231 protein-coding genes and 2 tRNA genes (1 of these 233 running past the window's edge) are annotated in these 211,528 nt (G+C 61.3%); 113 read left to right on the top strand and 120 right to left on the bottom strand.

Annotated elements, in window-relative coordinates:
• Positions 1-279, top strand: a 279-nt coding sequence (locus AC1D17_RS10050; RefSeq protein WP_477565256.1) for a hypothetical protein, incomplete at its 5' end; no start/stop codon positions are given.
• Between the two features lie 191 nt (positions 280-470).
• Positions 471-755, top strand: coding sequence for a hypothetical protein (locus AC1D17_RS10045; protein ID WP_477565255.1), 285 nt, complete (start codon positions 471-473; stop codon positions 753-755).
• Between the two features lie 70 nt (positions 756-825).
• Here the strand turns inward: AC1D17_RS10045 and AC1D17_RS10040 are convergent, their stop codons facing one another.
• From AC1D17_RS10040 to AC1D17_RS09975, 14 genes are all read right to left on the bottom strand, one after another.
• Positions 826-1,407 carry a phage tail tape measure protein gene (locus tag AC1D17_RS10040; protein ID WP_477565254.1) on the bottom strand — a complete coding sequence of 194 codons (582 nt, stop codon included), beginning with the start codon at positions 1,405-1,407 and terminating at the stop codon, positions 826-828.
• Between the two features lie 52 nt (positions 1,408-1,459).
• On the bottom strand, positions 1,460-1,669 hold the full coding sequence (locus AC1D17_RS10035; RefSeq protein ID WP_477565253.1) for a rcc01693 family protein: 210 nt from the start codon (positions 1,667-1,669) through the stop codon (positions 1,460-1,462).
• A complete protein-coding gene (locus AC1D17_RS10030; protein WP_477565252.1) occupies positions 1,666-2,022 on the bottom strand; it encodes a gene transfer agent family protein in 357 nt (118 codons plus the stop codon). The genes AC1D17_RS10035 and AC1D17_RS10030 overlap by 4 nt, the downstream gene beginning before the upstream one ends.
• 2 nt (positions 2,023-2,024) lie before the next feature.
• Positions 2,025-2,432, bottom strand: a complete 408-nt coding sequence (locus AC1D17_RS10025; RefSeq protein ID WP_477565251.1) for a phage major tail protein, TP901-1 family — start codon at positions 2,430-2,432, stop codon at positions 2,025-2,027.
• A gap of 75 nt (positions 2,433-2,507) precedes the next feature.
• Complete coding sequence (locus AC1D17_RS10020; protein WP_477565250.1) at positions 2,508-2,906, bottom strand: DUF3168 domain-containing protein; 399 nt, start codon at positions 2,904-2,906, stop codon at positions 2,508-2,510.
• The gene (locus AC1D17_RS10015) at positions 2,903-3,238 is read right to left on the bottom strand and encodes a phage head closure protein (protein ID WP_477565249.1); all 336 of its coding nucleotides are present in this window, start codon (positions 3,236-3,238) and stop codon (positions 2,903-2,905) included. Before AC1D17_RS10015 ends, AC1D17_RS10020 begins: the two co-directional genes overlap by 4 nt.
• Before the next feature lie 2 nt (positions 3,239-3,240).
• Complete coding sequence (locus tag AC1D17_RS10010) at positions 3,241-3,810, bottom strand: head-tail connector protein (protein ID WP_477565248.1); 570 nt, start codon at positions 3,808-3,810, stop codon at positions 3,241-3,243.
• Positions 3,811-3,956: 146 nt separating this feature from the next.
• The gene (locus AC1D17_RS10005) at positions 3,957-5,225 is read right to left on the bottom strand and encodes a phage major capsid protein (RefSeq protein ID WP_477565247.1); all 1,269 of its coding nucleotides are present in this window, start codon (positions 5,223-5,225) and stop codon (positions 3,957-3,959) included.
• Complete coding sequence (locus tag AC1D17_RS10000) at positions 5,222-5,800, bottom strand: HK97 family phage prohead protease (RefSeq protein WP_477565246.1); 579 nt, start codon at positions 5,798-5,800, stop codon at positions 5,222-5,224. Before AC1D17_RS10000 ends, AC1D17_RS10005 begins: the two co-directional genes overlap by 4 nt.
• A gap of 131 nt (positions 5,801-5,931) precedes the next feature.
• On the bottom strand, positions 5,932-6,258 hold the full coding sequence (locus AC1D17_RS09995) for a DUF6107 family protein (RefSeq protein WP_477565245.1): 327 nt from the start codon (positions 6,256-6,258) through the stop codon (positions 5,932-5,934).
• Positions 6,259-6,482: 224 nt separating this feature from the next.
• Complete coding sequence (locus AC1D17_RS09990) at positions 6,483-6,797, bottom strand: type II toxin-antitoxin system RelE/ParE family toxin (protein ID WP_477565244.1); 315 nt, start codon at positions 6,795-6,797, stop codon at positions 6,483-6,485.
• Positions 6,794-7,054, bottom strand: a complete 261-nt coding sequence (locus AC1D17_RS09985; protein WP_477565243.1) for a CopG family ribbon-helix-helix protein — start codon at positions 7,052-7,054, stop codon at positions 6,794-6,796. The genes AC1D17_RS09990 and AC1D17_RS09985 overlap by 4 nt, the downstream gene beginning before the upstream one ends.
• An 84-nt stretch (positions 7,055-7,138) precedes the next feature.
• On the bottom strand, positions 7,139-8,284 hold the full coding sequence (locus AC1D17_RS09980; RefSeq protein WP_477565242.1) for a phage portal protein: 1,146 nt from the start codon (positions 8,282-8,284) through the stop codon (positions 7,139-7,141).
• A 139-nt stretch (positions 8,285-8,423) separates the two neighbouring features.
• A complete protein-coding gene (locus AC1D17_RS09975; RefSeq protein WP_477565241.1) occupies positions 8,424-9,038 on the bottom strand; it encodes a hypothetical protein in 615 nt (204 codons plus the stop codon).
• Positions 9,039-9,197: 159 nt separating this feature from the next.
• Here AC1D17_RS09975 and AC1D17_RS09970 point away from each other — a divergent pair, with 159 nt between their 5' ends.
• Positions 9,198-9,347 carry a hypothetical protein gene (locus AC1D17_RS09970; RefSeq protein WP_477565240.1) on the top strand — a complete coding sequence of 50 codons (150 nt, stop codon included), beginning with the start codon at positions 9,198-9,200 and terminating at the stop codon, positions 9,345-9,347.
• Between the two features lie 138 nt (positions 9,348-9,485).
• Here the strand turns inward: AC1D17_RS09970 and AC1D17_RS09965 are convergent, their stop codons facing one another.
• Both AC1D17_RS09965 and AC1D17_RS09960 read right to left on the bottom strand, forming a co-directional pair.
• A complete protein-coding gene (locus tag AC1D17_RS09965; RefSeq protein ID WP_477565268.1) occupies positions 9,486-10,700 on the bottom strand; it encodes a DNA-packaging protein in 1,215 nt (404 codons plus the stop codon).
• A 385-nt stretch (positions 10,701-11,085) separates the two neighbouring features.
• The gene (locus tag AC1D17_RS09960) at positions 11,086-11,670 is read right to left on the bottom strand and encodes a hypothetical protein (RefSeq protein WP_477565239.1); all 585 of its coding nucleotides are present in this window, start codon (positions 11,668-11,670) and stop codon (positions 11,086-11,088) included.
• Positions 11,671-11,917: 247 nt separating this feature from the next.
• Here AC1D17_RS09960 and AC1D17_RS09955 point away from each other — a divergent pair, with 247 nt between their 5' ends.
• Positions 11,918-12,256, top strand: coding sequence for an MmcQ/YjbR family DNA-binding protein (locus AC1D17_RS09955; protein ID WP_477565238.1), 339 nt, complete (start codon positions 11,918-11,920; stop codon positions 12,254-12,256).
• 3 nt (positions 12,257-12,259) lie between these two features.
• Here AC1D17_RS09955 and AC1D17_RS09950 read toward each other — a convergent pair whose 3' ends face one another.
• A complete protein-coding gene (locus tag AC1D17_RS09950; RefSeq protein WP_477565237.1) occupies positions 12,260-12,727 on the bottom strand; it encodes a YcgN family cysteine cluster protein in 468 nt (155 codons plus the stop codon).
• A 149-nt stretch (positions 12,728-12,876) separates the two neighbouring features.
• On the opposite strand from AC1D17_RS09950, the gene AC1D17_RS09945 reads away from it, so the two are divergent.
• From AC1D17_RS09945 to AC1D17_RS09935, 3 genes are all read left to right on the top strand, one after another.
• Complete coding sequence (locus tag AC1D17_RS09945; protein WP_477565236.1) at positions 12,877-15,123, top strand: transglycosylase domain-containing protein; 2,247 nt, start codon at positions 12,877-12,879, stop codon at positions 15,121-15,123.
• Positions 15,124-15,377: 254 nt separating this feature from the next.
• Positions 15,378-15,965, top strand: a complete 588-nt coding sequence (locus AC1D17_RS09940; RefSeq protein WP_477565235.1) for a DUF1214 domain-containing protein — start codon at positions 15,378-15,380, stop codon at positions 15,963-15,965.
• A complete protein-coding gene (locus AC1D17_RS09935; protein ID WP_477565234.1) occupies positions 15,958-16,503 on the top strand; it encodes a DUF1254 domain-containing protein in 546 nt (181 codons plus the stop codon). Before AC1D17_RS09940 ends, AC1D17_RS09935 begins: the two co-directional genes overlap by 8 nt.
• A 171-nt stretch (positions 16,504-16,674) precedes the next feature.
• Here AC1D17_RS09935 and AC1D17_RS09930 read toward each other — a convergent pair whose 3' ends face one another.
• Complete coding sequence (locus tag AC1D17_RS09930) at positions 16,675-16,875, bottom strand: hypothetical protein (RefSeq protein WP_477565233.1); 201 nt, start codon at positions 16,873-16,875, stop codon at positions 16,675-16,677.
• Between the two features lie 398 nt (positions 16,876-17,273).
• Entirely contained in the window at positions 17,274-17,561 is a 288-nt protein-coding gene (locus AC1D17_RS09925; RefSeq protein ID WP_477565232.1) for a hypothetical protein, read from the bottom strand.
• A 366-nt stretch (positions 17,562-17,927) separates the two neighbouring features.
• On the opposite strand from AC1D17_RS09925, the gene AC1D17_RS09920 reads away from it, so the two are divergent.
• A complete protein-coding gene (locus AC1D17_RS09920; protein WP_477565267.1) occupies positions 17,928-18,623 on the top strand; it encodes an SH3 domain-containing protein in 696 nt (231 codons plus the stop codon).
• Positions 18,624-18,828: 205 nt separating this feature from the next.
• Here AC1D17_RS09920 and AC1D17_RS09915 read toward each other — a convergent pair whose 3' ends face one another.
• Positions 18,829-18,963: a hypothetical protein gene (locus AC1D17_RS09915; protein WP_477565231.1), complete on the bottom strand. Its 135-nt coding sequence runs from the start codon at positions 18,961-18,963 to the stop codon at positions 18,829-18,831.
• A 137-nt stretch (positions 18,964-19,100) separates the two neighbouring features.
• Between AC1D17_RS09915 and AC1D17_RS09910 the strand changes: the two genes are divergently transcribed.
• The gene (locus AC1D17_RS09910) at positions 19,101-20,141 is read left to right on the top strand and encodes a DUF2336 domain-containing protein (RefSeq protein WP_477565230.1); all 1,041 of its coding nucleotides are present in this window, start codon (positions 19,101-19,103) and stop codon (positions 20,139-20,141) included.
• A gap of 12 nt (positions 20,142-20,153) precedes the next feature.
• Here AC1D17_RS09910 and AC1D17_RS09905 read toward each other — a convergent pair whose 3' ends face one another.
• From AC1D17_RS09905 to AC1D17_RS09895, 3 genes are all read right to left on the bottom strand, one after another.
• Positions 20,154-20,501 carry a DUF1491 family protein gene (locus tag AC1D17_RS09905; RefSeq protein ID WP_477565229.1) on the bottom strand — a complete coding sequence of 116 codons (348 nt, stop codon included), beginning with the start codon at positions 20,499-20,501 and terminating at the stop codon, positions 20,154-20,156.
• A 124-nt stretch (positions 20,502-20,625) separates the two neighbouring features.
• Positions 20,626-21,621, bottom strand: coding sequence for a peptidoglycan-binding domain-containing protein (locus AC1D17_RS09900; RefSeq protein ID WP_477565228.1), 996 nt, complete (start codon positions 21,619-21,621; stop codon positions 20,626-20,628).
• Complete coding sequence (locus tag AC1D17_RS09895; RefSeq protein ID WP_477565266.1) at positions 21,593-23,167, bottom strand: sensor histidine kinase; 1,575 nt, start codon at positions 23,165-23,167, stop codon at positions 21,593-21,595. The genes AC1D17_RS09900 and AC1D17_RS09895 overlap by 29 nt, the downstream gene beginning before the upstream one ends.
• Positions 23,168-23,762: 595 nt before the next feature.
• Between AC1D17_RS09895 and AC1D17_RS09890 the strand changes: the two genes are divergently transcribed.
• Both AC1D17_RS09890 and AC1D17_RS09885 read left to right on the top strand, forming a co-directional pair.
• Positions 23,763-24,212, top strand: a complete 450-nt coding sequence (locus tag AC1D17_RS09890; RefSeq protein ID WP_477565227.1) for a DUF5330 domain-containing protein — start codon at positions 23,763-23,765, stop codon at positions 24,210-24,212.
• Between the two features lie 155 nt (positions 24,213-24,367).
• A complete protein-coding gene (locus AC1D17_RS09885) occupies positions 24,368-24,790 on the top strand; it encodes a SufE family protein (protein ID WP_477565265.1) in 423 nt (140 codons plus the stop codon).
• A 201-nt stretch (positions 24,791-24,991) separates the two neighbouring features.
• Here the strand turns inward: AC1D17_RS09885 and AC1D17_RS09880 are convergent, their stop codons facing one another.
• From AC1D17_RS09880 to AC1D17_RS09835, 10 genes are all read right to left on the bottom strand, one after another.
• Positions 24,992-25,855 (bottom strand): DUF6456 domain-containing protein, encoded by an 864-nt coding sequence (locus tag AC1D17_RS09880; protein WP_477565226.1) that lies wholly within the window; start codon positions 25,853-25,855, stop codon positions 24,992-24,994.
• Positions 25,848-26,315: a helix-turn-helix domain-containing protein gene (locus AC1D17_RS09875; protein WP_477565225.1), complete on the bottom strand. Its 468-nt coding sequence runs from the start codon at positions 26,313-26,315 to the stop codon at positions 25,848-25,850. Before AC1D17_RS09875 ends, AC1D17_RS09880 begins: the two co-directional genes overlap by 8 nt.
• 234 nt (positions 26,316-26,549) lie before the next feature.
• Positions 26,550-26,981: a Ros/MucR family transcriptional regulator gene (locus tag AC1D17_RS09870; protein WP_477565224.1), complete on the bottom strand. Its 432-nt coding sequence runs from the start codon at positions 26,979-26,981 to the stop codon at positions 26,550-26,552.
• A gap of 621 nt (positions 26,982-27,602) precedes the next feature.
• Positions 27,603-27,965, bottom strand: coding sequence for a monovalent cation/H(+) antiporter subunit G (gene mnhG, locus AC1D17_RS09865; protein ID WP_477565223.1), 363 nt, complete (start codon positions 27,963-27,965; stop codon positions 27,603-27,605).
• Entirely contained in the window at positions 27,965-28,342 is a 378-nt protein-coding gene (locus tag AC1D17_RS09860) for a cation:proton antiporter (protein ID WP_477565222.1), read from the bottom strand. The genes mnhG and AC1D17_RS09860 overlap by 1 nt, the downstream gene beginning before the upstream one ends.
• The gene (locus tag AC1D17_RS09855) at positions 28,339-28,815 is read right to left on the bottom strand and encodes a Na+/H+ antiporter subunit E (RefSeq protein WP_477565221.1); all 477 of its coding nucleotides are present in this window, start codon (positions 28,813-28,815) and stop codon (positions 28,339-28,341) included. The genes AC1D17_RS09860 and AC1D17_RS09855 overlap by 4 nt, the downstream gene beginning before the upstream one ends.
• Positions 28,812-30,371, bottom strand: coding sequence for a Na+/H+ antiporter subunit D (locus AC1D17_RS09850; protein WP_477565220.1), 1,560 nt, complete (start codon positions 30,369-30,371; stop codon positions 28,812-28,814). The genes AC1D17_RS09855 and AC1D17_RS09850 overlap by 4 nt, the downstream gene beginning before the upstream one ends.
• 5 nt (positions 30,372-30,376) lie before the next feature.
• A complete protein-coding gene (locus AC1D17_RS09845) occupies positions 30,377-30,754 on the bottom strand; it encodes a Na+/H+ antiporter subunit C (RefSeq protein ID WP_477565219.1) in 378 nt (125 codons plus the stop codon).
• Positions 30,754-31,173, bottom strand: a complete 420-nt coding sequence (locus tag AC1D17_RS09840) for a Na(+)/H(+) antiporter subunit B (RefSeq protein WP_477565218.1) — start codon at positions 31,171-31,173, stop codon at positions 30,754-30,756. Before AC1D17_RS09840 ends, AC1D17_RS09845 begins: the two co-directional genes overlap by 1 nt.
• On the bottom strand, positions 31,170-33,530 hold the full coding sequence (locus tag AC1D17_RS09835) for a putative monovalent cation/H+ antiporter subunit A (protein WP_477565217.1): 2,361 nt from the start codon (positions 33,528-33,530) through the stop codon (positions 31,170-31,172). Before AC1D17_RS09835 ends, AC1D17_RS09840 begins: the two co-directional genes overlap by 4 nt.
• Positions 33,531-33,974: 444 nt before the next feature.
• Here AC1D17_RS09835 and msrB point away from each other — a divergent pair, with 444 nt between their 5' ends.
• Positions 33,975-34,382 carry a peptide-methionine (R)-S-oxide reductase MsrB gene (gene msrB / locus AC1D17_RS09830; RefSeq protein ID WP_477565216.1) on the top strand — a complete coding sequence of 136 codons (408 nt, stop codon included), beginning with the start codon at positions 33,975-33,977 and terminating at the stop codon, positions 34,380-34,382.
• 261 nt (positions 34,383-34,643) lie between these two features.
• Complete coding sequence (locus AC1D17_RS09825) at positions 34,644-35,162, top strand: hypothetical protein (protein WP_477565215.1); 519 nt, start codon at positions 34,644-34,646, stop codon at positions 35,160-35,162.
• Positions 35,163-35,301: 139 nt separating this feature from the next.
• Here AC1D17_RS09825 and trhA read toward each other — a convergent pair whose 3' ends face one another.
• The 3 genes from trhA to AC1D17_RS09810 all read right to left on the bottom strand — a co-directional run bounded on the left by trhA (position 35,302) and on the right by AC1D17_RS09810 (position 37,022).
• Positions 35,302-35,961, bottom strand: coding sequence for a PAQR family membrane homeostasis protein TrhA (trhA, locus tag AC1D17_RS09820; protein WP_477565214.1), 660 nt, complete (start codon positions 35,959-35,961; stop codon positions 35,302-35,304).
• Positions 35,962-36,259: 298 nt separating this feature from the next.
• Positions 36,260-36,682, bottom strand: a complete 423-nt coding sequence (locus tag AC1D17_RS09815) for a universal stress protein (protein ID WP_477565213.1) — start codon at positions 36,680-36,682, stop codon at positions 36,260-36,262.
• A gap of 112 nt (positions 36,683-36,794) precedes the next feature.
• Positions 36,795-37,022, bottom strand: a complete 228-nt coding sequence (locus AC1D17_RS09810; protein ID WP_477565212.1) for a hypothetical protein — start codon at positions 37,020-37,022, stop codon at positions 36,795-36,797.
• Here AC1D17_RS09810 and AC1D17_RS09805 point away from each other — a divergent pair.
• The 3 genes from AC1D17_RS09805 to AC1D17_RS09795 all read left to right on the top strand — a co-directional run bounded on the left by AC1D17_RS09805 (position 37,021) and on the right by AC1D17_RS09795 (position 40,117).
• Complete coding sequence (locus AC1D17_RS09805; RefSeq protein ID WP_477565211.1) at positions 37,021-37,884, top strand: VOC family protein; 864 nt, start codon at positions 37,021-37,023, stop codon at positions 37,882-37,884. The genes AC1D17_RS09810 and AC1D17_RS09805 overlap by 2 nt on opposite strands.
• Before the next feature lie 212 nt (positions 37,885-38,096).
• Positions 38,097-39,353: a glycosyltransferase family A protein gene (locus AC1D17_RS09800; protein WP_477565210.1), complete on the top strand. Its 1,257-nt coding sequence runs from the start codon at positions 38,097-38,099 to the stop codon at positions 39,351-39,353.
• Positions 39,354-39,421: 68 nt separating this feature from the next.
• Positions 39,422-40,117 (top strand): sugar transferase, encoded by a 696-nt coding sequence (locus AC1D17_RS09795; RefSeq protein WP_477565209.1) that lies wholly within the window; start codon positions 39,422-39,424, stop codon positions 40,115-40,117.
• A gap of 81 nt (positions 40,118-40,198) precedes the next feature.
• On the opposite strand, the gene AC1D17_RS09790 is transcribed toward AC1D17_RS09795, so the two are convergent.
• The gene (locus AC1D17_RS09790; RefSeq protein WP_477565208.1) at positions 40,199-41,023 is read right to left on the bottom strand and encodes a nickel-binding protein; all 825 of its coding nucleotides are present in this window, start codon (positions 41,021-41,023) and stop codon (positions 40,199-40,201) included.
• A 395-nt stretch (positions 41,024-41,418) separates the two neighbouring features.
• Here AC1D17_RS09790 and AC1D17_RS09785 point away from each other — a divergent pair, with 395 nt between their 5' ends.
• The 5 genes from AC1D17_RS09785 (at position 41,419) to AC1D17_RS09765 (ending at position 50,089) form a co-directional block, all read left to right on the top strand.
• Positions 41,419-43,512, top strand: coding sequence for a S9 family peptidase (locus AC1D17_RS09785; RefSeq protein ID WP_477565207.1), 2,094 nt, complete (start codon positions 41,419-41,421; stop codon positions 43,510-43,512).
• 116 nt (positions 43,513-43,628) lie between these two features.
• Complete coding sequence (locus tag AC1D17_RS09780) at positions 43,629-44,156, top strand: DUF1697 domain-containing protein (protein WP_477565206.1); 528 nt, start codon at positions 43,629-43,631, stop codon at positions 44,154-44,156.
• Positions 44,157-44,313: 157 nt separating this feature from the next.
• Positions 44,314-45,636, top strand: a complete 1,323-nt coding sequence (locus AC1D17_RS09775) for a pilus assembly protein TadG-related protein (protein ID WP_477565205.1) — start codon at positions 44,314-44,316, stop codon at positions 45,634-45,636.
• A gap of 189 nt (positions 45,637-45,825) precedes the next feature.
• On the top strand, positions 45,826-47,337 hold the full coding sequence (locus AC1D17_RS09770; RefSeq protein ID WP_477565264.1) for a protein adenylyltransferase SelO: 1,512 nt from the start codon (positions 45,826-45,828) through the stop codon (positions 47,335-47,337).
• A gap of 409 nt (positions 47,338-47,746) precedes the next feature.
• The gene (locus AC1D17_RS09765) at positions 47,747-50,089 is read left to right on the top strand and encodes a glucose/quinate/shikimate family membrane-bound PQQ-dependent dehydrogenase (RefSeq protein ID WP_477565204.1); all 2,343 of its coding nucleotides are present in this window, start codon (positions 47,747-47,749) and stop codon (positions 50,087-50,089) included.
• Positions 50,090-50,360: 271 nt separating this feature from the next.
• Here the strand turns inward: AC1D17_RS09765 and bla are convergent, their stop codons facing one another.
• A complete protein-coding gene (gene bla / locus AC1D17_RS09760; RefSeq protein WP_477565203.1) occupies positions 50,361-51,242 on the bottom strand; it encodes a class A beta-lactamase in 882 nt (293 codons plus the stop codon).
• 379 nt (positions 51,243-51,621) lie between these two features.
• On the opposite strand from bla, the gene AC1D17_RS09755 reads away from it, so the two are divergent.
• Together AC1D17_RS09755 and AC1D17_RS09750 are read left to right on the top strand one after the other, a co-directional pair.
• Entirely contained in the window at positions 51,622-52,125 is a 504-nt protein-coding gene (locus AC1D17_RS09755; RefSeq protein WP_477565202.1) for an N-acetyltransferase family protein, read from the top strand.
• A 126-nt stretch (positions 52,126-52,251) separates the two neighbouring features.
• A complete protein-coding gene (locus tag AC1D17_RS09750) occupies positions 52,252-52,656 on the top strand; it encodes a type II toxin-antitoxin system HicB family antitoxin (protein WP_477565201.1) in 405 nt (134 codons plus the stop codon).
• A gap of 54 nt (positions 52,657-52,710) precedes the next feature.
• Here the strand turns inward: AC1D17_RS09750 and AC1D17_RS09745 are convergent, their stop codons facing one another.
• The 3 genes from AC1D17_RS09745 to AC1D17_RS09735 form a co-directional block, all read right to left on the bottom strand.
• Positions 52,711-53,628, bottom strand: a complete 918-nt coding sequence (locus AC1D17_RS09745; protein ID WP_477565200.1) for a c-type cytochrome — start codon at positions 53,626-53,628, stop codon at positions 52,711-52,713.
• A 91-nt stretch (positions 53,629-53,719) separates the two neighbouring features.
• Positions 53,720-54,163 carry a c-type cytochrome gene (locus AC1D17_RS09740; RefSeq protein ID WP_477565199.1) on the bottom strand — a complete coding sequence of 148 codons (444 nt, stop codon included), beginning with the start codon at positions 54,161-54,163 and terminating at the stop codon, positions 53,720-53,722.
• Between the two features lie 171 nt (positions 54,164-54,334).
• Positions 54,335-54,973, bottom strand: a complete 639-nt coding sequence (locus AC1D17_RS09735; protein WP_477565198.1) for a LysE family translocator — start codon at positions 54,971-54,973, stop codon at positions 54,335-54,337.
• A 138-nt stretch (positions 54,974-55,111) separates the two neighbouring features.
• Between AC1D17_RS09735 and AC1D17_RS09730 the strand changes: the two genes are divergently transcribed.
• Entirely contained in the window at positions 55,112-55,828 is a 717-nt protein-coding gene (locus AC1D17_RS09730; protein ID WP_477565263.1) for a helix-turn-helix transcriptional regulator, read from the top strand.
• Positions 55,829-55,937: 109 nt separating this feature from the next.
• On the opposite strand, the gene AC1D17_RS09725 is transcribed toward AC1D17_RS09730, so the two are convergent.
• The 4 genes from AC1D17_RS09725 to AC1D17_RS09710 all read right to left on the bottom strand — a co-directional run bounded on the left by AC1D17_RS09725 (position 55,938) and on the right by AC1D17_RS09710 (position 58,083).
• The gene (locus AC1D17_RS09725; RefSeq protein WP_477565197.1) at positions 55,938-56,174 is read right to left on the bottom strand and encodes a hypothetical protein; all 237 of its coding nucleotides are present in this window, start codon (positions 56,172-56,174) and stop codon (positions 55,938-55,940) included.
• Positions 56,175-56,205: 31 nt separating this feature from the next.
• Complete coding sequence (locus AC1D17_RS09720; protein WP_477565196.1) at positions 56,206-56,436, bottom strand: hypothetical protein; 231 nt, start codon at positions 56,434-56,436, stop codon at positions 56,206-56,208.
• A 94-nt stretch (positions 56,437-56,530) separates the two neighbouring features.
• Complete coding sequence (locus AC1D17_RS09715; protein WP_477565195.1) at positions 56,531-57,382, bottom strand: metallophosphoesterase; 852 nt, start codon at positions 57,380-57,382, stop codon at positions 56,531-56,533.
• A gap of 89 nt (positions 57,383-57,471) precedes the next feature.
• Entirely contained in the window at positions 57,472-58,083 is a 612-nt protein-coding gene (locus tag AC1D17_RS09710) for a TetR/AcrR family transcriptional regulator (RefSeq protein WP_477565194.1), read from the bottom strand.
• A 105-nt stretch (positions 58,084-58,188) separates the two neighbouring features.
• On the opposite strand from AC1D17_RS09710, the gene AC1D17_RS09705 reads away from it, so the two are divergent.
• Positions 58,189-58,866, top strand: coding sequence for a glutathione S-transferase N-terminal domain-containing protein (locus tag AC1D17_RS09705; RefSeq protein ID WP_477565193.1), 678 nt, complete (start codon positions 58,189-58,191; stop codon positions 58,864-58,866).
• 66 nt (positions 58,867-58,932) lie between these two features.
• Here the strand turns inward: AC1D17_RS09705 and AC1D17_RS09700 are convergent, their stop codons facing one another.
• Positions 58,933-59,532: a superoxide dismutase gene (locus tag AC1D17_RS09700; RefSeq protein ID WP_477565192.1), complete on the bottom strand. Its 600-nt coding sequence runs from the start codon at positions 59,530-59,532 to the stop codon at positions 58,933-58,935.
• A gap of 246 nt (positions 59,533-59,778) precedes the next feature.
• Here AC1D17_RS09700 and AC1D17_RS09695 point away from each other — a divergent pair, with 246 nt between their 5' ends.
• The gene (locus AC1D17_RS09695; RefSeq protein ID WP_477565191.1) at positions 59,779-60,108 is read left to right on the top strand and encodes a hypothetical protein; all 330 of its coding nucleotides are present in this window, start codon (positions 59,779-59,781) and stop codon (positions 60,106-60,108) included.
• A gap of 83 nt (positions 60,109-60,191) precedes the next feature.
• Entirely contained in the window at positions 60,192-61,082 is an 891-nt protein-coding gene (locus AC1D17_RS09690) for a dihydrodipicolinate synthase family protein (protein ID WP_477565190.1), read from the top strand.
• A 71-nt stretch (positions 61,083-61,153) separates the two neighbouring features.
• Here AC1D17_RS09690 and AC1D17_RS09685 read toward each other — a convergent pair whose 3' ends face one another.
• Positions 61,154-61,510 (bottom strand): hypothetical protein, encoded by a 357-nt coding sequence (locus AC1D17_RS09685; protein ID WP_477565189.1) that lies wholly within the window; start codon positions 61,508-61,510, stop codon positions 61,154-61,156.
• A gap of 416 nt (positions 61,511-61,926) precedes the next feature.
• Between AC1D17_RS09685 and AC1D17_RS09680 the strand changes: the two genes are divergently transcribed.
• Complete coding sequence (locus tag AC1D17_RS09680; RefSeq protein ID WP_477565188.1) at positions 61,927-62,433, top strand: hypothetical protein; 507 nt, start codon at positions 61,927-61,929, stop codon at positions 62,431-62,433.
• 48 nt (positions 62,434-62,481) lie between these two features.
• On the opposite strand, the gene AC1D17_RS09675 is transcribed toward AC1D17_RS09680, so the two are convergent.
• Entirely contained in the window at positions 62,482-63,432 is a 951-nt protein-coding gene (locus tag AC1D17_RS09675) for an MYG1 family protein (RefSeq protein ID WP_477565187.1), read from the bottom strand.
• A 635-nt stretch (positions 63,433-64,067) separates the two neighbouring features.
• Here AC1D17_RS09675 and AC1D17_RS09670 point away from each other — a divergent pair.
• Positions 64,068-64,358, top strand: a complete 291-nt coding sequence (locus AC1D17_RS09670) for a hypothetical protein (RefSeq protein WP_477565186.1) — start codon at positions 64,068-64,070, stop codon at positions 64,356-64,358.
• Positions 64,359-64,458: 100 nt separating this feature from the next.
• A complete protein-coding gene (locus AC1D17_RS09665) occupies positions 64,459-64,746 on the top strand; it encodes a hypothetical protein (protein ID WP_477565185.1) in 288 nt (95 codons plus the stop codon).
• Between the two features lie 151 nt (positions 64,747-64,897).
• On the opposite strand, the gene AC1D17_RS09660 is transcribed toward AC1D17_RS09665, so the two are convergent.
• Complete coding sequence (locus AC1D17_RS09660) at positions 64,898-65,785, bottom strand: branched-chain amino acid aminotransferase (RefSeq protein WP_477565184.1); 888 nt, start codon at positions 65,783-65,785, stop codon at positions 64,898-64,900.
• A 153-nt stretch (positions 65,786-65,938) separates the two neighbouring features.
• Between AC1D17_RS09660 and AC1D17_RS09655 the strand changes: the two genes are divergently transcribed.
• The 6 genes from AC1D17_RS09655 (at position 65,939) to AC1D17_RS09630 (ending at position 72,002) form a co-directional block, all read left to right on the top strand.
• Positions 65,939-66,979 (top strand): zinc-dependent alcohol dehydrogenase family protein, encoded by a 1,041-nt coding sequence (locus tag AC1D17_RS09655; protein ID WP_477565183.1) that lies wholly within the window; start codon positions 65,939-65,941, stop codon positions 66,977-66,979.
• A 230-nt stretch (positions 66,980-67,209) separates the two neighbouring features.
• The gene (locus AC1D17_RS09650) at positions 67,210-67,416 is read left to right on the top strand and encodes a hypothetical protein (RefSeq protein ID WP_477565182.1); all 207 of its coding nucleotides are present in this window, start codon (positions 67,210-67,212) and stop codon (positions 67,414-67,416) included.
• Positions 67,417-67,625: 209 nt separating this feature from the next.
• Entirely contained in the window at positions 67,626-68,195 is a 570-nt protein-coding gene (locus tag AC1D17_RS09645) for a phosphatase (protein ID WP_477565181.1), read from the top strand.
• A gap of 198 nt (positions 68,196-68,393) precedes the next feature.
• The gene (locus tag AC1D17_RS09640; protein WP_477565180.1) at positions 68,394-69,044 is read left to right on the top strand and encodes a haloacid dehalogenase type II; all 651 of its coding nucleotides are present in this window, start codon (positions 68,394-68,396) and stop codon (positions 69,042-69,044) included.
• 13 nt (positions 69,045-69,057) lie between these two features.
• The gene (tam, locus tag AC1D17_RS09635) at positions 69,058-69,828 is read left to right on the top strand and encodes a trans-aconitate 2-methyltransferase (protein WP_477565179.1); all 771 of its coding nucleotides are present in this window, start codon (positions 69,058-69,060) and stop codon (positions 69,826-69,828) included.
• Positions 69,829-70,040: 212 nt separating this feature from the next.
• On the top strand, positions 70,041-72,002 hold the full coding sequence (locus tag AC1D17_RS09630; RefSeq protein ID WP_477565178.1) for an elongation factor G: 1,962 nt from the start codon (positions 70,041-70,043) through the stop codon (positions 72,000-72,002).
• Between the two features lie 15 nt (positions 72,003-72,017).
• Here the strand turns inward: AC1D17_RS09630 and AC1D17_RS09625 are convergent, their stop codons facing one another.
• The 3 genes from AC1D17_RS09625 to AC1D17_RS09615 form a co-directional block, all read right to left on the bottom strand.
• Positions 72,018-72,617 (bottom strand): YdeI/OmpD-associated family protein, encoded by a 600-nt coding sequence (locus tag AC1D17_RS09625; RefSeq protein ID WP_477565177.1) that lies wholly within the window; start codon positions 72,615-72,617, stop codon positions 72,018-72,020.
• 21 nt (positions 72,618-72,638) lie between these two features.
• Positions 72,639-73,355 (bottom strand): gamma-glutamylcyclotransferase, encoded by a 717-nt coding sequence (locus tag AC1D17_RS09620; protein WP_477565176.1) that lies wholly within the window; start codon positions 73,353-73,355, stop codon positions 72,639-72,641.
• Between the two features lie 132 nt (positions 73,356-73,487).
• Complete coding sequence (locus AC1D17_RS09615; protein WP_477565175.1) at positions 73,488-74,414, bottom strand: LysR family transcriptional regulator; 927 nt, start codon at positions 74,412-74,414, stop codon at positions 73,488-73,490.
• Positions 74,415-74,574: 160 nt separating this feature from the next.
• On the opposite strand from AC1D17_RS09615, the gene AC1D17_RS09610 reads away from it, so the two are divergent.
• From AC1D17_RS09610 to AC1D17_RS09600, 3 genes are all read left to right on the top strand, one after another.
• Positions 74,575-75,756, top strand: a complete 1,182-nt coding sequence (locus AC1D17_RS09610) for an MFS transporter (protein ID WP_477565174.1) — start codon at positions 74,575-74,577, stop codon at positions 75,754-75,756.
• A gap of 95 nt (positions 75,757-75,851) precedes the next feature.
• Positions 75,852-76,685 carry an aldo/keto reductase gene (locus tag AC1D17_RS09605; RefSeq protein WP_477565173.1) on the top strand — a complete coding sequence of 278 codons (834 nt, stop codon included), beginning with the start codon at positions 75,852-75,854 and terminating at the stop codon, positions 76,683-76,685.
• A gap of 518 nt (positions 76,686-77,203) precedes the next feature.
• Positions 77,204-78,370 carry an MFS transporter gene (locus AC1D17_RS09600; RefSeq protein WP_477565172.1) on the top strand — a complete coding sequence of 389 codons (1,167 nt, stop codon included), beginning with the start codon at positions 77,204-77,206 and terminating at the stop codon, positions 78,368-78,370.
• 149 nt (positions 78,371-78,519) lie between these two features.
• Here AC1D17_RS09600 and AC1D17_RS09595 read toward each other — a convergent pair whose 3' ends face one another.
• Positions 78,520-78,915, bottom strand: a complete 396-nt coding sequence (locus AC1D17_RS09595; protein ID WP_477565171.1) for a DUF2780 domain-containing protein — start codon at positions 78,913-78,915, stop codon at positions 78,520-78,522.
• Between the two features lie 282 nt (positions 78,916-79,197).
• On the opposite strand from AC1D17_RS09595, the gene AC1D17_RS09590 reads away from it, so the two are divergent.
• Entirely contained in the window at positions 79,198-80,751 is a 1,554-nt protein-coding gene (locus AC1D17_RS09590; protein ID WP_477565170.1) for a helicase HerA-like C-terminal domain-containing protein, read from the top strand.
• A 141-nt stretch (positions 80,752-80,892) separates the two neighbouring features.
• Here the strand turns inward: AC1D17_RS09590 and AC1D17_RS09585 are convergent, their stop codons facing one another.
• A complete protein-coding gene (locus AC1D17_RS09585) occupies positions 80,893-81,315 on the bottom strand; it encodes an organic hydroperoxide resistance protein (RefSeq protein WP_264222044.1) in 423 nt (140 codons plus the stop codon).
• A 154-nt stretch (positions 81,316-81,469) separates the two neighbouring features.
• Here AC1D17_RS09585 and AC1D17_RS09580 point away from each other — a divergent pair, with 154 nt between their 5' ends.
• Positions 81,470-81,931, top strand: coding sequence for a MarR family winged helix-turn-helix transcriptional regulator (locus AC1D17_RS09580; RefSeq protein WP_477565169.1), 462 nt, complete (start codon positions 81,470-81,472; stop codon positions 81,929-81,931).
• A gap of 266 nt (positions 81,932-82,197) precedes the next feature.
• Here AC1D17_RS09580 and AC1D17_RS09575 read toward each other — a convergent pair whose 3' ends face one another.
• Together AC1D17_RS09575 and AC1D17_RS09570 are read right to left on the bottom strand one after the other, a co-directional pair.
• Positions 82,198-82,986 carry a L,D-transpeptidase gene (locus AC1D17_RS09575; protein ID WP_477565168.1) on the bottom strand — a complete coding sequence of 263 codons (789 nt, stop codon included), beginning with the start codon at positions 82,984-82,986 and terminating at the stop codon, positions 82,198-82,200.
• Positions 82,987-83,187: 201 nt separating this feature from the next.
• Positions 83,188-85,494, bottom strand: a complete 2,307-nt coding sequence (locus AC1D17_RS09570) for a sensor domain-containing protein (protein WP_477565167.1) — start codon at positions 85,492-85,494, stop codon at positions 83,188-83,190.
• Between the two features lie 179 nt (positions 85,495-85,673).
• Here AC1D17_RS09570 and AC1D17_RS09565 point away from each other — a divergent pair, with 179 nt between their 5' ends.
• Together AC1D17_RS09565 and AC1D17_RS09560 are read left to right on the top strand one after the other, a co-directional pair.
• Positions 85,674-85,829 (top strand): hypothetical protein, encoded by a 156-nt coding sequence (locus AC1D17_RS09565; protein ID WP_477565166.1) that lies wholly within the window; start codon positions 85,674-85,676, stop codon positions 85,827-85,829.
• A gap of 105 nt (positions 85,830-85,934) precedes the next feature.
• Complete coding sequence (locus AC1D17_RS09560) at positions 85,935-86,600, top strand: glutathione S-transferase family protein (protein WP_477565165.1); 666 nt, start codon at positions 85,935-85,937, stop codon at positions 86,598-86,600.
• Positions 86,601-86,610: 10 nt separating this feature from the next.
• Here the strand turns inward: AC1D17_RS09560 and AC1D17_RS09555 are convergent, their stop codons facing one another.
• Entirely contained in the window at positions 86,611-87,513 is a 903-nt protein-coding gene (locus tag AC1D17_RS09555; RefSeq protein ID WP_477565164.1) for a LysR substrate-binding domain-containing protein, read from the bottom strand.
• 62 nt (positions 87,514-87,575) lie between these two features.
• Between AC1D17_RS09555 and AC1D17_RS09550 the strand changes: the two genes are divergently transcribed.
• A complete protein-coding gene (locus AC1D17_RS09550; protein WP_477565163.1) occupies positions 87,576-87,803 on the top strand; it encodes a hypothetical protein in 228 nt (75 codons plus the stop codon).
• A 112-nt stretch (positions 87,804-87,915) separates the two neighbouring features.
• Positions 87,916-88,287 (top strand): MmcQ/YjbR family DNA-binding protein, encoded by a 372-nt coding sequence (locus AC1D17_RS09545; protein WP_477565162.1) that lies wholly within the window; start codon positions 87,916-87,918, stop codon positions 88,285-88,287.
• On the opposite strand, the gene AC1D17_RS09540 is transcribed toward AC1D17_RS09545, so the two are convergent.
• Together AC1D17_RS09540 and AC1D17_RS09535 are read right to left on the bottom strand one after the other, a co-directional pair.
• Complete coding sequence (locus tag AC1D17_RS09540) at positions 88,284-88,904, bottom strand: glutathione S-transferase family protein (protein ID WP_477565161.1); 621 nt, start codon at positions 88,902-88,904, stop codon at positions 88,284-88,286. The genes AC1D17_RS09545 and AC1D17_RS09540 overlap by 4 nt on opposite strands.
• A gap of 95 nt (positions 88,905-88,999) precedes the next feature.
• Positions 89,000-89,371, bottom strand: coding sequence for a DUF4406 domain-containing protein (locus AC1D17_RS09535; protein WP_477565160.1), 372 nt, complete (start codon positions 89,369-89,371; stop codon positions 89,000-89,002).
• 103 nt (positions 89,372-89,474) lie between these two features.
• Here AC1D17_RS09535 and AC1D17_RS09530 point away from each other — a divergent pair, with 103 nt between their 5' ends.
• Positions 89,475-90,227 (top strand): DeoR/GlpR family DNA-binding transcription regulator, encoded by a 753-nt coding sequence (locus AC1D17_RS09530; RefSeq protein ID WP_477565159.1) that lies wholly within the window; start codon positions 89,475-89,477, stop codon positions 90,225-90,227.
• Between the two features lie 13 nt (positions 90,228-90,240).
• Here AC1D17_RS09530 and AC1D17_RS09525 read toward each other — a convergent pair whose 3' ends face one another.
• Together AC1D17_RS09525 and AC1D17_RS09520 are read right to left on the bottom strand one after the other, a co-directional pair.
• Positions 90,241-90,714, bottom strand: coding sequence for a GNAT family N-acetyltransferase (locus tag AC1D17_RS09525; RefSeq protein ID WP_477565158.1), 474 nt, complete (start codon positions 90,712-90,714; stop codon positions 90,241-90,243).
• Positions 90,715-90,755: 41 nt separating this feature from the next.
• Complete coding sequence (locus tag AC1D17_RS09520) at positions 90,756-91,763, bottom strand: asparaginase (protein WP_477565157.1); 1,008 nt, start codon at positions 91,761-91,763, stop codon at positions 90,756-90,758.
• A gap of 75 nt (positions 91,764-91,838) precedes the next feature.
• Between AC1D17_RS09520 and AC1D17_RS09515 the strand changes: the two genes are divergently transcribed.
• The 3 genes from AC1D17_RS09515 (at position 91,839) to AC1D17_RS09505 (ending at position 93,246) form a co-directional block, all read left to right on the top strand.
• Positions 91,839-92,576 carry a DUF3750 domain-containing protein gene (locus tag AC1D17_RS09515; protein WP_477565156.1) on the top strand — a complete coding sequence of 246 codons (738 nt, stop codon included), beginning with the start codon at positions 91,839-91,841 and terminating at the stop codon, positions 92,574-92,576.
• A gap of 71 nt (positions 92,577-92,647) precedes the next feature.
• On the top strand, positions 92,648-92,926 hold the full coding sequence (locus AC1D17_RS09510) for a CopG family ribbon-helix-helix protein (protein ID WP_477565155.1): 279 nt from the start codon (positions 92,648-92,650) through the stop codon (positions 92,924-92,926).
• An 8-nt stretch (positions 92,927-92,934) separates the two neighbouring features.
• The gene (locus AC1D17_RS09505) at positions 92,935-93,246 is read left to right on the top strand and encodes a type II toxin-antitoxin system RelE/ParE family toxin (protein ID WP_477565154.1); all 312 of its coding nucleotides are present in this window, start codon (positions 92,935-92,937) and stop codon (positions 93,244-93,246) included.
• 306 nt (positions 93,247-93,552) lie between these two features.
• Here the strand turns inward: AC1D17_RS09505 and AC1D17_RS09500 are convergent, their stop codons facing one another.
• The 3 genes from AC1D17_RS09500 to choX all read right to left on the bottom strand — a co-directional run bounded on the left by AC1D17_RS09500 (position 93,553) and on the right by choX (position 96,407).
• On the bottom strand, positions 93,553-94,551 hold the full coding sequence (locus AC1D17_RS09500) for an NAD(P)H-quinone oxidoreductase (protein ID WP_477565153.1): 999 nt from the start codon (positions 94,549-94,551) through the stop codon (positions 93,553-93,555).
• A gap of 78 nt (positions 94,552-94,629) precedes the next feature.
• On the bottom strand, positions 94,630-95,475 hold the full coding sequence (locus AC1D17_RS09495; RefSeq protein ID WP_477565152.1) for an alpha/beta fold hydrolase: 846 nt from the start codon (positions 95,473-95,475) through the stop codon (positions 94,630-94,632).
• Positions 95,472-96,407 carry a choline ABC transporter substrate-binding protein gene (choX, locus tag AC1D17_RS09490; protein WP_477565151.1) on the bottom strand — a complete coding sequence of 312 codons (936 nt, stop codon included), beginning with the start codon at positions 96,405-96,407 and terminating at the stop codon, positions 95,472-95,474. The genes AC1D17_RS09495 and choX overlap by 4 nt, the downstream gene beginning before the upstream one ends.
• Before the next feature lie 104 nt (positions 96,408-96,511).
• Here choX and betI (AC1D17_RS09485) point away from each other — a divergent pair, with 104 nt between their 5' ends.
• Both betI (AC1D17_RS09485) and AC1D17_RS09480 read left to right on the top strand, forming a co-directional pair.
• A complete protein-coding gene (gene betI / locus AC1D17_RS09485; RefSeq protein ID WP_477565150.1) occupies positions 96,512-97,099 on the top strand; it encodes a choline-binding transcriptional repressor BetI in 588 nt (195 codons plus the stop codon).
• Between the two features lie 262 nt (positions 97,100-97,361).
• Complete coding sequence (locus AC1D17_RS09480) at positions 97,362-97,634, top strand: DUF1344 domain-containing protein (RefSeq protein WP_477565149.1); 273 nt, start codon at positions 97,362-97,364, stop codon at positions 97,632-97,634.
• A gap of 126 nt (positions 97,635-97,760) precedes the next feature.
• Here the strand turns inward: AC1D17_RS09480 and AC1D17_RS09475 are convergent, their stop codons facing one another.
• The 3 genes from AC1D17_RS09475 to AC1D17_RS09465 form a co-directional block, all read right to left on the bottom strand.
• On the bottom strand, positions 97,761-99,566 hold the full coding sequence (locus AC1D17_RS09475) for a GGDEF domain-containing protein (RefSeq protein ID WP_477565148.1): 1,806 nt from the start codon (positions 99,564-99,566) through the stop codon (positions 97,761-97,763).
• Between the two features lie 154 nt (positions 99,567-99,720).
• The gene (locus AC1D17_RS09470; RefSeq protein ID WP_477565147.1) at positions 99,721-100,269 is read right to left on the bottom strand and encodes an HdeD family acid-resistance protein; all 549 of its coding nucleotides are present in this window, start codon (positions 100,267-100,269) and stop codon (positions 99,721-99,723) included.
• Positions 100,270-100,356: 87 nt separating this feature from the next.
• Positions 100,357-100,794 (bottom strand): EamA family transporter, encoded by a 438-nt coding sequence (locus tag AC1D17_RS09465; RefSeq protein ID WP_477565146.1) that lies wholly within the window; start codon positions 100,792-100,794, stop codon positions 100,357-100,359.
• A gap of 154 nt (positions 100,795-100,948) precedes the next feature.
• On the opposite strand from AC1D17_RS09465, the gene betI (AC1D17_RS09460) reads away from it, so the two are divergent.
• The 4 genes from betI (AC1D17_RS09460) (at position 100,949) to betA (ending at position 106,278) form a co-directional block, all read left to right on the top strand.
• Positions 100,949-101,551, top strand: coding sequence for a transcriptional regulator BetI (gene betI / locus AC1D17_RS09460; RefSeq protein ID WP_477565145.1), 603 nt, complete (start codon positions 100,949-100,951; stop codon positions 101,549-101,551).
• Positions 101,548-103,077 carry a choline-sulfatase gene (betC, locus tag AC1D17_RS09455; RefSeq protein WP_477565144.1) on the top strand — a complete coding sequence of 510 codons (1,530 nt, stop codon included), beginning with the start codon at positions 101,548-101,550 and terminating at the stop codon, positions 103,075-103,077. Before betI (AC1D17_RS09460) ends, betC begins: the two co-directional genes overlap by 4 nt.
• A 1-nt stretch (position 103,078) precedes the next feature.
• Complete coding sequence (gene betB, locus AC1D17_RS09450) at positions 103,079-104,542, top strand: betaine-aldehyde dehydrogenase (RefSeq protein WP_477565143.1); 1,464 nt, start codon at positions 103,079-103,081, stop codon at positions 104,540-104,542.
• 83 nt (positions 104,543-104,625) lie between these two features.
• Positions 104,626-106,278 carry a choline dehydrogenase gene (betA, locus tag AC1D17_RS09445; RefSeq protein WP_477565142.1) on the top strand — a complete coding sequence of 551 codons (1,653 nt, stop codon included), beginning with the start codon at positions 104,626-104,628 and terminating at the stop codon, positions 106,276-106,278.
• A gap of 3 nt (positions 106,279-106,281) precedes the next feature.
• Here the strand turns inward: betA and AC1D17_RS09440 are convergent, their stop codons facing one another.
• Positions 106,282-106,581: a type II toxin-antitoxin system RelE/ParE family toxin gene (locus AC1D17_RS09440; protein ID WP_477565141.1), complete on the bottom strand. Its 300-nt coding sequence runs from the start codon at positions 106,579-106,581 to the stop codon at positions 106,282-106,284.
• A complete protein-coding gene (locus AC1D17_RS09435) occupies positions 106,578-106,853 on the bottom strand; it encodes a YlcI/YnfO family protein (protein ID WP_477565262.1) in 276 nt (91 codons plus the stop codon). The genes AC1D17_RS09440 and AC1D17_RS09435 overlap by 4 nt, the downstream gene beginning before the upstream one ends.
• A gap of 316 nt (positions 106,854-107,169) precedes the next feature.
• Here AC1D17_RS09435 and AC1D17_RS09430 point away from each other — a divergent pair, with 316 nt between their 5' ends.
• The 3 genes from AC1D17_RS09430 to cysN are packed head-to-tail and all read left to right on the top strand — an operon-like array spanning position 107,170 to position 110,515.
• Complete coding sequence (locus tag AC1D17_RS09430; RefSeq protein ID WP_477565140.1) at positions 107,170-108,000, top strand: phosphoadenylyl-sulfate reductase; 831 nt, start codon at positions 107,170-107,172, stop codon at positions 107,998-108,000.
• 41 nt (positions 108,001-108,041) lie between these two features.
• Positions 108,042-108,995, top strand: a complete 954-nt coding sequence (gene cysD / locus AC1D17_RS09425; RefSeq protein WP_477565139.1) for a sulfate adenylyltransferase subunit CysD — start codon at positions 108,042-108,044, stop codon at positions 108,993-108,995.
• Complete coding sequence (cysN, locus tag AC1D17_RS09420; protein WP_477565138.1) at positions 108,995-110,515, top strand: sulfate adenylyltransferase subunit CysN; 1,521 nt, start codon at positions 108,995-108,997, stop codon at positions 110,513-110,515. Before cysD ends, cysN begins: the two co-directional genes overlap by 1 nt.
• A gap of 126 nt (positions 110,516-110,641) precedes the next feature.
• Here the strand turns inward: cysN and AC1D17_RS09415 are convergent, their stop codons facing one another.
• From AC1D17_RS09415 to AC1D17_RS09400, 4 genes are all read right to left on the bottom strand, one after another.
• Positions 110,642-110,971: a cupin domain-containing protein gene (locus AC1D17_RS09415; protein WP_477565137.1), complete on the bottom strand. Its 330-nt coding sequence runs from the start codon at positions 110,969-110,971 to the stop codon at positions 110,642-110,644.
• Between the two features lie 248 nt (positions 110,972-111,219).
• On the bottom strand, positions 111,220-111,501 hold the full coding sequence (locus AC1D17_RS09410) for a hypothetical protein (protein ID WP_477565136.1): 282 nt from the start codon (positions 111,499-111,501) through the stop codon (positions 111,220-111,222).
• A gap of 113 nt (positions 111,502-111,614) precedes the next feature.
• Complete coding sequence (locus tag AC1D17_RS09405) at positions 111,615-112,100, bottom strand: DUF2938 domain-containing protein (protein ID WP_477565135.1); 486 nt, start codon at positions 112,098-112,100, stop codon at positions 111,615-111,617.
• 233 nt (positions 112,101-112,333) lie between these two features.
• Positions 112,334-112,410 (bottom strand) — tRNA-Pro (locus AC1D17_RS09400).
• Between the two features lie 339 nt (positions 112,411-112,749).
• Here AC1D17_RS09400 and AC1D17_RS09395 point away from each other — a divergent pair.
• Positions 112,750-113,160 (top strand): hypothetical protein, encoded by a 411-nt coding sequence (locus AC1D17_RS09395; RefSeq protein WP_477565134.1) that lies wholly within the window; start codon positions 112,750-112,752, stop codon positions 113,158-113,160.
• 184 nt (positions 113,161-113,344) lie between these two features.
• Here the strand turns inward: AC1D17_RS09395 and AC1D17_RS09390 are convergent, their stop codons facing one another.
• Genes AC1D17_RS09390 through AC1D17_RS09370 form a run of 5 tightly spaced genes read right to left on the bottom strand, consistent with a single transcriptional unit; the run spans position 113,345 to position 120,344 of the window.
• Positions 113,345-114,040, bottom strand: a complete 696-nt coding sequence (locus tag AC1D17_RS09390; protein ID WP_477565133.1) for a hypothetical protein — start codon at positions 114,038-114,040, stop codon at positions 113,345-113,347.
• A gap of 19 nt (positions 114,041-114,059) precedes the next feature.
• Positions 114,060-115,244, bottom strand: a complete 1,185-nt coding sequence (locus AC1D17_RS09385; protein WP_477565132.1) for a gluzincin family metallopeptidase — start codon at positions 115,242-115,244, stop codon at positions 114,060-114,062.
• A 33-nt stretch (positions 115,245-115,277) separates the two neighbouring features.
• Positions 115,278-116,045: a TfuA-like protein gene (locus tag AC1D17_RS09380; protein WP_477565131.1), complete on the bottom strand. Its 768-nt coding sequence runs from the start codon at positions 116,043-116,045 to the stop codon at positions 115,278-115,280.
• A gap of 8 nt (positions 116,046-116,053) precedes the next feature.
• Positions 116,054-117,232 (bottom strand): YcaO-like family protein, encoded by a 1,179-nt coding sequence (locus AC1D17_RS09375; RefSeq protein WP_477565261.1) that lies wholly within the window; start codon positions 117,230-117,232, stop codon positions 116,054-116,056.
• Positions 117,233-117,275: 43 nt separating this feature from the next.
• Entirely contained in the window at positions 117,276-120,344 is a 3,069-nt protein-coding gene (locus tag AC1D17_RS09370; protein WP_477565130.1) for an ATP-binding protein, read from the bottom strand.
• 422 nt (positions 120,345-120,766) lie between these two features.
• Between AC1D17_RS09370 and AC1D17_RS09365 the strand changes: the two genes are divergently transcribed.
• Both AC1D17_RS09365 and AC1D17_RS09360 read left to right on the top strand, forming a co-directional pair.
• Positions 120,767-121,015, top strand: coding sequence for a type II toxin-antitoxin system Phd/YefM family antitoxin (locus tag AC1D17_RS09365; RefSeq protein ID WP_477565129.1), 249 nt, complete (start codon positions 120,767-120,769; stop codon positions 121,013-121,015).
• Positions 121,012-121,455 (top strand): PIN domain-containing protein, encoded by a 444-nt coding sequence (locus tag AC1D17_RS09360; RefSeq protein ID WP_477565128.1) that lies wholly within the window; start codon positions 121,012-121,014, stop codon positions 121,453-121,455. Before AC1D17_RS09365 ends, AC1D17_RS09360 begins: the two co-directional genes overlap by 4 nt.
• 79 nt (positions 121,456-121,534) lie before the next feature.
• On the opposite strand, the gene AC1D17_RS09355 is transcribed toward AC1D17_RS09360, so the two are convergent.
• Positions 121,535-121,608, bottom strand: a tRNA-Gln gene (locus AC1D17_RS09355).
• Between the two features lie 345 nt (positions 121,609-121,953).
• On the opposite strand from AC1D17_RS09355, the gene AC1D17_RS09350 reads away from it, so the two are divergent.
• The 4 genes from AC1D17_RS09350 (at position 121,954) to AC1D17_RS09335 (ending at position 124,743) form a co-directional block, all read left to right on the top strand.
• A complete protein-coding gene (locus AC1D17_RS09350; RefSeq protein WP_477565127.1) occupies positions 121,954-122,250 on the top strand; it encodes a cupin domain-containing protein in 297 nt (98 codons plus the stop codon).
• Positions 122,251-122,261: 11 nt separating this feature from the next.
• Positions 122,262-123,200, top strand: a complete 939-nt coding sequence (locus AC1D17_RS09345; protein WP_477565126.1) for an MBL fold metallo-hydrolase — start codon at positions 122,262-122,264, stop codon at positions 123,198-123,200.
• Positions 123,200-123,655 carry a thiol-disulfide oxidoreductase DCC family protein gene (locus AC1D17_RS09340; protein WP_477565125.1) on the top strand — a complete coding sequence of 152 codons (456 nt, stop codon included), beginning with the start codon at positions 123,200-123,202 and terminating at the stop codon, positions 123,653-123,655. Before AC1D17_RS09345 ends, AC1D17_RS09340 begins: the two co-directional genes overlap by 1 nt.
• A gap of 176 nt (positions 123,656-123,831) precedes the next feature.
• Positions 123,832-124,743 (top strand): LysR substrate-binding domain-containing protein, encoded by a 912-nt coding sequence (locus AC1D17_RS09335; RefSeq protein WP_477565124.1) that lies wholly within the window; start codon positions 123,832-123,834, stop codon positions 124,741-124,743.
• A 95-nt stretch (positions 124,744-124,838) separates the two neighbouring features.
• Here the strand turns inward: AC1D17_RS09335 and AC1D17_RS09330 are convergent, their stop codons facing one another.
• On the bottom strand, positions 124,839-125,747 hold the full coding sequence (locus tag AC1D17_RS09330) for a DUF1499 domain-containing protein (RefSeq protein WP_477565123.1): 909 nt from the start codon (positions 125,745-125,747) through the stop codon (positions 124,839-124,841).
• A gap of 305 nt (positions 125,748-126,052) precedes the next feature.
• Here AC1D17_RS09330 and AC1D17_RS09325 point away from each other — a divergent pair, with 305 nt between their 5' ends.
• From AC1D17_RS09325 to AC1D17_RS09315, 3 genes are all read left to right on the top strand, one after another.
• Positions 126,053-126,433 carry a hypothetical protein gene (locus AC1D17_RS09325; RefSeq protein WP_477565122.1) on the top strand — a complete coding sequence of 127 codons (381 nt, stop codon included), beginning with the start codon at positions 126,053-126,055 and terminating at the stop codon, positions 126,431-126,433.
• Positions 126,434-126,472: 39 nt separating this feature from the next.
• Positions 126,473-126,724 carry a hypothetical protein gene (locus AC1D17_RS09320; protein ID WP_477565121.1) on the top strand — a complete coding sequence of 84 codons (252 nt, stop codon included), beginning with the start codon at positions 126,473-126,475 and terminating at the stop codon, positions 126,722-126,724.
• Positions 126,725-126,846: 122 nt separating this feature from the next.
• Positions 126,847-127,689 carry an alpha/beta fold hydrolase gene (locus AC1D17_RS09315; RefSeq protein WP_477565120.1) on the top strand — a complete coding sequence of 281 codons (843 nt, stop codon included), beginning with the start codon at positions 126,847-126,849 and terminating at the stop codon, positions 127,687-127,689.
• Between the two features lie 140 nt (positions 127,690-127,829).
• Here AC1D17_RS09315 and AC1D17_RS09310 read toward each other — a convergent pair whose 3' ends face one another.
• Positions 127,830-128,306, bottom strand: a complete 477-nt coding sequence (locus AC1D17_RS09310) for a cupin domain-containing protein (protein ID WP_477565119.1) — start codon at positions 128,304-128,306, stop codon at positions 127,830-127,832.
• A 65-nt stretch (positions 128,307-128,371) separates the two neighbouring features.
• Here AC1D17_RS09310 and AC1D17_RS09305 point away from each other — a divergent pair, with 65 nt between their 5' ends.
• A complete protein-coding gene (locus tag AC1D17_RS09305; RefSeq protein WP_477565118.1) occupies positions 128,372-128,833 on the top strand; it encodes a MarR family winged helix-turn-helix transcriptional regulator in 462 nt (153 codons plus the stop codon).
• Between the two features lie 438 nt (positions 128,834-129,271).
• Here the strand turns inward: AC1D17_RS09305 and ppdK are convergent, their stop codons facing one another.
• The 5 genes from ppdK to AC1D17_RS09280 form a co-directional block, all read right to left on the bottom strand.
• Positions 129,272-131,938: a pyruvate, phosphate dikinase gene (gene ppdK / locus AC1D17_RS09300; RefSeq protein ID WP_477565117.1), complete on the bottom strand. Its 2,667-nt coding sequence runs from the start codon at positions 131,936-131,938 to the stop codon at positions 129,272-129,274.
• Positions 131,939-132,050: 112 nt separating this feature from the next.
• Positions 132,051-133,694 carry a diguanylate cyclase domain-containing protein gene (locus tag AC1D17_RS09295; protein ID WP_477565116.1) on the bottom strand — a complete coding sequence of 548 codons (1,644 nt, stop codon included), beginning with the start codon at positions 133,692-133,694 and terminating at the stop codon, positions 132,051-132,053.
• A 114-nt stretch (positions 133,695-133,808) separates the two neighbouring features.
• Positions 133,809-137,273 (bottom strand): chromosome segregation SMC family protein, encoded by a 3,465-nt coding sequence (locus AC1D17_RS09290; RefSeq protein WP_477565115.1) that lies wholly within the window; start codon positions 137,271-137,273, stop codon positions 133,809-133,811.
• 84 nt (positions 137,274-137,357) lie between these two features.
• Positions 137,358-138,242, bottom strand: coding sequence for a DsbA family protein (locus AC1D17_RS09285; RefSeq protein WP_477565114.1), 885 nt, complete (start codon positions 138,240-138,242; stop codon positions 137,358-137,360).
• Between the two features lie 123 nt (positions 138,243-138,365).
• The gene (locus AC1D17_RS09280; protein WP_477565260.1) at positions 138,366-138,815 is read right to left on the bottom strand and encodes a DUF721 domain-containing protein; all 450 of its coding nucleotides are present in this window, start codon (positions 138,813-138,815) and stop codon (positions 138,366-138,368) included.
• A 299-nt stretch (positions 138,816-139,114) separates the two neighbouring features.
• On the opposite strand from AC1D17_RS09280, the gene mutY reads away from it, so the two are divergent.
• The 5 genes from mutY to AC1D17_RS09255 all read left to right on the top strand — a co-directional run bounded on the left by mutY (position 139,115) and on the right by AC1D17_RS09255 (position 143,186).
• Positions 139,115-140,206, top strand: a complete 1,092-nt coding sequence (mutY, locus tag AC1D17_RS09275; RefSeq protein WP_477565113.1) for an A/G-specific adenine glycosylase — start codon at positions 139,115-139,117, stop codon at positions 140,204-140,206.
• Between the two features lie 11 nt (positions 140,207-140,217).
• Complete coding sequence (locus AC1D17_RS09270; RefSeq protein WP_477565112.1) at positions 140,218-140,835, top strand: HAD family hydrolase; 618 nt, start codon at positions 140,218-140,220, stop codon at positions 140,833-140,835.
• An 8-nt stretch (positions 140,836-140,843) separates the two neighbouring features.
• Positions 140,844-141,200: a nuclear transport factor 2 family protein gene (locus tag AC1D17_RS09265; RefSeq protein ID WP_477565111.1), complete on the top strand. Its 357-nt coding sequence runs from the start codon at positions 140,844-140,846 to the stop codon at positions 141,198-141,200.
• A gap of 121 nt (positions 141,201-141,321) precedes the next feature.
• On the top strand, positions 141,322-142,422 hold the full coding sequence (locus AC1D17_RS09260) for a calcium-binding protein (protein WP_477565110.1): 1,101 nt from the start codon (positions 141,322-141,324) through the stop codon (positions 142,420-142,422).
• 563 nt (positions 142,423-142,985) lie between these two features.
• The gene (locus AC1D17_RS09255; RefSeq protein ID WP_477565109.1) at positions 142,986-143,186 is read left to right on the top strand and encodes a hypothetical protein; all 201 of its coding nucleotides are present in this window, start codon (positions 142,986-142,988) and stop codon (positions 143,184-143,186) included.
• Between the two features lie 158 nt (positions 143,187-143,344).
• Here the strand turns inward: AC1D17_RS09255 and AC1D17_RS09250 are convergent, their stop codons facing one another.
• Complete coding sequence (locus tag AC1D17_RS09250; protein ID WP_264222091.1) at positions 143,345-144,475, bottom strand: site-specific DNA-methyltransferase; 1,131 nt, start codon at positions 144,473-144,475, stop codon at positions 143,345-143,347.
• A gap of 142 nt (positions 144,476-144,617) precedes the next feature.
• Here AC1D17_RS09250 and AC1D17_RS09245 point away from each other — a divergent pair, with 142 nt between their 5' ends.
• Together AC1D17_RS09245 and AC1D17_RS09240 are read left to right on the top strand one after the other, a co-directional pair.
• Positions 144,618-144,914 carry a nucleotidyltransferase family protein gene (locus AC1D17_RS09245; protein ID WP_477565259.1) on the top strand — a complete coding sequence of 99 codons (297 nt, stop codon included), beginning with the start codon at positions 144,618-144,620 and terminating at the stop codon, positions 144,912-144,914.
• Positions 144,915-144,946: 32 nt separating this feature from the next.
• Entirely contained in the window at positions 144,947-145,261 is a 315-nt protein-coding gene (locus AC1D17_RS09240) for a HepT-like ribonuclease domain-containing protein (protein WP_477565108.1), read from the top strand.
• A gap of 86 nt (positions 145,262-145,347) precedes the next feature.
• Here AC1D17_RS09240 and AC1D17_RS09235 read toward each other — a convergent pair whose 3' ends face one another.
• The gene (locus AC1D17_RS09235) at positions 145,348-145,713 is read right to left on the bottom strand and encodes an antibiotic biosynthesis monooxygenase family protein (protein ID WP_477565107.1); all 366 of its coding nucleotides are present in this window, start codon (positions 145,711-145,713) and stop codon (positions 145,348-145,350) included.
• A complete protein-coding gene (locus AC1D17_RS09230) occupies positions 145,710-146,054 on the bottom strand; it encodes an NIPSNAP family protein (protein WP_477565106.1) in 345 nt (114 codons plus the stop codon). Before AC1D17_RS09230 ends, AC1D17_RS09235 begins: the two co-directional genes overlap by 4 nt.
• A gap of 95 nt (positions 146,055-146,149) precedes the next feature.
• Here AC1D17_RS09230 and AC1D17_RS09225 point away from each other — a divergent pair, with 95 nt between their 5' ends.
• Complete coding sequence (locus AC1D17_RS09225; RefSeq protein WP_477565105.1) at positions 146,150-146,878, top strand: ArsR/SmtB family transcription factor; 729 nt, start codon at positions 146,150-146,152, stop codon at positions 146,876-146,878.
• Here the strand turns inward: AC1D17_RS09225 and AC1D17_RS09220 are convergent.
• Entirely contained in the window at positions 146,837-147,268 is a 432-nt protein-coding gene (locus AC1D17_RS09220) for a DUF1284 domain-containing protein (protein WP_477565104.1), read from the bottom strand. The genes AC1D17_RS09225 and AC1D17_RS09220 overlap by 42 nt on opposite strands.
• A gap of 225 nt (positions 147,269-147,493) precedes the next feature.
• On the opposite strand from AC1D17_RS09220, the gene AC1D17_RS09215 reads away from it, so the two are divergent.
• From AC1D17_RS09215 to AC1D17_RS09200, 4 genes are all read left to right on the top strand, one after another.
• A complete protein-coding gene (locus tag AC1D17_RS09215) occupies positions 147,494-148,609 on the top strand; it encodes an NAD(P)/FAD-dependent oxidoreductase (protein ID WP_477565103.1) in 1,116 nt (371 codons plus the stop codon).
• Between the two features lie 57 nt (positions 148,610-148,666).
• Positions 148,667-149,362: an HAD family hydrolase gene (locus AC1D17_RS09210; protein WP_477565102.1), complete on the top strand. Its 696-nt coding sequence runs from the start codon at positions 148,667-148,669 to the stop codon at positions 149,360-149,362.
• A gap of 106 nt (positions 149,363-149,468) precedes the next feature.
• The gene (locus AC1D17_RS09205; RefSeq protein WP_477565101.1) at positions 149,469-149,897 is read left to right on the top strand and encodes a putative toxin-antitoxin system toxin component, PIN family; all 429 of its coding nucleotides are present in this window, start codon (positions 149,469-149,471) and stop codon (positions 149,895-149,897) included.
• A 2-nt stretch (positions 149,898-149,899) separates the two neighbouring features.
• On the top strand, positions 149,900-150,145 hold the full coding sequence (locus tag AC1D17_RS09200; RefSeq protein WP_477565100.1) for a hypothetical protein: 246 nt from the start codon (positions 149,900-149,902) through the stop codon (positions 150,143-150,145).
• Positions 150,146-150,313: 168 nt separating this feature from the next.
• Here the strand turns inward: AC1D17_RS09200 and AC1D17_RS09195 are convergent, their stop codons facing one another.
• A complete protein-coding gene (locus AC1D17_RS09195) occupies positions 150,314-150,862 on the bottom strand; it encodes a hypothetical protein (protein ID WP_477565099.1) in 549 nt (182 codons plus the stop codon).
• Between the two features lie 322 nt (positions 150,863-151,184).
• Here AC1D17_RS09195 and thrC point away from each other — a divergent pair, with 322 nt between their 5' ends.
• From thrC to AC1D17_RS09175, 4 genes are all read left to right on the top strand, one after another.
• Positions 151,185-152,591 (top strand): threonine synthase, encoded by a 1,407-nt coding sequence (thrC, locus tag AC1D17_RS09190; RefSeq protein WP_477565098.1) that lies wholly within the window; start codon positions 151,185-151,187, stop codon positions 152,589-152,591.
• A 16-nt stretch (positions 152,592-152,607) separates the two neighbouring features.
• Positions 152,608-153,909, top strand: coding sequence for a M16 family metallopeptidase (locus tag AC1D17_RS09185; protein ID WP_477565097.1), 1,302 nt, complete (start codon positions 152,608-152,610; stop codon positions 153,907-153,909).
• Positions 153,910-153,996: 87 nt separating this feature from the next.
• Positions 153,997-154,608, top strand: a complete 612-nt coding sequence (locus AC1D17_RS09180) for a GNAT family N-acetyltransferase (protein ID WP_477565096.1) — start codon at positions 153,997-153,999, stop codon at positions 154,606-154,608.
• Positions 154,608-157,520: an EAL domain-containing protein gene (locus AC1D17_RS09175; RefSeq protein WP_477565095.1), complete on the top strand. Its 2,913-nt coding sequence runs from the start codon at positions 154,608-154,610 to the stop codon at positions 157,518-157,520. Before AC1D17_RS09180 ends, AC1D17_RS09175 begins: the two co-directional genes overlap by 1 nt.
• Positions 157,521-157,622: 102 nt before the next feature.
• Here AC1D17_RS09175 and AC1D17_RS09170 read toward each other — a convergent pair whose 3' ends face one another.
• The 3 genes from AC1D17_RS09170 to AC1D17_RS09160 all read right to left on the bottom strand — a co-directional run bounded on the left by AC1D17_RS09170 (position 157,623) and on the right by AC1D17_RS09160 (position 159,835).
• Positions 157,623-158,699 (bottom strand): zinc-binding metallopeptidase family protein, encoded by a 1,077-nt coding sequence (locus AC1D17_RS09170; protein WP_477565094.1) that lies wholly within the window; start codon positions 158,697-158,699, stop codon positions 157,623-157,625.
• 222 nt (positions 158,700-158,921) lie between these two features.
• Positions 158,922-159,113 (bottom strand): CsbD family protein, encoded by a 192-nt coding sequence (locus AC1D17_RS09165; RefSeq protein WP_477565093.1) that lies wholly within the window; start codon positions 159,111-159,113, stop codon positions 158,922-158,924.
• Between the two features lie 119 nt (positions 159,114-159,232).
• Complete coding sequence (locus AC1D17_RS09160) at positions 159,233-159,835, bottom strand: YqgE/AlgH family protein (RefSeq protein WP_477565092.1); 603 nt, start codon at positions 159,833-159,835, stop codon at positions 159,233-159,235.
• A 273-nt stretch (positions 159,836-160,108) separates the two neighbouring features.
• On the opposite strand from AC1D17_RS09160, the gene AC1D17_RS09155 reads away from it, so the two are divergent.
• Together AC1D17_RS09155 and AC1D17_RS09150 are read left to right on the top strand one after the other, a co-directional pair.
• Positions 160,109-160,840, top strand: a complete 732-nt coding sequence (locus AC1D17_RS09155) for a protein-disulfide reductase DsbD domain-containing protein (RefSeq protein WP_477565091.1) — start codon at positions 160,109-160,111, stop codon at positions 160,838-160,840.
• A 76-nt stretch (positions 160,841-160,916) separates the two neighbouring features.
• Positions 160,917-161,402, top strand: a complete 486-nt coding sequence (locus tag AC1D17_RS09150; protein ID WP_477565090.1) for a redoxin family protein — start codon at positions 160,917-160,919, stop codon at positions 161,400-161,402.
• An 87-nt stretch (positions 161,403-161,489) separates the two neighbouring features.
• On the opposite strand, the gene AC1D17_RS09145 is transcribed toward AC1D17_RS09150, so the two are convergent.
• Both AC1D17_RS09145 and AC1D17_RS09140 read right to left on the bottom strand, forming a co-directional pair.
• Positions 161,490-161,969, bottom strand: coding sequence for an SRPBCC family protein (locus tag AC1D17_RS09145; RefSeq protein ID WP_477565089.1), 480 nt, complete (start codon positions 161,967-161,969; stop codon positions 161,490-161,492).
• Positions 161,966-162,325 carry an ArsR/SmtB family transcription factor gene (locus tag AC1D17_RS09140; protein WP_477565088.1) on the bottom strand — a complete coding sequence of 120 codons (360 nt, stop codon included), beginning with the start codon at positions 162,323-162,325 and terminating at the stop codon, positions 161,966-161,968. The genes AC1D17_RS09145 and AC1D17_RS09140 overlap by 4 nt, the downstream gene beginning before the upstream one ends.
• Positions 162,326-162,482: 157 nt before the next feature.
• On the opposite strand from AC1D17_RS09140, the gene AC1D17_RS09135 reads away from it, so the two are divergent.
• Both AC1D17_RS09135 and AC1D17_RS09130 read left to right on the top strand, forming a co-directional pair.
• Positions 162,483-162,779 carry a hypothetical protein gene (locus tag AC1D17_RS09135; protein ID WP_477565087.1) on the top strand — a complete coding sequence of 99 codons (297 nt, stop codon included), beginning with the start codon at positions 162,483-162,485 and terminating at the stop codon, positions 162,777-162,779.
• A 35-nt stretch (positions 162,780-162,814) separates the two neighbouring features.
• Complete coding sequence (locus AC1D17_RS09130; RefSeq protein ID WP_477565086.1) at positions 162,815-163,216, top strand: VOC family protein; 402 nt, start codon at positions 162,815-162,817, stop codon at positions 163,214-163,216.
• Here AC1D17_RS09130 and rnhA read toward each other — a convergent pair.
• The 14 genes from rnhA to coxB all read right to left on the bottom strand — a co-directional run bounded on the left by rnhA (position 163,200) and on the right by coxB (position 173,505).
• On the bottom strand, positions 163,200-163,658 hold the full coding sequence (rnhA, locus tag AC1D17_RS09125) for a ribonuclease HI (RefSeq protein ID WP_477565085.1): 459 nt from the start codon (positions 163,656-163,658) through the stop codon (positions 163,200-163,202). The genes AC1D17_RS09130 and rnhA overlap by 17 nt on opposite strands.
• Positions 163,655-164,635: a homoserine kinase gene (locus tag AC1D17_RS09120; protein WP_477565084.1), complete on the bottom strand. Its 981-nt coding sequence runs from the start codon at positions 164,633-164,635 to the stop codon at positions 163,655-163,657. The genes rnhA and AC1D17_RS09120 overlap by 4 nt, the downstream gene beginning before the upstream one ends.
• Before the next feature lie 112 nt (positions 164,636-164,747).
• Positions 164,748-165,755: a 4-hydroxy-3-methylbut-2-enyl diphosphate reductase gene (ispH, locus tag AC1D17_RS09115; RefSeq protein WP_477565083.1), complete on the bottom strand. Its 1,008-nt coding sequence runs from the start codon at positions 165,753-165,755 to the stop codon at positions 164,748-164,750.
• Positions 165,756-165,758: 3 nt separating this feature from the next.
• Entirely contained in the window at positions 165,759-166,124 is a 366-nt protein-coding gene (locus AC1D17_RS09110; RefSeq protein ID WP_477565082.1) for a DUF1304 domain-containing protein, read from the bottom strand.
• A gap of 32 nt (positions 166,125-166,156) precedes the next feature.
• Positions 166,157-166,927, bottom strand: coding sequence for an SURF1 family protein (locus AC1D17_RS09105; protein WP_477565081.1), 771 nt, complete (start codon positions 166,925-166,927; stop codon positions 166,157-166,159).
• Complete coding sequence (locus AC1D17_RS09100; protein ID WP_477565080.1) at positions 166,896-167,279, bottom strand: DUF983 domain-containing protein; 384 nt, start codon at positions 167,277-167,279, stop codon at positions 166,896-166,898. Before AC1D17_RS09100 ends, AC1D17_RS09105 begins: the two co-directional genes overlap by 32 nt.
• Positions 167,280-167,418: 139 nt before the next feature.
• A complete protein-coding gene (locus AC1D17_RS09095; RefSeq protein ID WP_477565079.1) occupies positions 167,419-167,706 on the bottom strand; it encodes an addiction module antidote protein in 288 nt (95 codons plus the stop codon).
• Positions 167,703-168,008 (bottom strand): type II toxin-antitoxin system RelE/ParE family toxin, encoded by a 306-nt coding sequence (locus tag AC1D17_RS09090; RefSeq protein WP_477565078.1) that lies wholly within the window; start codon positions 168,006-168,008, stop codon positions 167,703-167,705. The genes AC1D17_RS09095 and AC1D17_RS09090 overlap by 4 nt, the downstream gene beginning before the upstream one ends.
• Before the next feature lie 107 nt (positions 168,009-168,115).
• Positions 168,116-168,994 carry a cytochrome c oxidase subunit 3 gene (locus tag AC1D17_RS09085; protein WP_477565077.1) on the bottom strand — a complete coding sequence of 293 codons (879 nt, stop codon included), beginning with the start codon at positions 168,992-168,994 and terminating at the stop codon, positions 168,116-168,118.
• 62 nt (positions 168,995-169,056) lie between these two features.
• Complete coding sequence (locus AC1D17_RS09080; RefSeq protein WP_477565076.1) at positions 169,057-169,674, bottom strand: cytochrome c oxidase assembly protein; 618 nt, start codon at positions 169,672-169,674, stop codon at positions 169,057-169,059.
• A gap of 12 nt (positions 169,675-169,686) precedes the next feature.
• Positions 169,687-169,827 carry a hypothetical protein gene (locus AC1D17_RS09075; protein WP_037106419.1) on the bottom strand — a complete coding sequence of 47 codons (141 nt, stop codon included), beginning with the start codon at positions 169,825-169,827 and terminating at the stop codon, positions 169,687-169,689.
• Entirely contained in the window at positions 169,827-170,783 is a 957-nt protein-coding gene (locus tag AC1D17_RS09070) for a heme o synthase (protein WP_477565075.1), read from the bottom strand. The genes AC1D17_RS09075 and AC1D17_RS09070 overlap by 1 nt, the downstream gene beginning before the upstream one ends.
• Before the next feature lie 107 nt (positions 170,784-170,890).
• Positions 170,891-172,585, bottom strand: a complete 1,695-nt coding sequence (gene ctaD, locus AC1D17_RS09065; protein ID WP_477565074.1) for a cytochrome c oxidase subunit I — start codon at positions 172,583-172,585, stop codon at positions 170,891-170,893.
• A 35-nt stretch (positions 172,586-172,620) separates the two neighbouring features.
• Positions 172,621-173,505 (bottom strand): cytochrome c oxidase subunit II, encoded by an 885-nt coding sequence (coxB, locus tag AC1D17_RS09060; RefSeq protein WP_477565073.1) that lies wholly within the window; start codon positions 173,503-173,505, stop codon positions 172,621-172,623.
• 469 nt (positions 173,506-173,974) lie between these two features.
• Here coxB and AC1D17_RS09055 point away from each other — a divergent pair, with 469 nt between their 5' ends.
• The 3 genes from AC1D17_RS09055 (at position 173,975) to AC1D17_RS09045 (ending at position 177,342) form a co-directional block, all read left to right on the top strand.
• Positions 173,975-174,514 carry an invasion associated locus B family protein gene (locus AC1D17_RS09055; RefSeq protein ID WP_477565072.1) on the top strand — a complete coding sequence of 180 codons (540 nt, stop codon included), beginning with the start codon at positions 173,975-173,977 and terminating at the stop codon, positions 174,512-174,514.
• Positions 174,515-174,783: 269 nt separating this feature from the next.
• Complete coding sequence (gene tldD, locus AC1D17_RS09050; protein WP_477565071.1) at positions 174,784-176,199, top strand: metalloprotease TldD; 1,416 nt, start codon at positions 174,784-174,786, stop codon at positions 176,197-176,199.
• A 111-nt stretch (positions 176,200-176,310) separates the two neighbouring features.
• Entirely contained in the window at positions 176,311-177,342 is a 1,032-nt protein-coding gene (locus AC1D17_RS09045) for a polysaccharide deacetylase family protein (protein WP_477565258.1), read from the top strand.
• A gap of 6 nt (positions 177,343-177,348) precedes the next feature.
• Here AC1D17_RS09045 and pdxH read toward each other — a convergent pair whose 3' ends face one another.
• A complete protein-coding gene (gene pdxH / locus AC1D17_RS09040; protein WP_477565070.1) occupies positions 177,349-177,969 on the bottom strand; it encodes a pyridoxamine 5'-phosphate oxidase in 621 nt (206 codons plus the stop codon).
• Positions 177,970-178,095: 126 nt separating this feature from the next.
• On the opposite strand from pdxH, the gene AC1D17_RS09035 reads away from it, so the two are divergent.
• The 4 genes from AC1D17_RS09035 to AC1D17_RS09020 all read left to right on the top strand — a co-directional run bounded on the left by AC1D17_RS09035 (position 178,096) and on the right by AC1D17_RS09020 (position 181,615).
• Complete coding sequence (locus AC1D17_RS09035) at positions 178,096-178,545, top strand: RT0821/Lpp0805 family surface protein (RefSeq protein ID WP_477565069.1); 450 nt, start codon at positions 178,096-178,098, stop codon at positions 178,543-178,545.
• Positions 178,546-178,774: 229 nt separating this feature from the next.
• Positions 178,775-179,869, top strand: a complete 1,095-nt coding sequence (locus tag AC1D17_RS09030; protein ID WP_477565068.1) for a DnaJ C-terminal domain-containing protein — start codon at positions 178,775-178,777, stop codon at positions 179,867-179,869.
• Positions 179,870-180,121: 252 nt separating this feature from the next.
• Positions 180,122-180,940: an enoyl-ACP reductase FabI gene (gene fabI / locus AC1D17_RS09025; RefSeq protein ID WP_264222129.1), complete on the top strand. Its 819-nt coding sequence runs from the start codon at positions 180,122-180,124 to the stop codon at positions 180,938-180,940.
• Positions 180,941-181,030: 90 nt separating this feature from the next.
• Positions 181,031-181,615, top strand: a complete 585-nt coding sequence (locus AC1D17_RS09020) for a histidine phosphatase family protein (protein ID WP_477565067.1) — start codon at positions 181,031-181,033, stop codon at positions 181,613-181,615.
• Between the two features lie 89 nt (positions 181,616-181,704).
• On the opposite strand, the gene AC1D17_RS09015 is transcribed toward AC1D17_RS09020, so the two are convergent.
• Positions 181,705-181,965 carry a DUF1344 domain-containing protein gene (locus tag AC1D17_RS09015; RefSeq protein ID WP_477565066.1) on the bottom strand — a complete coding sequence of 87 codons (261 nt, stop codon included), beginning with the start codon at positions 181,963-181,965 and terminating at the stop codon, positions 181,705-181,707.
• A gap of 251 nt (positions 181,966-182,216) precedes the next feature.
• Here AC1D17_RS09015 and AC1D17_RS09010 point away from each other — a divergent pair, with 251 nt between their 5' ends.
• The 3 genes from AC1D17_RS09010 to ribB all read left to right on the top strand — a co-directional run bounded on the left by AC1D17_RS09010 (position 182,217) and on the right by ribB (position 187,576).
• Positions 182,217-184,931, top strand: a complete 2,715-nt coding sequence (locus AC1D17_RS09010) for a bifunctional diguanylate cyclase/phosphodiesterase (protein WP_477565065.1) — start codon at positions 182,217-182,219, stop codon at positions 184,929-184,931.
• 427 nt (positions 184,932-185,358) lie between these two features.
• Entirely contained in the window at positions 185,359-186,456 is a 1,098-nt protein-coding gene (aroC, locus tag AC1D17_RS09005) for a chorismate synthase (RefSeq protein WP_477565064.1), read from the top strand.
• A 19-nt stretch (positions 186,457-186,475) separates the two neighbouring features.
• Positions 186,476-187,576, top strand: coding sequence for a 3,4-dihydroxy-2-butanone-4-phosphate synthase (gene ribB, locus AC1D17_RS09000; RefSeq protein ID WP_477565063.1), 1,101 nt, complete (start codon positions 186,476-186,478; stop codon positions 187,574-187,576).
• A gap of 139 nt (positions 187,577-187,715) precedes the next feature.
• Here the strand turns inward: ribB and AC1D17_RS08995 are convergent, their stop codons facing one another.
• Entirely contained in the window at positions 187,716-188,915 is a 1,200-nt protein-coding gene (locus tag AC1D17_RS08995; protein ID WP_477565062.1) for a winged helix-turn-helix domain-containing protein, read from the bottom strand.
• Positions 188,916-189,028: 113 nt separating this feature from the next.
• Between AC1D17_RS08995 and AC1D17_RS08990 the strand changes: the two genes are divergently transcribed.
• The 10 genes from AC1D17_RS08990 to dxs all read left to right on the top strand — a co-directional run bounded on the left by AC1D17_RS08990 (position 189,029) and on the right by dxs (position 197,132).
• Positions 189,029-189,709 carry an energy-coupling factor ABC transporter ATP-binding protein gene (locus AC1D17_RS08990; protein ID WP_477565061.1) on the top strand — a complete coding sequence of 227 codons (681 nt, stop codon included), beginning with the start codon at positions 189,029-189,031 and terminating at the stop codon, positions 189,707-189,709.
• Complete coding sequence (locus tag AC1D17_RS08985; protein WP_477565060.1) at positions 189,703-190,323, top strand: energy-coupling factor transporter transmembrane component T family protein; 621 nt, start codon at positions 189,703-189,705, stop codon at positions 190,321-190,323. Before AC1D17_RS08990 ends, AC1D17_RS08985 begins: the two co-directional genes overlap by 7 nt.
• A gap of 83 nt (positions 190,324-190,406) precedes the next feature.
• Entirely contained in the window at positions 190,407-190,970 is a 564-nt protein-coding gene (locus AC1D17_RS08980) for a biotin transporter BioY (RefSeq protein WP_477565059.1), read from the top strand.
• A gap of 6 nt (positions 190,971-190,976) precedes the next feature.
• Positions 190,977-191,969 carry a zinc-dependent alcohol dehydrogenase family protein gene (locus AC1D17_RS08975; RefSeq protein ID WP_477565058.1) on the top strand — a complete coding sequence of 331 codons (993 nt, stop codon included), beginning with the start codon at positions 190,977-190,979 and terminating at the stop codon, positions 191,967-191,969.
• 63 nt (positions 191,970-192,032) lie between these two features.
• Complete coding sequence (locus tag AC1D17_RS08970; RefSeq protein WP_477565057.1) at positions 192,033-192,959, top strand: histone deacetylase family protein; 927 nt, start codon at positions 192,033-192,035, stop codon at positions 192,957-192,959.
• Positions 192,956-193,228, top strand: a complete 273-nt coding sequence (locus tag AC1D17_RS08965) for an exodeoxyribonuclease VII small subunit (RefSeq protein ID WP_477565056.1) — start codon at positions 192,956-192,958, stop codon at positions 193,226-193,228. The genes AC1D17_RS08970 and AC1D17_RS08965 overlap by 4 nt, the downstream gene beginning before the upstream one ends.
• 76 nt (positions 193,229-193,304) lie before the next feature.
• Positions 193,305-193,571 carry a type II toxin-antitoxin system Phd/YefM family antitoxin gene (locus AC1D17_RS08960; RefSeq protein WP_477565055.1) on the top strand — a complete coding sequence of 89 codons (267 nt, stop codon included), beginning with the start codon at positions 193,305-193,307 and terminating at the stop codon, positions 193,569-193,571.
• Positions 193,568-194,014: a PIN domain-containing protein gene (locus AC1D17_RS08955; RefSeq protein ID WP_477565054.1), complete on the top strand. Its 447-nt coding sequence runs from the start codon at positions 193,568-193,570 to the stop codon at positions 194,012-194,014. Before AC1D17_RS08960 ends, AC1D17_RS08955 begins: the two co-directional genes overlap by 4 nt.
• A 115-nt stretch (positions 194,015-194,129) precedes the next feature.
• On the top strand, positions 194,130-195,053 hold the full coding sequence (locus AC1D17_RS08950; protein ID WP_477565053.1) for a pirin family protein: 924 nt from the start codon (positions 194,130-194,132) through the stop codon (positions 195,051-195,053).
• A gap of 165 nt (positions 195,054-195,218) precedes the next feature.
• Complete coding sequence (gene dxs, locus AC1D17_RS08945; RefSeq protein WP_477565257.1) at positions 195,219-197,132, top strand: 1-deoxy-D-xylulose-5-phosphate synthase; 1,914 nt, start codon at positions 195,219-195,221, stop codon at positions 197,130-197,132.
• A gap of 117 nt (positions 197,133-197,249) precedes the next feature.
• On the opposite strand, the gene AC1D17_RS08940 is transcribed toward dxs, so the two are convergent.
• Both AC1D17_RS08940 and AC1D17_RS08935 read right to left on the bottom strand, forming a co-directional pair.
• Positions 197,250-198,353 carry an OpgC family protein gene (locus tag AC1D17_RS08940; protein ID WP_477565052.1) on the bottom strand — a complete coding sequence of 368 codons (1,104 nt, stop codon included), beginning with the start codon at positions 198,351-198,353 and terminating at the stop codon, positions 197,250-197,252.
• Between the two features lie 230 nt (positions 198,354-198,583).
• Positions 198,584-200,407 (bottom strand): methyl-accepting chemotaxis protein, encoded by a 1,824-nt coding sequence (locus tag AC1D17_RS08935; protein ID WP_477565051.1) that lies wholly within the window; start codon positions 200,405-200,407, stop codon positions 198,584-198,586.
• Between the two features lie 339 nt (positions 200,408-200,746).
• Here AC1D17_RS08935 and AC1D17_RS08930 point away from each other — a divergent pair, with 339 nt between their 5' ends.
• Entirely contained in the window at positions 200,747-201,553 is an 807-nt protein-coding gene (locus tag AC1D17_RS08930) for a TlyA family RNA methyltransferase (RefSeq protein ID WP_477565050.1), read from the top strand.
• On the top strand, positions 201,550-202,800 hold the full coding sequence (locus AC1D17_RS08925; protein WP_477565049.1) for a class I SAM-dependent RNA methyltransferase: 1,251 nt from the start codon (positions 201,550-201,552) through the stop codon (positions 202,798-202,800). The genes AC1D17_RS08930 and AC1D17_RS08925 overlap by 4 nt, the downstream gene beginning before the upstream one ends.
• Positions 202,801-202,891: 91 nt before the next feature.
• Here AC1D17_RS08925 and mcpU read toward each other — a convergent pair whose 3' ends face one another.
• The 4 genes from mcpU to AC1D17_RS08905 form a co-directional block, all read right to left on the bottom strand.
• Positions 202,892-204,994 (bottom strand): methyl-accepting chemotaxis protein McpU, encoded by a 2,103-nt coding sequence (gene mcpU / locus AC1D17_RS08920; protein WP_477565048.1) that lies wholly within the window; start codon positions 204,992-204,994, stop codon positions 202,892-202,894.
• Between the two features lie 280 nt (positions 204,995-205,274).
• Positions 205,275-206,357: an extracellular catalytic domain type 1 short-chain-length polyhydroxyalkanoate depolymerase gene (locus AC1D17_RS08915; protein WP_477565047.1), complete on the bottom strand. Its 1,083-nt coding sequence runs from the start codon at positions 206,355-206,357 to the stop codon at positions 205,275-205,277.
• 169 nt (positions 206,358-206,526) lie between these two features.
• Positions 206,527-207,279, bottom strand: a complete 753-nt coding sequence (locus AC1D17_RS08910) for a crotonase/enoyl-CoA hydratase family protein (RefSeq protein WP_477565046.1) — start codon at positions 207,277-207,279, stop codon at positions 206,527-206,529.
• Positions 207,280-207,304: 25 nt separating this feature from the next.
• Positions 207,305-209,086: an acyl-CoA dehydrogenase gene (locus AC1D17_RS08905; protein ID WP_477565045.1), complete on the bottom strand. Its 1,782-nt coding sequence runs from the start codon at positions 209,084-209,086 to the stop codon at positions 207,305-207,307.
• Between the two features lie 203 nt (positions 209,087-209,289).
• Here AC1D17_RS08905 and AC1D17_RS08900 point away from each other — a divergent pair, with 203 nt between their 5' ends.
• Positions 209,290-210,282 (top strand): transporter, encoded by a 993-nt coding sequence (locus AC1D17_RS08900; RefSeq protein ID WP_477565044.1) that lies wholly within the window; start codon positions 209,290-209,292, stop codon positions 210,280-210,282.
• Positions 210,283-210,346: 64 nt separating this feature from the next.
• Here the strand turns inward: AC1D17_RS08900 and AC1D17_RS08895 are convergent, their stop codons facing one another.
• Entirely contained in the window at positions 210,347-210,826 is a 480-nt protein-coding gene (locus tag AC1D17_RS08895) for a BA14K family protein (protein ID WP_477565043.1), read from the bottom strand.
• 188 nt (positions 210,827-211,014) lie between these two features.
• Between AC1D17_RS08895 and AC1D17_RS08890 the strand changes: the two genes are divergently transcribed.
• Positions 211,015-211,528: the 5' portion of a glycoside hydrolase family 25 protein gene (locus tag AC1D17_RS08890; RefSeq protein ID WP_477565042.1), read on the top strand. 497 nt of this gene lie beyond the right edge of the window; only the first 514 of its 1,011 coding nucleotides appear in the window; its start codon is at positions 211,015-211,017; its stop codon lies off the right edge, out of view.

Here is a 211,528-nt window from a genome sequence, read left to right as displayed (position 1 = left end):
GATCTTTTCTGCGTGATAAGCAATTTGGGATCAAAAAATCTCGGTCGAGCCGGGGAACCTGCCAAACGGATTTGCGTTGAATCTTCCGAAACAGGAGGATTCGCCATGACGCTTCCAGTTAATCCCGGCAACGAACCGTTCATTCCCGTTCCACCGCATCGGAGAGAGCCCGAGCCGGACGATCCAACCGATCCATGGCCTGACGACGAAGAAGATACGGAGGACGAGGGCCTGGAGGATAACAGAAGGGAATGGCTTGGTTTTGGACTATGGAAGTAAGGCGCGATGCCCGAACGAATCTACAATCGCAATCACAATTACTTGGTGTGCCGGGCAGGTTAACTCTGCCAACACGTCATGCTGGACAACTTCTTTCGGCCGTATAAATTTCCCCATACAAGGAGAACTTGACGTAGATTTGCATCTTTAGAGACGCTGGTAGTCTCGTCTCATCGACCGGGAGTTTGTAGTTGGCGCGTTACGTTGGGCTGTTCTCTGGTGTGGTATGCGTTCTGGTGATGGCAGTTCTCGCGGTCACTCCGCTTGCTTGGCAGGCAATGGGACGTCCAGATGAAACCTATCCAGAAATGGCCTACATGATGTTCGGCATGCCGCTGGCGATAGTGAGCCTTGTAGCGGGGGTTAATGTTGCATATCACGGAGCATTCACTCGGCGCCTCAAGACCGTCCAATATATTCAATGGGCTGCATGCGTTCTGCTTTTGCTTGCGGCTCTGTCTCCCTGGCTGAGTTAAACGCCCCTTCGTTCGCACGCCCACATGATCTCAGGGTGATAGGCATGGCGACGAAAGAGCATCGCCCCCCTCAAAGCCCCCGCCGCCCACGCCCCACAGTGCGCGTCAGCATCGCTGCAATCTGCCCCTCGGATTTTCGAAAACCCTGCGCATCGGATGCCGTCACATTGAAGACGACATTCATCGCGCCGCCGCCACCGGAGGACGCCACGCCGAGCGAACCATCGGCGCCGCGCTTCAGCGGCAAGATCGCCTCCGATCCCGCCTCGCCCATCAGCCCCATCTGGCCATCCATCGGAAAATAGGTAGGCCTCGAAACGACACCGCCGGCGGCAAACGGCGTCACCCTGCCCGGCACGCCGCCATCGGCAAAAGCGGCCGCCCCGCCAAGACTGCCGGCAAGCCCCGATATCGCCGAACCGAGCAACCCCTCCAGCGGCTTTACCCCCGCCGAAAGCGCAATCTCCGTCAGCCGCAATCCGGCACCGCGCAGCACATCCTCAAGTCCCTTGCCGCCGCGCGTCGCCGCGGCCAAAGCCCCGGTCAGCGCCGAGCCGAACGCGCGCGAGCGCCGCTCCAGATCGTCGAGCACATCCTTCAGCGCATCCGCGTCATCGGCCGCTACCGAAAACCCGATCCCGTCGTTTTCCATTCTGGTCTCCTGGTGTGGTCTCCTGAAAATTCCGCCTCGGCATCAACGCTTCTCAATCCGGAAACGCTGCCATCAGCGTCTCCAGCCCTGAACGATCCGGAACCGCAGCCAAAGGCCGCAATCCCCCCAGTGCCGCCTGCATCTCGCGCGGCGTCATTGACCAGAAATCCGCTGCTGGAAGCCGCAGCAGGCAAAGCCCGGCATGCATCACCGCCCCCCAGGGAAATGGCGGCGGCAAATCGTTGCCCGCTGCGGCTCTCAAGGGTTTGCGCCGTCCTCCGCGCTGCCGAAGGTCGCCGCCAGCAGTTCGCTGGTCAGCCGCGCCAGGCCGGCAATGCCGCCATCGACGCTCATGACGGCGACATCCTCGTCCGACACCAGATTGCCGCCGCCGCGCAGGCCCGCGCTGAGGATTTTTATCATGTCCTTAGCCTTCAGCCGCCCGGCTGAAAATCGGGCTGCAAGCTCCATCAGATTGTCGGCCGCAAACGCCGTCTCCAGCTCGGCAAGGCTGCCGAGCGTCAGGCAGAGAATACGCCGCTCGCCGCCGATCACGGCCTCCACCTCGCCGCGATGCCGGTTCGCCCGCCCCGCTATCCCCGTGTCCCCCGCCATCGTCACAACGCCGCGAAGGTCAGGGCGCCGGCCGATTCCAGCGCCGTTTCAAACAAAATCTCGCCATTGTACTGGCCGGAATATTCCAGCGCCGTCACCTGGAACGGTCCGGTCAGCGTGCCGAAATCCGGAATGACGATCTGCCAGTTGAGGATCGTCCCGTTGAAAAAGGTCGTCCGTACCAGCGCATCCGAGCTCTGATCCTTGAAGATGCCGGCGCCGGAAACCGAGGCCCGCTGCACGCCCGCCCCGCCCAGAAGCTCCCGCCACCGCCCCGCCGATTCCGCATCCGTCGCATCGACCGTTTCGGCGTTGAAGGCCAGCCGCTTCGAACGCAGCCCCGCCACCGTCAGATAAGAGCCGCCATTGTCGATCTTCAAAAGAAGATCCTTCCCCTTTTGGGCAACCATGTTTTCATCCTTCCAGAAACGAAGAAAGCGCCCACAGGGGGCGCCGGTGAATTCCCATTCCGAATGAGCGATCCTTCACTCCGTCACCGCCCGAAACACCATTTCCGCCACATGCCCCTTGGCCTTGGCGTCACGGCCAATTTTCGTGCGCCTGTGGAAAATGCTGACCAGCGCAAACCCCTCCAGGACAAGAGGCGCGTCATCCAGCAAGGCCCTTACCCGCGCGACGATCTCTTCCGCCGCCCGGTTTCCCCCTTCGCCGCTGCGCACGTCAAGCATGACAAGATGCTCTTCCCCCGCTTCGCTCGCCGTCGATGCATCCCGGCTGTCGATCCCGGCGATGAAAACGCACGGCCTGCGTGATTGTGTCTTCAGATGATCGTGAACCCCGTCCGGCCCAACCAGCGCCGCCAATGCAGCATCACCGGCAAGTGTCAGGAAAACGGCCTTCTGCAAGGCTCCGGCAGCGCTCATCGGCCATCCTCCGTGCAACGGCAAACCAGATATCGCCGCGCCTCGTCCGGATCGAAACAGGCGCGAACCGTGAAAGTCCGGCTCCCCTTGCGAAACCGCATACCCGCCTGCACATCCTGGCGAAACCGTATCCAGATGCGATGCGTCACGGTGAACACGTTCCCGTCCGCCCTCTCATCCTCGGTGGCCGAGACCGGCTCGATCCGCGCCCACAGCGATGTGACCGGCGCAAAACCCGGCACGATGCCGCCCTGACCATCGCCCGTGTCATCGCGCATTTCCAGGTCAAGCCGCGCCGGCATCTGGCCGGGGTCGAACATGAGGGGCCGCATTGTCAAAGCCTCCGCCGGCAAAAAGGGGCGATCAACCGGTCATATCCGAGTGGGACTGCGGCCGGCTGGCTGTCCGGTGGAACCGCACCACGAAATTCATAGAGCAGTGCCGCATGCAACAGCATCGCCCGTATCAGGATATCAGGCACATCCGTGCCGCTTGCCCCGAAACCGGCCGAAAAATCGATCTCGATACCGTTGATCGCCAGTCCCGGCTCCGGTTGCGAGGGCAGGATCAGCCGTGCCGGCCGGGTCTGCCCGTCCAGTGTGAAACCGGAGGTATCCACAGAAACCGGCGCACCGGCCGCATCGTAAACCGTAACCGCTTCAATCGTTTGCACCGGCCCTTTGCCAATCGGAATCACCCGCGATACCGGCCAGCGGTCGAGATAGAGCCGGAATGTTCGCGTCAGAAGCGCCAGCCCGGTTTCCCGTTCCATATAGTCGCGCACGGTGGCAATCAGCGCCGTCAGCAGCGCGTCGTCGGCACTGGTTTCGACGCGCAGATGCACCTTCGTCTCGGCAAGCGTCAGCGGCTCGCCGAGCGGCGGCGCCAGTTCGGTGATGGTCATGGATGTCTCCGTCGCGATGTGGCGGTGGGCGATAGTATGGGTGGACGCAGCGGGAGGGGAGCTGCGTCCACCCTCGCGCACTGCGGCRGGGAAGACCGCGGCGCGAATGGCCGCTACCCTTTCAGAAAGGATAGCCTTACGCTTGTTCAGGATGCCGCGAATTTGACAAGCTTGATAGCCTCAAAATTTTGCACCCCGCCACCGACCCGTTTGGTCGTATAGAACAGCACATAGGGTTTGGCGGAATAGGGATCGCGCAGCACGCGCACACCGGTGCGATCGACGACCAGATAACCGGCGGCGAAATTGCCGAAGGCGATCGAAGTGCTGCCCGCGCCGATATCCGGCATGTCCTCGGCTTCAGTGATCGAAAAGCCCATCAGCGAGGCCTGCTGGCCGGCCACCGCCGGCGGACGCCAGAGGTAGTTGCCGTCGGCGTCCTTGAACTTGCGGATCTCGGCCTGAGTCTTGCGGTTCATCACGAAGGCGGCGTTCTGCCGGTGCCCGGCCTTCAACGCATAGATCGTGTCGATCAGCGTATCGGACGGGCCGCTGGCCTTGAAGGCACCGGCGGCACCGGTCGCGATATAGCCGATATTGCCCCAGCTCCAGCTTGCGTCGGCCACATTGGTATAGCTCAAAAAGCCTTTCGGCTTGTTGGTGCCGTCGCCGGAGACGAAGGCCGTGCCTTCCTGCTCGCCAAAAGCGATATCCACTTCGGAAGCAATCCAGTTTTCGATATCGACGGCCGCATCGTCGAGCAGTGCCGCCGTGGCCGCCGGCATGGCGTAGAGTTCCATGGTCGGAAAGGACAGTTCGGCCAGCTGCGGCGTCGCCGTCTGCGGCCGTGCCGCCGTCTCCGCCACCCAGCCCGTCGCCATGCCGGAGAGCGCAAACGGCTTCTTCAGCACCGACCCCGACACCTGCCGCACCGTCGCCATCGCCCGGATCGGCGAGACCACCGAAAGCCTGCGGCCAATCTCGGTGTCCGTCTCGTTGGGAACGAGATAACCGCCGTCGCTCGAAGAGCCGATCGAAAATGCCTTGGCCTCCAGCTCGCGCAGCGCCTGCTCGTCGCCCCGGCGGATATAGCTTTCGAACGCCGTCTTGTGCTCCATTGCCTCCAGGCTGGTTTCGCCGCTGCGGCCCAGCGCCGGCCGCGCCTTCTTCAGCGCCAACTGGTCGATGACCCGCTTCTGCTCGTCCATGGTGCGCGAGATACGGTCCATCTTGTCGCGGGTCACCACATCGGCGGTCAGCTTGCTTTCCAGTTCGCCCAGCCGCCGGTCGTTGGTTTCCTTGAATGCCTCGAAAGCCCCCATGAAATCCTCAAACGCCGCCGTCATCGTCTCCGGTGCCGTCTTGATTTCAGGGGCGACCTTGCTGTGCGGCGCCATGTTGCTCGTCTCGTTCATTGGCCTGTCCTTCTGTCAGAGAGCTTCATCATCCGGGCCGCCCGCCGCATCGTGCGCACGAGCTCCGTTTCCTTGTCGCGGAAGAACCGCGCATTCTTGACGTCCGAAACCCTGGCCGATGGCAGCATCGGGAAGGTGACGATCGAGATTTCCCAGAGATCCGCTTCGAGGATGCGGCGCACGCCGGACTTGCCGTCGGTCCGGGCCTTGACGGTCTGGAAGCCGATCGACAGCCCGTCGAGCGCACCGGCCTTCATCAGCTGGTGCACTTCTTGCGCCCGGGCCACGCCCGGTGACAGAAGCCCCTCGACATAGAGCCCGCGCGCATCCTCGCGAATGGTCTTCCACGTGCCCAACGGCTCGCCGGGATCGTGCTGGAACAGCATGCGCACGCCGGCAGCACCCCGCCGCGCCAGCGACCGCTGAAAAGCCCCCGGCGCAATCGCATCCTTGCCGAGATCGACCTCGCCGAAGATGCTGGCATAACCGGAAAACCGTCCCTCCCCGGTCACCCCGGAAAGCGTCAGATTGGCAAACTTCTGCGTTCGCCAGACAGGCAGCCTGTCGGTCGTCATGGGTCTCTCCACGTTTTGAGGGGTTAGCCAATAGGCCGTAGTGAGTAGTGAGTAGTCAGTAGAAAATCGTCAAACCGGCCGCTGACCACCTATTCGCTATTCGCTATTCGCTACTCACTACTCACTACTGCCTACTCACCACTGCCATTGCCCCGCCCATAGCGTTCCGCCATGCGCACCACAGCACCCAGCACCCACCAGGCCGAAAGACTGGCGGCCGCCGAGCCCGTCAGCATCACCTCCGCGCCTGAAAGACTGCCGGCGACACCGAGCTTGGTGACGATCCACAGCCCCGCCGGCCCGCCGAAAATCAGCCCGCAGGAAAGCCCTGTAAAAAAGCGCGAGGCAGCCTCGCGTTTGCCCTTCGGCAGCATGTAGATCAGCGACACCGCAGCCCCGGCCGCAGCGCCGATACCCTTGGCAGCCCAAAGGCCCGGGTCATTGCCAAAATCAGCCATTTGTTAAGTCCTTGATGCTATTATTGGAATTGCATCACCATCACCCTGCGGCAGCCAACTGCCGCAGGGTGATGCGCAGCGTGACTTAGCGTCAACCGGGAATTTCGCTGAATCTTTTGAATCGGTTGCGGTGTGGCGTTGAGAAACTGAACCCGCGACCTCAAGTGCCGGGGCAGCAAGCCGGCAAACAGAATCCGGTCGTCATTTCAAATATCTGAAAACAATCAGATATCTTCGAAACCATCGCCCAGGTCGGTGGCAATGTCCGGGTCGTGCTGCCGGGCGTGGCGCACGACAAGCACGCCCAGAATCCCGTCCACCACTTCGTAGTCTATGACATAGGGCGGCACCAAAAACCGGCGCACCCCTGGCGGCACGTCCAAAGCTTTCCCCGCCAGCGGAAATCTCCGCAGCATCTCCATCGCCTGCCGAAGCTGCAGGATCATTGCCGATGCCGCCCGCTTGTCGAACCGGGCAAGATAGGCGCGCTCGGCTCTCAAGTAAGCCGAGGCATCATCGGAAATGCGCAGCTTCTTCAAGCGGCATCATCCTTGTTTAAGGCATCCAGTTCGTCCAGCAAGGTATCCATATCTTGAAACTTGCCTTGGCGCATGCCTTCCCGGGCGCGTTCGATCTCAAGAATATCCTTGCCTTCCGTGGCAAGATAATACCGCATCGCCCGAACCATCACCCAGCTGCGGGTGCGCTCGCTTGCTGCGGCGATCGTCTCGATATCGGCGAGCACATCGACCGGCAGACGCAGCGCGATCGGATCGGAGAGAACTGGTTTGGCCATCATCGCCTCCATTTGTTATACGGCGTATAACAAAATATCAGCAACATCCCCATTGCTCAATACGAGGCTTTCCATCCCTGGCCCTCAATACCCGACGGCCTGCCGCTTCTCCTCGTCGGTGAGGAAATCGCAATCCTTCATCCGGGCCCAGATTTCGCTCCGTTCACCCGTCAGTCCGGTTACCTGGTCGAGGTCCGGCACCAGCTTCAAAATCTCGCCCGACCGTCCGGACAGCCACCCCGACAGCGCCGCGGCCGTGCGGAAAATCATCGGCAGAACGGTGAGCCGGTAGAGCGCCCGGTTGGCCTCCTGATAGTTGGCATAGGTGTTGTCGCCGGGGATGCCGAGCAGCATCGGCGGGACGCCGAAGGCCAGCGCAATGTCGCGCGCCGCCCCGTTCTTCGCCTCGACGAAATCCATGTCCTTCGGCGAAAGCCCCATCGCCTTCCAGTCGAGCCCGCCTTCGAGCAGCAGCGGCCGCCCGGCACGGATCGGGCCGGAATAGCCCTCGTCCAGCTCGCTCTTCAGCCGGTCGTACTGGTCGGCCGAAAGATTGCCCCCCTCCTTCGGCTGGTAGACCAGAGCGCCGGAAGGCCGGGCCGAATTGTCGAGCAGCGCCTTGTTCCAGGTCGCCGCCGCATTGGAGAGATCGAGCGCCATCTGTGCGGCCGCCAGTGGCGGAAAGCCGAGATGATCGTCGAGCGGATGAAACAGCCTGAGATGCAGGAGCCCGTCTTCATCGGCCGGAATTCGCCGCACCAGAGTGCCGACCCGATATTCATAGGCCTCCGGCCAGCCGTCGCGCCCCTCGAGAATGCGCACCCGATCTGGCCTCAGCAGGTGCAGTTCGCGCACCGCCCCGCCGATCTCGGCCGCATCGACATAGGCATTGCCGGAGAGCAGCAGATGGCCATACAGCGTCTCGAGGAAATCATGTCCGCCCATCCGCCCGTTCGGCCGCGCCAACAGCGCCAGCACCGGATGCTCGGTCTGTTCCTGCGTTCCCTCGTAAAGGAGAAGCGGCACGCTTGCTGCCGCTTCGGAAATCAGACGCACCGCCCGGTGCGCCACCGGATTGCGCATGAACCCCTCGCGGGAAAGGGCCGAATAGGAGCGCCCGGTCCAGTGGGCCCGCCCCTCCTGCGCAATCGCAATGAAGCCGGACGCGGCCTTGGTTTCGCGCACGCTCTCCACCGGGCGGCGCCATGGCAGACGGAATGGATTTTTCATGATGTCACTATCCTTGAATGCCGCCTACAGCGCCGCGCGTCGTCGATTCCGATTTAAGGAATTATGCAGTGAGCACGGGCTGAAACCGGAGTGAATGCGGGCGCCGCCTATACCAAGTCCCGATGATCGAGACTTGGTACTACGCCGCCTGCGCCAGCCGGATCGCTGAAAGATACCGCCTGCCGTAGCCTGCCACCCGTTCCGCCCTGTCGCGGCCGTTGATAATGCGCCGGGCGCCGGTCCAGTCCTCTTTTGTTGCCGAGAAATACTGCCCGAGCCGCTTGCCGGTGAAGGCGCCGGTCTCCATGCCGATGAACAGAATGTCGGTGGCAACCGTCAGCTCCATCGCCCGTCCCGGATCGGAAATCAGGTCGATCCCCGTCAGAAGCGTCATCTTTTCGTAATTGGTCCTGTGCGTCAGCTGCACCAAACCGCGCCCCAGCCAGGTCTTCCCCTCCGCGTCCCGCCGCCAGTAGGGCACCGAAACCGAGGGCAGCCGGCCGTGTTCAAAGGCGCTGTCGAGAAGGGCAATCGCCTGCGCGTCGCTTGCGGCAAAGGTTTCGCGCACCGGCTGCATCGTGCGGCCGGTCTCGTGATGCGCGGTCGCCAGCATATAGGCGAGCCAACGGTCATCGGTCTCACCGCCGCCACGACCGAGAATCGCGCTCAGCCCCGCGACCTGCGGCTTTTTCAGGACACCGTCGAACAGGGAAAGACGCACCGCATCGAAGAAGGTTTTTCGCGCAAGCATCATTCGGCTCCACTTCCGATCTAAACCTGAAAAAAGTCGTGACTCTAAATCGATTTAACCAATTTAAATCGTTTAAACTATTTAATGCCCTGATTTACTTTGGCTTTGAGATATGAAATCTGAAATCCAGCAATATGATATTGCCTTGAGGAGGAGGATCGAATGAACGCTCAGAGCAAGATACAGGCCGACACCACCCGCTCGACGGTACCGCAGCATATCCTCGACCGGTTCGAAAACGCCTGGCAGCAGATGCGGGCAAACGCCTCCTCGACGCAAAAATCCCCCGCCACCGAAGACGACAAGCGCTGATCGCCTGTCCCTCTTTCGACTGCAAGCAGTCCGCGATTTTCCCGTAGATACCCTCCCCTTGAGGGGGAGGGTCGGAGCAAAGCTCCGGGGTTGGGTGATCTGCCAGGCGCTGCAGCTCTCCCCTTGACACTCGCGCCCTCAAATCCCCCTGACCCGCGGCTCGCCGCCGCCATCCAGCATCAGTGCCGTCAGCGCCCAGACCAGCGCATCCAGCCGGTCCGGTGAACGGCCGGACGACAGGCCATCCGGCCCGAAGTCGCACATCTGGTCTTCCAGCGCCGGAAACGATCCGGCATGAATGACCCGGCCCTGTTCGTAGAGTGCGGCCACCGGCTCCGCCCGCAGCCATTTTCCGCGCAATGCCCTGACCGCCGTCACCGGCAGGTGCGCGTCGATGCCGCGCAGCACGGCCGAAACCATGTCGCCGCCCTGGTTGACCTCCGCAACGATCCGGTCGGCGTCGAAACGCCTGTAGGCGCGGACCACCGCACCTGCCCATCCGGCCGGACTTGCCCCTTCGACCGAACAGTCGGCCATGACGACGGCGCGTCCGGTCCGGTCGAGCCCCGCCACGATGATGCCGCAACAAGATTCCCGTCCCATGCCGGAGGGCGGATCGACCGCCACGACGATACGGCCAAGCGGCCCGGTCTCGCGCAGTTTCATCGCCTCGATGCGGGTGCGCGACCAGAGCGCATCCTCACGATCCTCGATCATCTCGCCGTCGAGTTCCTGCCGTCCCAGCCGCGTGCCGCCATAGCGTCCGGCCATGGCTGCGAGAAATCCCGGCGCCAGGTTTGCCGCATTGTCGCCGGTCCTGATCCGGCAGGTCACGGTGCCCGGATCGGCGATCAGCGTCTTCAGCACCGGTACCGGCCGTGGCGTCGTCGTCACCAGCGCGCGCGGATCATCGCCGAGCCGCAGTGCAAACTGCAGCATGTCCCAGGTCTCCTGCCCGTGCTTCCATTTGCCGAGCTCGTCGCACCAGGCATAGTCGAATTGCGGCCCGCGCAGGCTTTCGGGATCCTCCGAGGAAAATATCTGCGCCACCGTGCCGTTCGGCCAGACCAGCCGGCGCCGCGATGCCTCGAAATCCGGCCGGTTGTTTCGCGCAATCCGGCAAATGCCGGAAACGCCGTCGATCATTACCTCGCGCGCATCGCCGAGCGTCTCGGCCACCAGCGCGATCCGCAAGCCCGGCCGCGCCGCCTTGCCGGCCGCCAGCTCCTGCACCCATTCGGCCCCCGCCCGCGTCTTGCCCGACCCGCGCCCGCCCATCAAAAGCCAAACCCGCCAGTCGCCCTTGGGTGGTTGCTGTTCGGAGCGGCAAGTATTGGTCCAGGTGCCAAGCAGACGATGAAGTTGTAAAGCATCATTCTTCGTGAACGCTCGAGCCGTTTGCGCATTGCAAGCCGGCGGGTCTACATCGCGATGAGAAAGCTCACCGATTGAGAAGGGCTCTTCGGCGCCACCGGCCGATCCTGTGGTTTGCTCCTTCTGATCGCCCACTGAGCGGCGCGCAGGCTTGCGACTTTCGCAAACAGATGCCGCATCGTCGCCGCTTTCTTCACGCCCCTCACCGGCAGAGGCAGACGCCCGATTATCCCTCAGACTAGCCTCCACCCGTTTCAACAAGCGTTCGGTCTGACTGTGGGCATCGAGTACCCAACCCATTTCCGTATCGCGAAAGGTTTCGATCCCGCCCATCTTTTCGGTCAACGTCTTGGCGCGGCTTCGCTCACGACGGTCCACTGGATTTGGCGTCACCGATGGCGCGCTCGGCAGACGAACACTCTGCTTCAGCGCCTTTGCCTGCCGCTTCCCTCGCTCGCTCTTGTTCACGCTCACGGGCGATATCCTGCGCTCGGCTTTCAATTCGGGCTTCGAATTCCGCTTGAAGCTTTTCAAATCCCGCCTCGTCGAAGTCCTGCTCGGCCATCACCTGCCGGTCATGGGCAATCGTCCTTTGCAGGCTGTCGATCTTTTCCAGCGTCCGCACGATCACCGACATCGCCTCGATGCTCGCCTTGGCGTCGGCCTGGATCAGCTTGCGGTCGATGTCCTCGCCCGCCGCCTCGGCCTTGCCGTCGGCGATTTGCCGCAGCCGCTGGAACTGCGCCATCTGCTCGCGCAATTCCCGGGTCATGCCGTTCAGCATGTCCTGCAGGTCGTCGAGCGGCGACACGGCCTTGGCCTTGGTCTCGAGGATCACCCGGCGGGCGGCATCCTCAAGGGCTGCATCCGCCTCTTGGCTCCCGTCATAGACCGGCGCTTTCGGCCACGGGCCAAACAGCGCCGGATCGAAATCCAGATCAAACGTCATCACAATGTCCTTGAAAGCCACAGCGTGGCGGCGATGGAGCCAAGTGCCGACTGTCCACCTTCCCCTTGAAGGAGAGGGTCGGAGCGACGCTCCGGGGTGGGGTGAACCCTCGAACCCTGCCGCCTCACCCACTTTTCCGACTATGCCATAACCCTATCAAACCACCGTCACGCAGTCAAGGATTATTTTCCTATTAGGATTATTTTCGTAAATTTGCGCATTCCGGTATGCGTGTTACACTTTCCCGATGAGAACCGAGGACCTGGAAAAGTGGGCCATGAGCCTGCCAGGTGCTGTTGAAAGCGCCCATTTCGGCAAACGCGACTTTCGCGTCGGCAACCGTATTTTCATGTCCCTGCCGGAAGCCGGACGTGCCGTCGTCAAGTTCACGCCCGACCAGCAGAAGCTCTTTCTCGAGACCGAACCCGGCGTCTGCGCGGCGGTTCCCGGCGGCTGGGGCGCCAAGGGGTGGACCTCCATCTATTTCGCCGATGCCGAAGAAGACATTATCGGCCATGTGATGGAAACCGCCTGGCGCAACGTCGCACCCAAAAGTCTTTTGAAAGCGGCGCATCAACCGGAATAGGCTCTAGCGCTCGCCGCGCTCGCCCACCGTCAGCGGCCAGGTCACCAGATAGTCCTCCAGATCCTCGACATCGATATCGTCCTCGGACACGGTGCGGCCGCGCACCGAAATGCCCGCCTGATGCACGGTTTCCGGGTCGCCCGATATCAGCGGATGCCACCAGTAGAGGTCGAGCCCGTCGCGCACCAGCCGGTAGCCGCAGGTCGGCGGCAGCCAGCTCAGCGTCTCCACCTCTTCCGGCGTCAGCTGGATACAGTCCGGCACCGTCGCCTGCCGGTTGGGATAGTCCTTGCACCGGCAGCTCTCGCCATCAAGCAGCGTGCAGCCGACACTGGTCCAGGCGATCTCGCCCGTATCCCAGTCCTCCAGCTTGTTGAGACAACAGAGCCCGCAGCCGTCGCAGAGGCTTTCCCACTCGGCATTCGTCATTTCTGCCAGCGATTTCGTCTTCCAGAAGGGCTGTTCGCCCATGCGCATTTCTTTCATCCGTTGGATTTTTACCGGCAATTTTACAAAAAATTGGCGGATTTTTTAAGGCTCATTACCGATATCGACGTAGAATAGAAACCCGGCCCATGCAAAGATTGCCAGGGACTTGAAGCCATCAGGATGCGACCGCGTTGCAGGATCCAAGCCAAGACGACAGCCCGAACCAGGAAAACAGCGTTCCCGACGACGGCCGTCCAAGGAAGCGCCATATCCTGCTGCGTATCGATTCGTGGATCGATTCGACCGTCTGGAATGCCGGTTTCCGGCTCGGCGTCTGGTGGGAGGACATCACCATCTTCTCCCGCCGCTTTTCCGTGCGCGGCTGGAAAAAGGCGCTGTTCGAAGTGCTCGGCGAATGCATGACCTGGGGCACCGCCGGTTCGGTGCTGATGCTGGCGCTCGCCCTTCCCGCCTTTGAGGAAACCAAGGGAAACTGGCGGGCGCAGGGCGATTTCGCCGTCRCTTTCCTTGATCGCTACGGCAACGAGATCGGCCATCGCGGCATCATCCACGAGGATTCCGTGCCGATCGACGAACTGCCGGACACGCTGATCAAGGCGGTTCTGGCCACCGAGGACCGCCGCTTCTTCGATCACTACGGCATCGATTTCCTCGGCCTGTCCCGCGCCATGACGGAAAACGCCCGGGCCGGCGGTGTCGTGCAGGGCGGCTCGACGCTGACCCAGCAGCTGGCGAAGAACCTGTTCCTGTCGAACGAGCGCACCATCGAGCGCAAGATCAAGGAGGCCTTCCTCGCCGTCTGGCTCGAATGCAACCTGTCGAAAAAGGAAATCCTGCGCCTCTATCTCGACCGCGCCTATATGGGCGGCGGCACGTTCGGGGCGGCAGCGGCCTCGCAGTTCTATTTCGGCAAGAACATCACCGATATCAATCTGGCCGAAAGCGCCATGCTGGCCGGCCTGTTCAAGGCCCCTGCCCGCTATGCGCCGCATGTCAACCTGCCGGCCGCCCGCGCCCGCGCCAACGAGGTTTTGACCAATCTCGTCCAGGGCGGGCTGATGACCGAAGGCCAGGTGATCGCCGCGCGGCTCAACCCGGCAACGGTCATCGACCGCGCCCAGGTCAGCGCCCCCGACTTCTTCCTCGATTGGGCTTTCGACGAGACGCGCCGCATCGCCACACCCTTCGCCCAGCACTCGCTGGTGGTCCGTACCACCATCGATATGGGCCTGCAGCAGGCGGCGGAGGAATCCGTTGAATCGAGTCTGCGGCAGTACGGCGAGAGCTACAAGGTCAAGCAGGGCGCCATGGTGATGATCGAGAACGGCGGCCCCGTGCGCGCCATGGTCGGAGGCCGCGACTATGGCGAAAGCCAGTTCAATCGCGCCACCAAGGCTTTGCGCCAGCCGGGCTCTTCCTTCAAGGTCTATACCTATACCGCCGCGATGGAAAAAGGCTTCAAGCCGGAGTCCACCATCAGCGATGCGCCTGTCACCTGGCGCGGCTGGTCGCCGCAGAATTACGGCCGCAGTTATTCCGGCCGGGTCACGCTGTTGACCGCCATTGCCAAGTCGATCAACACCGTCCCAGTGCGCCTTGCCAAGGATGAACTCGGCACCGAGGTCATCGCCGCAACCGCAAAGAAGATGGGTGTCGAAACCCCTATCCGTACCGACAAGACCATGCCGCTCGGCACCTCCGAGGTGACCGTTCTCGACCAGGCGACGGCCTATGCGGTCTTTCCGGCCGGCGGCCTGCAATCGCGCCGCCACGGCATCAGCCAGATCCTCAATTATGACGGCGATATCCTCTACGACTTCAACCGCGATGAACCTGCGGCCACGCGCGTCGTCAGCGAACAGGCCAATGCCAAGATGAACTACATGCTCACCCAGATCCCGATCATCGGCACCGCCCGCAAGGCAGCGCTCGACAACGGCATCGTCGTGGGCGGCAAGACCGGCACCACCCAGGCCTATCGCGACGCCTGGTTCATCGGTTTTACCGGCGATTATACGACCGCCGTCTGGTTCGGAAACGACGACTATACCTCGACCAACAACATGACAGGCGGCTCGCTGCCGGCGATGACCTTCAAGCGGCTGATGGACTATGCCGAACAGGGCATCGAACACCGCGCCATCCCCGGTATCGAAAACCCGCTGCCGGGGCCGGATGAGAAGAAAAAGGCGGCCGAGACCGCCGCCGCCAAACCCGCAGACGAAAACGCCCTGCCGCCGCTCGTGCGTCCCCGCTCGCTTTCCTCGGAGGTCACCCGCCTGCTGAAATCGATCGGCGAAAAGTTCAACACCGCCCCGCCGTTGAAGGCCCCGGCGGAAGTCCCCGGCAAGGTCGCCGAAATCGACCCGCAACCGACCGGCAATATCGTCAAGGGAGGCCGGGATGCGAGGCGGTGATGGCTGTCTATCCATAACGATGGCGATGGCCGCTCTCCCGCCTAGCCGCCCCCCCTCTGTCCCTCCGGGACATCTCCCCCACGAGGGGGGAGATTGGCCGGGAGATTCGTGCCTCATCCGTAAGGTGGCCAATGAAGTTTATGGCGATCTCCCCCCTTGTGGGGGAGATGTCCCGGAGGGATAGAGGAGGGTACGCAACCTCTGACCTTCAGCATCATTCCCCGCACATTCCCGCAAATCACCGGTAGCCCGCTTTGTTCCGCATCCCCCTCCTCGTCGCCCTTGCCCTCGCCGTCGCCTTCGGCGTCGGTATCGTCTCGAGCGTGTCTGCCCTGAAAGCCACGGTCGGCTTCGGGGCGATTGCGCTTGGTCCGTGGGTAGCCTTTCCCGAGGCGCAAACGGAAAATACCGATCCCTATGCCAAGGCGCACCGGGCGCGCGCCGGCAAGCTGCTCTATGGCGGTGCGGAAGGCCTGCAATTTACCGCCGCCATCGACAGCGCCGGCGAAAAGCTGTCCTCCGGCTGTACCTACGATATCGCCGGCATCACGCCGCCCGCCCGCTTCTGGACGCTGTATGCGACCACTGCCAACGACCAGCCGATGAAGACCGGCCCGGAGCTGCCGGCGGCAACCAATGCCTGGACGGTGCTGCGCCGGCCCGACAGTTCCTTCGTCATCCATGTCTCGCCGGTCGCCCAGCCGGACAACTGGCTGGCAACGCGCCGCGTCGGCGCCTTCAAGCTGGTGCTGACCCTGCTCGATACCCCGACGGCCGGTTCTTCCGGTGTCATCGATCTGGCCATGCCGACGATCGTCAAGACGGGGTGCCCGGATGCGTAGCGCGCTTTTCGCAATCCTCGTCGGGCTCGTCGGGGCAGCCCTCTTGCACATCGTCATCATTCTGGCCTTGCCGCAATTTACCGGCAAGGATGCCTATAGCCGGGTGCTCGGCCTCTACGAGATGGACAGCTTCTTTCCGCTCACCGGCGAGCCCGGTCCGACGGGGCTTGCCAATGACGATCCGTTCCTGCGGGTTGCCGTCTGCGGTTTTTCGGTCGATGCCGGACCGGCCCGCTTCGTCGCCAAGGGCGCCATACCGTTCTGGTCGCTGGTCATCTACGATGCCAATTCCAACGAGATTTTCAGCATGAACGACCATACGGCGGTCAACGGCAATCTCGATCTGGTCATGGCCACGCCGATCCAGCTCGTTGATCTGAGAAAGACGCCGCCTGCAAGTCTCGCTCAGTCGATCATGGTGGAAATGCCGGATGAGGAAGGCTACGCCGTCCTGCGCGCCCTGGCGCCGACGGACAGCTATGAAGAAACCGTGCGCAACTTCCTGGCCGAATCCAGCTGCGAACCCTTCCGGCGGTAGTTTTCAGGCCGGCAGTCGTTTTCAGGGAAATATTGCAGCCGCCGTTTTACGGCGGGCAATCTTCAAATCATCGGGATCTTCAAATCATTGGGATGCAATGCACCGGACTGGCGATGCCGTTCGAAAAGAAGCCGAAGCGCTGCTGAAAAAGCGCTGTGCCAGCAAGGAACGTCAGTGCTTCTTTGCCCCGCCTGAAGCCGGTTTCGCCCCTGGGGCAGGTTTCGCCAGCGTGCCGCCGGGATGACCGTCCAGCCGCTCGTAGCGGATGCCGGTAAACAACAGGATCACCGCATTGCTGGGGGCAATCGGACCCATGGATGGTTTCGGCGGGGCCCGCACAAGGCGGTCCTCCAGTCTGATAACGTCTGCCATGCTCGTCTCCAAAAAAACGGTTGAGACGGATGAACTACCGTACTGATTTCACCCTGCCCGTTTTGCGGGCTGACGCGGTCCCTTTGCCGTCAGGCTTTGGGCATCTGCGCCTTTCTCGTTGCTCCTTCTTCCGGGAATTCCGGATTTCATGCCATTTCACATGCGAGAATGCCGATGAGGTCCATGGACATCACCTGCCGTCAGATTGAGCCATACGATAGTTAACAGCTCCTTAATGGTCAAAACCTCAATTGACGCGAAACGCATTGAGATCCGGCCCTCAAAACTGACGTCTCCGGAACCATGGCACCGGACAATGTTCCCGCCTTGCAAGACCCAATATAGCCAGGCATTCGCACCATGGATGTTCCGCGCGGAACATCCATGGGCCAAGACGTTTAGCGCCGTGCAAGCAGACCGAACACGAAAGAGACGCCGGCAATCGCCAGCAGCGTCGAAACGGGCTCTTCGCGGATGCGGTCACGCAGCCGTTCCGCCAGCACATCGACTTCCGACGCCGCGACGGCCTTGGCACTGCTGCCGATGGCCGAAACTGACTCGGTCAGGCGGGCAATTTCGGCGCGCAGCTCAGCCAGCTGGTTCTCAAGATCGGCTTTTGCCGCGCTGGCTTCGATCCCGGCTAAATCGGCGTCGTTTGGCACAGTTGCGAATTTCTTTTCGACCATGGTCAGGGCTCCTTTTGCAATCCTGCCTCAACGCTTCAGTCCGGATTTGGTTCCCCGCATTCCTGCGGCCGGATCGTGACCCCTCCCACCCATTTCATTGGTGGTTTGTCATCGTGCGCCATTGCCTTGCCCATCGCCCGTTGCCATTGCCGCACGTCTCCGGAACGAAGCAGGAGACGTGCGCGTTTATCTGCACGAAACATAAAAGTCGGGCACACCGACCACCTCAAAAAAGACACAAAAACAACGGTGTTTGCGGCGAACCGCGCGACTGCAACTGCAACGCACGCCGGATGCACTGGGATCGATGGACAGGGCCAGTTGGACAGGGATGGAACACCGATGACGAAACCGCGACAATATTCATTGAAATCGGCGCTGATCGCGATAGCCGCAACGACGGCGGCTTTTCTGCTGCCGGTTGCCGCTCAGGCGGCGGAAGGCTTTGCGACGGCGAATGTCAACATGCGCTCCGGCCCCAGCACGCGGTACCCGGCCGTCACCGTCATTCCCGCCGGCACGGCAGTTGAAATTCATGGCTGTCTTGCCGACGTGCCCTGGTGCGACGTGTCCTTCTATGACGGCCGGGGATGGGTCGCTGGCCGGTATGTCCAGGCGCTGTACCAGCAGCGGCGCGTTTACGTCGAGCCCGATTACTACGACTCGCTCGGCATTCCGCTGGTGACATTCGAGTTCGGCACCTACTGGGACCGCCACTATCGCAACCGCGACTTCTATAGAGAGCGGGATTATTACCGGCGCGACCGCGACAGGGATCGCTACAATTCGGACCGCCGCCCACGGCGCGATTACAACACCTATGAGCGCCCGCGCTACAACGATGAGGATGGCATCGTCATCGAACGTCCAGGGCGTGACCGTGACCGCGACCGTGACCGGGAACGCATCGAGCGCCGCCGCGACGACAATGCCCGCCAGTTCGAAAACGAGCTGAGCAACCGGCGTGAACGGGATCGCGAGCGCATCGAACGCCGCAATCGCAACAGCGGCGGCCCGCAGGGTGGCGGCGATTGCCGCCCCCGCGACCCGAACTGCTACTAGGCGAATCGTCACGCACTGAGCGACGGGCGGCACTGCCGCCCGTTTTCGCATAGCCAAACACGCTAAAGCCGATTTAACCGAATAAGATCATTGCTCCGCCGAGCGCCCCTGAGAAATTCGCGCGAAGTGCCCGCCGGTGCAGGGCAATAGCCCCTTTTCCCGCCGGTAAACGGAATGTTAACCACGTCTGTCTATTCTCACTTCATCATTCAGCCATGGTCGGCAGGATCCGCATCGCCTTCGTCGGAACCAGTGTTTTCAGCGCCTTGGCGTCGATGATAGTGGGAATATCAGCGGCGTTCGGCGATATCCCTTCCGCCTGTGCCTGAAATTTCGACACCCTTTCGGACGAATGGCAAAGCCCCTCTGTCCGAAATCGGGACAATGATGTTGTGCGTATGAGTGGGTGTATCCGTGGCGGACCGGTTTCGTGAGTTGGAAAGACCGCAGACAGGGCGGCTGAAGGACGTGGTCCTGATGGCGACCGTGACCGGTTTCGAGGGCCTGCGTCATCCCCGCCGGACCGAACTCAAGCAATTTGCCGAACTGTTCGACCCGCTTTTTTCCGCTTCCAGCGATGAAGCCCGCCGCCAGGCCGCCGCCGCCCTCTCCCAATGCCAGCATGTACCGGCATCGGTGGCGCTTGAAATCGGCAGTGCGCCGATTTCCATTGCCGCGATATTCCTCACCCGCTCCGCCTCGATCGACGACGCAACGCTGCTGCAGGTCATTCGCACCCAGGGGGCCGCGCACGCCACCGCGATTGCCCGCCGCGACAATCTTTCGGTTCGTGTGGTCGATGCCCTTGTCGAGCGCCGCCAGACGGCACTTGCACAGGTAAATATGGCAGCCTCCGCCCCGCCCGCCCTCCCCAGTGCGCGGGCCGCTGACGAGGCGCCGCAGCGCCAGCCAGATGCGGCAGTGCAGGATCTGGCGCCTGCGCAGGACACGCCGGCGGCGAAACTGCTGCGCGAGGAAAAATTGCGCGGCGATCTCAAGTCGCTGGCGCGCGTCATCCAGAAGACCGCACCGGCGGCGCCGGTCATCGAGCCGCTGGACCCGCTGCACGAGGCCCTGCTCGTTCGTTTTGCCCGTTCCGGCGAGGCCAATCTCTTCGCCGCCAGTCTGTCGGCTGCCCTGTCCTCCAGCCCCGAGCTCGGCGAGCGGATCTTGCTCGACATATCCGGCCAGCAGCTCGCCACCACGCTGACGGCGCTCGACATGCATGCCGATGACAGCCGTTTCATACTCTGCGCCCTCTATCCGGACCTTGCCGAACGCCTCGGCGGCACGACGCGCGGCGAGGCGCTGCTCGCCTCGCTAACCAGCGAGACCTGCCGCGTCCGCGTCCAAGCCTGGCTGCAGTCGGACCGGAAGGATACGGTCGGCCCATCCGGGCATCAGACCTACCTGTCGCCGGACCGTGGCAGCGACCCGCGTCAGACGGCAGCGCGGCAGGACCCGGCCCGCAGTGCAGCCGATGTCCAGCAGAAACGGACGTTTGGCCGCGGCCGCTGAGTTTTCACGGGTTTAGCTGGTTTTCTCGCTCACGACGTCGAACAGACCGCCGCGCGCATCCACTTCGATCTCCACCACCCAGCAATCCGGATCGAAACGGATTTCGCGGGCAATCGCCTGATCGATCGCCTCGGCCTCACCATTGTCCAGCCGGATTTCGAACAGCCGGCCGGGCGCCGGGTCATCGAAGAAACTCTGGGGGGCCGGCGCATACAGCGTTTCGGTGCCAAGGCGCGACCGTTGACGGATGAAGATCGCGCCGGCCTCGCCTGCCCCCTTGCGCAGCACGGCCGCATAGCCGCCAAGGCCAAAAACCCGGCGCACGAGGGCGGAAACGAAGATATCGGATTTCAGGCGCATGGATGGCTGATACACCGGCCCGGGCTTGAGCGCAAACTGCAGCCCGACAGCACCGCATGCAGTCGTCCGGCGCGTTCCATTCTGCGCTGGAGCGGAAGCGACCTCGGGATCGCGTCTAAAAAACTCAGAGCGCGCCGATTTCCTTCATCTTTTTCAGCACCTTGTCGCTCGGCTGGCCGGTTTCGGGCAGGCGGTAGTGCTTTTCGAAATGGCGGATCGCCGAGCGCGTCTGCTCGCCTGCCACGCCATCGACCGACACATCGCTATAGGCAAGATTGCTCAGGCCCTTCTGGATGTTCATCACCAGTTCGCTGGACGCGGGGATATCGGCTTTCGGGATATATTGCGGATCGATTTCGGCATTGCGGATCGCCGCTGCCACCGGATCAAGTTCGCCCTTGCCGCCCTTGACGTTCTCATAGGGCCGCTGCGCCGGTTTGGCTGCGGCAAGCGTCTTGGCCCGTGCCTGCGGTGCGTCGCCCTGCGGGTTTTCCTCCCCCTGCAAGACCGCCAGCAGCGTGTCGCTTGCAGATCCCGTCTCCGGACGGCCCGCCTGTTTTTCGAAGCGCAGGATCGCGGCGGACGTTTTCGGGCCGGTCTTGCCGTCGGCAGGACCATCGTAGAGGCCGCGGCGCGCCAGTTCCTTCTGGATGCCGGCCACCAGCGCGGCATCGGTCGCGCCCGGCTGCGGCTGGGCGGCCTCTGAAACGGCTTGCCGCTCCGGTTGCGGCTGTTTAATGCTGGCAGTCTGCTGCTGTTCGTCCTCGCGCTGGATGACGAAGGTCGTCACCTTGCGCGGCGAGAGACTGTCGTCCCCGGCACCGATTTTGGCGGACTGCGGATCGCTCAACGGCAGGCGCGTGCGCAGGAACGGCGACGGATGCGCGCCCGGCTGATACCACATGGCATTGGCGGCGACGAAGCTGAAGGCAATGGCAAAGGCCAGCGAACCACCGAAGGCGCGCGGATTGCGCGACGCCAGACGGCCAGCGGAAGTCAGACCGCGCATCGCCAAGCGACCGGTCAAGAGGCCACCGCTGACAAGGCCACCGGCGACAAGGCCCGGGCCGCGCTGCGCCTTCTTTTTCTTCTCAGGCCGTTTTCGTTTGCGAGCCGTCATGACCAGCACCCCCGTTCATTCCATCGGCATCCTTCCGGCTTGCTTCCGGATCAGGCTGACCGTTCGTCTTACCCCGCCTACGCTCCTTCAGGCGCGGCGGAAACTCCACCATTGTCTGTTCCACAGGTTCCTGCCCGTCGATGCCGGTAATGCCGGAGCCGTCGAGCGCGATCGTCACCGTGATCACTGTCCCTTCGCCCGGACGGCTGCGGATGTCGAACTGCCCGCCATGCAGCGCCACCAGCCCCTTGACCAGCGACAGGCCAAGCCCCGTCCCCTCGTATTTTCGGGTATAGTCGTTCTGGATCTGCACAAAGGGCTGACCGAGCGTCGGCAGTCTGTCCTCGGCGATACCGATGCCGGTATCGCTGACGATCAGATTGAGATTTTGGCCGGAAATTTCGGCGTCGATGGTAACGAGGCCGCCGCGATCGGTGAACTTGATGGCATTGCCGACCAGGTTGATCAGGATCTGCTGGATGGCGCGCTGGTCGGCATTGACCTCGCCGACATTGCGCATGATCCGGCTCGTCAGCTGCACGCCCTTTTCGCGCGCCTGCAGGCCAAGCATCGCCTCGCAGGCATTGACGGCATCGGCGACCCGGAACGGCTCCGGCATCAGCTCATAACGGCCGGCCTCGATCTTGCTCATGTCGAGCATGGTGTTGACGACAGACAGGAGATGGGCGCCCGACTGGTTGATCAGCGAGACATATTCGCGCTGCCGGTCATTTTCGAGCTTGCCGAAATATTCGCCGGCGAGAATGTCGGAAAAGCCGAGGATGGCATTGAGCGGCGTGCGCAGCTCATGGCTGACGGCCGCGAGGAACCGGGTCTTGGCATCATTGGCGGATTCGGCAAGCCCGGCCTTGTAGATGACCTCGGCGCGCAGCCGCGCCTCTTCGGAGACGTCGTGCGACTGGACGAGAATGGCAAATTCCCCCTCAGCCTCGCCAAGCGCCGTCATTTCGCAGCGCATGTGGACGAACTGCTCGCCGCCGGCAAAGACGTTCGGGCGTTCCAGCCGGATGTCGATGGCCGCCTGTCGATTGCCCTGGCGCAGCGTGTCGATGGCCTGGAGAAAGAGGATGCGATCGGAAACGTGGATCTGCTCGATAAACCCCCGGCCGTAGGGATTGCGCATCCAGGCGAGATAGGCCTCCGCATCCCGGCCATGAACGGCCGTGACCGACCCGCGGATATCATGGATCGTCACCAGACCGGCAAAGCAATCATAATGGCGGGCGCCGGTATCGGCCGGCGTCTCCCGGTCTGCGACAATGGATTGAACCAGCATCCGGTTGCGTTGATAGGCAATGCCGCCGACAGTCGCGACCAGTGCTGCGGCGCACACCAGGGCTGCGCCGACCGGCAGCGCCAGCGAAACCGGCAAAGCGGCGGAAAGGGCGAGAGGGACCGTCGGGAACGCGACGAGAGCCGAGGCAGCGACTGCCCGGACGACAGCGAACTCGCGGCTTGCCTCCGGCTCCCCCGCCACCTGACGGGGCAGCCAAAGGCGCGCCGCGTCATCGACGCGGGACGCCATCCTGCCGGCAATGTTACGCAATACTCTCAACGCCTGACCCTGTACGCTCGTTCTTTTTCCGGACCCCGTCATGGTTCCGTCCTTTATGGGCACGCTGTCATCCACGGCCGGAGATGGTCTTTTTGGATGATCGCTTTGCACATCCGAATTTCGCACTGGCGGCTTAATGAAAGGATAAATGAAACTGCGACAAATCCCGCGAAAGGCCCTCAAAGTCCCATTCCGGCACAAATCGCCGGGGCTTTGTCTTTTGTGGTTAATGGGGTGTAAGCGCCGGATTTTAGGGGCTTTTCGGCTCCGCATTAACCTGTGTGGCCATACGACCCGGCCGCGGTTCCCACGTTTCAAGCGTTGGCCGGTTCCTTGCCGCCTTGAACCTTAACGGCGACCGTTAAAATGCGCGATAAATGCCGTTCAAATGCCGATAGTTCAAATTTTACGAAAAGACGGTGCAAATGCCACCGGTTTTGGCAAACGCATGTTCCGAATCCCCGCCTAAGGTGTGATGACAAGGTGCCAGACAGGGGGCCAAGGGAGCGAACCCGGCAAAGACCGGACGCAGGTTTGAGTGCCTGACCAAAGGATGGGCAAGACAATGTGGTTTCTGATCAAGGGAACATTCTGGTTTTCGCTGGTGCTGGTGCTTTTGCCGTTTCTCGATCCGGCAAGCACCTCGACGCTGGAAAGAGGCCCGAAGGTCGATGTCGGCGACACCGTGTCGGCCGCCACCGAAGCCTTCGGCTATATCAGCGCCATCTGCGTCGAAAAGCCGGATGTCTGCGTCAAGGGCACCCAGACTTTCGTGGCGCTCGGCCACCGGGCCCGTGAAGGCGCCAAGATCGCCTATCAGTTTCTCGACCAGCAGTTTGCCGAACCGAGCGATGCCGTGACCACGGGAACGGTTGCTCCCGCCAATCAGCCCGCCGTCGACGTCCCCGGCGCAATCGCGGCTGCGGAACAGGTTGCTGCACAGGTAGAGCCTGTCTTCAACAAAATCCCCGTCCCGGAAAAGCGCATCGAGCCGAAGACATCGGTTGCGCGCTAACGCGCCCGGCTTGACGCGACGGTTTTTTAAGACCGCCTGAACCGCCGATTTTACGGCCGCCCGTGAGGAATGCCCTCACGGACTTTCTTTTTGCAGTTCTCATTTCGCCGTCCATCACCTATATGAACGGCATGGACCAGATGAACACATCGCCGATCACGCCGCTTGCCGAGATCATCGACAATTGCGCCTATCTGGACGATTGGCAGGACCGGATGAGCTATGTCATCGAGCTCGGCCGCAAGCTGCCGGAGATGCCGCAAGACAAGCGCACGGCCGACAACAAGGTGCAGGGCTGCGCCAGCCAGGTCTGGCTGGTCACCCATGCCAGTCCTGCGGCAAGCGATCCGATCCTGACCTTCGAGGGCGAATCGGATGCCCATATCGTCCGCGGCCTGGTCGCCATCGCGCTGTCGATCTTTTCCGGCCAGCACGCCTCGGATATCGTCAAGACCGACGCCATCGATCTGTTTGGCCGCATGGGGCTGATCGAATATCTGACGGCGCAGCGCGCCAACGGGTTGCGCTCCATGATCAAGCGCATCAAGGACGAGGCTGCCCGCCAACTGGCGGCCTGAAGCGCATCGCGATCTGTCAGATTCCACAATACACGACAATGGCCCCTCATCCGCCCTATCGGGCACCTTCTCCCCGTTTTGACGGGGAGAAGGGACAAGCGGCAAACTCCGTCATCCCCTCTCCCGCGTGCGGGGAGAAGGCTAGGGTGAGGGGCAACCCAGCCCAAATACGTCGTGTCGTATACCGTTGCGCGACATGCTCTAGAATACAAGATCGCCCGCATCCGGCCGGTAACCCTCCGCTCCCCAGGCATGGCTTCTCCTTGCATCCGGCTTAGGCGGCGCGTAGTGGCGGGCAAGCGCCATCAGGGCGGTTCGCAGCATCAGCTTGGCCGAGCGCGCCGGCCATTGCCGCTCCCGCTCGACGAGTTCCAGCCCCTTCTGGAAGCAGCAGACATCCAGCGCCACGCCGCACAGTTCCGGTCCGATCGCCTCCATCGCCCTGCCGACGCGAAGCCGCGCCGCAAGGGCCGTATCGCAAAGATCGGCCGTGCCGCCGGCACCTCCCCTGGTTTTCGTTGACAGCCGCGGCGCATATTCCATGGTCAGCCGTGGCTGCAATTGCGCGCGGGTAAAATCGGCATGCAGCCTTTCGCCCGCCGCGATCGCCTCAGGCGGCAGCAGGGGCTGGCCGGATTTCTCCTTTAGACGGGCGGCAGCACCGAGCGGCGATTCCAGCTGATTGACCCGGACGACTTGCCGGATGCCGTCCACGGCGATGGTCGCGGTTTGGATTTCGCGGTGCTGCTCCAGGAACGCCTCTTGCGGGTCCACAAGGGCGCGGCGCAGGAAAGCCGGGGCTTGCGCCGTTGCCCGCACGGTGTCACCCTCAACGATAACCAGTCCGAGGGAACGCGCCATGTCAACCGTCGTGCAGGCGACCGGGCGTGACGGGTTGTCTCCACCCCGGCCATCCACCTTACTGCGGCCATCCACCTTGCGGGCGAGCATCATCGCCGCCTCGCCCCGCGTCAGCCGGACTGGAGCATGGGTGGCGACATAGCGGACGAAGCGGACAATGTCCTTTTGCGTGGCGCGGGCGCTATTGGCTTGTGTCTCATGCATGGTCACGTCCTCCCGGCGCACCGAAGAAGCAGGTGACGACGCGCTCCAGCGCGGCGATGAAATCGTCGAAGGCCCGGTCGTCGCGCCGGTCTTCGACGACATTGCAGGCATGGCTGACGGTCGTGCGGTCACGCCCGAAGGAATAGCCGATATCGGTCAGCGAAATCTGCAGAACGACGTGGCAGACATACATGGAGATCTGCCGGACATGGCAGCTGGTGCGGCGGCGGTCACGCCTGAGCGGCACGCGCTCTCCCACCAGCATCACCATCTCCGCCGTCACCTGACGCACGAGGCGGCATCTATGATGGGCGGCAACGGACAAAACCGGGCCCCATGGATCGGCAAGGCTGCCAGATCCCGGCGGTATTGCCGAAGGCTTGACCGGCACCCCGCGCGGCCTCAGGGCCGGCATGGACTGTTTCTGGGACGAGGGCCGATGGGGATTGCTGAGGTGCATGGCTTACTCCTTGTAATAGGAATTAATTCATACACCCTAGTGCGGTCGCGGGGATGAATGAAAGCGCCCACCCACAACCTGTCGTTGTTTTATCAATGTTTTCCGGCACTCCGACAGAAAAATGTAGGTATATTTTCCTCGTCCTTGCATTTTGCGTATCGACCGCGGAAATGAAAAAGCCGGCCTGTGGGAGCCAGGCCGGCTTGGATGTTTTATCGCTGATATGCGTGTGGCTTACTTGGTGCGGCGCTTGCGGCGCTGACCGAGGCCCATTTCCTTGGCGAGGCGCGAGCGCGCTTCGGCATAGGCGGGAGCGACCATCGGATAATCGGCCGGCAGGTCCCACTTCTCGCGATATTCTTCCGGCGACAGCGTATGATGCGTCATCAGGTGGCGCTTCAGCGACTTGAAGGTGCCACCGCATTCCAAACAGGTGATCTGATCGTCCTGAACCGACTTGCGCACAGATACGGCAGGCTTCGGCTTCTCGACCACGACTGCGACCGGAGCCGGGCTGCTGGTATTGTTCAAGGCGGCATGCACGTCGCCGATCAACGACGACAGTTCGGTGACCGGCACAACATGATTGCTGACATAGGCAGCAACGATCTCTGCGGTGAGTTCAACCAGAAGATCGTGGCCCGAGCCAAGCGATAGATCCGTCATTCTTTCTTTCTCCTATCGGAATTCTTCAAATGTGCCGCGAGGGGTTTATCGCGGGCACAGCTAAACCGTACTGAGAAAGCGCCCAAAAAGTCGCTGTTTGCCGCCGCACCAGAGGAACGTCACCCCTGACCACAACTGAAAACAGCGACAAACCTCATAATACTCCCAATTCACAAGGATTGGAATCAGTTACCAAAGCATCGGGACATCCAGACGCCTCAAAGCAACAACCAACACTCACAACCCAAACTGGAATTTCTTACCGAAGTAATATGGAAAGTGGACACTTTGCCGTTACTCGATTAACATCGAACGAGCAAAAGTCCAATAATAATTTATGCGAAATTTAGCCTATTCATCTTGGAAAGTGAAACCAACCGCCTTGGCCGGGGAAACATTACGATACGTTGCCCTCTTGAACGCGGCGTTCGGCTGATAGTCGCCGATATTCTACTTTCGCCCTTCAACACATTTCCCTAAATCAAGCAGATCAAACTTTGACGGTACACATCCTGTTGAATGAAATAGGCTATCCCATCTGAAAAACAAAAGGCCGGCATCATCCGGCCTGAGCGGCCGCATGTTTTGCGGCAGAATACGTTCGAATAAAGGCGTCGCGCTCTAGATCACAGCTGATTTCTGCTTTGATTGTGGCAACTGGTCGGTGACCGAGAGGTTGGTCAACCTGTAGCCTGCCTGATGCGCCGCCTTGGCGAGCAGATGGGCGGAAACCGGCGCCGTTAGAACGAAGAAGGCAAAACCGGCGAGCGCCCGCAACAGGATGGCGGTCTCGCCCGCATGAATGCCGGCGGCCAGAAGAAGCAGGCCGGAGCCGACGGTGCCTGCCTTCGAGGCGGCATGCATGCGGGTATAAAGGTCGGGAAAGCGCAGCAGCCCGAGCGCTGCCAGCACGGTAAAGACAGACCCTGCGACCAAAAGCACGCTGACGGCAATCGCCGTGATCATATCGAGGTCGGCGGCCATTACCGGGCTCCCTTGCGTTTGCGGCGCCCGGACTTCTCGTGCCCGGACTTGTCCTGCTTGGGCTTTGGCCCTGCCTCGCGCCCCTTCTCCGTTTCCGTCGAAAGGCCGCGCGCCAGGATGAAACGGGCAAAGGCGACGGTTGCAAGGAAGCCGACAAGGCTCAGCGCAATGGCGATGTCGATGTAGAGATTGAAGCCGCTTTTGATGGCGATGACGGCGATGAAGCCGATGGCAATCGCCACCAGCATGTCGAGACCGAGCACCCGGTCGGGCAATGCCGGCCCGCGCAGAATCCGCACCACCGTCAAAAGCAGGCCGAGCGACAGGGCAGCAGCAGCGAAATATATCGAATAGGACAGGATTTCGGAGGCACTCACAGCGGAAAGGCCTCCCGGATCCGGCGTTCGAAGCCCATGGAAATTGCCCGTTTTTCGGCCGCCGGATCGTGGCAGTCGAGCGCGTGGACATAAAGGGTCTTGCGATCGTCGGAGACATCGACCGACAGCGTGCCCGGCGTCAGGGTAATCAGATTGGCAAGCAGCGTGATCTCGAAATCGCGGGTCAGCGACAGCGGGAAGGCAAAGATGCCCGGCCGCAGCCGCATATCCGGCCGCAGCACCATGACCGCCACCTTGATGGCCGAGAGCGCCAGTTCCTTGAAGAACAGGGCGGCAAGCAGCAAAAGCTTGACGGGACGGATGCGGCGGCGCGCCGCGGAAAACTGTTCGCGCACCAGCCATAGCGACAGCGCTCCGACGGCAAAGCCGAGCAGCAGATTATGCGCGCTGAAACTGCCCGATACGGCCGTCCAGGTCAGCGTCAGCAGCAGATTGACGAGAAGGAATGTCATGGCGCACCTCCCGCCGGGAAGACGGAGTTGAGATAGGCCGACGGCTCGGCAAGCGCCGATGCGGCCTGCTGGACAAGGTTCATGAGGGGCTCGGGAAACAACCCGATGACAATGCTGAGCGCCGTCAGGACCATGAGCGGCAACAGGGCGGTTGTATCGAGCGGCTCCGGTGTCGCCGATGGCTCAGCGTCCACCGGGCGCCAATAGGCAAGCAAGAACACCCGGCCGGTGGCGATCATGGTCAGGAAGCCGGACAAAAGCAGGATACCCGCCAGCCAGGAAACGCCGGCATCGATGGCAGCCTTGACCAGCATGACCTTCGGCCAGAAACCGGAAAACGGCGGCAGGCCGGACACGGCGAAGAACAGCGTCAGCGACAGCGCCGCAAACAGCAGGTGATGGCGATAGAGCCCGCCGACGCCGGCAAGCGAAAATCCGCCACCAAGGCGGGCGGCAACACCGGCAGCCAGATAGAGCGCCGTCATCACCAGCATGGAATGAAGCGCATAGAAAATCACCGCGCTGATCGCATCCGGGCCGCCAAGCGAAAGGCCGGCAAGCATGGCGCCGATGCCGGAGATGATGAGGTAACCAAGCAGGCGGCGCGTATCGGTCTGCGCCAGCGCGCCGAGCGTGCCGGTGAGCATCGTCAGAACCGCGGCAAACGCAAGGACCGGGCTCAAAAGCGCCCGCTCGGCCGGAAACAGCATGGCGCAGATGCGGATCAGGCCATAGATCCCGACCTTGGTGAGCAGGCCGGCAAACAGCGCCGACACGACGATGCGCGGGGTGTGATAGGAGGCGGGCAGCCAGAAGTTCAGCGGAAACGCGGCAGCCTTCATCGAGAAGGCGAGGATGTAGAGTGCCGTCAGCGTTACCAGCGGTGCCGCCGTCTGCAGCCCCGGCGCCTTGCGCGCAATGTCGGCCATGTTGAGGGTGCCGAAAATTCCGTAGAGGTAGCCGGTGGTGATCAGGAACAGCGTTGTCGCGACGAGATTGAGAAAACCGTATTTGACCGCCCCGTCGATCTGCTCGCGCTCCGAACCCAGCACCAGCAGTCCGAACGACGAGATCAGCAGAACCTCGAACCAGACATAGAGATTGAAGATGTCGCCGGTGAGAAAGGCGCCGCTGACGCCGGCCATCAGCAGCATCAGGAACGGGTAAAAGCCATAGCGCCGGCCGCTTGCATTGATGTCGCCGATCGCCGCCACGGCGCCGGCGAATGCCACCACCGCCGACGTCAACGCAAACAGGGCGCCGGTAAGATCGGCCGTGAACGCGATGCCGAAGGGCGGCAGCCAGCGCCCCATGACCATCGTCACAGGCCCGGATCCTGCCACATGCCAGAGCAGCACGGCATCGAAGAGGATGAGAACGGCAAGCGCTGCCACGGCGATCAGCGGATGCAGCCAGCCTTTGTGGCGGATCATCATCAAGAGAGCGCCGATCGCGATGCACCAGACGGCGGGCAGGATCACCAGCCAGTCGAGCGCCGCCACCGGTTGAAGAACCAGGGCTGCGGAGAGATCGGCGGGAGAAGTGGAAACAGCCATGTCTGTCAATATCCAAGCGGCGGCGGCTCTACGCCGTCCGGCTCGGCCACGCGCATAGCATCGGTGTTGTCTGTTCCAAGAACGCTATAGGCGCGCCAGGCGAGCACCAAGAGGAAGGCAAAGAACGAGAAGGAAATGACGATTGCCGTCAGGATCAGCGCCTGCGGCAGCGGATTGGCCGTCGCGCCGGCGGGAACGTCGAGCCCTGCCCCGATCACCGGCGGCACCTCGCGCATGATGCGGCCGCTGGTGAATATCAGCAGATTGACCGCATTGCCGAGAATGGCGACGCCGAGCAGCATGCGGATGATCGATTTCGACAGGAGCAGATAAACGGCGACGGCCAGGAAGATGCCGGTCAGGACGCAGAAAACAGGTTCCATCAGTCTTCCCCCCTTTCCTCGAGCGACAGGGCAATGGATGTGACCGCGCCGACAACGACCAGATAGACGCCGATATCGAACGTCATGACGCTCGACAACGGGATTTCTTCGCCCAGAACCACCGGATAGACCCACAGCCCGGTCATGAAGGGCACATGGAAGGCCATCGACAACAGGCCGGACAGCGCTGCCAGCAGCAGTCCGGCGCCGGCGATCGACAGCGGATGAAAGACGATTGCCCGCCGCACCGTCTCGACGCCGAAGGCAATGCCATAGATCGACAAAGCGGCAACCGCGATCAGCCCGCCGATGAAACCGCCGCCCGGCTCGTTATGGCCGCGCAAGAGCACGAAGATCGAAAACAGCACCATGACGCTGACGATGACCGGAGCGATGGTGCGCAAGATCAGCGATTTCAACGGCCACCCTCCTCTTGATCCGGATCATTGTCGGCGATACGGCGCATCGAGCCTGCCTTAAGGCGGATGAGCGACAATATGGCAAGCCCTGCGATCATCACCACGGCAATCTCGCCGAGCGTATCCGTGCCGCGAAAATCGACGATGATGACATTCACCACATTGCCGCCATGGGCGATGGTTTTGGAATACTGGCCGAAGAAATCAGACAGTGCCGTGTTGAACGGCGCTTGCGTCACTTTCAAGAGCAGCAGCCCCGCGCCCAACCCGCAGGCAAGCGCAATCGCCGCGTCCGGCAGCGTCTGGCGCAACGGCCTTTTATCGGACTGCGACAGCCTGAGCTGTGTCATCACCAGCGCCAGGATGACGACGGCCAGCGTTTCGATCATGAACTGGGTGAAGGCGAGATCCGGCGCGCCATAGAGCAGGAAGATGACAGCGACCGAAAATCCCTGAATGCCGAGCGACACGATCGCCGTCAGCCGGTTCTTGGCCAGGACAACGGTAAACAGGCCGATCACCGCAATGATCATGATCACCAGTTCATGCAGCGGAAGGACAGGAAACACCGGCGCCAGCGCCAGCTCGCCAAACAGGACCGGCGGCAGGAGAAGAACGATGGCCACCAACACGAAGGTTACTGTCATATAGGTGTCGAGCCTGCCGTTCTGCAGCCGCCGGGTAACGGCAAAGGCCGCGCGCAGGAGACCACGGATCGCCTGATCGAAACCGCGATCCGGCCCCCAGCCGATAGCTTCGAGCACCGCCGCAACTGCCGCCCGCAGACGGGCAAGACCGAGATAGAAGCCGGCGCCGAACACAATGGTCAGCACCGACAGGGCAAGCGGCACGCCGATATGCGGCGCAAGCGATATGTCGATGCTGCGCGGTTCACCGGCGATGGCCGATGCCATGGGTGAGGAAATCAGCGCGTGGACACGGCCCGGCAGCACGGCGGCCGCAAACCCGGAAAGCGCCAGCACGGCCGGGCCGAGCCAGAGCAGGACGGGTGCCTCATGCGCGTGCTTGGGTGTCGCCACCGGCCGTCCGATAAACGGCTTCAGCGCCACGGCAAAGGCAACGGCGAACATCAGTGCATTGCCGATCACGGTAAAAGCGGCAAAGCCGATCGAGCGCAGACTGAAGGATGAGAAAGCCGCATAGACCTCCTCCTTCGCCAGAAAGCCGAAGGACGGCGGCAGCCCGCCCATCGAGATGGCGGCGGCCAGCGCAATCGCAAACGTCAGCGGCATGGCAGAGCGCAGACCGCCAAGCCGGGTGACGTCGCGCGTTCCGGTCTCGTGATCGATAATGCCTGCCACCATGAACAGCGCGCCCTTGAACAGCGAATGCCCAACGAGATAGAGCACCGCCGCCTCGATGGCATGGGGCGCACCAAAGCCGGTCAGGAGGACCAGAAGGCCGAGCGACGACATGGTCGTATAGGCAAGCATCAGCTTCAGGTCGGTCTGGCGCACCGCCAGAAGCGCGCCGGCGATGAGCGTCGCAGCGCCGAACACCGGCAGGATGACCTGCCATTCCGGCGTGCCGCCAAGCACGGGATTGAGCCGCATCAACAGGTAGACGCCGGCTTTCACCATGGTGGCCGAATGCAGGTACGCCGAGACCGGTGTCGGCGCTTCCATGGCGTTCGGCAGCCAGAAATGGAACGGAAACTGCGCCGATTTTGTAAAGGCACCGCCGAGCACCAGGATGAGGGCTGCAAGATAGAGCGGGCTCGCCTTGACCACCGGACCCAGCGGCGAGAGAGCCGAAAACTGGGTGACGCCGGAGATGTTCCACAGGACGATCAGCCCCGCGAGCAGCAACAGCCCGCCGCCGCCGGTGACAACAAGCGCCTGGAATGCCGCGCGCCTTGCGGCTTCGCGATGATGATCAAAGCCGATCAAGAGGAACGAGGTGATCGAGGTCAGTTCCCAGAAGACGAACAGCATCAGAAAACTGTCCGAGGCCACCAGACCGAGCATCGATCCCATGAACATCAAGAGAAACGAGAAGAAGCGCCCCTGATGCGGATGGCCTTTGAGATAAGCGCCGGAATAGAGCACGATCAGCGCGCCGATGCCCGAGATCAACAGCAGGAAGGTCAGCGACAGCCCGTCAAGCAGCCAGGAGAAACTGACATTGAAGGACGGCACCCAGAGATAGCCGCCGGTCACGACGCCACCGCTGGCGATTTCGGCCGAAAACCCGAGAAAATGCAGGAAGACAAAGGCGGGAATGAGCGCCAGCACCCAGGCTGCGTTATGGCCGAGAACCCGTGTCAGAGCGGGTGCGGCGAGCGCACCCAGAAAGGGAAGGCAGAGGGCCAGAAATGTCAGGTCTGCGACATTCACGGGTCAGCGGGCCTTTCAGGGTTGCAGGTGACGAAAAGCAGGATGCCGCGACGAATGCCGCGAGGGATGCATTGGGGATAAGCCAAGCGGTTGGCAAACTCAAGGTTGCCGGCAGATATACAGTCCCCCCCGGCCCGCCTTCACGGTAAAATACCAGCCACAAGGCTGCTATACCAAGGATCAATGATGGAAACCCACAGGATCGGCTCGATCCTCGTTTTCCGGCCAGGAGAGGGGCGGCAGTCACGATGCAAAAGCATCCTGCAAGGGCCTCGACGCCGTCGGACAGCTTCGCTCTTCGGCCCGCGCCTACCGAAAGGCCAGTCTGAGCCATCCCGTGGGTGCATCCTTGGCATCATCTCGAATTTGATCGCCCGGGGTGCCGGCCACCGTTGCCGGAACCGGAGCGGCGCCTATGTTTTCGGTGAGATCAGGGAGGGATTGATGCGCGACACCAGCACCTTGAAAGTGATGAAGACCGATGCGGAATGGCGGGCACAACTGACCCCGGACCAGTATCGCATCACCCGCCAGCGCGGCACCGAGCGCGCCTTTTCAAGCCCGGATTTCGAACCGGGCAGGCATGGCACCTATTACTGCATCTGCTGCAACCGGCCGCTCTTTCGCTCAAACGCCCAATTCGCAGCCGGCACCGGCTGGCCGAGCTTTTTCGCACCGGCGAGCGACGATACGGTAACGCGTCACCCGGATGCCTCCTATGGACTGACCCGCACGGAAATCCGCTGCGCCGATTGCGGCGCGCATCTCGGCCATGTCTTTCCCGACGGCCCACCACCGGCCGGCCTGCGCTATAGCATCAACGGTGCCGCCCTGTCGTTTGAGCATGAATGAGCTGCAGGCTACAGCGCCGCGCGTCATTCATGACGCGCTAAGCTCGCTGTAGCACTTTAAATTTGCTGCGTAATTGCCCTCAATTCGATTCCGATTTAAGGAAAATTATGCGGTGGATCGCGCTTCAAATGACCGAACGGTGCCTTCGCCATGCCCGGCACGCGCCGTAAATACCAGCATGCGCCGCGAATAAATACGCGGCAGATATCGTTCCCGATGGGTGAGATTTGCCGCGCCTGTGCTGCGCATAAGGAGACAGCGTTGAGATTTGCACTGCTGCTGATTGCGGGTCTTTTCACAGCATGTCCGGCTTTGGCGGCGGATGGCTGGACCGGCTATTCCAACCCACGCTTCAACTACAGCGCCGACGTACCGCCGGGCTTCATGCTGACACAGGAAAGCGACAATGGCGATGGCGCAACCTTCCGCTCAAAAGACGGCGGCGCCAAACTTTTGCTGTTCGGCGCGTCTGTCGAGGACGGCACTTTCGCCACCGACGCCCGCCGACGCATCACCTGGGACAGGCAGGAGGGCTGGGAGATAACCTACGACAAGGTAACGCCAGGCTGGGCGAGTTATTCCGGTTCGCGGGGCGCCGACATTCTCTATGTGCGCGCCGTGGCGCTTTGTGACGGCAGTGCTGCCTACTTCCAGCTGGAATATCCGCGTGCAGCCCTCAAGTCATATAACGGAGTTGTCAGCCGCATGGTCAGGACGCTGCGCCCCGCAACGGGATGCAATCAGGCGCCGAAGACAGCACCGGGTGCGGCGCCAAATTGACATCCATTGCCGGGATCAATGTTTGCGATCAAAACCTGCCTTAACCCGCTTGCCGAAGAGGAACGGTACGGCCCATTGAATTCGCTGCACGGCTTCAGCTGGTTGAACGGCCCAAGGATTGCAAAGCCGCGATCTGTCGTCAGGTCGAAGCGCTGCTGATGCAGGTGAGAACGGCGGAATAATGCACCGCAGCGGCGGTGACGACAAAGCCGTGCCAGATGGCATTCTGGAAGCGCAGCTTTTCCCAGACGTGGAAGATCACGCCGCAGGAATAGATAATGCCGCCGATCAGGATGAGGATCAGCGTCGTTTCCGTCAGCTGCGACAAAAGCGGACCGGCAGCAAAGACGCCGCTCCAGCCCATGGCGAGGTAAAGCAGGATGGCCACCTTATCAAAGCGGCCCGGAAAGACGCACTTGATCAGCACGCCGACGATGGCGATCGACCAGATGCCGATCAGCATGCCGAACAGGTAGGGATCGTCCCAGCCGCGTTGCAGGAAGGGCGTATAGGTGGCGGCGATCAGGATGAAGATCGACGAATGGTCGAAACGGCGCAGGAACCATTTGGTCTGCGACACCGGATAGAGATTGTAGAGGAAGGAGATCGACAGCGTCGCAACCAGCCCCCCGCCATAGATCCATGCGGCGGCCAATTGTCCGGAGGTGCTCCAGACGCTGGCATAGAAGATCATCGCCGTGACGCCGACCAGCGCAAACGCAAGGCCGATGCCATGAACGACGCCATCGGCGATCAGCTCAGAACGATCGTAGTTCCACTTGATGCCCTTGATCTCCACGGTAGCCCCTCAACGCTTCGTTCCGGTATTTCATTTCGGTATCTGATTTCGGCCGGGCCTCTTGTCACGGCCCCTGCCCGCCCGCAAACCGCCATCGCAGTCTGCCGTCAACAGGCACGCCCGGCAACCGCAACAATCTGACACAGGGTTAAAGGCTGAAACAGGGCGGGAAAGATCAACAATTGCAACAATCAGACATCTCGCCTGGAGCGGCATGCGCACAGGATCTGAGCGGCAGTCCGGCAAGGCTGCCGCCACTATCTGCGAAGACGGAGCAAACCGCGTCCCTGCCCACTGCCTACCGGTCGATCAGCACCGCGCATTTGCAATGGCTGGCGACGCGGCTGGCGGTCGAGCCGATGAAATAATCGATCAGCCCCGGCCGGTGCGAGGCGATGATGACCAGGTCGCCCTGCGCCTCTTCGGCATAGGCGTTGATCACGCCGGCTGCACCGCCGATACGGATTTCGACGCGGCCCTTGATGCCATGTTTTGTCATGAGATCGATCAGCGTCTTCCTGGCGTGCCCGCGCGAGGCCTCCATCATTTCCAGCGGAAAATCGACGATCATGTAGCCCTGGGCATAGGCGTTCAGATCTTCGAGGACGTTGAGCAGGATGATCTCGCCGCCCTCGTCGAGCAGCGACTTGGCGCGCTCCAGGACCTTTTCGCCGTGCTCCAGCTGGTCCATGGCAATCGGAACGATAATTCTCGAATACATGACTGTCTCCTCGGGTTCGCCGCGCCGGCCACAGCGGATGACGGCCTGTCTTGCGGACCGTCATCCGCTGTGTTGCGCGGATAGATTCAATATAGGTGTGCGAATGGAAAAGTCACAACCCGCCATACGGTCGCAGGCGATTGTCAACAGGTTGAGAACAGTACATCGTCAATACCGCACCTTCCGTGAACGCCGCGCGCGCGTCATATAGTCCATGAAGAGTATCAGACGGGACCGGACCGATGGCCAGCTTCGACAGACGCACGTTCATGAAGTTTTCGGCCACGGCATTGGTCACCGGAGGCACCGTCACCACAGCCAAGGCAGGAAGCACGCCCATGACCGTTCACGCCGAAGACCACGCCATCCGCATGCCCGCCTATATCGATCATTCGCATCTTGTCGTGCGCGACCTGCCGATGGTCTCTTCCTGGTACCAGACGATCATGGGGCTGACGCTGCTCGAAAAGACGGCAAGCGGCGAAACGCTCGGCGTTGCCGGCCGCCCGTTGCTGACGCTGACAACGCAAGGCAATGCGGCGATTGCGCCGCAGAATGCGCCGGGCCTGTTCCACACCGCCTTCCTTGTGCCTGACCGCACCGAGCTTGGCCGCTGGCTCGCGCATATCGCCCATAACAACGTGCCTTTGCAGGGCGCCTCCGATCACCTGGTTTCGGAAGCCATCTATCTCGGCGACCCGGAAGGCAACGGCATCGAGGTCTATCGCGACCGGCCCCGCGGCGAGTGGACCTTTATAGAGGACGGCACGGTGAAGATGGCGACGCTGCCGCTCGACCTGCAGGCGCTCTATGACGAAGCCCCGAAGGACAAGTGGGACGGCATGGCCAGCGGCACGGCCATTGGCCATATCCATCTGCAGGTTTCCGACATTCCACAGGCCAACGCGTTTTTCCGCGACGTGCTGGGCCTCAACCTGATGGCCACCTATCCCGGTGCCAGCTTCTTTGCCTCGGGCAAGTATCACCATCATGTCGGCGCCAACATCTGGAACTCGCGCGGCGCGCCCAAGCGCCAGGCCAACATGACCGGCCTGTCGGACTATACGGTCCATTTCAACGATCCGGCCAAGCTGCAGAACGCCGTTGCCAAGCTTGATGAACTGGAAATCCCGGTGACCCGCAACGGCGATACCGTCTCCCTGATCGACCCCTGGGGCATTGGCCTGAAGCTGGTCGGCTGACGCCCTGCAGGGCAGGTTTCAAAAAGGGGTGCTGCGGCGGTTGAAGGAACGGCCTCGGCCGGCCGCACCGCGTCCTTCGATATTGCAGGCCGCGGCAAGGCAATCCCTATCCTCAACCGCCCTCTTGGCCTGCGCCGATTTTCCACCCCAATAAAGGTCAAGTAACCGCGGATACATTCGCGTCAACTACTATTGATCATCCACAACAACTGGTGTATCCACAGAATAACAAGCTTAAAACTGCGTTACATTTTGGTTACCAAGACAAAATTTCATCATTTTGTCACAAAAATGACGCGTTTCTTGCTCGAAATTTAGGCATTCTGCACAATACTTTTGTTTTATACCGATTAATTACCTGTAGTAATATTGAAACATACAAAACAACTAGCAGTAGCGAGTCTAATAGTACATATAATTCGGGGTTTGAAATGACGATCAATATCGCTGTCATAATACCTTTCTATCAGGCGGAAGACGGAATTTTGCGCAGGGCGCTCGCCTCGGTCGAGATGCAACAGCTGCCTGCCGGCGTTACGCTGAAGGTCGTTATCGTCGATGACGCGTCGCCGCACGCAGCCAGCAAGGAGCTTGAAGGGTTCTCGTTCAAGAGCAGCCATTCGCTGAACGTCATCACGCAGGTCAATTCCGGCCCGGCCGGAGCGCGAAACACCGGCTTGAACAGCCTTTCCGGCGAGGAGATCGATTTCGTCTCATTCCTCGACTCCGACGACATCTGGACCCCGCTGCACATCCAAAGGGCCCTGTCGGGCCTGCGCAACAGCGATTTCTTCTTTTGCAATCACATAAGAAGCAAGCATTACGGCGACTATTTCCGGTGCCTGCCCGAGACATGGCAGGCGCTCAGCCAAAACCGGGGGACGGGATATTCGCAGCCGGTCGCGGTTTTTCGCGCCGGTGAACTGACGCGGACAATGATCCGCGAATGCCCGCCTCAGACATCGACGGTCGTCTACAATTTCCGCAAAAACCCGGATCTTCGCTTCAACACTTCGCTCAGAAGCGCCGGAGAAGATCACATCTTCTGGATCGAGCTGTCGATCGACAATGCAACGGCTGTAGACGCTCGGGTGAATGTCAGCTGCGGCGAAGGCTTAAACCTTTATTGGTCGAATGTTTCCTGGGAAAGCCCGAAATCGATCAGCATCCAGGGCTGCCTTGCCATCCAGTACAACTACATGCGCAACAACAGCCGCATCTATTCCATGGACGTGGAAACCATCGCCTTCAGGCAGCGACTGTATGAGGGCGCCTATGTCTATGCGCTCCTGCGGGGGGCGGCGAAGCGGTTCCTGCCGGATCCCAAGGTCTTCACGAAACTGGTATCGCATTATCCGTCCTTTATCCTGCGCAGCCCTGCCAACCTCGCCTTCTTTGTGATGAACAGGAAGGTGATGACGGATGTTACATCGGTAAAAAACGTCCCTAGCGCAGACCTGGCCGCCTAGGGCTTTGATTTTTGTTGGCGCCGCGCCTTGCCTGCCGGGGACTTTGCCTGGACTGCAAGGCAGGTCTTGTGAAAAATCCAAAACACTTCGAGCTCAACATGATTTCATCCGCGGCAAGAAACGGCAAATATTCCCTCATACATATTGTCAATCTTCAGTATAGACCGACTGGAGGCTTCACCAAGCGCTTCATAGATATCCTTGTTTCTCTTGCGATCATCCTGATATTCTCTCCCATTATTCTCATGATCGCAGCATTGGTGAAATTATCGACGACAGGATCGGTGTTCTGCGGCCATACCGAGATCGGCTATGACGGCGTATCCCTCGCACGCTTGAAGTTCCGGACCTCTTCGCCCCGAGGAGGAGAGGACTTTGCCCAATATCTGACAACCCAGCATCTGGCAGCGGCGTCAGAAACGCTCTGGACGCGCAAGCATCAGCCGGACGCCTCGCTTCCCCCCTTGGGCGCTGTCCTTCAACATCTGGGCCTGGACGGGCTGCCGCAGCTCTTCAATGTACTGCGCGGCGACATGAGCATCGTCGGGCCCTCACCGTTGACGATGCGGGAGATCGAGCGATATGGGTCCAATACGTCATATTACATCAAGTCGCGCCCGGGCCTGATCGGCTACCGGCTGGTGAGCGGTACCGACGGCCAATATTGCCGGCGCCTGCAACTGGACAGGGATTATACGGAAAACTGGACGGTGGTGACGGATTGCAGGGAAATCTGGCGGTTTCTTACCGCCGCGGGGCAATGACGGTTCGTCTGACCCCCGGCACCGGCCCTGGCACACGCCGCTTGTGGCCTTATACCAAGTCTCGATGATAGAGACTTGGTATTACGCGCCGGCGTTGGCCCATTCGCATCGGAAAGCCAGGATGGGTTTCGAAAATCCCTTCAGCCGGCGGCGCTTTGCCTGCGTGAAGAGATCGGCTGTGCCGTACTCGCGAAAGATGTTTTCCGACACCAGGATCTGATCGCTGGCGGCGGCATCGCAGAGGCGGGCCGCCAGTTGCACGGTGGAGCCGAACAGATCGTTGCTGTCCTCGACGGGCTCGCCGCAATCCAGTCCGATGCGGATATGAATCGGTTCGGCATTGCCCTCATTGTAACGTTCGAATTCCTTCTGGATCGCCCTGGCGCAATCGACGGCTGCGGCTATCGAGGCGAAGGTCGCCATGACACCGTCACCGGTGTGCTTCACCTCCCGGCCGGAAAACTGTTCGAGGCATCTGTGCACCACGGCGTCGTGCGCCCTGACCAGTTCGGTTGCCATCCGATCGCCAAGACGCGCCGTCATCGCGGTTGAGCCGACGATATCGGTGAACAGGATAGCCCGGTGGCCGGAATCCATTTCGGCTGGGGATTGTCCCGGCGCAGGCTCCGGGTCGTATATCCGGCCAAGAAACGCCTCGACCGCCGACAGGGCAACTTCGACGACCTCGCCGGCGACAAAGCCATGCGCCTGGCGGTGCACGCATTGGGCCGTTTCAGCGTCCGGCGCGTCCACGAGGCAAAATGTGGTTCCACGCCGCTCGTCGAACCAGTAGGTCAGAAACTTGACGCCGTACTGGTCCTGAATCTCAAGATCCTTGCTATGTGCCTCGGCAACGTCTGCGGCCGTGGTTCCCGTCAGGTCATGCCGGTCCATGAAAATAGGCATCTGTGCGCTCCCGCCCCGAGCCCTGCATCTATTGCAAGGTTTCATTCTACGGTGTGGAGACAGTCTCGTCCATCTTTTAGAGCCAACTAATGCACATGGAGAGAACATGGACACCCTCGCCTTGCCTTCTTGTATCTTGCCGTCTTGCCGGTCAGTTGCTCAGGCCCGCTTGGCGGGTGGGCTGCTGCGATGGCTGTGTCTGCCTTGAACGGCTTGTCTCTTTCAGCTTGAAGCGGGCAAGCAGGGTCTGAGCTGGCGGAACTGCAGCGCTGGAATCGATCGCCGCCGCTTGAAGCCGCCGCATGGCCACAGCCGGCAAACGACTTTCAGCTTGAACCTTTCGCATCCGGCCTCTATCTCCGATGGACACCCATCGCATTTTCCCGGAGACATCCTTGTCCATTTTCAAGAATCTGCCCGCCGCTCCCGTCGCTTTGAAGAAGCCAGTGACGGACATCCGTCACGGCATTGCCCGGACGGACGACTATGCCTGGCTGCGCGCCGTCAACTGGCAGGCAATGTTCAAGGATCCTTCGATCCTCGATCCTGAAATCCGCACCCACCTGGAAGCCGAGAACGCCTATATGAAGGCGGCGATGTCTGACACCGAGGCGCTGCAGAAGACGCTGTTTGCGGAAATGAAGGGGCGCATCAAGGAAGATGACAGCTCCGTGCCGATGAAGGACGGGCCATTTGCCTATGGCACCTTTTTCGTCACCGGCGGCGAGCAGCCGCGTTATTTCCGCATTCCCCGCGATGGGGGGGCACGCACCGTCCTTCTTGACGGCGACAAGGAAGGCGACGGCAAGGCCTATTTCCGCCTCGCGGGCATCGACCACTCGACCGACCACAGCCGCGGCCTGTGGGGTTATGACGACAAGGGCTCGGAATACTACACCTTGCGCGTCCGCGATCTTGCGACGGGCGAGGATCTGGCCGACGTCATCGAGAATACCGGCGGCGGCGGCGCCTGGGCGCCGGACGGCCGGAGCTTCTTCTACACCGTGCTCGACGACAACCATCGGCCGTCGAAAATCTTCCACCACATCGTCGGCACGCCGCAGAGTGACGACCGGCTGGTCTACGAGGAAGAGGATCCGGGCTTCTTCATGGGCGTCGGCGGCTCGATGCTCGACGACTTCATCTACATCGACATTCATGACCACGAGACCAGCGAATACTGGCTGCTGCCGACCTCCGATCTGACCGGCAAGCCGCAGCTGGTCGCCGCACGCGAAACCGGGCTTGAATATTCGCTGACCGAGGGCGGTAATGTCTTCTACATCCTGACCAACGCCGACGGCGCCAAGGATTTCAAGATCATGCAGACGCCGGTTGACAAACCGTCGAGGCAAAACTGGACCGACGTCGTGCCGCACACGCCGTGCCGGCTGATCATCAGCCACATGGCCTTTGCCCGCCATCTCGTCTGGCTGGAGCGGGAAAACGGCCTGCCGCAGATCAAGATCCGCGATCGCCGTACCGGCGAGGAACATTCGATCGCCTTTGCCGAGGAAGCCTATTCGCTCGGACTGTCGGGGGCCGGCGAATACGATACCGACGTCATCCGCTTCTCCTATTCCTCGATGACGACCCCGAGCCAGCTCTTCGACTACAATATGGCGACGCGTGAGCGCACGCTCCTGAAGACGCAGGATGTGCCGTCCGGCCACAATCCCGACGACTACGTCACCCGCCGCGTCATGGCGCCTGCCTGGGACGGCGCCGAGGTTCCGGTCACCCTGCTCTACCGCAAGGACACCCCGCTCGACGGCTCGGCACCCTGCCTGCTTTACGGCTACGGCGCCTACGGCATTGCCATACCGGCCTCGTTCAACACCAATTGCCTGTCATTGGCCGACCGCGGCTTTGTCTATGCCATAGCCCATATCCGCGGCGGCAAGGACAAGGGATTCCAGTGGTACGAAGACGGCAGGATGGAGAAGAAGACCAACACCTTCAAGGACTTCATCGCGGCAGCCGACTATCTGAATCAACAGAAGTTCACGTCTTACGCAAACATCATCGCCGAGGGCGGATCGGCCGGCGGCATGCTGATGGGGGCGATCGCCAACATGGCGCCGGAAAAATTCAAGGGAGTCATCGCCGCCGTCCCCTTCGTCGATGTGTTGAACACCATGCTCGACGACACCCTGCCGCTGACGCCGCCGGAATGGCCGGAATGGGGCAACCCGATTGCATCCAAGGAAGCCTATGAGCGCATGGCCGCCTATTCGCCATACGACAACGTCTCGGCAAAGCCCTACCCGGCGATCCTGGCGCTCGGCGGTCTGACCGACCCGCGCGTCACCTATTGGGAACCGGCCAAATGGGTCGCCAAGCTGCGTGAAAAGACCACTGGCTCCGAAGCGATCCTGATGAAGACCAACATGGACGCCGGCCATGGCGGGGCATCCGGCCGCTTCCAGCGGCTGGAGGAAATCGCGTTCGAATACGCGTTTGCGATCAAGGTGGCGGGAAAGATGTAAGGCGGCTTGGCCCCTCTTCTCCCTCGCGGGGAGAAGAGGGAGTTCGCCCAAGGCGATATTCTCAAACCTGTCGTATACTGGGGCCCGCACCTGTGCATCGTGCCGGGAGAGACCGCATGTCCGTCCATATCGCCCTGCTTCGCGCCGTCAATGTCGGCGGGACCGGCAAACTCTCCATGAGCGACCTGAAAGCGCTCTGCGAGAAAGCCGGTTTCGAAGACGTGAGAACCTATATCCAGAGCGGCAATGTTTTGTTTCGTTCGCAACTCTCCGCCGAAAAAGCCGGCAAGGTTCTGGATGATGCGCTTGCCAAGGTGATGGGCAAGGCGCCGGGCGTGATGGTCCGCAGCCGCAAGCAACTGGAATCCATCGCTGAAAACAATCCCTTTGCGGATGCCAAGCCAAACTACCTGATGGTCAATTTCCTGCCGGAGAAAGCGCCTGCCGATGCGCTGGACAAACTGGTCGCGCCGGATGGCGAAGAGGCGCATGCCGCAGGCCATGAAATCTACGTGCATTATCCGAACGGCTCCGGCCGCTCAAAGCTGAAGCTGCCGGCGCTGAAACAGGCCACATCGCGCAATCTCAACACGGTGCGGAAACTGGCGGAACTTGCGGCGCAGATGGAAGGCGCAGGCGACTGAATTATCCCGGGCGTGGAGCAATGCAGTGGCATGCTTGTGGATAACGCAGTGGTCTGTTTGCAGATTGAGACAATCCTAACGAATTGTTTAATCCTTACAACATTAGAGACAAATAACATACCCCTTTAGTTGCCAGTCGTTCTTTGGGGGAATAGCTATGCGGCGGCCATTAAAGGCGTATATCCGTAATTTTCTTGGTGACGAAAAAGGGAATTTCGCCACTCTGACTGCGATCGCTTTCGTTCCTGTCATTGGAGCCGCGGCCATGGTGCTTGACCTTGGAAGCGCCTATTTGGAAGCGACGAAAATGCAGGGAGCGCTCGATAGCGCGGCTCTTTCGGCAGTCAGATCCTACGGGGAAGGTTCCAGCGAAGAGGATACGACAAAGGAGGCGAGCCAGCTTTTCTTTGGCAATTTTGCCGTTCCGGCAAATTCAGAGCCGCTTCCCGACGGTGAAAACCTGTCGGGTTTCCGCATGACGCTCGTTCACGGCGCGCTCGAAGATACGGCAACCGCGCGGTATGCCTTCAACTACAAGCCATTGTTCCTGGAGCGGCTTCCCTTCGCAATCAGCAAACACGCCGTTGCAGCCCGTGTACCTGGAATAGAGGCGTGCATTCTGGCCCTGCACCCGACGAAATACCGGGCATTCGAAGTCAGCGGCAGCGCAGATATCGATATGAGCGGCTGTACCATCACGGCGAATTCCACCGACGCGCAGGCGATCTATGTCGGCGGCTCGGGCCGGCTGAAAGCTGAGTGTCTGTTTGCTGCCGGCGGCATCTCGATTGACCCCGCTGCAGTGCATCTGGCCTGCGGGACACCGCTTGAAAAAGCCCCGCAGGTTGCAGATCCGTTCAGGAGCAAGAAGCTGCCGGTTGCCGGCACATGGATCAGCCTTGCAGGCTGCGGCCAAAATTTCGTCGGCGGCGGCGGCGGCAACGGAAATTGCAATGGAACGGGCAAGACACAGAACGGCAACAATGCCGGTTATGTCGTCACCTTGAAGCCAGGGACCTATGGCAGCCTCGAACTGAAGGGCGCAATCAAGCTGGAGCCGGGCTCATACATCATCGATGGCGGCTCTCTGAGTCTGACCAGCCAATCGGTGGTGACCGGCCAGGGCGTGACGTTTTTCCTGCTCAACCATGCCAATCTGGTGATTCATGGCGGCGCAACGTTTCACATCTCGCCATCCCTTTCGGGAAACTGGGCCGGATTTTCGATCGTGGCGGCGCATGGGGACACCGAACCAGCCGTGATCAACGGCAACAGTTCATCCTCGCTGACCGGGATTGTCTACATGCCGGATACGCAAGAAATCCAGTATTCCGGGAACGGCGCCACGGGCGGCGAATGCATTCGCCTGGTTGCGCAAGAGATCACCCTGACCGGAAACAGCTTTTTCAAGATGAATTGCGATCCGGAGCTGGCGAACACGAAAATCAACAATCCCGGTGCTATCCGCCTCGTGCAATAGCGAACGACGGTTGGAGTTCGACGGGATTGAGTGTGCACCGGCCTCTGATCCCGGTGCGGGTGTGTGGCGAAAAAGCCGGACTTGCAACGCAGGCCGCCACGCACGATATCCGCTTCACCGATGGTTTGCGGATGCGCTATTATGCGCAATCCGCAAACCGATACCGCATCCGGTGGAGATCAGGACATCATGGACCACGTCCAACCGAGACCAGAGGCGCGCATCGCCGTTGCGCCGATCCCCTTCGATAACAGCTATGCCCGGCTACCGGCGCATTTCCACGCCGCCGCCAATCCGACGCCGGTTTCCGAGCCGTGGCTGATCAAGTTCAACCGGCCGCTGGCGGCGGAACTTGGTCTTAATGCCGATGTTCTGGAGCGGGACGGGGCTGCGATCTTTTCCGGCAATGTGATCCCTGAAGGGGCCGAGCCGCTGGGCATGGCCTATGCCGGGCATCAGTTCGGCCAGTTCGTGCCCTTGCTTGGCGACGGGCGGGCAATCCTGCTTGGCGAAGTCATCGGCAAGGACGGTGTCCGCCGCGATATCCAGCTGAAGGGTGCCGGCAAGACGCCCTATTCGCGGCGCGGCGACGGGCGCGCAGCGCTTGGCCCGGTTTTGCGCGAATATATCGTCAGCGAGGCGATGTTTGCGCTCGGTATTCCGACAACGCGGGCCTTGGCAGCGGTCGTCACCGGCGAGCCGGTCTACCGCGAGCGGGTTTTGCCCGGCGGCGTCATCACGCGCGTGGCGGCAAGCCATATCCGCGTCGGTACGTTCCAGTTCCTGGCGGCGCGTGGAGATACGGACGGGGTGAAGGTGCTGGCGGATCATGTCATCGACCGGCATTATCCCGAACTCAAGGGCAGCGAACGCCCCTACCTGGCGCTGCTGGAGGCCGCGATCGAGCGGCAGGCTTTCCTGATTGCCCGCTGGCTTTGCGTCGGCTTTATCCACGGCGTGATGAACACCGACAATTGCGCGGTGTCCGGCGAAACCATCGATTTCGGCCCCTGCGCCTTTCTCGACGCCTATGATCCGGCCAAGGTGTTTTCCTCGATCGACCAGGGCGGCCGTTATGCCTATGCCAGCCAGCCGGCGATTGGCCGGTGGAACATGGCGCGGCTAGCCGAAACGCTGCTGCCGCTCCTCGATCCGGACCCCTCCGAGGCGGTCAATCTCGCCAATGATGCGATTGCCGGTTATGGGCCGCGGTTTCAGAACCACTGGCTTGCCGGTATGAAGGAAAAGATCGGTCTTTACGCGGAAGAGGACGGCGACCTCGATCTCGTGCAGGGGCTGTTGAGCGCCATGCACCGCAATGAAGCCGATTTCACCCTGACGTTCCGCAGGCTGTGCGATGCAGCCGAAAGCAGCGCCAACGACGGCCCGCTGCGCGAACTGTTCGGCAACACTGCCGATATTGATGCCTGGCTTCTCGCCTGGCGGGAACGGACCGGCCGCGAAACCTTGTCCGACATGCAGACGGCGGCTGCGATGCGCGCCGTCAATCCCGCCTTCATCCCGCGCAACCACCGCATAGAACAGGCGATCCGTGCGGCCGAAGACGGCGGCGATTTCTCGTTGTTCGAGGCCTTGAACGACGTTCTGGCAAAGCCCTATGAAGAGCAGCCGGCCTTTGCAGCCTATGCCGCGCCCCCGGCACCGGCGGAGGAAGTGTTGCGAACGTTCTGCGGGACGTGAGCAGGAGCAGCTGAGTCTTAATCAGCGCGTCATGACAGCATCGGGAATATCCCCCCTCCGCCCTTCCTGACATCTCCGCCTCAAGGGAGATGTCACGAAGGGACAGAGGGGCTATTCCCGAAAATCCTGCAGCCCGGCCCCCCCTCAACCCTTTTCAGCCATATGCAGTTTTGGCCAGCTGTACCGAAATGTGGCCATTGAAAGGCAGCGGCGGCGCGGTATGTTCGGTGAGGATACGCGCGGAGATTGAACCCTCGCCGCGCACCCGACACAGGATCACCGCGCGCAGAACCATCCGGCGCGATGGCCAGCCTTAAGACCGGAATGCCTTTCCCTGAGGGGTTGGACCCAAATGCCCCGCCGTAGCTGGACGAAGCGCGGCGCGCGCTTTCCATAACGGGAGATATTCATGCTGATTTTCTTGACGGGCATCGTCTTCGCGTTGATCGGGCTTGTGCTCGGCGGCGGCGGGCTCTGGCTCATCATGCTCGGCGGCAGCTGGTACTATGCCATTGCCGGTCTTGGCTTTCTCATCACTGCATTCCTTTTGTTTGCGCGCCGTGGTGCGGCGTTGACAATCTATGCGCTGCTCATTCTCGGCACGCTCGGCTGGGCGATCTGGGAGGTCGGCTTCGACTGGTGGCAGCTCGGCCCCCGTGGCGGCGTCATCATCCTGCTCGGCCTCTGGCTGCTTCTGCCGCCGATCCGCCGCGGTCTCGGCTTTGCCAGCCCGACGGGCGAGGTCTACAACGCCAGCGCCCTGCCGCTTGGTATCGCTGTTTTAGCCGCAATTGCCGTTGCCGGATATTCGATGACGCAGGACCCGCTCGATCTTGCCGGCGAGCTTCCGGTTGGCAAAACGACCGCCGCAGTTGATCTCGGCGGCAACGTGCCCGAAGGCGAATGGCACCAGTACGGCCGCACGCCCTATGGCCAGCGCTATTCGCCGCTGGCCCAGATCACGCCGGACAATGTCGGCAAGCTGCAGGTGGCCTGGCAATACCAGACCGGCGACGTGAAACGACCGGACGACATCGGCGAAACCACCTATCAGGTGACGCCGCTCAAGATCAAAGACACGCTCTACGTTTGTACCCCGCATAACCTCGCCATCGCGCTCGATGCGGCAACCGGCAAGGAAAAATGGAAATTCGACGCCAATTCCGGCATGAACCCGGACCGGCAGCACCAGACCTGCCGCGGTGTCACCTATTATGCCGATCCCGCCGCCGCCGCAGGCAGCCCCTGCGCCGAGCGGGTCTATCTGCCCACCACCGATGCGCGGCTGATTGCGCTCGACGCCGCCAACGGAAAGGTCTGCGAAACCTTTGCCGACAAGGGCACACTGCATCTTGAAACGGGCATGAAATACAATCCCGCCGGCTATTACTACTCGACCTCGCCGCCGGTGATCACCGCCGGCAAGATCATCGTCGGCGGTGCCGTCAACGACAATTATTCGACGCAGGAACAGTCGGGTGTCATCCGCGCCTTCGACGTCAACACCGGCGCGTTGATCTGGAATTGGGACAGTGGCAATCCGGACGTGACGGCGCCGCTGCCGCAGGGCCAGACCTACACGACCAATTCGCCCAACAGCTGGTCGGTCTTCAGCTATGACGACAAGCTAAACCTCGTCTATATCCCGCTCGGCAACCAGGTGCCCGACCAGCTCGGCATGGGCCGCAGCGAACATGTCGAGAAATACTCCTCGTCGATCGTGGCGCTCGACATCGCCAGCGGCGCGGTGCGCTGGGCGCGCCAGACCGTGCATCACGATCTCTGGGACATGGACGTTCCCGCCCAGCCGGTGCTGCTCGACATCACCGGCAAGGACGGCCAGCCGGTTCCGGCCCTCGTCGGCCCGACCAAGCAGGGCGATCTCTACGTGCTTGACCGGCGCACCGGCGAACCGATCATCCCGGTCAAGGAAATCCCCGCGCCGACCGGCGCCATCGCGGAAGATTTCACCGCGCCGACCCAGCCGATTTCCGACCTCACTTTCTCGCCGCCACCCTTGACGGACAAGAACATGTGGGGCGTGACGATGTTCGACCAGCTGGCCTGCCGGATCGACTTCAAGCGGCTGAAATACGAGGGCCGCTATACGCCGCCATCGCTTGAAGGCAGCCTGATCTATCCCGGCAATTTCGGCACGTTCAACTGGGGCTCGGTCGCCGTCGATCCGGAGCGCCAGGTGATGTTCGGCATGCCGACTTATCTGGCCTTTACCTCAAGGCTCGTTCCGCGCGACCAAATTCCGCCCAAGGGGCAGGGCGAAAAAGGGTCAGAACAGGGCCTCAACCGCAATGAGGGCGCACCCTACGGCGTCTTCATGGGTCCCTTCCTCGGGCCGCTCGGCATTCCCTGCCAGGCGCCGCCATGGGGCTATGTCGCCGGTGCGGACTTAAAGAGCGGTCAGATCGCCTACAAGCACAGGAACGGCACCGTGCGTGACATGACGCCGCTGCCCCTGCCCTTCAAGGTCGGTGTGCCCGGCATCGGCGGCCCGATGATCACCAAGGGCGGCGTCGCCTTCCTCGGCGCGGCTGTCGACAACTATATCCGCGCTTACGACCTCACCACCGGCAAGGTGCTGTGGGAAGGCCGCCTGCCCGCCGGCGGCCAGTCGACGCCGATGAGCTACGCCACCGGCGACGGCACCCAGTATGTCCTGATCGTCGCCGGCGGCCACGGCTCGGTCGGCACCAAGCCGGGCGATTATGTGATCGCGTACACGCTGGCGAAGTAGGCGGTGACAAAGCGGGAAAAGCCGGCGGGGTGGCCCGCCGGCCGCCCGCAATGCCCGTTGCGCAACACGACAGTCTCCAGCGCCGCGCGTTATTCGTGACGCTTCCATACACGACGCGACGTGCCCTGCGTGGGTTGCCCCCCACCCTCCCCGCCTGTGGGGCGGGGACCATGGAGTTTGCTGCTGGTTCCTTCTTTCCGACAAGACAGGGAGGTGCCCGCCGGGCCGGATGAGGGGCGATTGCCGTGGACTGTGTCATGACGCGCAAGCGTCAAACCATTGCCGCAATCAGCTTTCCGACTTCGGCGAACACCGGCTCCAGTTCCTTCGCCGGCTTCTTGCCCTCGGCAATATAGACGGATGCCAGGATCGTATGGCCTTCGCGCGGCCGCATGAAACCGATATCTCCGGCTTCTCCCCTGCCGCTGGTGCCGGTCTTTTCGCCGATCGTCCAACCTTCCGGAAGCCCTGCCCTCAAACGCCGGCCGCCGGTCGTGTTGGCGACAAGCCATGCGGCGAACTGATCTCGCGACGATGGCGACAGCACATCCTCAAGCAGCAGTTTGCCGAGCGTCTCAGTCATCGCAATCGGCGTCGTCGTATCGCGCGGATCGCCGATTTTCGCCTCGTTGAGTTCCGGTTCCGTCCGGTCGAGGCGGGTTGTCCCATCGCCGATCGAGCCCAGCCAGGCGGTCAGCCCCTTCGGGCCGCCGAAACTCGCCAGAAGCAGGTTGGCGGCGGCATTGTCGCTATAGGTGACGGCGGCATCGCAGAGTTCGCGCACCGTCATGTCGCCTCCGGCGTGCTTCTGGGCGATTGGCGAATGGGAAAGCAGGTCCTTCCCCGAGACAGGGATACGCCGGTCGAGCTTTTCCTCGCCCTTGTCGACCCGCGCCAGCGCAAAGGCCGCCGCCAGCGCCTTGAAGGTCGAGCACATGGCAAAGCGTTCATCCTGCCTGTGACTGAAGGACACCTTCGTCTTCGTATCGAGGACGAAAACGCCAAGGCGGCCGCCGGTGCGCTTTTCCAGCGCGGCGAGCTGTTTTTCGATATCCTTGCCGGCAGCAAAGGCCATTTTCGGTGCCAGACCGATGGCGGGCAGAAGCAGGCCTGAGCCGATGATGAAATGCCTGCGATTGAGTGTGAGCGGCATAGGATGAGTTCTCCCTCTGTGAACGGTGGGGGCGACACCAAACCATTGATAATGATAGCCAATATTAGCCATCGCTCAATCGGGTGCACTGCCGCCTAAGACAATGCGTAGACAGCGAATGTGGCCGGTCTTGGCCGGAAAGGAGGCGGTGCGGGATCTTGTTTCGGCCGCAAAAATTAACGGGCATTGCGATTTCCCGTTGACAAATTTCAAGAAAAGGAGACATTGCCCGCCATGATCAGAACCGCGAACATCGCCCGTTGGTATTTTACGCTGCTCCCATAGGTGCGGCTGTCTGATCTCGTTCAACAAGCCGCCATCAGGCGGCTTTTGTTTTTGGATGGCACCTGATGGCGCGAAAGCCATAAGGAGCCTGAAAATGCTGCAGACCGCCACCCCGACAACACTTCTCCATCCGGCCACACGCGCCCCCATGGTCACCATCCGCACCGCCAAGCAGCGCGATCTGCCTGCCCTGCGGCAACTAATTGGCGAGCTTGCCGCCCATCATGGCGACGCCGCCGCCGTCACCCCGGAAAACCTCGAGCGCGACCTGTTCGGCCGCATGCCCTGGATCACCGCGCTGGTGGCCGAGGCCGCAGGCGAGTTGATCGGCTACGCAATCCTCGTGCCGCTCTACCGCGCCCAGCAGGGTGCGCGCGGCATGGAGCTGCATCATCTCTACGTCCGCCCAGCCCAACGCGGCACCGGCATCGGCCGGCATCTGGTGGCAAAGGCCCGCGAACAGGCCCGCATGGCCGGCGCCACCTATCTGTCCGTCAGCGCCGCCACCGGCAATTTCCAGGCGCACCGCTTCTACGAATCGGAAAACTTCACGCCCGGTCCGGTAACCGGCATGCGCTATCTGCAGACGCTCGCCTGAGGGCGGGCGAATTTTAAGGCAGCAGCATTATGGCGATGGGCGCGTTCGAAGGAACGCGCCTTGGCTGTCCGGCAGGGACACTGAAAAGCATCGAAAAGCAGGCCGGATTGAAACTGAGGTAGCTCCATGCGCAACTATATCGGACTGATCCACAAGGATACCAACAGCGACTACGGCGTATCCTTCCCCGATTTTCCTGGCGTGATTTCCGCGGGAACCGATCTTGACGACGCCCGGCGCATGGCGACGGAGGCGCTGACCCTTCATCTTGAAGGCCTCGTCGAGGACGGACTTCCCATTGCGGAGCCCTCCAGCCTTGAGGCTGTCATGGCCGAGCCGGACAACAGAAACGGCGTTGCCATTCTCGTCGGCGTCAAGATGGAAACCAAGAAAGCAGTACGGGTGAACGTGACCCTGCCGGAAGATGTTCTTCGGCAGATTGACCAGTTCGCAGAAGCCAAGGGATTGACGCGATCCGGGTTCATCGCGCTCGCCGCCCTGCACGAGATCGACCGCAACGATGCAGCCTGACCTAACGAATGCCTCTTCGTTCTTTGTTCGAGCCCGCTTTGCGAGACGCCAAGCCTATTCGATCGCCGGAACCGCCTTCAGATAGGCCGCGATCGCCTCGCGGTCAGGTGCCGTAAGCTTTGCCATGTTCTTCTGGACCTCGACCATCGAGCCGCCAACAGAATCGAATTCGGGGGTGAAGCCGGTTTCGAGGTAATCGACGATGTCGCTCCCGCTCCAGGAGCCGATACTTTTCGAACCCGGCGTGATGTTGGGGATGCGGCCCCGGCCTTCCGGATTGGGGGCTCCGGCCAGCCACTCTGCCGCCTCGAAGCCGCCCAGCGCATTGCGCGGCGTGTGGCATTCGCCGCAATGGCCGGGACCTTCGACGAGGTACTGGCCGCGGGCGATCTGTGGATTTGCCGTGTCGACCGTCACACGCGGCTTATCGGTGAAGAACAAGAGCTTCCAGCCGCCGAGCGCCATGCGGATATTGAACGGAAACGGCAGGTCGTGCGGCGGTGCGACATTGGCGCTCTTCGGCAGGGTTTTGAGGAAGCCCCAGAGGTCGTTGATATCTTTCGGCGTCAGCCGGGCGTAGGAGCCGTAAGGGAAGGACGGATAGAGATGCTCGCCCTGTTTGCCGACGCCGCGCGTCATCGCATTGCCGAATTCGGCGAGCGTCCAGCTGCCGAGGCCGGCCGCCTCATCCGGCGAGATATTGGGCACATGAAACGTACCGAACGGGCTTTTCAGCGGTAGTCCCCCGGCGAGGATCAGCCTGGCGTCGCCTTCGGATTTCGGTGCCGCATGACAGCTGGTGCAGCCGCCCGCCCAGAACACCTGTTCGCCATTGGCAATGTCCGGCTCGCCCAACCCCTCGAAATGCGCTGCAGGCCACGGATCGGGCATGGTCAGGAACCAGGCGGCCCCACCGGCCACTACGCCGAGGAAGACCACAGCCGATACCAGTTTTCGAACCCGCGCGCCCATCGCCTACTCCTTCTGTCGTCCGGAAAACACATTTGGCGCGCCACGATGGGCGCGCCAAAAAATCACTGCTTGGGAGGCAAGGCCCGCCGCTTCATTTCTTGATGCGATAGGCCTCGTGACAGGCACCGCAATTCTTGCCGATGATCCCGAGCGCCGCGCCGACGGCAGCCTGATCCGCTGGGAGCTGGGCGAGCGTCGCATCCGCATCGGCGCCGAGCTTGGCGGCCTTGGCCTTGAAGTCGTCCATGTTTTCCCAGATTTTCGGGCTGGCTTCCGATTCCATTCCGGTTTCAGAACCGGCCGGGAACTGATCGGGAAAGGCTTTGACGTTTTTGCTGATCGTCTCAAGCGATGCCGTGACCACAGCGCCGTCATAGGGTTTTTCACCCTTGGCTATCGCAACAAGCGCACCCATCGATTGGCCGACCCCCTTCATCAACCCCTGGCGGACTTCCTGCGGCTCTCCGGCCGCCATGACCGCGGTCATTCCGCAGCTGGCAATGGCAATCGCAATAAACACCGTTCTCAGTTTCATGAAGTTCTCCCGGTTCGACGAAGCCGCGGCGGATTTTGACGCGGCCTCAATGCGCCGGCATGATTGCATTTTGCGATCACGAAGGAAGTAACTTTTTTTTGAGATCGAGTTTATCACGACCTGCTGCAATGGCCTGATTTAACGGGAGTATTTTTCTCAAGTTAACGACAGTCAAGCCAGAGAGACCCATCCCTGCCAGGCCGTCAGCGCCGCAACGGCGATGAGCACCACGCCGACTGTCTTGCCGATGATCGCGGTTGCACGCGGGCTGGCAGTAATGACGTCGCGGCTGCGGCCGGCGGCGAGCGCCAGGCCGCCATAGACGGCAAGCTGGGTCGCCGAGATCATGATCGCCATGATCAGCACCTGCGACCACAGAGGCCCGAACTGAGGCTTTAGAAACTGCGGGTAGACGGCGAGCATGAACAGATAGGCCTTCGGATTGAGAATGCTGGTCAAGGCGCCGCGCCTAAAACTTGTCCAGAGCGACAGCCGGGCGCCCGGTTCGACCGAGGCGATGGCAATGCTGCTGCGGGCGAGCGACAGGCCGATCCAGGCGATATAGGCAGCACCCGCAAGCAGCAGCACGTTGAACAGTTCCGGCACCAGGTGCAGCAGGAAGCCGACGCCGAGTGCTGCATAAAGCGTGTGGAAGACACCGCCCGCCATGATGCCGGCCGTTGCCGTCAATCCCGACGCCCGGCCGCCGGTCAGCGCATTGGCCATGACGAAGACCATGTCCATGCCGGGCACGATGATGATGCCGAAAAGGAGGGTGAAGAACAGCCAGAGGTTTTCCGCGTATGTCATGTCAGTTGTCCGTTTATCGAGAAGGTGATTGCCATAGGCACAACGCTTGTTTTTCAAGCGCTTGCCTATGTGCTATATCCTCACCCAACTGACAGGGTTCTGTCAGGAGCGTTTGGCTTGATGACGAAAAGGTGGCCCATGCGCAAGGCGTCCCGACTGTTCGAGATCATCCAGATCCTGCGGCTGGCGACACGGCCGGTGACGGCGGCGCAAATCGCCGAAAACCTCGAAGTGACCGTCCGCTCGATCTACCGGGATATCGCAGCGCTACAGGCGATGCGGGTGCCGATCGAGGGCGGGCGCGGCATCGGCTATATCCTGCGCCCCGGCTTCGACCTGCCGCCGCTGATGTTTTCGATCGAGGAGACGGAGGCGATCGTGCTGGCGCTTGCCCTTCTGGAGCGCACCGGCGACGAAGAATTGAAAGAGGCGGCCAAGCGCGTCAACCAGAAGATCGCCGGCGCCATGCCGCCGCCGCTGCGCCAGACACTGCGCTCCAACGCACTGCATGCCTGGGGCACGATCGCGCCGCCGCCCTCCGGGCTGGACCTTGCCATGGTGCGCCGGGCAATCCGCGACGAACAGAAACTACTGGTCGACTACCGCGACGAATTCGGCCGCGCCAGCGAGCGCACCGTCCGGCCCCTGGCACTGATCTACTATTCCGCCACGGCCGTCGTGGTCGCCTGGTGCGAACTGCGCCAGGCCATCCGCAATTTTCGCGCCGACCGGGTGGAGAATTGTGAGATGACGGAGGAGCATTTTCGCGGCGAAGGCGATGGCTTGCGCGACCTGTGGATCAGGGGATGGCGGGCGAACGCGGAGAAGGCCGCGATGAGCGAAAGCGCCGGATGATCCGGACACGCGGATGTAGCCCGGACAAAGGCATACACTATGGAACTCTTGCCGCTGCCGTCCCTGTCAGATAACGGATAGACTCCTAGTAGGAGCTCGTCCGACCGTGTCAGGTTATCGCATTATTTGTATCGCGTGGAGAACAACGCTGGTTGCGCTGCTCATTGGCGGGATCGTGCTCTTCTGGATGGCAGGAAACATGAATGACAATATCGATCGTTGCATGGACGATTATTCGCCAGCATATATTCAAGATGAGGCGGCTCGAACCGAATGGTGCGCGCGCTGAACCGCGATCGGCTTCAACCCGAGAATAGTGGCGGCGACGGCACAACCGCATCTCCATTCCCCGCCTCCCGTCAGCTGAACCGCATACGCTATTTCGTCGCGCCGTGCGAAGGTCCCTCTTCTTTGACTTCACGCGGTGTCGGGGTGGTGATCACGCCATGGTCCGGGTCGTGCACATCCTGGCCTTTCGAGCCATCAGCAGCGGTTGCCCGCTCATGCTCGCGGCTGGCGCGTAGCGTCTGGCGAAGGCTCGTTGCCTCATCGATAAGGGCGGTCAGTTCCTGTTCGGACAGGCCGGATAGATCAAAGGTCGTCGCCACGGTAGCCTCCTTGGCTGGATTGGACCCCTCCTAAACGCACGACTTGGCAAATCGGCCCATTCAGCCGCAAATTTAGCTGAGATGGGGCACGTGCCTATACCGCGATCCACATCACCCTGCTCTCTTCCCGCCCAAACCCTTCAATCTCGATCCGGTCGGCAAAAACGTCGACAATCGCAAAGGAGTTTTCATCCGGAGTATCGACCATGCCCTTGAACGTCACGAACGGGCGGCCATCGACCTCACCGAAATTGCCGTCGTGGTTGTGGCCGCAGAAATAGCCGCGGAAGCAGGCAAAACTCGTCAGCAGATCGACGATGCGCTCGCTGTCCCACATGTTATGGCTGTTGGGTGGAAAGACGGGATAGTGGCCAAGGACGAGGACGGCCTCGCCATCGGCTTCCGCCTTTTCCATAACCTGCGTCAGCCACTTAAATTGCGCCTCGCTCAACGAGCCGTTCCAGGATTGCGCATTGATGGCGCCTTCGGCCGCAAGCGCGCTCAGCCGCTCCGCTGCCAGCGCAGCGCGCGGATCATCCGGCGGGGCGGAAAAGGTGCTGACATCGCTGCCGTCAAGCATGACGAAGCGCCAGTTGCGGATGGCGAAATCATAATAGCGGCCGGGCACGCCGAGCCGCCCGGCAACCGCGCCCAGATGTTCCGGCGCAACAGCGAAATCATGATTGCCGAGCAGGAACAGGCACTTGTGGCGCAGCGCCTTGTAGATCGGCAGGATATCGTCGAAGCTTTTCCAGTCGCGGTCGATGATATCGCCGAGCGTCATGACGAAATCGAGTTCAGTTTCGTTGAACACGGCAATAGCATCGCTGAGCTTGGCGAGGCTGCGGACATAATGACGGTTCATCGCCTCATGCGGCTCGATATCGGCATATTGCGGATCGGCGATGATGCCGAAGCGAAGGATCGGTGGTTCGACGGTGTGCATATGGCTTGCCTAAAACCGGCTCGTGACAGCCGCGTGACATATTTTCGGCAAGGCTCGCGCTGAATAACAGGCAGCAGGGACAAGCGTGCTCACGATCTGCCGCAAATCCACTCCACTCCCGAACGCGCAAGCGCTTCCAGCGTTTCGGGGGCATCGCCGGCACGGGCGCGTACGGCGAGCGAATGCATGACGGCGGAAACCAGCTTGGCCGGTGTTTTCGGATCGGATCCGGCAGGCAGTTCGCCCGTCTCGATCGCCGCGGCCATCCGCTCCTCGATCGCATCATCGAATTCGCGCAGGCTGCGGCCCAGCACTTCGCGGACGCGCGGATGCTGCACCGCTTCGGCGGTCGCCGTGCCGATCAGGAAACAGCCGCGTGATGAAATATCCCCATGCAGATAGATGGCAAGCGCGCTCGCATAGACACGCGCGATATTCTCCCGGATCGGCAGCGAAGGATCAAGCGCCACGGCAAGCGCCTCAAGGCTCTCGCGGCGATAGGCTTCGAGCGTATCGAGGTAGATATCCTCCTTGTCGCCGAAGGCGGCGTAGAGGCTCGGCCGGTTAAGCTCCGTGGCAGCGCTCAGCATATCCAGCGAGGCCGAGGCAAAGCCCCGGTCCCAGAAGACCGCGCGCGCCCGCTCGACGGTCCTTGCCTCGTCGAACGCTCGGGGACGGCCGCGTTTTTTCTCGATCTTCATTTTTGTACCGTCTCGCATAAAATTCTTGACGAGAATATTTTTATGCGAAACAGTACAGAAATGCAATCATACTGGACGCGGAGGCATCCGCGCAGGAGGAAACAGATGAAACTTTATATGCACGCCGCCGCATGCTCGCTGTCGCCGCACATCGTCTGCCGCGAACTTGGGCTCGATGTCGAACTCGTCCATGTCGACCGCAAGACCCAGCGCACCAGCAGCGGCGAGGACTACCGGATGATCAACGGCAACGGCTATGTGCCGGCCCTGATGCTCGACGACGGCAAGATTCTGACCGAAGGGCCTTCCATTGTGCAGTTTCTGGCGGACAGTTCGCCGCGCGGCAGCAATCTGTTACCGCCGCCCGGAACATTCGAGCGCAGTGAGATCCAGTCGTATCTGAACTTCATCACCTCGGAACTGCACAAGCCGATGGTGCTCCTGTTCAACGCCGACTACGCCGCTGCCCATGCCGGCATCCGCGCCACCGTCGCCAAGCGGCTGGACTGGCTGAGCGGCCGCATGGCTGGACCGTTTCTCACCGGCGAACCATTCACCGTAGCCGACGCCTATCTCTTCGTCTGCCTCAACTGGTCGCCCTGGATCGATATAGACCTCAACAACTGGCCGATGCTGCGGGCCTTCGTTGATGCCGTGGCAGAAAGGCCAAGCGTGCGGGCGGCGCTGGAGGCGGAGGAACTGAGCGCCTTCGTCGAGTGCGGCACGTTCTTTGCGCCGCAAGCCTATCTCGCCGGTCGGTCGCAAGCCGGCGTGAAGCCCTGAACCGAAACGAAAACACCCGGCGCCTGATGGCGCCGGGTGCAAAATCTGCAACGGGAAAAGGGCTGCTTACGCGGCGGCTTCGTAAAGCTCGAGCACGTAGTCCCAGTTGATCAGGCTGTCGACGAAGGCTTCGAGGTACTTCGGACGGGCGTTGCGGTAGTCGATATAGTAGGAATGTTCCCAGACATCGACGCCGAGGATCGGCGATGCGCCGTGAACCAGCGGGTTTTCGCCGTTCGGGGTCTTGGAGATTTCAAGCTTGCCGCCCTTGACGGAGAGCCAGGCCCAGCCCGAGCCGAACTGTCCGGTGCCGGCCGCGATGAAATCGGCGCGGAACTTGTCGTAGCCGCCAAGATCGGACTTGATGGCCGCGTCGAGCTTGGCCGGCAGCTGCGTGCCGCCGCCGCCCTTCTTCATCCACTTCCAGAAGTGAAGGTGGTTGTAGTGCTGGCCGGCATTATTGAACAGCGGCTGGTTGGTGCCGTAGGACTTCTTGACGATTTCTTCCAGCGAAAGACCCGAGAGACCGGCTTCGTCAGCAAGCTTGTTGCCGTTGGTCACGTAAGCAAGGTGATGCTTGTCGTGGTGATACTCCAGCGTTTCGCGCGACATGTAGGGCGCCAGTGCATCGTAGTCGTAAGGCAGGTTCGGCAATTCGAAAGCCATGATGGTATCTCCTCTTGTTGGCGGGATCCATGAAAGCCGGGTTGGAATTCATGAAAGAAATCTGTGAGGCGGAACATAGGGACCACCGCCGCAACAGGCAACCGCCGCCATGCCAAATTTCGCTACAGTCATGGAAAATACTTCTCGACCGCCAATGTTTCGCAGTGCCGGAACGGGCACAGAATGGACATGATCCTTCGACAGGGTCGCACACGAACCGCCTGATCAATAACCCAAGGAAATCAGATGCCTTTTCACCACCGTTCCGCCTTGCTCGCCCTCTTCACCGCCGCGCTGGCGCCGGGCGCCGCTTTCGCTTCCTCGGACGAGGCCTGGCAAGCCATGCGGGCCGATGTTTCGGCCAAATGCATTCAGGCTGCGGCCGGATCGATCGAGGCACCGGCCGCCGTGGTCGATCCCTTCGGATCGGAAAGCTTTGGGCTGGCGCTGGTCAGCGGCAAGCCGAAGGGCGCTGACGGCAAGATCAGCCAGATTTGCGTCTACAACAAGCAGACCAAGACGGTGGAGCTGGGCGGCGAGCTGACGGAGGAGATGCTCAGCGCACCGGCAAAATGACACCGGGACAATCCCGGCATTGACCTGTGAGGGCCGTGCCGTCACAGCTTGAGGATCAACCTTCTCCAGCGCAGAGACCCGATATGCTGTTTCATGGCCTGTCCGCCTTCCCGATCACTCCTGCCAATGCGGCTGGCCGCGTCGATACCGAGGCGCTGGGCGGCCTGCTCAAGCGCATCGACAAGGCCGGCGCCGGTTCGGTCGGCCTGCTTGGCAGCACCGGCTCCTATATGTATCTCAGCCGGGCGGAAAAAAGGCGCGCCATCGAGACCGCCGCCGATTGCCTTGGTGGCCGCACGCCCGTCATCGTCGGTGTCGGGGCTCTGCGCACGGACGAATCGATTGCACTGGCACGCGATGCACGGGATGCCGGTGCGCAAGGGCTTCTCCTGGCGCCGGTCTCCTATACGCCGCTTTCAGACAACGAGGTGTTCGAGCATTTTTCCGCCGTCGCCGCAGCCACGGAATTGCCGCTCTGCGTTTACAACAATCCGGGCACAACGCATTTCTCCATCAGCAATGCGCTGCTGGCCCGTCTTTCAGCCATTCCCTCCATCGTCGCCGTCAAAAACCCGGCACTCCCGGCGGCGGATATGCTTGCCGCCCATCAGGCGACGCTTGATTCCGTTCCCGCCGGTTTCGCCGTCGGCTATAGCGGCGACTGGCTGGTGACCGAGGCTATCCTTGCGGGCGGCATTGCCTGGTACAGCGTCATCGCCGGCATTCTGCCGGAACCCTGCGTCAAGCTGATGCGGGCAGCGCAAGCCGGCGACCGCGCGGAGGTGGAGCGCATCAATGCGCTTTTCGAGCCCTTTTGGGCGCTGTTTCGCGAGCTGACCAGCTACCGCGTCGTTCATGCGGTGGCCAACCTGCTGGAACTCAGCGCCTACGACCCGCCGCTGCCAATACGCCCGCTTTCGCAGGCCGACCGGCACAGGGTGAAGGCAGCCCTGGACTGCCTATCGCTGGTCTAATGCGGCCCCCTAAGATCGTTTGCGGGGACGGTTGTACCGATAAGCGAGGCCCGCAGAGACTGTTGTTCCCGCTACTTCTTGTTTAGCGAATTGAGGAGCTCTGGTGTGACAGGAAAGCTAACCTGACCCGAAATATCGCCATAGGGTTCGCAGTCCGTAACTGCGGCAGCAATTGCCGGAGCGACAATCTTCTCCCAATCGGTGGGGGGCGCGCGGAAATTTATCGACACGAATTCAGCCGAGCCATTCTTGAAGGCTATCTGAGCAGTCATCTCAAAATTGTCCGGCCGGTTTTCTGGTAATCTTAGACACTTCAGCATCTGATTTGCGACCGTCTCCCCTTTATCTGCGGCAATGGCCGCATCAAAACTCGACAGAGGCAACGCGACCAGCAATAGCCGTACAATGTTCTTCAGCTCGGTAAGCATTTCTGGGGCCTCTTAGACACATGGAATTTCAAGCTTGGTGCGCAACGTCCCCCGGAGGTATATTTTTGGCTCAAGGCGAGCAAGTTTTGCCTTCAATTTCGGCAGGCTGAGACGCGCAAGCTGGCGCGTCGCCGCGCCTTTGAACCTGCCGTGACATGACGGCACCACGACCATACGGCATTGAATGAAATCCTTTTCGGTTGGCTCACTTGCCGGGCGAAACCTTGAGGGAGCATGGCTACCCCGCGCATTGCCCTTTTAAGGCGAACTGCCCTAGGATTTCGATTGCGCTGGCTGCATGAACATAGCAAAATCCCATAAGTCCGCAGTCGCCCGGCGCATTTTCCCGGACAACACAAGGCTGCGGACCGCCTGATTTTCTTTGCATCGATCGTCATCATCCAGGGGGAAATTTTATGGCCAACCCGTTGTCCACGCTCGGCATCGTTCATACCGTCATCAGCGTCGTGCCCATCATCGCCGGTCTCTACGGTTTTTCGAAATATGCGGCGATCGTTCCGAAATCCAATTCCGGCCGCATCTACATCATCACGCTGTTTTTATCGGCGATCACGTCGTTTGGCCTGTCGAGCACCGGCGGTTTCAATGCAGGTCATGCGATCGGCATCATGGCCATGCTCGCGGTGATCTTCTCCATCGTCATCGGCAAGCTCGGCTGGTTCGGGCGGCTCAACCGCTATCTGCAGGCCCTGGCGATGTCGTTCACCTTCTTCCTGCTGATGATCCCGGGCATCAACGAGACCCTGTCGCGGCTGCCGCCCTCAAGCCCGATCGGCAATGGCCCCGACTCGCCGCCGGTACAGACGGTCACCGCCATCTGGGCCGGGATCTTCCTGTTCGGTATCTGTCTTCAGGCCTGGACGATGCACCGCCGCTCTGGCTCCGGCGCCCTGCCGGCCTGAAGCCCGCAAGTGCGCCCCATACCAAGTCTCGATGATAGAGACTTGGTATTACTCGGCCGCCGCCGCCTGATCCAGGCCGGCGGCGATAGCTTCCTTCACCGCCAGTTCGGCCATGGCGAGCGCTGCCTCGCGCGTTCGGGCAGCGGCAACGAAGCGGCCGTTGTGGCAGAAGCTTGCGCCCTTGACCCCGCACGCCGTTTCCAGATCGCCATTGGTGAGCCCCGCCCAGGCCGCTGGCAGGTCGGCGCGCACCTCAAAGCCTTCGTCGGCGCGGCGGATGGTGGTCAGGCACCAGTCCTTGTCGCGCGGGTGGACGACGAACAGCAGGTGGTCGGCGCCCGCCTTGACGATGGCCGGACGGAACGGCATGCCCATCGGCAACTCGAGAATGCGACCCTCGCCGGCATCCTCGATGGCCTGCTGCACAAGAGCCTCGGCCCGCAATTTTGCAGCACTTTTTTCTATCCTTGCCTCGACGAAGCTACGGGCAATCGCCAGGGCATTGTGGAAAGCGCGATCGTCGGCTTCAGGATCGGTCTCGTCGAAAACAGGCTTCAGGGTTTCCAGCAGAACCGGCAGGGTCAGCCCGCCCAAGAGCCCGGCAACCGACGGGCTGAGCGCACCATTGTCGACCAGATCGACCGGCAGCACGAAACTGGCATCGAAAGACGCATGCACGGTTTCGGCATGCACTTGAGGAACACCAAAGGCGGCGAGATAGTCGCGGCCATAGTGCTTCCAGATCAATCCGAACGAACTGTAGGGCTGGCCATCGTCGCGCAGCGGCGCGCCGCGCTGGTGGTGATCGAAGATGCGCGCGTCCGGATCGTAGGCGCCGCCGACATCGTAGATGATCCGATCCGCACCCGGCGTGATCCATTCCGGCGCCCGGCTGCGCACGATGCGCGCCTGCGCAAAAAGCCGGGTGAGGATGACGCTGGACAACAGCTCATCGGCATGGAAGCCACCGGAATGGGTGACGAGGAATTCTGGGGTCATGCCGGGATACGCCTTGTTGTTCGCGAAGGGTCGCTTGGTGTTTGCACCAGATAGCCATTGCGGGAGGCCAGCTCAAGCCGTGTTTTGTGTGTTTCGTGGGGTAGCTGAGACTTTCTGGGAACGCAGACGACAGTTTTGCGCCGGAAGCAGTCGCTGCGTCTAATCCCTGTTCAGAACTCATCGATCCAAACTGACCGACGCTTTGGAGCACTTCCACAAAGCGTTTGCTATTGGCGTCTTTAGCGCGCACTGTTCTACGGTCGGCAGCCATCAACACGGGCGCGGCCGCGTAGGGTTTGCTACCCTGCCCCAATCGTCAAGGAGGACGCTCGATGTCTTCCACTCTCCGCCACAGGCATTGGTCGAACCTTGGCAGCTCCGTTCGCCGGTCCCGCTCTGTCGAATTTCTGATCAAGTCGATCCCGGCACTCTGTTTGGCATTCCTAATCTTCCTCACGTTCAGAGACTACCTTTGGTAGGCCCCGCGTTCGAAGGAAATGTTGCGCTGCCCTGACCCACCCAAAAACTGCAGGCGGGCGAAATCAAATCGCGCGTGCACAACCGCCGGTGACCCCGTGGGCCACCGGCCCGCACGCAATCGACCCCCACCGCTTTACAACGGAGACACGGCAACCATGATGACACGGACACAACACAGAACCATTCATTTCAACGCACCGGCCCTGCTGGACGGTCTCGAATATCCGCTAGAGCCCGGCGACTATGAAGTGAACGAGGACGAAGAACTGATCGAGGGCATCTCTTGGCTTGCCTATCGCCGCGTCGCCACGTTCATCACCATTCCCCCAACATCCGCCAACGGCAATGTGAGCCGCATGCTGCCGGTGGAAGCAGACGCTATAGAAGAACTGCTCCGGCGTGACGGTCTCGGTGAGCCGAGTGGCGTGGGAGGTCAATCCGCATGAGCCATCACAAATTCACGATCCTTGCAGCAGAGCACCACGACTGCGACATGATCAAGTCCCGAGACCTGGAAGAATGACGATACTGAAGGGATATCCAGCCATGGCAGTCTTCGGCAAGGTCAAGGTGGAACATCAACACGAACTTAGATTGGCTGTCGTATCCGGATGTCTTTGTTTTCCGATCGGCTACCTGATTGCGTCGATGGTGACGTCTGGCTGGGGTTTGACCCCAGGATTGGCTGAGCTGYTCACCGCAATTGTCGTGGGAACATTCGGCATCGTCACCGCCAGTATCCTGGGCGCCCGGATGGATCGCGCATCCGAGAAGCGCGCGCTTAGCCAGCAAAGCAAGCCATCCTCCACGGGACGGGAACATTCCACCTGGTAGGCAGCCGGCGGGCAACTGCATCGCACCTCCTGGCGGCACTACGCTCAAGGATGGACGTGGGTAGGCCGCTTCGGGCCAGAAASAGCCCCTTGCCCCACCGAAGAGAACAGGCCATCCGCTTTTGCCGCGGATGGCCGATCTGCGCCTATCCTTACATATCCGACGCCACCGAATGCGCCCAGTCCATGTACAGGTCCTTGGCCTTGGCGGCGATTGGGCCGGGCTGGAGGTCGCGGTCTTCGAGTTTGGTGACGGGGACAACCTTGGAGTAATTGCCGGAGGTGAAGATTTCGTCGGCGGCTTCGAAATCGGAGAGCGTCAGCGTCGTCTCGACCACATCGAAGCCGGCGTCGCGCAACAGGCCGATGACGCGCAAGCGGGTGATGCCGGCAAGGAAGGTCTTGTTGGCGGCGGGGGTGAAGACGACGCCGTCCTTGACCATGAAGACGTTGGAGGAGCCGGTCTCGGCAATGTTGCCGAGCATGTCGCGCACCAGAGCATTCGAGAAGCCGCGCTTGCGGGCCTCGATCAGGATGCGGCCATTGTTGGGATAGAGGCAGCCGGCCTTGGCGTCGGTCGGCATGCATTCGATCGTCGGACGGCGGAAGGGCGAGATGGTCAGCGACTGGCCGCCGGGGCCCTCGCCCATCGGCGCTTCGAACAGGCAGAGCGCGAACCGGGTCGAATCGGGATCGACGGCAACGACGCTGCCGGGCATGCCGTGTTCGCCCCAGTACATCGGCTTGATGTAGATGGCGGTCTGGCCGTCGAATTTCTTGATGCCCTCCCAGGCGAGATCCTCGATATCCTCTGCCGTCACCACCGGCTTCAAGCCCAGCGCCAGGGCCGAGCGGTTGACGCGCTGGCAATGCAGGTCGAGATCGGGCGCGATGCCGTCGAACCAGCGGGCGCCGTCGAACACCGTCGAGCCCAGCCACATGGCATGCGAGGTCGGTCCGATCAGCGGCGGATTGCCGGACAGCCACTCGCCATCGACATAGGTCCAGGTGGTGCTGCGCGGGGATGTATCGACGGCCATGACGGTCTCCTGTTTTTTGTGCTTCTCGTATCCGCATATCCGGAAAATCGAGAAGTGGGGTAAATAGGTACATCAAAAAAAGTCATGCCGTCCAATCTGGATTGCAGAGTTCCGCTCGCATAGTCTGCCGCCAGAAGCACAAGGGATCCTCCGATGAAAGCCATGTACTACGATGCCTTCGGCAAGACGCCCGATATCCGCCTGCTGCCGGACCCGAAGCCAAGCGCAGATGGCGTCGTCATCAAGGTCGAGGCGACCGGGCTTTGCCGCAGCGACTGGCACGGCTGGATGGGGCATGATCCCGATATCAACCTGCCGCATGTGCCGGGGCATGAACTGGCCGGCACCGTGGCCGCCAAGGGCAAGGGCGTCTTGCGCTACAAGGTCGGCGACCGGGTGACCGTTCCCTTCGTATCCGGCTGCGGCCGCTGCGGCGAATGCCATTCCGGCAACGCCCAGGTCTGCCCGAACCAGTTCCAGCCGGGCTTTACCCATTGGGGCTCGTTTGCGGAATATGTCGCCATCGACTTTGCCGACCAGAACCTAGTGCATCTGCCTGACACTCTCGACTATGCCACGGCCGCCAGCCTTGGCTGCCGCTTTGCCACGTCGTTTCGCGCCATTGTCGACCAGGGCCGGGTGCGCGGCGGCGAATGGGTGGCGGTGCATGGCTGCGGCGGTGTCGGCATCTCGGCAATCATGATCGCCACGGCGCTCGGCGCCAATGTCATCGCCATCGACATCTCAGAGACGAAACTCTCCTTCGCCCGCGAGATCGGCGCCGTCGCCACCATCGACGGCAGCGTCACCGGCGATGTCGCAGAGGCGGTGCGCGACATCACCAAAGGCGGCGCGCACGTGTCGATCGACGCGCTCGGCTCGCCTGTCACCTGCTTCAATTCGATCAAGAATCTCCGCCGCCGCGGCCGCCATGTCCAGATCGGCCTGATGCTCGGCGAGCATGCCAGCCCGCAGATCCCGATGAGCCAAGTGATCGGCCATGAGCTGGAGATCTACGGCAGCCATGGCATGCAGGCCTGGCGCTACGAGGCGATGATGGCGATGCTGGACACCGGCAAGCTCAACCCGCAAAAGCTGATCGGCCGTCATATCAGCCTGGAGGAGGCCGTCCCGGCATTGATGACGATGGACACGTCGCAAGACCTCGGCATCAGCGTCATTACCCGGTTTTAACGGGCAGGCTTACTCTCTGCGCCTGAACGGCACCGGGCACGACATCGCTTCGCGTGCCGGCGACCGGCCGTTCGTGCGCAAGAGCTGAAACCGCCCATTGCCGATATATTCCATCGAACACGACTTCCCTTAAGACCGCAGCGCCCTACTTCATCGCCTATTGGTTTCGGCCCTCCCGAAGCCTGCCTCTTCGGAATGTCCCGTTGGGGATCGCAAAGTGAGTGCACCGCTTGACCAGTAAAAATGACGCCAGGACTGCTACCAAGCCAACCGTGCGGCGAAGCCAGGATGAAACGTCCACGGCAGCGCTCGACATCATCAAAGCGGAACTGGCGGCACGGCTAAAGAAGACGGCGATGCTCAGAGCCTTGCGGCTCGCCCAGGAACCTGTCGAAGAAAAGCCGGTCAAGAAGGCTGTGGCAAAGAAGAAGAGATAAGGCGGCTGCGCGGCGTTCAATTTTTTCGCCGCAGCGGCTGAAGCTCGTGTCGTTTTGCGGTTTCACAGCGACCAAACTGGCCGTCGCAACGGGCCAATGGCCGCAGCGTGTTGCACCGTTCAATCCTTCTCTCTTAAAAACCCTCTTCCCCCGACCCCGCTCCGGCTGATATTTTCGGGCCTGACGGCAACGGAATCACGAGGCAACCCATGGCACTGGCGGCTGAAAAGCAGGAGAAGCAGGTGGATGCGCTCTACGCGCCCTTGCTCGGCACCAATCCGTCCCACCCGAACGGCTGGCCGATCCGCATGATCGTCGCGTCGCAGACGGAGGCGCGGCACAACAAGTCCGCCTGGGCGCCGACCCACCTGATCTCGATCCGGGCGCCGGGCACCAAGCTTCTGTCGATGATCGATCTGCCTGAGGAGCGGCATCTGCAGCTTCTGTTCGGCGACGTCACCGATCCCGACGAACCGGATGCGGCCCGGGCCGCCCATATCGAACAGACCTTCGCCTTTGTCGACGGCCTGCCGCAGGACGCGCATCTCTTGGTCCACTGCCTGCGCGGCATCGGCCGCTCGACGGCGCTGACGCTTGGCATCCTTGCCCGTTACATGGAGCCGGAGGAGGCCGCAGCCGCGCTGCATGGCTTAAGGCCGGAGGCCAAACCGAACCGGCATGTGACCGGGCTTTGCGATACCGTGCTTGGTCTGAAGGGGCGGCTTGCCAAGCAGGCGCTGCGGTTTCCCGCAAAGATCTGGAAACCGGCAAAGAGTTGATCCGGATTGCACCAAGAAACATTGTGCGGCGCACAAATCTTTGACATGATCCCGGTAGAGAACCGTATTCAAGCGGCGATCGCAGGACGCCCTCACCTGAAACCGGCGAGCGGCGGACCAACGCGATCAATAAGGCGCTGCCACCTCTGTTTCGTATTGTGAAAGAGAGCGGCGTCCGGGAAATGACGGGAGGGTTTGATGTCTCTTGCAGCCTATGTGTTCGATGCCTATGGCACGCTGTTCGACGTGCATGCGGCAGTGCGCAGGCATGCGGCCGCGATGGGGCCTGACGGCCCGGCCTTTTCCGATCTGTGGCGGGCCAAGCAGCTCGAATATTCCTGGATCCGGACGCTGATGGGCACCTATACCGATTTCTGGACGCTGACTGAGCAATCGCTCGACTATGCCTTTGCCCGGTTTCCCTCCGCCGACAAAAAGCTCAAGCCAGCCCTGCTCGACGCCTACTGGCATCTCGATTGCTATCCGGAAGTGCCGGGCGTCCTCAAGCATCTCAAGGACCGGGGCGCGCGCATCGCCATCCTGTCGAACGGCACGCCGCAGATGCTGCAATCGGCGGTGAAGAAGGCGGGGCTCGATCTGATCATCGACGATATATTTTCGGTCGAGGCGGTCAAAGCATTCAAGACTGCACCTTCCGTCTACGATATGGTGACAACCACCTACCGGCTCTATCCCAATGCGGTCTCCTTCCAGTCATCCAACCGCTGGGACATTGCCGGTGCCACCAAATTCGGCTTCCGCACCGTCTGGATCAACCGCGCCAACATGCCCGACGAATATGCCGATTTCGGCCCGTCGCTGATCCTGCCGTCGCTGGAAAGCCTCTAGGGAAGGACAACCGATGTCTTGGTCTGCGGAACAATATATGAAATTCGAGGACGAGCGCACCCGGCCGGCCCGCGACCTGCTCGACCAGATCCCCAACCTGCCGGACGGCGCGCTCTACGATCTCGGCTGCGGGCCCGGAAATTCGACGGAACTGATCCACGACCGCTTCCCCGCCTATATGCTGACCGGGATCGACAGCGACGAAAACATGCTGTCCGCAGCGCGCAAGCGCATGGCGCATACGCGGTTCGAACGGGGCGACCTCACGCAATGGGCGCCRCCGAAGCCTGCCGTGCTGCTGTTTGCCAATGCCGTCTTTCAATGGCTGCCGGATCACCTGGCCACACTTGAGCGGCTGATGGGTGAACTGATCCCCGGCGGCACACTTGCAGTGCAGATGCCCGACAATCTGGATGAGCCCTCGCACGCCTCGATGCGGGAACTGGCGGAAGACCCGCGCTTTTCGAAATTTTACCCGCATGGCGGCCAGCGCCGCGCAGCCCTGCCTGCACCTTCGGTCTATCTCGAGCGGCTGGCGGCAAAATCCATCAAGATCGATGTCTGGCACACGATCTACTATCATCGCCTCGCCAATGCGGAGGCGATCGTCGAATGGGTCAAGGGCACAGGCCTTCGCCCCTATCTCGACCCGCTTCCGGCCGATGCGCGAGAGGCCTATCTGGCAGCCTATCTCAGGCGCATCCGCGAGGCCTATCCGCCGCTCGCGGACGGACGGGTGCTGTTGAAATTCCCGCGCCTGTTCGTGGTGGCGGTCAAAAAGTAACCGGACCAGTCACCTAAAGCACGTCGCGATCTTTCAGCCCCGCTTCCGGCACTTCAGGTCCTTGATTTTAGGTATGTCGGTATCGCTATACCGCTGCACACCTTTGCGCGACATGCTTTAAAAACAAGAAAATCACCCTCTGGCGCACCGCGCCGGTTCAGGGCATCCTGTGACGACAGAAAATTGAGCTTATGGCAGGTGGAGGACCGCCCATGCGCTGCTTTACTGTACTTGGACCGTCGCAGACCGGAAAATCGACAATCGTGGAAAAGCTCGGCGCGCTGGAGGGGGCCTCGAGAAAATCCATCTCTCCCTATGGACTGAACCTCACTGAATTTACCTTTGGCAACGAAGCCTGGTGTGCGCTGGATACACCGGGACTGAACGAGGCCTTGGCCCATGCGCAGCATGCGCTTCTCGCCAGCGATGCCTGCATCCTGTGCGTTTCACCGGCGCCCGAGGAGGCGGTGCTCGCAGCCCCTTATCTCAAGATGATCGAAGCGTCGGGAACGCCGTGTATCCTCTTCGTCAACCGGATGGACGAGCCGAGAGGGCGGTTAAGGGACGTGATCGCGGCCCTTCAGGATTATGCCGGCCATACGCTTTTGCTGCGCCAGATCCCGATCCGCGAGGGCGACCGGRTCGTCGGCAGCTGCGACCTGATTTCCGAGCGGGCGTGGCGCTACCGCGAAGGCCAGACCTCGGCATTGATCGCCATCCCCGAAAGCGCCTCCGAGCGGGAGCACGAGGCACGCAGCGAACTCCTGGAACACCTGTCCGAATTCGACGACTGGCTCCTGGAGGAACTGATCGAAGATCGTGAACCGCCAAGCGATACGCTCTATGCGATCTCGACCCGGGTGCTTCGGGAAAACAAGGTCATCCCTGTACTGATCGGGGCGGCAAGCCATGGCAACGGCATGATGCGGCTGATGAAGGCGCTGCGCCATGAGGCGCCGCCGGTGGACGCGCTGCGCGACCGCCTTGCTGCGGATGGAAATGTCGAAAAAGCCAAACTCAAGGCCGTCAGCTTTCACGCCTATCATCGGCAGAATATCGGCAAGACGGTGCTGTTAAGGGCGCTTGAGGGCGGCCTCAAGCAAGGTGCATCCCTTGGAGGCTCCGGCCTCGGCGCTCTGCAGGATCCCGCCAACGGCAAGGCCAACGGGGCGTTTGCACCGGCCGCTGGCGATCTCATTGCCGCGGTCAAATCCGACCACCTGCCGGTCCCGGCGCTGTTGACAACGGATGCTGTCCTTTCTGCCCCGGAATGGACTGAGGCGCCGACGCCGATGCTGGAAAGAATATTGGTGCCCGGCAGCGAGCGCGACGAGAACAAGCTCTCCGAAACGCTGGCCAAACTGTCGGAGACCGATCGCAGCCTCAAAATTCTGCAGGAGGAAGGAACCGGCGCCCAGATGGTCTGCGCCCAGGGACCGGTGCACCTGCGCGATCTATTGAGGACACTCTCCGACGTCTTTCATGTGACGGCGACCGACCGCACACCGACACCGGTCTACCGCGAGACGATCTCGAAGCCCGCCGACGTTCACTATCGCCACCGCAAGCAGACCGGCGGTGCCGGCCAGTTTGCCGACGTGAAACTGACCATCCATCCGAACGGCCGCGGCCAGGGATTTTCCTTCGGCGAAACCGTCAAGGGCGGCGTCGTCCCCCGCAACTATATCCCGGCCGTGGAAGCGGGTGCACGCGAGGCGATGGAGAAAGGCCCGCTGGGCTTTGCGGTCATCGATGTCGGCGTGACATTGACCGACGGCCAGCACCATGCCGTCGACAGTTCCGAACACGCGTTCCGCTCCGCATCGAAAATGGGCGTGCGCCAGGCGCTGTCCGACGGAGCGGCCGTGCTGATGCAACCGGTTTTCCGCAGCGAGATTCACATTCCCTCGGTCTATTCGGGCAGTCTTGTCCAGATTGTCTCGTCGCTGAAAGGCCAGGTGCTCGGCTTCGACCGGGACGAAACCGCCAAGGGCTGGGATATTTTTCGCGCCCTCGTTCCCGGCGGCGCGCTTGACGAACTGGCCCGCGCGCTGCGCTCGGCCACGCAAGGGATTGGCTATTTCTCCAAGACCTTCGACCATTTCGAGGAACTCTACGGCAAGGAGGCCGATGCGATCATCAGGGCACATGGGACGCAGCGCGCCGAGCACTGAACAGTTGAGCCGAAACTAGGGCTTGCCGCGGCGCGGATGTATGGTTTCGCCACGGGCAAGCATGGCGACCAGCCTCTCGATCAGGCGTGCTCGTGTTTCCGGTTTCGCCGCCGTGTGGACGCGATAAAGAACGGCATAGCGGTTGGCGCCGTCCAGCGCGTCAAACAGGGCTTTTGCAGTTTCGTTGCCGTCGAGCGCTTGCTGCAGGTCGGCCGGTACGGTGATGTTGCTTTGGGACTCATAGGCCATCGCCCAGCGCCCGTCCGCCTCGGCCCGCTCGATTTCCGCAAGCCCGGCCGGACGCATCCGGCCCGCCTCGATCAGTGCCTCCGCCCGCTTGCAATTGATTGCGGACCACTTGCTATTGGGCCGGCGGGGCGTGAATCGGATCAGCCAGTAATTCTCGTCGAACGGTTTTAGCTGGCCGTCGATCCAGCCATGACAAAGTGCTGCATCTATCGCGTCGGGCTTGGAGACAGTGGGCACGCCCGACGCCTTCTTGGCAAATTTCAGCCACAACCCATTCGCCGGCAGCGGCTGGCTGGCGAGCCACCTCTCCCATTCAGCGCCGTCAGCAAAAGCCAACACGGGTAGCTCTACCTGATCCTTGGCCATGACCTGCTCCGCTTTGTACGTTCAACACGCCTGCAGTGGGAAGGCGTGGCGATGGATCGACCTGATCTCATCGGCCACAAGCTGCTGCAGGCGCCAGAGGTTGCGGTCGTGAATACCGAAATCCTCCAGATGCGAAACGGTGTTGTAGAGATATTCGGCGCAGGACCCCAGATGTCCGCAGGCCCGTGCCAGAATACCTGCGACCTGATCCAACGGCTGGCGGGACAGAATTCGTTCACCGGTTGCCCCAACCCAGAAACCCAGGGCCCGGCACGGGCCGCTCTCGGATTTGACCGGCAGCCACCGCACGGCATCGATATTTTCAAACGCGCTGACTTCACGCCGTAGCATGCGTTCGATCTGGTCGGCACGATTGTCGTCCGGCAGCCGGTATATGACGCCGTCGCATCGCCCGCCGCGCTCCAGCGCCATCATCAATCCGGGCTGATCATGCGACCCGCGCCAGCGGTTGATATGCAGGCAGAACGACCGATGCCAGCCGAAGGCCGTTGCCCGCTGCCTGTCGATCGCCTCGAACTCCGGCTTCCAGATCAGCGAGCCATAGGCAAACACCCAAAGCGGCTCGCCGTGGCTTTCCCGCTCAAGCGTTTCGGCAAGCTCCCTGTATTGCTCGTCGCTGATTGCCGTCCATCGTCCGTCGGGGCCGGGATCGACCACGTCCTTGTGGCAGAGCGCCACGAGATCGGGCGTCAGGGACATTTTTCGCGGTTGGCGCATATTGTCTCGTCTCGGCAGGGCAGTATCAGAAGGAGAGCATGTGGGCCCTGCTTGCCCAAATTGCCAGAGCGAACTCACCAGTCAAGCGACGCAATCACCACCCGATACTTGCATCTTTAGAAACACAGTGCATCAACCTGCCGGAAGGACAAGCCCCACGCCCTGGTCCATTTTTTCGGCAAGAAAATCGATGAAGGCGCGGATGCGCGCCGCCAGGTGCTCGTGGCCGGCAAAGACCGCATGGACCTGCTCCGGTTCGTGCGGGTTATAGTCCTTCAGCACTTCGATCAGGCTTCCACTATCGATGTCCGGCTCGACGTGAAACTCGCCGATGCGGGCTATGCCGAGCCCCGTCAGGCACAGATTGCGGGCGATCGAACCGCTTGACGCCTGCACATTGCCGGGGGCTGGGCGCGCATACAGCGCGTTGGTCGCGGGATCGCGAAACAGCCATTCGCCGGGGGTTCGGCCAAACGTGAATGTGATGCAATTGTGCGCGAGAAGGTCATCGGGGCGCTGCGGCGTGCCATGACGTGCGAGATAATCCGGTGTCGCCACCGTGATGCGGTGACTGTCGAGAAGCTTTCGCGCCTTCAGGCTTGAATCCCGCATCGGACCGACGCGGATGGCGATGTCGGTACGTTCCTCGATCAGGTCGATGACGCCATCCGTCAGCGACAGTTCAAGGCGCACTTCCGGATAGAGCGCCAGGAACTCGCCGGCAAGCGGCATGATGTAGCGCTCCCCGAAGCCGACGGTGGCATTCACCCGCAAAAGCCCGCGCGGCGTTGCCCGGCCGCCACCGGCGACGATTTGCTCCGTCTCGGCGATATCAGACAAAATGCGCTGCGCCCGGCCGAGATAGATCTCACCTTCCGGCGTCAGAAGCAGCGACCGCGTCGTGCGCACCAGAAGGCGGGTGCCCAGCCTGTCCTCTATGCGCGTCACGAGCTTGCTGACGGCCGAGGGCGACAGCTTCAACCGCCGCCCGGCCGCCGAAAAGCTCCTTGCCTCCGCCGCAGCGACGAACACTTCCATCTCGCCTGCCCGATTGTCCATGGCATCGCTTTCTGTGAATTCAATTCACAGTCATTTATCCATTCCTATGGATTATCGCGCAAGTGCCTTTGGCCCATATTCCGTTCAACGAAACCCATGACGGCCCGGATGGGCCGCCGCCCAACACGCCCGGCCTCCCACCGGCGACAAAGGTGCTCCCATGCCTCTTGCCCTCTTTGCACTGACGATCGCGGCCTATGCGATCGGAACCACGGAATTCGTCATCGTCGGCCTGTTGCCGACCGTTGCCACCGATCTCGGCATCACCCTGCCGCTGGCTGGCCTGATCGTCTCGATCTACGCGCTCGGCGTCACCTTCGGCGCCCCGATCCTCACCGCGCTCACCGGCCGGGTCGAACGCAAGCCTTTGCTTCTCGGCCTGATGGCACTGTTCATCGCCGGCAACACCATGGCGGCGCTCAGCCCGTCCTATGAGACGCTGCTTGTTGCGCGCGTCCTCTCGGCCTTCGCGCATGGCGTGTTCTTCTCCGTCGGCGCCACGATCGCCGCTGACCTCGTGCCGGAAAACCGTCGCGCTTCGGCCATCGCACTGATGTTCATGGGCCTGACGGTTGCCATCGTCACCGGCGTTCCGCTCGGCACCTTCATCGGCCAGACATTCGGCTGGCGCGCCACCTTCTGGGCTGTCGCTGGTCTGGGCATCATTGCGCTTGGCGCCATCGCCATGCTTCTGCCCTCCACCCTGTCGAAGGCAGCCCCGGCCGGCATTCTTGAACAGGTCCGCGTGCTCGGCTCTGGCCGCCTGCTTCTGGTCTTCGGCATGACGGCGCTCGGTTACGGCGGCACATTCGTCACCTTCACCTTCCTTGCACCGATGCTGCAGGACATCACCGGCTTTGCCGCCTCCTCCGTCAGCCTCGTTCTGGTGCTCTACGGCCTGGCGATCGCCGCCGGCAATATCGTCGGCGGCCGCATTGCCGACCGCAATCCGGTGAAGGCGCTGAGCTGGCTGTTTGCCGCACAGGCTGCCGTACTGGTGATCTTCACCTTCACCTCGGTTTCGGCTGTGCCTGCCCTGATCACGCTTGCGGCACTCGGCTTCCTGTCGTTCGCCAATGTGCCCGGCCTGCAGCTCTATGTCGTGCAGTTGGCAAAGCAGCACCGCCCCGGCGCCGTCGATGTCGCCTCGGCGCTGAACATCGCCGCCTTCAATCTCGGCATCGCCGCCGGTGCCTGGATCGGCGGGCTGGTGGTTGCCTCGCCGCTTGGGCTGCAGGCAACGCCATGGGTCGGTGCGATCCTGGTCACAGGTGCGCTGGTGCTCACCGTCATCAGCGGCATGCTCGACCGCAAGCCGGAACCGATCGCCCAGGCCGCTTAACGGACGCCGCTTGACGGGCGTCGCGCACGCCACATCTATAAGACATCTTTCCAGACCCGGCGTCCGCCGGGTCTCCTCCCTGAAAGGACAGTTTCATGCAGACAGTCAGCGCCCATGGCGCCAATATCCCCGTTCTCGGCTTCGGCACCTTCCGCATGCCCGGCCCGGACGTGCTGCGCATCGTGCCGCAGGCGATCAGGCTCGGCTTCCGCCATATCGATACGGCGCAGATCTATCGCAACGAGGCGCAAGTCGGCGAAGCGATCGAGGCATCCGGCGTCGCCCGTAGCGATATCTTCCTCACCACCAAGGTCTGGGTCGACAATTACAAGGACGACGCCTTCCTGGCCTCGGTCGATGAGAGCCTGAAGAAGCTGCGCACCGACTATGTCGATCTCCTGCTTCTCCATTGGCCAAGCAGCGGCGTGCCGCTCGCCGAGCAGATCGGTGCGCTCAATGCGGTGAAAAAGGCAGGCAAGGTCAAGAATATCGGCGTCAGCAACTTCAACACGGCGCTGATGGCGAAATCAGTGGAACTGAGCGAAGCTTCTCTCGCCACCAACCAGATCGAGTATCACCCCTATCTCGACCAGACGAAGGTTCTGGACGCCGCCCGCGCCGCCGGCATGTCGGTCACCGCCTATTATGCGATGGCCGATGGCAAAGCGCCGAACGAGCCGCTGCTGAAGGATATCGGCGCCAAGCACGGCAAGACGGCAGCCCAGGTGGTGCTGCGCTGGCTCATTCAGCAGAAGGACGTGATCACCCTGTCGAAGACGGCAACGGAAAGCCGCCTGAAGGAAAATTTCGACATCTTCGATTTCGATCTTTCCAGCGACGAGATGGCCGCGATCCACAGGCTCGCCCGCCCGAACGGCCGCATTGTCAGCCCCGGCGGTCTGGCGCCGGACTGGGACAGGGCGGACTGAACAGGACGGTCACGCCAAACCGCCGGAACGACCGGCGGCTTGGCGGCTGCTGGCAAACCGCAACATCTACGGATTTGCGGCTCTCATCTGGTTGTTGGTCGTTTTTGGCACCTAATTTCCTCCCTCATGCTCGCCCTTGTGGCGGGCATCCAGCCAGCTCAAGTCTTTGAGCTGAAATAGTCTTTTGACCCGATGGACGTCGGTTCGCTGGATCCCCACCACAAGGGTGAGGATGACGGAGCTTGGGATCGCCACCCTGCGAGAAGGAACATCCGCAGGATTTGCAACCTAAGCCACCGAGACGACCGGCGGCTTAGGTTGTTGACAAAGTCATTATTGGCATGTCTTGGCAAATCACTTGCCCGGAAAAACTATGTTTGGGTGAGTTCAGACATCGCAGAAGTATAAATAAGCAATCTCTAAGATTTTTCATAATAAGCCCGCCCTGGGATTTCGCCGCGGCACATGTTCGGATAAGAGAGGGCTGGCCGAATGTTTAAATGGCCGCGGGGATTTTCATGCAGCCATCACACACAACCGCCGACTTCATGCCCGATTGGGCGGCGATCGTCGCTGTCATTCTTGGCGCGTCTGCCTTTTCGGTGGCGCAGGGCATCACCTATCCGCTGATTTCTCTGACACTGGAAAGCCGCGGCGTGACGCCGGCGATGATCGGCTTCAACGCGGTCGGCTTCGCGCTCGGCCTGGCTGCCTCGACGCTACTGATCGGCCAGCTGACGGCACGGCTGCGCACCGACAAGCTGATCATCGTCAGCCTTGTCGGCTGCTCGCTCTGCCTTGCGACGTTTGCGGCGACCGCCTCGCTGCCCGTCTGGTTCCTCGCCCGTTTCCTCCTCGGTTTCTTTGCCAGCCTGATCTTCATGCTCGGCGAAGCCTGGATGAATTCCGCCTGCCCCGACCGGCTGCGCGGCCGCGTTTCGGGCCTCTACGGTGCCGGCGTCTGCGGCGGGTTTGCCGCCGGTCCGCTGGTCATTCCGCTGATGGGCACCGAGGGCGGCTTCGGTTTCGCGCTCACCGCCGTCTATGTGGCGCTCGTCGCCTTTGCCACCGCCGTTTTGACGCTCTCGACCCGCACCACGCCCGAGGCCTCCTCGACGCGGGATGTGTTCGTCTTCTTCGGCAAGGCGCCGCTGCTGGTTGCCATGGTGCTTGCATTCGGCTTTGCGGATATCGCGGCGATCTCGGTGATGCCGGTCTATTTCGTCAAGACCGGCCATTCGCAGGCGTTCGCGGCACTCAGCGTCACGGTTCTGGCCTTGCCGACCGCATTGGCGCAGCCGTTCATCGGCGTCCTGCTCGACCGGCTGCCACGCCGGCGCGTGGCCATCGCCATGGGCGGGATCGGCGCCATCGCCTTTCTGATCATTCCGTTTCTGACGTCGCCGATTGCCATTCTTGCCGATTTTGCGCTGCTGGGCGCTGCGAGCTTCTCGCTCTACACCTGCGCGCTGACCATGCTCGGGGAACAGTATCGCGGCGGAATGCTGGTGGCAGGCAGTGCTGCCTTCGCCCTTGCCTATGCCGTCGGCAGCGGGGCCGGATCGGGCGCGACGGGATCGATCATGGACCTGTTCGGCGCCCCGGCAGCGCCGATCAGCGTCGGCCTCGTGCTGGTGATTTTTACGCTGTTCATGTCTTTCGCCATGCCGTCGAAAGCGGCCTGACGGCTCACTCTTGCACCGCCCTCATCGAGCGGTTCACCGGTGAAAAATGAAGAGCCGCGCACCACCGGGTCAAGGAGGCGTTACTCCAATTCCCTCAAGTGCGCGGCCAGATCGCTTTCGGACAGATCGTCCGCTATGGCTGCGGGATATCAGACGAACTGGCTGAGGCCGGGAACCGAGGCGACGACTTCATCGACAATTTCAGCGCCGGCCTTTTCCTTGGCGTAACCGATGGTTTCCTTGGCAAGCGACGTGATTTCGCCCATGCCAAGACCTTGAGACATCAGCTGCTGGCCGAGCGCCATGACGCCGCCACCGGCACCGACTGCACTGAGCAGCCCGCCGAGCAGGCCACCGCCGCTGGAACCTTCGCCGTTGAACTTCGCGACCATCTCGTCGGCGCCGGGAATGGCTTCGATCATCTTGGCAACCGGACCGTCGGCTGCCTCGCGCTGCAGGAAGCCGAGCATCATGCCGATGGCCTTTTCCGCCGTTGCCGGATCAATGCCAACATTTTCCGCAACGCGGTTGACCAGTTCGTTCATGGGTGATTCTCCTCGTTTATTTGACGTGAACGTCAAGGTAAATTATCTCGAATGGAAACTCAAGCGCCGTTCGGATCGGGCATCCACAGCGTAAGATCCCGATGATCGTTTCATGCCTTGGTGGCAATTACAATGCGGCCATCCGGCACGTTGCCGCCGGCTTTCCTGCCAATCCTCCTGTTGCCGGTGGCCGGTACTCCTCCTATAACAAGCATCAGAAAACAATGTGATGAAGGCTGGCGAACCGGCGGCCTTCATTGGCAAAATGGAGACAAGGCCCACATGCTTGAGGACGGGAAGCTCTATATCGGCACCAGCCGCAAACCGGACGACACGATCAACAAGGGCGAATATCTGGATTTCAAATTCGGCAATCGCCACGGCCTTGTCACCGGCGCCACCGGCACCGGCAAGACGATCACCCTGCAAATTCTCGCAGAAAGCTTCTCCAATGCCGGCGTGCCCGTCTTCTGCGCCGACGTGAAGGGCGATCTTTCCGGTATCGGCGCCATCGGCGAGCCGAAGGACTGGGTGGCGAAACGGGCCGAGCAGATCGGCTTTACCGATTTCGCCTTTCAGGAATTCCCGGTGATCTTCTGGGACCTCTACGGTGAAAAGGGCCACCGCGTGCGCACCACCATGTCGGAGATGGGGCCGTTGCTGCTCTCCCGCCTGATGAGCGCCACCGATGCGCAGGAAGGCGTCATCAACATCGCCTTCAAGATCGCCGACGAGGGCGGCCTGCCTCTTCTGGATCTCAAGGATTTCCAGGCGATGCTCAATTACATGGCCGAAAACGCTACAGCGCTTTCGGGCAAATACGGCCTGATCTCAAAGGCTTCGGTCGGCTCCATCCAGCGCGAACTGTTGATCCTCGAGCAGCAGGGCGCCAAGAACTTTTTCGGAGAACCGGCGCTGAAGGTTTCCGACATCATGCGCACCACCCGCGACGGCCGCGGCGCCATCTCGGTGCTGGCCGCCGACAAGCTGATGATGAACCCGAGGCTCTACGGCACCTTCCTGCTCTGGCTGATGTCGGAACTGTTCGAGGAACTGCCCGAAGTCGGCGATCCCGACAAGCCGAAACTGGTGTTCTTCTTCGACGAGGCGCACCTGCTGTTCAACGATGCCCCGAAGGTTCTGCTGGAGCGCATCGAGCAGGTCGTCCGCCTGATCCGCTCCAAGGGCGTCGGCGTCTATTTCGTCACCCAGAACCCGCTCGATGTGCCGGAAACCGTTCTGGCCCAGCTCGGCAACCGCATCCAGCATGCGTTGCGCGCCTATACGCCGCGCGAGCAGAAGGCGGTGAAGACGGCAGCCGATACCTTCCGTCCGAATCCGGATTTCGACTGCGCCACTGTCATCACCAATCTGGGCACCGGCGAAGCGCTGGTCTCGACGCTCGAGGGCAAGGGTTCGCCCTCGATGGTCGAGCGGACGCTGATCCGCCCGCCGTCCAGCCGCCCCGGCCCGCTGACCGAGGCCGAGCGCGCCAACATCATGAGCATCAGCCCGGTTGCCGGCCAATATGACAAGGATGTCGACCGGGAATCCGCCTATGAACTGCTCGCCCAGCGCGCGGCAAAAGCAACCCAGCAGGCAGAAGAAACCCGCGAGGCCTCGGAAGCCCCGCCGCCTGCAGCCCCCGGCGGCAGCCGCTGGACCCTGCCCGGCTTCGGCGACGACGCGGCTCCGGCCGAACCCAAGCCAAAACCGCGCTCCGGCTACCAGCGTGAAACCGTGGCCGAAGCCGCCATGAAATCCGTTGCCCGCACGGTCGCCTCCTCGCTCGGCAGGGCGCTGGTGCGCGGCATTCTGGGAAGTTTGCGGCGGTAACAGCTGCAGGGATTTGAAATGGAAAACGGCGGCCCGTGATGGAGCCGCCGTTTTTGTTTGCCGTCAAATGTGCGCCGCCCGGCAGACCGGTGGCGCCACAATGATCTCGCGCCTCAGGGCACGAAATAACCCGCGGACGCCTCAGGCGAGCTTGGCCGGGATTTCCGTTGCGGTGCGCAGGGCGTGGCTGTAGGGGCAGACGATATGGGCGGCGGCGACGAGTTTTTCGCCGGTTTCGCGGTCGATGCCCGGCAGGCTGACGGAGATCGACGGGCTGATGTAGAAGCCGGTGCCGTCATCGCGCGGGCCGATGCCGACCGTCGTGGTCACCGTTGCATCTTCCGGGATTTTTACCTTTTCCTTGCCGGCGACGAATTTCAGCGCGCCGAGGAAGCAGGCGGAATAGCCGGCGGCAAACAGCTGCTCGGGATTGGTGCCGGTCGCACCATCGCCGCCGAGTTCCTTCGGAACAGTCAGCGTCACATCGAGAACACCGTTTTCACTCACGGCGTGGCCGGCGCGGCCACCGGTTGCGGATGCCTTGGTCGTGTAGAGAATGGGCATGTCTGTCTCCTTGGTTTCTCAAGCGGTTGATTGCAGGGCAAATCGTTGCCTGAATTTTCAATAGCGCATTATTTAATTGTACGCAATATAATTTTGCAAATTGCAAAATCTTCCCTAAGCTGCAACAATACGCAGTATGACCGGTGATAACGACATGCGTAAGGACGATCTGAAAGAGGGCGATGCCCTGGCGCTTGGCCAGCAGCTCTGTTTTGCCGTCTATTCCGTGGCACATGCTTTCAACCGGACCTACAAGCCTCTGCTTGAAAAGTTCGGCCTCACCTATCCGCAATATCTGGTGCTTCTGGCGCTCTGGCAGCAGGACGGGATGACGGTGAAGGGGATAGGCGAGGCGCTGGGTCTGGATTCAGGCACGCTTTCGCCGCTGCTCAAGCGGCTGGAAACCGCCGGTTTCGTCAGCCGCATCCGCGATAAAAGCGACGAACGCCAGGTGATCATCACGCTGACACAAAAGGGCGTGGGACTGAAGACGGAGGCATTCGGCATCCTGACCGAGATCGGCAAGGCGATGGGATGCAGCATGGCGGAAGCCGCCGCCCTGCGCTCGGCGCTTCATAATCTCAACAATCAGCTTGGTGAAAACCAGCAAGCCTGAGGAGGCGCCGACGGCGCCGCGCGTCATTCATGGCGCCAAAGGACATGACACATCATATTTCTGCGCTGGGTTGCCCCTCACCCTAACCCTGTCCCCGCTTGCGGGGAGAGGGGATGACGGAGTTTGCCGCTTGCACCTTCTCCCCGTCAAAACGGGGAGAAGGTGCCCGCCATTCGCCTTAACGGAGAAGGGGCGGATGAGGGGCCATTGTCGTGTACGGAAGGAATGGCGCATCTTGGGCGATGCGCCAGCTTTTTTCAGATCGCTCAGATCACCAGAATGGGTGCGCCGGTGCGAACGCGGCCATAGAGATCGATGACATCCTGGTTGATCAGGCGCACGCATCCCGACGAGACAGCCTTGCCGATCGATTGCCATTCCGGCGAACCGTGCAGACGGTAAAGCGTGTCCTCGCCATTCTGGAAGATGTACATCGCGCGCGCGCCAAGCGGGTTATCGAGGCCCGGCGGCATGCCGCCATTGGCAATCGAGTATTTTGCCAGATGCGGCTGACGCGCGACCATTTCGTTCGGCGGCTTCCAGCGCGGCCATTTCTGCTTCCACTGGATGACGCCCCTGCCCGACCAGGCAAATCCTTCGCGGCCGATGCCGACGCCATAACGCATGGCCGAACCGTTGGAGAGAATGAGGTAGAGGAATCGCTCGCCGGTATCGACGATGATCGTACCGGGACGTTCGCCGAACGTGTTGTCGACCTCTTGGCGGTAGAAGCGCGCATCGATCTGCTCGTAGGGCACCGCCGGAATGTTGAAACCTTCGTCGAATTTGGGGCCGTACATCTCGGCATAATAGGCCGATTGCGGCGGCAGGCCGCTCGGGGTCATGCCATCGCCAACCGGACCTTCCAACTGAGCGCCATAGCGCGGATCGGCAAAGCGGCCCTCGAGCGCAGTATTGCGAAAATAGGGCGCGGTCTCGGCGCGGAAGCGGTCCGTGTTCATCGAGGACGCGCATCCGGCAAGGCCGGCAGAGGCGGCGGCAAGCCCGGACATCGCGAGGAACTGCCGGCGGGAAAGAGGTTTTGAGAGGGTCATTGAACTCTATATATTCCGTTGACGCAGATTGGCGAGCACGCGGCCCCAAAAAGCCGCGCAGAATTGCATCCCGGCAGTGCGCCGGTCCCTGCCACAAGTATGGCAATTGCGGCTGGAACGGGGCTTGCGCCTGTCAAGCGGCCTCAAGGCCTAACGAGACGGTCCGGGCGATGCAAAAACAGCACAGAAACCAGCCGGACTTTACCGCGCGAGCAGGGATACGAATGCCGCGGGCCCGACCGGCCGGCTGAAGAAGTAGCCCTGGATATCGTCACAGCCGCTGGCCGCCAGGAAATCGACCTGCTCCTGCGTTTCCACGCCTTCGGCAATCACCTGCATCTGCAGCTTTTGCGCCAGCGAGATGATCGCGCCGGTGATCGCCCGGTCGTCGGCGTCGCCTGGAATATCCTGGACGAAGGAGCGGTCGATCTTCAGGCGGCGGACGGGAAAGCGCTTCAGCGCGCTCAAGCTGGAATAGCCGGTGCCGAAATCGTCGATGGCAAGATGGACGCCGAGCGCTTCCAGCTCATGCATGGTGGCGATCGCCGAGGCGACATCCTGCATGATCAGGCTCTCGGTCAGCTCCAGCTCGAGATAGCAGGCCTCCAGTCCGCTTTCCTGAAGCGCTTCGGCGACCCGCGACACCCAGTTGCGTTCCTTGAACTGGCGGGCGGACACATTGACGCTGACGACAATCGGCGGCAGGCCGGCATCCTGCCAGGCCTTGTTCTGGCGGCAGGCTTCGTTCAGCACCCAATCGCCGATCGGCACGATCAGGCCGGTTTCCTCGGCCAGCGGAATGAAATCGCCTGGCGAAATCAGGCCGCGTTCCGGATGCTGCCAGCGCAGCAGCGATTCCGCGGCAAAAATACTGGCTGTCTTCAGGTTCATCTGCGGCTGGTAGTGCAGCACGAATTCGCCGTTGGCGACCGCATCGCGCAGCTCTTCGTGACGCCGCAATTTCTCATGCGCCTTGGCCGCCATCTGGGCGTCGAACACCTGCAGATTGTTGCGGCCGGCCTCCTTGGCGCGGTACATGGCCGAATCGGCATTGGCGAGCAGTTCCGTCGCGCTCTCGCCGTGCTCGGGATAACAGACCACGCCCATCGAACAGCTGACCTGGAGGCTGCGCCCGGCAAGCACCACCGGCGCACCGATCGCCGTGCGGATCGCCTCCAGGCGGGCCAGCATGATGCTGCTTTCGGGCGGCAGGCTGTTGAGCAGAATGATGAATTCATCGCCGCCGACCCGCACGATCATGTCCGATTTGCGCACGCAGGCCAGCATCCGGCCGGCGACCACGCGCAAAAGCTCATCGCCGGCATGATGTCCAAGCGTGTCATTGATCAGCTTGAAATTGTCGAGATCGAGGAAGGCCAGCGCTACCCACTGGCCGGTCACACGGGCGTGTTCCAGCGCGCTGGCAACGCGCTCGTCGAACAGAACCCGGTTCGGCAAGCCTGTCAGGGCGTCGTGATGCGCCATGAACTGGATGCGTTCCTCCGAGTGGCGCCGCTCGATGGCAATGCCGGCAAGGTGTGCCGCCATCGAAATCAGGTCTATCTGGTCGCCCGTGGGAGCGCCGGGCTCATGCGAATAGAGGGCGAACGTGCCGAGCACCCGCCCCTGATAGGAGAGGATCGGCATCGACCAGCAGGACCGGTATCCGAGGGGCCGGACCAGGTCCGCATAGTCCTCCCAGAGCGGATCGGACTGGATGTCGGCAACGAAGACCGGCTCGCCGCGAAAGGCCGCCGTGCCGCAGGACCCGACCTTGGGTCCGATGGCGATGCCGTGGATCGCCGCGCAATAGGCGTCGTCAAGCCCCGGCGCAGCCCCCGTCAAAAGATGCCTCTGGTCGGGTGACAAAAGCAGGATCGAGCCGATAATGCCGGGTAGATGAGCCTCGATCATCACGATCAGCTCGTTGAAGAAATCGGGCAGCGGCGTGCTCGTGGCAATCAGTTCCAAAAGGCGGGCCTGTCCAACGAGAAGGCGCTCGGCCCGCTTGCGATCGGTGATATCGCGCGAAATGCCGACAAGGCCGATGGTTGCCCCCTGCTTGTCGCGCAGCGGCACCTTCGACGTCATCAGCCAGCGCTCTTCCTTGCTGACCGCATTGCGCTCCTCGATACCGAACATCGGCTCGCCGGTTTCGATCACCCGGCGCTCGGCCTGCTCGAAATGGCGCGCATTGTCCGGCGTATGGATATCGTAGTCGGTCTTGCCGACGATCTCATGGGTTTCGCGAAAACCGTTTTCCGTGGCCGTCGCCTGGTTGACGACAAGAAAGCGGCCGTCAAGATCCTTCGCGTAGATATAGTCGGGAATATGATTGATCATCGACTCAAGCCAGTAATGGCGATCGGCGATGTCGGGTGCGGGGCCGAACATGCGCGAGACCTCCGCCGCCAACCGCTGGCTTGCCGCGATCAAGCGCTGCGTGTCGTCGTTGCTGGCAACCCTGGCTTGGCTATCCCTTTGATAACGGCCTAAACTCTTCGTCAAGCAAGCCTCCAAGGACGGGCGCACCGTTTAAGCCGTCTCTTCCCTGTTCCCCGCTCCGACATCTAGCATCCATAAGTTATTCTTCCCTAAACGGAGCACGGCAAAACAAACGCATTCCGTACAGTATCGGCACAGACATCAACCCATGATGGCAATACTTCGCCCATGGCATATCGCTTTTGGCATATTGGCACTGGTATGATTTGTGCTTCGTCAACGGCAAGGGCGGCGCCATTCTCGGCTATCGGCGGGACGACAAGGCGGCGGGGGATCTCCCGACAGGTGGAGGCGACGACTGCTCGCATTTCACCCTCACCGGCAACCACGCGGCATAAGAGCCGTCACATCAAAAGATTTCATGGCTGATATCACCGCTATGCGCTTCAAGCCTCGGCGCGCTTGGCTTAATTTGCGGCGAAAATTTGAGCCGAGGGACAGACATGCTGACGATCTACGGAGTTTACTGCTCACGCGCCTCGCGCAACTACTGGATGGCCGAAGAACTCGGCATTCCCTTCCAGTCCGTGCCGGTGATCCAGGCGCGGCTGCTTGCCGATCCGCTGGCCGCCGACGCAAGGATCAACACGAAATCGCCCGCCTTCCTTGCCGTCAACCCGATGGGTCTCATCCCGGCCATCGAGGATGACGGGCTGGTGCTCGCGGAATCGCTGGCCAACAACCTCTACCTCGCCCGTAAGCATGGCGGTCCGCTTGCCGGTGCCGATGTGCGCGAAGAGGGCGAAATGACCGCCTGGACGCTCTGGGCGGCAACCGAGGTCGAGCCGTACACCGTGAAGATCGTGCTGACCTACGACAATGCCCAGGAAAACACCCCGGATGGCAAGGCCTTGATCGAGACCTGCGTCAAGGGGCTGGAACGGCCGCTGAACCGGTTGGAAGCGCATCTGCAGACGCAGGATTATGTCGTCGGCAACCGCTTCACCGTCGCCGACCTCAACCTGGCGGAAGTGCTGCGCTATGCCACGGGCGTGCCCGGCGTTTTTGACGCATATCCGCGCATAACGGCCTGGATTGCCCGCTGCCACGCCCGGCCCGCTTTCGAAAAAATGATGGCCGGCCGGAAAAAGGAAGCGCAAGCGGCCTGACGGCCGCCGCTCATTGGAAGCCGAGGCGCTGCATGCTTTCGGCGATCTCCTCGCGCACCCATTGCTTGAAGGCTAGAACGGTCTTGGTTTCGCGGCGCGACGGCGGCGTGACGAAATAATGCGCGAACCCCGTCTTCACCCGGACGGAGTACGGCGCCACCAGGCGGCCCTCGATGAGGGAATAGCCGGCCAGCGTCTGCCAGGCGAGCATGACGCCCTGGCCGGCGATCGCGGCATCGAGGCAGAGCGAGGCATCGTTGAAGACATGCCGCGCCGTCATCTGTTCACCCGACAGCCCCACCGCGCGCAGCCATGTCTCCCAGCTGAACATCGAGCGGCCGTCGATAACAGCCGGGGTATCCAGAACATCGCGCGGTGTCTTCAGTTTTTCTGCAATGGCCGGCGAGCAGACGGGAAAGACCTCCTGCTCCAGCAGCAGCTCTGCCTTGACGCCGGGCCAGTTGCCGGAACCGACGCGGATACCGACATCGACGCCGGCACTCTCCAGATTGACCAATGCCGTCGTCGCATCGATGCGCAGGCGGATATCGGGATGTTTCTCGGTAAAATGATCCAGCCGGTGCACCAGCCACCGTGCCGCGAAAACCGGGGCGACGGAGATGGTGAGGATGGTCTCGTCCCGCCTTTTCGCCGAGGCCACAGCCTGATCGAGCGTTTCGAAACCGCTGGTCAGGCGTAACAGGAAGCCTTCGCCGAAAGGGGTTACCCGCAGACCGCGCGGGCTGCGCTCAAACAGGATGCGGCCAAGCTGTTTCTCGGTCTTGATGATCTGCTGACTGACGGCGCCAATGGTGACCCCCAGTTCCGCGGCCGCAGCCTGCAGCGAGCCGAGGCGGCCGGCGGCTTCCGCCGCACGCAATCCGTTGAGGTGGATGGCATTGAGGTCCTTCATATAGTTTTTCTATATCACGTGCGCGGCAATCTCAATTGAATTTGCTGATGATGAGGAGGATTATGGCTTCATCGAAGAAGGACGGTGACGCCATGTTGAAGATTTTCTCGATACTGGAGCAATTGCTTCCCTCCCCGGTCGATGACGGCACCGACACAAGCTGGTCATGCGACCTGCTGCGCCATCCCGACATCGCCCGGATGGACGCACGCGAACTGGGCGACCTGCCCTTCCCCGGCAAGGCCGTTCGTCTGGCATCAAAGCAGCCCGGCGAAGCCTGTCCGGCCTGACGCTTATCTCCCTGACACCTGCCTCACGGGCCGCTGAACCACGGCCCTGCACCACGCCCCTTGAACCGGGTTTCATTTCATCGGAAACTGCCCGTGAACGGCGGGCAAGACGATGACCGGCAATCATGAAACGGATTTCGAGCGGGTAACGCGGCTTGCCAAGGCGGCAGGCCTGCCCGAGGTTGCGCCCGCAACCTCCTACGGAACGCCGGCACTTCAGGTGCGGGGCAAGATGTTCGTGCGCCTCAAGGAGGCGGGCATTCTCGTCGTCATGTGCGCGCTCGAAGAGAAAGACATGCTGATCGAACTGGCGCCTGAGCTCTATTTCGAAACCGCCCATTACAGCGGCTGGCCGGCCATGCTGGTCCGGCTGCCGGCGATCAGCGACGAGGACCTGACACAAAGGCTGATCGCCGCCTGGCGGCAGAAGGCCTCGAAGCGGCTTGCCGCCGGTTTCGTTGCATCCGGGGCGCTTCAAACTTAGCCGGCAGCGACGGACAGGACCTTTTTCACGGCCGGACGTTCGGCCATGCGCTGGCTGTGTTCGTAGACTTTCGGAAAACGCCTGGGATCGACACCGTCCCCTTCCAGCCAGCCGGTGAAGGTGAAAAGATAGGGGTCGGCGATCGAATAGGTTTCCCCCATGACCCACGGACCGGAAAACATGGTGTTTTCGATCAGTTCGAAACAGTCGCCCATGTTGCTCGCGACCTTCAGCGTCATGGCCTCGATCACTGCCGGATCATCCGCCCAGCGGCTGCCGCGGCGCTTGTGCGCGTGGGCGACATGCACGGTCGAGCAGAGGTAGGAATTGAAGGACTGGATGCGCGCAAACGCGAACGGATCCTTCGGGACGCCGATCGGCGTGTCTTCAAAACTCTGGCCGATATAGGCAAGGATGGCGGGAGATTCGGTGATAACCCCACGATCCGTCACCAGCGCGGGAACGCGGCCTTTCGGGTTGATGCGCAGAAAATCGGGCGAACGCTGCTGTTGCCTGGCGAAATCGACCCTTTCGGCCTCATAGGCAGCACCCGCCTCCTCAAGGGCGATATGAGACGCCAGCGAACAGCTGCCCGGCGAAAAATAAAGCTTCAACATCCCGTTCTCCATCCCGTTTGCCAGCGGCGGGCCGGCAGGTTCCGGCGCAATTGATACCAATCGCGCCGGATGTTTTCCAGCCGCTTCCGCTGCGATCACGCCATCGTGGTCACGGTGCAGCCCGGCACGTCTTCCAATCGGAAATAGACCGGAATTCCACGTTCGCGGGCGATCCGCACGTCGTTGTCGGCGCCCTTGCTATCGCCCGGCAACCGCAGAACGGCCTCGCACAGCTGCAGAAGCCGCCCGGCGACGGGATGGAATATCTGCTCGTAGAGGTCGTCGCCGACCGCGCGGCCGCCCGCCGCATGCCAGATCGGCAATGCAACCCATTCGCCGATCATCGGCACATGACCAGCCTCAAACAGGGCATGGGACGGCGCTTCCAATCGCTTGAGATTTGCCGCCATCTTCTCCGGGTCGTCACCGGTGCCGGACCGATACGGCCCGGCGATCAAAATCAGCATGATTTTCTCCGTTTTTTTGCACGAAATATCCTGATAATTCTGGATATTTCGTGATAAATCATGCAGTATCGTGCAATAGTCAAGAAAGATTTTGGGGACGAATATGCTGACTTCACAACGGCGGGCGCTTATTTCATCGCGACTTTCCAGCGACGGGCAGATCGTCGCCGGCGAACTGGCGCAGGAACTTAACCTGTCGGAAGACACGATCCGGCGGGATTTGCGCGACATGGCGGCGGCGGGGCTGTTGAAACGGGTGCATGGCGGCGCATTACCGGTGACGCCGCCGCTTCCGGATCTGGAGACACGCCGGGCGATGTCCACCGATGTCAAGAAACGGCTGGGGCGCAAGGCGGCCGAACTGGTGCGCGCCGGACAACTGATCTTCATCGACGGCGGCACGACCAACGCCGAACTGGTGCGCGCCCTGCCGCGCGACATTGACCTGACAATTGCAACGCACAGCCCGGCGATTGCCGGGTTGCTGGAAAAGCACCGGGCCGAGGTGATCCTGATCGGCGGCAGGCTTTACAAGCACTCGATGGTGACGACCGGGGCTGCCGCCCTTGGGGCGATCGGCATGCTGCGCCCCGATATCTTCTTCCTCGGCGCCACAGCGATCCATCCGGCCCACGGGCTGTCGACCGGCGACTACGAGGAAGGCGCCGTCAAGCGCGCCATTGCTGCACGTTCGGCAGAAACGGTGACACTTCTGACAGAGGAAAAGTTCGGTGCCGTCTCGCCGCACCACATCGCCGGCATCGAGGATATGGCAAGCCTGATCATTCCCGCCGGCATAGGTCCGGGCGTGCTTGCGCCCTACAAAGGCAAAGACGTGCAACTTATCGAGGCGTAATCTCGGCGCCCTGCTAAGATGGCTCGCCGATCCGCTTGCTCATGTTAATGCCCGTGGTTCGGAAACCCGAGGTCTTGTAGACGTGCTGGGCACGCTCGTTGTCGGCTGCGACGCGCAGGCGGATTTCGCTGATGCCGTTCTCGACAAGGCGCGTTTCGAGCGCGTCCAGCGCCTGCCGGCCGTAGCCCCGCCCCTGATGAGCGGCGAGGATATGGAAATCACTGATGAAGGCCGAACACGCGGCCGGATCCGGCCGATACCAGAGATAACCAACATGGTCCTCCGCCTCGTTCACAATCCAGAGCAACACCTCGCCCGGGGTCTGCGGCCCCTCGGGCAAATCGTCGGCGATCTCACGGCTTGCTCGCGCAAAGGCTTCCGCCTGCGAAAGCCCGTAGTTAGCGGCAATTTCAGCGGCATAATCCGGGATGAAATAGGCCAGATAAGCGGCAAATTCCGTTGATTTCATGGGGCGCAAGGCAATCATCGATCGTTGTCCCGTCGCTTCGCGCGCCGTCGTTAAGGCGATCAAGCGGCGAAAGCGCTGGTCACCCTGACATCGCCGACATGGATGCCGTTCCAGTTTCTCATCGAATGGTTGGCCTGTGCCATCAGGTTTTGCTGCAAGTCCGGCTCACTGGAGAAGAAACGGGCAAGCGTCGCGGCGATCATGGCCTCGGCCGCGCGGGTGGTGCCGTCCTCGCATTTGAGCGCAATGGCGATGCCCTTTTCCGGGATGGCGGCGCAGAACACGCCCTCGGCACCGGTCTTGGCAAAGATGCGGCCGGGTGCAGTCTGCATCAACCTTGTGCAGGCGCGCTTGCTGCCCGCGACGTAGAAAGGCTCGGCCATGCAGGCTTCGATCAGGCGTTTCGAGGCATTGGCGCGCTGCGGTTCCAGCCCGTTGCCGGTCGCCATTTTGGCAAAGCCATGGGCAAGGCCCTTCAGCGGCACGGCATAGGTCGGGATCGAGCAGCCATCGGTGCCGCAATTGTCGTGGGCAAGCACTGCCCCCGTCAGATTTTCCATGACGCCGCGGATTTCGCGCTGCAAGGGATGATCATAGGCGACGTAGCCTGCCGGCTCCTCGCCGCTGTGGCAGCAGGCGCAGATGAAGCCGGCATGTTTGCCGGAGCAATTGTTGTGCAGCGCCGAGGGATGCTCCAGCACGCGGGCCTGATGGATAATGGTGTCCTGATTGATCGACCAATGGGCGCCGCATTCGAGCGTCGAGACATCCCTGCCCGCTGCCGCCAGCATTTCGGCGGCAAGCGCCACATGTTCCGGCTCGCCATTGTGCGAGGAGCAGGCGAGCGCCAGCGCCCGTTTGTCGAACCCGTAGGCATCGGCAGCGCCGGTTTCCATCAGCGGCAGCGCCTGCATGGCCTTGCAGGCCGAGCGCGGGAACACGCCAACATCGGTGTCGCCGAGCGAAAATACGGTTTTCCCGTCGCCATCGACGACGATCACCATGCCGCGATGGCGGCTTTCGACCAGATTGCCACGCGTGACTTCAACAAGAACCGGGTTCGACATGGTTGTGCCCTCAAAAATCCAATTTCTCCCCTGTCTTTAGACCAAGATAAAGCAACACAAAACCCGGACACGCCCATGAAATTTCTTCGAAGGCTGTTTCTTGCCATTCTGTTCGTCTATCTGCTGCCCGCACTTGCCGCGGCCGGGTTATGGTATGTCAAGGAAAGGCCGGGAAACTGGCGCGAGGCGGACTGGACGTCCGCCCATATCCTGCCCAACCCCAAGGACGATCAGGATGCGGCGATCTATATCTTTTCAGCCACGACCGGCGGCATGAAGGGGGCGGTCGCCAGCCATTCCTGGATCGTCACCAAGGGACGGGGCGGCACGGCCTATAATCGCTACGACAAGGTCGGCTGGGGTTCACCGATCCGCCGCAACGGCTATCCGGCCGATGCGCGCTGGTATTCGAACACGCCGCACCTCGTGGCGAGCGTCAAGGGCGAGGACGCGGCGCGCCTCATCCCGAAGGTCGAGCAGGCGATCCAGTCCTATCCCTATTCAAAACCCGGCGCCTACCGGATCTGGCCGGGGCCGAACTCCAACACCTTCGTCGCCCATGTGCTGCGCTCGGTGCCGGAGCTTGGCGCCGTTTTGCCACCGGATGCGGTCGGACGCGATTACCTGCCGGAGGGCAGGCTGTTTTCGGTCGATGCCGACGGGCTGGACGTGCATGCCACGCTCTACGGGCTGCTTGGCATTTCGGCAGGTGTCCGCAGCGGACTGGAGGTGCATTTCATGGGGCTGGTAGCCGGTTTTGACGTGATGCGCCCGGCGGTGAAGATACCGGCTCTGGGGCGGTTTGGGGTGTAACGCCGGGGCTTTCGGATGCCGACGGGAAAAACTATGTTATGATCAGGCCTGGAATTCGCGTGGAGACAATGATGTCGCAACCGCTCAAAACACCTCCGGTAGAGCTTCCGGAAAGCTTGGAAGTACAAATCGCATCGTTGGCGGAAAAGACAGGGCGATCCCGCTCATTGATCGTCAACGACGCCATCGACACCTATGTCAAAGATCAGCTTCGCTGGCTGACCGAGATGGATTCCGCCATCGCAGATGCAAAAGAGGGCCAATCGTATGACGGCCCGGAAGTGCTGGAATGGCTGGGAAGCTGGGATAGCGACGCAGAGAAGGCCAGACCCAAGCCCTCAAAGGCTTAAACCTGCCGATGCGGATCCGGTTTACCTCTCAAGCCATGCGGGATCTCGATGATCTCAAAGAATGGCTCCGCTTCAAAAATCCCGCCGGTTTCAGGTCGGTCGCAAGCCAGATATCCAAAACAATCCGGCCTCTTGCCACTCATCACGCTATGGGACGCAAAACGTTGCGGGAGGATGTCCGCGAGCTTGTCGAACCCCGCTATGGCTTCGTCATTCCCTATACCTTCCTCGACGATACAATATTCATTTTGCGCATTTACAGCGCGAAACGGTATCCGCTAGCGCCCGCCGACCTACCTGATGTCAGCGATCCAAAATAGTTTTACGGTTCCGATGCGGATTCAATGTCCAGACAGACAAAAAGGATCCAGACAAACAAAAAGGGCCGCACGCGGCGGCCCTCCATGAGTTTTGGCCAAGTAACAGGCCCGGACCGCATCCACGATGCGACCCGCAGGAAGGCTGGTTCAGATCGAGGGCTGCCTCGTTCCTACCATCACAACTCCCATGCCCATTACGAGGTTCGAAATCTCATTAGACACTGGATCACCTTCCTTTCGTTCAATTGACGATGACCTGAAGGTAGTCCGATTCTTGCCGATTGCAAGGGCGCGGCACCTTAGACTTTAGAACGTCAGGACAATCTTGCCGATGTGATCGCCTGCCTCCATCAGCCGGTGGGCCTCGGCGACCTCAGAAAACGGCACGACCGCGTGCATGACTGGCGCCACGTCGCCGTCCTCCAGCAACGGCCAGACATTGTCCTCAAGATCGTCGCGAATCGATTCCTTCTCGACCGCCGTGCGCGGCCGCATGGCCGAGCCCATGATGTGCAGCCGCTTGCCGAGAATGGCCGATATATTGGCGTTTTCGACCGTGGCGCCACCGAGAAAGGCGATGATCGACAGGCGGCCATCCTTGGCGAGTGAGCCGATGTTGCGGTCGAAATAGGGAGCGCCGACCATGTCGAGGATCACATCGACGCCGCGTCCGCCGGTCTCCTCCAGAATGACGGCCTTGAAGTCCTCTTCCCGGTAGTTGATCGCCCGCTTGGCGCCGAGCGCAACACAGGCGTCGCACTTGTCCTTGGATCCGGCGGTGACGAAGACCTCGGCGCCGAAGGCCCGGGCAAGCTGGATGGCGGTGGTGCCGATGCCGCTGGAGCCGCCGTGGATGAGGATTTTTTCGCCTTCGACCAGGTCGGCCATCTGGAAGACATTGGCCCAGACGGTGAAGAAGGTTTCCGGAAGTGCTGCCGCACGCGCCGCGTCATAGCCTTTCGGCCAGGGCATGGCCTGCGTCGCCGGCAGCGCGCAGAATTCGGCGTAGCCGCCGCCATTGGCGAGTCCGCAGACCTTGTCGCCGACGATGAACCCCTCGGCGCCCTCGCCCATGGCCACCACCTCGCCGGCCACCTCCAGTCCGAGGACCGGGCTTGCGCCTGGCGGGGGCGGATACATGCCGAGCCGCTGCAGAACATCGGGACGGTTGACGCCTGCCGCTTCGACACGGATCAGGACGTCGCCGGGCTTCAAATCCGGCAGCGGCCCGCGTGCCAAAACCATCTTTTCCGGGCCGCCGGGGGACGGCAGATCGACATAGGTCATTTCGCTCGGCAGGGTCACGGTCGTCTCCTTGCATTCTTGATGACGGTTATCTAGCGCAGGAACACCGAACGGCAAAGCAGCCTTTTAGAGCCTCATTTATCGTACGATGCTCTGAGTATGCAGCACAGGCCCCTCGCGTTCCAGAAAAGCAAGGACGAGGTCTGCGACCTTGTCCGGGTCTTCCCAATGCGGATTATGACCGTGGTCTTCGAGGACGACACCTTGGGCGTTTTCGAAAGCCTGCAACAGCGCCCGCCTGTGACCGGCATCGAACAGGGCATCGTCGCGGCAGCCGATGCACAACACCGGCTGCGCCACTTGCCGGGCCATGCCGGTAAGGTCGGTTTCGGCAAATCCGCGCAAGATTCCCTTCCATATGGACGCCGGAATCGCAGCCGCCTCGGCGCGCATCCGCATCAGAAACGCGGCATCGACCGTTCGCGTGCAGGCGTGCCAGTCGTCAAAGAAGGGATCGGCCGGATCGATCGGATCAGCCAGCGCCTCGATCTCACGGACGATGTCGCTCTGCGGTGGAAACTGCGGCCGTAGCGTGCCCGATATCGTCACCAGGCACGTCACGTCATCCTGAAGCCGCGCGGCAAGTTCGATCCCGATCATCGCTCCCATTGAATGCCCGATGACAGCGAAACGCCGTAATCCGAGGGTGTGCACAAGCGCACCGATATCCGTCGCGAAATCCGAAACCTCAAATCCCATTCGGGCAGCCGAGCCACCATGCCCCGGCACGTCCGGAATGATCAGCCGGTATTGCCCAAGCCTGGGAACCATCATGGAAAAGCTGCGGCTCGAATCCGTATAGCCGTGGATGAGCAGCAGGACCGGCCCCGGACCGCCGCTATCGATGAAGGCCAATGGGCGGCCGTCGGGCAAATACATGATGCGCTTGCGGGCAACCCAACATTCCTGATCAACAGCAGTCACGGAAAGAGCTTCGCCTTCACGGCCGCAAGAGCAGGCTTGCCATCAAAGGTCGCCACGCCGTCGAGCCAGGCGTCGAGCCGCTCGGGTTCTGCGGCAATCGCCTTCAACCCGGCCTCCTCCGGCTGCAGGCCGTCAGTCATCAGGTAGCTCATCCCCTTGTTTTCGAACGCGATGTCGAAAGAGAGGTTTTCGAGCAGCTTTGCCACATTCGGGCATTCCTGCAGGTAGCCCTTGCGCACCTGCGTCGAGACGGTCGCAGCGCCGAAATCCGGACCGTAGAACTTGTCGCCGCCGGTCAGATACTTCATGTCGATCACGGTGTTCATCGGATGCGGCGCCCAGCCCTGAAAGACGATGAAGGCCTTGTCCTTGGCGTGGCGGCTGACCTCGGCGAGCATGCCCTGCTCGCTCGATTCCACCACTTCCCAACCGGAGAGGCCCAAGGCCGGATCCTTGATGGCATCCAGCATCAGCTGGTTCGAGCCTGGTTCGATGCCATAAAGCTTCTTGTCGAACTGATCGGGGAATTTCTGCAGATCGGCGAAATCCTTGACGCCTGCATCCCAGACATAGGCCGGAACGGCGAAGGTATATTTCGCGCCGGTGAGGTTGGTACGGACATCTTCGACCGAACCGTCCTCCTTGTATGGTTTGTAATAGGCAATCATCGCCGGGTCCCAGTAGCCGAGGAAGACGTCGAGATCCTTGTTCTTCAGGCTGAGGTAAATCACGTCGATGCCAAGCAGCGTGCTTTGCGGCTCGTATCCGAGCGCCTTCAGGAGCGTCAGCCCGACGCCGGTCGTGAAGGCGAGATCGTTCCAGCCAGGCTCCGCCATGCGCACGACCTTGCAGCTTTCAGGATCGGCGGCCAGCACCGGCGTCGCCGCGGCGAGGAAGACGAGTGTCAGACCTGCTTTCAGATTTTGCTGCATATCGCGATTCCTTTTCCAACCGGTTAATTTACTGACCCACTGGTCAATAATTGATCTTTGCGGAAAATTTGTCAATCTGAGAATCGACGAGGAGGCGCCCGGAAATGAAACTGACGAAAATTAGCGAGATCAGACGCAAAGAGTTGCGCCAGGCGGCCTTCGAGGTTCTGCAACAGGAGGGCATGGCCGGAGCGACGCTGGAAAAGGTGGCAGCCCATGCCGGCGCCTCCAAGGGCATCGTGCTGCATTACTTCCGCAACAAGCAGGACCTCTTCGAGCAAGCGATGCGCGAAGCCAATGCATCGCTTAGGGATGCGGTCAATGCGCGCCTCAACCGGGCAAGGACACCGCATGAACGCCTGGAGGCGATCATCGAGGGCAATTTCGAGGAGCGCTTCTTTCGCCCCTCTATCTGCCACGCGTGGTTGTCGCTCTGCGCCGAGGTGCCGCGCGAACCGCAGCTTGCCCGGATACAGAAGGTCATTCATGCGCGCATGCGCTCAAATTTGATGTCAGCGCTTGTGCATCTGCTGCCGAGGAATGAGTGCGATGCCGTTGCGCTTGCCATCACCGCGCTGATCGACGGGCTCTGGCTTCGGCTCGGCCTGCAATCGGAGGGTTTGACGCGCGAGATGGCGCTGGCACAGATGAAGGATTATGTGGCACACCGGATTGCGCTCTGCGGAGATTAAATATCGCGGCAAACATGGCGAAGCCACGCTACGCTGCTTCATGGCAAAATTGCGCCAGCCACACCCTTACAAACATTAAGTTTCTTTAATTTGAAACTGCCAATGGCCGGGTCTAGCTTCACATCCGAAACCGGAAGCCGCCGGCGGCTCCCAAGCCGCGACGCGACGGGCTTTGGACGGTTTCACGACGGCCGGCCCCGATGCGGGGGCCGCCCCGATGCGGGAACCAACCCGATCCGGGGACCAAACAAGGACGACACCGATGCGTGCTCTTCTGACCTCATTGACGATCCTCTCCGTTCTCTCCCTGTCATCAGCCGCCTTTGCGGCAAATACCACGACCGGAACCATCCGCGCCTATGACATGAAGGCGATGACCGTGACCTTGAAGAACGGCACGAAGTACATCCTGCCGGCGGCATTCAACAATCCGGGCAAGCATCCGGATCTCAAGGTCGGCGAAAAAGTGACGATCGCCTATCAGACAATAGGCAAGAAGCTTCAGGCAACGGCGATCACGCCGGTGATGCCTTAACATCAACATCGTCAGCATGAGCGTACTCGATCGCGGCTAGACGCTTCGGGATCATGCAGAAGCGGGCTGGAAGCCATGGTGGTTTCCAGCCCGTTCTCGTTTCAAGACAATCAATGAATGGCTGGCTCAGATCCCGCCGGTGCCAAACGTCTCGAAGACCAGCCCCTCATCGCTGTCCTTGGCCAACTTCTTGATCTCGGCAATGCGGGCGCTGACCGCCTGGGCGTCGGAAAAGACAAAGCCTTCCGGCAGGATAAGAACGGCGATCGAGCAGCGCATCAGCGGAAAGATGGTGGTCTCGCCGCTACGGCCATGGCCGGTCATGTAGCCGGCCTGCTGGTGCTCCGGCGAATAGAGCTGGCGGACGTCGCTGCGGAATTCCGACAGAACACGGGAGAGAACGGCACCCACATCTTCGCGCGTCCATCCGCTGACGCCGATGAAGAAATCATCGCCGCCGACATGACCCAGGAACTTCTCCTCGCCGATGAAATACCGGCGCATCAAGGCGGCAAACAGCGAGATCGCCAGATCGCCCTTCTGGAAGCCGTAGTGATCGTTGAAGGGCTTGAAACTGTCGAAATCGCAATAGCAGAAATAGCGCGCCTCGTCGGCATCGAGCACTGCACCCTGCACATAATCGCGAATGGCGCGGTTTCCCGGCAGGCCCGTCAGCGGGTTCTGCTCCTGCGCTGTCTTCAACTGCTTTTCGCCGATGATCTTCAGGAGCGACGACGCCGAAAGGATGCCGGCATAGCGCATGTTTTCCGTCAGGATCACGCAGTCGCTGCCGTCCATGCCGGCAAAGATCTTCAGCATCTCGTCGGCCGGCGTCTCCAGATCGGCGATCGGTGTCGGGCTGACAAAATGCGAGATGTGGCGCTGGTACAGATGGTTCTTGAGGAGATCGCGGCCGAAGGGATGATAGATCATCTCCTTGACGTGATATTCATGCAGCACGCCGCGCGGCTCGCCATTGGCATTGAGGACGGGGAAGAAACTGCGCTGCGGCGAGCGGCGGAACAGCTCGAACACCGAATCCAGATCATCGTTTTCGCGCAGCGCCGGCACCTGTTCGATCTGTTTGCGGATGAGAATGCTGTCGAGCGACGTCGACTGGCGGCGGGCGCTGGTGGATTGCTCCAGATGCGGATAGGCCGGCTGCAGATCGGCGAAATGCACGGTCGGGCGGGCGACGAAGTAACCCTGGACAAGATCGCATCCGAGATCGCGGCAGGTGGCGAACTCGGCTTCGGTCTCCACTCCTTCGGCAATCACCCGCGTGCCGAGAACATGGGCGGTGTTGACCGTGTGACGCACCATGTGACGCTTGCGGGGGCTGGATTCGATGCCGGAGATGAAATGGCGGTCGATCTTCAGATAGTCCACCGGCTGGTCGCAGAGCAGTTTCAACCCATTGAAACCAACGCCGAAATCATCGATCGCCAATTTGAAGCCAGCGAGCCGCAGGCGTTTCACCAGGCCGGAAAAATCCGGCATCTTGCCGCTGTCGAAACGTTCCGACAGTTCGAAGCAGATCGACGACGGCGGTATGCCTGCGCGCTTCAGGTGATTGCCAAGCCGCTCGACAAGATCGCCTTCAAGCCCGATCAAGCGGCTGTCGAAATTGACGAAAAGGGTGCGCGCGGCAAAATCCGGCAGGCTGGCAAAGCCGGCAAACGCGCGGGTGTTGATCATGTGCTCCAGCGTCAAAAGCTGGCCGGCCTCCTCGGCCTTGTCGAGCAGCTCGATCGGCGACTTGAAGCCCAGCCGCTCGAAGCCCCGCATCAGCGTTTCATAACCGAACACCGCACCCGTGGCGATCTCGACGATCGGCTGGAAGGCGCTTTCGAGCGCAAGCTTGGCAAGCGTGACGATCTGATCATCGCCAAAACGGCGCAGCGACAGCATTTCGGCGGGGACGGCGGACATTAAGGGAACTCCGGGAGCGGATGGTCGATCGCGGCAAAGATCGTTCCCGAGGTCTGAATTTTCCGTTTCCCCAGCATGACAATTTGATGAAAATTCAATGACTGCTTGGAGTTAGCGGTAGGGGGCGCCTTCCTTCCAAACAGCAAACGGGACGCTATCCCTTGGCAAGAACACCGAAGGCAATAAGCGCGAGCCCCTGCATGACCAGATCGATCGCCAGGAACAGGCCGAGGATCCACAGGCTGTTGACCGGCCAGCCGGCAGCGATGATGAGGCCTGCCACGAGCGTGACGAGGCCACCGAGCGCGATCCATCCCCAGCCGGCCAGCGGCCGCAATTTGAAGGCCGTCCACATCCGGAACGTTCCGGCGATGATCAGCGCAACAGCCATCATCATTGTGAGGACCGCGGAAGCCAGCATCGGATTGAGGAAGGCGAAGACGCCAGCGACGGTGTAGCAGGAACCGCTCAGCATCCAATAGAAGACGCTTTCCCATTTCTTGACGCGGAAAGCCTGTGCAAGATGGAGCACGCCGCCGACCAGCATGATCATGCCGACGTAGTAGACCGAGGCCACAGTCGCGGCCAGGACATTGCCGAAGGCAATGCCGCCGCCCATGATCAGGGCAACGCCAAGGGCGACGAACCATCCCCATTTCTCGCTAAGCGATGGCCGATGAGCGATGTCGGAATTCTGAACCATGGAGCAACCCCTCAATCAAACGACTAGGCATTATGTAATCCTGGATAGAATAATAACCTTTTAAAATGCCAGGGCTGGTTGAGAAATTTAGATTTTCATCGCCAGAAGTACCGCGCCGCAGGCAACCATGACGACGCCAGCCCAATGGGCCAGCGTCAGCCTCTCGCCAAGGAAGAACACGGCGAAAACGGCGACGAGCACGACGCTCAGCTTGTCGACCGGCGCGACCTGGGCCGCATTGCCGAGCTTCAGGGCGCGGAAATAGCAGAGCCAGGACGCACCGGTCGCAAGCCCCGACAGAACCAGAAACAGCCAGCTTTTGCCCGATACCGTCGCCGGCGCCTGCCAGTTCCCCGTCAGGAACAGCATCAGGCCGAGGGCAAGCAGGATGACGATCGTGCGGACAAATGTCGCGAAATCGGAATTGACGTTCTCGATGCCGATCTTGGCGAAGATGGCGGTGAGAGCAGCAAAGGCGGCGGACAGAAGCGCCCAGGCCCGCCAGGACGAAAACAGCGACTTCATGGCATATGTCCCCTTGTTCGGCGCGTTGCACGGCCGTTGCCACTTGAAACCGGGACCCGTTCCAACAGCAAGAAAAATCCTTGGCCACAGCGGTGGTTTTTTATTGATTGATGGATCAATCAAAAATACACTGACGGCAACAAAGGGAACAACGATGCCGAAAGTCGGAATGGAACCGGTGCGCCGCAAGGCGCTTGTGGATGCGGCGCTGCACGTTATCGGCGATCAGGGCACGCTGTCGGTCACCATGTCCGACATTGCCCGCAAAGCCGGCGTTTCGGCAGCGCTGGCGCATCATTACTTCGGCAGCAAGGAGCAGTTGCTGGTCGAGACGGTGCGCGCTCTTCTGAAGCAGTTGCGCGACGATACGGTGACGGCGCTCAGGGCGGTAAAGTCACCGCGGGAACGCCTGTCGGCGATCGTGCGCGTCAGCTTCCACGCCGACCAGTTCGCGCCGGAAACGATCGCCGCTTGGCTGGCTTTTTATTCCGAAGCTCAGCGCTCGGAAGAAACGCGCCGGTTCCTCGTCATCTATGCGCGCCGGCTGCATTCCAATCTCGTCGCCAGCCTCAAGAGCCTGTGTGTCGCAGATGACGCGCAGCGCATCGCAGAAGGCACTGCTGCGATGATCGACGGGCTCTATATTCGCCGTTCGCTCGGTTCTTCGCCGGTGACGGCGCAAGCATCGATCGCACTCACCGACGACTATATCACGCTCAGTCTCAATGCCCGCCGGATACAGGAAGATGCCGCATGACCAAGGGACGGCCGAACATTCTGATCATCATGGTCGACCAGCTGAACGGAAAGTTCTTTCCGGATGGCCCGGCAGAGTTTCTGGCGGCGCCGCACATGAAGGCGCTGGCCAAGCGCTCGGCACGTTTCCGCAACAACTATACGTCCTCGCCGCTCTGCGCCCCTGCCCGCGCCTCGCTGATGGCCGGGCAATTGCCAAGCCGCACGCAGGTCTATGACAATGCCGCCGAATATGTCTCGTCGATCCCGACCTATGCGCATCACCTGCGCCGCGCCGGCTATTACACGGCACTGTCGGGCAAGATGCACTTCGTCGGACCCGACCAGCTGCACGGCTTCGAGGAACGGCTGACGACCGATATCTACCCGGCCGATTTCGGCTGGACGCCGGATTACCGCAAGCCCGGCGAGCGGATCGACTGGTGGTATCACAATCTCGGCTCGGTTACCGGCGCCGGTGTCGCCGAGATCACCAACCAGATGGAATATGACGACGAGGTTGCCTTTCTCGCCAACCAGAAGCTCTACCAGCTGTCGCGCGAACAGGGCAATGAGGCCCGCCGCCCCTGGGCCGTCACCGTCTCGTTCACCCATCCGCACGACCCCTATGTGGCGCGCCGCAAGTTCTGGGACCTCTACAATGATTGTGACCAGCTTCTGCCGGAAGTCGGCGACATCCCGCTTTCCGAGCAGGACCCGCATTCGCAGCGGCTGATCCATGCCTGCGACTACCAGAACTTTTCGGTGACCGAAGACAACGTCCGCCGCTCGCGCCAGGCCTATTTTGCCAACATCTCCTATCTCGATGAAAAAGTCGGCGAGCTCGTCGATACGCTCACCCGCACCCGGATGCTCGACGATACGCTGATCCTGTTCTGCTCGGATCATGGCGACATGCTTGGCGAGCGCGGCCTGTGGTTCAAGATGAACTTCTTCGAGGGCTCTGCCCGCGTGCCGCTGATGGTCGCCGGTCCCGGCATCACGCCCGGCCTGCATCTGGCGCCGACATCCAACCTCGACCTGACCCCGACCCTTTGCGATCTCGCCGGCATTTCGATGGACGAGATCATGCCCTGGACCGACGGCGAGAGCCTGGTGCCGGTCATCAACGGCGAGGAACGCGTCGCACCCGTGCTGATGGAATATGCCGCCGAAGGCTCCTATGCGCCGCTGGTCGGCATCCGCGAAGGCAAGTGGAAATATGTCCATTGCGTGCTCGATCCGGAGCAGCTTTTCGATTTGGACGCCGACCCGCTGGAACTGACCAATCTTGCCACGGTTGCCGCCCATGCGCCGACGCTGCGCGCCTTCCAGGCGATGCGCGACAGCCGCTGGGACATGGCAGCCTTCGATGCCGCCGTGCGCGAAAGCCAGGCACGGCGCTGGGTGGTCTACGAGGCGCTGAGGAACGGCGCCTACTATCCATGGGATCACCAGCCGCTGCAAAAAGCATCCGAACGCTACATGCGCAACCACATGAATCTCGACAATCTCGAAGAATCCAAACGCTTTCCGCGAGGGGAATAAGATGAAAGCCCAGCCACCAGCCTCCCATTTCATCGACGGCGAATATGTCGAGGATACCAACGGCGCCGCCTTCGACAGCATCTATCCGGCAACCGGCGAAGTGATTGCCCGGCTGCATGCGGCAACACCCGCCATTGTCGAGAAGGCGATCGCGGCGGCCAAGCGTGCGCAAGGCGAATGGGCCGCAATGAGCCCGACAGCGCGCGGCCGCATCCTCAAGCGCGCTGCCGACATCATGCGCGAACGCAACCGCGAGCTTTCCGAACTTGAAACGCTCGATACCGGCAAGCCGATCCAGGAAACCATCGTCGCCGATCCGACCTCGGGCGCGGATGCGTTCGAATTCTTCGGTGGCGTCGCGGCAGCGGCCCTGAACGGCGACTATATTCCGCTCGGCGGCGATTTCGCCTTCACCAAGCGCGTGCCGCTCGGCGTCTGCGTCGGCATCGGCGCCTGGAACTATCCGCAGCAGATCGCCTGCTGGAAAGGCGCCCCGGCGCTGATCGCCGGCAATGCCATGGTGTTCAAGCCATCGGAAAACACCCCGCTCGGTGCGCTGAAGATCGCCGAAATCCTGTTTGAGGCCGGCCTGCCGAAGGGGCTCTACAACGTTATCCAGGGCGACCGCTCGACTGGACCGCTTTTGGTCAATCATAAGGACGTCGCCAAGGTGTCGCTGACCGGCTCGGTCGAAACCGGCCGCAAGGTGGCGGGGGCTGCCGCCTCGAGCCTCAAGCACGTGACGATGGAACTTGGCGGCAAGTCGCCGCTGATCGTCTTTGACGACGCCGACCTCGAAAGCGCCATCGGCGGCGCCATGCTCGGCAATTTCTACTCGACCGGCCAGGTCTGCTCGAACGGCACCCGCGTCTTCGTCCAGAAGGGCATCAAGGACAGGTTCCTGTCGCGGCTGAAGGAGCGCACCGAAAAGATCATCATCGGCGACCCGATGGCCGAGGAAACCCAGCTCGGGCCGATGGTCTCGCGCGCCCAGCTCGACAAGGTGTTTGCCTATATCGAAAAGGGAAAGGCGGAAGGGGCAACGCTCGTCACCGGCGGCGGTATCCCGAACAATGTGTCGGCCGAAGGCACCTATATCCAGCCGACCGTATTTGCCGATGTCACCGACACGATGACCATCGCCCGCGAGGAAATCTTCGGGCCGGTCATGTGCGTGCTCGATTTCGACAATGAGGACGATGTGATCGCCCGCGCCAACGGCACCGAGTTCGGCCTGTCGGCCGGCGTCTTCACCGCCGACCTCACCCGGGCCCATCGCGTGGTGGACCGTCTGGAAGCCGGAACGCTGTGGATCAACACCTATAACCTGGCGCCCGTCGAAGTACCGTTCGGTGGCTCGAAGCAGTCGGGTTTCGGGCGGGAGAATTCGCTCGCCGCGCTCAACCACTACACCGAGCTAAAGAGCGTCTATGTGGCGATGGGGCCGGTGCAGTCGCCGTATTGAGGCTTGGGTTGTGGCTGATCCCCCCTTGAGGGGGAGATCAGCCGACCCCGCCGCGCATTCGTCCGAGAAGAAAGAACGTCACCATGCAAAGCGCAGATTTCGTCATCATCGGTTCGGGCTCCGCAGGTTCAGCCCTTGCCTACCGCCTGTCCGAGGACGGCAGGAATAAAGTGCTGGTGCTGGAATTCGGCGGCAGCGATTTCGGGCCGTTCATCCAGATGCCGGCGGCACTCGCCTGGCCGATGAGCATGAGCCGTTACAACTGGGGTTACCTGTCGGAGCCCGAGCCGAACCTCAACAACCGGCGCATCACCGCACCGCGCGGCAAGGTGATCGGCGGGTCGTCGTCGATCAACGGCATGGTCTATGTGCGCGGCTCGATGGAAGACTATAACGAATGGGAAGAGCTTGGCGCCCGCGGCTGGGGTTATGCCGACGTGCTGCCCTATTTCAAGCGCATGGAAAACGCCCATGGCGGCGAGGACGGCTGGCGCGGCACCGACGGGCCGCTGCATGTCAAGCGTGGCTCCTACAAGAACCCGCTGTTCAAGGCCTTCGTCGATGCCGGGCATCAGGCCGGTTTCGAGCTGACGGACGACTATAACGGCTCCAAGCAGGAAGGTTTCGGCCTGATGGAGCAGACGGTCCACAATGGCAGGCGCTGGTCGGCGGCATCGGCCTATCTCAAGCCGGCGCTGAAACGGCCGAATGTCGAACTCATCCGCTGCTACGCCCGCAAAATCGTCATCGAGAACGGCCGCGCTATCGGTGTCGAGATCGAGCGTGGCGGAAAAATCGAGGTGGTGAAGGCCAACCGCGAGGTGATCGTCTCGGCCTCCTCGTTCAACTCGCCGAAACTGTTGATGCTGTCCGGCATCGGCCCGGCGGCGCACCTGAAGGAGATGGGCATCGAGGTGAAGGTGGACCGGCCGGGCGTCGGAGCCAACCTGCAGGACCATATGGAGTTCTATTTCCAGCAGGTCTCGACCAAACCTGTCTCGCTCTATTCCTGGCTGCCGTGGTTCTGGCAGGGGGTTGCCGGCGCCCAGTGGATGTTCACCAAATCGGGGCTCGGCATTTCCAACCAGTTCGAGGCCTGCGCCTTCCTGCGCTCGGCGCCTGGCGTCCGTCAGCCGGATATCCAGTACCACTTCCTGCCGGTCGCCATTTCCTATGACGGCAAGGCGGCGGCGAAGAGCCATGGGTTCCAGGTGCATGTCGGCTACAACCACTCGAAATCACGCGGCAGCGTGACCTTGCGCTCGCCGGACGTGAAGGCCGACCCGGTCATCCAGTTCAACTATATGAGCCATCCGGAGGACTGGGAAAAATTCCGCCACTGCGTGCGGCTGACCCGCGAAATCTTCGGCCAGCAGGCGTTCGACCAGTATCGCGGCCCGGAAATCCAGCCGGGCGAGAATGTCCAGACCGACGACCAGATCGACGCGTTCCTGCGCGAACACCTGGAAAGCGCCTATCATCCCTGCGGCACCTGCAAGATGGGCGCCAAGGACGATCCGATGGCGGTCGTCGATCCGGAAACCCGGGTTATCGGGGTCGAGGCCTTGCGCGTCGCTGACAGTTCGATCTTCCCGCATGTGACCTACGGCAATCTCAACGGCCCTTCGATCATGACCGGCGAAAAGGCCGCCGACCATATTCTCGGCAAGCAGCCCCTGCCCCGCAGCAACCAGGAACCGTGGATCAATCCCCGCTGGGCGGTCAGCGACAGGTAGGGCTCAGTAGTAATCGTCCTCGCGCTGATGGCGGACGGCCAGAATGGTGACCGTCTCGCCATCYTCTATTTCGAAGAGCGCAACGTAACCGGCAGAGCCAAAGGGAATGACGAGTTCACGGAAAAATGAATTTTCGCCGGGCGCTAGGCGACAGCTGAATGGAAAGCTTTCGAGCATTGTCACCGCTTTTTCAATCGCATCAAAAGCACGTCCTGCTGCCTGCTCATCACGATCCAGCAAATAGGCGTAGAGCCGCTTGATATCCTCTCGCGCCTTCGCCGTCAGCTTGACAGAATAGCTCATTTCGAACGATTTTCAGCACGCTTGGCCTCGAGCATACCCTTTAGCTCGCCGAGTACCTCTTCTGCGGTGTAGTAAACTCCGGTGCGCTTTGCATCTTCACGTGATGCCAGCCCGCGGGCGATGAACTCCGCCTGCGTCTTTCTAAAATGCACCTGCGCCTTGACGGCATTTTCCACGAAAGCCGACAGCGTCTCGCCCTTTTGCAGCACGCCTTCGGCGGCGGCTCTCAATTCCGGATCAACCCTCAGCGAAGGAAGTGTAGAGGTTTTCATGGCCGGGCCTCGTGCGTTGCAAATGCGATGCACCATACCAAATCCAGGAACCGATTTCAACGCGCCAGCACGAACCGCCCTGCGCATGCGGATTACCGATGGAGCGCAGCGCGATGCAAAACGGGATCAAAAAAGAAGATAAACTACAAAAACGATAGATTATAGCAATAAACCATGTCTTTTCATCCGCTATTCTGCGTTATTTGCCCATCGGAGAGATATTTGCTCTGATCCGGCAACATTAGAAATCCGTTTTTCTGTCTTTTGTCACACACGGCTGCGATATTCCGGGACAACAAAATCAGGATTTCCTCCCATGACATCCGCATCGCTTGAAAATCGCGCTCATGCGCTCAACAGCCAACTGGAAAGCCTCGACCTTTCGGGTCGGCTGGCGCTGATCGCCTCGCTCGACGGAAAATCGGTCTTCACCACCAGCCTCGGCATCGAAGACCAGGTCATCACCGCCGCCATCGGCACAGGCAAATTCGACATCGAAGTCTCGACGCTCGAAACCGGCCGCCTGTTCAACGAGACCGTGGCGCTGATCGACAAGACCGAAGAAACCTACGGCATCCTGATCAAGCGCTTCCACCCCGAACAGGACGATATCGACGCCTATGCCGCCAAATATGGCGCGAACGGCTTTTACGACAGCGTCGAAGCCCGCCATGCGTGCTGCGGTGCGCGCAAGGTGAAGCCGCTTGCGCGCGCACTCGAAGGGACATCCTTCTGGATCACCGGCCTGCGCCGGGGCCAGTCGGGCAAMCGTGCCGACACTCCCTTTGCCGAAGCCGACCTCGACCGCGGCCTGATCAAGGTCAATCCGCTGGCCGACTGGGATATCGAAACGATCCGTGCCCATGTTGCGGCGCAAGCGATCCCGGTCAATTCGCTGCACAGCCGTGGTTACCCGTCGATCGGTTGCGAGCCTTGCACCCGCGCCATCAAGCCAGGCGAACCCGAGCGCGCCGGCCGCTGGTGGTGGGAGAACGACGAGAAGCGCGAATGCGGCCTCCACGTTGCAGAAACCGCAGCGTCGGCCCTCCCGCAAGCCTCGTCGATTTCGAGCAGCGCCCTTTCGAGCAGCGCCCTTTCGAGCAGCCCCCTTCCAAGCAGCCCCCTTCCAAGCAGCATTGCGCGATAATCCGCGCAGGTTCGCATCACAGACACTCCCGGAGACTTGCAATGCCCAGTACTCTTCCGGAAACGGAACTGCACAATCCGCAGACGACAAAAACACCGCTCGATCCGCATCTGAAGGCGCTCGAGAACGAAGCGATCCATATCTTTCGTGAAGTGGCCGCCGAGTTCGACAAGCCGGTGATGCTCTATTCGGTCGGCAAGGATTCCTCCGTCCTTCTGCACCTGGCGCGAAAAGCCTTCTATCCCGGCCGCGTGCCCTTCCCGCTGCTGCACGTGAACACCGGCTGGAAATTTTCCGAGATGATCGCGTTTCGCGACGAGACCGTGAAGAAGTACGATCTCGACTTCATCGAGCATATCAATCCGCGCGGTGCCGCCGAAAACGTCACCCCGTTCAGCCATGGCTCGGCGCTGTTCACCGACATCATGAAGACCGAAGGCCTGCGCCAGGCGCTCGACGCCGGCGGCTTCGATGCCGCATTCGGCGGCGCGCGCCGCGACGAAGAGGCGAGCCGCGCCAAGGAACGCATCTATTCGTTCCGCACGCCCGAGCATCGCTGGGATCCGCGCGCCCAGCGGCCGGAACTCTGGAACATCTATAACGGCATGATCCGCAAGGGCGAAAGCGTGCGCGCCTTCCCGCTGTCGAACTGGACCGAGGTCGATATCTGGCGCTACATCCAGGTGGAAGATATCCCGCTGGTGCCGCTCTACTACGCCAAGGAGCGCCCCTACGTCGAACGCGACGGCATGATGATCCTGGCCGAAGACCCGCGGCTGGAACTGCTGCCCGGCGAGAAAGTCCAGCACGGCTCGATCCGTTTCCGCACGCTCGGCGACTTCCCGCTGACGGGCGCCATCCCATCTCAGGCCACAAACCTTGAAGAGGTCATTGCCGAACTGGAAATCGCCACGGTTTCCGAACGGCAGGGCCGCGCCATCGACCGCGATCAGTCCGGTTCGATGGAAAAAAAGAAGCGCGAAGGATATTTCTGATGACCGTTTCCGCAATCGCTCAAAATACTGGCGCACAGACCGTCATTGAGGCCACCACAGGCGCGATCACCGCGTTTCCGGCGAACGAGACCGCGCGTCTGCCGCGCGACACGCGCCCGCTGCGCCTCATCACCTGCGGCAGCGTCGATGACGGCAAGTCCACGCTGATCGGCCGTCTGCTCTGGGACACCAAGGCGGTCAAGGAAGATCAGGCGGCAACGCTGCGCCGTGACAGTGGCAAGCAGAACGATCTCGGCCTGCCCGATTTCGCGCTTCTGCTCGACGGTCTGCAGGCGGAGCGCGAACAGGGCATCACCATCGATGTCGCCTATCGCTATTTCGCCACCGACAAGCGCTCGTTCATCGTCGCCGACACCCCCGGCCATGAACAGTATACCCGCAACATGGCAACCGGCGCCTCGACCGCCGATCTCGCCGTGCTGCTCGTCGATGCCCGCACCGGCCTTCTGGAGCAGACCCGCCGCCACGCCACCATCGCTTCGTTGATGGGCATCAAGCAGTTCGTGCTGGCCGTCAACAAGTTCGACCTGGTCGGTTATGATCGCGCCCGTTTCGACCAGATCAACCACGAGTTCCGTGAGCTCGCCTTGTCGCTTGGCGTGCGCCAGATCACCGCCATCCCGATGTCGGCGCTGAAGGGCGAGAATGTCGTCTATGACGGCAAAGCTTCCATGCCCTGGTATGACGGCCAGACGCTGGTCGAGGTGCTGGAACTGGCAACGGTCCGCTCCGCCCAGACGGTCGGTTTCCGCCTGCCGGTGCAGCGCGTCTCGCGTCCGGGCGAGAGCTTTCGCGGCTATCAGGGCACGGTTGCCGGCGGTTCGGTGAAGCCCGGCGATTCGGTTGTCATCCTGCCGTCCGGCATGGTTGCCAATGTCACCAAGATCGTCACCTTCGATCTGGTGCGCAACGCAGCCGTTGCCGGTGATGCCATCACGCTGGTGCTCGACCGCCAGGTCGATGTGTCGCGCGGCGACATGATCGTTTCGCTCGAAAGCCAGCCGCAGACCGGCCTTGCCTTCGATGCGCAGCTCGTGGCCCTGCAATCGGACGGCATCCAGCCCGGCAAGCGCTACTGGCTGAAGAGCGGCTCGCGCCGCCAGCGCGTCACCGTCGAGCCGTCGAGCCAGCTGGATCTCAAGAGCGGCAAGTGGAGCCACCACACCGAAACGCTGGCCATGAACGCCATCGGCAAGGTTCACCTCGCCTTCGACGAGCAGGCCGTGTTCGACTCTTACGAGCAGAACCGCACCACCGGCGCCTTCATCCTGATCGATCCCGACACCAACAACACGGTGGCCGGCGGCATGATCACGGCCAAGCGCTCGTCGCTTTCCGGCATCCATACCGAAGACAGCCGCGTGCTCCTGTCGCTGCCGGCCGATCTCGCCGACCAGCTGATGGCAACCGAACTGTTTTCCGCCCGCCGCGAAGAAGCCGACATCCGCCGCATCTCCGCCGGCAAGGCCGCCGAAGTGCTCGACGGGATTGATGGGTGAAACGCCTATAGGTAGATTGAAAAAGGGGCCGCGAGGCCCCTTTTACGTTTTCGGCGGATGTTGAAACCGATTGTTTGACATTCCCACTCTCAGCGGAATCACGTGAGCCGCGACCGGGCAGACAGACTATGCGGGCGGCAACTCGAGGCCTTTGGGTAGTGAAATCCAGATGACAGTCTGCGCCTCTCGGGAATGACGGGACAGATGGCCCTTGCCGTGTGTATCCTCTACCAACACGAAGCTACCCGCCTGAACGTGGCGCACCTCTCCGTCGCTCGTCTCGTATTCAACCGAGCCATCCAGCCTGACCGTAAGCACCGGCTCGGGGACCGTATGCCAAGCAACCTCTCGCATGCCTGCAGGGATGTGGGTGATGCGGACGCGGGACGCCGGATAACTGGCTGTAACGTCGAACGGCTCGGCATCGGGATGTACAGACCTCTTCGTTGTCGGCAACTCAACTTCGTCGAAATGCGACTCACCATCCGGGGTGGCTATCTCCTTCCGGTTCCCCGAAACAAAGCAGGCCTACCATGACGAAGCGGGGCAAGGCTACCGGTCTAGTGCGACGTTCCGGTGTGGACGGGCCGAGAGCGGTCATTGTTCAAGAATGCGGGAAGCGTAAAATTTGAGTGCTTCCGCATTTGGGTTAGTGGCTGGCGCCACTTGGCGCCCTTTTCAGCGCCTGTAAATCTGACAGCCCCTTACCGCGACCGGCCAATCGAAACGCCTGCCGAAGCAACAACCGTTGCCGCACCAGCAATCGCCGTCAACTTCTCCAGATCAACCGCCTTCAGCGCATCCGGCTCCATATCGCGCAGCGGCTTGAACCATGCGGCGGCTTCGCTGAGCGGTTCGGCGTAGGGTGCCGGGTATCCGCCAAGGCCAAGCACCCATTCGCGCACGGTTTCACGCTCCATGCGGCCGGCCTTGTAGCGGTCGTGGATGCTCGTCACGGAGGCGATCAGGTCGTCAATCTTTTTCAAAACATCTCCTCAAGCGGCATTGGCCGACAGCCATAGCACGGTAATCACCCCGGCAAGAAACCGGCTTAAAGCGCCGCGCATCATTCATGACGCACAAATGTCGCTGTAACACTTTAAATTTGCTGCATCAGCAATGCCGTGCCGTACATGCCAGTGGCAAAAACCGTGTGCGAGACGAAGTTGAGGAAGCGCACCTTATTGGCATTCGGCAGCTTCGAAGCGGCCCAGCCGATCCCGAGCCCCGGCTGCAGCAAGAACCAGCCGGCGCCGATGGTAACGATGCCGACGATCCAGGCCGGCAGAAATGTCGGGGCAGCAAGCCATGCCGGCCCGGTGATGGCGACCAGCAGGACGCCGTAGGCAATACCGACGGCATAGTGGCTGATCCAGCCGAGCGCCTGCTCATGCTCATAGGGCTTGGACTTGCCGATATCGTCGTGAAAGACCTTGCCGCTGCGTAAGTGCCAGAACCAGCGGCCGACCGGCGCCCAGTTCGGCTTGTTCTGGCCAGCCAAAAGAAAGAGCAGGAAAGCCCAGATATCCATCAGCACGGTGCCGCCTGCGCCGATAACCGCGCTACGCCAGAGAATGTCGAACATGGGTCGGGGTTTCCTGCTGATGGCCGGGTAACCGCCTGGAACCGGCGGGCACGGGAAATGACGGGGATCTGCGACACGGCAGATGCCTGCAGTTGTAAGTCAACTTGCGTTTTTCGGTCAAGGAAGAGAGCGGCGCCCGCCAGGCTTTTGTACGCCCCGGATACGACTGAGAAGCATTTCGAAAATCATGCGGGGAAAAATTGAAAACAAGGCATTGAAAGCCTTGAATAAGCTGGTCGGAGTGAGAGGATTCGAACCTCCGACCCCGTCGTCCCGAACGACGTGCGCTACCAGGCTGCGCTACACTCCGTGACCAGCGGCGCCTCTATAGAACAGCATTTTCCTTTCCACAAGCGTCTAATTGGAAAAATCGTCAAGCTGACTGAAAACAACGGGATAAGTCGCGTTGCACAGCGCGTGCGGCGCGGGGCTCGGCTCGGGAATGGGCCGGCTCAAGGCTGCCGGCAGCGCCTTGAATTGGGGCCTTTCGGCAACGCTTGCGAATTTATGCGCATGGTCGCGCCTGTAAGCCGTTCAGCCGATTTTCTTTCCATGAGTTTAGCGCTAGAGGCAGAATCGACAAGCCTTGGCCACCAGCATATTGCGCCGCCTTGGCAGATCAGAACGAAAGCCAAAGGGGCGTGACCAGATGAATTTCCGCTTGATGACCGTGGCCGGCCTTGCGCTGGCGCTTGCCGGCTGCACCACTGTGGGCCCTGCCCGAAATGCCGTTGAGGCCCGTTGGAAGGGACAGCCCGCCGGCGTCTTCTTCGCAGCCTTCGGCCCGCCGCAGTCGGACGTTGCGAGCGGCGACATGACGGTCTATTCCTGGAAGGGTGGCTACAAGAAGCGGACGATCCCGGCGCAATACGCGGAAGGCGAAAACGGCAAGAAGGGCAAGAAGATCGCCTCTGCCCGCACCGAATTCTTGAGCTGCTCCGTCCAGCTCAACGTCTCCTCCGACTACGTCATCCGCTCGGTCCACGTTCTCGGCGACGTGAAAAAATCATCCGGACCGAGCTGGTGCGACGAGTTCCTGGCCGGCGAGAAGGCGAAGTAAGATTTTTTAGCACTGAGTGTGCTGGAGACCCGCCGGTGAAAGCTGGCGGGTCTTGTTTTGTGAAAGCGCGTCCGACGCCGTCCTTTTTCGCGGACATCATCCATCCGCCGGCAGCGCTGAGCAACGCCGGGAATAGACCCAACAATTGTCGCCGCATGACGCGGGCCCGCGAGCGGCGTTCCCGTCAGTCCCGGTATCGTTGTGGAGCCAGCGCCATCGTCTGCGCATAGGCGAGCGGCGACCGGTTGCCTGGCAGGTTTTCGTCCAATACCAGCGTCTTGAGATCGTCGGAACGGACGTCGAGTGCTACGACGCGTTCAAGCTTGTCGATCTGCCACACGGCATAGCCGAGTTCCGGAACAAACCCGCAATCGCACCCGCAATCCCCGCCCTTAATAAGACGCGCTTCTTCGGGCAAATACATGATCTGAGGTTTTGACAACTTGTAGCAATGCCCTTCGTAAGCATAGCCGTAAATCACGCCGATGCTCCTTATATACCGTCCGTCATCACCTCGAAAATTTTTCGACGGGATACTGATATCAACAGGAAGCTGTTGTAGTTCTAGCTTATGATCAACAATAGCCAAAACTATCTGCTGGTTAACGATACTGAATATTTCATCATTTTTGATTTTTAAAGCCGCAACTTCTTTAACAGCCTTTATTATTCTCTGCATGTCAGCGGGTTCAAACGCAAGGCCCTCAAGATTTTCAGAAATTTCTTTACTGATAGTCTCATCCGAAAGTTTGAATATTGGCCGATGCATAGCAGGCCGACCGTAGAGGCGCACTTCGCTCGGATTGTAAGATTCATAATCCGGCTCAGACAAACCTTCCAGAATCGGTCCCACGCCGGGGTGACAGCTGCAGTCGCTCATCTCGCTCTCCTTTTGTATTTCACCTCGAACCTATGATTTCACGCCACGCAAAATTCTCTTCCAGCAGTTCGGCCGCCGCCCCGTCCGCTGCGGCAATGACGGCGCCTGCCGCCTGGTCCAGCCGCAGCGTGCCCGGATCAAGCGCTCTCAACGAGGCGGCAAGTGCCGCGCCCACCGCGTCGCGCGCGGCGGTCAGTGCCAGCTTGAAATACAATGGCTTGATGCTGAATGCCTCCGCCGTCACCCGATGAAACGTGTCAAATTCGTCCCGCGCCAGTTCCCGGATATCGACATCCAGAAGCCGTCTGTCGGCGCAACCATTCGCGACCAGATCGCGATGATAAAGCGCAACGATGCTGTCGAAGATGGCGCCGACGAACGGCAGCGCCCGGTCGTGCACCTCGCGCGTCACTGCGGACATTTGCCGGAAATTGGTCGCCAGGCGGATCTGCGTTTCGGGGCTCGTTTCCGCAAAGCGGTTCAGTTCGTTGTAGAGCAGCAGATTGCCTCTCGTTCGCCGCAGAAGCCGGTCAATCGCGGAATCGAAATGCAGGAACGAGATCAGCGAAACACAGTCCGAAAAGGCTTCGGAGAACGAAAAGAAGTCGCCGTCAGGCGATGTCGCGGCTGGCATGCCCGTCTCCGACAGCATGATCAGATGCCCGACCTCGTGCGCGATCGTGTCAAAATTCAACGCGTAAGGTCGCAGTATGCCATCGACGTCGGAACGACCCAGTTCCAGAAAGCCGTAGCCCGCCTGAGCATTGTCCCAATCGATAAATGGAACGATTTCAAGCCTTGGAAAGGTCTGATCGAAGAACCAGTGGACCCGTCGCCCCAGATAACTCTGCCAGATGTCGAGAACGAAACGCACGCAGGCATAGGCGTGAACCGCGAGAAATGGACGGGAGGTTGGATCGATGTTGTCGAAGTGACGGTCCGGCCCCGGCCTCACCGGCGCCCGCTTCGCCCCGTCGAATGGCGGCAAGCCCGCGAGGCCGTAGGGCCGCTTGTCATAGAGCGGATCCGCGACATACATGGACAGGTCGCTGGGGCCCTCGCCTATTTCGTCGCGCTGTATCGACAGCCACACGCGATCGGGTTGTTCGTATCCGGGAATGAAGGGTGGTTGGGGATAAATCCAGAAGCGCGTACCGACACGCGCATCTCCGGACTCGAGGGAATCGTCCCGAAGCAGACGCATCGCATAATTGCTCCCTCGATTGAAAATCCGCAATTAAGAATTCAATTTATAAGTGTTAACTAATTTTAAGTCAATGCCGCCAGCCTCGAGATCCCGGACAAAGGTGTTCGTTGCAACCCACGCGGTGCTCGCGCGCCCCGCATTTTCCTGCATTACAAGGGCCCGCGCGCTTCGCAATGCTTGGAGGGCGTCCAGTCTTTTTTGTCCCACCATCTCCTTCCGCAGCTCTTTGAACCTTTCCTCCCGGCACCCCGCATCCCGGATGATGGCTTCGAACCGGCGCTCTCGAAAGTTCATGTTTCGCGCAATTGTTGTGAGCAAATCGCGCTCGGCGGCGGTTATCAAATTCCGGCGTGTCAGGCTGACGAACGTCCGTTGGAGATCGACCAGTGCGTGTGTCAAAGGAAGAAAGCCGAGCTCCGGCGGCCCCGAAAGAATGGCGACGGCATCATCGGGAGCAAGCCGCCAGCGCCGATACCACCTGTAGATCAGGCCGACACCGATCATGCCGAATTCACTGAGTTCCGCCGCCCTGAGCGCGCCCATGCTCGCCGCGCCGATCACGACGATCCCCTGCGCCATCGCCCAGAGGATTTCCTTGTGCCGGACAGCCGGCCTGTCCTCGAATTGCCCGTCGATCAGGACCATCGCCCGCGGGCGGAATGCGTGGGCGGCAAGCAGAATGTCGCCTTGCGCGGCGGGCTGCAGATAGATGGCGTCGAGAACCCGCTCGGCCTCGGCCAACCGAAGTGTCGGACCAAGAAACACCAGGATCGGACCTTCCTCGCTCGTATCGACCATGTGAACACTCACCGCAGGATGGAAAAGGGACAGGCTCCGGGAAGAATGGTTCTTACGCACTGAACGCCGGTTTCGACGTCCGCTCCCACTGGCACAGCCAATATCGGGCCCATGCCGGCGGATAGGACCCTGTCGATGAGCGAGCCGAGGTCCGAAACGGCGCCCGCTTCGATCGCCGGGCGCGGCAGGCCGGACGTGTCCACGAGAATGAGCTGGCGGGCTTTGGCGACGATCGCGTCGGTGCTGCGTCTGTAATGCTCCCGGGTTTGATCGTCGCGCGCGCCCGATATCGCCCCGGCCCGTGCCGACAACGCTTCGAGCATCGCGCTCTGCGCCGCAGCAGCGATGCTTGGTCCCGCCGCATACCCCTCGGTCGGGAGCGCAAGGATCGGCTCGCCGAGGCCCGTCTCGATCGTCTGGCACCAGACCACTGGGACATTTGCTGGCGAAGGGACGAGCCAAAGGCCGAAGGAAATATGGTGCTCGCCCACAACGGATAGTATGTGATCAACGCCGTCACCCAACCCGACAGGGGAAATGCGCATTCGATCGAAGAAGCCGTGGGTGGCGAAGGCACGAGCGACGGCGTCACGCTCGATACATTCGAACAATCCATGCAGAAACGCGCCGAACACGGTCATATGACAGGCAAGACCCGTGGTCGTGCGGATGAACAGCCCATCATGGGCGGGCGGCGGATCCGTGTAGCAGGTGTGAACAAGTTCCAGGGGGACCGATTGTGGGAAACCGGTCGTGATGTCGATGCCGGTGATCCAGGGTATCGTCCTTGCCCGCCAGTTCCCCCGGCGATCAGGCGCCAAAAGATTTTCAAACAGGCCGTCAGCGATCTTGAGTTCATCCGCCGTCGCGAAAAATACCCGCGCCGAGGGAATGGCTTCGGCGTAGAACCGCTCGAGCGATTCCATGATCGCCCCCACTGCCGCTCCCGCCATGGCAAGGCCCCGCCCGAGCGACGTGACTTCGGAGAGGGCGGCGGGTCGAACCGCTTGAACCACCGGCAGGCCAATCCGGTCAAGTCCGGTCAGATCGCCCAGCCGGGTTATGCGCGCACGACGGCACAGTGGTAGAATCGCGCGCAAGCATCGATCGGCCTCTTGAAGGCCTGCGGGTGGCGACAGGGGTTTGCCAAGGCCCGAAACCACAGCGCCGCGAAAGGTCGCGAGCATCGCGTCAAGGCTTGACGGGTCGTCCGTTTTCCGGCCCGCTGGTTTAACGCTGAACGGCAACGCCAAGCTCCTGAATTGAATGTCTCGCCCGCCTTAGAAGCGTCTTTGCTCCCTGGCTCTCGGCAATTTCCACCGCTGAGCGCAGATCGGCGACAATGGGATCCTTGGACGTGTTGACCCGCGCGTGAAGAACGGCGCGGCGGCGGTAAAGCTCGGCGAGCCAATAGGCATGGCCGGTTTCCTTGGCCTTTTCGATCGCGTCGTTCGTGACCTCGACTGCCGACTCATATTTGCCCTCAAGTCCGAGCAGCGTCGCGTGCATGTAGAGATAAATCGGGAGATCTGCGACAGCACCGAGGATTTTCAGGAGCGACAGCCCCTCGCGAAACATCGCATGCCCGCTCGTGAGGCTTTCGCCATGTGCACGAGCCCATCCGGCGAAGAGCAGCGACAGGCCGGACAGCGACTGCATCTCATGCAACTTCGCGAAGTCTGCCATTCTGTTGGAAATTTCGGTGAGACGCCCATAGTCGTCCCGGTAAAACGCGGACACCGCTTCCGTATCAAGCGAATGCGCCTTGCTCGGCGCATGTGAAATCCTGTCAACGAAAGCCACCATCCTCGAAAGAGCCGTGTCCGATGCTTTCGTTTGCCCTGTCAGCCATAGAGAAAGGGCCAGTTGCCCCAGACCGCAGACCTTGGCGTCATGGCCGCCAAACAACGTTCGACTGGTTTTCGCCGCCTGCTCGTCATAAAGCGCAAGCCCTGCCTTGATCGCATCTTGGGTTTCTCGATGGTTGCCGAGATTGAAATCGATCGCCCAGATGCAATGGTTGACTTGGAGCTCGATCTCCGGATCTTCCGCCCCGGCCAGCATTGCCCGCACCTGCAGAGCGCGATCGTGCATGACGCGGAAATCCGATCCCGTGAACCACCACCCCCAATAGATCGGAAACCATCTGGGCTGATCCTCCATCGGCTGCCGGCGGGCGATGGCCACGCCATCTTCATAGAGCTTGCGGGCCGGCGGCGAGTTCAGACCGACGAGACCGGTCAGAATGGGGCCGAGCGAAGTCAGCACGGATAATTGCAATGGCTCGATCGCATGCCCCTCGCCCAATTGGTCGCAAATCGCCAAGGCGTGCTCCAGATAGTTGCGCGCCTCTACCATCGCCGATCGGCTCGAGCTTTCCTGTCCTGCCGCGGTATACAGTTCGATTGCGCTTTCGATGAACCCCGCCCGTTCGGCATGTTCGGCCAGCGTTCCGGTGTCGATCCAGGCGGCCATTTGGCGGTGTTGGCTGACGGCACCGAACAGCCGCCGATGCAATGCCTGCCGCTGCCTGCGCAAGAGCGCGTTGTAGATCGTTTCCTGAATCAAAACGTGCCGGAAACCGTAGGCGATATGCCCCCGCGCCCTGATCCGCACCAGGAACCCCGAATCGCACAGGGTATCGGCGGCCTTGGCCAAAGACTTCTTGCCAAGCCCCGGCAGCAGCGCGCGAAGCAGCGATAGCGTGAACCGGGTGCCCGCAACGGCTCCGGCTCGTGCCACGTCTCTGGCCGTGCCCAGGTGGTTGAGGCGTGCATCCAGTATTTCCTCGAATGCCGACATATGGCTGGGTTTAGCGTTTTCCGACAGGCTCATAGTGTCCGCGGCAACGTTCTCCGAGACCCATTGGCAGATTTGCTCGATGAAGAGCGGAACGCCGCCGGATATCCTCTCAATGACGTCGTAGAGCTCAGGAAGCATGGCCCGCCGGTGCTCCGGCCATCGTGCCTCGATAGCCTGCCGGGTTTCGCCACGATCAAGCGGGAGCAGCGTCAGCCGCGTGGGGTTGGCCGCATCCAGCCAGTCCGCCGCAAACCCCAGACGTGAGGTCACAACGAGGAGAACCGGAAGCTGGCGGGCAATCCGGGCCGCCTCCGCCAGCAAATCCCGGGAGGTTGGATCAATCCAGTGGATGTCTTCGACGACCAGGACGATCGGCCCGTTCGCGCACAACGCCGTGAGTGCGCGAAAGACGGCGCGAAGGGCCTTTTCCCGGATCGCTTTGGGGTTGTTGTCGGCGAGCCTTTGATTTCGTCCCAGCGCACCCAGCAAATACGCGAATGTTTCAATCGTTTCTGCGTCGTGAATGCCACTTCGCTCAAAGGGGGTCGCCACAGCGGAAGCCGACAGGCCGAGTTGACCGTCCTGTCCCGACGCTGCGCCCATAATGCTGTTCAACAGGGGATGCAGCGTCGAGCGATGCCCCCCGGGCAGACACTGGAAGAAGAACAGCCCTGATCGCCGGTCGCGAGTCATCCTGCGGACTTCCCGCAGAAGGCGCGACTTTCCGATGCCTGCATCTCCCTCGATCAGCAGTATTTCGCCACCCTTCGCGGGGATCCTTTCCCAACAGGCGGCGATCGTGCTCAACTCGCTTTCACGGCCAATGAAGGGGCCGCCAAGGCTACCGAACGCGTAGAACCTGTCGACCTCGATCTTGTGCCCGAGCGCACGCCACACCTTTTCCGGCACGGTGAAGCCCTTGAGCGTCTTGGCGCCTTCGAACACGAAAGCATGCGACCTGCCAGCCAGGTCGCGCGTGTCTTCCGAAACAAAAACGCTGTCTGGTGCAGCGATCTCTTCCAGACGGGTGGCTATGGCCAGTGCAGCCCCCGCAACGGGTTCCCCCTTCTCCTCCTGCATCGCCTGGATGAGCGCGACGGATGTCGCAATCCCGACGCGAACGTGCAAGTCGTCGCGCCCGGCTTCCCGGCCAACGCGCGCGCAGCCATCGACAATCCCGAGACCCGCGCGAATGGCGAGCGACGCCGCATCCTTCGCGCCCAGCTCCATCGGAAAGAGCGCAACGCCGCCGTCACCGGCCTCAAGCAGCATGACGCCGGAATGAGAGATTATCGCCTGTTTTGCCGCATTCTGAAATGCAACGATCAGTTCCTGATAGTCTTCTATGTCGAGCAGATGGAGAAGTCTCGTCGACCCGGCCAGATCATAACAGAGGGCCGTGACGATCCGCCGCTCGCCTCCGTGTTCGGAGGGGCTTCCCTTGCGGTGCGATGGTTTCGTCAGTTGTCGTGGTTTGTTGCCCCGACTTTCGAGCATCCGCCCCTCCTGCCGCCCGCCTCTATGCCGGATCCAGAATTCCCCTAAAATATAGCCCGCTAATATATAGCATAGGCGAGCGACGTTTGCCGCATCAGACTCAGCATGCAAGCTTCAGCACCGCACCGACCTCGTCGCTGCAGTGGGCGCCGGCGCGGCGGATGCAGTTGCCGGCGGCGTTGGTGCATGGATCCGCTCCTGTTGGAACGATTTCTCATTCTTGAACGGCTTCAAAAGTTTTCAATCGACCCCTGGGAAGCGGCCTGATGACCTTGATTAAATGACATGGATGGAATGAAACGCTGCTCCGCTTCATTCCATCCATGCACAATGTCTTTCCCACCGCATGACGTACAGCTTGACTTGAATCGGCCGCGACACATGCTATATGTAGGTACATACCTACATCGGAGCGCTGTGACATGTCCACTTTTACAAGCCGTGAACTCAATCACGACGTCAGCAGCGCCAAGAAAGCAGCGCAAAATGGACCGGTCATCATCACGGACCGGGGCAAACCTTCGCACGTGCTGATGACGTATGACGAATTCAAGCGCCTTTCCGGCAAGCGCCGCAGCCTGATCGAGACCCTTTCCATGCCCGGGCTTTCCGAAATCGATTTCTCTCCCGAGCGTGTCGAGATTGTTACCCGCGCGGTGGATCTGTCTTGACCTATCTGCTGGATACCAACGTCGTCTCCGAACTGCGTAAGATCGGTGACGGCAAGGCCGACGCCAATGTCGTCGCGTGGATCGGACGCGAAGATGCGGTATCCTTCTTTATCTCGGCCATCACTATTCTGGAGCTGGAACGTGGCGTCCTGGGTGTACAGCGTCGCGATGCCCTTCAAGGCGCCCGGTTGCGCACCTGGCTTGACACCCATGTCCGCCCTGAATTCACCGGCCGGATCCTACCGGTCGACGACGCCGTCGCGACACGATACGCGCATCTGCACATTCTCGATCGGCGCAATGAAGTCGATGCGTTGATTGCTGCGACCGCCCTCACTCACGGGCTGACGGTGGTCACCCGTAACGTCAAGGACTTTGAGGGCACCGGCGTCGTTGTCATAAATCCATGGCTGGGATGGTTCATGCGAGCGGTTATGTGACCAAGCTTGCAAAGCTCTTCGACGCTCAGCCAAGGCAAAAGCGCTGGAAAACCTGGATTTCGATTTGAAAATGAAAGAGTGGCTGGGGCGCCTGGATTCGAACCAGGGGTGCCGGTACCAAAAACCAGTGCCTTACCGCTTGGCTACGCCCCAACGCTTGGCGCGAACACAGTGTCCGGCCAAATCGTGAGCCGGTTTAGCAAAGCCGCGCGCCTGCGACAACGCTTAAGTTTGGGTTTTGCGCGGATTTTTCAAGGGGGTGATGGTGAGAGGCTGCCGGGTGAGCGCCGCGATTCGATAGTGGCCCTCATCCGACCTGTCGGCCACCTTCTCCCCGCCTGCGGGGAGAGGGCTAGGGTGAGGGGCAGCGGCATGATGAGAATGGGTAATGTTCACAAGAGCTGGATCCGCGTTGAAAAGACTGAGGCCGCTACCGGAAACCCGTTTCTGTCACAGGCTTTCTAGGCTAGGGTCGGGCTTCCAAAGCCGGAGACCCAAATGAGCCTTTTTCGTGCCCGCCCGCCCGCCAAGCCGACTGTTCTTCTCGATGACGACGTGGTGCGGATCACCCGCTGGGATTTCGAGCCGGGGGCCGATACCGGGCATCATGTGCATGGCATGGGCTATGTCGTCATCCCGATGACCGATTGCCGGTTTCTGCTCGAGGAGCCCGGCGGCGAGCGGCGGGTGGATATCGCCAAGGGCCAGGCCTACCGGCGCGAGGCCGGCGTCGAGCACAATGTCGTCAATGCCGGCCAGGACTTCATGTCGTTCATCGAAGTCGAGTACAAGTGAAGAGACGGCGCATGGACGGTCCGGATTTCGACCTTGACTTCAAGCCCGCCCATGGCGAAGCGGTGACGGTGGCGGATGGCGTTCAGCRCATCACCGTCAACAATCCCGGCCCCTTCACCTTCCATGGTACCAACAGCTATATCGCTGGCGGAAAATCGGTCGCGGTGATCGATCCGGGGCCGGAGGACGAGGCGCATTTCAAGGCGCTGATGGCGGCGCTGAAAGGCCGCGAGGTCACCCATATCGCCGTTAGCCACACGCACCGCGACCACTCGCCGCTGGCCCGGCGGCTGCAGGCGGAGACCGGCGCGCTGATCGTTGCGGAGGGACCGCACCGGGCGGCACGGCTGCTGCATGCGGGCGAAATCAATCCGTTCGCCGAAAGCTCGGACATGGATTTCGTTCCGGACATCGCCCTTGCCGATGGCGACACGATTGCGGGCGACGGCTGGTCGCTGACAGCGCTTTTGACACCCGGCCACACCGCCAACCATGCGGCTTTCGCGCTGGGGGGCAAAGGCCCGGATGACACCGGCATCGTTTTTTCCGCCGATCATGTCATGGCCTGGGCGACCTCGATCGTTGCACCGCCGGATGGATCGATGACCGATTACATGGCGTCGCTGGAAAAGCTGCTTGGCCGCGACGACCGGCTCTACCTGCCCGGCCATGGCGGCCCGGTGAAGGAGCCTGCTGCGTTTTTGCGCGGTCTTCGCGCCCACCGGCGGATGCGCGAGCGCGCCGTTCTGGAGCGGGTACGCGCCGGTGACCGGTTTATCCCCGAGATGGTCAAGGTGATCTACGCAACCACCGATCCGCGGCTGCATGGCGCTGCGGCGCTGTCGGTTTTTGCGCATCTGGAGGACTTGCTCGAGCGCGGCCAGATCGAGACCGACGGCCCGCCATCGCTGACCGGCGCCTACCGCCTGGTGTCCGGCGGGGCAAGCTGATGCAGCACCGGCCGGCCTACAGCTATCGCGGCGATCCGGCAGTTCCGGCCTTTGCCGACGATCATCCGGTCATCGTCTTCGATGGCGAATGCATCTTCTGCTCCGGCTGGGTGAATTTCGTTTTGCGCCATGACCGGCAAGGCCGCTACCGCTTCCTTACCGCGCAATCGCCGCTCGGCGCAGCGCTCTACCGCCACTATGGCCTCGACAGCCGCAACTACGAGACCAATATCCTGATTGAGGACGGCCTCGCCTATCTGAAATCCGAAGGCTCCTTGCGCATGGCGGCCGGGCTTGGCTTTCCGTGGACACTTGCGCGCGTGTTGCGGGTGATCCCAAGGGCTCTGCGCGATCCGCTTTACGAAATTGTGGCAAGCAACCGCTACCGGATCGCCGGCCGGCGCAACACATGCTTCGTGCCGACGCCGCAACATCGCGCCCGGTTCCTTGCCTGAGCGCCAGGTACAACATCGTGTTGCAGGGTCAAAAGCAGGATGACGTCCATCCAAAGTCTCAGGATCGCGTTCATCACCATCGTCCTTTCAAATCCAACCATGCCTGAGTGTGATCCCGCTTGCCGGCGGGCGACAAACGAGCTTATTGTCGCCTTCGAATGACTTGAGGTTATGCGATGAAGCGCGGACGACTACCTCTGACCGCCCTGCGCAGTTTCGAGGCGGCGGGAAGGCTGGAAAGCTTTACGCTGGCTGCGGAAGAACTGTTCGTCTCGCAAGCCGCCATCAGCCGGCAGGTGCGCGAGTTGGAAGCGCTTTTGGGAACGGCGCTGTTTACGCGGCATCACCGGAAGGTGCGCCTCAGCGCCGAAGGAACGAGGCTGCTCGAAACACTGGCCGTGGCCTTTGACGGCATCGATGCGCGTCTGGAGGAGATCCGTGAGACAAAGGCCGGGGCGCTTTTGACTGTCAATGCCGAGCCGGCATTTGCCAGTTGCTGGCTGGTACCGCATCTCGCCGATTTTCGCGAACTCCATCCGCAGATCGACGTCTCGGCCGAATCCGAGGCCCGGCTGATCGAATTTCGCGGCAATACGGCAGAACTCGCCATCCGCCATAGCGCGCAGGCAACCGCATGGCCGCGTGCCCAGGCCCGCAAGCTCTGCGACGTCGTGATGATACCGGTCGTATCGCCTGCGCTCCTGACCGGCCCGCCCCGACTGACGCCGCAGGATATTTTGTCCTACACGCTGCTGCACGAGGAAAACCGGGATGTCTGGACCCGCTGGTTCGCAGCCGCCGGACTGACACCGGGCGCCGAGGCGATGCGCGGACCAATCTTTGCCGATTGCGCCCTGGCCTTGCAGGCAGCGGTGCGCGGTCATGGGATCGCGCTTGCCGATGCGGTTCTGGCAGGGGATGACCTTGATGCCGGGCGCGTCGTCCAGCCGTTCGATCTGTCGGTTCCCCATGGCGCCTACTTCCTGGTGGCGCGCGACTTCGATCAATTGTCACCGCAAGCCGCGGCCTTCGCCGCCTGGATCACCGCCTGTTTTTCCGGAACATCGGGCTACTCCACAATTCCTTAAATCGGAATCGATTTAAGGAATTGTGCAGCAGTTCCAAAGCGTTGCGGCGCCCTTTGCGCGTCACATGTGACGCGCGGCACTGTAACGGCGCAGGATCAATCCCCGGCGATCCCCAGCAATTCGGCATCGAGCGCATGCAGGAACTGGTCGGCGAAAGCGGCGCCCAGGCCGAGATCATGGCCGCCGTAACGCGAGGCGACGCGCATGTCGACGAAGGTGGTTTCGGCTTCCTCGCGCAACCTGATCAGCACATCGAAGCGCAGGCCGACAATCAGCGTGCGCCATTCGCCCTGGAGAAGGATATCGGTGGAACGCCGGCCCGGCGGCATGTCGTCGGTGACGATCTCGGGGCGTGACAAGGGGATCGGCACGTCATCGGGATCGCTATCGGCAGGCGCAGCGTCCGCAGGCTTGACGGCCATGTCCTCAAGGTCGGGCTCGGCATTCTTGACGCCTTCCTGAGCAACCATGCGGATGCCGGTGTTTTCCGCAACGATCTTCACGCCCTGAAACACGCGGTCGAGCGCGCCGTCGTAACGGCGGCCGGTCAACCCCGGATAGGCGGCGATCTGCGCTTCCCGGTCCGCCGGTGTCACTTCCGCTGATCGTTTGAGCCAACCCTGCTGCGCATCCGGTGGCTTGATCCAGGGCGGCGGCGTTACCGTGTCGGTGCTGACATCGTAGATCGCCGGCTTGGAGAAATATTCGCTGAGTGCAAAGCCCGCGGCAGCGATCGGCACGGTCGCGTAGACAAGGGCCACGAAGGAGGCAATACCGCCGACGGCTGCGACCTGCCAGAACCGCACGAATCCGGCAACCGCCAGCACCACCGCAAGAACCGCCAGACCTGCCGAAAGGACAGCCAGCGCCACGAAATGCGGCGTCAGCAGCGGGCCGAACCGGTGCGCCAGCAAGGCCCCGATAAAGAGACCGAAGGCAAGGCGGGCGATCCGGCGCGCCCAGCGGGCGGCAGCAGATGTGGGGCGCTCGTACTTGATCATCATCTGGCAGAATCAATCCCTTGGCCCGGACACGGCAACCACATCTCCTGTTTAAAGCATGATGACGAAAGCTGTGAAGTGGTTTTCGCCGGGATTACGCTTGGGCGTGGATACGGACAGGCAGGACGGGCAGGCATCTGGCTTCCCTGAGATGCCGCAAATTCGCCATTCTCCTTGATCATGTCTTAATGACGGGGATCAGCCGTGTTTCCCGGTTTATGCGGCATTGGACCGGGTTTGCACCACATCGGAATTTCCAGGTCCGTAGAAAAGACGTGTCTTTCCGGCGGCTTGAAAGGAGAGTGAGCATGCTATCATCCGAAATGAACACGCCAGCAGCGGCCACGCCGGGTGCGCCGGGCGCCAGCCTGACCATGGAACTGCTCGAGCTCGAATTGTCGCTCGACGGCTTCACGACCGGCCCGGACGGCTTTGCCGCCCATGTGAGAGCCGCCGCCTCTGCCATCGATGGCGCCTTCCTGTTTGAACTGCCGGCATCCGGTCTGGTCGCCAATTGCGACAGGATCGCAGTGCTGCGCATTCCCAAGGACGGCAGCGCCACGATGGCAACGATCTTTGCCTGCCTTGAAACCGGCGGCAACACGATCCGCATCGAGATGCCCGGCGAAGCGACCGCCGACCTGAAGAATTTCGCCGAAGCCTTTGTGGATGTGTTGCAGCGCATCTGATAGACAGATTGAAATCTGCAATCGTTTCAAGGTCTCAGCATGCCTGTCCGGAAGATCCTGTCGTTTGTCGCTTTAGGCGTGATCCTTGGCGGTTGCACCACGATGACGCCGCAAGAACGCCGTGCCGCTGACGAAAAAACCTGCCTGTCCTACGGTTTTCGCCGCAACACCGATGCCCTCGCCACCTGCCTGCAGCGCATCGATCTCGACCGCCGTGCCGAGTCGCGCTCGCTGCGATATGGCAACGACCCGATGCTCTGGGGCTGGAACCGGCCCGTCATCGTCCGGTGATGGCATAATTCCTTTTCTTTCTCGCAAGAAATTTCCGATTCGGCGCGAAATAGCGCCGGCTTTTGCTTTGGCAACGGCGATTGCCACCTATGATGGGCGCGACAATCATTGGGAGAACTCTCATGAAAGCCGTGCTGAAGATATTCTGCGTCCTCTTGCTGTTTTCCGCAGCACCGGCACTTGCCGCCGAACGGTGGCTGGGGCTGCCTGACCCGGCGCCGCTGCCCAAGGCAGACAAAACCGGCACGGCACCCGTCAATGGCATCGGCATGTACTACGCTGTCTATGGCTCCGGCCCGCCGGTTCTGTTGATCCACGGCGGCCTTGGCTATGCCGATGTCTGGGGGGCGCAGGTGGCCGATCTTTCCAGGGATCACACGGTCATCGTTGCCGAAAGCCGTGGCCATGGGCGCTCGACCCGCAATGCCGAGCCCTATAGCTACGATCTGATGTCGTCGGACTATCTGGCGCTGCTCGATTACCTGAAGATCGACAGGACGGCGATCGTCGGCTGGAGCGACGGCGGCATTATCGGCCTCGACATCGCCATCCATCACCCGGAGCGGCTGACCAGACTGTTTGCCCAGGCCGCCAATTCCAAGATCGATGGGCTCATCCCGTCCGTGATGGAAAACAAGACCTTCGCCGCCTACATCGAAAAGGCCGGCGAGGTTTACAAGAAGATTTCGCCGACACCGGCCGAATACGACGCTTTCGTTACCCAGATCAGCGGCATGTGGGCAAGCCAGCCCAACTGGAGCGACGACGACCTGAAGAAGATCACCACGCCCACCGCCATCGTTCTCGGCGACCACGACGAGGCGATCAGCCGCGAGCATACGGATTACCTGGCAAAGACCATCCCGGGCGCCGAACTGATCATCCTCAAGGACGCCAGCCATTTTGCCATGCTGCAGGACCCGGACGGCTACAACAAGGCGGTGCGGGATTTCATTGATAGGTGACGGTCAAGCATGGTCCAGTCGCGGCAAGCAACCCTTCCGCGGTGCTTTTAGCAAGCCTTCGGCAAACCGCATGTCTGAGGACCAAAGCTCGGCGGACACTCACGCACACCCGGCTCACCGAATAGTCACCCCACCTGCCCCTACTTCGGGGGCATCGCTGGCGTAAGACCGTGACGGTGCATGATTTCCGCCATCCTGGCCCGGTCCGGCGGACCATCGCCTGCCGCGTTGAGCACGGCAAAAGCCTCGCGGAAATACTCCGGGCCGATCGCTGCCGGCGTGACGACACAGAGCGCCTTCACGTCCTGGCTGCCGTTGTTATCAAACCTATGAACAGCGCCGCGCGGAATGCAGAGTGTTTGCCCCGGCCCGACGTCGATCTGCTTTTCGTCGACCGTCCAGGTCAGCACCCCGTCGAGGCCATAGATCGTCTCCTCGTAGTGGTCGTGGCTGTGCGCTGGCGCCGGCAGTCGCAATCCGGCCGGGACCATAAGCTCGAAGGCCGCAATGCTGCCGTTCGAGTTGTCCGCAGTCACGAGGAAGCGAACCGCGAACCCTTTGGTACCAATGGTTTCGTCAGAAGGATTGACGCGAAGATCGATGGTTCCATGTGGCATTATGGAAGTTCCTTCGGTAAACTACATTTACTACTCGACAGTAAACTCAATTTACCGGGCCGTCAATGACCACCATCCGCGAAGGCTTACCCATGAAAACCGAGGACTTGCTGATCGGCGCCCTGCTACGCGTGCCGGCCCAGGCGATCCAGCGCCGCCTGATAAAGGGACTGAACGACGCCGGTTTTAACGAGTTGCGCCTGCCGCATATGGCGGTTCTGCAGTTTCCAGGGCCGGATGGGGCTCGTCCGGGCACCATCGCCGAGCGCGCCGGCATGAGCAAACAGGCCATCAACCAGCTGCTGCGCAGCCTCGAGGGTTTCGGTTACATTGTCCGCTCCGACGCTCCGGGTGAAGGCAGCGCGCGCATCGTCCGGTTTACCGAACGCGGACACGCCGCATTCCGGACGATGGTCGACATATTGCGCGACATCGAAGACGACTGGCGCGCCGAGCTCGGGGCGGAGCGTTTCACCCAACTCAAGGCGCTGCTGTTTATTGTCTGGGACAGTCCATTGGTGCGCTAGCCAAAGCCATTTGCAAACTCCTCACTCTTTCACAGCAGCCTATGATCTCCTCGGAGACCAGCCGTGAAACGCTGTCTGCTAGCCCCCATAGAGCGGAAAGTCCGCTTGTCCGCCGTTTCCAACGGCCAAGCAGCCCTGAAGTATGACGCTTCTTGCGCCAATTTTCAGAGCCCTCGCCTTATACCAAGTCTCGGTGATAGCGACCTATGGCCCATGGCTGATCTCTGGCTAGGCGCGGTGCGCAGCGCGATGCTGCCGCATCGGGCAAGCGCCGCAACGACGCCAGAGACCAGCCATGGGCCACCTTCGGCAGGCTTCTCGGCTTTTCTGGCGTCGTCGGGATCCCTGACCGATGCATGTGCATCGCTCCGCGGACCTCTCCTAGCCAGAAAATCCGATCGAGCCTGTCCTATAGGTCTCTATCACCGAGACTTGGTATTACCCCTTGCCGTTGATCGCCGCCTGCGCCGCGGCAAGACGCGCGATCGGAACACGGAAGGGCGAGCAGGACACGTAGTCGAGGCCGGTTTCCTCGCAAAAGCGGATGGAGCCCGGATCGCCCCCGTGTTCGCCGCAAATGCCGAGCTTCAACCCGTTCTTGGTGCGGCGGCCGCGCTCGGCGGCGATCTGGATCAGTTCGCCGACACCGTCGAAATCGAGCGACACGAACGGGTCGTTTTCGACGATGCCCTTCTGGATATAGGTATTGAGGAACTGGGCGGCGTCGTCGCGGGAGATGCCGAAGGTGGTCTGCGTCAGGTCGTTTGTGCCGAAGGAGAAGAAATCGGCGCTTTCGGCAATGACATGGGCGCGAAGAGCGGCGCGGGGCAGCTCGATCATCGTGCCGACGAGATATTCGATCTCGATGCCTGCCTCGTCAATGACCTCCTTCGCGACCGCATCGATGCAGGCCTTCACATAGTCGAGCTCGGATTTCAGGCCGACCAGCGGCACCATGATTTCCGGGACCACCGCTGCACCGGTTTCACGCGCGGCTGCGACCGCCGCCTCGAAGATGGCGCGGGCCTGCATCTCGGCGATCTCCGGATGGGAAATCGCCAGCCGGCAGCCGCGATGCCCGAGCATCGGATTGAACTCGTGCAGCTCATCGACGCGCTGGCGCAGTTCCGCCGGGTTCATGCCGAGCACGGCCGAAACATCGGCGATCTCTTCGTCGCTCTTCGGCAGGAACTCGTGCAATGGCGGATCGAGCAGGCGAATCGTCACCGGCAGGCCGTGCATGATCGAGAACAGCTCGGTAAAGTCGGAGCGCTGCATCGGCAAAAGCTTGGCGAGCGACACCCGCCGCCCGGCCTCGTCGGCGGCAAGGATCATTTCGCGCATGACGTTGATGCGCTCGCCCTCGAAGAACATATGCTCGGTTCGGCAAAGGCCGATGCCCTCGGCACCGAAGGAGCGGGCAGCCCGCGCATCGGCCGGGGTTTCGGCGTTGGTGCGCACCGTCATGCGGCGGCTGGCATCGGCCCATTCCATGATCTTGCCGAAATCGCCGGACAGTTCCGGCTGCAGCATCGGGATTTCCCCCTTCAGAACCTGGCCGGACGAGCCGTCGATGGTAATGACCTCACCTTTGCTCAGCGTTATGCCGGCGGCGATCAGAAGTTCATTGCGGGCATCGACGCGCAGGTTGCCGGCGCCGGATACGCAAGGGATGCCCATGCCGCGGGCGACAACGGCCGCGTGGCTGGTCATACCGCCGCGACAGGTGAGAATGCCTTCGGCTGCGTGCATGCCATGAATGTCTTCGGGACTGGTTTCAACGCGAACCAGAATGACCTTGCGGCCTTCCTTTTCGGCCAGCACCGCCTCATCGGAGGTGAAAACAATCTCGCCGGTCGCAGCCCCCGGCGAGGCCGGCAGGCCGGAGCCGATAATGTCGCGGYGGGCGCGCGGGTCGATGGTCGGGTGCAGYAACTGGTCGAGCGAAGCCGGGTCGATGCGGGTGACGGCCTGATCCCTGGTAATCATGCGCGTCTCGGCCATATCGACTGCGATCCGCAGCGCCGCCTTGGCGGTGCGCTTGCCGGACCGGGTCTGCAGCATCCAGAGTTTTCCACGCTCGATGGTGAATTCGAGGTCCAGCATGTCACGGTAATGGCCTTCCAGCCGGTTGCAGATTGCCTGGAATTCCTCGAAGGCCTCCGGCATCAGCTTTTCCAGCGACGGCTTGTCGGACCCGGAGGCGATGCGGGCGGCCTCGGTGATGTTTTGCGGCGTGCGGATGCCGGCAACCACATCCTCGCCCTGCGCATTGACGAGGAATTCGCCGTAAAGCTCATTCTCGCCGGTGGAGGGATTGCGGGTGAAGGCGACGCCGGTGGCCGACGTATTGCCGAGATTGCCGAAAACCATCGCCTGCACGTTGACGGCGGTGCCCCAGGCGGCGGGAATATTGTGCAGGTGGCGATAGGTGATGGCGCGCGGGTTCATCCAGCTGGCAAAGACGGCGCCGATCGCTCCCCAGAGCTGCACCTCCGGGTCCTGCGGAAAGGCTTCGCCGAGTTCCTCCTCGATCACCTGCTTGTAGCGCGAGATAATGTGCTGCCATTCGACGGCAGACAGCTCGGTATCCTGCTCATGCCCCAGGCGGCCTTTTTCGTCTTCGAGGATTTCCTCGAAGACCTCGTGATCAAGCCCCATGACCACGTCGGCATACATCTGGATGAAGCGGCGATAGCTGTCCCAGGCAAACCGGGCGTCGCCGGCATCATGCCCGAGCGCCTGCACGGTTGTATCGTTGAGGCCGAGATTGAGCACGGTATCCATCATACCCGGCATCGAGGCGCGGGCGCCGGAGCGGACGGAGAGAAGCAAGGGGCGCTCTGTATCGCCGAAGACACGGCCGGTAATCGCCTGCATCTTGTCGATGCCGGCCGAGACCTGAGCCTTCAGGTCCTCCGGAATATTGCGGCCATCGGCATAGTAGCGGCCGCAGGCCTCGGTGATGATCGTCAGGCCGGGCGGGACCGGCAGACCGAGATTGCACATCTCCGCCAGGTTCGCCCCCTTGCCGCCCAGCAGATCGCGATCGCTTGCATTTCCCTCGGCTTCACCCCCGCCGAACACATAAACCCACTTTGTCATGCTAATTCTCCACCCATTCGGCTCCCACCTGAGGCTACAGTATCCTTTTCAGGTTTAAAATGCATCGGTTGCGGAATTTTGCTGCATTGCAGCAAAATGATGAAAAAATCTGTCACAAAACGGGAAACGACGCTGCGGCTGCGGTTCGGCTGCGGCGCCAGGTGCTCTTGCCGGAAGCCTTTGCCTGGTAGAGAGCGCTGTCGGCGGCGCTCATCAGTTCGTCCGGATCAAAGCCGTTCTCGGGCGCGACAGCGATGCCGATGCTGACGCTGATGCCGATCTGACGATTTGCGATACCGAAGGGTTTTCCAAGCGCCAGAATACAGCGCTCGGCGATGTCGGCCACCTGGGCAGTGGACGCATGCTGGAGAATGGCAAATTCGTCGCCGCCGAGCCTGGCGACCAGTTCGCCATTGAACAGCACGGATTTCAGCCGTTCGGCAACCTGCTTCAACAGCATGTCACCGGCGGCATGGCCAAGGGTATCGTTGACCGGCTTGAATCCGTCGAGGTCAAGGTAATGCACGGCGAGTTCCTGCCCATCACGCGCGGCCCCTGCTAGCGCCGTTTCCAGCTTCTGGCGAAACTGCATGCGGTTCGGCAGGCCCGTCAACGGATCGTGATGGGCAAGGTGGGTGGCATGCGCCTCGGCGCGGATACGATCGCTGACGTCGGCAATCGTCAAAAGCAGCCGCCGCGACGGGCCCTCGTGGATGATCCGCACATAGATCAGGACATAGTGTTCCGCGCCATCTGCCGTTTTCTGGTGCCAGACAGTGCGCGCCTCGCTGTCCCCCTCAAGTGCACGCAGCATTGTACCAAGCCGTTCGCCTTCGCTGCCGGCATGAAAATCGGTGACCCGCTTTTGCCGCATCGCACCGACTGTAAAGCCATAGAGCGTTACTGCCGCGTTGTTGACCGCGAGGATATCGAGGGTCACGGCATCGCAGACCATCATCGGCATCGGATTGGCATCGAACAAAAGCCGGAACGATTCCTCGCGGCGCTTGAGATCGGTGATGTCGATGCGCATGCCGATGGCACCGCCGTCCGGCGTGCGGCGATCGTCATGGCGCAACCAGCGCCCATCCCGCAGCATCTGCTCTTCCTGCGACACTGCAAGCCTGTGCCGCTTCATCCGCTCCTCGATCCAGTGGTCCGGATCCGCGACCGTTTCGGGCATATCGCCACTGGCAAGGCTGATCTCCAGGATCTCGCGGAACGGAATGCCGGGGCGCAGGTGACCGGCGATTTCCGGATAAAGTGCCGCATATTTCTCATTCCAGAGGATGTAGCGGTCCTCTGCATCGAAGATGCAGGCCGCCTGCGGCAGCATGTCGATGAAGAAACCGAGACGCCGGTGGGCAGCTGTCGCCTCCAGCAATGCCTGCTCGTTCTGCTGCTCAAGCTCAAGCCGCATCGATTCCAGCGATCGTTCATCGATGAGATCGCGGATAACGACACCGGTCAGAGCCGCGCCAAACCGCACGATCGACAGCTCGACGGGAATGACACTGCCATCGCCGCGCAAAAGCAAGGTTTCCCGGCGGAAGGACTTGGCGGAGGTGTTCGAGACGGTGTGCCATTCCGGCAGGAGGCGAGACACCGGCGTTTTTGCCAGAGCGGAACCCGTGGCGGACATCGCGGCGACCGCCTCATTGGCAAAGACGATGATGCCGCCCGCATTCACACACAGGGCCGCCACGGGAACGGCCCCCAAGAGCATCAACGCTTCTGCGCCCGTGAAATCCGTCAAGTTTCATACCCTCCGGCGATCCGGCATCGCCTTTAAACAAGGGTCGCCGGCGAAAAGTGTGCGCCCAGATATGAAAGATTCCCTTACCGGAAACCCTTATACCAAGTCTCGGTGTTAGACGGCTTCTCTTAACTGCTCGGCGGTCTGCAGATCGACCGAGACGAGCTGGGACACACCCTGCTCTGCCATGGTGACGCCGAACAGGCGGTTCATGCGGGCCATGGTAATCGGATTGTGGGTGATGATGACGAAGCGCGTCTCGGTCGAGGCGGCCATCTCGTCCATCAGGTTGCAATAACGCTCGACATTGTGGTCATCGAGCGGCGCATCGACTTCGTCGAGCACGCAGATCGGCGCCGGATTGGTGAGGAACACGGCAAAGATCAGCGCCATCGCCGTCAGTGCCTGCTCGCCGCCCGACAGCAGCGTCATCGTCTGCGGCTTCTTGCCCGGCGGGCGGGCGAGGATTTCCAGGCCCGCATCGAGCGGATCGTCGCTCTCGATCAGCTGCAGCTCGGCCGTGCCGCCGCCGAACAGGTGCGTGAACAGCCGCTGGAACTGGACGTTGACGATGTCGAATGCGGCCAGCAGCCGCTCGCGGCCTTCGCGGTTGAGGTTCTGGATCGCCGAGCGCAGCTTGCGGATCGCGTCGATGACGTCCTCGCGTTCCTTCAGCATGGCGTCGAGCTTGTCGGACAGTTCCTTCTGCTCTTCCTCCGCGCGCAGGTTGACGGCGCCAAGCCGTTCGCGCTCGATCTTCAGGCGGTCGAGTTCGCGCTCGATCTGGCGGATATCCGGCAGCTCCGCATCGACGGCAAGGCCGGTCAGCCGCATGACCTCGTGCGGCGCGCAATTCAGCGCCTCGCGGATCCGGGCTTCGACTTCGATGCGTTTTTCCCGCGCAGAAACAAGCCGTTCCTCGGCGCGCCCGCGCTTTTCACGCGTCTCGGCCAGTTCAGAAAGTGCCGTGACCGCGATCCGGTCGGCATCGCGCTGGCGTGTTTCGGCGACCGCCAGCACGTCCGCCGCCTGGCGGCGCGCCTCTTCGGCCTTCGACAGCTCGTTCATCAGCGCCCGGCGCTTCTCGTCGAACTCGTCGGGGGCTTCGAGCAGCTCCTCGACCTCTTCGCGCGCCTCGCTTTCGCGCTCGCGCAGGGTTTCGATATGCTCCTTGGCGCTTGCTGCCCTTGTATTCCACGTCTGCCGTTCGGCCGCGATCGCCCGGATACGGCGTTCGCGCGCTTCGTTTTCACGCGCAAGGCCATCGTTGATGGCGCGGGCCTCGGCCACCAGTGCCCGGTCTGTCGCAACCGTGGTCATCTGGCTGTTAAGCTTCTGCTCCAGGCCGGCAACGTCGGGGGCATCCTCCAGCGCCTCGCGGGCGCCTTCCATCTGTTCGCCGATTTCCTCGACCTGCAGCGCAAGCTGGCTTGAGGTTTCGGCAAGGACTGCCCGGCGCCGCACGAGATCGCCGGACGCACGCTCGGCTGAAGCCAGCGCATCGCGGGCAACGGCCAGCTTGCGCACCACCATGCGCTGGGTCTCGCGCGATTGGTGCAGACGCTCGTCCTCGGCACGGATGCGCGCGGCGGCCGCGGCAAGCTCGGCTTCGCGTTCTGCCAGCTGATCGCGGGCATCGGTAAGTTCGCCTTCGAGTTCGGCAAGCCGGTTCTTCTGCGCCAGCCTGAGGGCCGCGGCGCTCGGCGCATCGGCGCCTGTGACATGTCCGTCCCAGCGCCAGACGGCACCGTTTCGCGTCACCAGCCGCTGACCAGCTTTCAGCAACGGCAGCAGGCGCTCAGCCGTGGTGTCATCATCGACAATGCCGATCTGGCGAAGGCCCCGGTCAAGCGCTTCCGGCGCGCGCACGTGCTGGGTCAGAGGAACCGCCTCACCCGGCAATTGCGGGTCGCCGGACGCATCGCCGGGCGCGCGCCAATGCGCGGGCGCCCCGGGGTCCAGCGGTGACTCCAGATCTTCCCCGAGGGCTGCGCCGAGCGCCGTCTCGAAACCGCGATCGACCTTCATCTCATCGACCACCGGCGGGGCAGCGCCCTGCACCGCCGACGCATCCAGCATGCGCCGGATGGTGCGGGCCTCGGTTTCGATACCATTTGCCCGCGCGCGGGCGGCATCGACCGGAGGACGGGCTGCGACCTCTGCCCGACGGGCGGCGTTCAACGCCTCTTCGATATCCGCAACGGCATTTTCCGCCTGTTCAAGCGCAGTTTCAGCGGCTTCGACCTCTTCCTGCTTTTCTGCCGGATCCGGCAGCGTCGCAATCTGCCGGTCGAGTTCGTCAAGGTCGCGGTTCTGATCCGACAGCTGGCGGGCAAGGCGCGCCTGCCGCTCGGCGAGATCGCGGATGGTCTTTTCAAGCTGGTTGCGCGATGCCTGCGCCTCGGCCTTCTCGGCCGTCAACAGGCCGAGCTGGCGTTCGCTTTGCGCCAGCCGTTCGCTCGTCTCCGCCAGCCGCTCGCGCGCCTCCTCGGCCCGCTCGCCCGCTTCGGCAAGCATTTCGGCAAGCTCGCTCTCTTCTTCGTCGAGACGGGCAAGAATACCGGCATTGTCGGCGACCATGCGCTCTTCGCGAACGATATCCTCTCCAAGCTGCGCCAGGCGCCGCTGCAGTTCGTCGCGGCGGCGCAGAATGCGGCCGGCGTCCTCCTCCAGCTGCGACTTGGCGATCTGCAGGCGCTGCAGGGCCGCGGCCGCCCTGGCCTCGGCTTCGCGCAGTTCCGGCAGTTTCAGGCTGGCGACGGCCTGTGCTTTCGCCGCTTCCATCTGGCTTTGCGCCTTTTCGGCCACGAGCGACGTCGCCTGGTTCAGATGGCTGTCGGCTTCGCCCTCGGCCTCCTTGGCCTGCACCCAGCGGATATGCAGAAGCATCGCCTCGTGGCGGCGAATGTCGGCCGACAGCATCTTGAAGCGATTGGCCTGGCGCGACTGGCGCTTCAGGCTTTCGATCTGGCTTTCGAGCTGCGAGGTCACGTCCTCCAGCCGCTCGAGATTGGTCTCGGCACCCTTCAGCCGCAGCTCCGCCTCGTGGCGGCGCGAATGCAGCCCGGAAATACCGGCCGCCTCTTCGAGCAGCTGGCGTCTCGCCTGCGGCTTGGCGGCGATCAGCTCGCCGATCCTCCCCTGGCCGACCATCGACGGCGAGCGCGCGCCGGTCGAGGCATCGGCAAACAACAGCTGCACATCCTTGGCGCGGGCTTCCTTGCCGTTGATGCGGTAGACCGAGCCGTTTTCGCGCTCGATCCGGCGCGTCACCTGGATTTCGTCGCTGTCGTTGAAGGCGGCAGGTGCCGTGCGATCGGTATTGTCGAGATAAAGGCCGACCTCGGCGGTATTGCGGGCGGGCCGGTTGCCGGAACCGGAAAAGATCACGTCGTCCATGCCGGACGCGCGCATGTTCTTGTAGGAATTCTCCCCCATCACCCAGCGCAGCGCTTCGACCAGATTGGACTTGCCGCAACCGTTCGGCCCGACAACGCCGGTCAGGCCCCGCTCGATGACGAATTCGGACGGTTCGACGAAGGACTTGAAGCCGAGCAGGCGGAGTTTGGTGAATTTCATATTTTTGCTCTCCCCTTGAGGGGGAGGCAAAGAAAAACGGGCGCACTCAGGCGCCCGCCGGCCGTTTTGTCAAAACGCGAGGGATCAGAGCATTGCGTCGATAAGGGCCGACATGGTGTCAACCGACATTTCTCCAGAATACTTCTTGCCATTGAAGAAGAAGGTCGGGGTGGCCTTGACGCCGAAATCCTTGTCGCCCTTCTGCATCGTAGCCTGCACATCATCCAGAAGTTTCTGGTTCGTCAAGCAGGCCTCGAAGCTCTCCTGTGTAAAACCGGCGAGTTTCGACATCTGCAGCAGCGCATCGCGGCCATTGGGGGCCGCAGCCCAGGTTTCCTGCTGCTTGAACAGCATCGAAACCATCGGGAAATACTGACCTTCCGGGGCGCAGCGCGCCAGCATGAAGGCGGCAGCCGCACGCGGATCGAACGGGAATTCGCGCACCACGAAACGGACCTGGCCGCTATCGACATACTTGGTCTTGATGGCATCGAAGGTTTCATTGTGGAAACGGGCGCAATGCGGGCAGGTCATCGACATGTACTCGACGATCGTCACCTTGGCGTCGGCCTTGCCGAGCGACATTTCCGGCAGCGGACCCGGCGCCATCAGCTTGGCAACATCGACTTCGCCTTCCGACTGGGGAAGCTCAACCTTGGCAACAGGCGCTGCGGCCTGCGCCACCTGCGTCTGGCCGGCCTCAGCCGTTGCCGGCGTCGCTGCAGAAGACATGGTGGAGGATGTCGTCGTTCCATCCACCGGCTTCACCGCTGTGGTGGACGACATCATCGAACCGCCGTCGGCAGGCTTGACTTCGGTCTTGGCCGCCGTGCCGGTGGTTTCCGTCGCAGGCGTCTTTGCGGCCGCATCCTTCTTCTCGTCGCTGCATGCGGCGAGCGTCACAGCGATGGCAGCCACGGCGACACCGCTTAAGAGGCGCTTGATGGGGCTCAGTTCAGAAAGAGACATGGTTTCACCTGTGTAAGGGGATAAACGAAATAGGTCGAAAATTCGATAACTTGCCTTGTCCGGGGCGACAAGGGGCTGTCGCTCACCAACGTTCAAACAATTGTGACCGGTTGATGGTATCAGTCACTTTTTTCGCGGCGCCAGCACCGCAGTGCCAAGCCGGGTCAGCGCAGCCTTGAGGGCATCGTTCTCGATGCCGTCGACCAGCGTCTCCAGATGCCGGGCCCGCTCACCAGTCAGGGGTTTCGGCTTGCGATAGGGTTTTGGCGGAGCCGAAACCGGTTTCTGCACGATGCGCATCTGGCTGATCGCCGGAAAACCGAAAAAGCCGTTGATCCGCTGGATCAGCTCGCCCTGCGCGTGGGTGAGGAACAGGGCGCGGGCGCCTTCGCAGGCAATCGTCAGCACACCCGGCTGATAGCCCCCCTCGCCGGTCATTTCCGAGGCGCGGCGCGGCCAGGCGATCTTCTCCGGCCGGGTGCAATCGGCGAAATCCTCGCCGGCGATCTCATCCCAGGAGCCAAGCAACAGCGTGTTGATCCCGGCCCGCTTGGCAAGCACCGGATCGATCATGCCATTGGCGATCTCGCTGATCTGACGGCCGCCCTTGCGGATATAAGGTTGTTTCAACAGATGTCTTTCAATTTCCGATTCCGCCTTGAAGGATGGCGAACACTCCGCCAAGTATTTATACCAAGGATCGACGATAGAAACCAATAGGATCGGCTCGATCTTCGTTTCCGGCCAGGAGAGGTTCGCAGCCGCGATGCTTTCGCATCGTGCAAGAGCCTGGGCGCCGCCGGAAATGAAGAGAAGCCGACCGATCCCTGATATGAACCCAGCCAACCTTCCGGCAAATGATGCAGCAGACAATGACACCGGCCGATGCGGCCAAACGGCTTCTTACCTGGTACGACCGGCATCATCGCGACCTGCCCTGGCGCGTCTCGCCGCCGATGGCGAGGGACGGCGTGGCCGCAGACCCCTATCACGTCTGGCTGTCGGAAGTGATGCTGCAGCAGACCACCGTGCAGGCGGTCAAACCCTATTTCCACAAGTTCCTGTCGCTCTGGCCGAAGGTGAGCGACCTCGCATCGGCCGATACCGAAGAGGTGATGAAGGCCTGGGCCGGTCTTGGCTACTACGCCCGCGCCCGCAACCTGAAGAAATGCGCCGAAGCCGTCGCGCGCGACCATTCCGGCGTGTTTCCCGATACCGAGGCCGGATTGAAGGCATTGCCGGGGATCGGCGACTATACCGCGGCGGCCGTCTCGGCCATTGCCTTCAACCGGCAGAGCGCCGTGCTCGACGGCAATGTCGAGCGGGTGATTTCGCGACTCTACGCGATTGAAACGCCGCTACCTGCAGCCAAGCCGCAGATGCGGGCGCTGGTGGCAGAGATGACGCCGGAGGACCGCCCGGGCGATTTTGCGCAAGGGATGATGGATCTCGGTGCGACGATCTGCACGCCGAAACGGCCGGCCTGCGCGCTCTGTCCGCTGAACGACGCCTGCCTGGCCTTGAAGACGGCCGATCCGGAGACCTTTCCACGCAAGGCGCCGAAAAAGGACAAACCGCTGCGTGTCGGCGCCGCCTTCGTCGCCAGCGCAGCCGACGGCGCCGTCTATCTGCAGAAACGCGGCGAAACCGGCCTGCTCGGCGGCATGACGGAAGTGCCGGGCACGCCATGGACCTCGCGCATCGACGGCGACAACACAATTTCAGCCCAGCCTTTTGCCGCACCGTGGGAACCCTGCGGAACAATCACGCATGTTTTTACGCATTTTGAGTTGCACTTGTCGGTCTATCGGGCCAAGGTCGCCACCCAGAACAAAACAGGAAACGGCTGGTGGGAACCGCTTGCCTCTCTCAAGGCTCAGGCCCTGCCGACCGTCATGAAAAAAGCAATCGCCCAGGCTATACCGCACGCTTTCAAAGATGGCGACAACAGCCTGGGGAACTGAGGAAATACCCGATGAGCAGCGTCGAAATCCGTCACATCGTCTTCGACATCGGCAAGGTGCTGATTCACTACGATCCGCATATTCCGTTCTCGCGAATCATTCCCGACGAAGCCGAGCGCAAGTGGTTCTTCGCCAATGTCTGCACCCATGACTGGAACATCGAGCAGGACCGCGGCCGCGGCTGGCGCGAGGCCGAAGAGCTGTTGATCTCTGAGCATCCGGCGCATGCGGACAGTATCCGCGCTTTCCGCAAATGCTGGCACGAGATGGTGCCGCATGCCTATGTCGAGTGCGTTTCGATCATGGAAAGCCTGATCGCCAAGGGCTATGACGTCACCCTGCTGACCAATTTTGCCTCCGACACATTCAAGGAAGCACAAAAGTTGTATCCCTTCCTGACCCTGCCGCGCGGCGTAACGGTTTCAGGCGACACCCGGCTGATCAAGCCGGATGTGGCGATCTATGAGACCCATGCCAAATCCTTCGGGCTCGATCCGGCCGCGACACTGTTCATCGACGACAGCATGGCCAATGTCGAGGGCGCCCGTGCCGCCGGATGGCATGCCGTGCATTTCACCGATCCGCAGACGCTGCAATCCGATCTTCTGGCCTATGGGCTGGCGGTATGAGGACGGGGATGCCCTTCGACCCCGCCGCCGCGACCGAGCGTTTTCATGCCATGATCGGCGATCTTGATTTTGCTGCCATCGAAGATTTCCTCGCCGATGATGCAACCTATTCTTCCGGCAAGATCGGCGGGCTGAAGGGACGCGCCGATATCATGGCGGCGTTCCGGCGTTATTTTGCCGAGTACCCCGACCAGGTTGCCGAAGACAGCCTTGTCGAACCCCTGTCCCCGTTCGCGGCCCGGGCCGTCTGGCGCCTGAGCGCCACCAGCGCCTTAACCGGCAAGCCTCTTGTCCGCCGGGGCGAGGAAACCATCACCTTCAACGATCAGGGCAAAATCGTCAGTGTCGATGTCACCGATTTCTGACATCAAAAGCCCTTTTTGAAACCACCAAAGCGCCGCAATTGGTTCAGCTGTCGTTCACCTTATCGGCTGCATGATCAGCCTCGAAATTCAGATACGCAACTTACCGAAAGGCCGCGTTTCCATGGCAAGAATTATTATTGATGGCACCAATAGCAACAATTACATTGTCCAGAGCGATTACAGTACACGTCCCGTGGATATCTACGGCTATGGCGGCAACGACACCATCTACCTGAACGTCACCAGCAGCTATGGCGGCGACAATTATGTCGATGCCGGCACAGGCAACGACAAGGTCGTCAATTATTTCGAAGGCGGCAACGACATCTACCTCGGTTACGGCGACGATCTCTATATTGCGGACATTCGCGCTGGCGACAGCAACGACTATGACATCGTTCGCGGCGGCTATGGCAACGACCGTTTTGAGGTCGATACGGAAGCCAGCAAATATTACGGCGATGCCGATAACGATACCTTCCTGTCGGTCGGCGTCGATAACTATTTCAACGGCGGCAGCGGTACCGACACGATCAGCTACCGGTTGCAGGACGACTATGCCTCGCAGCGCGGCAAGGGCGTCACCATCGACCTTGGCGCGCAGTGGGCTTCCACAACGAGCGGTCACAAGGAAACCCTGATCAGCATCGAGAATGCCATTGGCACCAACTCGGGCCATGACGACATTACCGGCAGCTCGGGCCGCAATATCCTGCAGGGTCTTGGCGGAAACGACATTCTTTACGGCCTCGGCGGCAATGACGACCTTTATGGCGGCGCCGGCAATGACGATCTCTACGGCGGCACCGGCGACGACGATCTGGTGGGCGGCTCGGGCGATGACGACCTGGTGGGCGGTTCCGGCGTCGATTATCTCGTTGGCGGTTCCGGCTTCGATTTCCTCAGCGGCGGCTCGGGTGCCGATATCTTCGACTTCAACTCTGTCGGCGAATCAGTCATCGGCAGCAGGCGCGATATCATCAATGATTTCCACCGTTCGGAATTCGACGTCGTGGACCTGAAGTCGATCGACGCCAATGAAAACAGCATTGGCAACCAGACGTTCAAATTCATCGGTGGCCTGTCGTTCCATGGTACCGCAGGCGAACTGCGGTTCAGCGGCGGCGTGATCTCCGGCGATACCGACGGCGACGGCTATTCCGACTTCCAGATCAAGATGAACGGCGTCACCAAGATGTATGCCGACGATTTCGTTCTGTAAGCCTGCGGGATTAGACAGCAAGCAGGAAGGAGTTCCGCCCCGGCGGCGCTCCTTTCTTTTTGACCGGCACAAACAGAAACGCCCAAGATCATCGCTGATCCTGGGCGTTTAAGTCTTCGTCCGGGACTGAAGGTACGAAACCGGACGAAAACTATCTCTGAACCGGGCGGCCTTCGCCGCGCCGTCAAGCAATCTACGGGCTTGCCCGCGCGCCTCGCGTGGTTGATCACACGGTCGTCCTGCCTGGCGGTCAGACTACGGCGGGATGGTTAAATTGTTCTAAAAGGCGCGCATGCCCGGCGTATTTTCAACGGCTGGATGGCATCGGCAAACGGCACTGGCGAATGCTTTCTCAAAACCGGCGCGGCCGACGATTGTCAGCTGCGCACGGAACCTCGTTCTTGCATCCCGCAATCAAGCCGGGCACATAGGTTTTGAATGCCCGCATGCGATGATTCTCGACCGAACCAGCCGCTGTCCGCAGACGCTTAAAAAATTCGTCACATTCCGAAATTTGTTTTTCAGGAACTCGTTCCCGTCGGCAGACAGGAAAGGCAGACCATATGAACGGGAATACCGGGATTCCGCAAAAATCCACCCTCGGGCAACAGGGCCCGGAGAATAATTTCGAAAGCCCTGCCCGGTGGATCATTCACTGCATCTGCTGCGAAGAGCCGGTCGAGCCGTGGCAGACCACCGGCTATCAGTTCGGCTATTGCAGCCACTGTTTCGATGTCCTGATGGAACCGGCGGAGAAATCCTAAGACATAATTCCTTAAACCGGAATCGGGTCACGTCCTGTGGCGTCATAAAGAACGCGCGGCGCTGCAAGGCAGCGCTAGATCTGACCGGCCTTAACGTGCAAACGCCGCGCATCCCCATCGAGAGCGCGGCGTTTGGCATTCATCCGCCCTTCGGCTGATCAGTTGATCTTGGCCATGTCGCTGCGAATGACGGCACGCAGTTCGTCGATCGGCTTCAGCGATGTACCGTCGTCGTAGTGCCAGAAGGTCCAGCCGTTGCAGGCGTCCAACCCTTGCACCTTGGCGCCGAGGCGGTGGATCGAGCCGGCGTCGCCGCCGCTGGCAATCGTACCGTCGGCGCGCACGATGGCGCTGTAGCGGCGGCGGGCATCGGTCAGCACCGTGCCGGGCTTGATCATGCCGCTTTCGATCAGCGTGTTGAAGGCGACGCGCGGCTCGGCCTTCTTGCCGGTCATCACCGACAGCATCGCCTTGCCGAGCGGTTCGACCGCGGCGATCCGTTCGGATGCGGCATCGATATAGCTCTGCTCGCGCTCGATGCCGACGAAGTGGCGGCCGAGGCGCTTGGCGACGGCACCGGTGGTGCCGGAACCGAAGAATGGATCGAGCACCACGTCGCCCGGCTTGGTCGAGGCCATCAGGATGCGGGCAAGCAGCGCTTCCGGCTTCTGGGTCGGATGCACCTTCTTGCCGTCGTCGCCCTTCAGGCGCTCGCCGCCCGAGCAGATCGGAAACAGCCAGTCGGAACGCATCTGCACGTCGTCATTGGACGCCTTCAAGGCATCGTAGTTGAACGTATAACCCTTGCCCTTGGCGCTGGGGCTTGCCCAGATCAGGGTCTCGTGGGCGTTCTGGAACCGGCGGCCCTTGAAATTCGGCATCGGATTGGTCTTGCGCCAGATGATGTCGTTGAGGATCCAGAAGTTCAGGTCCTGCAAGGTCGCGCCGACGCGGAAGATATTGTGGTAGGAGCCGATGACCCAGAGCGTTCCGGTGGGTTTAAGCACGCGGCGGCAGGCAAGCAGCCAGGCGCGGGTAAAGGCGTCGTATGCCTCGAAGGAGACGAACTGGTCCCATTCGTCATCGACCGCATCGACCAGCGACTGGTCGGGACGATGCAGCGAGCCACCGAGCTGGAGGTTGTACGGCGGGTCGGCGAAGACCACATCGACGGAGTTGTCGGGAAGCGCCTCAAGAGCGGCGACGCAATCGCCCTTGATGATGGAATCGAGCCAGCCTGCAGGGCTGACGCCGCGGGAGATTTCGGCCAACGAAACAACTGATGACATGGACTCGCACCTACGCTTACTCGGAACTGATTTCAGCCCTTATGGTTACCGAACTTGGTTACCAAATGCTGAAGGGCATGGAAAATTTGCGAAATGATACAGGAGGATGGAAACTCTGCCACCGATGCGATATCTTGCTTTCATGGACCGAAGCGACGCCATAGCAAGACTACGCGAGCGAGCCGACACCGTCCGTGGGATGGGGGCCACCGCGCTCTATCTTTTCGGCTCGACAGTTCGAGACACGGCGTCTCCCAACAGCGACCTCGACCTATTCATCGACTATGATCAAAAAAGCCGATTTAACGCCTTTGACCTGATCGGCATTAAACTTTTTTTGGAAACTGAGTTAGCTATGCCGGTTGACATCACAACCCGGGACGGGCTGCATCCGGTTCTGAAATCTGAGATCGAACAATCCGCCTTGCAGGTTTTTTGATGGCACGGGAGTTCCGCCATGCGCTTGGCGATATGCTTGATGCCATTACCGGCATCGAGCGGGCGATCGCCGGCAAAACATTCGAGGACTATCAGGCCGATTGGCTTCTGAAACACGCCGTACAACGGGCGATAGAAATCATATCAGAGGCAAGCCGGGCCCTCCCCGACGACGTCAAGGACATCCGACGGGAAATTCCCTGGCCGCAGGTCCGGACGATTGGCAACGTGCTGCGGCACGAATATCACGGGCTGTCTGATAGGATCATTTGGGGCGTAGTTATCGACGAACTGCCCGCCCTGAAAGCTGCAATCGTGGCGTTGAACAAAAAATTCAGCACCCCGTAGTTTCCGCTATCGAGCCAGCAGTGCACTTTCACCCAGAGAGGGCAGCTGAAGGGTGGCCCTTGTCGGACAGTTCCCCATTGTCATGCCTATCGTTCCTGTCCTTTCGTCATGGCATGAAACTCCCGGCTATCTTCCGGCGCCTCGTCCCGTTCCCGCATGCCGTAATCACGGATAACGCCGGCGATGCGCAGGCGGTAATCGGCGAAGGTGCCGTTGCGGCCGGCTTGTTGAGCTGCCCGATGTTCCGGGCCGTTGCGCCACGTGGCGATCGCCGCCTCGTCGCGCCAGAACGACAAGGACAGGATCTTGCCCGGCATCTTCAGACTTTCGAATCGCTCGATCGACACAAAGCCGTCGATCTTGTCGAGTTTGGCGTGAAGCTGGGCAGCGAGATCAAGGTAGGTGCTGCGCCGGCCATAGACCGGCGTCACCTCGAAGATGACGGCGATCACGACGCGGCCCCGCCGATGGGCTGCCCCTTTGCATGCGGCGCAGAAATGTTCTTCAGGAAAATCCGGTCTTCCTTGAGGATGAAGCGCTCCTTCCTGGCGAATTCGTAGTTTTCGATGCCGAGCGGATCGGCGGCAAGATTTGCGCGGTAGACCTCGTAGGCGGCGAGATTTTCGATGTTGTAGGCGGCATAGGCTGTCGTGGCCGAGCCTTCATGCGGGCCGAAATAACCGATCAGGTCGGCGCCGTTGCGCGGGATCACTTGCCCCCAGTTGCGGGCATAGGTGGCGAATTCCTCGCGCTTGAACGGATCGATCTCGTAGCGGATGAAGCAGGTGATCATCGTCTTTTCCTGTCAGTCGAGCCGGGCCGTCGTGGCCTGGCGATGATCCTTTTTGCCATCTTGAATGCGCGCAATGCTTCGGTTACGGTCGAAGTATGAAAGAAGGACCGGACATTGCCCAGATCGGATCGCTGATTGGCGACCCCGCCCGCGCCAACATGCTGACCGCGCTCACAGGCGGCAAGGCGCTGACGGCGACGGAGCTTGCCGGAACGGCGGGGATCACGCTGCAGACGGCCAGTTCTCATCTGTCGAAGCTGGAGGCCGGCGGCCTGATCACGCAGCGCAAGCAGGGGCGGCACCGCTATTTCACCCTTGCCGACGACGATGTCGGCCTGATGATCGAGGGACTGATGGGTTTTGCCGCCTATCGCGGCTTCACCCGCCATCGTACCGGCCCCAAGGACCCGGCGCTGCGCAAGGCCCGCGTCTGCTACAATCACCTGGCGGGTGACTATGGCGTGCGCATGCTCGATAGTCTGGTCGCAGAGGAAGTGATTGCCGGCGTCGGCGACAAGCTGCAATTGACGCCGTCAGGCGAAGGCAAGATGACGGCGCTCGGCATCGACCTTCCGGCGCTGGTGAAATCCAGACGCCCGGTCTGCCGCGCCTGCCTCGACTGGAGCGAACGCCGCTCGCATCTGTCAGGGTCGCTCGGCCAGGCGCTTTTGACCCTCTTCCTCGACAAGGGCTGGGCCAGGCGCGAACCCGACAGCCGCGCCGTGCGCTTTACCGGCACCGGCGAAAAAGAATTCGCCAGGCTGTTCCCCCTGCCCGCACCGTCAACCGTCGAGCGGCACGACCAGCACACCGTCGAAGCCTGAAGCGGCAATGCCGGTGCACAGCGGCGACCATTCACAGCGGGCACAGCCCTCGCGGATTGAGCCTGCGGAGAAAGCCTCACGCATGCTCTTCAGAAAATCCGTGTCCGGACGGATCGAAGCCCCCGGGCCGGCGGACACCTTGAGCAAAGCCTCGACCGCCTGCCTCGCTTTCAAATCCCGCTCCGTCACGCTGTCGCACAGACAGTGATGGTCAGCCTCGCCAAGCATCGGCGCGCACACATCGTCCGGCCCTTCGACCACAAGAATATCCTCGCCCGTGGACAGGCGGGCGGCGATGCGGATGTAATTTTCGGTAAACGCCTGCGTGTACCCCCGGCCGACGAAGGTCAGCATGCAGAGGAGGTGATGCGGGCGCAGTCGGACGGTCATGGGAACCTTATAGGAACAATAGAAATGCGACGCTATACGACCAAGGCTAACTGCGGCAAGCTATGCCCCTTGCGGACATGAGGCTCGCCTAATTCGGGGACTTCGTGCAACAGAAGGCGGTGCATACTAACCGTTTTACGTCATTTTCAGGTTCTCTGTCACGTCATCGTCGTACACGATGCCTACCGACCACACGACCACTTCCGCTCACTTTGAGGCCATTCCATGAGATTGCACCGACCACGCATCGTTGTCATCGGTGCAGGTATAATCGGTTCGGCCATCACCTATAACCTTGCCATTCGCGGCGCGAACGTCTTGCTGCTAGATGAAGGGCCGAAACCGGGTTCCGGCGTCACAGGTCGCGCCTTTGGTTGGGTCAACGTTATTAATGGCACACCCGGCCATGCCAGCTACGCGCTTTGGCGCGAGGCCGTTGCCGAGTATCAGCTGCTGAAAGCTGCCTTGCCGGAAGCTTTGTCCGATGCCCGCTCTGGTTCGCTGACATGGAGAGCGACACCACTAGAGACCGAGCAACTTGCCGATCTCCATAAGCGCGCCGGTGAGGACGTCGAATTGTTGAAACGGAGTGTCATTGCCGAATGGGAACCGCATCTGCGCCGGGTGCCGGAATGCGCGGTCTTCTCACGCAGTGATCTCGCTCTCGAGCCGAAACGACTGGCTGGAACCTATGTCGCCGCCGCTCTTGCCGCGGGTGCCTCGGCCCGCTTTGATGAAAAGGCCGTCGCCATCGAGACCGCAAACGGTCGGGTAACCGGCATCCGGGTTTCGGATGGCACCCTCAAGGCCGACGTCATTGTGACAGCAGCTGGAAGCGCCACCAATGTGCTTGTGGGCGAGCTCGGTATCGATACTGGGATTGAGACTTCTCCAGCGTTACTCCTCCGCTATGCCTGCAGCATGCCTGTCGTTAGCCGCATCCTGCGTGGACCGCGTCTGGAAGTTCGCCAAGCCCGCGACAACACGCTTCTCGTCGCAAAATCCTATGTCGAAAACGGTGCAGAGAATGGCCCGCAGGCGATTGGAGAGCGGACATTGGCAGTGATGAAGGACGAGTTGGATTTGCCTGACAACGTTATGCTGGCAAGCGCTGAGGTCGGCGACCGTCCGATCTTCGCTGACGGCTTGCCGCGCCTTGGTTTTTTGCCACAGGTGCACGGTCTTTATGTCGCGGCGGGCCACCCCGGCGTCATTCTAGCGCCGCTAATCGGTCGCCTCACCGCAGAGGAAATAGTCGACGGACGGAGGACCGCACTTATACCCGGTCCCCAAGCTACGCCGCCCCTTCCCGCATACCAGCTTCCCGCTTCGTGTGGTTGAGCTTTCGGGCCGCATCGTGTACATGGCCACCATCTCCCCCCCAAGGACACTCCCGGCATGACCAGCATTGATCTCATCATCTTCGACTGCGACGGCGTTCTCGTCGATTCGGAAATCATCGCCAGCGAGGTCGAAGCCGAGCTTCTGACCGAGGCCGGTTATCCGATCAGCACGGAGGAAATGGCCGAGCGTTTCGCCGGCATGACCTGGCACAACACCCTGCTTGCCATCGAGAAAGAATCCGACATTCCGCTTTCGGCAACCCTGCTCACCAAGCACGAGGCCATCCTCGACAAGCGGCTGGCCAGCGACGTTGAGATCATCGACGGCGTCAAGCCGATGCTGGCGCAACTCAAGCTGCCGCATTGCATCTGCTCGAACTCGACCTCGGCGCGCCTTGCCATGATGCTCGCCAAGGTCGGCATCAAGGATCATTTCGGCAAGCATATCTATTCCGCCCGCGATCTCGGCGAAGACAAGGTCAAGCCGAAGCCGGACATTTTCCTGCACGGCGCCAAGCAGTTCGGCGCCGATCCGTCGCGCGTCCTGGTGATCGAGGATTCCGTCCACGGCATCCATGGCGCCATCGCGGCCGGCATGCGCGTCGTCGGCTTCACCGGCGCTTCGCACAGTTATCCCTCGCATGCCGACAAGCTGACTGAAGCGGGCGCGGAAACTGTCATCTCGCGCATGAGTGCACTGCCGGGTGTTATCGCGGCACTGTCTGAATGGTCTGAAGCGCTGACGGCCTAACTTAGCGCATCGCTTTGCACCGGATGGGCAATTGTCCAGCACGGCCGCCTCTGATCCATCTCTGGGGTCGCTTGACACGATATCGCATGTGATATCAGAATGAGGCATGATCGTCGTTGATGCTAATGTCATGCTTTCGGCTTTCCGATCATCGAATGGAGCATCGCATCACCTTGTTCGCAAGATGATTGGCGGAGACGTCCTATTTTCTGTCTCACCCGCAGTTGCGCTTGAGTATGAGGACGTATTGAAACGCCCCGGGATTTTAGGTGAAAATGCGTGGCTCAGTCATGATGAAATCGATGCCGTTCTCGATGCCGTTTTCAGTCGAGCGAGATTAGTATCTCCTTGGTTTCGATTCAGGCCATTTCTGAACGATCCCAAAGACGACCTATATATAGAATGCGCTCTTGCCGCCAATGCGGACACCATAGTGAGCAGCGACAGGCATTTTCAGCATCCGGCGCTCGAGGCGTTCGGATTGAAAGTCGTCAGAGCAGGAGAATTCGTCGCTGAGTTGACGAGAAGGAGATGAACATGAGCACATATCCATTGCGACTTGCAGATCACGTGATGGAGGAAGCTAAACAGGTCGCAGCTGAAGACAATGTATCGCTGAACCAGTTGCTATCGGCGTTCATAGCCGATGGAATTGGGCATCGCCGGGCGATCATGAACCTGAAGAAGCGAGCTGATCGCGGAAACGCGGATGCTGCTCTCGCTATCCTTGATCGGGCTCCGAATGTGAAACCCGATCCTGGTGATGAACTCGTGGAAGACTGACGGCGAAGAGGTAGAGAGGCACATCCCGGAAATCGGCTTTCCAGCCGCCGTGAGAAACCGGGCGAAGCAAAATCCCCGTGCGCCTTGTAAGGCACCTCAGATTGCGCCGGACATAAAAAACCGGCACGAAACCATCGCGCCGGCCCTTCGCTCAGCAGCAAATCCCGCTTATTTCTTCTTCTTGACCGGACCTTCGTCGAAGCCGACATAGATCTTGGCGAAATCGCCGGCGCCGCCGGGCAGCGCGATATCGGTTTTGGTGAAGATGAACTGGGCGGAACCAGTACCGGACTGGACCTCGACCGGATATTGCGTCAATTCCGAATAGAGCGTGTTCTTGCCGTCGGTCGCAGCCACGCGGATCGGCAGATTGACCGTTCCAGCACCTCCGGCCGGGCCCGAAACCACGCGGCCCTGGACGACCACCGTCATCACCAGCTGGCTTTCGTTCTGGACGCACTGGCGGGTCGTGTCGGCGAGCGACGCCTGGTAGACGATCTTGGTCGGATCGTCCTTGGCGCCCTTGGCATAGGTGCGATAATTGGCGGTCCCATCGAGCAGATAGACCTGCGGGCAGGTTCCCTGGATGACGGCGGGCGTCGGGGCTGCCGCACTTCCGCCGGCGTCGATCGCGCCGCCGGTATCGGTTTTGTTGCAGCCCGCGATGAGCACGAGAAGTGAAATTCCGAGAAGACGGCTGGAGATTTTACCAAACACCTGAATTGACCCTCTGCCTTGCACGATGGATGCCGCCGGGCGTGACTGACCGCAAAATGAGGTATTTTTCGGTTTTCCGCCCCTGCAACTTGAGCCTTTCAAGACCCTTGGCGATGGTCTATAGCAGCGACGCATTGAAAAATCGATTGGAACCTGCCGCCGGAACGCCAATTTTTCAGGACGCGCTGGAATGGCCGGTTACAGACGAAAAGCCGATATTTCCGTCAGCTTTGCCAAGGGTTGACGCAAAGAGAACCGCGGTTGCCACCCGGTTCGAATAGGGTGCTGTTCAATTTCCGCGGCAGCAAACAGACGACGAAGGATGGTCACGGTGAAGTATATCTCGACGCGGGGCGAAGCCCCTTCGCTGGGTTTTTGCGATGCGCTTCTGGCGGGCCTTGGCCGCGACGGCGGGCTCTATGTTCCCAACAAGTGGCCAAGCTTTTCCAAGAAGGAAATCCGGGCGATGCGCGGACAATCCTACCAGGAGATCGCCTTTACGGTTCTCACCCCGTTCATCGACGGTGAAATCCCCGACAGCAAGTTCCGCGCGATGATCGATGAAGCCTATGGCACGTTCCGTCATCCGGCCATCGCCCCGATTGTCCAGACCGGCCCGAACGCCTTCATCATGGAGCTTTTCCACGGCTCGACGCTGGCCTTCAAGGATGTGGCGATGCAGTTGCTCGGCCGGCTGATGGACTATGTGCTCACCGAGCGCAACGAGCGCGCAACGATCGTCGGCGCCACATCGGGCGATACCGGCGGTGCGGCGATCGACGCCTTTGCCGGGCGTGACCGCACCGACATCTTCATCCTGTTTCCGCATGGCAAGGTGTCTCCCGTGCAGCAGCGCCAGATGACCACGTCCAAGGCAGCCAACGTCCATGCGCTGGCGATCAACGGCAATTTCGACGATTGCCAGAGCCTCGTCAAAGAGATGTTCAACGACGTTGCCTTCCGCGACGGCGTGGCGCTGTCCGGCGTCAACTCGATCAACTGGGCCCGCATCATGGCCCAGATCGTCTACTATTTCACAACGGCGCTGGCGCTCGGCGGCCCGGACCGGAAAATCTCCTTCACGGTCCCCACCGGCAATTTCGGCGATATCTTCGCTGGCTATGTGGCAAGGCAGATGGGTCTGCCGATCGACAAGCTGGTCGTTGCCACCAACGAGAACGACATTCTCGCCCGCACGCTGCAGACCGGCCGCTACGAGATGCGCGACGTCAAGGCGACCACCTCGCCGTCGATGGACATCCAGATTTCTTCCAACTTCGAACGGCTGCTGTTTGAGGCCTATGACCGCGACGCCTCCAAGGTGCGCGGCGCCATGGCCAGCCTGAAACAGTCCGGCTCCTTCGAGATCGAGGAGGATGCGCTCAAGTCCATCCGCAAGGTGTTCCGGGCGGGCCGCGCCACCGAAAAGGATGTGGCCAAGACCATCGCCAAGACGCTGGAGACCACCGGCTATCTGCTCGACCCGCATACGGCGATCGGCGTCTTCGTTGCCAACAAGCATGAAACCTTAAGCGTGCCCATGGTGACGCTGGCCACCGCCCATCCGGCGAAATTCCCGGCCGCAGTAAAATCGGCCAGTGGTATTGACCCGGCGCTTCCAACGTGGCTTGCTGATCTGATGGTCAGGGAGGAGCGTTTCGACATTCTTGACGCCGAGCTGAAAGCCGTCGAAACCTTTATCGACGCTCGTGCCCGCATCCGGAAATAAGGACGCAGAAAGACGTATGATGAAAGTTGAGTGCACCCGGCTCCAATCCGGGTTGACGGTCGTCACCGAGAATATGCCGCACCTTGAAAGCGTGGCGCTCGGGGTCTGGATCAAATCCGGTTCACGCGATGAAACCACGGACGAGCACGGCATTGCCCATCTGCTGGAACATATGGCGTTCAAGGGCACCGCACGGCGAACAGCCAGGCAGATCGCCGAACAGATCGAAAATGTCGGCGGCGAAGTCAACGCCGCGACATCGACGGAAACCACCTCCTATTACGCCCGCATTCTAGAGGACGATGTTCCGCTCGCTGTCGACATCCTCGCCGACATCCTGACGGAATCTTCCTTCGACGAGGAAGAACTGCAGCGCGAAAAGCAGGTCATCCTGCAGGAAATCGGCGCTGCCAACGACACGCCTGACGACGTCGTCTTCGACAAATTCGCCGAAACCGCCTTTGCCAACCAGACGATCGGCCGCCCGATCCTCGGCACGCCGGATACGGTTTTATCCTTTACGCCCGAACAGATCCGCACCTATCTCGACCGCAACTACACCACCGACCGCATGTTCGTCGTCGGTGCAGGCGCTCTCGATCATGATAGCTTTGTGCGACAGGTTGAAGACCGTTTCTCCAGCCTGCCGCAAAAACCGGCGGCGTCCCCCGTCGCCGATGCCGCCCACTATACCGGTGGCGACGTGCGCGAGGATCGCGACCTGATGGACGCGCAGGTGCTGCTCGGTTTCGAGGGCAAGGCCTATCACGCCCGCGATTTTTACTGTTCGCAGATCCTTGCCAATATCCTCGGTGGCGGCATGTCGTCCCGGCTGTTCCAGGAAGTGCGCGAGCATCGCGGACTGTGCTATTCGGTTTATGCCTTCCATTGGGGCTTTTCCGACACCGGCATCTTCGGCGTTCACGCGGCAACCGGTGGCGAAAACCTGCCGGAACTGATGCCCGTCATCATCGACGAGCTGCGCAAGTCGTCGATGAACATCGAACAGCAGGAAATCGACCGCGCCCGCGCCCAGATCCGTGCCCAGCTTCTGATGGGACAGGAAAGCCCCGCCGCCCGCGCCGGCCAGATTGCCCGGCAGATGATGCTGTACGGCCGCCCGATCCCCAACGAGGAGCTGATGGAACGCCTGTCCGGCATCACCATCGAACGCCTCACCGATCTTGCCGGCCGGCTGTTCTTTGATACCGTCCCGACGCTGTCGGCGATCGGCCCGGTCGAAAAGCTGGCGCCGATGGGCGATATTCTCGGTGCGCTTTCCAACAAGGCTGTCCGGGCTCGGGCTGCCAACGGCTAAGTCTTTTCTGATGAGCGACCTCCAGGCGTTCGTCGAGCGCCTGGCACTCTCGCATATGGTATCACCCCATCCACTGCGGAGGCATCTATGACACGATCGGTCTTTCGGTTTCTGTCACGGCAGCCGGACCCGATCGAAATTGGCAATACGGCGCATTTGCTGAGGCTGCCCAAGACATCCGACTATCGTCAATGGTATCAGTTGCGCAGCGAAAGCCGCACCTTTCTCGAGCCGTGGGAGCCGACCTGGCGGGCCGACGAGATGACCGAAAGCGCCTTTCGCACCCGCGTCATCCGCAACGAACAGGAATTTGCCTCTGGCCAGGCGGTGCCCCTGTTCATTATTTCGCGCGCCGGCGACCAGCTGATCGGCGGCCTGACCATCGGTTATATCCGCAGGGGCGCCGCCCAATGTTGCATGATCGGCTACTGGATGGGCGAGAGATTTGCCGGCAAGGGGCATATGGCCGATGCCGTCAAGCTGGCTATCCCCTATATCTTTACGGGCCTTCAGTTGCACCGTATTGAAGCAGCCTGTATTCCCGAGAACCACAGAAGCATCCGGCTCCTTGAAAAGGCCGGGTTTCAGCGCGAAGGCTATTTGCGGGAATACCTGAAAATCAACGGGCAATGGCGGGATCACCTGATGTTCTCCCTCCTCTCGCAGGACAGCATGCAACATAAGAATTCGAGTGATTGATGTTTTTGAACCGCCACCCGTTCCACCCGTCAGCACGAAGGCTCTTGGCGCTTCTTACCGCCATGATGATCGCGTTCTGCCTGATCGGTAGCGGTACGGCACTTGCCACCGAACCCGTCAAGATCTCCCGCGAGGACACGGCCCTCGACCTGACGGCGACGACGGAAATCTATACCGGCCGCGGCGAAGCCTTCCAGGTCTCGACGGCGCCCGGCACCGACGGCATCGTCCGGCGCATCGAAGTCCGCTCCAGCGCCGACAACCATCAGGGCGACTGGGCCGTGTTTGCCCTTGCCAACGTTTCGGAAGAACAGCTGGAGCGCGTTATCGTCGCCCCGCACTTTCGTCTTGTGAATTCGAAACTGTTCTGGCCGGACCTGGGCTCGCAGCGCATCCTGTCGATCACACCGAGCGAAGGCTTTGCGCTCGACCGCCAACCGAGTGATGAAGCCGACGTCTTCCGCATCACGCTCAACCCCGGCTCGGTCATCACCTTCGTTGCGGAACTTGCCGGTCCCGACCTGCCGCAGATCTATCTATGGCAGCCCGACGCCTACAAGGACACGGTTAACGCTTTCACACTCTATCGCGGTATCGTGCTCGGCATTGCCGGGCTTCTGGCGGTGTTCCTGACCATCCTGTTCGTCGTCAAGGGCACCTCGATGCTGCCGGCGACGGCAGCGCTCGCCTGGGCGGTGCTTGCCTATATCTGCGTTGACTTCGGCTTCCTGTCGAAGCTGATCTCGATCACCGCGGGCGACGAACGCATATGGCGGGCGGGCACGGAAGTGTTCCTTGCCGCCGGCCTGGTGATCTTCCTGTTCACCTATCTCAACCTCAACCGCTGGCACCAGCACTTAAGCTATGCGACGCTTGCCTGGATTCTCGGCCTTGGCCTTCTGTTCGGCGTTGCCATCTACGATCCGGCCATCGCTTCGGGCATCGCCCGCCTCTCCTTCGCGCTGACCGGCACCGCTGGCATCGTGCTGATCGCCTATCTCGGCTTCAACCGCTATGACCGCGCCATCCTCCTGGTGCCTGCCTGGCTTTTGATCCTGGTCTGGCTGTTCGGGGCATGGCTTACCGTCACCGGCCAGCTTGCCAATGACATCGTCCAGCCAGCTCTTGGCGGCGGTCTTGTTCTCATCGTGCTCCTGATCGGCTTCACGGTGATGCAGCACGCCTTTGCCGGCGGCGCCTATAGCCAGGGGCTGTTTTCCGACCTCGAACGCCAGTCGCTGGCGCTGACCGGCTCCGGCGATACCGTCTGGGACTGGGACGTGGCGCGCGACCGCGTTGTCACCATTCCGGATATCTCTGCCCAGCTCGGCCTGTCGCCCGGCACCATGCATGGTGCGGCCCGCAACTGGCTGCCGCGCCTTCACCCCGACGACCGCGACCGGTTTCGCGCGACTCTCGACGTTCTGCTCGAACATCGCAAGGGCCGGCTGAACCACGAATTCAGAGTGCGCGCCGAAGACGGGCATTATCACTGGCTGTCGATCCGCGCCCGCCCGGTGCTCGGCGCCAATGGCGAGATCATCCGTTGCGTCGGCACCATCGTCGATATCACCGAGCAGAAGAACTCCATCGACAGGCTGCTGCACAATGCGCTGAACGACAATCTGACCGGATTGCCGAACCGGCAGATCTTCCTCGACCGGCTGCAATCCATCCTGTCGCTGGCCCCCGGCTCCAGCGCCGCCCGTCCGACCGTCATCACCATCGATATCGACCGTTACAAGCAGGTCAACGACACGCTGGGCATTGCTGCCGGCGACAATATCCTGATCGCGCTGACGCGCCGCCTGCGGCGGCTGGTGAAGCCGCAGGACACGCTGGCGCGTCTCGGCGGCGACGAATTCGGACTGATCCTGATGTCGGAGCGCGATACGGCCAAGGTTGCCGATTTCGCCGACGCGGTCTCCAAGGCGATCATGGTGCCGCTCAATTTCGGCAATCGCGAAATCAATCTGACGGCCTCGATCGGCCTCGTCTCCTGGGTCGACCAGCAGGAAAATGCCGCAGGCCTGCTTGACGATGCCGAGCTTGCGATGTTCCGCGCCAAGAAGGCCGGCGGCAATCGCGTCGAACCTTTCCGCCCGGCCTTCCGTGCCTCAGGAACAGATCGCCTGCAGCTTGAAACCGACCTGCGCCGCGCCATCGAGCGCAAGGAGCTGAACCTCGTCTACCAGCCGATCGTGCGCCTGGTGGATGCCGAGATCGCCGGTTTCGAGGCGCTGATGCGCTGGGAGCATCCCAAGCGCGGCAGCATTTCTCCATCGGAGTTCATCCCGATCGCAGAAGGCTCCGATCTTATCAACGAACTCGGCATGTTCGCCTTCGAAAAGGCGACCAGCGACCTGACCGAATGGCAGCTCCAGACCGGCGACCTGCCGATCTTCGTCTCCATCAACCTGTCAAGCGCACAGCTGCTCAACAACGAGCTCTATGACGACGTCCGCGCGGTGTTGAACAAGAACCATTGCGATCCGCGCAAGGTGAAGGTGGAGCTGACCGAATCCGTCGTCATGGAAAATCCCGAGCAGGCGCGCCTTGTTCTGGAGAAACTGAAGGATGCCGGCCTGAAATTGGCGCTCGACGATTTCGGCACCGGCCATTCGTCGCTCGCCTACCTCACCCGCTTTCCCTTCGATACGATCAAGATCGACAAGTCGCTGGTCAGGGACCCCAGCGACAAACGCTCGATCCTTTTGCGCTCGGTCATCACCATGGCCCGCGAGCTCGAGATGCAGGTCGTCGCCGAAGGCATCGAATCCGAAGAAGACGCGATCCAGCTCGCCCAGATGGGCTGCGACTTCGGCCAAAGCTTCCTCTTCGGCCCGCCAATCGGCTCGGAATCGATCCAGCGGTTGCTGAAAGAGCGATTTCCGTTGATGAAGCGGGCGTGATTGAGGCAGTAGGCAGTAGGCAGTAGGCAGTAGGCAGTAGGCAGTAGAAATATTCCACTGCTTTGAGCCTGGAAGCGACAACTATTGGCTACTGGCTACTGGCTACTGGCTATACCCCGCCCCCGCCCGCCTGATCAGCCTGTTGATGAAATCCAGTTTATCTATCACCGGCGGCGAGAGCACGAACGGATAGCTGTCTGGCTGTCCCATGCTGCGCTGGAGGCTGTTCAGGGCGACGCTGAGCGGGATCCAGGCATCGACGAGGTCCTGCGCACGTGTCGCGCGATACGGATCGAAATCGACTTCCGCGGCCATCTCCTCGTGGCGGCGCGGCTCGGTCGACAGGCCGAACGAACGGGCGGTTTCCAGCGTGTCGACGATGTGGAAGAAATGCGCCCAGCATTCGGCGAAATCCTCGGCCGGATGGGCGCTGGCATAGGTGCTGATAAAACTCGTCTGCCAGCCGGCCGGAGGCCCCTGTTCGTAATTGCGCTTCAGGGCGGCGGCATAATCGAGCCGTTCGTCGCCGAACAGCGCCCTTGCCGCATTAAGCGTCTGGTCGTCGCGCACCAGCTGGGCCCAGTAGAAATGGCCGATCTCGTGGCGGAAATGACCGAGCAGGGTCCTGTATGGCTCATTCATTAAGACCCGCACGCTTTCGCGGGTCGCATCGTTTGCTTCGGCCGCCCGCAGGCTGATCAGGCCATCCTCATGACCGGTCATGGCCGGCATGAGATTGCCGTAGACATCGACTTCATCGGCAAGGAAATCGAAGACGAGCCCGCCTTGCGGGTCGGCGTCCCGGCCGGGGCGCGGCAGGTTCCAGCGCAACAGCGAATAGAACAGGTGACGCTGCGCCTGGCCGATCTTCTGCCAGCGCAAGAGGCCTTCCGGATTGTCCGTTACCGGGACGATGCGATTGTAGCGGCAGGCCTGGCAATAGAGGTGATCGTCATTGCTCGATATCAGCCAGTTGCAGATGTCATGCGCCGCATTGGCGCAGAAACGCACATCGGCCTCCTTGCGCGACGATGCCTGATAGAGGTTGTCGCCCGCCGGTGTCAGCGCCTGCATGGCCATCGCTTCCGGCAGAAATCCCAATCGCGAGCCGCAGTTGATGCAGACACGATTGTCGAAATGAACAGGGTTTCCGCAATTGCCGCATTCGTACAGTCTCATTGGATTATATAGCCCGCCTGATGATCGTGTGGCGACCGCATTCGACTATGCCGACCGTCGCCTTAGTTTTTAGCATCGCACCCGCAGAGAAATGCCCGCTGGCGCGAAGCACAGCGGGCATCGGCGCTGAAACCTTCCATCCAGTTGAACCCGTCAGGACAGTCGATTCGCGCACTTTAGAGCCACCGGTTCCCCTTGGAGAGATGACCGGCGGCAAACCGTTTACATGCGATCGACGGAACCCTTGACGGCGTCCTTGGCCTTGCCGATGGCGGTCTGGACCTTACCCTTGATTTCCTGGCCCTTGCCTTTCGCCTGCAGCCTGCTGTTGCCGGTTACCCTGCCTGCAGCCTGCTTGATCTTGCCTGCGGCCTTGTTGGCGGCACCGGAAATCTTGTCGGAAGTGCTACCCATGATCAGTCTCCTCGAGAGGTTGAGGACATGAACGGCGCGGTCCTACCCTCGCGACGGGAAAACGGGGAGCGGCTCAAATTGTTCCGGCACAACGTCAAAAAGACGGAAAATAGATTCGGTTATGCGTGACCGGCATCGACCGAGAGCATGGCGGGGGAGACCCCCATCAGCGCCAGCGCCCGGTCGTATTTGTCGTCAAGGCCGCGGTCGAAGATCAGCTCCTCGCTCGCCGGGCAATTGAGCCAGCCATTGTTGGCAATCTCGTTTTCGAGTTGGCCCGCACCCCAGCCGGCATAACCGAGCATCATCATCGCCTTGGCTGGCCCCTCGCCGCGCGAGATGGCCCGGACGATGTCGAGCGTTGCCGTCAGGCAGATGTCATCGCTGACCGGAATGCTGGATTCGCTCAGGTAATCGTCCGAATGAAGGACGAAGCCGCGCCCGGTTTCAACCGGACCGCCGGTCTGGATCTGGAAATCGCGGGTGACGCCGGGCAATCTGATCGCCTGCGCCTGATCGATGATGTGCAGATGCAGGAGAACGTCGGGAAAGGTCAGTTGCTGCGGCCGATTGAGCACGAAGCCCATGGCGCCGTCGTCCGAATGGGCGCAGACGAAGATGACCGTGCGGGCAAAATTGCTATCGAACATCCCAGGCATGGCGATCAGGAACTGACCGTCCAACACGCCGCGCTCGCGTTTTTTCTGGAACGTCGCCATCATGGTCTTCGCCTATCAACTCGGTTCAAATGAAAAGCGCTTCCATCCTGATCATTTGTTCTGACGATTTTCATCGGCCTGAGATCGTATCGACTTCAAGAGAAAATGATCGCGAGGTGAAAGCAGACACCTTTCAACCATGCCCCAAAACCGATAAGCCTCTGCATCATGAAACATTATCGCCTCCTAGAGAATGTGCCTCATTTGGCTACGCTGGCAACCCTTTCGGCGTATTTTTTTGCAACATCTGCCGCATATGCTGCACAGAGCCATTGGGTGCAATCGGAGGGTGGCGATGTCCGCATCGTCGCCGACAGGCCGGAACCGGACGGCACGATCCCGGCCATTCTCGACATCCGGCTGAAGCCCGGCTGGAAGACCTATTGGCTCGAACCGGGCTCAAGCGGTATCCCGCCGCAGGTAAGCATCGATCCGCAGGACGGCATCGCCTTTTCCGGATTGCGCTTTCCCGCACCGAAGGCCTTTCACGACGGCATTGCAAGCTATACCGGCTACGACCATTCGGTGGCCTTCCCGCTTTCGCTGAAGCGCGAGAGGACCGGCGACCTCTCCCTGAAAGTCTCGGTTTTCCTCGGCATCTGCAAGGAAATCTGCATTCCGGTTCAGGCCGATCTCAACCTTTTTCTGCCGGAGAGCCTGGCGGAAAACCCGCTCGACCAGGCCCGGATCGACGACGCCGTTGCAGCACTGCCCATGGAACCGTCCGACACGTTCAAAGTGACCGCTGCCTCGTTTGATGCCGCAGGCAAACGCCTGCATGTGTCGCTGGTGACGCCGAAAGCGGCAACGCCTGCCGAACTCTTCCTTGCGGGTCCGCCCGGCTACAGCTTCGGCAAGCCGGAAGTGGTCGCGTCCGAAAACGGCAAGCTCACGGCGGAGATACCCGTGCGCGTTCCGGCAAAAGGCGGCGCGTTGAAAAGCGGATCGGTCGCGCTGGTTGCTCGCGCCGGCGGCCTCAGCATGCAAACCCCGCTTGCCTTTGACTGAACCAAATCTATATTCCCATCCAACCCATGGGGCCATCGTGCTCCAGCCTTCCCGAATGACCTCAAGGAGTGAGACCGTGACCATTTCCGTCGGAGACAAGCTGCCCGCCGCCACGTTCAAGGAAAAGACCGCCGATGGCCCGGTGGAAATCACCACCGAGCAACTGTTTGCCGGCAAGAGGGTCGTGCTGTTTGCCGTTCCCGGCGCCTTCACCCCGACCTGCTCGCTCAACCATCTGCCCGGTTACCTTGAGAACCGCGACGCGATCCTTGCGCGTGGCATCGACGACATCGCCGTTGTCGCCGTCAATGACCTGCATGTGATGGGCGCTTGGGCGACCGCATCCGGCGGCATGGGCAAGATCCATTTCCTCTCCGACTGGAACGCCGCCTTCACCAAGGCGCTGGGCATGGACATCGATCTCTCCGCCGGCACGCTCGGCCTGCGCTCGAAGCGCTATTCGATGCTGGTCGAAAACGGCGTGGTAAAGACGCTCAACGTCGAGGAAAGCCCCGGCCAGGCGACGGTTTCGGCCGCCGCGGCAATGCTCGAACAGATCTGAACGCTGCCATCCAGATACCAGATGCCTATTGGAAAGCCCGCATGCGGGAAGCGCATGCGGGCTTTCGTGCCTGCCGTCAATCGAGGCCTATTGCACGCTCCGCTCGACAAGCTTTGCAAGTTGTCCGATGACCGTGCCCCAGCCATCGTAAAAGCCCATTTCCTCATGCATGTTGCGGTCGGCATTGCTCTTGTGCATGACATGGGCGGCGTAATCCGTCCCTTCCGGATGATCCTGCAGCGTGATGATCGCCGTCATGAAGGGTTGTTCGGCCGGCCGCCATCCGCCGACCAGCGCATTGGTGAAGACGATCCGCTCGCCATCCTCGACGGCAAGAAAACAGCCGCTCAGATGCGGCTGGAAATCACCGCCGTTTTCGCTGATCTGCGTGACGAATGCGCCGCCGGGGCGCAGCTCCATCTCGGTGACCTTGCATCTGGCCGGTTCGGGGATCCACCATTGCTCGAAGCTCGACGGATCGGTCCAGGCGTTCCAGACGAGCGATCGTGGAGCCCTGATCAGCCGTGAAATCGTCAGGTCGAGTTCCGGATTGATTGATCTGCTCATGTTGAACCTCCCTTTGTCTGCGCCCTGGTTGTCTGCGCCTTGGCGACAAACTGCTCGAGCCTGTCGGTCCGGCCTTCCCAGAGCGCCCGCTGTGTAGACAGCCAAGCCTCGACGGCGGCAAACTGCCTTTTCTCGATAGCGCAGGTCCGGACGCGGCCTTCCTTGCGCGTCTGGATCAACCCGTTGCCTTCGAGAAAGTGGATGTGCTTCATGAACGACGGCAGGGCCATGTCGAAAGGTTTGGCCAGGTCGCTAATGCTGGCCGGCCCCAGGCCCAATCGCGCCAAAACGGCCCGGCGGGTGGGATCGGCAAGCGCCTGGAAGACGCCATCAAGCTGTTCCGAATACTGATCCATAAGGCTAACTATCACGATAAGACACTTAGCGCAAGAGCTAAGTGTTTGCGACGCAACGCCGCCCTGGTCCTTGACTTGAACGGACATCCTGTCACGCTGCGGCCGCCGCACCTGCGGCTCCATTCCTTGTATTCGAGAAAGCGTTCGGGAGATCACGATGAAGACGTTTCTGCGCATTGCCGCCGCTTTCGCTGCCATAGCGGTTGCAGGACAGGCCGCGGCCAAAATTCCGCTGGTCAATGCCACCTGCCCGGGCAAGATCGAGGTTCATGCCGATGCGGGCGGACCGATCTATATCAACGGCAAGGAAGGCAAGTTGAAAGTCTTCAACGAGAACTATTACGAAGCCAAGGGCAGCGGCGTCACCATCTCGCTCAGCATCAATCCCGACGGCTCCACGGCTGTCAGCTATACCGGCAAGGGCGGCGCCAATGGCGTGTGCACCGTAAATTAATCGCACGAACGCCGTTGCCAGCCGCCAGAGGTCCCATGAAACAGAGTATCGCCCTGATCGCGCTCGTCGTTCGTGACTATGACGAAGCGATCGATTTCTATGTGACCAAGCTGGGTTTCGTGCTGGTCGAGGACACCTACCAGCCGGAACAGGACAAGCGCTGGGTCGTGGTCAGGCCACAAGGAGAGGCAAGCACATCCCTGCTTTTGGCGCGGGCTTCCTCGCAGCATCAGGAGACCTTCATCGGCAACCAGGCCGGCGGCCGGGTTTTCCTGTTCCTGCAGACTGACGATTTCTGGCGCGATCATGCGAAGATGGTTGAGACCGGCATCCGGTTTACCCGCGAGCCGAAGGAGGCCCCCTACGGCATCGTCGCCGTGTTCGAGGACCTCTACGGGAACCTGTGGGATCTGGTGCAGTTCACGGACGGCCGTTAGAGCGCTTCATCTTGAACGGCTCCATGCCCTTGCGGGCCAGTTCGTCGGCGCGTTCGTTTTCCGGATGGCCGGCATGGCCCTTGACCCAGTGCCAGGTGACCTTGTGGCTCTGGTTGGCGGCATCGAGCGCCTGCCAGAGTTCACCGTTCTTCACCGGCTTCTTGTCGGCGGTCTTCCAGCCGTTCCTCTTCCAGCCGTGAATCCACTTGCCGATACCGTCCATGACGTATTTCGAATCGGTGTAGAGATCGACCTCGCACTGGGTTTTCAGACTGGTGAGCGCGGTGATCGCCGCCAAAAGTTCCATGCGGTTGTTGGTGGTTTCCGCTTCGCCGCCGCACAGGTCCTTCTCGGTCTCGCCATAGCGCAGCACTGCGCCCCAGCCGCCCGGCCCCGGATTTCCGGAGCAGGCTCCATCGGTGAAGATATCGACATGTTTCATGCGGGCATTGTCTCGTGGGTCAGGCCGTATTCGGCAGCAGTTGCGACGGAGCGATGGAATTGCAGCTTCTTCAGATATTCGAGCGGGTCTTTCTTGACCACCAAGGCGCCGGCCGGCGTCATCAGCCAGTCGTAGAGCCGCGTCAGGAAGAAACGCAGGGCCGAACCGCGGGCGAGCAGCGGCAGGGCTTTAATCTCGTCTGCGGTCAACGGCCGCACGCTCTGGTAGCCCGATAACAGCGCCATGCCCTTGGTGATGTTGAAGGCGCCGTCCTTTTCGAAGCACCAGGCGTTCAGGCAGACCGAGACGTCATAGGCGAGCAGGTCGTTGCAGGCAAAATAGAAGTCGATCAGACCGGAAAGCTCGTCACCGAGGAAGAAGACGTTGTCGGGGAAAAGATCGGCATGGATGACGCCTTCCGGCAGGTCTTTCGGCCAGTTGGCCTCGAGGAAATCCAGTTCACCGGCAATCTCGGTCGCAAGTCCCGGCTGCACCTCGTCGGCGCGATCGCGCGAATTGTTCCAGAGCGGCCGCCAGCCGCCGACGGACAGCGCGTTGGGACGCCGGATCTCGAAACCTTCACCTGCCACATGCATGGCCGCGAGCGCCTTGCCGACTTCGCGGCAATGGCTGGCGTCAGGCTTGCGCAGCCACATGCCTTCAAGGAACGAAATGACCGCCGCCGGACGGCCGGAGAGATGACCGAGCAGTTCGCCATCGGCGCGCGGCAAGGGCAGCGGGCAGGAAAGCCCCTTGCCGGCAAGGTGATGCATCAACCCCAGAAAGAACGGCAGGTCGTTCTGGTCCACGCGCTTTTCGTAAAGCGTCAGGATGTAGGAGCCCTTGGTGGTGTGCAGCAGGAAGTTGGTGTTTTCGACGCCTTCGGCGATGCCCTTGTAGGACGTCAGCGTGCCGACGTCATAGGCGGTCAGAAAGTGGGCGAGTTCGTCTTCGGTAATGTCGGTGTAAACTGCCAAGGTCGTTCTCGTGGTTGGAATTGGAAAAAGGTTGCCGGTCTATGGATCCTCGGGTCATCCTCGGGTTTAACCCGAGGATGACCCGAGGATCCACCCCACCCGCAGGCATTGCCTACTCCCCATTCACGAACGCCATGTCCTGGGCCGTCAACGGCACGTGGCGAAGCTCGCGGTTGACGAGGAAGTTTTCGGTTTCCTCGACCGTATCGGCAAGCTCCACCGCGGCATCGTAACGTTCGCGAAAAGCCTCGATGATCTCGTTGACGATGACTTCGGGTGCCGAGGCCCCCGCCGACAGGCCGACTGTAGAGACATCGCCGAAATCATCCCAGTCGATTTCCGACGCCCGCTGGACAAGCACCGATTTTTTCGCCCCGGCCCTCAGTGCCACTTCGACCAGACGCTTGGAGTTCGACGAGTTCGGTGCGCCGACGATGATGAAATGATCGCAGCCGGGGGCCGCCTGTTTCACGGCTTCCTGACGGTTGGTCGTCGCGTAGCAGATCGAATCGGCGGCGGGTGCCGTCAGGTTCGGGAAGCGCTCGTGCAGACGCTTGATGACGCCGGCGGTGTCATCGACCGACAGCGTCGTCTGGGTGACGAAGCCGAGATTGTCGGCGTCCGGGGGCATATAGGTTTCGGCGTCCTCGACCGTCTCCACCAGCGACACGGCGCCTTCCGGCAGTTGCCCCATCGTGCCGATCACTTCCGGATGGCCGGCATGGCCGATCAGCACCACGTGGCGGCCGAGCTTCTGGTGGCGCATGGCCTGCTTGTGGACCTTGGAAACCAGCGGGCATGTGGCGTCAAGATAGAAGAGATTCCGTTCCGTGGCGTCGGCCGGCACCGACTTCGGCACGCCATGAGCGGAAAAGACCACCGGCTGCTTGCGATGCTCCGGCGGAATTTCGTCGAGCTCCTCAACGAAGATCGCCCCCTTGGCCTCAAGGCCCTCGACGACGTAACGGTTGTGAACGATCTCGTGGCGAACATAGACCGGCGCGCCATATTCCTTCAGCGCCAGAACGACGATCTGGATCGCCCGGTCGACGCCGGCACAAAAGCCGCGCGGACCGCAAAGGCGCAGGGTGATCGGTGTCTTTGCCGGAAGAGAAGTCATCTATCAGAATGCCAGTAAGGTGAACACAAGGCCGAGAATTGCCGGTCCGCCCTGCACCAGCAGGATGCGCGGCTTGACCGACCATGCGCCATATATAGCGGCAACGATCACGCACACAAGGAAGAACAGCTTCAACTGGAGCGCAAATTCCGGCGGAACAGCGATGAGCGACCAGACGAGCCCGGCGGCGAGAAAGCCGTTATAGAGCCCCTGATTGGCCGCCAGAACCCTGGTCGCTTCGGCCTGCTCCGGCGTCATCCGGAACACTTTTCGCCCCTGTGGTCCCGTCCAGAGAAACATTTCCAGCACGAGAAAACCGACATGCATCAGAGCCGTCACCGCGATCAGAATATTTGCAAGAATGGCCATTCGATCTCCTCCGGCGCGATGTTGCGCCGACCTTAAGTCTTGCGCCGGAAGATGAAAATCCCGCTGATGACGACCAGCGCCGCAGCCAGGCCATACCAGGTCATCGCATATTGCAGATGGCTGTTGGGCAGGTCGAATTGCGTCACGCCGCCGATCGGCATGCCGCCGGGATTGGGCGTCGCATCGGCATCGATGAAGAAGGGCATGACCTTTGCGGGATCGAGCCCGGCACTTAAGGCCATGACATCGAGATCCTTCCAGTAGAAGATGTTCTTGGCGACATCATTGTCCGGCACGGCCCAGGACGGCTTTTCCGTCAGCTTGGCGCGGGCAAGACCGGTGACGGTCTGTTCGCCGGTCAACTGGCCCTGCTTGCGCATTTCCGGCTCCTTGCGCTCGAAGGAGACGAAACCGCGATTGACGAGGACAGCCCGGCCATCGGCCAGCTCAAGCGGCGTATAGACGTAATAGCCGGTGCGGCCTTCGTAAGTTGCGAAGAAATGCCGTTCCTTGTTGTTGATATAGGTGCCGGTCACGCGCACCGTGCGGTAGTCGACATCCCCCCCAGCCCTGGCCAGCGCCTCGATCGCCGCTAGGCCGGCCGGCGGTGCTGCGCGGCGCTCCGCTATTGCCGCCAGAAGCCCCTCTTTCCATGCAAGCCGCTGCATCTGCCATGTTCCAAGCGACAACAGGACAGCGAGCGCGATCAGAACCAGCACGATGCCGGCGATACGGCCGGCAAGCCCGCCGCTCCTTTTTCCGGTCACGGTATCAGCCACGGTCGATCTCGCCCTGGCGTGCATTGTTGCGGAACTGCAGGTTGATCAGGACGCCCTTGAGCATGCGCATGAGGGCGAGGCTGAAGACGATAGCAAGCGGTATCCACAACAGGAAATGCACCCAGAGCGGCGGATTGATATTGACCTCCGTCCACAGCGCAGCCCCCACGACGATGAAGCCGACGATCAGGATGACGAAGACGACCGGCCCATCGCCGGCGTCGGCGAAGCCATAATCGAGGCCGCAGCTGGCACAGGACGGCTTCATCTTGAGGAAGCCGTCAAACAGCTTGCCCTGGCCGCATCGCGGGCAAAGCCCCCTGAGCCCGGCCTTGACCGGATCGACCGGCGGAAAATGTGCGCTGTCTTCGTTCATTTCGGTTCTTCCAAATTGTCCGTGGCCTTTTTGGTGGCCGGTATTTAGCAGACTAGGTAACCCGCGCCCGCGTCCTCGTCCAACGCAAAGCCTGCGACATAGAGACTTTTCCGGACAGCAGATCGCGCGTTTTCAAAGATCAGGCACGGTCGGCAACGACCGTCATCTTCAATCCCAATGTGGTGACGATCTTATGGAGGGTTTCGAATCGGGCCTTCGACCCACCGCGAAGAGATTTGTATAGGCTCTCGCGGCCCAAACCCGTGGCCTTGGCAATCTCCGACATGCCGCGTGCCTTGGCCACGTCGCCAAGGGCGGTGATGAAGACATCTGGATTTTCATCCTCCATCGCTGCCGTCAGATATTCCGCGATAAGATCATCGTCGTCCAGAAACTCGGACACATCGAACCTTGAAATCGTCGTCATGATTGATCCTTCGCAAGCTGCATCGCCAACTTCAAGGCGGCGCCGATATCCCGCTTCTGGCTGGATTTGTCGCCACCGATCAGCAGAAGATAGACGACGTCGCCCGTGCGTTTGAAATACAGGCGATAGCCGGGTCCATAGTGAATTCGCATCTCGGACACTCCCCCGCCCACAGGCGAGCAGTCCCCCAGGCTGCCAAGCTCGGCGGACCGTATCCGCGCAAGAATTCTGGCCTTCGCCTTGATGTCCCGCAACGAAAACAGCCAATTTTTGAACACATCGGTTGTTTCAAATACGAGCATAGCCGACTGTATCCAAAAGGATACATCTCGTCAATTCGCGCGCAGGTACCAGAAACAGAAACGGCCGCATCGCTGCGGCCGCTTGAAAATCCATTTTTGTAGCCCGATCAGCCGTGGGCGAGCGGGGCACCCCAGCCGCCCCAGACGTAGATCGAGAAGAACAGGAACAGCCAGACGACGTCAACGAAGTGCCAGTACCATGCGGCGGCTTCGAAGCCGAAATGCTGCTTGGGCGTAAAGTCGCCTTTCACGGCGCGCAGAAGGCAGATGAGCAGGAAGATCGTGCCGATCAGAACGTGGAAGCCGTGGAAGCCGGTCGCCATGAAGAAGGTCGCGCCGTAGATCGAATCCTTGAATGCGAACGGTGCGTGGGCGTATTCGTAAGCCTGAACGCTCGAAAACAGGATGCCGAGCAGAACGGTCAGCGTCAGGCCGTTGACGAGGCCCTTGCGGTCGCCATGCAGCAGCGCGTGATGCGCCCAGGTCACGGTCGTGCCGGACAGCAGCAGGATGACGGTGTTGTAGAGCGGCAGGTGCCAGGGATCGAGAACCTCAATGCCCTTCGGCGGCCAGACACCGCCGGTGAAGGCGGTGCGGGTTGCCTGGATGGCTTCGCCCGGGAACAGGCTCGCATCGAAATAGGCCCAGAACCAGGCGACGAAGAACATCACTTCGGAAGCGATGAACATGATCATGCCATAGCGCAGGTGCAGCGACACGACGCGGGTGTGGTGGCCCTCATGCGCTTCCTTGATCGTATCCGACCACCAGCCGAACATCGTGTAGAGTACGACTGCAAGACCGATGAAGAACACCCACGGATTGGCAAGTTCGAGACCGAACAGCTTGAACGAACCACCGGCCAGGTAGCGCATGTAGGCAACGCCGCCGAACGCCATGATGAAAGCGCCGATCGAGGCGATCAGCGGCCAGGGGCTCGGATCGATGATGTGGTAGTCGTGGTTTTTCTGGTGCGCATCGGCCATGTGGACTATCCCCGATAAGTCTTTCTCGTGTCGTTTCCGGCTTAGCCGAAAACGGTGATCTGTCAAAGTTTGTTGTCAGTTTCGGCAGGCTTTACCGTCAGCGCCGCGATCGGCTTTGACGGCTGGCGGGCGTAGAATGTGTAGGAGAGCGTCAGCGTGTTGATGCCCTTGGTCTCAACCGCCTTGACGATTTCCGGATCGACGAAGAACACCACCGGCATCTTCATGTCTTCACCCGGCTGCAGCGTCGTTTCGGTAAAGCAGAAACACTGAACCTTGTTGAAATAGGCGCCGGCCGCCATTGGCGTGACGTTGAACACCGCCTGCCCGGTCGTCGCTTTCTTCGAGAGGTTCTTTGCCTCGAACTCGATCTGCACGGTTTCGCCGATCTTCAGCTCGATCTCGCGTTGCACCGGCTTGAAATCCCAGGGCAGGTCGGATGCGGTGTTTGCATCGAACGTCACCTTGATTGTCTTGTCGAGGATGACGTCGGAGGCCTGCTCGACGCGCTTGGTCGTGCCGTTATAGCCGGTCACCTTGCAGAACATGTCGTAGAGCGGCACGGCGGCATAGGCCATGCCGGTCATGCCGACCACGAAGGCGAGGCAGGACCCGACGATGACGCCGTTTGCCCGGTCCTTCTTCTGCTGTGGCTGCTCTGGCCTGTTCGTCGCTGTCATCGCCGTGCGATCCTACTGAACCATGCCATTGCTGAACTTGATCAGCGTCACGATGTAGAAAATGGCAACGAGGCCGAAGAGGACGACGCCAAGCGCGATGTTGCGGCCGCGCCGCGATTTCTTCTGGGCGTCCGTGAGTGTCACGAGTTCCATCAGGCAACCTTTCCGGCAGTAAGCCACAGCGTGGCAATCAGATGATCGATCATCAGCGCGGAGAAGATCGCGAAGAGATAGAGGATCGAAAATGCAAAGAGTTTCTTGGCCGGCACCATCTTCTCGTCACCCTCCGGCATGCGGTGCACGCCGATCGAGTACCAGATGAAACCAAGGCCGAGGGCTGCGGCGAACGCGCCGTAGACTAAACTGGAAAAGCCGAGTGCGGTCGGCACAACGCCGATGATCGCGGTCAGCACCGCATAGATCACGATCTGCGTCTTGGTGGTCGCCTCGCCGCTGACATTCGGCAGCATCGGCACGCCAACGGCGCCGTAGTCGCGCATCTTGAACAGTGCCAGCGCCCAGAAATGGGCCGGCGTCCACAGGAAGGTGATGAGAAAGAGCACGATGCTCTCGATGGCGATGCCATTGGTCACGCAGGCCCAGCCGATCATCGGCGGAAACGCGCCGGCGGCTCCGCCGATGACGATGTTCTGCGGCGTCGAGCGCTTCAGCCACATCGTGTAGATCACCACGTAGAAGAAAATCGTGAAGGCGAGCAGACCGGCCGACAGCCAGTTGACGACGATACCGAGAATGCAGACCGAGAAGGCCGACAGCGTCAGGCCGAAGGACAGCGCTTCGCGCGGCAGGATCTTGCCAGCCGGGATCGGCCGCTTTGCGGTCCGGGTCATCACCGCGTCGATATCGGCGTCGTACCACATGTTGAGGGCACCGGAGGCGCCGGCACCCACGGCGATACAGAGGATCGCGATGAACCCGATGAAAGGATTGATGTGTCCCGGCGCCATGACCATGCCGGCGAGTGCCGTAAACACCACCAGCGACATGACGCGCGGCTTCAGCAGCTCGAAGAAATCGCGCGCAGAGGCCTCAGAAAGACGAACGCCGCCTTCCGTGCCGATTGCTTCGTGATTGTCGATAACCTGCATTACCCAAGTCCTTGGATTTGTCCGGCGCATCCTTTGCGCCGTATTGCCGGGTATCCCGGCGTTGGACGAAGCCGCCGTTTCCGGCGGCTTCGAATTGAGAGCGGCGCTTACTTGATGCGCGGCAGCTGTTCCCACTGGTGGAACGGCGGCGGCGAAGTCAGCTGCCATTCCAGGGTGTTTGCACCCTCGCCCCAGGGGTTGTTACCCGCAACGCGCTTCTTGGCGAAAGCCTCAAAGACGCCGAACAGGAAGATCAGCACGCCGAAGGCCGAGATGTACGAACCATAGGACGATACAGCATTCCAGCCTGCATAGGCATCCGGATAATCGATGTAACGGCGCGGCATGCCGGCAAGACCGAGGAAATGCTGCGGGAAGAACACCAGGTTCACACCGATGAACATGACCCAGAAGTGCAGCTTGCCGAGGAATTCCGAATACATGTAGCCGGTCATCTTCGGGAACCAGTAGTACCAGCCGGCAAAGATTGCAAACACGGCGCCGAGCGACAGAACGTAGTGGAAGTGGGCAACCACGTAGTAGGTGTCGTGCAGCGAGCGGTCGAGACCGGCATTGGCGAGCTGAACGCCCGTGACGCCGCCGACGGTGAACAGGAAGATGAAGCCGATTGCCCAGACCATTGGCGTGGCGAAGCGGATCGAACCGCCCCACATCGTCGCGATCCAGGAGAAGATCTTCACGCCGGTCGGAACCGCGATGACCATCGTCGCGAAGACGAAGTAACGCTGCGTGTCGAGCGACATGCCGACCGTGTACATGTGGTGCGCCCAGACGATGAAGCCGACGGCGCCGATCGCGACCATGGCGTAGGCCATGCCGAGGTAGCCGAAGATCGGCTTCTTCGAGAAGGTCGAGACGATATGGCTGACGATGCCGAAACCGGGCAGGATCAGGATGTACACTTCCGGGTGGCCGAAGAACCAGAACAGGTGCTGGAACAGGATCGGGTCGCCGCCGCCTTCAGGCGCGAAGAAGGACGTGCCGAAGTTGCGGTCGGTGAGCAGCATGGTGATGCCGCCCGCCAGAACCGGCAGCGACAGAAGCAGCAGGAAGGCAGTGATCAGAACCGACCAGGCAAACAGCGGCATCTTGTGCAGCGTCATGCCCGGAGCGCGCATGTTGAGGATGGTGGTGATGAAGTTGATCGCACCGAGGATCGACGAGGCGCCGGCAATGTGCAGGCCAAGGATCACGAGGTCCATCGATGGACCCGGCGTTCCGGCCGTCGATAGAGGCGGATAGACCGTCCAGCCCCCGCCTGAGCCATACCCGCCGGCCGGACCTTCGACGAACATCGAAAGCAGCACGAGAAGAAAGGCCGGAATGATCAGCCAGAAGGAGATGTTGTTCATGCGCGGGAACGCCATGTCAGGCGCACCGATCATGATCGGCACCATCCAGTTGGCGAAACCGCCGATCAGCGCCGGCATGACCATGAAGAAGATCATGATGAGCGCATGCGCGGTCGTGAAGACGTTGAACATCTGCTTGCCGCCATCGATGGCAGCGTCGCCCTGGAAGCCATAGACCATGGACGCCAGACCGTGGAAGATCTGGATACCCGGCTCCTGCAGCTCGGCGCGCATGAACACCGACAGCGTGCCGCCGACGATACCCGCGAAGATCGCGAAGATCAGGTACAGCGTGCCGATGTCCTTGTGGTTGGTCGAGAGGAACCAGCGCTGAAAGAAACTCAGCGGCTTGTGGGCGTGATCATGGTCGTGCCCGTGATCGTGGGCGTGATCATGAAGGTGATCGTGTTGCGCGGTTGTTCCGGCCATTGGGTCGAGCTCCCCTTCGAATTCTGTAGGGCGAATTACTGTGCGGCGTTTTCAGYGACGTCTACGGTCTTTGCCGCGCCGTCGATGGAAGCCATGAGTGCCTTGTTCGCTTCACCCACATTGGTGGCGGCGGCAGCAAGCCAAGTCTTGTACTTGTCTTCGCTGACGACACGGATGGCGATCGGCATATAGGCATGGTCCTTGCCGCAGAGCTCGGAACACTGGCCGTAGTAGAGACCTTCGCGATCGGCCTTGAACCAGGTTTCGTTGAGGCGGCCCGGAACGGCATCGATCTTCACGCCGAAGGCCGGCATGGCGAAGGCGTGGATCACGTCGGCTGCGGTCACCAGAACGCGAACGGTCTTACCGACGGGAACGACGACTTCGTTGTCGACGGCGAGAAGACGCGGATATTCGTGCTTGTCTTCCTTGCCGAGCGACGCGCGGTCCTCTTCCTTCATCAACAGGCTGTCGAAGGAGAGCGGGCTTTCGCCGACTTCATATTCATAGGACCAGTACCACTGGTTGCCGGTCGCCTTCAGCGTCAGGTCCGGATTTTCCGGCGGCGTCAGCTGCGCGGTCAGGAGCTGGAAAGACGGGATCGCCAGGAAAAGCAGGATGATCACCGGACCAAGCGTCCAGACGATCTCGATTGCCGTGTTATGGCTGGTCTTGGAAGGAACCGGATTGGCCTTCTCGCGGAAACGGACCACGATCCAGATCAGAAGCGCCAGGACAAAAAGCGTGATCGGAATGATGAACCAGAGGGTGTAATGCTCGAACCATGTAATTTCTTCCATGATTCCGGTTGCTGCCGTCTGAAAGTTGGTCTGCCATGCGACCGGCTTGTCAGCCAAAGCATTCGAAGCAAAAAGCAGACAGGCAATCGATGCCAAAACTGCAAAAGCCTTGTTTTTCACTATAGTGTCTCCCTGGGCGCTTGATCAGGATCAAAGCGTAACGCAGAATCCTTAGCCATACTGAAGCGCTTCAAACCACAGTTTGATGAACGCCGCAACATCTGTCCCGTCAAGCCCATGCGGCATTTTGCGCAAACGACGCTTTTCACACAAACTGTTAAAGCCATGCGGGCCCTACAGATACCGGCAGCGGCGACAAGGCAGCGCTGACGGCGGCGGCTATTTCAGGCCAATCCCCAGCTCCTATACCATATATATGGCGCGATCGGCACTGCGCCGGCAGCTTCTGGCAGTGGTTTGAGGCTGGCTTGCCGTTTTATACCAGGTTTCGGCGATCGAGACTTGGTATGAGGCCCGTGCAGGAGCCCCATTTCCGCCACACCGGACTGGAATGTACCCACGCGGGGCTTTTCATTTGCGGCTACGCGCTTCAAGAATAGCCAGACTGATTCTTATATTTGAGGTTTACATGGGCCTGCCCCTCCTTTCCCGGCTGCCGATCGCGGCGTTCGGACTTGCTGCCGCTCTTTTTTCCTATTCGGCAGCGGCCCAGCAGCCCGGAGCACAACAGCCAGGCACACCCGGCACCGTGAAATCCAACCACGGTGCGTGGTCGATCGTCTGCGACCAGCCGGCGGGCGCAACCGCCGAGCAATGCGCGCTGATGCAGAACGTCATTGCGGAAGACCGGCCGGAAGTCGGCCTTTCGGTCGTCGTTTTGAAGACCGCGGACCGCAAGGCGAAGATCCTGCGCGTCTTGGCGCCGCTCGGCGTCCTCCTTCCGAACGGCCTTGGCCTCAATGTCGATGGCAAGGATATCGGCCGCGCCTATTTCGTCCGCTGCTTCTCCGACGGCTGCTATGCCGAAGTGGTGCTGGAAGAAGAACTCTTGAAAACCTTCCGGTCCGGCGGACAAGCGACCTTCATCGTCTTCCAGTCCCCTGAAGAAGGTATCGGCATCCCGGTCGATCTGAAGGGCTTTGGCGAAGGCTACGACGCGCTGCCGTAAGGCGCCTTCCACTTCTCCCGTGAGGGAGAAGTGCCGAACGCAGTGAGACGATGTCGGGGCTAAACTGCACATCCGCACGCGTGAGGCGTCCCCCTCACCCGGCGCTAAGCGCCACCTTCTCCCCACCGGAGAAGTGGAGCCGAAAGCTCTTTGCACGAATAGGCGAGACGGCGTATCCCGGTGAGAACGTCTTTACATCTGCGCTTGCCCCTCCCTGCGCCCGTCCCTACATAGAGCGAACATTTCCATCAGTATCCGGAGCCTCGCCCATGAACACCGATCTCATCAAACTGTTCGACAGCGACGAGGCTGCCATCCGCGAGGTCCTGGCGCAGACGCTGTCCGGCGCCGATGATGGCGAGCTGTTCATCGAACACAGTCAGTCGGAGGCGCTGTCCTTCGATAATGGCCGCCTGAAAGGCGGCAGCTTCAACACCGACCAGGGTTTTGGCCTGCGCGCCGTTGCCGGCGAAGCGGTTGGCTATGCCCATGCCGGCGATCTGTCGCTTGCCGCCCTCAAGCGGGCCGCCGATGCGGTCGGCGCCGTCACGCGCGGCTATTCCGGCACCTATGCCGCAGCCCCGCAGCGCACCAACAAGAAACTCTACGGCGACGAAAACCCGATCGGCGAACCGAGCTTCGAGGCCAAGGTTTCGCTGCTTACCGAGATCGATGCCTATCTGCGCGCCAAAGACCCGAAGGTCCGGCAGGTCACCGCCTCGATCGCCGCCAGCTGGCAGGTGGTCGATATCCTGCGCGCCGACGGCGAGCGCATGCACGATATCCGGCCGATGACGCGCCTCAACATTTCCGTCGTCGTCGGCGACGGCGACCGGCAGGAAGCCGGTTCCTACGGCGTCGGTGGCCGCCGCGGATTTGGCGATTTCGTCGCGACGGATAATTGGCAGCGCGGCGCAGACGAAGCGCTGCGGCAGGCTTTGGTCAATCTCGAAGCCATCGATGCGCCGGCCGGCACCATGGACGTGGTTCTCTCCTCCGGCTGGCCGGGCGTCATGCTGCATGAGGCCGTCGGACACGGGCTGGAAGGCGACTTCAATCGCAAGAAGACCTCCGCCTTTGCCGGCCTGATGGGGCAGACAGTTGCAGCCAAGGGCGTGACCGTCGTCGATGACGGCACGATCGAAGCCCGCCGCGGCTCTCTCACGATCGACGACGAAGGCACGCCGTCCGGCTACAATGTCCTGATCGATGACGGCAAGCTCACCGGCTACATGCAGGACCGCCAGAACGCCCGGCTGATGGGCATGAAGGCGACCGGCAACGGGCGGCGCGAATCCTACGCGCATGTGCCGATGCCGCGCATGACCAACACCTATATGCTCGGCGGCGACAAGAGCCCGGAGGAAATCATCGCCTCGGTGAAGAAAGGCATCTATGCCGTCTCCTTCGGTGGCGGCCAGGTCGATATCACCTCGGGCAAATTCGTCTTCGGCTGCACCGAGGCCTATCTGATCGACAACGGCAAGATCGGCGCGCCGGTCAAGGGCGCCATGCTGATCGGCAACGGACCCGACGCCATGCAGCGGATCACCATGATCGGCAACGACATGAAGCTCGATACCGGCATGGGCAATTGCGGCAAGGGCGGCCAGTGGGTGCCGGTCGGCGTCGGCCAGCCGCATCTGCGCATGAACGACATGACCGTCGGCGGCACGCAGGCCTGATCGCAGGCCTCCCTCTCCACGGCCCCTGCCAAAGACCGATTCAGCCGGTGTTAACGCCGCCGCAGCTAATGTCGCCTCCGATATTGCGCCGGGGGGACACTCTTGAAAAACATGTTGCGACAGGCCGTCAAACGCACTGCCATTACCGGCGGCCTGAAGGCCGCGGGGCTGTTGCATGCCGGCGGCCTGATGCGAAATGCCCGCGGTCGCGGCGCCATTTTCACACTCCATCATGTCCGCCCGAAACAACCCCGCGCCTTCGATCCCAACGCGCATCTTGAGATCACCCCGGAATTTCTGGAAACGGCGATCACCACGTTAAAACGCGATGGCTACCGCTTCATCGCCCTCGATGCCCTGCCCGCCCATCTTGCCTCGGACGACCCCCAGCCGGTGGCCGCTTTCACGCTGGATGACGGCTACCGCAACAATCTCGAACATGCCGCCCCGGTTTTCTCCAGGCACGATGTGCCCTTCACCGTCTTTGTGGCCGGCGGCTTTATCGACCGCACCCACACGCTCTGGTGGGAAACACTCGCCGATCTTCTGGAGCGGCAATCAAGCCTGACCTTCGACTTCGGCACCGGCGATGAAACCCTGGCACTTGGCAGCCTCCAGCAGAAGCAGGCCGTTTTCGACCGCTTCGCTTCCTTTCTTCATTCGATAGACGAAGCCACCGCGATCGACCGCCTGAACCGGACGGCGCAGGCGCTCGGCATCGATGCCACGGGGATCACCGCCGCGCTGACGCTGGACGAGAGCGGCCTCAAAGCGCTGGTTGAGAACCCGCTCGCCAGCCTCGGGGCGCATACGATCAGCCATCGTTCGGTCACGCGCCTGAACGGCGAGACGGCGCGCGCGGAGATGGACCTTTCGGCCATGAGGGTGGAGCAGATTACCGGGTACAGGCCGACATCGCTTGCCTATCCCTATGGTTTTGCCACCGCCGTCTCGGCGCGCGATCACCGGCTGGCCAAGGATCTCGGTTTCAGCACGGCTGTGACGACGCAGCCGGGAACGCTCTCCGATAGCGTCAACGCCGCCGCCCTGCCCCGCATCTCGCTCAACGGCCACTTCCAGAAAGCCGGATATGTCTCGGCGCTTGCGTCTGGCATCGCCTTCAGGCTGATGGGCGCGCGCTAGAGCCCCTCAGGGATACATCCGGACCTTCGTCCAATCGCCTGCCGCTTCGTCGCGGCGGAATTCGATCCGGTCATGCAAACGGAAGGCGCCGTCCTTCCAGAACTCGATCGAGGTCGGCTTGATGCGGAAACCCGACCAGTAAGCGGGGCGCGGAATCTCGCCGATGGCATATTTCAGCGTATATTCGGCAACGGCCTTTTCCAGCGCGAACCGGCTTTCGAGGGGCCGCGATTGCTTGGAGGCCCAGGCGCCGATGCGGCTGCCGCGTGCCCGGGTCTTGTAATACTCGTCAGCCTCTTCGTTGCTGACGATTTCCACCGGGCCGCGCACCCGGACCTGGCGGCGCAGCGTTTTCCAGTGGAAGCACATCGCAGCCTTCATGTTGCCAAGGATTTCCTGCCCCTTATGGCTCTCGAAATTGGTGTAGAAGACGAAACCGCGTTCGTCGAAGTCCTTCAACAGCACCATACGGACATCCGGCAGGCCGTCGGCATCCACGGTCGCCAGCGCCAAGGCATTGGGATCATTGATCTCTGTGGCCTGCGCCTCTTTCAGCCATGTGCCAAAAAGGGAAAAGGGCTCATTCTCTTGCGTGAAGTCACCAGTTGTTAACCCAGTCTCACTCATATTGTCATCCAATGCCGTAACGTGTGGCGCGGGTGCAATTCCCGCCCGCCGAACAATAAATGTCAGAGCTTGCACGTTGCGTCTCCGGACCTTGAAGCCGCTCTTTCCAGTCTGACAGGTATACCGTTGCAAGACATAGCAAAGTGGATCGAGGACACCAAGGTTTTATCCCGATTGACGGGGATTGCCGCGATGTGCCTGACCGCGACCACGCTGTCTGGATGCCTGGGCGGTCTCGATTTTGCCGGATCGACCGACGTCGACAGGACGGTTGCGACAAGTTCCGTCCCCTCCGTCCGCAGTGACGAGGACAATTCCGACGCCGTCACCGTCAGAAACGCCGTGTCGTCCGCCGACGTGACAAGGGCTGCCGGAAACCCCATTCCCTGGGCCAATTCCACCTCCGGCAGTGCCGGCGTCATCAGCAGCATTTCCGAGGAACAGGTGAACGGCACCACCTGCCGCCGGTTTACCACCACGCGTCACTCCTATCAGGGCATTGCGAAGTTCGACGGCAACACCTGCCTGATGGGGAACGGCGAATGGTACTTGACCAGCTTTGGTCCGCGCAGCTGACGCCGCACCGGTACATTCCGCTACCGGTCGTTAACCACGCTTCAACGAATTCAATGGGCTGCGTCCAAAAAACGCCCTTCCGAGCGCACGGCTAACCCTAATTTAAGGTGCGGTTTCTCATCATCGCAACGATCGGGAACGGGCCTTTCGGCGCGGTCTTCCCATTGGTTCAACAGGCTGAAACGAACCGCTGCATGCGGCATCTCGGCCCTCAAGAGCGGTGACATGCATGCGTGATCCCTATTCAGTGCTCGGCGTCAGACGCAATGCCGGACCGGACGAGATCAAGGCCGCCTGGCGGTCCGTGGCAAAAGCCGTGCATCCCGACCAGAACAAGGACGACCCGTTGGCCACTCAGCGCTTTGCCGAAGCCGGCCGCGCCTACGAGGTGCTGAAGGATCCGAAGCTGCGCAACCGCTACGACTATGCCCGCCGCGAGGCCGAACTGCGCCGCATGGAAGAAATGAAGCGCAAGGCGCAGGGCACGGAGGAAGAAACGATCGACCCCGAAACCGCCGAAGACATGATCTCGCGCATCTTCGGCACTGACGACCGGGCAAAGGCACAGAACGCAAGGCCGCAGGAGAGAAAACCGGCGGCGGCACCGCGGGCGAAGACCGAACCGAAGCCGGAACAAAAACCAGAACCAAAGGCCGAGACGGCGGCGGAGCCGCAAGCCCATCCGGAAGCCAAGCCCGATCCAGCCGACAAAGCGCCCATGCTCGGCGGCTTTCCGCGGGCGGCGGCACCGGCGGCAGAACTTGTCTCGGCCATCGTCCGGCGCATTCGTGGTGCGGCCGGCAAGCCCGCACTGGAAAAAGTGCCTGACATTTTTTGTGACGTCACGGTCTCGATCGAGGATATTTTCCGGCGCGAGAAGGCGACGGCAACCCTGCCCGACGGCCAGACATTGAAGGTCGCCCTGCCCGCCGGCACGACGGACGGCAGCATCGTGCGCCTCAAGGAGATGGGGTATCGCCTGAACGGCATGCTGCGCGGCGACGTCGTCGTTGCCGTGCGTGTCGATCAGGACGGCCGTTTCCGCACCGACGGAACAGACCTGCGCACCACTTTGCCCGTCAACATCCAGGATGCGGTGCTGGGGTGCGAAACGGTGGTGGAAACGCTCACCGGCCCGGTCAGCGTCACCGTGCCGGCCTGGTCCGGCTCCGACCATGTGATCCGGGTCGCAGGCCATGGATTGCCCACCGCGGAGGGCAAGCGCGGCGATCTGCTGGTGGAGCTGCGGCTGATGCTGTGGGAAAAGCCCGACGAGAAGGTCACCGACCTCATGCGCAGCCTGCGCAACGGCCTCTTCCTGTAAAGGTTTCACGACAGCCGCGGTGGATGACGGCCCCTTGCGTGGCCGCTGACCCAATATTACGGGGACTAACAGTTCCTGATCTTAGCCGCGCTTGAACCACCGGGGCGGCTATGTCATAGCCAATGCTCGAAAAATTCAGAGCCGACGCGACCGCAAGGGGCGCGAAGGTTCCGGCAGGTTCAACATATGCGAATTTCCAGCCGGCACATGCCCGGCTGACGAAAGCATAGGCTTTATTGGGGGCATAACATCATGTCGCAAACATCCGGTCTGATGAAGGGGAAACGCGGCCTCATCATGGGCGTCGCAAACAACCGGTCGATCGCATGGGGTATTGCCAAGGCAATTCACGCGCAGGGCGGCGAACTGGCATTCACCTATCAGGGCGACGCCCTGAAGAAGCGGGTCGAACCGCTGGCTGAGGAACTCGGTGCGGTCATGGCCGGCCATTGCGACGTCAGCGATGAATCCACCATCGACGCGGTCTTCGAAAACCTGGAGAAGATCTGGGGCAAGATCGATTTCCTCGTGCACGCCATCGGCTTTTCCGACAAGGACGAACTGACTGGCCGCTACGTCGACACGTCGGCTGCGAACTTTGCCCTGACGATGAACATCTCGGTCTATTCCTTCACCGCCGTCGCACGGCGCGCGGAAAAGCTGATGACCGATGGCGGCTCGATGCTGACCATGACCTATTACGGCGCCGAAAAGGTGATGCCGAACTACAATGTCATGGGTGTTGCCAAGGCGGCACTCGAAGCCAGCGTCAAGTATCTCGCCGTCGATCTCGGCCCGAAGAACATCCGCGTCAACGCGATCTCGGCCGGCCCGATCAAGACGCTTGCAGCGTCGGGCATCGGCGACTTCCGCTATATCCTCAAGTGGAACGAATACAACGCGCCGCTGCGCCGCACCGTTACCATCGAGGAAGTCGGCGATGTCGGCCTCTACATGCTGTCCGACCTGTCGCGCTCGGTGACCGGTGAAGTCCATCATGCCGACAGCGGCTACCATGTCGTCGGCATGAAGGCCGTCGATGCGCCGGATATCGCCGTCGTCAAGGACTGACACGCATACGAAAGAATTCCGGGGCCCTCGAACAACGGGCGCCCCGGCTCCTCGCCTCGGGTCTCAAGACCCCTGCCCCGGAGTTTCTCCGTGACCATTTACATGATCCGCCACGGACAGACCGACTGGAATGCGCAGATCCGCATGCAGGGCCAGAAGGACATTCCGCTCAACGATACCGGCCGGCGGCAGGCAAGCGGCAACGGCCACGCGCTTATCGCCCTTCTCGGGCAGGACGCGGAAAAATTCGATTTCGTCGCAAGCCCGCTTCACCGCACCCGCGAGACCATGGAACTCGTTCGCGAAGCCATGGGGATTGCCCGCTCGGGCTATCGGATGGACGACAGGTTGAAGGAAGTCTCCTTCGGCGATTGGGAAGGTTACACGATGGCCGAACTCGAGCGGGAAATGCCCGAGCGGGTGGCGGAACGTGAGCTGTCGAAATGGGACTTCATCCCGCCGGGTGCGGATGCCGAAAGCTACGAAATCCTCTCCTGGCGTGTCGGCGCCTGGCTTTCGAGCGTTTCTGCGCCGACCGTCTGCGTCAGCCATGGCGGCGTCATCCGCACGCTGTTCAAGCTGTGCGGCGCCATGGACGCAGAAGAGGCGGCCCTTGGGGCCATTCCACAGGATCGAATCTTGAAGATCGAGAACGGCACGATCGGCTGGCTCTGAGCCCTTGCCGAAGGCGGGTAAAGCGGCCGATCTCTTGAACCAGCCCCGCCGGAATGACGCGGCACCGACCCGGTGCCGCGACTGCAGTCTTACTGCATGATTTCCAGGTCGTTGATGACGCGCTTGCCATCGACCTCGGTGTAGAAAACCAGAACCTTGACGCCCTCTTTCAGGCCATCGAAATTGAATTCTTCCGGTGCCTGGTAGTTCTTGCCGTCGTCCAGCGACAGGCTCAACTTGTCGGTATCCACGCCGGTGATGACGGCCTCGACATCGGCACTTTCGGCGAAGGCGGCCAGCGGCGAAAAGAAACCGGCTGCGGCCATCAATGTAGCAACGATGAAACGCATCTGTCTTGCCCTCTTCAGTGATTCTTTCAATTTTTGTGTGCCCACTGTTTGATCTCCGATTGTGGCAAAAATCGCCCGCTGCCGTGTCATTTAGAATTTTATCGAATTTGGAGACGTCATGGTTAACCGAATCCTGACCGGCGGTCACGCCCCTCCGCCGAAGCGCGGATTTGATAGCAGGAACAGCCTCTAAAGCCAATCTTAAGACTCCGTCTCTACCGTGCAGCCGGGGAATATGGGGTGCATGGCCGTTGACTAAAAGCGCTACAATCCGTCATCGCGTCCTGGCGCTTGCCAGGCTGGCGAAACCGTCGCTTTTTCCCGCGTTCATCGCCTTTGCCGTCGTCACTACCGGGGGCTATTTCTTCGAGCAGCAGAACCGTGAAAATTTCCGCAACGAACTGAAAAGCAACGTTCAAAACGAGCTTAATCTTGTCTCTACCCGCCTGCAGAGCGAGATCAACAACAACATCACCGCACTGCGCGGCATTGCCAACAATTTCTCCGTCGATCCCCAAATGCCGCAAGCGCATTTCGACCAGCTGGCGACCAAGCTGTTGATTCAGAATCCCCAGATGGTGCGGGTCAGCGCCGCACCGGACGCCGTCATCCGCATGACCTTTCCCCTCAAGGGGAACGAGCGGATGCTCGGCACCGACTTCAAGAAGTTCCGCTCCTCCCGGGTCGCCGTGGACCGCGCCGAATCGAAGGCCAAGCCCATTTTGGCCGGTCCGGTCCGGATGCCGAGCGGCCGGACCGGCTTCAACCTGTTTTCTCCCGTCTTCACCCGGACCGGCAACAGCCTGACCTTTTGGGGTTTCATGGAAGCCGTCATCGATGAACGGGATATCTACGCCAAAGCGGGGCTCGTCGATGACGGCAAACGTCACGACGAAGCGGACAGCGGCCACCAGCACGTCAATATCCAGCTGGCGATCCGCGATGTCTCGGTGAAAACCAGCATCCAAGATGCGTTTTTCGGCGACACCGATCTTTTTGACAAGGCGCCGGTCATCCGCCAGCTGCAGCTGCCCGGCGGCACCTGGGAACTGGCGGCGATCCCGGCCGACGGGTGGGCTCAAAAGCCGGCCAACACCACGTGGCTCGAAATCACGATTTTCGCCGCCGCGGCGATCATCATCGTTCCGATTTTCCTCACCGGCGGGCTCGTCAACGAACGCCAGCGCAACATCGCCAAGCTTCGCTCGCGCGAGCGGGAGCTGCTGACCGTGTCGCACCGGCTCAATCTGGCACTCGAATCGTCGAAGATCGGTATCTGGGAGATTGACCTGGACACACAGCAACGCTCCTGGGACGAGCGGATGTACCATCTGCACGGCCTGCCGCCGGGCGATGGCGCTCCAAGCTACGCCGAATGGCGCGGCACGGTGCATCAGGACGACATCACCGCAGCCTCGCTCACCCTGTTCAAGGCACTCGACGACGACCTGGAATACCGCTCGCAGTATCGCATCGTCAGGCCCGATGGCAGCATCCATTACGTGCGCAGTGCCGGCTCGACGCATGTGGGCGCCGACGGCAAGGCCAAGATCACCGGCATCAGCTGGGACGTCACCGACGACGTGATGATGACCGAACAGCTTCGTTCGGCCAAGGCAATGGCAGAGGCGAAGAACGACGAGCTTGCCGAGGCCAAGGACCGTATCGAGCACAATGCGCTGCATGATCCTTTGACCGGGCTTGGCAACCGCCGCATGCTCGACAAGGAACTGGAGGCGCTATCGGCCGCCCGCCGGGACGGCCTGCGCAACATCGCCATCCTGCATATCGATCTCGACCGCTTCAAGCAGATCAACGACACGCTCGGCCATGCGGCCGGCGATGCCATGCTGGTGCATGCATCGAAAATCCTGCGCTCCAGCGTGCGCGCCGGCGATATGGTCGCGCGCATCGGTGGCGACGAATTCGTGGTGCTGGTCGCCGATCCGCCGGGCAAGGCATTCCTTTCCGGCCTTTCCGAACGCATCATCGCCCAGATGCGCCAACCCGTGGACTATAACGGCTTCCCCTGCCGTTTCGGCGTCAGTATCGGCATCGCAATCGCGCAGGACCTCGCCTGCGACGAGCGTCAGCTGCTCGTCAATGCCGATATCGCGCTTTACCGAGCCAAGGAAAACGGCCGTAACCGCCACGAATTCTTCACCGAGGCGCTGCAGGCCGAGATCATCACCACCAAGCGCATCGCGGATGAAATCCTCGAGGGCATTGAACAGCATCAGTTCGTTGCCTGGTATCAGCCGCAGTTCGACGCCGGCACGCTGCGCCTGTCCGGCGTCGAGGCCTTGGTACGCTGGAACCATCCGCGCGAAGGCGTTTTGACGCCCGACAAGTTCCTGCACATCGCCGAGGAACTGGATGTGGTGTCGACGATCGACCGCATCGTGCTCGACCGGTCCCTGGTCGATGCGATGCGCTGGGCAGCGATGGGCATCGACGTGCCGAAGATCTCCGTCAACGTCTCTGCCAAGCGGCTCAGCGACGACCTGCTCCTCAACTCGCTGCAGGGCCTGTCGTTCACGCCCGGCCAGCTGTCGTTCGAACTGGTGGAATCGATCTTCCTCGACGAGAGCGACGATATCGTTACCGCCAATATCGAGGGCATCAAGAAGCTCGGCATCGATATAGAAATTGACGATTTCGGCACCGGCCATACGTCGATCGTCAGCCTCTTGAAGATCAAGCCGAAGCGGTTGAAAATCGACAGGCAGCTCGTCGCCCCCATCCTCAGCTCCCGCAACGAACAGGCGCTGATCCGGTCGATCATCGAAATCGGCCGGTCGCTCGGTATTGAAACCGTCGCCGAAGGCGTGGAAACCATGGCGCATGCGGAGATGCTGGGCGTGCTCGGCTGCGACCTTTTGCAGGGCTATGCCTTCGCCAAGCCCCTGAGCTTCGACAGCTTCGTGGCATTCGTCAACAAGGAAGCCCTGCAACTGGCGTCCTGATTGGCTTTTGCTTTAGAGCGCTTCATTTTTAAACGGAAGCGATTCTGTTGGCTCAAAACGGCCGTTCCACACGAAGGATGGCGCCGAGCGATGCCGATCCATCGGTCAAGCCATCCGACACAGTGGATGGCCGTTTTCAGCCAACCCGAAGGGCCGGATGAATTTCGGCCATGACCGGCGGCTGCCGCCTCGACCGCAGCTTCTGCTGCGCTCTTCGCCAACCGCCTTGGTTCTGGCCGAAATTCCTTCCGGCAGAATGCTTCCGTTTAAAGATGAAGCGCTCTAAGACAGACTGTTCACGCGGCAATCGCCATATTTCGCCAGAAAAGTTTTCCCTTTCCGGCGTTTTCCACTATTAGTCTGCGCCTACAGAATGGCGCAGCCGCTCGCCCGGATGCGCCTGGCCTCATATCCGGTTGCCTGATCCATGTCGCACAATACTTTCGGTCATCTTTTCCGCGTTACCACCTGGGGCGAAAGCCATGGGCCGGCGCTCGGCTGCGTCATCGACGGCTGCCCTCCCGGCATCCGTTTCACCCTGCCCGAGCTGCAGGCGTGGCTCGACAAGCGCAAGCCCGGCCAGTCGCGCTTCGTCACACAGCGCCGCGAAGACGATCTGGTCAAGATCCTCTCAGGCGTCATGCTGGATGCGGACGGCGAGACGATGATCACCACCGGCACGCCGGTCTCGATGATGATCGAAAACACCGACCAGCGCTCGAAAGATTATTCCGAGATCGCCAAGAGCTACCGGCCGGGCCATGCCGACTATACCTATGACGTCAAATACGGCATTCGCGATTACCGTGGCGGCGGCCGCTCGTCGGCGCGTGAAACAGCGGCCCGCGTCGCGGCCGGCGGCCTTGCCCGCAAGGTCGTGCCCGGCCTCATGGTGCGCGGCGCGCTGGTGCAGATCGGCAAGCACAAGATCAACCGCGACAACTGGGATTGGAACGAAGTCGGCAACAATCCGTTCTTCGCGCCCGATCCCGCCATCGTTCCCGTCTGGGAAGAGTATCTCGACGGCATCCGCAAAGCGGGCTCCTCGGTCGGCGCCGTCGTCGAAGTCGTTGCCGAAGGCGTACCGGCCGGCATCGGCGCACCGATCTATGCCAAGCTCGATCAGGATATCGCCGCCAATCTGATGTCGATCAACGCCGTCAAGGGCGTGGAGATCGGCAACGGTTTTGGCGCCGCCGAAATCACCGGCGAGGAAAATGCCGACGAGATGCGGATGGGCAATGACGGCAACCCGATCTTCCTGTCGAACCATGCCGGTGGTATTCTCGGCGGCATATCGACCGGCCAGCCGGTGATCGCCCGTTTCGCCATCAAGCCGACATCCTCGATCCTGACCCAGCGCCAGTCGATCGATGCGGACGGAAACAATGTCGACGTTCGCACCAAGGGCCGCCACGACCCCTGCGTCGGCATCCGCGCCGTGCCGATCGGCGAGGCCATGCTTGCCTGCACCATTGCCGATCACTACCTGCGCGACCGCGGCCAGACCGGCCGGTTGAAGTAACCATCCAAGGAAGAATCCCATGCCCTTTGACCAGAAGCGCGTTGCCGATGCCATCCGGGCCTTCGAGGCCGGCGAAATCGTTGTCGTTACCGATGATGACGGCCGCGAAAACGAAGGCGACCTGATTGTCGCCGCCGTCCACTGCACGGCGGAAAAGATGGCCTTCATCGTCCGCCACACCTCCGGCATCGTCTGCACGCCGATGCCGAAGGAAGAGGCCAAACGCCTCAACCTCAACGCCATGGTGGCGGAAAACGATTCGGCCCATACGACGGCATTCACCGTGACCGTCGATTTCAAGCACGGCACGACGACAGGCATTTCGGCCGAAGACCGGACCTTGACGGTCCGCAATCTTGCCAACCCGAATGTCGGCGCTGCCGACTTCACCCGTCCCGGCCACATCTTCCCGCTGGTCGCCCGCGAAGGCGGCGTCTTGATGCGGTCGGGCCATACGGAAGCCGCCGTCGATCTCTGCCGCCTTGCCAGCCTGCCGCCGATCGGCGTTATCTGCGAGCTGGTCAATGACGACGGCACGGTGACGCGCGGCCCGCAAGTGACTGAATTTGCAGAAAAGCATGGCCTGAAGCAGGTTTCCGTCGCCGATCTCATCGCCTACCGCCAGCGCAAGGAAACGCTGATCAATCTGGAGGCGACCTTCGATGTCGATACGCCCTATGGCAAGGCCAAGGCACATGCCTATTCCCTCCCCTGGGATCCGATGCAGCATCTGGCGGTGATCTTCGGCGACATCCGCGACGGCGTCGATGTCCCGGTTCGCCTGCAGCTGGAAAATGTCGCCGCCGACGTTTTCGGCAGCCACTGCCAGCTCGACCCGATCATGAAGCGCATGTCCGAACAGGGCCGCGGCGTCATCGTCTATTTGCGCGAGGGCTCGGTCGGCGTCGGCGTCTCGACGACCGCACGCGCCGGCAAGCACGAGCGTGAAGATCACAGCGAAGCCCAGGCGCGCGAAAGCGAATGGCTGGAAATCGGTCTCGGCGCCCAGATCCTGAAAGACCTCGGCATCACTTCGATCCGGCTCCTCTCCTCCCGCGAACGCCACTATGTCGGGCTGGAAGGTTTTGGAATCGAGATCGCGGCGACAGAGATCATCTGACCGTCACACGCCCGCATGGACTTTCAAACGCCACCGGTCATGGCATGACCGGTGGCGTTTGCATTTGCCTGATGCTGCCACGCAAACCGCCGGCACTCGCCGATGCCGCGATCCGATAGCCAAAGCAAACAGCTGTGCATCAAGGATCGCCGCCATCCCACCCATCCAGAAACACAACGCGCTCGACGCCGGCGAATTTGGCCAACCGCGCCAGTTCCGCCTCCAGCCGCTCCATCCGGCCCGACGATGAGCGCACGCCCTTTTCCCACCAGAGCCGTTTGACGTTCAGCGAACCGGTTTTGCGCTCCGCCTTCATGTCGATGCGGCCGACGATGCGGTCGCCTTCGAGCAGAGGGAAGACATAGTAGCCGTATTCGCGCTTCGGCTCGGGGACGAAAACCTCGATGCGGTAATAGAAGCCGAACAGGCGTTCGGTGCGGTTGCGATTGCGGATCAGCGGATCGAAGGGACTGAGCACGCGGATGCGGGCGGGCGGTTCGGCGAGGCCGCCGAGATTATCCGGAAAACCGGCGAAGGCATAGGAGAGGCGTGGCTTTTCGCCATCGGCAGGCTCGATCATCACCTCGGTCAGTTCGTCCCGGTGCTCAGCAACCCAGGCCTTGGCCTCGTCCGGCGAGATCAGATCGAAGAACGCGGCGATTTCGCCGTGGGTGGCAAAGCCGAGCCGCTCGAGCGCTGCGCGGCAGGCCCAGTCGAGGAAAACCTCGTGGCTGACCTCCGGCTCGTAATGACGGCCGGGAATGACACGCTCGGCGAGATCGTAGATCTTCTGGAAATTCTGGCGGCCGGCGATGGCGAGCTTGCCGGTATGCCAGTAATATTCAAGCGCCGTCTTGTTGGGATGCCAGTTCCACCAGCCGCCCGACTTGTGATCGGCGACCTTGAGGTCGCGTGACATCGCGGCGCCACCTTCGGCGATGCGCCGAAAAGTCTCTTCGAAGGTGCTGTCGAACCCTTCGCCATGCCATTTCAGCCAGCGCTCCCTCAGCACCGGTTCGCGCCGGGCAAACCGGTGCTTCCAGTAACGGAAAAATTCCGACGGCAGGATCGAGGCGTCGTGCGTCCAGTGCTCGAACAGTGCGCCGTCCTTTTCCAGAAGCTCGGTCAGGTGCTCGCGCCGGTAGGTCTGGTTGCGGGAAAACAGGATCTGGTGATGGGCGCGCTCGACGGTCGAGATGCTGTCCACCTGGACAAAGCCGATCTCATGGATGAGATCGAGCAGGCCCTGCTTGCTCAGCGCCCGGTTGGGGACTGCGGCCAGGCCCTGCTTGCTCAAAAAGATGCGCCGGGCATCGCGGTTGGAAACGAGAATCGCCATGGGGACAATCTAGGCAAATGTTCACACTTTGTTCAAGCCCAACCGGAACCCTATTTCCATCCGCGAACAAATCGTCCTATAGAGCCTCGACATTGAAACGCGGGGGACGCGGATTGGACATACGCTTTTCCGGCGCGTCGGTCAGCTTTGCCGGGCGCACGGTTCTTCAGCCGCTGACGCTGTCGCTCACCGAGCGGCGCATCGGCATTATCGGGCTGAACGGCTCCGGCAAGACCACGTTTGCGCGGCTGATCAACGGCCTGGTCAAGCCGAGCGCCGGCCAGGTGACCGTCAACGGGCTCGATACCGTCCGCGACGAAAGCGGTACGCTGGCTGCCGCCGGCTTCATCTTCCAGAACCCGCAGCACCAGATCATCATGCCGATCGTGCATGAGGATATCGCGTTTGGGCTGAAAAACCGCGGCCTGAAGGCGGACGAGATCGAGCGCCGGACGATCACCGTGCTGGAAAGGTTCGGCATCACGCATCTGGCCAGGCGGCGGGTGCACGAACTCTCGGGCGGCGAGACGCAGCTGGCCGCCATTGCCAGCGTGCTGGTGACCGGCCCCGGCATTCTCATTCTCGACGAGCCGACCAACCAGCTGGACCTGAAGAACCGCCGGCTGGTGGAAAACACCATTGCCGGGCTGGATGAGCATACGATTGTCATCAGCCATGACCTGCCACTGATCGAGCGGTTCGACCGTGTGCTGCTGTTCCATGAGGGCAGGCTTGTTGCCGATGGCCCGGCAGAGGAAAGCATCCGTGCCTATCATGAGGTGACGGGATGCTGAACGGGCTGAATGTCGAGGGCACAACGCCGCTGCACCGGATGTCCGTGCGGGCAAAGCTCGCCATCCTCCTGATCTGCGGGCTTGCGCTCTATGCCGTTTCCTCCCTCGTCATACTCATCCCGGCCTTCGTCATCGCTGCCCTCATCTACTTCACCACCGGCCTTGCGTTTCGCGACGCCGTGTCCCGCCTGAAACCCATCCTTTTCACCATCCTGATCCTTTTGATTGCCACCGCCTATCTCATCTCGATGCGCGAGGCGGCCGAAAGCTTCTTCCGACTGATGGCGATCGTGCTGTTTGCCGGCGCGGTGACGGCGACGACAGCGACCGGTGCCTTCATCGACGAAATCACCCGGCTGCTGCAGCCGCTCGACCGTCTCGGCCTGGTGCGGGCGGCCGATGTCGGGCTCGCCTTCGGGCTGGTGCTGCGCTTCGTGCCGGATATCTTCAACCACTACCAGCTGATCCGCGAGGCGCACCGGGCACGGGGGCTGAAGGTCCGCCCGTTGACGATCCTTGCGCCGTTGATCATCCTGACGCTGAAGGACGCCGACACGATCGCCATGGCCATCGACGCACGCGGCTTTCGGCGGCCGGGTGAAAAACGTCGCTGACAACGCTGGGGCTTGCCGCCTCTGAATTCTCTTCCGGCCCTGGCCGGACGTATGCATAGACACCGACAGACAAAGGACCTGCCATGACCACCAGAGACCTCGTTCTCATTGCCCTCTTCACCGCGATCATCGTCGTTCTCGGCCTCATCCCGCCGGTGACGCTCGGCTTCATTCCGGTGCCGATCACGGCCCAGTCGATGGGTGTCATGCTGGCGGGCTGCATCATCGGCGCCAAGCGCGGCGCGCTCGCCTATGTGCTGCTGGTGCTGCTGGTGGCGATCGGACTTCCGGTGCTTTCCGGCGGCCGTGGCGGACTGGCCATTATCCAGGGCCCGACCGGCGGCTTCGTCCTCGGCTGGATCGTCGCCACATATGTCACCGGCCTGATCGCCGAGCGGCTGGTCAAGGAAGGCCAGAGCGAAGCCAGGCAATTCGCCGGTTTCTTCATCGCCTCCATCGTCGGCGGCATCGGCGTGCTCTATGCCATCGGCATGCCGTGGGTGACCGCGGTGACCGGTACGCCGCTTTCAGCCGTCGCCACCGGTTCGCTCGCCTTCATTCCGGGCGATATCGTCAAGGCGGTGATCGCGACGCTCGCAGCCCGCGCCGTTCTCGCCGGTTATCCGCTTCTGCACGCACGCGCCTGAGCGCCGGTGGCGGATCATCTGGCAGCCCTTGTGGCAGACTATGGCAGGCCGGAGCATGTGATCCGGCTTGCCAAACGACCCCGCCCGGCGCTTGAACCGGGCATGGTTGAGATCGCCGTCGAACGCGCGGCGATCAACCCGTCGGACCTGATCCCGGTGACGGGCGCCTACAGCAGCCGCACCGTTCTTCCTTTTGTCCCCGGTTTCGAGGGCGTCGGAACCGTCAGCCGCGTCGGAGCCGGTGTCACCGGCCTGAAACCCGGCGACCGCGTGTTGCCGCTCGGTGCAAGCGGCCTCTGGCAGACCTATCTGCAGCGCCCCGCAGAATGGTGTTTCCCTGTCCCGGCCGATCTGTCGACCGAGCAGGCTGCGACGGCCTACATCAATCCGATGACCGCCTTGCGGTTGATTGCGGCGTTGAAGGACCATTTCGACGGCTCTTGCGGCCTTGCGGGCCGCAGGATCGGCGTCACGGCAGCCGGTTCAGCGATCGGCAGGATGCTGTTGATGGCGCTGACGTCCGAGGGAGCAGAGGTGACCGCCATGGTTCGCAGCGAGGGCGCGGCTGCTCGCTTGCCTCCGCTACCCGGCCTTCAAACGCGTGTGACCGGGCAACAGCCCATCGGCAGGGACATCGTTTTCGACGCGGTGGCCGATGCAGTCGGAGGTGACGCAGGCGGCGTCCTGCTCCGGGACAATCTGCCGGCGGGCGGCGTGTTTGTGCAATATGGCGCGCTCAGCGGCATGCCGATTGCACAAGGCGCCATTTCGGCACGGGCGGATGTGCGCTTTGCCTTTCTCTGGCTGCGGTCCTTCGTTCATTCCGCAGGAAGGCAAGCGCTTGCAAGCGCGCTGGCGCAATGCTTTGACGGTGTGCGCGAGGGCACGTTTGCAAGCGGCATCGCCGCCACCTATCCGCTGTCTCGCCTCAGTGAGGCGCTGGCCCATCAGGACGCCCCGGACCGTCGCGGCAAGGTGCTGATCGACCCGCGCTGTTGAAAACACAGTAAACGCCCTACCTATGCCATGGACCTCGAACCCCCGAAGCCATAGGTTCCAGCCATGACCACGATCCTGTTCGAAAACCCGACCTTTCTGGAACACAAGGTTCCCGAAGGCCACCCGGAGCGGCCCGACCGGCTGAAGGCGCTCAATCTGGCGCTGGAGCATGAGCGGTTTTCACCCCTGTCACGGCTTGAGGCGCCGCAGGGCAACGAGGATTTTGTGCTGCTTGCCCATCCCGAACAGCACCTGCGCACGGTCATGTCTGCCATCCCTGAGGAAGGCATCAACGCGCTTGAGGCCGATACCTATGCCAGCCCTGCCAGCCTGCAGGCCGCGTTGACCGGCATCGGCGGTGCGGTCGCGGCCGTCGATGCGGTGTTTTCCGGCAAGGCCGACAATGCCTTCGTCGCTTCGCGCCCGCCCGGCCACCACGCCGAAAAGAACAAGGCGATGGGCTTCTGCTTCTTCAACAACATCGCCATCGCCGCCCGCCATGCGCAGCGCAAACACGGCGCCGAACGGGTCGCCATCGTCGACTGGGACGTGCACCACGGCAACGGCACGCAGGATATCTTCTGGGACGATCCGTCGGTGCTGTTCTGCTCGACGCACCAGATGCCGCTCTATCCCGGCAGCGGCGCCAAGACCGAGACGGGGGCGGGCAACATCGTCAACGCGCCGCTTTCGCCCGACACCGGCAGCGAGCATTTTCGCGAAGCGTTCAAGTCGCGCATCCTGACGGCACTCGACGACTTCCGCCCCGATTTCATCCTGATCTCCGCCGGCTTTGATGCCCACTACCGCGATCCCCTGGCGCAGATCAATCTCGTCGCCGATGATTTCGACTGGGCGACCGGCCGGCTGCTCGATGCTGCCGGCAAGACCGCCAACAACCGTATCGTCAGCCTGCTCGAAGGCGGCTACGATCTTCAAGGGCTGGCCGAATCGGCCGGGACCCACATCTACCGCCTGATGAGAGGATGACCATGACCACCACCGCGCAAACTGGGGCCCCCCAGATCGACGTATCCGCCCTCTCCTTCGAAAAAGCCGTCGAGGAACTCGAAGCCATTGTCTCGGCGCTCGAACGCGGCGATGTGGCGCTCGACAAGTCGATCGAGATCTATGAGCGCGGCGAAGCGCTGAAGAAACATTGCGAAGCGCTATTGGGTGCCGCCGAAAACCGCATCGAGAAGATCCGGCTCGACCGGGCCGGAAAGCCGCAGGGCGTCGAGCCGCTCGACGGGGAGTGAGCGCTGAAGTCTGTTGTTGATTTTCGACGCATGAACAGCTAAAAAGGTCACTTGTGACCCTTTTGGGAAAATGGCCATGCCCACGATCAGCCTGAAAGAAGCGAAAGCGTCGTTTTCTCACGTCATCGACAAAGCTGCGTCAGGCGAATTCGTGACGATTACGCGCCATGGCCGCGCAGCAGCAGTGATGGTCAGCGTCGGGGCTGCGGAAGCAGCACGGAAGGCACTCGGCATCAATCGTCCGAGTCTTGTGCATTATCTCAGAACATTTCCGACTGATTTTGACGCCGGTGACGATGTTTTCGCTCGCAATCCGGCTCCATCGAGAGATGTCGACCTGTGAGCGGGTTTCTGTTGGATACCAACGCTATCTCGATGTTTGCACCATCGCGCGGCGAACCGTCACAGGCTTTCGCGGCATGGATCGAAGAACAGGAACAGTCAAACGCCATCTACCTCTCGGCCGTGACCGTCCACGAAATCGAAAAGGGCATCAGGATACTGGAGACGAGGGGAGCCACATCAAAGGCTGACACTCTGGCTATCTGGCTTCTTGGGCTCGCATCCGCCTACGCCGACAATATCCTGCCGCTTGATGGCGCCGTGGCCAGAATTTCCGGTGAATTGGAGGCACGCGCCATATCGGCTGGGCACAATCCAGGCGCAGCGGACGCCATGATCGCCGGAACGGCAAAGGCACATGGCTTGACCGTCATCACCAATAATCTCAGAGATTTCGAGCCGTTTGCAGTGGCTGCCAAATCACCCGATCAAATCGCTGGCTGATTTCGGCAAACAGCCGTTGACCGTGATGCGACGGCGTTCGATCATCCTGATTATGCAGGACAACAAACTGGCTTTCGGACAATAGTTTCACTGCCAATTTGAGAGGAGACCGCCCATGAGCTTCTTTCCCGGACCAGACCCCGTAGCCGGCGATGCGCCGGCGTGCGATGCGATCGAGCATCTGATCATTCCGCGCACCAGCGATATCGGCAATCTGCAGGTGCGCCGGGCGCTGCCGACGGCAAAACGCCGGCTGGTCGGGCCGTTCATCTTCTTTGACCGGATGGGACCTGCCTTGCTCAAGGCCGGGCAGGCGCTGGACGTGCGGCCGCATCCGCATATCGGGCTCTCGACCGTCACCTACCTGTTCGACGGCGAAATCAAACATCGCGACAGTCTGGGGACCGAAATGGTCATTTCGCCCGGCGATCTCAACCTGATGACGGCCGGACGCGGAATCGTGCATTCGGAGCGGTCGCCGGAAAACCTGCGTGGAAAACCACAATCGATCTCCGGCCTGCAGACCTGGCTGGCCCTGCCCGACCAGTATGAGGAGATCGACCCGATCTTTGCCCATACCGAAAAGCGCGACCTGCCATCCTTCAATGTGGATGGTCTGGAAGGCCGGGTCGTCATCGGCCAGTTCGAAGGCATGAAATCGCCGGTCTCGGTGTTTTCCGACACGATCTATGTCGACCTCCGGATCGAACCGGGCAAGAGCGCCCCGTTCGCGGCGCAGTGGGAAGAGCGAGCGCTCTATATCCTCGAAGGCGAGGCGATCATTGCCGGCGATCATTTTGCCGACAATCAACTGCTGGTTTTCCGGGCGGGCGATGCGATTACTGTCAAAGCCGGTCCGGCGGGCTGTCATGTCATGCTGTTCGGCGGGGCTGCCCTTGGCTCTGCCCGGCATATCTGGTGGAATTTCGTTTCCTCGTCCAAGGAACGGATCGATCAGGCCAAGGAGGAATGGCGCACGGGCCGTTTCGACATCGTGCCGGGGGATGAAGAAGAGTTTATCCCTTTGCCCGAGCGGTAATCTTCGTTAAACTCCTTGTTTGCGCCGCAAGAAAACCCGTTTTTGCAATCCATAACGAAACTGTTTAAAGACGCGGTTCCCAGCGGACACCCCACTTGAAATCGCGGCTTTCCCTAAGACGCGAGAACGAAGGCCTTCAGCGTGACACAACTGCCAGTCAACCCTATGCCGGCGACCCCTCTTCTCGACCAGGTGACCTATCCTGAGGATCTGAAGAAGATTGACGACAAGGACCTGCCGCAACTGGCAGCCGAGCTGCGCACCGAAATGATCGACGCGGTGTCGCGCACCGGCGGGCATCTGGGCGCCGGTCTCGGCGTCGTCGAACTGACCATCGCCATCCATAAGGTCTTCAACACGCCGCATGACCGGCTGATCTTCGATGTCGGCCATCAATGTTATCCGCACAAGATCCTCACCGGCCGCCGCGACCGTATCCGCACGCTGCGCCAGGAAAACGGCCTGTCCGGCTTCACCCGCCGGGCCGAGAGCGAATACGATCCCTTTGGTGCCGCCCATTCATCGACCTCGATTTCCGCCGGCCTGGGCATGGCGGTGGCGGCCGATCTGTCCGGCGAGCATCGCAATGTCATTTCCGTCATCGGCGATGGCGCCATGTCGGCCGGCATGGCCTATGAGGCGCTCAACAATGCCGGCGCGCTGGATGCGCGGCTGATCGTCATTCTCAACGACAACGACATGTCGATCGCGCCGCCGACCGGCGCGATGAGCGCCTATCTGGCGCGCCTTGCCTCCGGCCGCACCTATATGGGCTTCCGCGACCTCGGCAAGAAACTGACCGCCTATCTCGGCAAGACCGTCGACCGGGCGATCACTCGCGCCGTCGAACATGCGCGCGGCTATGTCACCGGCGGCACGCTGTTTGAGGAAATGGGGTTTTACCATGTCGGCCCGATCGACGGTCACTCCTTCGATCACCTTTTGCCGGTCCTGCGCAATGTGCGCGACAACTCCAAGGGCCCGGTGCTGATCCATGTGGTGACGCAGAAGGGCAAGGGCTATCCGCCGGCTGAAGCGGCGGCCGACAAATATCATGGCGTCAACACCTTCGACGTTATCACCGGCGCGCAGGCGAAAGCCAAGCCGAATGCGCCGGCCTATACATCCGTCTTTGCCGAGGCGCTGACACAGGAGGCAGGTTTTGACGACAAGATCGTCGCCGTCACCGCGGCCATGCCGTCGGGAACCGGCCTCGACAAGTTCGCGCTGGTGCACCCCTCGCGCTGCTTCGATGTCGGCATTGCCGAGCAGCATGCGGTGACCTTTGCCGCCGGGCTGGCTTCCGAGGGCTACAAGCCGTTCTGCGCGCTCTATTCGACCTTCCTGCAGCGCGGTTACGACCAGGTGGTGCACGACGTGGCGATCCAGGGCCTGCCGGTGCGCTTCCCGATCGACCGCGCCGGTTTCGTCGGCGCCGACGGCCCGACGCATGCCGGTTCGTTCGACACCACCTATCTTGCCACCCTGCCCGGCTTCGTCGTCATGGCGGCGGCCGACGAGGCGGAACTCAAGCATATGGTGCGCACCGCGGCCGCTTATGACGAGGGCCCGATCTCGTTCCGCTATCCGCGCGGCGAAGGTGTCGGCGTCGAGATGCCGGAGCGCGGCCAGATCCTCGAAATCGGCAAGGGCCGGGTGATGAAACAGGGCTCGAAGGTGGCGCTTTTATCGTTCGGCACGCGTCTGGCCGATTGCCTGCTGGCCGCCGAAGACCTCGATGCGGCCGGGCTTTCGACGACCGTCGTCGATGCCCGCTTTGCCAAGCCGCTCGACCACGACCTGATCCGCCAGCTGGCGAGGCACCACGAGGTGCTGATCACCATCGAAGAAGGTGCTGTCGGCGGTTTCGGCAGTCATGTCCTGCAGTTCCTTGCCTATGAAGGCCTGCTCGACAACGGACTGAAGATTCGGTCGCTGGTTCTTCCGGATATCTGGATGGAACAGGCCAAGCCCGAGGCGATGTATGCCAAGGCGGGCCTCGACCGTGCCGGGATCGTTTCGACCGTGTTTAAAACGCTCGGTCAGAAACAGCAGATCGGCTCAAGCGTCGCGGGCTGAGCGGCGGCAACTGCCACCGGCATCGATAAATCTCCTAAAAGCTGTGGCGGCGGCAGTGCCCGTGTCACCGCCAGCCTTGCGCTGCACGGTTTCCCGCATCGCCGATAGAGGCTGATCTCAGACGGTGCGGCGCAAGCCGTAGAGCCGGGGCCCTGTTCGTGCAATCTTTCGGACCTCAAGCATCCAGCCGGTTGCCAGCTGCAGCGCGCAGCCGCCGGCAAGCAGCAGGAGCTGAACCGCAAGCGGCATGTCCGGGCTGTGCCTCATCAACACCGCGGCGGCAAACGACAGCAGCACCCCGGCGGAGAAGACCGCCAGGCTGTGGCGCCCGGCGGCGCAGATGAGCCGCAATGCCGGGTGATCGGCGCAGGCTTTCACGGCGGGGATATTCCAGGCGAGATAGAGGATCGCCAGAACATTGAGAATCCGCAACGGGCCGCCATTGGTCTTGGACACCAGCTGATGGTGAAGCCCGCCAAACGGCGGGTCAACGACGCCCAAATGAACAGCCAGATTGGCAGGAATGGCGGCGATCGCAAGAACGGCTGCGGCTGCAAATACGGCTCGGTTGTAAGGCAACACCGGCTGGCCGCGTTTCATGCGCACGCCGAGATAGATCCCGATCACGAAGATGAACTGCCATGACAACGGATCGAAATACCAGGTATGGCCTTCGAGGGCTGCGTTTGGGAGATTGATATGGCCAAGACCGGCAACGAACCAGACGGCACAGGAAAGCCCCAGCAGGGCGCTCCTCGACCAATCATGCAGCAGAAAGACAAACGGTGCGATGAGCAAAAGGACGACATACATCGGCAGAATGTCGAGATTGCCAGGCATGTAACCCAGCAACAGGGCCTGAAGACCATGGTGAAAAGGGTCCTGCCAGAAATCCGTCATCTCGGCAGCCCATGCCGTCTGATCGAACGCCCCGATGATGACGGCCGATATCGTCAGCATGATCGCAAAAAGCAGCAGGTGCACGAGATAGAGGCGCAAGGCCCGCTTCCATGGCCTTTCCAACTGCAGCCCGGCGTCCGGACGATAATAGGCGAGAGCGGAAGACATGCCGGCCAGAAGCACGAAGATTTCGGAAGCGTCGCAAAAGCCGCGTGAATGCTGGAACGTCAGCGAAAACGTGAACTCCGCGTGACCGATGAAAATAAGCAGAAGCGACAGGCCCCGCAGAAGGTCTATTCTGTTCTCCCGCTGGCCGTTCATTCGTGGTCCCCAAGGTTGCCATCGTCGTTTGATGCGCGATCAGGCCTGTTCCTAGGGTAAAATCGTTACTCTCCAACCCGATGCCAACGCTACAATTTTAGCGATCGATCATTTTGGCACGGCGTCGGCGCCGCCACCCTGCCGGAATGAACATCCGCACGGTTTGTCAGCAGTTTGACCCCGGCGATCTGTAAACCGCCGGGGCTTCGACACATCAGCGATGCACCGCCTCAGGCGGCGCGCCGCGAACCGTAGGTTGCCGTCCCGGACGAACCCCTGCCAGCATCAAGCTGGAACTGCGCGATCAGTTCGCGCAGGCGGCTCGCCTCGTTGGCGAGCGTCGCGCTCGCCGCATTGGTTTCCTCGACCATGGCGGCGTTCTGCTGGGTGACCTGGTCCATCTGGTTGACCGCCGTGTTGACTTCGGCAAGGCCCACCGACTGTTCGCGGGCCGAGGTGGCGATCGCGTCCATATGCTGGTTGATCGTCACCACATAGGTCTCGATGGTCTTCAAGGCATCGCCGGTGTCGCGAACCAGCTTGACGCCGCCTTCGACCTCGACGCTCGAATTGCGGATCAGCTCCTTGATCTCCTTGGCGGCCTTTGCCGAACGTTGCGCCAGTTCGCGCACTTCCTGGGCGACGACGGCAAAACCCTTGCCGGCATCACCGGCACGGGCAGCCTCGACACCGGCGTTCAACGCCAGAAGGTTGGTCTGGAAGGCGATCTCGTCGATAACGCCGATAATGTTGGAGATCTGGCTCGAGGATTCCTCGATGCGGCGCATCGCCTCGACCGCGTTGGCGACGACCGCACCCGACTGGGCGGCGCTTGCATTGGCCTGAACCGCAACAGAGCGGGCCTCGTCGGCGCGTTTTGAAGAATTCGAGACATTGACGGTGATCTGGTCGAGTGCGGCTGCCGTTTCTTCCAGCGAAGCCGCCTGCTGTTCGGTGCGGCGAGACAGATCGTCCGAGCTGGAACTGATTTCTCGGGTGCCATTGTCGATCGCACCCGCGGCCTGAGCAACGGCTGAAAGCGTGCCGCTAAGCTGATTGACCGCGGCATTGAGATCATGACGCAGCGCTTCGAAATCGGGGGCGAAAGCATCGTTGAGTTGGAAGGAGAGATCACCGGCCGCAAGGCGGCGCAGACCGGCCGCAAGACTGGAGGTTGCCTGCAAAAGACGCTGCTGCGCGGCAGCCTCGGCTTCGGCCGTCAAACGGATGCGCTCGGCTTCGGCGCTTTCCCGGTTCGCCAGCGCATCTTTCTCCAGTTCCCTGTTGGCAATGGCAGCCTTGCGGAAGATTTCCACGGAACCGGCCATTTCGCCGATTTCATCGTTGCGGCCCGAATACGGTACCGCGGTCTCGGTGTCGCCGGAACCGAGGCGGCGCATGGCCTGCTGCATTCGCTTGAGCGGGATAGTCACACCGCCAATCACCATCCAGATCGAAAAGACGACCACGCCGATGGAGACGGCCGCAATCACACTCATCCACATGACAATGGTGGACTTCAAATGGTTCGCGGCGTTGAATTCTTCCTGAGCAACGCGGAGTTGCAACGAGACCAGATCGCTGATCGGCGTGGCAAGCGGATCGATCGTCGGGTAGAGCTGATGGGTAACGAACGCGTCGAGGGACGATTGATCTTTTCGCGAAACGATGTCGATCAGCGTATTGATCGCGCCCTGAGAATTGCCGCGAAGAACTTTGAAGTCGTCAGCCAATTTTCGCTCTTCGACGGTCATGTCCGTTGCCGCATAGGTTGTCCAGGAACGATCAATGGCTTCCACGGCGACGCGTAGGGCCTTCTCGCCACTTGCCCAGTCGACCGCACCGCTCCTGATCTTGTGAGCCGTATCGACAATGTTGACAGCATACATATCCGCGACAACCTTCAAATGGGCCATTGGCACAACCCGATCCATCACGATTGTTCGGGTCCGTTCGGAGATGGATTGCAAAGCGACAAATGCTACGCCGCTGGTGATCAACAGCAGGATCGCCACAAAGGCGATGCTGAAAATGAGCTTGAATCTGATGGACATGCGGACACCCTGGTTTGCAAGAAGGATGGGTCCATCATCCTATTGTTAAGATTACAATTTTATTAAATTAGCAAATATACATGTTGAGGGCTGCGCTTTTCAACCATGCCGTTTCGAAATTGCATGACACACCCTTCCACGTGACCTCAGAATGGCAAAGCGGGTTTGCGCCCCCGGCAATAAGGAGACATTTTTGAACAGGTCTCATGCGCAACGAAAGCGCAGAGAAATCTTGTGGCTTGCCCGTTGCCGGTCATCAACAGACGTTGGCGGGAGCATTATTTGGTGCAGGATCGGCAAAATGCTTGCCATCCCGGCTTCGACGCGCCATGAGAACCCATGTCAAACGAACCAAAAACCTCCGTCCGCCTCGACCAGCTGCTTTTGAACCTGGGGCTTGTCGCCAGCCGTTCGCGCGCACGCGATGCGATCCAGCGCGGCACCGTCACCGTCAACGGCCGCGTCGTCACCAAGGCGAGCTCCACCTTTCCCGAGGATGCGACCATCGCCATCGATGATCCCGTCCAGCCCTATGTTTCGCGCGCGGCGCTGAAACTGAAAGCCGGCCTCGAGCATTTCAAGCTGTCGCCCGAAGGGCTCGACTGTCTGGATATCGGCGCTTCCACCGGCGGCTTTACCGAAATTCTGCTGCACAATGGCGCTGCCCATGTCATCTCCGTCGATGTCGGCCACGGCCAGTTCCATCCGCGCCTGGACGCCGACCCGCGTGTCACCAATATCGAGGGCCTGAACGCCCGCGTGCTGGATGAGGATCACCTTGAAGGCCGCGAGATTTCCTTCATCGTTTCCGACGTCTCGTTCATCTCGCTGAAACTGGCGCTGCCGCCGGCGCTCGATCTGGCCGAGCCCGGCGCCCATTGCATTCTTCTGGTCAAGCCGCAATTCGAAGCCGGCCGCGAAGCGATCAGCAAGGCGGGCCTGCTCAAGGACCCGGAAAGCGCTCCTGCGGTCGCGGCCGAACTGGAGCGCTGGCTCACCGAGGATATGGGCTGGGAAAGCCTCGGTCTCATCCCCTCGCCGATTTCCGGCGGTGACGGCAACGAGGAATATCTGCTGGCCGGTCACAAGCCGCTCGACGAAGACGACGCATTGGACGACGACGCCTCCGCGGACGAAGAAGCATGAGCACGGAAACGCTGACTATCGAGAAGCTCGGCCAATCCGGCGACGGCATCACCCGTGGTCCGTTCGGCCCGGTCTATGTGCCGTTTACGCTGCCGGGTGAGACGGTGGCCTTGGCGGTCAACAGGGACAAGGGCACGGTCATGTCGATGACCGATATCTCGCCTGAGCGCGTCGAGCCCAAATGCCGGCATTTCGGGCCGGACGGCGAGAACGGCACCTGCGGCGGCTGCAGCCTGCAGCATGCCAGCGACGGTCTCTATCAGAACTTCAAGCGGCAACTGGTTCTCGATGCCTTCAAGTCGAAGGCGCTGCAGGCCGATGTGGCACCCCTGGTGCTTGCCCATCCCGGCGAGCGCAGGCGCACAGTGTTTACGGCGCGGCGCACGGAAAAAGAGCTGCTGCTCGGCTATAACCAGCCAGAGACCCATCACATCGTCGCGATATCGGAATGTCCCATCGCAAGCCCCGGCATCGTCTCGCGGCTTGCAACCATCCGGACAATTGCCAATTCCATGGCGGTCAATGCGGAGCCATTCCGCATCACCGTGCTGGAAACCCTGTCCGGCCTCGATCTCGCCTTCGAGGGCATCAAGGCGATGGACGACCGGCAGCGGCGGATGGCGGTCGAAACCGTGCTCGCCCAGAAGGGCATTGCCCGTCTCAGCCTCAACGGTGAAATTCTGGTTGAACCGGTCAAACCGGTGATCGATTTCGGCGGCGTTTCCGTTTCGCCGCCGCCCGGCAGCTTCACGCAAGCGACAAAGCCGGCCGAAGAGGCGATGGCGGAGCTGGTGATCGCGCACCTGGGCAAGGCCAAGCGCGTCATCGATCTCTTTGCTGGATCGGGCACTTTCTCGCTGCGCATCGCCCGCAAGGCGCGTGTTCATGCCGTTGAGAGCGAAGACAAGCCATTGAAGGCGCTTGATTTTGCCGCCCGCAACACGCAGGGCCTGAAGCCTGTGACCGTGGAAAAGCGTGACCTCTTCCGGCGTCCGATGATGGCCTCGGAACTGAAGGCCTATGACGCCATCGTCTTCGACCCGCCACGTGCGGGCGCCGAAGTCCAGACGAAGGAAATGGCCCGCTCCGGCGCCAAGAAGATCGTAGCGGTCTCCTGCAACCCGGTAACGCTGGTGCGCGACCTGCGCATCCTCGTGGATGCGGGCTACCGGATCACGTCCGTGACCCCGATCGACCAATTCCTCTGGTCGTCGCATGTGGAAGTCGTGGCAACGCTGGAGAAGTGAGTTTCGCAGCTGCTCTTCGCGCTTCACCGGAAACTTCAACAAAAAAGGCCCGGCTTTCGCCGGGCCTTTTTTGTTGTTCGAATTGCACCTATCACGCAGCGCGGCGGCCATACGCCTGTTGTCTTGCCGGCGCCGACGACTGGCCATCGCCGATGTTGAACTGGGCCAGCAGATCGTTGAGCGCTGCCGCTTCCGAGGCAAGCCCGTGGCTGGCGGCGGTCTGTTCCTCGACCATGGCGGCGTTCTGCTGGGTGCCCTGGTCCATCGTGTTGACGGCCGTGTTGATCTCCTGCAGGCCGGTCGACTGTTCGCGGGTGGAGGTGACGATCGCGCTGATATGCGTGTTGATCTCCTGAACCTCCGAGACAATCGTCTGCAGCGACTGGCCGGTTTCCCCAACCAGCGCCACACCGGCGCGGACCTGATCGCCCGAGGTGGTGATCAGCGCCTTGATTTCCTTGGCGGCTTTGGCAGAGCGCTGGGCAAGCTCGCGCACTTCCTGGGCGACGACGGCAAAGCCCTTGCCGGCGTCCCCTGCACGGGCCGCTTCGACGCCGGCGTTCAGCGCCAGGAGGTTCGTCTGGAAAGCGATGTCGTCGATGACGCCGATGATGCTGGAAATTTCGCCGGAGGACTTTTCAATGCCCTGCATGGCGTTGACAGCATTGCGAACGACTTCGCCGGACTTTTCGGCGCCGGCGCGGGTGCGGGCAACCAGCTGGCCGACCTCTTCGGCGCGGCGGGCGCTATCCTTGACCGTGGTGGTGATCTCTTCCAGCGCAGCGGCGGTTTCTTCCACCGAGGCGGCCTGCTGCTCGGTGCGGCGGGCAAGATCGTCGGCGGCCGTGCGGATTTCGCTGGCGCCGGCATCGATGGCGCGGGCATTGGCGCCGACGGCCTTAAGCGTCTGATGCAGCTTGCTCACCGAATTGTTGAAGTCGGCGCGCAGGCGGTCGAGATGCGTGACGAACGGAACCGAGATGCGGTAGCCGAGGTCGCCGTCGGCAAGACGTCCAAGACCGGTCGCCAAGGCCTCGACGGCGTGCTGGATATCGACGGTTTCCTGTGCCTTCAGGGCTTCGCGCTCAAGGCGCTCCTGCTCGGACAGCGAACGGCCGCTCTCGGCCTCACCTTCGAGACGCACGCGCTCGATGGCATTGGTGCGGAACACGGCGACGGCGGCGGCCATCGAGCCGATCTGGTCGCGGCGTTCCTGGCCGGGGATGTCCGCCTTCAGGTCACCGGCAGCCAGACGTTCCATGGCGCCGGTCATATCGGTGACGGGACGGATAACGAGGCGGCTGAGCAGGGTTGCAAGGAAGGCGATCATCACGCCGACGGCCAGAAGCGTGGCGATGGTTGCGGCAATCCGGAACTGGCCGATAGCGGAATAGGCGACATCGGCATCAACGGCGAAACCGACATACCATTCAACCGTCGGCAGGCCGGCAACCGGCACGAAGCTGACCAGCATCGGCTTGCCGTCCAGCTCGGTCTGCATGATCGACGAGCCGATCGACGGTGTTGCGGCCGGGAAAGCATCGGCAAGCGTCTTGGTCACCAGCTTGGCATCCGGATGGACGAGGATCTGGCCCGACTTGTTGACGAGGAAGGCAAAGCCTTCGCCCCCGACATCGATGGCCTTGACCATGTCGACGAGTGTCTTGAGCGAGAAATCGCTGCCGGCCACGCCGACAAGCTTGCCATCCTTCTTCACCGGCGCTGCGGCGCTGATGATCAGGTCGCCACTCGACGCATCGACATAGGGGTCGGTGAGCACGCTGCCATTGGCCTTGACCGCATCCTGATACCAGGGGCGCTTGCGCGGATCGTAGCCCTCCGGCATCGGCATCAGCGGCCAGGTGGTGAACTTGCCGGTTTCGTCACCGACATAGGTGCTGATGAATTCCTTGACGAGAACATCGTTGTTCAGGGTGGCTTCAAGGCCGGCCTGATCGGCGGTGCCGCCGACTGCATCGGCAATCATGGCCGTCAGCGTGACACGGCCGTTCAGCCAGTTGGCGACGCTCTGGGCGGCCTGTTTGCCGGAGGAGGAAATATTCTCCTCGACAGCGCGGGTCGTCACGGCATGCTGGAGGCTGTCGATATAGACGGAAAAGCCGGCAAAGGCGGCAATGACGACGAAGGACGCGGCGACAAGAATGCGCGTCATCAGATTCGATTTTTTGGACAAGGCAGGCTTCCCTAATGCGGCCGGGCTGTAGCGCCGGGCGGAGGCTCGAACATGTCCGCACGCAGGATCGGCAGGCAGCGCTGACGCGCGAAACCGTTCCAGAATGCGGGAATGGGATGACATGCCACGATGGGCGAAGACGCGCGCCTCATGCGCCCGACAGGGACCGATAGGCCGGACCTGTGAATGTCCGGACCATATTAGCCGCCGCTTAAGGCAGGGTTAAAATCTCATTGCAGGAAAAGTGAGGACTTCACGGGCATTTTGCGAAGGCGGCCGCCTATTCGGCCGCCTGTCTGAGCGCTCCAAGCTGAGGCCGCTTCTTCAAGCCCCAGGCGGTCGCCAGATGCATGGACGAGGAAATGCCGGCATCGAGCATGAAGGGGCCGGGAGTGTCGGCCCTTGTCCGTGATGCCTGCCTCGGCTTCAGCGGCGTACCGTGTCCCATGCCGTCGATCAGATAGAGTTCGACGGCGACCCTGCCGGACTGATCCTTCCAGACGCGGTGGAGATGGCCATCGACCTCGTTCTGCACATAGGCCTCGCCTTCAAGACCGTGCACGTCAAGCCATTGCTGAAGCAGCGCATCGGCGTTTAAGGTCGAGACGGTCTGATCCTTGGTGCCATGCCAGATGGAGACTGCAGGAAAATCACGCGTCACAGGCGATGCGGCCCGCACGAGATCACCCCATTCGCGCGCTGTCCGCTCAGGCGGCGACTTCATGGCGGCAAGCGCCCGGTGCACGTCACGCGCCGCGCCATAGGGCAGCCCGGCGATGACGCCGCCGCCGCAAAAGATATCAGGATAGGCCGCCAGCATTGCCGCGGCCATCGCGCCGCCTGCCGACAGGCCGGTGACGAACACGCGCTTGGGGTCGATCCCATGGGTTGAAGCCATCTTGGCAACCATCTGGCGGATCGACATGACCTCGCCGCGATCGCGCGTGACGTTGCTCGGGCGAAACCAGTTGAAACAGAGATTGGCGTTGTTGGAGCGCTTCTGCTCGGCATAGACGACGGCAAAGCCGCGTTCGCGCGACAGTGTCGACCAGCCGCTGCCAAGGTCATAGGCTTCGGCGGTCTGGTGACAGCCATGGAGCACAACGACCAGTGGCGATTTTTTCGGCAGACCGGCGGGGACATAGCGCAGCATGCGCAGATGGCCGGGATTGCTGCCGAACGCCTTGACCTCTTCCAGCCTTGCGGCCGATCGGGGCTTGATCGCTGCTGCTGCCGGTAATTTTGCGGGTGCTGCGGAAACCAGAACCTTGCGCGTCGCGTTGACGGCCTTGGAAAGCGTCTTTTCCCAGCGCCGGTGCTGCTTCAGCATATCGGAGAGGGAAAACCTGAAACGAGACCGCATGGACGAATCCTTGACTTGCCGGCACGCTCCCAATGCCGGAATTCCTCCACGCAACAGGGTTCAATATGGGGTACACCCCGCCATCCGGCAAGGTCGGGATGGCATATGAATCGCAAGGCAGGCGGCATGCCGCCTCTTCTCCCCGACGGGGAGAAGAGAGATATTCCAATCAGCGGCGCATGAAAGCCTCGAAAGCCGCACGCGCTTCGGCGCTCTTCAATTGCGCGGCAAAGTATTTTGCCTCTTCATCGATGCGAGCCAGCACGTCTGACCGGTCGCCGCGAATGAGGTTGCGCGCGATGCGCAGCGCTTCCGGCGGCTTTTTCGCCAGACTTTCGGCAAGCGCCATCACCTCGTCCTCGATCGCATCGGCACCGGCGATCTTCCAGATCAGCCCGGCCTCCTGCGCGTCGGCGGCCGTGAACGCCTCGCCGGCGGCCAGAAGCGCAAAGGCGCGCTGATGACCCGCAATACGCGGTACGATCAGGCTGGAGGCCGCCTCTGGCACCAGGGCCAGATCGACGAACGGCGTCTTGAAGGTCGAGCGCGCCGAGGCGATGGTCATATCGCAGTGCAGGTGGATCGTCGTACCGATACCGATCGCCAGGCCATCGACACCGGAGATGACCGGCTTGGCGGCACCGGCCAGAGCCTTCAGGAACTCGATCACTTCCTGCCCCATCGCCCCGCCCATGGCGAACGCCATGAAATCGGCCATGTCGTTGCCGGCTGAAAAGCAGCCTTCGGTGCCCAGAAACGCGGTGACGCGAATGGCGTCGTCGGTGCCTGCGACGATGAGCGCATTGGCCATCTTGGCGTACATCGCCCGCGTGATGGCATTCTTCTTGGCCGGCCGGTTGAAGCGGATGACCTGAACGCCCGGATAGGCTTCTGGCCGCTCGATCAGAACGTCATCGGTCATGGTCATCTCCTTTGCGCCTTTTCGATCAGGCAAGTGCGATACGGGCGCTGGCAAGGCTTGCGGCACCTGTGACGATGGTGTTCTTCAGCGCCACCGTTTCGCCCAAAAGGTTTTCGGCCGCGAAACGGCAAAGCGCGATGCGGACATCACGGCCACCATCGCCAACCTCGGCCAACCCGCCCTTGGCGAGATAGACGCCGGTCAGCGTCAGGCCGAACAGCCGCTGATAGGCGGTTGCCCCGGCGAGCGCTTCAGCGGCTTTGCCTTCGGCGAGGCGCGCAAGCAGCCATTCCGTCGTCTCTTCCAGATCGGCGATCGCATCGTCAAGACGGCTGCCGGTTTCGCCGAAACCGGCAAGGTTCGATGCCCCTACCTCTTGAGCCACCGCCTCCAATTCGGCGATGAAACCGCGCACATGGCCGCCATCCGACAGGGGCAGCTTGCGGGTGACGAGATCGATCGCCTGGATGCCATTGGTTCCTTCGTAGATCGGCGCGATCCGGGCGTCGCGCAGGTAACGCGCGGCGCCGGTCTCTTCGATGAAACCCATGCCGCCGTGAACCTGGATGCCCATGGAGGCGGCCTCGATGCCAACATCGGTGCCGAAGGACTTGGCGACCGGCGTCAAAAGACTGGAGCGCTCCTGCCAATAGCGGGCCTCGTCACCCTTTGAGACATGCGCCCGGTCGACGGCACGGGCGCAGGTGAACGCGATGGCGCGGGCGCCCTGTGTCAGGGCTTTCATGGTCAAGAGCGTGCGGGCGATATCGGGGTGTTCGATGATCGGGCTCATGCCCGCGCCCTTCCAGCCGGGCGCCTTGCCCTGCGTGCGTTCGCGGGCATAGTTCAGCGCATGCTGGGTCGCGGCGTCAGCCATCGCCACACCCTGTATGCCGACGGCAAGCCGGGCATTGTTCATCATCGTAAACATGCAGTTGAGGCCCTTGTTTTCCTCGCCGACGAGATAGCCGACAGCACCCTTTTCCGCGCCGAACCGGCCGTCGCCATAGACCATGGTGCAGGTCGGCGAGGCATGGATGCCGAGCTTGTGTTCGAGCGAATGACAGAACAGATCGTTGCGGGCGCCCAGCGAACCGTCGGCATTGACGAGGAATTTCGGCACCAGAAACAGCGAGATGCCGCGCGTTCCCTCCGGCGCCCCGGCGATCCGCGCCAAGACCAGGTGGACGATATTTCCGGTCACTTCGTGATCGCCCCAGGTGATGAAGATCTTCTGGCCGAAAATCCGGTAGGTGCCGTCGTCGCGGCGCTCGGCGCGGGTCTTCAGGACCCCGAGATCGGAGCCTGCATGCGGTTCCGTCAGGTTCATCGTCCCGGTCCATTCGCCGGAAATCATCTTTGCGAGGAACGTTGATTTGAGCTCCTGGGATCCATGCTTCTCCAGCGCATCGACGGCGCCCATGGTCAGCATCGGCGCCAGCGCGAAGGCCATCGATCCGGCATTCCAGAACTCCATGGCAGCGATATGCAGCATATGCGGCAGCGCCTGGCCGCCGAATTCCTCCGGCGCCGTCAGGCTGTTCCAGCCGCCGGCCGCCCAGTTGCGATAGAGGTCGCTCCAGCCTTCGGGCACCTGTACCTTGCCATCGACGAGTTTCGAGCCCTGCCTGTCACCGATATCGGCCAGCGGCGCGACCTCTTCGGTGGCGAAGCGGCCGGCTTCACCGACGATCGCGTCGACCAGATCCTCATCGAGATCACCGAAAATGCCTGCAGCCAGATCCTCGCCGAGCCCAGCCACGTGCTTGAGCGTGAACAGAATTTCCTCAACCGGTGCCTTGTACATCGCCGTATCCTCCCGCAGCCACATGACAACATTGCCGTCCCTCAGTCCAGCAATGGCGTGTTCGTTGGTCCCGAAATTATTGATTTTTACGTAAACGTCAATATTCGATTGAGCCTGTTATCCCGGCTTGCCGCTGCCCATGTAACAAAACTGTCATGAAACCCGAATACAGCGAAGTCTGCCTCCGCCCGGAACAATGCTGCATGAACCTGATCTCGTCCGAAATACCGGGGCTCGTCTGGGCCTATCGTTTCCTGCCGGGCGAAAGCCGTTGCGTGCGGATCGCCGCCGATTCCTCCATAGATGCACTGATGGAGGGCGACGGCTGGGTCTGGCTGCACCTGGCGCTGAGCGATGCCCGCACCCCTGCCCTGATCGAACGCATCACCACCCTGCCACAGGCAGCGCTTTCAACGCTGATCAGCCATGATACACAGGCGGCCATCGCCGTCTCCGACGATATCGTCTTTGGCACGCTGGTCGATTTCGAGCGCACCTTCGACGCCGAGACGAAAACCATCGGCTGGCTGCATTTCGCCGTTACCGAAAAGATCATTATCACCACGCGGCTGCACCCGTTGCGCAGCATCGACCGGGTCAAGGCGGCCGTCGAGAAAAATGCCCGCTGCGCCCGGCCGATCGACCTGTTCGAAATGATGGTGGTCGAATTCCAGCGGACCTTGATCAGCCTCGTGCTGGAACTGACGGAAGACCTCAACGTCATCGAGGATGATGTTTACGGCGAGGCCGGGCACAACCATCAGCCGCGCCTGGCGCCGCTGAGGCGAACCGCCGTGCGCCTGCATCGGCACCTGCGCACACTGTTGGCCCTATTGCGCCGGGCTGGAACCTCGGAAGAGGACGAGGTGCCGGAAGGGTTCATCGACGTGGCCGAACGTCTGTCGGACAGGCTCGAAGCCGTGGACCGCGATGTCTTTGCGCTGCAGGAACGGGCCCGCCTGCTGCATGAAGAGATCGACAGCAAGCTGTCGTCGGAGACCAACCGCCATCTCTACATCCTGTCGCTGATGACGGCCTTCCTTTTGCCGCCGACGCTGGTCACCGGCTTTTTCGGCATGAACACCAGCAGCCTGCCCTTTGCCGACGGCATTCACGGGACGTTGATTGCCGGGCTGTTCATCCTGCTGTCGATGGGACTGGCCTGGACGATCCTCAGGCGGATCGGAATCCTCTAATCCGCACAAAAATGGCCGGAGACAAAGTCCCCGGCCTTAAGTCAGTGCTGATCAAATCACCGTATCAGTAAGGAGAAATGCACTGCCTGCGCGGGCCGTAGTTCGGCTGATAAGTGTTGTCGTAGGCGCGGTAGCTGCGATAGCGGTTATAGCACCATTCGGTATGGCTTCCGCCGTAGCGCACCGGAGGCTGGGCTATGGCACCGCCGATGATGGCACCGGCCGCAAACGCGCCGAGCGGGAACCACCAGCCATTATATTCGCGGTATCCCGGCCGGTAATAGTTGTAGCCGCGATGACCGTTGTAATAGGAATAGCCGCCACGGTGATAATAGCCATGCCTGTTATTATTATAGTGACGCCTGTTGTTGTAATGGCGCCTGTAATGGCCGTCGCGGTGCGAAATTTGGACGATTTCGACATTCGCGCGTTCAGCCGTGACCGGAACCGGGATCTGGGTGAAGGCCTGCGACGGTGTAAATGACGTCGCCAGCAACACGGCGGACAGCGCCAGCGATGCTGCCTTTAAACTGAAAACACCCATGAGGGGCTCCTCCTTCAATTGCTATCGAGCTATATTGTCTTGCCGATAGAACGATTTGCGGCTGTTTTTGTTCCACGGCACCACAACTAAGCATGTCCGGCAAACACGCGCTAGACGTGTTAGGCCAAGTCTCAATGAAGAGGCTTAATGTTAACCTTCCCTTAATTATCTTTCCGCACCCTCTTCTCATGGAAAAGCGCCGGATCGCACGTTTGGGCAAGTTTTTCCGCCTCGCCGTTTTCCTCGGCGTCGCGCTGATCCCCAACGCAACATCGGCACGCGATCTCATGCCGTGGAAATCAACCGACCATGCGCTGGTCATCGATGCCTACGAACTCAACATCATCGACTGGGACGCAATGCTGCAGGACAAGCGCATTGCCGGCTTCATCTCCAAGGCATCCGACGGACTGCCGGAGAGCTTTGCCTGTACCGGCGATCATGCCGGCGACACGGTTGCCCACTGCAAGACGATGTGGCGCAAATATGCCGTCAGCCGGGAACTCTACCAGACACGGCGCCTCATCGCCCGGGCAAGCGGCCTTCTCTGGGGAGCCTACCACCTCGCCCGCCCCGGCAACCCGGTCGATCAGGCCAATCATTTCCTCGACTATGCCGCGCCGCGCGACGACGAACTGATGGTGCTCGATATCGAGGGCATCGATCCTGAAAAATACATGTCGCTGGAAGACGCGGCCATTT

This window comes from Pararhizobium sp. P1_E7, from assembly GCF_056405855.1.
The sequence above is the reverse complement of the archived record's forward strand: the minus strand, read 5'-3'. Positions and strand labels throughout refer to the sequence as shown.

Bases quoted from the DNA above. Each gene is read 5' to 3' on its own strand.
- AC1D17_RS10040 (WP_477565254.1), bottom strand. From the start codon at position 1,407: ATGGAAAACGACGGGATCGGGTTTTCGGTAGCGGCCGATGACGCGGAT.
- AC1D17_RS10030 (WP_477565252.1), bottom strand. From the start codon at position 2,022: ATGGCGGGGGACACGGGGATAGCGGGGCGGGCGAACCGGCATCGCGGC.
- AC1D17_RS10025 (WP_477565251.1), bottom strand. From the start codon at position 2,432: ATGGTTGCCCAAAAGGGGAAGGATCTTCTTTTGAAGATCGACAATGGC.
- AC1D17_RS10020 (WP_477565250.1), bottom strand. From the start codon at position 2,906: ATGAGCGCTGCCGGAGCCTTGCAGAAGGCCGTTTTCCTGACACTTGCC.
- AC1D17_RS10015 (WP_477565249.1), bottom strand. From the start codon at position 3,238: ATGCGGCCCCTCATGTTCGACCCCGGCCAGATGCCGGCGCGGCTTGAC.
- AC1D17_RS10010 (WP_477565248.1), bottom strand. From the start codon at position 3,810: ATGACCATCACCGAACTGGCGCCGCCGCTCGGCGAGCCGCTGACGCTT.
- AC1D17_RS10005 (WP_477565247.1), bottom strand. From the start codon at position 5,225: ATGAACGAGACGAGCAACATGGCGCCGCACAGCAAGGTCGCCCCTGAA.
- AC1D17_RS10000 (WP_477565246.1), bottom strand. From the start codon at position 5,800: ATGACGACCGACAGGCTGCCTGTCTGGCGAACGCAGAAGTTTGCCAAT.
- AC1D17_RS09995 (WP_477565245.1), bottom strand. From the start codon at position 6,258: ATGGCTGATTTTGGCAATGACCCGGGCCTTTGGGCTGCCAAGGGTATC.
- AC1D17_RS09985 (WP_477565243.1), bottom strand. From the start codon at position 7,054: ATGGCCAAACCAGTTCTCTCCGATCCGATCGCGCTGCGTCTGCCGGTC.
- AC1D17_RS09980 (WP_477565242.1), bottom strand. From the start codon at position 8,284: ATGAAAAATCCATTCCGTCTGCCATGGCGCCGCCCGGTGGAGAGCGTG.
- AC1D17_RS09975 (WP_477565241.1), bottom strand. From the start codon at position 9,038: ATGATGCTTGCGCGAAAAACCTTCTTCGATGCGGTGCGTCTTTCCCTG.
- AC1D17_RS09970 (WP_477565240.1), top strand. From the start codon at position 9,198: ATGAACGCTCAGAGCAAGATACAGGCCGACACCACCCGCTCGACGGTA.
- AC1D17_RS09960 (WP_477565239.1), bottom strand. From the start codon at position 11,670: ATGACGTTTGATCTGGATTTCGATCCGGCGCTGTTTGGCCCGTGGCCG.
- AC1D17_RS09955 (WP_477565238.1), top strand. From the start codon at position 11,918: ATGAGAACCGAGGACCTGGAAAAGTGGGCCATGAGCCTGCCAGGTGCT.
- AC1D17_RS09950 (WP_477565237.1), bottom strand. From the start codon at position 12,727: ATGGGCGAACAGCCCTTCTGGAAGACGAAATCGCTGGCAGAAATGACG.
- AC1D17_RS09935 (WP_477565234.1), top strand. From the start codon at position 15,958: ATGCGTAGCGCGCTTTTCGCAATCCTCGTCGGGCTCGTCGGGGCAGCC.
- AC1D17_RS09930 (WP_477565233.1), bottom strand. From the start codon at position 16,875: ATGGCAGACGTTATCAGACTGGAGGACCGCCTTGTGCGGGCCCCGCCG.
- AC1D17_RS09925 (WP_477565232.1), bottom strand. From the start codon at position 17,561: ATGGTCGAAAAGAAATTCGCAACTGTGCCAAACGACGCCGATTTAGCC.
- AC1D17_RS09910 (WP_477565230.1), top strand. From the start codon at position 19,101: ATGGCGACCGTGACCGGTTTCGAGGGCCTGCGTCATCCCCGCCGGACC.
- AC1D17_RS09905 (WP_477565229.1), bottom strand. From the start codon at position 20,501: ATGCGCCTGAAATCCGATATCTTCGTTTCCGCCCTCGTGCGCCGGGTT.
- AC1D17_RS09900 (WP_477565228.1), bottom strand. From the start codon at position 21,621: ATGACGGCTCGCAAACGAAAACGGCCTGAGAAGAAAAAGAAGGCGCAG.
- AC1D17_RS09895 (WP_477565266.1), bottom strand. From the start codon at position 23,167: ATGGCGTCCCGCGTCGATGACGCGGCGCGCCTTTGGCTGCCCCGTCAG.
- AC1D17_RS09890 (WP_477565227.1), top strand. From the start codon at position 23,763: ATGTGGTTTCTGATCAAGGGAACATTCTGGTTTTCGCTGGTGCTGGTG.
- AC1D17_RS09880 (WP_477565226.1), bottom strand. From the start codon at position 25,855: ATGCATGAGACACAAGCCAATAGCGCCCGCGCCACGCAAAAGGACATT.
- AC1D17_RS09875 (WP_477565225.1), bottom strand. From the start codon at position 26,315: ATGCACCTCAGCAATCCCCATCGGCCCTCGTCCCAGAAACAGTCCATG.
- AC1D17_RS09870 (WP_477565224.1), bottom strand. From the start codon at position 26,981: ATGACGGATCTATCGCTTGGCTCGGGCCACGATCTTCTGGTTGAACTC.
- mnhG (WP_477565223.1), bottom strand. From the start codon at position 27,965: ATGGCCGCCGACCTCGATATGATCACGGCGATTGCCGTCAGCGTGCTT.
- AC1D17_RS09855 (WP_477565221.1), bottom strand. From the start codon at position 28,815: ATGACATTCCTTCTCGTCAATCTGCTGCTGACGCTGACCTGGACGGCC.
- AC1D17_RS09850 (WP_477565220.1), bottom strand. From the start codon at position 30,371: ATGGCTGTTTCCACTTCTCCCGCCGATCTCTCCGCAGCCCTGGTTCTT.
- AC1D17_RS09845 (WP_477565219.1), bottom strand. From the start codon at position 30,754: ATGGAACCTGTTTTCTGCGTCCTGACCGGCATCTTCCTGGCCGTCGCC.
- msrB (WP_477565216.1), top strand. From the start codon at position 33,975: ATGCGCGACACCAGCACCTTGAAAGTGATGAAGACCGATGCGGAATGG.
- AC1D17_RS09815 (WP_477565213.1), bottom strand. From the start codon at position 36,682: ATGTATTCGAGAATTATCGTTCCGATTGCCATGGACCAGCTGGAGCAC.
- AC1D17_RS09805 (WP_477565211.1), top strand. From the start codon at position 37,021: ATGACCGTTCACGCCGAAGACCACGCCATCCGCATGCCCGCCTATATC.
- AC1D17_RS09810 (WP_477565212.1), bottom strand. From the start codon at position 37,022: ATGGGCGTGCTTCCTGCCTTGGCTGTGGTGACGGTGCCTCCGGTGACC.
- AC1D17_RS09790 (WP_477565208.1), bottom strand. From the start codon at position 41,023: ATGCCTATTTTCATGGACCGGCATGACCTGACGGGAACCACGGCCGCA.
- AC1D17_RS09780 (WP_477565206.1), top strand. From the start codon at position 43,629: ATGTCCGTCCATATCGCCCTGCTTCGCGCCGTCAATGTCGGCGGGACC.
- AC1D17_RS09775 (WP_477565205.1), top strand. From the start codon at position 44,314: ATGCGGCGGCCATTAAAGGCGTATATCCGTAATTTTCTTGGTGACGAA.
- AC1D17_RS09770 (WP_477565264.1), top strand. From the start codon at position 45,826: ATGGACCACGTCCAACCGAGACCAGAGGCGCGCATCGCCGTTGCGCCG.
- AC1D17_RS09765 (WP_477565204.1), top strand. From the start codon at position 47,747: ATGCTGATTTTCTTGACGGGCATCGTCTTCGCGTTGATCGGGCTTGTG.
- bla (WP_477565203.1), bottom strand. From the start codon at position 51,242: ATGCCGCTCACACTCAATCGCAGGCATTTCATCATCGGCTCAGGCCTG.
- AC1D17_RS09755 (WP_477565202.1), top strand. From the start codon at position 51,622: ATGCTGCAGACCGCCACCCCGACAACACTTCTCCATCCGGCCACACGC.
- AC1D17_RS09750 (WP_477565201.1), top strand. From the start codon at position 52,252: ATGCGCAACTATATCGGACTGATCCACAAGGATACCAACAGCGACTAC.
- AC1D17_RS09745 (WP_477565200.1), bottom strand. From the start codon at position 53,628: ATGGGCGCGCGGGTTCGAAAACTGGTATCGGCTGTGGTCTTCCTCGGC.
- AC1D17_RS09740 (WP_477565199.1), bottom strand. From the start codon at position 54,163: ATGAAACTGAGAACGGTGTTTATTGCGATTGCCATTGCCAGCTGCGGA.
- AC1D17_RS09735 (WP_477565198.1), bottom strand. From the start codon at position 54,973: ATGACATACGCGGAAAACCTCTGGCTGTTCTTCACCCTCCTTTTCGGC.
- AC1D17_RS09730 (WP_477565263.1), top strand. From the start codon at position 55,112: ATGCGCAAGGCGTCCCGACTGTTCGAGATCATCCAGATCCTGCGGCTG.
- AC1D17_RS09725 (WP_477565197.1), bottom strand. From the start codon at position 56,174: ATGGAGATGCGGTTGTGCCGTCGCCGCCACTATTCTCGGGTTGAAGCC.
- AC1D17_RS09715 (WP_477565195.1), bottom strand. From the start codon at position 57,382: ATGCACACCGTCGAACCACCGATCCTTCGCTTCGGCATCATCGCCGAT.
- AC1D17_RS09710 (WP_477565194.1), bottom strand. From the start codon at position 58,083: ATGAAGATCGAGAAAAAACGCGGCCGTCCCCGAGCGTTCGACGAGGCA.
- AC1D17_RS09705 (WP_477565193.1), top strand. From the start codon at position 58,189: ATGAAACTTTATATGCACGCCGCCGCATGCTCGCTGTCGCCGCACATC.
- AC1D17_RS09700 (WP_477565192.1), bottom strand. From the start codon at position 59,532: ATGGCTTTCGAATTGCCGAACCTGCCTTACGACTACGATGCACTGGCG.
- AC1D17_RS09695 (WP_477565191.1), top strand. From the start codon at position 59,779: ATGCCTTTTCACCACCGTTCCGCCTTGCTCGCCCTCTTCACCGCCGCG.
- AC1D17_RS09690 (WP_477565190.1), top strand. From the start codon at position 60,192: ATGCTGTTTCATGGCCTGTCCGCCTTCCCGATCACTCCTGCCAATGCG.
- AC1D17_RS09685 (WP_477565189.1), bottom strand. From the start codon at position 61,510: ATGCTTACCGAGCTGAAGAACATTGTACGGCTATTGCTGGTCGCGTTG.
- AC1D17_RS09680 (WP_477565188.1), top strand. From the start codon at position 61,927: ATGGCCAACCCGTTGTCCACGCTCGGCATCGTTCATACCGTCATCAGC.
- AC1D17_RS09675 (WP_477565187.1), bottom strand. From the start codon at position 63,432: ATGACCCCAGAATTCCTCGTCACCCATTCCGGTGGCTTCCATGCCGAT.
- AC1D17_RS09670 (WP_477565186.1), top strand. From the start codon at position 64,068: ATGATGACACGGACACAACACAGAACCATTCATTTCAACGCACCGGCC.
- AC1D17_RS09660 (WP_477565184.1), bottom strand. From the start codon at position 65,785: ATGGCCGTCGATACATCCCCGCGCAGCACCACCTGGACCTATGTCGAT.
- AC1D17_RS09655 (WP_477565183.1), top strand. From the start codon at position 65,939: ATGAAAGCCATGTACTACGATGCCTTCGGCAAGACGCCCGATATCCGC.
- AC1D17_RS09645 (WP_477565181.1), top strand. From the start codon at position 67,626: ATGGCACTGGCGGCTGAAAAGCAGGAGAAGCAGGTGGATGCGCTCTAC.
- AC1D17_RS09640 (WP_477565180.1), top strand. From the start codon at position 68,394: ATGTCTCTTGCAGCCTATGTGTTCGATGCCTATGGCACGCTGTTCGAC.
- AC1D17_RS09625 (WP_477565177.1), bottom strand. From the start codon at position 72,617: ATGGCCAAGGATCAGGTAGAGCTACCCGTGTTGGCTTTTGCTGACGGC.
- AC1D17_RS09620 (WP_477565176.1), bottom strand. From the start codon at position 73,355: ATGCGCCAACCGCGAAAAATGTCCCTGACGCCCGATCTCGTGGCGCTC.
- AC1D17_RS09615 (WP_477565175.1), bottom strand. From the start codon at position 74,414: ATGGACAATCGGGCAGGCGAGATGGAAGTGTTCGTCGCTGCGGCGGAG.
- AC1D17_RS09610 (WP_477565174.1), top strand. From the start codon at position 74,575: ATGCCTCTTGCCCTCTTTGCACTGACGATCGCGGCCTATGCGATCGGA.
- AC1D17_RS09605 (WP_477565173.1), top strand. From the start codon at position 75,852: ATGCAGACAGTCAGCGCCCATGGCGCCAATATCCCCGTTCTCGGCTTC.
- AC1D17_RS09600 (WP_477565172.1), top strand. From the start codon at position 77,204: ATGCAGCCATCACACACAACCGCCGACTTCATGCCCGATTGGGCGGCG.
- AC1D17_RS09595 (WP_477565171.1), bottom strand. From the start codon at position 78,915: ATGAACGAACTGGTCAACCGCGTTGCGGAAAATGTTGGCATTGATCCG.
- AC1D17_RS09590 (WP_477565170.1), top strand. From the start codon at position 79,198: ATGCTTGAGGACGGGAAGCTCTATATCGGCACCAGCCGCAAACCGGAC.
- AC1D17_RS09585 (WP_264222044.1), bottom strand. From the start codon at position 81,315: ATGCCCATTCTCTACACGACCAAGGCATCCGCAACCGGTGGCCGCGCC.
- AC1D17_RS09580 (WP_477565169.1), top strand. From the start codon at position 81,470: ATGCGTAAGGACGATCTGAAAGAGGGCGATGCCCTGGCGCTTGGCCAG.
- AC1D17_RS09575 (WP_477565168.1), bottom strand. From the start codon at position 82,986: ATGACCCTCTCAAAACCTCTTTCCCGCCGGCAGTTCCTCGCGATGTCC.
- AC1D17_RS09560 (WP_477565165.1), top strand. From the start codon at position 85,935: ATGCTGACGATCTACGGAGTTTACTGCTCACGCGCCTCGCGCAACTAC.
- AC1D17_RS09555 (WP_477565164.1), bottom strand. From the start codon at position 87,513: ATGAAGGACCTCAATGCCATCCACCTCAACGGATTGCGTGCGGCGGAA.
- AC1D17_RS09550 (WP_477565163.1), top strand. From the start codon at position 87,576: ATGGCTTCATCGAAGAAGGACGGTGACGCCATGTTGAAGATTTTCTCG.
- AC1D17_RS09545 (WP_477565162.1), top strand. From the start codon at position 87,916: ATGACCGGCAATCATGAAACGGATTTCGAGCGGGTAACGCGGCTTGCC.
- AC1D17_RS09540 (WP_477565161.1), bottom strand. From the start codon at position 88,904: ATGTTGAAGCTTTATTTTTCGCCGGGCAGCTGTTCGCTGGCGTCTCAT.
- AC1D17_RS09535 (WP_477565160.1), bottom strand. From the start codon at position 89,371: ATGCTGATTTTGATCGCCGGGCCGTATCGGTCCGGCACCGGTGACGAC.
- AC1D17_RS09530 (WP_477565159.1), top strand. From the start codon at position 89,475: ATGCTGACTTCACAACGGCGGGCGCTTATTTCATCGCGACTTTCCAGC.
- AC1D17_RS09525 (WP_477565158.1), bottom strand. From the start codon at position 90,714: ATGATTGCCTTGCGCCCCATGAAATCAACGGAATTTGCCGCTTATCTG.
- AC1D17_RS09520 (WP_477565157.1), bottom strand. From the start codon at position 91,763: ATGTCGAACCCGGTTCTTGTTGAAGTCACGCGTGGCAATCTGGTCGAA.
- AC1D17_RS09515 (WP_477565156.1), top strand. From the start codon at position 91,839: ATGAAATTTCTTCGAAGGCTGTTTCTTGCCATTCTGTTCGTCTATCTG.
- AC1D17_RS09510 (WP_477565155.1), top strand. From the start codon at position 92,648: ATGTCGCAACCGCTCAAAACACCTCCGGTAGAGCTTCCGGAAAGCTTG.
- AC1D17_RS09505 (WP_477565154.1), top strand. From the start codon at position 92,935: ATGCGGATCCGGTTTACCTCTCAAGCCATGCGGGATCTCGATGATCTC.
- choX (WP_477565151.1), bottom strand. From the start codon at position 96,407: ATGCAGCAAAATCTGAAAGCAGGTCTGACACTCGTCTTCCTCGCCGCG.
- betI (WP_477565150.1), top strand. From the start codon at position 96,512: ATGAAACTGACGAAAATTAGCGAGATCAGACGCAAAGAGTTGCGCCAG.
- AC1D17_RS09480 (WP_477565149.1), top strand. From the start codon at position 97,362: ATGCGTGCTCTTCTGACCTCATTGACGATCCTCTCCGTTCTCTCCCTG.
- AC1D17_RS09475 (WP_477565148.1), bottom strand. From the start codon at position 99,566: ATGTCCGCCGTCCCCGCCGAAATGCTGTCGCTGCGCCGTTTTGGCGAT.
- AC1D17_RS09470 (WP_477565147.1), bottom strand. From the start codon at position 100,269: ATGGTTCAGAATTCCGACATCGCTCATCGGCCATCGCTTAGCGAGAAA.
- AC1D17_RS09465 (WP_477565146.1), bottom strand. From the start codon at position 100,794: ATGAAGTCGCTGTTTTCGTCCTGGCGGGCCTGGGCGCTTCTGTCCGCC.
- betI (WP_477565145.1), top strand. From the start codon at position 100,949: ATGCCGAAAGTCGGAATGGAACCGGTGCGCCGCAAGGCGCTTGTGGAT.
- betC (WP_477565144.1), top strand. From the start codon at position 101,548: ATGACCAAGGGACGGCCGAACATTCTGATCATCATGGTCGACCAGCTG.
- betB (WP_477565143.1), top strand. From the start codon at position 103,079: ATGAAAGCCCAGCCACCAGCCTCCCATTTCATCGACGGCGAATATGTC.
- betA (WP_477565142.1), top strand. From the start codon at position 104,626: ATGCAAAGCGCAGATTTCGTCATCATCGGTTCGGGCTCCGCAGGTTCA.
- AC1D17_RS09435 (WP_477565262.1), bottom strand. From the start codon at position 106,853: ATGAAAACCTCTACACTTCCTTCGCTGAGGGTTGATCCGGAATTGAGA.
- cysD (WP_477565139.1), top strand. From the start codon at position 108,042: ATGCCCAGTACTCTTCCGGAAACGGAACTGCACAATCCGCAGACGACA.
- cysN (WP_477565138.1), top strand. From the start codon at position 108,995: ATGACCGTTTCCGCAATCGCTCAAAATACTGGCGCACAGACCGTCATT.
- AC1D17_RS09405 (WP_477565135.1), bottom strand. From the start codon at position 112,100: ATGTTCGACATTCTCTGGCGTAGCGCGGTTATCGGCGCAGGCGGCACC.
- AC1D17_RS09395 (WP_477565134.1), top strand. From the start codon at position 112,750: ATGAATTTCCGCTTGATGACCGTGGCCGGCCTTGCGCTGGCGCTTGCC.
- AC1D17_RS09390 (WP_477565133.1), bottom strand. From the start codon at position 114,040: ATGAGCGACTGCAGCTGTCACCCCGGCGTGGGACCGATTCTGGAAGGT.
- AC1D17_RS09385 (WP_477565132.1), bottom strand. From the start codon at position 115,244: ATGCGTCTGCTTCGGGACGATTCCCTCGAGTCCGGAGATGCGCGTGTC.
- AC1D17_RS09380 (WP_477565131.1), bottom strand. From the start codon at position 116,045: ATGGTCGATACGAGCGAGGAAGGTCCGATCCTGGTGTTTCTTGGTCCG.
- AC1D17_RS09375 (WP_477565261.1), bottom strand. From the start codon at position 117,232: ATGCTCGCGACCTTTCGCGGCGCTGTGGTTTCGGGCCTTGGCAAACCC.
- AC1D17_RS09370 (WP_477565130.1), bottom strand. From the start codon at position 120,344: ATGCTCGAAAGTCGGGGCAACAAACCACGACAACTGACGAAACCATCG.
- AC1D17_RS09365 (WP_477565129.1), top strand. From the start codon at position 120,767: ATGTCCACTTTTACAAGCCGTGAACTCAATCACGACGTCAGCAGCGCC.
- AC1D17_RS09350 (WP_477565127.1), top strand. From the start codon at position 121,954: ATGAGCCTTTTTCGTGCCCGCCCGCCCGCCAAGCCGACTGTTCTTCTC.
- AC1D17_RS09340 (WP_477565125.1), top strand. From the start codon at position 123,200: ATGCAGCACCGGCCGGCCTACAGCTATCGCGGCGATCCGGCAGTTCCG.
- AC1D17_RS09335 (WP_477565124.1), top strand. From the start codon at position 123,832: ATGAAGCGCGGACGACTACCTCTGACCGCCCTGCGCAGTTTCGAGGCG.
- AC1D17_RS09330 (WP_477565123.1), bottom strand. From the start codon at position 125,747: ATGATGATCAAGTACGAGCGCCCCACATCTGCTGCCGCCCGCTGGGCG.
- AC1D17_RS09325 (WP_477565122.1), top strand. From the start codon at position 126,053: ATGCTATCATCCGAAATGAACACGCCAGCAGCGGCCACGCCGGGTGCG.
- AC1D17_RS09320 (WP_477565121.1), top strand. From the start codon at position 126,473: ATGCCTGTCCGGAAGATCCTGTCGTTTGTCGCTTTAGGCGTGATCCTT.
- AC1D17_RS09315 (WP_477565120.1), top strand. From the start codon at position 126,847: ATGAAAGCCGTGCTGAAGATATTCTGCGTCCTCTTGCTGTTTTCCGCA.
- AC1D17_RS09310 (WP_477565119.1), bottom strand. From the start codon at position 128,306: ATGCCACATGGAACCATCGATCTTCGCGTCAATCCTTCTGACGAAACC.
- AC1D17_RS09305 (WP_477565118.1), top strand. From the start codon at position 128,372: ATGACCACCATCCGCGAAGGCTTACCCATGAAAACCGAGGACTTGCTG.
- AC1D17_RS09290 (WP_477565115.1), bottom strand. From the start codon at position 137,273: ATGAAATTCACCAAACTCCGCCTGCTCGGCTTCAAGTCCTTCGTCGAA.
- AC1D17_RS09285 (WP_477565114.1), bottom strand. From the start codon at position 138,242: ATGTCTCTTTCTGAACTGAGCCCCATCAAGCGCCTCTTAAGCGGTGTC.
- AC1D17_RS09280 (WP_477565260.1), bottom strand. From the start codon at position 138,815: ATGATCGATCCGGTGCTTGCCAAGCGGGCCGGGATCAACACGCTGTTG.
- mutY (WP_477565113.1), top strand. From the start codon at position 139,115: ATGACACCGGCCGATGCGGCCAAACGGCTTCTTACCTGGTACGACCGG.
- AC1D17_RS09270 (WP_477565112.1), top strand. From the start codon at position 140,218: ATGAGCAGCGTCGAAATCCGTCACATCGTCTTCGACATCGGCAAGGTG.
- AC1D17_RS09265 (WP_477565111.1), top strand. From the start codon at position 140,844: ATGCCCTTCGACCCCGCCGCCGCGACCGAGCGTTTTCATGCCATGATC.
- AC1D17_RS09260 (WP_477565110.1), top strand. From the start codon at position 141,322: ATGGCAAGAATTATTATTGATGGCACCAATAGCAACAATTACATTGTC.
- AC1D17_RS09255 (WP_477565109.1), top strand. From the start codon at position 142,986: ATGAACGGGAATACCGGGATTCCGCAAAAATCCACCCTCGGGCAACAG.
- AC1D17_RS09250 (WP_264222091.1), bottom strand. From the start codon at position 144,475: ATGTCATCAGTTGTTTCGTTGGCCGAAATCTCCCGCGGCGTCAGCCCT.
- AC1D17_RS09245 (WP_477565259.1), top strand. From the start codon at position 144,618: ATGGACCGAAGCGACGCCATAGCAAGACTACGCGAGCGAGCCGACACC.
- AC1D17_RS09240 (WP_477565108.1), top strand. From the start codon at position 144,947: ATGCTTGATGCCATTACCGGCATCGAGCGGGCGATCGCCGGCAAAACA.
- AC1D17_RS09230 (WP_477565106.1), bottom strand. From the start codon at position 146,054: ATGATCACCTGCTTCATCCGCTACGAGATCGATCCGTTCAAGCGCGAG.
- AC1D17_RS09225 (WP_477565105.1), top strand. From the start codon at position 146,150: ATGAAAGAAGGACCGGACATTGCCCAGATCGGATCGCTGATTGGCGAC.
- AC1D17_RS09220 (WP_477565104.1), bottom strand. From the start codon at position 147,268: ATGACCGTCCGACTGCGCCCGCATCACCTCCTCTGCATGCTGACCTTC.
- AC1D17_RS09215 (WP_477565103.1), top strand. From the start codon at position 147,494: ATGAGATTGCACCGACCACGCATCGTTGTCATCGGTGCAGGTATAATC.
- AC1D17_RS09210 (WP_477565102.1), top strand. From the start codon at position 148,667: ATGACCAGCATTGATCTCATCATCTTCGACTGCGACGGCGTTCTCGTC.
- AC1D17_RS09205 (WP_477565101.1), top strand. From the start codon at position 149,469: ATGATCGTCGTTGATGCTAATGTCATGCTTTCGGCTTTCCGATCATCG.
- AC1D17_RS09200 (WP_477565100.1), top strand. From the start codon at position 149,900: ATGAGCACATATCCATTGCGACTTGCAGATCACGTGATGGAGGAAGCT.
- thrC (WP_477565098.1), top strand. From the start codon at position 151,185: ATGGTCACGGTGAAGTATATCTCGACGCGGGGCGAAGCCCCTTCGCTG.
- AC1D17_RS09185 (WP_477565097.1), top strand. From the start codon at position 152,608: ATGATGAAAGTTGAGTGCACCCGGCTCCAATCCGGGTTGACGGTCGTC.
- AC1D17_RS09180 (WP_477565096.1), top strand. From the start codon at position 153,997: ATGACACGATCGGTCTTTCGGTTTCTGTCACGGCAGCCGGACCCGATC.
- AC1D17_RS09175 (WP_477565095.1), top strand. From the start codon at position 154,608: ATGTTTTTGAACCGCCACCCGTTCCACCCGTCAGCACGAAGGCTCTTG.
- AC1D17_RS09170 (WP_477565094.1), bottom strand. From the start codon at position 158,699: ATGAGACTGTACGAATGCGGCAATTGCGGAAACCCTGTTCATTTCGAC.
- AC1D17_RS09165 (WP_477565093.1), bottom strand. From the start codon at position 159,113: ATGGGTAGCACTTCCGACAAGATTTCCGGTGCCGCCAACAAGGCCGCA.
- AC1D17_RS09160 (WP_477565092.1), bottom strand. From the start codon at position 159,835: ATGATGGCGACGTTCCAGAAAAAACGCGAGCGCGGCGTGTTGGACGGT.
- AC1D17_RS09145 (WP_477565089.1), bottom strand. From the start codon at position 161,969: ATGAGCAGATCAATCAATCCGGAACTCGACCTGACGATTTCACGGCTG.
- AC1D17_RS09140 (WP_477565088.1), bottom strand. From the start codon at position 162,325: ATGGATCAGTATTCGGAACAGCTTGATGGCGTCTTCCAGGCGCTTGCC.
- AC1D17_RS09135 (WP_477565087.1), top strand. From the start codon at position 162,483: ATGAAGACGTTTCTGCGCATTGCCGCCGCTTTCGCTGCCATAGCGGTT.
- AC1D17_RS09130 (WP_477565086.1), top strand. From the start codon at position 162,815: ATGAAACAGAGTATCGCCCTGATCGCGCTCGTCGTTCGTGACTATGAC.
- rnhA (WP_477565085.1), bottom strand. From the start codon at position 163,658: ATGAAACATGTCGATATCTTCACCGATGGAGCCTGCTCCGGAAATCCG.
- ispH (WP_477565083.1), bottom strand. From the start codon at position 165,755: ATGACTTCTCTTCCGGCAAAGACACCGATCACCCTGCGCCTTTGCGGT.
- AC1D17_RS09110 (WP_477565082.1), bottom strand. From the start codon at position 166,124: ATGGCCATTCTTGCAAATATTCTGATCGCGGTGACGGCTCTGATGCAT.
- AC1D17_RS09105 (WP_477565081.1), bottom strand. From the start codon at position 166,927: ATGCACGCCAGGGCGAGATCGACCGTGGCTGATACCGTGACCGGAAAA.
- AC1D17_RS09100 (WP_477565080.1), bottom strand. From the start codon at position 167,279: ATGAACGAAGACAGCGCACATTTTCCGCCGGTCGATCCGGTCAAGGCC.
- AC1D17_RS09095 (WP_477565079.1), bottom strand. From the start codon at position 167,706: ATGACGACGATTTCAAGGTTCGATGTGTCCGAGTTTCTGGACGACGAT.
- AC1D17_RS09090 (WP_477565078.1), bottom strand. From the start codon at position 168,008: ATGCTCGTATTTGAAACAACCGATGTGTTCAAAAATTGGCTGTTTTCG.
- AC1D17_RS09085 (WP_477565077.1), bottom strand. From the start codon at position 168,994: ATGGCCGATGCGCACCAGAAAAACCACGACTACCACATCATCGATCCG.
- AC1D17_RS09080 (WP_477565076.1), bottom strand. From the start codon at position 169,674: ATGACAGCGACGAACAGGCCAGAGCAGCCACAGCAGAAGAAGGACCGG.
- AC1D17_RS09075 (WP_037106419.1), bottom strand. From the start codon at position 169,827: ATGGAACTCGTGACACTCACGGACGCCCAGAAGAAATCGCGGCGCGGC.
- AC1D17_RS09070 (WP_477565075.1), bottom strand. From the start codon at position 170,783: ATGCAGGTTATCGACAATCACGAAGCAATCGGCACGGAAGGCGGCGTT.
- ctaD (WP_477565074.1), bottom strand. From the start codon at position 172,585: ATGGCCGGAACAACCGCGCAACACGATCACCTTCATGATCACGCCCAC.
- AC1D17_RS09055 (WP_477565072.1), top strand. From the start codon at position 173,975: ATGGGCCTGCCCCTCCTTTCCCGGCTGCCGATCGCGGCGTTCGGACTT.
- tldD (WP_477565071.1), top strand. From the start codon at position 174,784: ATGAACACCGATCTCATCAAACTGTTCGACAGCGACGAGGCTGCCATC.
- AC1D17_RS09045 (WP_477565258.1), top strand. From the start codon at position 176,311: ATGTTGCGACAGGCCGTCAAACGCACTGCCATTACCGGCGGCCTGAAG.
- pdxH (WP_477565070.1), bottom strand. From the start codon at position 177,969: ATGAGTGAGACTGGGTTAACAACTGGTGACTTCACGCAAGAGAATGAG.
- AC1D17_RS09030 (WP_477565068.1), top strand. From the start codon at position 178,775: ATGCGTGATCCCTATTCAGTGCTCGGCGTCAGACGCAATGCCGGACCG.
- fabI (WP_264222129.1), top strand. From the start codon at position 180,122: ATGTCGCAAACATCCGGTCTGATGAAGGGGAAACGCGGCCTCATCATG.
- AC1D17_RS09015 (WP_477565066.1), bottom strand. From the start codon at position 181,965: ATGCGTTTCATCGTTGCTACATTGATGGCCGCAGCCGGTTTCTTTTCG.
- aroC (WP_477565064.1), top strand. From the start codon at position 185,359: ATGTCGCACAATACTTTCGGTCATCTTTTCCGCGTTACCACCTGGGGC.
- ribB (WP_477565063.1), top strand. From the start codon at position 186,476: ATGCCCTTTGACCAGAAGCGCGTTGCCGATGCCATCCGGGCCTTCGAG.
- AC1D17_RS08995 (WP_477565062.1), bottom strand. From the start codon at position 188,915: ATGGCGATTCTCGTTTCCAACCGCGATGCCCGGCGCATCTTTTTGAGC.
- AC1D17_RS08985 (WP_477565060.1), top strand. From the start codon at position 189,703: ATGCTGAACGGGCTGAATGTCGAGGGCACAACGCCGCTGCACCGGATG.
- AC1D17_RS08980 (WP_477565059.1), top strand. From the start codon at position 190,407: ATGACCACCAGAGACCTCGTTCTCATTGCCCTCTTCACCGCGATCATC.
- AC1D17_RS08970 (WP_477565057.1), top strand. From the start codon at position 192,033: ATGACCACGATCCTGTTCGAAAACCCGACCTTTCTGGAACACAAGGTT.
- AC1D17_RS08965 (WP_477565056.1), top strand. From the start codon at position 192,956: ATGACCATGACCACCACCGCGCAAACTGGGGCCCCCCAGATCGACGTA.
- AC1D17_RS08960 (WP_477565055.1), top strand. From the start codon at position 193,305: ATGCCCACGATCAGCCTGAAAGAAGCGAAAGCGTCGTTTTCTCACGTC.
- AC1D17_RS08950 (WP_477565053.1), top strand. From the start codon at position 194,130: ATGAGCTTCTTTCCCGGACCAGACCCCGTAGCCGGCGATGCGCCGGCG.
- dxs (WP_477565257.1), top strand. From the start codon at position 195,219: ATGCCGGCGACCCCTCTTCTCGACCAGGTGACCTATCCTGAGGATCTG.
- AC1D17_RS08940 (WP_477565052.1), bottom strand. From the start codon at position 198,353: ATGAACGGCCAGCGGGAGAACAGAATAGACCTTCTGCGGGGCCTGTCG.
- AC1D17_RS08935 (WP_477565051.1), bottom strand. From the start codon at position 200,407: ATGTCCATCAGATTCAAGCTCATTTTCAGCATCGCCTTTGTGGCGATC.
- AC1D17_RS08930 (WP_477565050.1), top strand. From the start codon at position 200,747: ATGTCAAACGAACCAAAAACCTCCGTCCGCCTCGACCAGCTGCTTTTG.
- AC1D17_RS08925 (WP_477565049.1), top strand. From the start codon at position 201,550: ATGAGCACGGAAACGCTGACTATCGAGAAGCTCGGCCAATCCGGCGAC.
- AC1D17_RS08915 (WP_477565047.1), bottom strand. From the start codon at position 206,357: ATGCGGTCTCGTTTCAGGTTTTCCCTCTCCGATATGCTGAAGCAGCAC.
- AC1D17_RS08910 (WP_477565046.1), bottom strand. From the start codon at position 207,279: ATGACCGATGACGTTCTGATCGAGCGGCCAGAAGCCTATCCGGGCGTT.
- AC1D17_RS08905 (WP_477565045.1), bottom strand. From the start codon at position 209,086: ATGTACAAGGCACCGGTTGAGGAAATTCTGTTCACGCTCAAGCACGTG.
- AC1D17_RS08900 (WP_477565044.1), top strand. From the start codon at position 209,290: ATGAACCTGATCTCGTCCGAAATACCGGGGCTCGTCTGGGCCTATCGT.
- AC1D17_RS08895 (WP_477565043.1), bottom strand. From the start codon at position 210,826: ATGGGTGTTTTCAGTTTAAAGGCAGCATCGCTGGCGCTGTCCGCCGTG.